The organism is Variovorax sp. PCZ-1, from assembly GCF_018413605.1.
Taxonomy (GTDB): domain Bacteria; phylum Pseudomonadota; class Gammaproteobacteria; order Burkholderiales; family Burkholderiaceae_C; genus JANMDU01.
The window spans coordinates 342,214-568,941 of the sequence record NZ_JAHCDN010000002.1; the positions used below are offsets into that span (position 1 = coordinate 342,214).

Below are 226,728 nucleotides of genomic sequence, written 5' to 3' on the forward strand. Positions count from 1 at the left end.
ACTTATAGGGTTACCCCGCGTTTTGAATGCTTTGTGTGTGAAATATCACGACCTTGTAAGAAATGGGTCAGCGAGTCTGCGAACACTCCTTACACGTAAGTTTTTGCATTGAGGTGACACTTTGCTCCTGTTAGTTAGCATCATTAAATTGGTGTGCGAAATTGCCCTGCTGGGCTTAGCGGGGCGCTGGCTGCTCGGGCTTTTGGCTGGGCAGAAAAAAGAAAGCAATTTTTTTTATAAAGCGCTTGAGGCGATGACCAAGCCTTTTGTAAGCGCAGCCCGCTTTATCACCCCCAAAGCTGTGATCGACCGCCATGTGCCTTTCGTGGCCTTTTTGCTGCTGGGCTTCATCTGGCTGGTGAGCGTGCTTGAGAAAGTGCGTATCTGTACTCAAATCGGCGTGGAGCTGTGCAAATGATGCAAACCCTTCAATACAAAGCTTTGCGCTGGTGGGCACGCTTGTTGCTGCGCCTGGAGCAGTGGGACAGCGCCCAAGCCGTGTTTGAGCGAATGGGGCAAATGCGCCCAGAAGACGATTACCCGTTGGCCAGTATCGCTTACTTGCACACCATCACTGGTCGCAAGAATGAGGCCTTCACCATGCTGCTGCGCTTGACGCAAACACACAGCCAAGTGGGCATGCATTGGTTCAACCTCGGTTTCTTGCAAGAAGAAAAAAGCCAGTTTGAAGAGGCCTGCGCCTCGTTCCAAAAGGCCGTAGAGCTTCGCCCTGATATTGACCGCGCCTGGTATGGCCTCGGTCTGGTTCTCATTCGCCTGCAGCGCTTAGATGAAGCCGTCAAAGCCCTCAAGCAAAACACGAAATTGCAACCCATGAGTCCGTATGGCTGGTATCAACTCGCTCGCGTACACATGGATCGGCAACAGCCCGATGAGGCGCGGAAAATCATCCGCCACCTCAAAGGCTTTGAGCCCAAGGTGGCCGCTCAGTTGGAACGCGAAACGGGCATCTCCGTCTCGCCCGCCAGTTGAGGGGCTTCCCGCGCTGCTCACATCAACGTGTGGGTGGCAAAGCTGCTGGAGCAATCGGTGTGTATGCACCGCAGCAGTTGGATTTTTTGTTTAACTAAAAGGAGACTATGCAATGCAAGTATCAGCAAAGCATCAGGCCTACTGGTCCAAAAACCTGCGATTGACAGCCATCTTGCTGGCGATCTGGTTTGTCGTGACCTATGTGGTCAGCTACTTCGCACGCGATTTGAACTTTAACTTCTTTGGCTGGCCATTCAGCTTTTACATGGGAGCACAAGGTTCACTCGTGGTTTACGTTGTCATCATCTGGTTCTACGCCCGATACATGAACAACCTCGATCAAGAATACGGCGTTGCCGAAGAGGAGTAACACATGGCTGGAATGTCTCCATCATCTGGCGTGAGCGTGAGCTCCGCCGCGAATGCTGCTTTTAAAGCGCAGCTCAACAAAGTTTATGCCTGGTACACCGGTGGCTTTATTGCCTTCGTGATCGTGCTGGCTGTGCTCGAGCAAATGGGTCTGCCCCGTAACTGGATCGGCTTCATTTTCTTGCTCGCCACCATTGGTTTGTATGCCGGTATCGGCGTGATGAGCCGCACGAGTGACGCTGACGAATACTACGTCGCCGGTCGCCGCGTGCCAGCTATCTATAACGGCATGGCCACAGGCGCCGACTGGATGTCTGCCGCCTCCTTCATCGGCATGGCCGGTACGCTTTATCTCACGGGTTATGGCGGTTTGGCCTTCATCATGGGCTGGACGGGCGGCTACTGCTTGGTGGCGCTGTTCCTCGCGCCTTACATGCGCAAGTTCGGCCAATTCACCATCCCAGACTTTCTGGGCGAGCGCTATGGCGGCAATGCTGCGCGTTTGGTCGGTGTGTTCGCTGCGATTCTCTGCTCCTTCGTTTACGTTGTGGCGCAGATTTATGGCGTTGGCTTGATCACCACCCGTTTGACGGGCGTGTCGTTTGAAGTCGGTATCTTCTTGGGCTTGGGCGGCATTTTGGTGTGCTCATTCTTGGGTGGTATGCGCGCTGTGACGTGGACTCAGGTGGCTCAGTACATCATCTTGATCATTGCCTACCTCGTGCCTGTGATCTGGTTGTCTGTGAAGCAAACAGGCGTGCCTGTACCACAGCTCGTCTATGGCTCGCAACTGGCCAAGGTGACTGAGCGTGAGCAGCAGCTCATGAAAGATCCTAAAGAGCTGGAAGTGATTGCCATCTTCAAGAAGAATGCAGATGATTTGGGCGCCAAGCTCAAAGACATCCCTGCTGCCTTGGCTGCTGACAAAGCAGCTGCTGAGAAGAAAGTGGCTGACTTGAAAGCTGCTAACGCACCAGCCACTGAGATCACCGCTGCAGAAAAAGCTTTGGCCGCTGTGCCTAAAGATGCAGAAGCAGCTAAGAAAGCCTGGACGGCCGCACAAGCGTCAAACAACGCTCGCGCTCGCCCCTTGGCTGGTATGCCAGCGCATGGTCAGCAATACGCTGGCAAACCTGATGGCACGCCCGCTGAAGTCAAGACCTTCGAGGAATCTCGCCGTAACTTCTTGGCACTGATCTTCTGCTTGATGGTCGGTACCGCTGCTTTGCCGCACATTCTGATGCGCTACTACACCACGCCAAGCGTGAAAGAAGCTCGTGAGTCCGTTACTTGGTCTCTGTTCTTCATCTTCTTGCTCTACTTCACGGCGCCTGCTCTGGCTGTGCTTGTTAAGTATGAAATCTTCAACGTGCTGGTGGGCACGCCGTTTGACAAGCTACCGGCTTGGATTGCGGCTTGGGGCAAGGTCGATCCGACCCTGCTATCTGTGGCCGACATCAACAAAGACGGCATCTTCCAATTGGGTGAGATGCGTATCGGTGGTGACATCATTGTGTTGGCAACCCCAGAAATTGGTGGCCTGCCTTACGTGATCTCCGGCATGGTGGCTGCTGGCGGCTTGGCTGCTGCTCTGTCAACTGCTGACGGCTTGCTGCTGACGATTGCCAACGCACTGTCTCACGACGTGTACTACAAGGTCATTGACCCCAACGCCTCGACAGCTCGCCGAGTGACGCTTTCCAAGATTCTGCTCTTGGTGGTTGCTCTGGCGGCGGCATACACCGCGTACAACGTGTTCGTGACCAAACAGTCCGACATCTTGTTCTTGGTGTCTGCTGCGTTCTCGTTTGCTGCTGCTTCCTTCTTCCCTGCACTCGTGCTAGGTATCTTCTGGAAGCGTGCATCAAGCATTGGCGCAATCGCCGGCATGATTGCTGGCCTGGGCGTGACGGCTTACTACATGATCCAGAACCATGCTTGGATGCGCGGCATCTTCGGCGTGACCAGCCCAGTTGATCTGTGGTTTGGCATCCTGCCGATCTCTGCTGGCGTGTTCGGCGTGCCTGTGGGCTTTGCCGTGATCATCATCGTCAGCCTCTTTACACCTGCGCCCAACGCGAAGGTGCAAGAGCTGATCGAGCATATCCGCTACCCTAGCATCAAGGCAGCTTGATGATCTGAGAGTTCATCGCCAGCAATGGTGATGAAACACACAACAACCTGGTACAACGAAAGTTGTACCAGGTTTTTTTTATTGCGTGATTGTCCCTAGCAAGAGTGAAATTTGTGGGAGTAAGATAGCAGTCAGCAAGAGTTAGGAGTTGTGCGTGGCAGTTACCAAGACAGAATTAGGTATTCAGGTCATGAAAGACCGCTCAGTGAGTTTGAGTGCTCAGCAACGCTCAGCTTTGATACTGTGTGATGGCAAACGCAGCGCGGACGATGTTGTGCGCATGACGGCAGGCGTTGGCGTGAGCATGGAGGATATTCAAGCCTTGGCGACGATGGGCCTTGTGGAGTTAAGCGATGCTGCTGCGCAAACGGCTCCTCAGGCGGCTACGGCAGCAGCAGATGAGCTCACAGCTCAAACGGCGACGCCTGCCCCTGCTGGAGACTTCAGCATAGCGCTCAATGCAGCCATATCACTGTGTTCTAACCTGGGTTTCAAAGGCTTTGGTTTGAACATGGCGCTCACAGGTGTTGATAGCCTGGAGAAACTGCAAAAACTCGCTCCTGAAATTCGCAGAGCGGCTGGCGATGTCAAATACAAGCCGCTGCATGCACAAATTTTTGGCAAACCGCTTTGAAACCAAGCGGCATGAGGCTTTAGTTCACCTCAATTTGCCATTCATGCGCACACTTCTTGCAGCGCACCTGCGTCTGGCCACTGATCCTGTCTTCGGAGAGTGCGGTAAATAGCCCATAGGCCTTGCACTCAGGGCAATTGGCTTGGTTTGCCACCACTTCTGCATTCATCAGCAAATACAAATAGCGGCGCAGTGCCCAGATGCCGATGCCGCCGCAGGCCACGATGGCCGCAGCGTCGAAGAGCTTGTCGGAGAGCGTGCCGCCGCGAAAGGCCTCAAACGCTGCCATCATGCCAATGATGCACAAAAAAGCCAGCACCATATGCGCATGGCTGGAGAGCAATTCCCGCTCATACCACTTGCGAAAACCTACCTTGCGTATGCCATCGTAGAGGCGGGAATTGAGGTAATTCATTCCAATCATGTTAGCGGGTGTCTTGAAATACGTCAAAGACCCTCCTGGTGGATTCAGGGCGGGAAATCTCTACAATCTTTGGGCTTGGCTCGCGGCATACCCCGCTTGCAACGCATCTCCCCCAGAAAGACAGCTCATGACTCAGGGTAGCATCCGCATCACAGGCGCGCGGCAACACAATCTCAAGAATTTAGATGTAGCATTTAAGACGGGTGAGCTCACCGTCGTCACTGGCCCCAGCGGCTCTGGCAAATCCAGCTTGGTGTTTGACACGCTGTTTGCCGAAGGCCAGCGCCGTTACGTAGAAACCTTCTCCGCCTATGCCCGCCAGTTCATGGATCGCATGGACAAGCCGCAGGTGGACAAAGTAGAAGGCGTACCCGCTGCGATTGCGATTGACCAGACCAATCCCGTGCGCTCATCGCGTTCTACTGTGGGCACGATGACGGAGCTGAATGATCATTTGAAATTGCTCTACGCGCGCTTGGCAAATTTGTATGACCGTGATACCGCGCTGCCTGTGCGGCATGACAGTGGCGAGACGATTTACGCGCAGATTGTGGAGAAGGCGAAGGCGGTGAATCCTCGCCTTGTAGTGACCTTTCCCGTTGAGCTGCCGAGCAATACCACCGCGCAAGAAGTGGAGCAATGGCTCTCTGCCAGCGGCTTCACGCGCGTGCAAGCCGAGCGCGAGATCAGCACGCCTGATGGCAAGCGCAAAGTGCTCGATGTGGTGGCAGATCGTTTCAAAATCGAAAGCGCCGAAAAGGTGCGCGTGATGGAGGCGATTGAGCTCGCACTCAAGCGCGGCAGCGGAAGAATGAGTGTCTATGCAGGCGAGGAGGGCGCACAAGAGATTTGGAAATTCTCCACTGGCCTGCATTGCCCAGAGAGCGATATCCGCTACACCCAGCCTACGCCAAGCCTGTTCTCCTTCAACTCGCCCCACGGCGCATGCCCCACCTGCAAAGGCTTTGGCCGCGTGATCGGCGTGGATTACGGCTTGGTGATGCCTGATGGTCGGCTCACCTTGCGAGCTGGCGCAGTGAAAGTGTTTCAAACGCCTGCATGGAGCGAATGCCAAGATGATCTGATGCGCCATGCGGAAGCAGCCGGCATTCCGCGCGATACCGCTTGGAACAAGCTCACCCAAGAGCAGCAGCATTGGGTGATCCATGGCAACCCGGCTTACAAAGAAGGCCAGTGGGGCAAGGTTTGGTATGGCGTGAAGCGCTTCTTCGCCTACCTCGAGACGAAATCCTACAAGATGCATATTCGCGTCTTGCTCAGTAAATACCGCAGCTACACCACCTGCCATACCTGCAATGGTGCACGTTTGCAAGGCGATGCGTTGCTCTGGCGCGTGGGCACAAAGGCGCAAGCGGATAGCGCGATGCCACCTGCCAAGCGCTTCATGCCGCAAGCTGTGAAATGGAAACGCGATCAGCTTGAAGCCTTGCCCGGCTTGAGCTTGCATGATTTGATGCTCATGCCCTTGGATAAGTTGCGCGCGTTCTTCGATGCCGTACGCGCTGAATCTGGCCTCGATCCGAGCAGCGCCGATGCACGCGCTTTGGAAATGTTGCTCGAAGAAATTTGCACGCGCCTCAAATATCTTTGCGATGTCGGTATCGGCTATCTCACCTTGGATCGCCAAAGCCGCACACTCTCTGGCGGCGAAGTACAGCGCATCAACTTAACCACGGCGCTGGGCACATCGTTGGTCAACACGCTCTTCGTACTGGATGAGCCCAGCATTGGCCTGCATCCGCGCGATATGGATCGCATCACCGAGGCTATGCTGCGTCTGCGCGATGCGGGCAACACACTCGTGGTGGTGGAACACGATCCAGCGGTGATGCTCGCAGCAGATCGCGTGATCGACATGGGGCCTGGCCCCGGCGAGCGTGGTGGCGAGATGGTGTTTGACGGCACGCCTGCTGATCTACGGAATGCAGACACGCTGACAGGTGCATATCTGGGCGCACGCAAGCAAATCGGCATGGGCTTGAAGCGCTTGGTAAGCGACAACACGCCTCGTTTGATCTTGGAAGGCGCAACGCAGCACAACTTGAAGCATGTGAGCATTGAGCTGCCGCTGCAGCGTTTGGTGTGCATCACGGGCGTATCGGGCTCGGGCAAATCCACACTGATTCAAGATGTGCTCGCTCCTGCACTCATGCGCTATTTCGGCAAAGCAACAGAGTCGCCCGGCGCGCATGATCGTTTGCTCGGCGCAGAGCAATTGAGTGATGTCGTATTCGTCGATCAATCCCCAATTGGCAAAACCGCGCGCTCCAACCCCGCCAGCTACGTCGGCGCATGGGATGCCGTGCGCGAAATCTTCGCTACGCTGCCCATCTCCAAGCAACGCAACTACACCGCCAGCAAATTCAGCTTCAACAGCGGTGATGGCCGTTGCCCCACCTGCGGCGGCTCAGGTTTTGAGCATGTGGAGATGCAGTTTTTATCCGACGTGTATCTGCGCTGTCCGGATTGCGATGGCAAGCGGTATCGGCCTGAAATCTTAGAGGTGAAGATTGAGCGCGGTGGGCGAAGCTTGAATCCCTTTGATGTTCTGGAGCTCACCGTGAGCGAAGCTTCTAAGCTGTTTGCAAATGACCGCGATGTGATCCGCGCTTTGCAGCCCATCATGGATGTAGGATTGGAATACGTGAAGCTCGGCCAGCCTGTCCCCACGCTCTCGGGCGGTGAATCGCAGCGCCTGAAGCTTGCTGGCTTCTTGGCCGAAGCGGCGAGAGATGCTGCGAAATCTAAGCAGCGATTGGCCACTAAAGGCACGCTGTTTTTATTCGACGAGCCTACGACGGGTTTGCATTTTGAAGACATCAGCAAACTCATGCGCGCACTGCGCAAGCTACTCGAAGTGGGGCATTCACTCGTAGTCATTGAACACAACTTAGATGTGATCCGCGCCAGCGATTGGCTGATTGATCTCGGCCCCGAGGGCGGCGATGCGGGCGGCTTGGTGGTAGCAGTCGGCATGCCAGAAGATGTGAAGCATCACGCCACATCGTTCACTGCGCAAGCCCTGCGTGAATACGACGCAGCGCTTGGCTTGAATGGCATCGCTGTGCATGAGAAGTCAGTCTTACTATCAAATTATGAGCACTCCGCGCAGTATTTACGCCGGCAAGATGCCAAAAAGGCTATTAAAAATGGCCAAGAAGCGATAGAGATTGTTAACGCACGAGAGCACAACCTTAAAGGCCTGTCCGTCAACATCCCACGTGGCAAATTCAACGTGATCACCGGCGTGAGCGGCTCAGGCAAATCCACGCTCGCTTTCGATATCTTGTTCAACGAAGGCCAGCGCCGCTATCTCGAAAGCTTGAATGCCTATGCACGCAGCATCGTGCAGCCCGCAGGCCGCCCGGAAGTGGATGCGGTGTTTGGCATTCCCCCCACGGTGGCGATTGAGCAGCGCCTCTCGCGCGGCGGGCGTAAATCTACAGTAGGCACGACGACCGAGGTTTGGCATTTCCTGCGTCTCTTGTATGTGAAGCTGGGCATTCAGCATTGCGTGCATGACGATGCCGCTGTGCAGCCGCAGACGGCAGAGCGCATCGCCGCGCAGCTCATGACGGTTTATAAAGGCCGCCATATCGGCATCCTCGCGCCCCTAGTGGTGAGCCGTAAGGGCGTGTACACCGAGCTGGCCGATTGGGCGCGCCCGCGTGGCTACACGCATCTGCGTGTGGATGGCGAATTTTTGCCAACGACGGGCTTCCCGCGCATTGATCGCTTCAAAGAACACACGGTGGAGCTGCCCGTAGCCGATATCGTGATGAAGCCTGAAAACGAAGCTGCGCTACGAGCAGCATTGACTACAGCTCTTGAGCACGGTAAAGGCGTGGTGCATGTGATGACCTCGCTCGATGGCTTAAAAACGGCCATGGAATTGAAAGCATCCACAGCCAAGATTGGTCAAGTCGAAGTGTTCTCCACCAAGCGCGCCTGCCCCGTCTGTGCCACGAGCTACCCTGAGCTCGATCCGCGCCTTTTCTCTTACAACAGCAAACACGGCTGGTGCCCCGATTGCGTGGGCACAGGCAAGCAGCTCACGCGCGAGCAGCGTAAGGCCTTGGACGACAGCGTGCGCGATGACGACAACCGAGGCCGCGAGCAGAGCTTTGCGGAGGTGGAGGTCGAAGATGTGAGTGATCAAGATTGCGCGAGTTGTAACGGCACGCGATTAAACAAACAAGCGCGCTTCGTGAAGTTCAGTAAAACAGGCATCACTGATGTGGCGCAACTCTCGGTGCGCGATGTGAGGCTGTGGGTAGAAAGCCTGAAGCTCACAGGTCGCGAAGCCGATATCGCCAGAGATTTGATTCCCGAAATCAAAGGCCGCTTAGAGTTTTTAGAAGAAGTGGGCTTAGGCTATCTCACGCTGGATCGCGGTGCGCCCACGCTCTCTGGCGGCGAAGCGCAGCGCATTCGCTTGGCTGCGCAGCTGGGCAGCAATTTACAAGGCGTGTGCTATGTGCTCGATGAGCCCACGATTGGCTTGCATGCGCGAGACAATCAAATCCTGCTCAATGCTTTGAACAAGCTGAGCGACAAAGGCAACACCCTCGTCGTTGTGGAGCACGATGTGGACACGATTCGCCGCGCTGAGCACATCATTGATATTGGGCCTTCTGCCGGTAAGCGCGGTGGCCGCGTGGTGGCGCAAGGCTCACTCAAGGATGTGATGGCGGTGGATGAGTCAGCCACTGGCCGTTATTTGCGCGATGCAATCAAGCATCCGCTCTATCCGCGCCGTGCAGTTGATTCCGAATTGCAGCTCACAGTGAAGAACGCATCGCTGCATAACTTGGAGAAAGTCACAACCAACGTTCCACTCAAGCGCTTGGTGGCGATCACAGGCGTTTCCGGTTCTGGCAAATCCACCTTCGCACGAGATGTGTTGCTCGCCAACGCCTACGCAGCAGTGAGCGCACGCGGCATGAAGCGCGAGGCGCCAGATTTCAAAGCTTGGAAGGGCTGCGAAGGCATCACAGGCTGGCAACAGCTTGATCGCGTGCTAGAAGTCGATCAAACCCCCATCGGCAAAACCCCACGCTCCTGCCCCGCCACCTACATCGGCTTCTGGGATGCGATCCGCAAGCTCTTCGCCGAAACCTTGGAAGCTAAAGCACGCGGCTACGCCCCAGGGCGCTTCAGTTTCAACACAGGCGAGGGCAGATGCCCCGGCTGCGAAGGCCAAGGCATGCGCACGATTGAGATGAGCTTCCTGCCCGATGTGAAAGTGCCCTGTGAGGTCTGCCACGGCGCACGCTTCAACCCTGAGACTTTGGCGGTGAGCTGGCGCGGCAAGAGCATTGGCGATGTGCTGACGATGGAGGTGGACGAGGCAGTAGATTTCTTCGCCACGATGCCTTCGATTGCACATCCGCTTCAATTGCTCAAAGACGTGGGCTTAGGCTATCTCACGCTTGGTCAACCTTCACCTACCTTGAGTGGCGGCGAAGCCCAGCGCATCAAGCTCGTCACTGAGCTTTCCAAAGTGCGAGATGAAGTCGGCAAGCGTGGCAACAAAGCCCCGCATACGCTCTACGTGCTCGATGAGCCCACCGTTGGCCTGCACATGCAAGACGTTGAAAAACTCATCCACGTCTTGCATCGCTTGGTCAGCGGCGGCCACAGCGTTGTCGTGATCGAACACGATCTCGATGTGATCGCCGAAGCCGATTGGATCATTGACCTCGGGCCGGAGGGCGGCAAAGAAGGCGGCAAGATCGTGGCGGCTTGTACGCCAGAGGAGTTGGTACGACGCAACACTCATACCGGGGTGGCATTGTCTTCTGTACTGTCGCGTGCATAGGTAGACGGCGGGGAGTATTCGGTAGGGGATCGTGCTGCCTGCGCATTTTGCTGCGTGTCATCCGGCGGCGTTGAGGTTTGGTTTCCTTTAGCAACCAGGTTTCGCCGCCTCCTCCTTTACCTCCGCAAAACACACAGACAGCGCGATCCTGCGATGGTTCTTGCGCGCAAAGTTCCAGTCTCAACGCAAAGAATATTGAGGTAGCTACTGTGTGCGAACTTCGATCTTCAGCTAGCTAACAGGCCTCGGCTGTGATTGGGTTGCCCCGCGTAGCGACATAAAGGGGGAGACGGGCAAAGCCCGGCGGAGGACAGTCGCGAAGTGGGACAGTTCAAGTGCAGTCGCGACCGTCACTGCCAAAGCAAAAGATGCATCGGATAAGATTCATCGCATGGCTCATATTTACATTTATTCTCCTAGCGGCGCAGTGCGCGATAAAGCGGGCTTCAAGCGCGGCGTGATGCGCCTGAAGGAGCTTGGGCATGAGGTGGAGATTGATCCTGCTGCGCTCAAATCTGCGCAGCGTTTTGCGGGCGATGATGCCGAGAGATTGAGAGCGATTGAACGCACTGCTGCCAGCGGCGCAGACGTGGCGCTGATGACGCGCGGTGGCTATGGTCTCTCGCGCAGCTTGCCGCAGATCAATTACAAGGCGATCAGCAAATCGATTGATAAAGGCATGCTGTGGCTTGGCTACAGTGATTTCACGGCCTTGCAAGCGGCTTTGTATGTGAAGACAGGCGCAGTGACTTGGGCAGGCCCCGCACTGTGCGAAGACTTTGGTCGCGGCCTCGATGCTGATGAGCATAGTTTTACACCGCAAGCTGCTACCGATGACATCATGGAAGCCTGCTTTGACGATCTCGTGCAAGGCGTGTGCGAAGGCTCAGGCTGGATGCGGCCGGCTGCTGATTTCAAGCTTGCTCCTAAATCAATAGCTGCTCGCGCAGATTCTATGCCGGCAAAACGCCATTTTTCCTCTAAAAATAGCAAAGAAACTGGGATTCTATGGGGCGGTAATCTTGCTATGCTGTCCAGCCTCATCGGCACACCGTATCTGCCGCCCATCAAAAAAGGCATCCTCTGGTTTGAAGATGTGGCTGAGCATCCCTACAAAGTGGAGCGCATGCTCTTGCAATGGCAGCAGGCAGGTATCTTGGTGCAGCAAAAGGCCATCATCTTCGGCCAATTCTCCAACTACAAACTCACGCCACATGACAAAGGTTTCAAGCTGCAAACTGTGATTGAGCGCCTAAGAACCCAGCTCAAAATCCCCGTGCTCACCGGGTTGCCTTTCGGCCATGTGCCTACCAAGGTGTGTTTGCCATTCGGGCAAAGGGTCAGTTTGATGACCGAAGGTCGCGATGCTTTGTTGTACTGGGGATAATGAGCCATGCCAATCATCACCAGCCTGCTCGACACCGATCTTTATAAATTCACCATGATGCAGGTGGTGCTGCATCAGTTTCCTGGCGCGCAGGTGGAATACAAGTTCAAATGCCGCAATGTGGGCGTGAATTTGGCGCAGTATGCCGATGAGATTCGCGCGGAGATCAAATCGCTATGCAGCTTGTCATTCACTGAAGATGAACTGAATTACCTGCGCAGCATGCGCTTCATCAAGAGCGATTTTGTAGATTTTCTTGGGCTTTTCAAGCTGAATGAAAAGTGCATCAGTGTCACGCCGCAGCCCAATGGCGAGCTAGAGATTTCAGTCAAAGGCCCATGGCTACACACGATTCTTTTTGAGATTCCGGTGCTGGCTATTGTGAATGAGGTTTACTTTAAAAATCGTAGCACTCCGCGCAGTATCCTTGCCGGCGAACAGAGACTTTCGTATAAAATTTCTTTGCTCAAGACAGCTGAGTTGCAAGAGCTGAAGATCGCAGATTACGGCACGCGCAGGCGCTTTTCAAAAGTCTGGCAAGAACAGGTGTTGCGCCGTTTGGCAGAAGGCTTGGGCACAAACGCTACAGGCCAATTCGCAGGCACGAGCAACGTGTACTTTGCGCGCACACTGGGCCTCACGCCCTTGGGAACGATGGCGCATGAATACCTGCAGGCCGCGCAAGCACTGGGGCCGCGCCTGCGCGATAGCCAAACCTATGCATTTGAGAGCTGGGCGAAGGAGTATCGCGGGGACTTGGGTATTGCCTTGTCAGACGTGTATGGCATGAGCGCCTTCCTGCGCGATTTCGATATGTATTTCTGTAAGCTGTTTGACGGTGCGCGGCATGACAGCGGTGATCCTTTCAATTGGGGCGAGCGCATGATTGATCACTACAAGCTCAATCGTGTTGACCCTCGTACCAAGACCTTGATCTTCTCCGATGGGCTCACTGTTCCGCGCACGATTGAGCTGTATCAGCGTTTCAAAGGCCGCTGCCTGCTTGCATTTGGTATCGGTACGAACCTCACCAACGATCTTGGCGATCCACCTGATCATGTGCCGCTGCAAATCGTGATGAAAATGATTCGCTGCAATGGCCAGCCTGTCGCCAAACTCTCCGATTCACCAGGCAAGGGTATGTGTGATGACGAGAAATATCTTGCCTACTTGCGGCAAGTGTTCGACATCGTTTCACCCTGATTGAGCCTTGCAGTTTCCTGAAGAAAAATCCTAGGGAAAACCAGATCAATTCACAGGACGATATGTTGGTTTTCATTGGTAATTCCCTGGCGGAATGCCTCGAATGACAATTCACCATTGGCTCTAAGAAACGCCCGCGTCTACAGTCCCCATCGCGTACCAAGTCGGTACGGATTTTTTGGAGACTGTGATGCAAAAACGTGCAACTCTGCGTAATTTGGCTGCTGCTGCGGTGCTGGCCGCTTTGGGGATGGCTGCACATGCCCAAACCGTGATGAAGATCAGCATTTCGGTGGCGCAAAACTCGCACCAAGGCGTGGCGATTGATACCTTCGCCCGCGAAGTGGAGCGCCGCACCAACGGCCGCTACAAGATTCAAACTTTCTATGCGGGCGCACTCGGCGGCGAGCGCGAGAGCATTGAATCTGTGCAGCTCGGCACGCAAGAGCTGGCCTTCAGCTCCACCGGCCCTGTGCCTAATTTCGTGCCCGAGGCGCGTATGTTTGATATCCCTTTCCTGTTTCGCGATAAAGCGCATGCTCGTGCTGTGCTCGATGGCCAGATTGGCCAAGACATGCTCGCGCAATTCGATAGCAAAGGTTTCAAAGCATTGGCATGGGCGGAGAACGGCTTTCGCCACATGACCAATAGCAAGCGCGCTGTGAATACACCAGATGATCTGAAAGGCTTGAAGCTGCGCACGATGGAAAACCCCGTGCACGTGGCGGCCTACAAAGGCTTCGGCATCATCACCACGCCCATGGCCTTCCCTGAAGTGTTCACAGCTTTGCAGCAAGGCACGGTGGATGGTCAAGAGAATCCGCTGCCGGTGATCATGTCCGCCAAGTTTGATCAAGTGCAAAAGCATTTGTCGCTCACTGGCCATGTGTATTCACCTTGTATTTTCTTGATGAACAAGGCAACGTTCGACAAGCTATCGGCTGCAGACAAGCAGCACTTCCTAGACGCTGCCAAAGAAGGCGCTCGCGCCAACCGCGCTCGTGTAGATGAAGACGATGCCAAAGGCGTGACCGAGTTGCGCGCCAAAGGCATGCAAGTCGTGGAGAACGTTGACAAAGCCAAGTTCGTGAACCAGCTCGCGCCTGTGTACGCAGAGTTTGACAAGCAGTTTGGCAAATCCAATCTTGACCGCATCCGCGCGGTACGTTGAAGAGCAGTCAGCTGAGAACGACAACATGAAAGATCAATTTCTTAAGCTGGAGCAGGTCAGCACGGGCATTGCCACCGTGCTGGCCTGTGCCATGCTGGCCATTGCAGCTTCGCTGGGCTTGTTTCAGATTCTGACGCGCTTCGTGCTGGAGCGCCCAGCTGAGTGGACGGAAGTGTTGATTCGCTTCAGCCTCATTTGGATGGTATTTTTAGGAATTCCCATGGCGTTTCGCCAAGGTGCGATGGTGAGTGTGGATGTGGTGTATCGCTGGAGCGGCCCAGCCATGCGGCGTGTGCTCGATGCAGCTGTAGCGCTCGCTGCACTCGCATTGATCTTCATCATCATCGTATGGGGTTTTGATTATGCGAAGCGCGGTACGGTGCAATCCGTGATCGGCTTAGAAGGTATTTCCATGCTCTGGGCTTATTTGGCCATGCCGATTGGCGGCTTGTTTTGCGTGATTTCCATCATCGGCAATTACCTTGATCCTAAGCGTGAAGAACTGGAGAATGCGCAATGAGACACGTAGAACCGCTTCAAGTGGCTCAAGCCCCCTCGGGGGGAAGCGACGACGCGCTAGCGCAGAGCGTGGGGGCAATATGACGACGGCAATGCTCATTACCATGATGCTGGGCTTTGCGCTCACCATCTCTGTGGCCGTGTCGATTGGCCTCTCGGCCATCGTCGGTATTCAAATCAGCAATGTGAACATGCTCGTTTCTGTGAAAGAGATGTTCTCATCGATCAATAAATTTCCATTGGCTGCTATTCCGTTTTTTATCTTGGCCGGCAACATCATGGAAACTGGCGGTATCTCGCGCCGCTTGGTAGAGTTTGCTAAATCCATCGTTGGTGGCATTCAAGGCGGCTTGCCGATCACTTGTGTGCTCACCTGCATGATCTTTGCAGCGGTGAGTGGCTCATCAGTAGCTACCACTTTTGCGATTGGTGCGATTTTGATTCCTGCATTGATCAAGCACGGCTATCCCACGCAATATGCGGCTGCATTGCAAGCCACGAGTGCTGAGCTGGGCGTGATCATTCCGCCGAGTATTCCGATGATTTTGTATGGCGTGAGTGCGGAAGTCTCGATTGGTGAGCTTTTCATCGCCGGCTTTGGCCCTGGCATTTTGATTGGCGTTGCCTTGATGATCTTCGTATGGCTCTGGTGCAAATACAAAGGCTGGGGAAAGAACGATGGTGATGGGCGCCTGTCCTTTGGTAAAGCGACTTGGCAAGCTGGCTGGGCGCTGATGATGCCGGTGATTATTCTGGGCGGCATCTATGGTGGCGTGTTCACACCCACGGAGGCTTCTGCGGTAGCCGTGTTCTATGCGCTGATCGTTGGCATGACGATTTACCGCGAGATCAAATTCAGTGATCTGTTCAAGATTCTGAAAAAATCTGTGATCAGTAGCGCGGTGATCATGTTCATCATTGCCAATGCGGGCTTGTTTGCTTTCCTCATCACACGCGCTGGCATTCCTGATGCGATTGGGCACTGGTTACAAGAGGTGCTTAAATCACCTGCGATGTTTTTGCTGGGTGTGAATGCAGCGCTTTTCATCATTGGCATGTTCATTGAAACGAGTGCAGCTATCATTGTGCTTGCGCCCATCCTCGTGCCGGTGGCGATCTTCTTTGGCATCGATCCAGTGCACTTTGGCATGGTGATGGTAGTGAACCTGGCTTTAGGCATGATCACACCGCCTTTTGGAGTGAATCTGTTTGCAGCTTGTACGGTAGCGAAAATTTCGCTGGATCGTATCATCACCTCGCTGATTCCATTCGTCTTGGTGATTTTGGGATGCTTGATGCTGATCACCTACATCCCAGAAATTTCACTCTTCCTTCGCGACATGGTGTATGGAGCGCCGAAATGATGGCTCGACATCGCGCTACCAAGATACTTGCCACACTCGGGCCTGCGAGTTCACAGCGTGAGCAGATCTTGGTGCTCGCGCAGGCGGGTGTGAATGTCTTTCGCCTGAATTTCAGCCACGGCTCGCATGCGGATCATCAGCAGCGCTATGCACATATCCGCAGCGTAGAAAAAGAGCTGGGCAAGCCGCTGGGCATCTTGCAGGATTTGCAAGGCCCCAAGATTCGCATTGGCGTAATGCCGCAAGGTGCGCGCGAGATCAAAGCAGGCGAGCTGCTGCGCTTCAATGCTGACGAGCCGGATCAGCTCAAGGCTGACGATATTCCTTTTCCGCATGCAGATATCGCTTTAGAGCTGGCGGTGGGGCATGTGCTCCTGATTGACGATGGCAAACTGAAGTTACGAGTCACTGCTAAGCAGGACGTGGCTTTTGAAGCAGAAGTGTTGGTGGGTGGCATGCTGTCAGACCGAAAAGGTGTGAACTTGCCAGACACGCCGCTGTCTCTGTCTTCGCTCACACGTAAAGACCGCGAGGACTTGGCTTTCGGCTTGGCGCTCGGTGTGGATTGGATTGCGCTGTCCTTCGTACAACGCGCTGCTGATGTGCAAGAGCTTCGAGGCTTGGTGGGCCATCGCGCTGGCATCATGGCGAAGATTGAGAAACCACAGGCTCTGCGTGAATTGAATGAGATTGCGCTGGCTGCTGATGCTTTGATGGTGGCTCGAGGAGACTTAGGTGTGGAGCTGCCCGCAGAGGATGTGCCCACCTGGCAGCGCAAAATCATTGAGGTCAGTCGCCGCCACGGCAAGCCGGTGGTGGTGGCGACACAGATGCTGGAATCCATGATCAGCACGCCCACGCCGACTCGGGCTGAAGCCTCGGATGTAGCCAATGCCGTGTATGCAGGCGCTGATGCCGTGATGTTGTCTGCGGAAAGCGCATCAGGTGCGTATCCGCTAGAAGCTGTGCAGACCATGGCACGAATTGTTGCGCGAGCAGAGCAGGAAGAGATACCCGCAATCTTGAAGACCAGAGCGGGTCAAGAGCCTGATCGTGCCGCATTGATTGCAGCGGCATTGCATGCGTCAAGCGCCTTGATGCCCATGGCCTGCGCGGTGACTTACACCACATCCGGCACATCCGCATTACGCGTGGCACAAGAGCGTGCACGCTTGCCGCACATTGGGCTCACACCTCATGTGCAAACCGCACGCCGCCTGTGCTTAGCTTGGGGTGTGCAGCCTTGTTTGTCGCAGGATGCCGCGAGTGTTGAGGGCATGATTGACAGCGCGATTGCAGCGGCCAAAAGCATGGGCTACTACCATTCGCGCAAGCCGATGGCCGTGGTCGCTGGTTTACCTTTCGCCACGGCAGGCAGCACCAATCTGCTGCGCTTTGTGTGGCCAGAAGCATTGGCAGGTAGCCGTGAGACGCCCGCATCGCCCTCAGCCATGATGCAAACGCGTATGAAAACTCCGTACTTTGCAAGCGCCAACGTCGAGTAATCTACTGGCATGGAAATCTACCAACTTAAAACTTTCCTGGCTGTGGCGCGGGTAGGGCATCTCACCCGCGCCGCAGAGCAGCTGCACATCACGCAACCCGCCGTTTCCAAGCAGCTCAAGGCCCTGGAAGAAGAGTTGGGTGTGCTGCTCTTTGATCGTTTACCCACGGGCATGGCGCTCACCAGTGCAGGTACGACCCTGTTACCCCATGCCGAGCGTGCTTTGTTTGATGCGATGGAACTGCTCAATACCGCCAAGCGCTTGCAGGGCGAGGTGGCTGGCGTCATTCGCCTGGGTACGATCATTGATCCTGAATCGATCCGGCTCGGTTCGTTTCTTGGCGCGGTGCTGCAGTTTTATCCATTGCTACAAATGAAATTGCAGCACGGCGTGTCAGGCAGCGTGATGGCGCAGCTCGAGGCGGGTGAGCTTGATGCAGGTTTTTACTTGGGCGAGGTGGCTACACCTGGCATCGCGTATGTGCTGCTGCGCCATGTGACGTATCGCGTGGTCGCACCCCCTGATTGGCTTGCGCGCATGCAGCAGGCCAGTTGGCAGGATATCGGTGCCCTGCCTTGGGTGGGTACACCTGCGCAAAGTTCGCAGCATCGCTTGGTGCGCGAGATGCTGCGCAAACATGGCTTTGAGCCGCGCTTTGTGGTGGAGGCTGATCAAGAGGCCTCGATGATCAGCTTGGTCAAGAGCGGTGTGGGCTTATGTTTGATGCGAGATGAGCTGGCACAAGCAGCCGCGCAGCGTGGCGAGGTGGTGGTGTGGGATGGTGCGAGCCAGCCATGCCCATTGACATTCATCTACAACAAAGCCCGTGAGCACGATCCTGCCATCACGGCGCTGCGGCAGGTCTTGCAGGATATTTGGGGGCAATGAGTTTGAGCGAAGGGTTCAGGTACTGAGGCACGAATCAGGGGGGCTATACAAATTTGGAGACAAACATGAAGCGAATTTTTCCCACCCTGATGGCGGTAGGTTTGGTATTGGGGATGGCCAGCCAGCAAGCCATATCTGCCCAAGATTTGGTGATTGGCCAAGTGGCATCGCTGAGCGGCACGAATGGCGCAGACTTAGGGCAAGGCCTGCAATTAGGCTTGCAACTGGCGGTAGAAAAAACCAATGCTGCAGGCGGCATCAATGGCCGCAAACTCAAGCTCATCACCAAAGATGATAAATACATCCCCGACGAGACTGTGAAGCTGACGAAAGAGTTGATCAGTGAGGCGAACCCCATTGCACTGGCAGGCTATCGTGGCACGGCGAATACCTTGGCAGTCATCAAATCAAACGCTTTGACCGACGCCGGTATCGCGATGGTGGGTACGCTCACGGGTGCGAAAGAAGTGCAGGGCGCAGCAAATATTTATCATGTGCGTACTAGCTACCAGCATGAGATTGGCCAAATCGTAGAACAGCTAGGCCGCATGGGCGTGACAAAGATTGGCTTGTTCTACGTGGATGATGCTTTTGGCCAATCTGGTAAAGAAGCGGTGGAGCAAGTATTGGTCAAACAAAGTCGCCAGCCTGCTGCAATGGCCGCCTATGACAAAGCGGCTGATAAGGTGATTCCCAGCATTGAACAAGCGGTCAAAACGCTGGTGGCAGCGCAGCCTCAGGCTGTGGTGATCGTAGCGGTGGGCGATCCCGTGTATGAATTCATCAAACGCTTTCGTGCGCTAGCGCCTTCTCCTCGCCTGGTGTCGATCTCGGTAGTCAACCCCGATGCTGTGACGCAAAAGGTTGGCCTCAAGATGGCGCACGGTATTGGTTTTTCCCAAGTATTTCCCTATCCCTACACAGACAGCGTAAAACTGGTGCGTGAATATCGGGTGCTGTTGAAAAAGCATGCACCGAACGCGCAGCCGAGCTATTTCAGCTTAGAAGGCTACATCAGTGGCTTGGTGTTGGCGCAGGCAATTCGGAACGCCGGCTCACAGCCGACGCGAGCCAAAGTGCTGGAGGCCATGCAAAAAATGGATGCCATGGATTTAGGCGGCTTCGCATTGAAATTCGATCCTGTCAGCAAAAACGGCTCGAAATTCACAGAGCTCACCGTGATAAGTCAAGAGGGAATATTGCGTCGCTGACGCTTGACTGACTTGAAATTGCAAGCCCAAAGCCTTTTGGCTGGGCATAATGAGATGTATCTCTGGAGACATATTTTTATGGCATCTATTGCTGGCCGCCTCAATCGCTTAGGCCATTTCAGTCGTGTGATGATTTTGCCTTTGCTGCTGATGAGTACAAGTGCTTTTGCCGCAGAAGTTGATGGTAAGCAACTCACGGCCATCTGGGGCATTCCGTTTGCTGGCATCTTGCTGTCTATTGCACTGTGTCCCTTACTCACACCGCAGTTTTGGCATCATCATTTTGGAAAGGTGGCTGCCTTTTGGGCGCTTTTGTTTCTGGTGCCGTTTGCGATCAAGTTTGGCGCGAGTGCAGCGGGTGCAGCGTTTGTGCATGCGCTGTTGGCGGAGTACATTCCTTTTGTGATTTTGCTCACGGCCTTGTTTGCTGTGTCTGGTGGAATTTATATCAAAGGCAACTTGCATGGCAGCCCTTTGCTCAACACATCGATTCTTGCCATTGGTGCAGTGGCGGCCAGCTTCATGGGCACAACCGGAGCTTCAATGCTTTTCATTCGACCGTTGATTCGCGCGAACGATAACCGGCAGCACAAGATGCATGTGTTTGTGTTTTTTATCTTCATCGTGAGCAATGCCGGCGGCTCGCTCACGCCGCTTGGCGATCCTCCCTTGTTTCTCGGCTTCTTGAAGGGTGTGGATTTTTTCTGGACGGTACGCTATATCTTCCCGGAGACGCTCTTCATGGTGGGCTCGCTACTCGCGATTTTCTATGTGATGGATTCTTACTATTATCACAAGCGTGAGGAAGTAAAGAGCTTTGATCCCACGCCGGATTCCAAAGGCATCGGCTTTGATGGCAGCGCTAACTTCATTTTGCTGGGCTGCATCATGGGCTTGGTGTTGATGAGTGGCATTTGGAAGCCGGGCGTAGATTTCAATGTGTTTGGCACCGATGTGGGCTTGCAAGGCATGGTGCGCGATATGGGCCTGATCGCTGTGACGATCATCTCGATCAAGATCACGGCCGACTCGGTGTATGAAGCTAATCAGTTTTCTTGGGCGCCAATGCAGGAAGTGGCCAAATTATTCGCTGGTATTTTTCTCACCATCATCCCGGTGATTGCGATGCTCAGAGCGGGCATCGACGGGCCTTTTGGCGCGATTGTGGCCAGTGTCACGCGAGCGGATGGCTCACCCAGCCCGTTGGCATATTTCTGGGCCACGGGCGCTCTTAGCTCCTTCCTCGATAACGCGCCCACTTATCTTGTGTTCTTCAACCTCGCCGGTGGTGACGCTCAAACACTCATGACCACGCATGCCACTACGTTGGCGGCGATTTCTGCAGGCGCAGTGTTCATGGGGGCTAACTCGTACATCGGCAACGCGCCGAATCTGATGGTTAAAGCCGTGGTGGAAGACCGTGGTGTCAAGATGCCCAGCTTCTTTGGCTACATAGCCTGGGCGGTGTGTATTTTGATTCCGCTTTTCATCGTGATGGGTTGGGTTTGGTTTCGTTGATCATCTTCATAACTCATAATTTAATAGCACTCTGCGCAGATTCTGTGCCGGCAAACCACATAAAAGGCTTTAAAAATGACTAAAAAATCAATTCTCGTGGCACGTGCCGTTTTCCCAGAAGTGCTGGAGCGTTTGACGCAACACTTTGAGGTGGAATCCAATCAAGCCGATACGATTTGGCCGCGGGAAGAGTTCATTCGAAGATTGCAAGGAAAATCAGGCGTGTTTACCACGGGCGGTGAGCGCATTGATGCTGATTTACTCAAGGCCTGCCCCGATTTGAAAATCTGCGCCAACATGGCTGTGGGCTACAACAATTTTGATGTGCCAGCAATGACAGCCGCTGGCGTGCTCGCCACCAATGCACCTGATGTGCTGACCGAGACGACGGCTGATATGGGCTTTGCCCTGCTGATGGCCACAGCGCGCCGCGTGAGCGAGAGCGAGGCCTACCTGCGTGCAGGCCAGTGGACGAAGTGGAGCTACGACATGTTCACTGGCACTGACATTCACGGCAGCACTTTAGGTATTCTCGGCATGGGCCGCATTGGTCGCGCTATTGCCAAGCGCGGCGGGCATGGCTTTGGTATGAACGTGATTTATCACAATCGCTCGCGCCTCGCGCCTGAGCTGGAAGCGCAGGTGAATGCGAAATACGTGAGCAAAACAGACTTATTCAAGCAAGCGGATCACATCGTCTTGGTTCTGCCCTACTCCGCAGAAAATCACCACACTGTAGCCGCTGCCGAGATCGCACTCATGAAGCCCACCTCCACGCTCATCAACATCGGGCGCGGCGGTTTGATTGATGAAAACGCTTTGGCCGTCGCTTTGCAAGCCAACAAAATTCTCGGTGCTGGCCTTGATGTGTTTGAAGGCGAGCCTAAAGTTAATCCTGCATTGACCGCTTTAAAAAATGTTGTGCTCACGCCGCATATCGGCAGCGCTACAGTGCCTACGCGCCAAGCGATGGCGAATTTGGCGGCGGATAATTTGATTGCTTATTTAACGCAAGGCCAAGCGAAGACGCCGCTCAACACACTTTAGCTGGGTGACAATAGTGGCATGAGCACCACCACCCAACTTCAAGCCTTCTTCACTATTTTCATCAGCGTCTTCCTCGCTGAGCTGGGTGATAAAACTCAGCTGGCCACGATGCTTTTTGCTTCGCAAGATCAAGGGCTCAGTAAATGGACCGTGTTTTTTGCTGCGAGTGCAGCCTTGGTCGTGTCTGCTGGCATTGGCGTGATGGCTGGTAGCGCTGTAGGCAAGTTTGTCTCGCCGCGCACACTTCAACTTGTGGCAGGCGTGGGCTTCATATTGATTGGCGCTTGGACGCTGTGGCAGGCATTCAAAAACTGATCGTTGTGCTTAATCGTCATGCTTGTGACGACCCTTGCCATGCCCTTTGCCTTTGCGCTCGTATTCAGGGCCTTTGACGAAATACACAGGCTGTGCGCAGGCGTTGTACTTGTGGCAATGCTTGCCCCACTTCTTGGCATGGCCCGGTGGTACATGCATGTACACAGGTTGCGGGGCGACCACCACGGGCGCAGGAGCAATGATCACGGGGCGTGGATAGACCACAACAGGAGGAGGTTGGGTGCCAATCTCGACACGGCCATACACACCAGGCTTGATTTCGCCGCCCACAATCACGCTCACATCGGCGGCCATGCTTGCTGCGCTTGCGAAGATCGCCAAAAGAGCAGCGTTTATTTTTTGAGTTAGGGTCATAAGTCGATTTCATCAAAGAGATGGATACTGATACAACGAGCGTGCAACACGTGGCGCTGACCTATGATGAACTGTGCAGCTGAGTTGTTTCCAATTATTTGGTAGCCAAATGCAAGAAAAGTGTGTGGATTCCTCCAGCTCCAGGGTTAGACTTGAGCCATGAACTTTGATGTCGCGCTGATTTTGGGTTTGCTCAACCTGCTGCTTTTGATCGGTCTTTTTATATGGCTTTTGATGGGTTCGCCGGCAAGGATACTGCGCGGAATGCTATCAAAAGAAGAGCAAATGCTCCAGCAAGCGGCTTTGCTCAACCAGCTGTCGCAAGGCAACGAGCGGCTGGAGCGGGAGCTGCGCCAAGAGCTGGCCAGCAATGCGCAGTCTTCACGGCTCGAAATGGGGCAAACGCTGGCCGGGATGCAGGGCAATGTTCAGCAGTCGCTCGCGGGCTTTCAAGGCAATTTAACGACGCAGCTCACAAATATTTCTGAGGGCAATGCGCGGCGGCTCACTGAGGTGCGCGAGACACTGGATGCGCAGCTCACGCGAGTGCGCGAAGCACTCAATCAGCAGTTGGAGCAGCTTGGTGCAAAGAACGAAGCCAAACTCGACGAGATGCGGCGCACGGTGGATGAGAAGCTGCAAACCACGCTGGAGACGCGCTTGGGTGAGAGCTTCAAACAGGTGGCTGATCGCTTGGAGCAAGTGCACAAAGGCTTGGGCGAAATGCAGACACTCGCGGCAGGTGTGGGCGATTTAAAGCACTTGCTCACCAATGTGAAAACGCGGGGCACATTCGGCGAAGCGCAGCTCGGTGCGCTCTTGGAACAGGTGTTTGTGGCCGAGCAGTTTGCAGCGCAAATCGCCACTGTGCCGGGTAGCCGCAATGTAGTGGATTACGCGATTCGATTGCCCGGCAGAAGCGACGATGGCTCACCCACCTGGCTGCCGATTGACTCCAAATTCCCCACCGAAGATTACGAGCGCTTGCTGGACGCGCAGGAGCGAGCTGATCCTGTGGCTGCTGAAGTGGCTGCCAAGGCACTGGAGGCGCGTATTCGCTTGGAAGCGAAATCGATGGCAGAAAAATACGTCGCGCCACCCCACACCACGGATTTTGCGATTCTGTTTTTACCTTCCGAGGGTTTGTATGCCGAAGTGCTGCGCCGCCCCGGTTTGATGGATGCATTGCAGCGTGATCACCGCGTGACGCTCGCAGGGCCCACCACTTTGCTGGCCATGCTGAATTCTCTGCAAATGGGCTTTCGCACATTGGCTCTTGAGCAACGCAGCTCCGAAGTCTGGCAAGTGCTTGGCGCGGTGAAGACGGAGTTTGGCAAGTTTGGTGAGTTTGTGAGCAAGGTGAGGGCACAGGCCGATAGCGTGGTCAAAACGCTGGATCAAGCGCAGACGCGCACCAATATGATGAACCGCGCTTTGAAGAAAGTAGAAGCACTTCCTGAGGCGCAGGCGCAGAATTTGCTGCCGCTGGACAAAGCAGATGATGAAGGCTAGAGCTTGATAACACATGGCGCTTTTTGATTCGCTTTCACCTTCATTGGCTCGCCTGATCATCGGGCACATCAGTCTGCATTCAGCGATGGCGGGTATGCGCATGGCTGCTCCGCTTTGGTCACTCGATCAAAAGCTGGGGGCTTTTACGGCAGGTCTGCTGGTGGCCTTGTTTGCCCTGACGCAGGTGTTCATCGCATTACCCGCTGGCCGTTATGCGGATCGGCATGGATTGAAGAGGCCTGTGTATGCTGCGGTGGCGGCTTCCTGCGCGGGCGCGCTGCTGGCCTGCGCCTTCCCGCATGTGATCACGCTCGCTATCTCTGCACTGCTGGTGGGCGGCTCTACCGGGGTGACCATCATCGCTTTGCAGCGGCATGTGGGGCGCGCGGCGCACAGCACGGTGGAATTGAAGCAAGCCTTCAGCTGGCTCTCGATTGGCCCGGCGGGAGCTAACTTTTTTGGCCCCTTGCTTGCCGGTGTGCTGATTGACTTGGCAGGGTATCGAGCGGCCTTTGGCGCGATGGCGCTGCTGCCTTTGATTTGCTTTGCCATGACGCGCCAAGTCAGTGAGCCGCCCAGCCAAGCGCAGCGCGAAGCCGAGGGCGAGCAAGCTACCGCCAAGAAGCCACGCGCCGCTTGGGATTTGCTGCGCGAGCCGATGTTTGCGCGCTTGCTCTTGGTAAATTGGCTGCTCTCGGCCAGCTGGGATGTGCACGGCTTCGTTGTACCGTTGATCGGTTTCGAGCGCAGCTACAGCGCCAGTGTGATCGGCATGATCTTGGGCGCGTTTGCCATTGCGGCTGCCGTGGTGCGCATCCTGCTGCCGCTGTTGGCACACAGTTTGCGCGAGTGGGCAGTCATCACCTTTGCGATGGTGATGACTTGTCTCCTACTCGCTGTTTATCCGCTGATGCCCACGGCGCTGTCGATGGGCGTGGTCTCCGTCTTCCTAGGCTTCGTGCTTGGCACAGTGCAGCCGATGATCATGAGCACCTTGCATCAGATCACGCCAGAGGAGCGCCACGGCGAGGCGATTGCACTGCGACTCATGGCGATCAATGCATCGAGCGTGGCGATGCCTTTGCTGTTTGGTTTGGTAGGCACAGCGATTGGCAGCGCTGCCTTGTTTTGGATCGCAGCTTTGATGGTGGGCTCAGGCGCGAGGCTGGCATTCAAGCTTCGCACCTGACGACTCGTTTTTTGATCGATATCGGCCGATTGCCGGTATAAAATCTGCGCAAACAGCTATCAAATCGATAGTAAAGAAGAATCACAAAGGCAGCCAATCAAAGGCTACGGTACGTTTTGGTAAGCCCCACTCGGGCGAGTAAGTGGGGCCGAGGAAGTACAAGCCATCGGGTGAAAAAGTGGGCGCTGAGAATTCACGTTTCTTTGCTGCCAATACTTCGCTCGCCCAAGAAACCGGCTGATCACCTCGGCCAATCGTGAGTAAGCAGCCCATGAGATTGCGGATCATGTGGTGCAGAAAAGCATTGGCCTCAAAATCAAAGCGGTAATACGCGCCACGCTGGCTAATGTCGATACGCAATAATTTTTTGATAGGTGAGAGTGCTTGGCATTGCGCGGCGCGAAACGAAGAGAAATCATGCTCGCCGATCAGCAGCTTCGCAGCTTCTTGCATGGCTTCTAAATTCAAGGGCATGTGTGACCAGCCTGCGCGGCCTTGCTCAATGCTGGGGCGCATGCTTGATTGCAGCGCGATATAGGCATAGCGGCGCGTGAGTGCTTGCGCACGGCAGTGAAACGCTTGCGGAACCTCTTGCGCCCATTGCACGGCAATATCGTCTGGCAGGAAGCGATTGACACCGCGCATCCAAGAAAAAGGCTCGCGATCAAGGGGCGTATCAAAGTGCACCACCTGCATCAGCGCATGCACACCTGAATCGGTGCGGCCTGTGCAATTGGTGATGACTCTTTTATCGGCCGGAAAACCGCTGAAGAGGCGCAAGGCCTCTTCAAGTTGATCTTGCACTGCGCCCCCGCCGAGTTGGCTTTGCCAACCGAGATAGGGCGTGCCGTTGTAGCTTAAACCTAAGGCGATACGAGGCATCTGGGCTGCATTAGCCCAGATCGGCCAGCATCTTCAATGCGCGAGCTTTGAGCGCGCCGGAGGCTTCGTCAGCCACCTCTTGCACCAAGGAGCGTGCGCCATCAGCATCGCCGATGTCTTTGAATTCCATGGCCAGAGCCAGTTTGGTTTCGAGCGGGTCGCCACTGACGCCAGCATCCACTGCGTTGGAAGCTGCAGTAGCGCCTGGCAGATCCAGCGTGAGGTCACCCAGATCAAACTCAAGTGCGCCTGCGCCGCTGGGCTCTGTCTTCAATGACATGGGAGCTGTAGGCAAGCTAGGCACTGTGGGCGTTGATGAGAAATTCAAACCGTTGGAGAGCGAAGCCATATCAGGCGCAGAGAGCTTGATGCCATCGAGTGCGCCAGGCTCGCTCATGTCAAAGTCCACCATAGGCTCAGGCACGGGTTGGGCGCGCATTCCTGCGGTGGTTTCTTCGTTCACTGGTGTGTTGATCATGCCGGCGCTGGGCGCAGACACCAAATCATCACCTCCTGCGCTGAAATCCAAATCGAGATCGATATCGAAATCTGCATCGGCTTGTGGCTGCGCTTGCTGCGGCACTGTTTGTGTGGCGCTGTAAGCGGCAGTTGCGGCAGCTGCTGCGCCACCGAGCATCACGCTGCCTGCAAGACCTGCGCCGGCAGGAGCATTGCCCTGCTGGTAAAGCGGATTCGAAGGATCGATCTCGCGACCGAGTGCGCTACCTGCGTCCCATTCTGGGCCAGCGCCTTGTGTCAAGTTAAATGCTTCCTTGGCGATGGATTCAAAAGCCTTGGTGTCGCGGCGCTTGGCATAGATTTCCATCAACTTGGCATGAATCGCCACACGCGAGGAATTGCTGCGCAAGGCTTCTTTGAGAATTTCCTCGGCCTGCAAATCGCGGCCATAAGCCAAGTAGACATCGGCTTCTGCCACAGGATCCACATCACCTGCGGCATCGAGCTGGCTGGGTGAATACACCATAGAAGAGCCTGCACCTGCGGCGCTACCGGAATCAGCAGTATCTACACGCTGACCGCCAGATGCACCAAAGAAGGAGTCAGGCTGCAAACGGCTTTCGAGGAAGGAACTGTCAACCTGCGCGCCCTTTTTCTTCTGACGAATCCGCCAGAAAGCCAGGCCACCCAATCCAGCCAAGAGTGCGCCGCCTGCGCCATACAGCGTGGTGGGATCAGCCATCAAGCTTTCAATGAATGTGGGCTCAGGTGGCGGTGGGGGTGGAGGTGTTTGGGGCTTTGGCGCTGCCACAGCAGGTGCTGGCGCGGATGCGGCTGGTGCGGCTGCAGTGACTGTCGATGTTGGGGTGCTTGCGGCAACTGTGGGGGTGCTGGTTGCAGGCGCTGAAGCCACAGTGCTGGTCGCGGTAGTTGGTGTGCTCACCACTGCGGTCGTGGTGGTTTTGGGAGCGGAGGCTGCAGCAGCTGGCGCTGCCGCTACTGGCGTGGCAGGCGCTGCGCTAGGTGTAGGCAGGGCAGGCACGCTTGGGGCACCGCCCGCGACTTTGACGCCAGGGGCGCTGGCTGCTGCTGCAGGCGCACCAGCAGGCGCTGCTGCACTTGGCTTGGCTGCCGTGGTGGTGCCAAGTTTGTTGAGGTCTTGAATATTCTTGGAGAGCTCAGCCACGCGAGCGGCGTTATCTTTGGCTTGTTTTTCTTTGGCAATCGCCTCTTCTTTGGCTTTGGCTGCCACAGAGCCTTTGCTCAGGGTGAGTTTGTCTGGCGCGGCGGCTGCGGCCTTGGGCTCGGTCACGTTGGCTTGCACTTTGCCGCCAGCAGCGCGGCTAGGTGCAGCTGCTGCTGCCGTGGGTGCGCCAGAGGCTAAGCGGCGGCGGAATTCATTGAAATCTTTGGATTGCGCAACGATGGTTTCTCTGGCCTGGCCTTCGCCCGTGCCAGGAGCTGCGGCGCTGGCGGCTTGCATGTCGATCACAGCGCCGGATTTGAGGCGGTTGACGTTGCCGCCGATGAAGGCATCAGGGCTGTTGTTGAGCATCGCCACGAGCATCTGATCTAGCGATACGCCAGCGGGTTTATAGCGCGCAGCCAAAGCCGCAGCGGTATCGCCTGGCTTGACGGTGATGCCGTCTTTGGGCGCTGCTTGGACCGGCTTACTGGCGGGCTTGGGCATACTCTCGCTGCGTGCAGGGCGCGGGGCAGCGGCCACAGCTGCAGGCGCACTGGGGCGCGTAGCTACAGCCGGTGCAGAAGGTGCTGCGGCCGGGGCGGCAGCGGCAGGCGCTGTGACGCTAGGCGCAGCCGCCTGGCGCATATTGGATGGATCAAACAGCATCGTGTAATCGCGCACGATGCGCCCGGATGCCCAGCTGGCCTCCAAGATCATGTCAACAAAGGGTTCGTTGATGGTGCGGTCACTGGTGACGCGCAGAAAGGCTGTGCCATTGGCGCGGCGCTGCAGACTGATTTGCGCATTGCCCAAGGCGGGGTTGTATTCCAAGCCAGCAGCGCGGAAGGCATCTGGATTGGCGATGGCGGCGCGCAGGCTGGCCGCTTCTTCTGCGGTGATCTCTGGCACATCAATTTCTGCTCGCAGGGGCTCGCCCAGCGCAGACAAGACGTTGACACGACCTAAGGCCAGTGCTGCGGCGTCTTGCGAAGCAAAACCTAAGACAAGTGCAAGCGCTGCAGCTGCAATTGGGTTGCGCCAAGAGCTTTGTGGTGGTGTGACGCAAGCCAGCACCTGACCAGCATCAGGCCGCCCCGATTTGGACTGCAATGGTGTAACTGGGTTTATGGTCATTTTTCGCACGCTTAGCCTCTACTCTTTTTACGAAAAAGAACCTTAACATCAAGTAGTTAGCTTGACAAGCTGAGAATTGGTCTAAGGTTTTAAACCCCTTGATTTTCCTACCCTTTAGAGGCAATTTTTGTTGTCTAGTGACAACGCAAACCGACGGTAACGCATTTTCCAGTTTTTGTAATCCAGTTGTTTGGATGAAGAAGAAGGGCTTGGGTTTGTTACAAATTTGAGCTGTTTTGACGGGGTGAGCCTATTGAATAGGTTTCAAAGAAGAAACGCGGAGTGCTACAGTTTCAGTAGCACTCCGCGCAATCCGTATGCCGGGAAAAGCCCAAAAACGCTTAAAAATCAGGCATCCAGCAAGATACGTAGCATCCGGCGCAGTGGTTCAGCAGCGCCCCAGAGCAGTTGGTCACCAATCGTGAATGCGCCCAGATACTCCGGCCCCATGGCCAGTTTGCGGATACGGCCGACGGGGATGCTCATCGTGCCAGTGACGGCCACTGGTGTGAGGCCAGCCAAAGTGGCTTCGCGTGTGTTAGGGATCACTTTCACCCAGGCGTTATCCGCTGCGATCATGTCTTCGATGTCGGCCACAGGCACGTCTTTCTTGAGCTTGAAGGTCAGCGCCTGGCTGTGGCAACGCATCGCGCCCACGCGGATGCAGAAGCCATCGACGGGCACGGCGGGTGAGCCGAAGCCTTCGCCGATTCCCATGATCTTGTTGGTCTCGGCCATGCCTTTCCACTCTTCTTTGCTCATGCCATTGCCCAAATCCTTGTCGATCCAGGGGATCAGCGAGCCACCCAGCGGCACACCGAAATTGGCCACTTCGTCGCCGGCAAGCGCGCGCTGGCGGGCCGCCACTTTACGGTCGATCTCCAAAATCGCGCTTTTCGGGTCGTCCAGCAGGCTTTTGACTTCGGCGTTCAGCGTGCCATATTGCGTGAGCAGCTCGCGCATGTGTTGCGCGCCGCCGCCGGAAGCGGCTTGGTAAGTCTGCGTGCTCATCCATTCCACGAGGCCGGCTTTGTACAAAGCGCCCACGCCCATCAGCATGCAGGAAACGGTGCAGTTGCCGCCGATCCAGTCTTTGCCGCCATGGGCGAGGCTGTTTTTGATCACGGGCATGTTGACCGGATCGAGAATGATCACGGATTCGCTGGCCATGCGCAGGGTGGAGGCGGCATCAATCCAGTGGCCCCTCCAGCCGGCAGCGCGCAGCTTGGGATAGACCTCGCTGGTGTAGTCGCCGCCTTGGGCTGTGATGATGATGTCGCACTTGGAGAGGGTGGCGATATCGAAAGCGTCTTTGAGCGTTTTTTCGTTTTTCGCTTGGGCGGGGGCAGCGCCGCCAGAGTTGGACGTAGAGAAGAAAATCGGCTCGATGTGATCGAAATCTTTCTCAGCGATCATGCGGTCAATCAAAACCGAGCCGACCATGCCGCGCCAGCCTACTAATCCGACGGTATTTCCTACTTTCATTTGCGTTGCCCTTTCAAAGTTTAAATCGCTATGAAGCTACTTTGGCCCGGATCGTCTGTGTCCGGGGAGGGCGCAAGACGAAACGGGCTTGGTTAGCCTTTAATGGTCTTGGTGGTGATCGCGCAGGCCAACACGCCAGCGGTGCTGGATGTTTTGATGAGGGCTTGCTGCGTGAACATGGAAAAGATTATAACTTGTGAAAAATGGGCTCTGGAATCAGCCCCAAGCCTTGAGATATTCATCCCAATGCGACTCATGCGGCGCGAGCTCGTTCAAAGTGTTTTTCACGAAGGCGATTTCTTCTTCGTATTCTTTGTCGGAGAGTCCGCCGCACATTTTTTGGAAGCGGCAATAGACGAGGTAGGTGTTCATCACATCGGTTTCGCAGTAGCGGCGGATATCGTCTTGGCCGCCGGCTAAATACGCTTCATAGACTTTGCTGCCATCCATGCCGAGCTTGCCGGGGAAGCCGCAGAGCTTGGCCATCGCGTCGAGTGGCGCATTGGCCTTGGGCTGATACATGGCTAGCAAGTCCATGAGATCGAGGTGGCGCAGGTGGTAGCGGGAGATGTAGTTGTTCCACTTGAACTCGCGCGAATCGTGATCGCCGCCATCGCCCATGTCCCAGTATTTGCTGGCGTTTGCGCCGTGGATCATGCCTCGGTAATGCAGCACGGGCAGATCAAAGCCACCGCCGTTCCAGCTCACGAGTTGGGGGACGTGTTTCTCCAAGCTGCCGAAAAATTGCTGGATGATTTTTCCCTCAGAGGCATCGTCTTTATCGACAAAGCTATGAACACGCAGGCCTTCGGCATTGCGGAAGACGACGCTGATGCAGAGCACGCGCTGCAGGTGAAGCGGCATGAAGTCTGATTTGTTGTCTGCTTTACGAGCGGCTGCCCATTGCGCGTGAACTTCTTGATCGGAGAGTACTGCGTCGTACTCGCCCAGAGCACGCAAGCCCTTCACATCAGGGATGCTTTCGATGTCAAACACCATTACCGGCCAAGCCATGAGTGCATCCTTAATGCTATTTATTTAATAGCACTTCGCGCAGATTCTATGCCGGCGAAGTGCCTAAAACGCTTTGAAATAGGCTTAAAAATCAACGCGCAGGCAAGAAGCGCAGTGGATCAACGGGCTTGCCTTGACGGCGAATTTCAAAATGCAATTTTGTGCGGTCTGCATCCGAGTTGCCCATCTCGGCGATCTTTTGGCCTTTGCGCACGGTTTGGTCTTCTTTCACCAAGAGCGTTTGGTTGTGGGCGTAAGCCGTGAGGTAGGTGTTGTTGTGCTTCAAGATGATCAAGTTGCCATAGCCGCGCAAGCCAGCGCCGGCATACACCACACGGCCATCGCCAGCCGCCAAGATGGAATCGCCGAGTTTGCCGCCGATGCCTACGCCTTTGTTTTTCACTTCATCAAAAGTGGCAATCACGTTGCCTGCACCACCTGTGACGGGCCAGATCCAGCCGATGTCTTCATCGCTGGGGGAAGATGCTGGCGGCAGCGGGGCGCTGGCAGCAGGCGCAGGCAGAGGGGTGACGGATGGCGTGGCTGCAGTGCGCGTGCCGGGAGCGGGAAGGCTGGTGGCTGTGACGCTTGAAGGCGAAGTGACGGGGCGAGTGACCACACCATCGCTAGCCGGCGCAGGGGCGGGGGATGGCAAAGGCGCAGCGGCCACAGCAGCTGTGCCGGGTGGAATGATGCGCACGACTTGACCCACTTCGATGACGTTGGGGTTGTCAATACCGTTCCAGCGGGCGATATCACGCCAGCTCTGGCCGGATTCGAGACCAATGCGGATCAAAGTGTCGCCGGGGCGGATGGTGTAGTAACCGGGTTTGCCTGCATTCTCCGCACCGGGCAAGGGCTTCACTGCCGTTGTGCTGCCTGCCGCGGGTGAGCCAATGGGCGTGGCGGTGGGCGCTGTGGCCACTGGCGAAGAAGCGGGGGCGCGTTGCATCGTGCCGCGGTCTTCCACGGGGGCACTGCCGCCGGGCGCGCGCGTCGCGCAGCCGGTGATCAGCGCGAGGCTGGCCAATGCAGTGATCGAGCAGGCGCGTAAGAAAATGCGTAAGGAGGCTGTGTTTGAAAGTGTCATGTGCGTATTCCCTTGTGCATTTAAGCAACTCCCGATTTTAGAGGCACAAACAGCACACTTTCTAATACAGTTTGTTTCAGGCCGCGCTCGGTTTTATCGATCACCAGCAAGGATTGTGTGGAGCCCTGGCCAGTTGGCGCCACAATCCGCCCGCCCACAGCCAGTTGATCCACCCAAGCCTGCGGGATCGCCTCGCCGCCAGCTGCGGCAATGATGCCTGCAAACGGTGCGCCGCCAGGAGCGCCCAGCATGCCATCGCCCAGGAGTAAATGCAGATTGGCGGCGGAAAGATGGCGCACATTCACCAAAGCTTTGTCATACAGGCCGCGCAGCCGCTCGATGCTGTAAACCTCTTTGCACAGCAATGAAAGAATCGCCGCTTGGTAGCCGCAGCCAGAGCCAATCTCCAGCACGCGCCCCATTTTTCCCTGTGCATCTAGCACCGCGCCCTCACGCAGCAGCGCAATCATGCGAGCGACCACATTGGGCTTGGAAATCGTCTGCGACAGGCCGATCGGCAAACTCGTGTCTTCATAAGCTTGCGGTGCGAGAGCGGTATCCACAAAGCGATGCCGCTCAATCGTGTTCATGGCTTTGAGCACCGCTTGGTCTGCAATGCCACCTTCAGCAAGCAGCCTCACCATGCGTGCGCGCACGGCGGCACTGTCCATACCAATACCCATGCCCATGCCTTGCGGAGCAGCAGACACCTGATTTTTTGGTGTGTTTTTAATGCTTTTTAGGCCAATGGACGGCGTAGAATCTGCGCGGAGTGCTATCTTTTTAGGAATTGCAGCTGCGGGTGTTTTTGTAGTCACGCTAGGCTTGGCACCTGTTTGCGGCATGCCGCTGGGCAGTTTGGCAGGAAAACTTGGCCTGCTCATGCTGCTCGCTTGCTCCACGCATCCAGCCCTGCATGATCCGTGAGATCGACTTGCAGCGGCGTGATCGTCACATGGCCTTTGGCAGCGGCTTCAAAGTCCGTGCCTGGCCCGGTATCGGCCACAGCACCTGCAGCGCCAATCCAATACATCGTGTCGCCGCGCGGATTCACCTGTGTCTCCACCGGCTCTGCAGCATGGCGACGGCCCAGGCGACAGATCTGTGGCACTTTGATTTGCTCGCGCGGCAAATTCGGGATGTTGATGTTCAAAAGCCATGCTTTGTCTCGAGGCTGAGAGCCAAACTTCAACACCAAATCCTTGGCCACCTGCGCCGCATCCTGCAAATGCGCCCAGCCCTTCTCCGTTTGAGAAAAAGCCAGCGCCGGAATGCCAAACAAGTAGCCTTCCATCGCCGCGCCCACCGTACCGCTGTAGATGGTGTCGTCACCCATATTGGCGCCGTTGTTGATGCCAGAGACGACGAGATCGGGTTTGTAGCCAAGCAAACCCGTGAGCGCGATATGCACGCAGTCCGCAGGCGTGCCGTTTACATAGCGAAAGCCATTGGCCGCGCGATGCACATACAGCGGGCTATGCAGCGTGAGCGCGTTGGATTTCGCCGAATTGTTGTGCTCCGGCGCAATCACCTCCACCTCAGCGACCGTTTTCAGGGCTTCATACAAAGCCACAATACCCGCAGCTTGGTAGCCATCGTCGTTGGAGATCAAAATTTTCATGCTTTGATTCTAAGGTGACAAGTCTGCCGCGAACGGAACATTTCTGCGCCTAAGATGCTGCTTTGGAAATTAAAGGAGACACATCATGCAAGCTTGGTTATGCGAAACCCCCACCGGCGTTGATGCCCTCACTTGGAAAGAGCTGCCTACGCCAGCGCCGAAAGCGGGCGAAGTGCTCGTGGCCATCAAAGCCGCCAGCCTGAATTTCCCCGACACGCTGATCGTGCAAAACAAATACCAATTCAAGCCGCCGCTGCCTTTCGTGCCCGGTTCGGAGTTTGCCGGCGTGGTGGAAGCGGTGGGCGAGGGTGTAGCACACCTCAAAGTCGGCCAATCAGTGATTTGCCTGCATGGCACGGGCGGTTTCGCCACGCATGCTGTGCTGCCCGCGATGCTGGCGCTGCCGATGCCGCAGGGCTTTAGCTACGAAGATGGCGCATCGCTTTTGATGACTTACGCAACGACGATCCACGCCTTGCTCGACCGCGGCCAGCTAAAAGCAGGCGAGACGGTGCTCGTGCTCGGTGCAGCAGGCGGTGTAGGCACGGCAGCGATTCAGATTGCCAAAGCCGCAGGCGCGAAAGTGATTGCGGCAGCTTCCAGCGACGATAAATGCGCAGCATGCAAAGGCTTTGGTGCAGATGCGGTCATCAACTACGGCGCATTTACCGATCCTGAGCAGTTTTCCGCTCAACTGCGCGAAGCGATCAAAGCCGCCTGTGAAAGCGTAGGAAGCAAAGCCCCCGATGTGGTGTACGACCCCATCGGCGGCCAATTCGCCGAGCCCGTCTTCCGCTCTATCGCATGGCGTGGCCGCTACCTCGTGATCGGCTTCGCCAGCGGCCCGATTCCCGCATTGCCTTTCAATCTCGCCCTGCTCAAAGGCGCAAGCATCGTCGGCGTGTTCTGGGGCGATTTCACCAAACGCGAGCCCAAAGCCTTCATGAAAGATTACAGCCAACTCGCCACGTGGTACGCCAGCGGTCAGATCAAACCGATCATCGACCGCACCATGCCCATGGCTGAACTAAAAGCTGCGTATGCGCATATGGCCACGCGCGGGGTCAAAGGCAAAGTGGTGATGGTGAATTGATTTGCTACTGATTTGGTAGCTGCTCGCGCAGTATCTATGTTGGCGATGTGCTGGTTTTCATGTGAATTCCAGCTTCGCAGAGCGGCCACGTCTGCGCTTGGGCTGTCTGAACGAAGCGAATGTCCTCCGGCTGGCGCTGCGCGCGTGCCTCCCCCTTTATTTCGCTCCGCGAGACATCCCAACCACAGCCGAGGCCTGTCGGCGTAGTTGAGAATCTTCGTCCGCCCACGGTCGAGTTATTCAGCAAAGCATGCACGCTGAGATTGGAGCTGCGCACGCTAACCACCTGCCTTGATGAGCGGCTGTGATTGGGGTATCTCCCGCAGAAAAATAAAGGGGGAGACGGGCAAAGCCCGGCGAAGGACATTTTCGGAGGGGGATGCCCCAAGCGCAGTCGCTCATCGAAGGTCTAAGCGTGCCAAGACGATCAAGAAGCCCGAGCAAATACGATGGCGTGAACCTGATGCGCACCAGCTTGCCGCAAAGCCTGAGCTGCGGCGCTCAAAGTGGCTGTGGTCGTCGTCACATCGTCCACCAAAGTCACTCTGATACCTTTGAGCAAATGAGCCGTTAAGGGCGCGGCGATGAAAGCACCGCGCAGATTGTGGATACGCGTGTCTCGTGGCAACGTAGCTTGCACAGCGGTGTTTTTGATGCGTAGGAGCAGATCGTTGCGGATGTGTGGATGATTTGGAAACAAGGCCTGAGCGAAGGCGTTGGCTTGGTTGAAGCCACGCTCTAGTTGGCGCTCCGGGTGAAGTGCCACGGGGATGATCCAGTCTGAGCGTTGGGCATCACGCAGGGCTTGGGCTAGGTTTTGATTTTGACCAGCGGTGTGGTGCATCACTAAAGCCAAGCGCTTGGCCAAAGCTGGCTGCGCGCTTAAATCGCCGCTGTCTGAATACTTGAAGCGCTGAAGCAGCGCATCCCACGGGTAGGCGTAATCCACGGCTGCATGGCAACTGTCGAGTTCGCTGCCGAGGGTAAGACACGCGCCGCAGCGTTTTTGTGCGGTATCAATCAAAGGCAGGGCGCAGGTGCTGCAGCGGTGGCGGGGTTTGGCAAATTGTTCTAAACAGTCTTCACACACAGCTGAGCGCCCAAACGCCGCGCACACGCCGCATGAGCTGGGCAGGCTGGCAGATTTGAGCGAGGAGAGCAGGGTGGTGAGCATCGTGCAAGGATACGCTGAGTGAGGCCAGATTTGCGCTTGGCCTTGCTCAGTGTGTCCTTTATATACTCGTGGCCTCTTCATATGACTGACGCTGATCCATCTCCACCGCCACTCGATGCCCATGCAGCCCAGCGTTGGCAATCGCTACTCGCCCGCCGCGCTTTGAAAGAAGGCGCGCCTTGGCTGCACGAAGAGGTGGGCTCGCGCATGGCGCAGCGTTTGGCTTGGATCAAGAAGCAGCCTATGAATTGGGTGAATTGGCGAGCTGCTTCCTCGGGGGCGGCAGTGCATAGCGCGGTGGGCAAGCAGTATCCAAATTCTGATGCTTTTCTTGCTCCCGCCGGCGTAGAATCTGCGCGAGCAGCTCCTTTATTGATAGCAAATCAAGGCATGGTGCAGAGCTTGATCAGCAAGCTGCAAGGTCAATCTAAGCGCATGCTGCGCCCTGTAGAAGACAGTACGGCGCAGATGGTCTGGGCGAATATGGCCTTGCATACCGAGCCTGATCCTGCGGCCACGGTGAAAGAATGGCATCGCATGCTGGCGGTTGATGGGTTCTTGATGTTTTCCTGCCTCGGGCCCGATACCGCGCTCGAATTGCGGCAAGTGTTTGACAAAGAAGGCTGGAGTCCCGCTGCGCATCCGCTCACGGATATGCATGATTGGGGCGATTTGCTGGTGGGCACGGGTTTTGCCGAGCCAGTGATGGATATGGAGCGCATCGTGCTGGGCTTTTCAAGCGCAGAGCGCGCTTTGCAGGAGCTGCGCGGTGTAGGCCGCAATTTACACCCGGCGCGTTTTTCGGGTTTGCGTGGGCGGATTTGGAAAAATCAACTTTTGAAAGCATTGAATGGCCTGAAAAATTCTCAAGGCCAAATTGAATTAACTTTCGAAGTGATCTACGGCCATGCCTTCAAGCCTGCGCCGCGCTTAAAAGTCAGCGCGGAATCGGCCATTTCTATGCGCGATATGCGTGCCATGCTGGCTAGCCATAAACCACGCACTTAATTTCTGTGGTTTTACCCAGCCTGGGTGGCGGGCAGCGGGGAAACCCGCGCTACAATTCAGAGTTGTCGGGAAAAGCAGTCTCTTCTTGGCAATTGGGTATGTTCCCACGCTTGGAAAACACCAGCGCCAGTCGTGTCAAACGCAACATTTCAAGATCAGCGGTTTCGCTTCGCAACCGCCAACGCAACAGCTAATGGCAGCCAAGTCATCTGGCGGCTGCTGAAGAATTGTTCTGTCACCCCGGCTCAACTGGGTTTGCTGTATGCCTCGCTTTGTGTCGTCTCGCTTGGGATCGCCACGATGTTTTGGCTGCAAGGTGCCAAGATGATCATGCCTTTTGCGTGGATAGAGTTAATCGCAGTGGGCGCAGCCTTTTTGGTTTATGCCCGCCACGCCACGGATGGCGAGCGATTGGTGCTTCAAGATGGCCAGTTGCTGGTGGAGTTGAGTCATGCGGGCAAAATTTCGCGTGAACATTTCAACCGTGAGATGGTGCGTGTGGAGCCGCATATTGATGATCGCTCGCTCATTGAGTTGAGCGGTCAGGGCAGACGAGTTCAGGTGGGGCGGCATGTACGCCCTGAGCTGAGGTCACATCTGGCCAGAGAATTGCGCATGGCCTTGCGCGCTGCTTGAAGAAGTTCAAGCGGGTTCGGGGTCCTGCGAAGTTTGGTTTGACGATTGAGTTATTGAATTGAAGAGTGGCAATGATGATCAAAAAAATCTCTGATAAGTTGCAAGCATTGATGCTGAGTGCCGGTGTATTCGCCGCATCCACAGCATGGGCCGTGAACGATTTGCCTGGCGGCCCAGCGGTGCGCCAGCTCAATTTGCATCCCCCGGTCACGAAGATCGCTGAAGAGCAGCATTGGCTGCACTGGTACATCATGATCATCTGTATCGTGATCTTCTTGCTGGTGTTTGGCATCATGTTTTATTCGGTGTGGAAGCATCGCAAAAGCGTTGGCCACAAATCGCAAGAGCTGGCTGAGCCGCTGTGGGTTGAGATTGGCTGGACCATCGTTCCCTTCATCATCGTGATCTTCATGGCCTTGCCTGCCACCAAAGTGCTGGTTGCGCAAAAAGATACCACCAATGCTGATTTGACGATCAAAGCCACGGGTTACCAGTGGAAATGGGGCTATGACTACATCAAAGGCGAAGGCGAAGGCTTGGGCTTTGTGTCAACGCTTGATGTCACGCACCGTAATCTCTCTGATTCTGGCTTGCCCAAAGGCACGGCGGTGCCAGACAACTATTTGCTCAAGGTCGACAACCCGCTGGTTGTGCCCGTCGGTAAAAAAGTCCGCATCATCACCACGGCTAACGACGTGATCCATGCTTGGATGGTGCCCGCTTTCGGCGTGAAGCAAGATGCGATTCCTGGCTTCGTGCGCGATACGTGGTTCCGCGCGGAGAAAACCGGCGATTTCTACGGCCAGTGCGCTGAGCTTTGCGGCAAAGAGCATGCTTATATGCCGATTCACGTGAAGGTTGTCACGCCTGCTGAATACACCGCTTGGGTCGATGGTGAGAAGAAGAAGGCAGCAGCCAAGGCCGATGATCCAAGCAAAGTCTGGACGCTGACCGATATGGTCGCTCGTGGCGAGAAGGTTTACAACGCCAACTGTATTGCTTGCCATACTGCCACTGGTAAAGGCGCTGGCCCGATCAAGGCACTGGATGGCGCTGCTGTCGTCTTGGATGCCGATAAAGCCAAACAAATTGCCATTTTGCTCAATGGTGCCGGCAACGGCGCGATGCCAGCTTGGAAACAATTGAGCGATACAGAAATTGCCGCGGTGATTACGTTCACCAAGAACAACTGGTCAAACAAGACTGGTCAAATTGTGCAGCCCGCGGACATTACCGCTGCACGCAAGTAATCATCACATCAGACAAAACAGAGGTTTAAAACATGAGCGCAGTCATTGATAACCACGCCAACGGTCACGCAGGTGATCACCACGACGATCACCATCACGCTCCCACAGGTTGGAAGCGTTGGGTCTATGCCACCAACCACAAAGACATCGGCACACTGTATTTGCTGTTTGCCTTTGCTATGCTGATGGTAGGCGGTGTGCTGGCACTTGGCATCCGTGCTGAGCTATTCCAGCCTGGTTTGCAATTGGTCAATCCCGAGCTGTTCAACCAATTTACCACCATGCACGGCATCATCATGGTGTTCGGCGCGATCATGCCCGCTTTCGTGGGCTTTGCAAACTGGATGATTCCTTTGCAAATCGGTGCGAGCGATATGGCCTTCGCGCGTATGAACAACTTCTCCTTCTGGCTCATGATCCCCGCAGCGCTGATGTTGGTGGGCAGCTTCTTCATGCCTGGTGGCGCACCCGCAGCCGGTTGGACGCTCTACGCACCGCTCACCCTGCAAATGGGCCCCAGCATGGACGCTGGTATTTTTGCCATGCACATCTTGGGTGCAAGCTCCATCATGGGCTCGATCAACATCATCGTGACGATTCTCAACATGCGCGCTCCTGGCATGACCTTGATGAAGATGCCCATGTTTGTCTGGACATGGCTGATCACTGCGTACCTCTTGATCGCCGTGATGCCCGTGCTCGCAGGCGCGATCACCATGACGCTCACCGATCGTCACTTCGGCACCAGCTTCTTCAACCCCGCTGGCGGTGGTGATCCAGTTCTCTATCAGCATATCTTCTGGTTCTTCGGTCACCCCGAGGTGTACATCATGATCTTGCCGGCTTTCGGCATCGTCAGCCAGATCATTCCTGCATTCGCACGCAAGAAACTCTTTGGCTATGCCTCTATGGTGTACGCGACTTCTTCGATTGCGATTTTGTCCTTCATCGTGTGGGCACACCACATGTTCACCACTGGCATGCCCGTGACTGGCCAGCTCTTCTTCATGTACGCCACGATGCTGATCGCTGTGCCTACTGGTGTGAAGATCTTCAACTGGGTCGCGACCATGTGGAAAGGTGAGATGACCTTTGAGACACCCATGCTCTTTGCTGTCGGCTTCATCTTCGTGTTCACCTTCGGCGGCTTCACCGGCTTGATCTTGTCGATGGCGCCTGTAGATATTCAGATGCAAGACACCTATTACGTCGTGGCGCACTTCCACTACGTGCTGGTCGCTGGTTCACTCTACGCTTTGTTTGCTGGCTTCTACTACTGGGCGCCGAAGTGGACGGGCGTGATGTACAACGAAACACGCGGCAAGATTCACTTCTGGTGGAGCCTGATCTCCTTCAACATCACCTTCTTCCCGATGCACTTCTTGGGCTTGGCAGGTATGCCACGTCGCTATGCAGACTACCCAATGCAATTCGCGGATTTCAATGCCATTGCTTCTGTAGGCGCGTTTGCTTTCGGTTTTGCTCAGGTCTATTTCTTCTTGTTCGTCGTCATTCCTGTGATGCGTGGCAAAGGTGAGCCAGCCAAACAAAACCCATGGCAAGACCCAGATGGCAAAGGCGCTGAAGGCCTGGAGTGGGAAGTGCCGTCTCCAGCACCTTTCCACACCTATGAGACACCACCCAAGCTCAATGCTGCGGCGACCAAAGTGATCTCGATGTAAAGCTTCTGAGTACAAGCATGAGCATGTCTGAAGACCAAAAAAAGAAAAATCTGCGCACAGGGCTGATTTTGGCCTCCATCGTGGCGATGTTTCTGGTGGGCTTCATGGTGCGCATGATTTTCTTTGGTAAGTAAACAAGCGGCGCAAATCACCATGGCACTGAAAATGGAAAATCTGAAGATGACTGGCAAGCTTGCTGTGGTCGTCTTAGGTATGTTCGCTTTTGGTTATGCGCTCGTGCCGATTTACCGCGCCATCTGCGAAGCGACCGGCATCAATATCTTGGCACTTGGAGAGAAGGAAATCCCAGGTGCGAAGAAGAGCATGCCTGCCAATACGCAAGTGGATCGCAGCCGTACGATCACCGTGGAGTTCGATGCCAATGTGCGCGGCCCTTGGGATTTCAAGCCAGAGAAACGCAGCTTGCAAGTGCATCCCGGCGAGTTGATGACGGTGATGTATGAATTCCAAAACATCCAAGGCCGCAAAATGGCAGCGCAAGCGATCCCCAGCTACGCGCCCAAGCAAGCCTCACCGCATTTCAACAAGCTCGAATGCTTTTGCTTCCAGCAATACACATTAGAGCCTGGCGAGAAGAAAAATTGGCCAGTTGCTTTCGTGATTGATCCGAAGCTGCCCAAAGACGTGACCACGATCACGCTGAGCTACACCTTTTTTGAAGTGGGCGGCAAAACGCCTCCTGCACCAAAGACGAACACGGCACTCGTTGCCCCTGTGAAGGAGGGTGCATGAGCATCTTGCGCATAGCCAAAGCTGTGGCTTGGAGCTTTGTGGGCTTGCGTTCGAGCAAAGAATTTGAGCGCGACACCCAGCAACTCAACCCGATTCACATTGTGATCGCGGGTTTTGTAGGGGTGGCAGTTTTTATTGGTATTTTGTTATTGATCGTCAATTGGGCTGTCAAAGCAGCTTGATGGATCAGAAGATTTTTTGAGATTTTGGGTTTAGGAGAAAGACTATCATGAGCGCATCCTCGCACGGCGGCACACCTTACTATTTTGTGCCAGGGCCTTCGCGTCATCCTGTGATGGCCGCGATTGGCTTGTTCTTTGTGATTCTTGGTGCTGGCCAGTGGATCAATGGTGTCAACTGGGGCATGTACTCTCTGATTTTTGGCTTGGCTTGGTGGGGTATCGTGCTCTTCCAATGGTTCAGTGATGCGATTTCTGAGAGCCAATCTGGCCAATATGGTCGCAAGATTGATTTGTCTTACCGCTGGAGCATGAGCTGGTTTATCTTCTCGGAAGTGATGTTCTTTGGCGCCTTCTTCTCTGCGCTGTGGTGGGCACGTGCGCACTCCATACCTGCCTTGGGCAGTCTGGACAATCAATTGATTTGGCCTGGCTTCACCGCAGCTTGGCCCAGCCAAGTGCCTGGTGCAACCACTTCGCCCGCTGGCATCGTTGAGCCTTTCCAAACCATGGGGCCCTTCTGGTTGCCCACGATCAACACCGCTTTGTTGCTCACCTCTGGCATCACCATGACGATTGCTCACCACGCTCTGATTGCTGGCAATCGCGGCAAGACCATCCTGTACATGTGGGCAACCGTGCTGCTCGGCGCGATCTTCCTGTGCGTGCAAGGCTATGAGTATTACCATGCCTACACCGATCTGAACCTCAAGCTCAGCTCCGGCATCTTCGGCTCGACCTTCTTCATGCTCACCGGCTTCCACGGCTTCCACGTGTTTGTCGGCATGTTGATGCTGCTCTTCATCACCCTGCGTTTGCAGAAAGGCCACTTCACCGCGAAGAATCATTTCGGCTTTGAAGGTGCGGCTTGGTATTGGCACTTCGTGGACGTGGTGTGGCTAGGTCTGTACATCCTTGTTTACTGGATGTGATGTGGTCTCCACCAATAAAAAAGCCGCATCAGCGGCTTTTTTATTTTGCTTAGTGCGTGATCAAAGGACTAGTTTTAACCGGCACGGGAATTCCAGCAGGCTTGATGTATCCGAACTTCCAAGCCAGCAACACACAAATGAAAAGCACCACTGACACACCGATACGCACGGCCAAGGCTTTGGCCATGCGGCTGTTGCGCGAGGCTGCCTCTTGTTCCGTGCCTTCTTGCGATCCCGATGAGCGCAGCATAAAAAAGCCTGCGGCGGCCAGCGCTGCAAGGATGATGAGGAAGGCAAGTGCAACAAAAATACTCATGGGAGAGATTATCTCGTGAATACCTTGTCCACGTCATCTTCCAGGTTTGGCGCTCAGCAATGGCTGATCTTGGTTGCAGCCGTGGTAAGTGTGGCAATCACGGCATCTCTGGGTGCTTGGCAGTTGCGCAGAGCCGCATTCAAAGAGCAATTGGCTGAGCAGATTTCACAAAGGAATCAACTCCCAGCGCTTAAAAATACTGCGCTGAATGCTTCTAATTTTGTAGCAACGCCTCAAGATGAAGGCGCCTGGCTACAGCGCCGTGCGAGCGTGCAAGGCCGCTGGTTGCATGAGCACACCGTGTTTCTCGACAATCGCCCCATGCAAGTAGCAGGAAGTCAGCGTGTTGGTTTTCATGTGGCTACGCCGCTGGCGATCGAAGGTGGCCAACGCGTGATTTGGGTGCAGCGTGGTTGGGTACAGCGTGATTTTCAGGATCGCAGCAAAGTGCCTGAGCTTACGAAGTCTGATGCAGTCGTGACCGTTCAAGGGCGCTTGACGCAGCGGATTTCGCGCGCTTACGAGATGCAGGGCGTGGCTTCAGCCCCAGCCTCAACGAGCGCAGGGCCTTCGCGTATTTGGCAAAATCTACCCAGTGTTTCTTTTGGCAGCAAAGAGTTGTTGCCGATGGCCTTGTTGCAAACTTCGCCTGATACCGAGAAAGATGGTTTACTGCGAGATTGGCCTGCACCCGATACCGGCGTGGCCAAGCATCATGGTTATGCGTTTCAATGGTTTGCGCTGTCTGCGCTATTAGTGATTCTTTATGTCTGGTTCCAAATCATCTCCCCCCGCCGCAAGCGCTGACGAGCCGCTCACGCTCACCGTGCATTCCTTGCCCACCGCCGGTGAGCCAGCGGTGCGCCGCCAGCTCTCAGGTCGCTGGAAAATGCTCGCCCTCATGCTGGTGTGTGCTGCGCCCGTCATTGTTTCGTATTTCATGTATTACGTGGTGCGCCCTGAGGGTCGTAAAAACTATGGTGAGCTCATCCAGCCTGCTCGCGCCTTGCCTGCAGTGCAAGCGCGTTTGCTCGATGGCAAGGCATATGCACTGCAAGCCCTGCAAGGCCAGTGGTTGCTTGTGAGCGTGGCAGGCGGCGCTTGCGATGAAGCTTGCCAAAAGCGTATTTATTGGACGCGCCAGCTTCGTGAAGTGATGGGGCGCGATAAAGATCGGATTGAACGCATCTGGCTCGTGATGGATGATGCGGCTGTGGATGCGAAGCTGGTGCCGCAAGTGCATGCGCCACTCAATGATGCGCAGGCGCTTCGTGTTGATGCGGCCACGCTTTCTGCTTGGCTGCCAAGCCCAGCAGCTGGTCAGAAGATAGAAGAGCATATTTACGTGGTCGATCCCTATGGCAATTTGATGCTGCGTTGGCCAGTGGATATTGATGCAGCCAAAGCCAAGCGTGATGTGCATAACTTGCTGCGCGCCTCGGGCAGCTGGGATCAAGCCGGGCGCGTGGGTGGATCGCAAGGTGGTTTGTTGCCTAAATCTGCACAGCAAGGCAATCCTGTAGAGGCGAAGTGATGAGCACTGAAGTCGATCTTTATAACTATGCGCCAGTGGTTAAGCTCTTATTGCTTGGCATCTTGATCGCTTTGCCAGTGTTGCTCTGGGTCTGGATGCGTCATAAACATGCCAGCATCGCACAGCGCCTTCGGGTGCTCACCATCCTCACGGTTTTTCTCACCTTTGATCTCACACTCTTTGGTGCATTCACGCGGCTCACCGATTCAGGCCTGGGCTGCCCCGATTGGCCGGGCTGCTACGGCATGGCTTCCCCCGTGGGCGCCAAGGCGCAGATCAGCGCTGAGCAGGCGGCGATGCCCACCGGGCCAGTGACGCACAAGAAAGCCTGGATCGAGATGATCCATCGCTATTTCGCCAGTGGTGTGGGCGCTTTGATTTTGGTTTTGGCTGCGGCTTCTTGGATGCAGCGTGCAAAGATCGCTGTGAATCCGCTTTGGCCGATAGCGACTCTTGTGTGGGTCTGCATTCAAGGTGCCTTCGGCGCGCTCACTGTCACGATGAAGCTCTTTCCCGCGATAGTGACGATGCATTTGATGGGCGCGATGATTTTGCTGGCGCTGTTGCAATTGCAGGCTGTGAAATACGAGCAAGGTGCACGAGACTTTGCGGCAACTCAAAGAATGCGAATTGCTTTGATCGCTGGCTTTGCTCTGCTGATTTTGCAAATCGCTCTTGGCGGCTGGGTGAGCACCAATTACGCTGTGCTTGCCTGCACAGAATTCCCCATGTGCCAAGGCGCATGGGTTCCGCCGATGGATATGAAACAAGGCTTTGAAATCTGGCGCGAGCTAGGGCAAACGGGGCAGGGCACAACGATTGCTTTGCCTGCACTCACCGCAATTCATGTGGTGCATCGCATGTTTGCTTTCCTCGTGTTTGGCGTGTTGGGCTATGCGGCTTGGCTACTCTACAAACAAGGCCAGAAGAATAGTGCAGCTTGGATCGCTGGCTTGCTGCTTTGGCAGCTTATCACTGGCTTGAGCAATGTCGTGCTCGGCTGGCCTCTGGTTGCCGCTGTCTCACACACAGGCGGCGCAGCGGGTTTGGTGCTGGTGTGCATGGCCGCGCTCATGCGCATGCGCGTGAGCGAAGCGGTGGTAAAAAAAACCTCTCACTTAAAGCTGGTTAAATTTGGGCGTGCTAACACTATTTCTGGAGGCGCGAATGAGTGACAAAAGTCGCCAATCTAGGCGCACAGCGACGGCAAGGCTGGAGCCTTGCCTAGATGAGCAACGACGAGTGGCGGCTTTTGTCACTCATTCCCTTCGGGTTGCGGCCAAAAAAGCCTCAGGCGGCGTTGCGAAGCCTTGCCGGGGGGCGACCCCGGCCGCGTTTCGCGCCTTGCCTGAGACTTTTTTGACTCGCAACGCGCTCTCCATAAATAGTGCTAGCACGCCCTGGGCTACGCCATGAGCACAATTGCTACCCCTCAAACCAACAAAGCCAAGCAGTTTTACGCGCTGATGAAGCCGCGCGTGATTCAGCTGATTGTGTTTTGCGCCTTGATCGGCATGGTGCTCGCTGTTCCCGGCTTGCCCAACATGATCGAGCTGAAAATCATGGCCATCGCCTGTTTCGGCATCTGGCTCGTCTCAGGCGCAGCAGCGGCGATGAACATGCTGGTAGAAAAAGGCATCGATGCCAAAATGCGCCGCACCTCATGGCGGCCTACCGCTCAGGGTGAGTTAAGCGATGTACAAACCGGCATCTTCTCCGCGCTGCTCTGCCTCATCGGCTGCGTGATTCTCTACATCTGGATCAACCCGCTCACGATGTGGCTCACGCTCGCCACCTTTGTGGGCTATGCCGTGATCTACACCGTGATCTTGAAGCCGCTCACGCCGCAAAATATCGTGATCGGTGGTGCATCAGGCGCGATGCCGCCCGTGCTCGGCTGGGCCGCCATGACGGGTGATGTGGGTGCTGAAGCACTCATCCTCTTCCTCATCATCTTCTTATGGACACCGCCACACTTTTGGGCGCTCGCGCTCTACCGCGTGGAAGATTATCGCAAGAGTGGCTTGCCGATGCTGCCCGTCACCCATGGCAATGAATACACGCGCCTGCAAATCTTGCTCTACACCTTCGTACTGTTTGCCGCTTGCTTGATGCCCTTTGCTTACGGCATGAGCAGTTGGATTTATTTGGCGGCTGCAGTGATTTTGAGCATCGGCTTTTGCTGGTATGGCTGGAGGCTCTTTCAAAACTACAGCGATGAGCTGGCGCGCAAGACTTTTCGTTTCTCCTTGATTCATCTGAGCGCGCTGTTTGCTGCGCTTCTGGTGGATCACTACGTATTGTGAATACTATGAAATCAATAGCACTCCGCGCAGGTTACATGCCGGCGATATGCCTCTTTTGCTTGATATTTGTGCTTCTGGCAGGCTGCGCAGAGAAAAAGCAAGAGTTCAGAAGTATTGATATCACAGGCGCGGAATACGCTAAAGATTTCGCCTTGCCCGACGTCAATGGACAAACCAAAACCATCGCCGATTTCAAAGGCAAAGCCGTCGTGCTCTTCTTCGGCTTCGCGCAATGCCCCGATGTCTGCCCCACCACCATGGCTGAGATTGCAGAAGTGAAAAAATCCCTCGGTAAAGATGGTGAGCGAGTCACCGCAGTCTTCATCACAGTTGACCCAGAGCGCGATAGTCCGCAAGTGCTCAAAGCCTACATGGAGAGCTTTGACCCAAGCTTCACCGCGCTGCGCGGCACTGTGGCGCAAACTGAAAGCCTAGCCAAGTACTACAAGATTTACTACAAAAAAGTCGAAGGCAAAACGCCCACCAGTTACACCATCGACCACACCGCCGCTAGCTTCATCTACGACCCGCAAGGCAAGCTGCGCCTCTACACCCGCTACGGCATGGGCGCGCAGGCACTCACAGATGATTTGAAACTTCTCTTGAAGTAAGCGCTTCTCTCAAAGCCAAAACGCAGGCACGCTGAGCAATTGAGAGGCTAACGCGGGATCATCCGCATCCGTCAGCATCAACACTTCACCGGATTGCGCCAGCAAGGCCATGCCTTCCACTTTAGGCGCAGCTTGTAAGAGGCGCAAATCCAAAACGTGTCCACTTGAATTGAGCACAACCAAGGCGCTGCCCGCGCAAGGCCCATCGGTAAAACTGTCGTGTGTGTTCTCAGCTGTAGCGCTCACCAGCCAGTGGCCATTAGGCAGGGCAATGCCGTCAGTAGGCGTGAGTGGTATGCCATTCACATCGCCTAAGTCGAGTTTGAAAATCTGCTCAGGCGCGGGCGCAGTTGTGCGCTCACCCAGCAGCCAAGCTTGGAACTGCGCCGCATCAAAGCAAATGCAGGCACTGCCGCTATCGCCCTTATTGCCGCGCTGCAAGAGATGCAGATGCTCGCCATGCACAAAGCAGCCTTCGATGTTCAGATCATCAAACTCGCCGTGCAATGGCTGATAAAGCGCGGTCAGATCGAAGCGTTTGGCTGTGCTTGCCATATTCTCAGAAAGTAAGCCTTGCGCGTTGAGCGGCATCAGCAGGCCAGTATGCCGCTGGTTTTTGGAGCCTGAGCCCAAAGTGAGCAGCGCGCCTTGCGGGTAACCCGGCATCGCGGGCAGGGCGCACAAGCATTCCAAATCTGGCTTGGCCTTTTTGCGTTGTTTCGCATCGTCAGGCAAATCGCCGGGAAAGATGCGTAGCAGCTCTACGGCCTCGCCATCGTCCAATACAAAATGCCCCAAGTGATGCTCATCATCAGCCACGGCATAGCAATGATTGCGCCCTTGCGAATGCAGCAGCACCAAGCCGCTGGCTGAGCTCACATGCGGCTGGCTGCGTGGGTGCTGCGCGGGCTCCACATGCAGCATGCGCAGGAGCTTTGGGTAGAGTGTTTGGCTCATGGGCATACCTTAAAATATGTGTTTATTCTGAATCCTATCGCTCCCTAGTGCGAGCGCCCCGCAAAATGACCACAACCTCCTTCCCCAACGTCACCTTAAGCACCACCGCCAACGTCTATTTCGATGGCAAATGCGTGAGCCACGGCTTCACTTTGCCCGATGGCACGAAAAAATCCGCTGGCGTGATTTTGCCCAGCAGCTTGGTGTTTAACACTGGTGCGGCTGAGATCATGGAATGCGTGGCCGGCTCTTGCGAATACAAGCTCGCTGGCTCAGAGGCATGGGTGAAATCCTCCGCAGGTGAGCAATTCAGTGTCCCCGCCAACAGCAAATTCGATATCCGCTGCAGCGAGCCGTATCACTACATTTGCCACTTTGCTTGACTTTCCAATTACTATTAATTTAATAGCACTCTGCGCAGATCCTATGCCGGCGAAGTGCCTAAAACGTGCTTAAAACATGTCTAATACCATCCTCCAATCCCTCCCTATCGGTGACAAAGTCGGCATCGCCTTCTCAGGCGGCCTAGACACTTCCGCCGCTCTGCGCTGGATGAAAAACAAAGGCGCCAAGCCCTACGCCTACACCGCCAATCTTGGCCAGCCCGATGAGCCCGATTACGACGAGATTCCGCGCAAAGCCATGGAATACGGCGCAGAAAAAGCCCGCCTGATCGATTGCCGCTTGCAGCTCGCGCAAGAAGGCATCGCCGCTCTGCAAGCCGGCGCATTCCACATCTCCACCGCCGGCATCACCTACTTCAACACCACGCCGCTCGGCCGCGCCGTCACAGGCACGATGCTCGTCTCGGCCATGAAGGAAGACGATGTCAACATCTGGGGCGATGGCAGCACGTTTAAGGGCAACGACATCGAGCGCTTTTACCGCTACGGCCTGCTCACCAACCCCGCCCTGAAAATCTACAAGCCTTGGCTCGATCAGCTCTTCATCGACGAGCTCGGTGGCCGCGCCGAGATGAGCGCCTTCATGACGAAAGAAGGCTTCGGCTACAAGATGAGCGCCGAGAAAGCGTACAGCACCGACAGCAACATGCTCGGCGCAACGCACGAAGCGAAAGATCTCGAGAATCTCAACAGCGGCGCAAAAATAGTCAACCCCATCATGGGCGTGCCCTTCTGGCGCGAGGATTGCGTGGTGAAAGCCGAGCAGGTGAGTGTGCGCTTTGAAGAAGGCATGCCCGCCGCCCTCAACGGCAAACGCTTTGACAACTTGGTAGAACTTTTCCTAGAAGCCAACAAAATCGGCGGCCGCCACGGCCTCGGCATGAGCGATCAGATTGAGAACCGCATCATCGAAGCCAAGAGCCGAGGCATCTACGAAGCCCCCGGCCTCGCGCTCCTCTTCATCGCCTACGAGCGCCTCGTCACCGGCATCCACAACGAAGACACCATCGAGCAATACCGAGACAACGGCCGCAAACTTGGAAGGCTCCTCTACCAAGGCCGCTGGTTCGACCCCCAAGCCATCATGCTCCGCGAAACCGCCCAGCGCTGGGTCGCCCGCGCCATCACAGGCGAAGTCACCCTAGAGCTGCGCCGTGGCAACGACTATTCGCTGCTTAACACCGAATCCCCCAACCTCACGTACAAGCCTGAGCGCCTGAGCATGGAAAAGGTCGAAGACGCACCGTTTTCCCCAGCAGATCGCATTGGTCAGCTCACGATGCGTAATCTGGATATTGTGGATACGCGCGATAAGTTGGCGATTTATACGCAGACGGGGTTGCTGTCTGCTGGTGCGGATGAGGCGATTCCAAAGCTTAAAGGCGACTGAAGGCTCAAATAATGCCTTCGACCAAGTGGCTACGTCAACACTATCGGTACTTGCACCCTGAAGTGCGTCAAGTACTGATGGTGGGAGAGTCTGCATCGCGGAAACCGCATCGTAGCTATGAATCGCGACTCAGGAAAACTATAAAAAGGCATCCTGACTCACATCCATTGTTATCGACTTTGATCAATTTGCTGCGAAGTCAAAAACGATATGTTGAGGCCATTCAGCTTTGGCATCGTAAAAAGAATAAATTCCGCAATAGACCGAATCCGTATTTCCAGCGGGCAACTTGGGCCATGACTGCGGCAAAGTATTCAGAAGCTGCACATTACCTAGCTTTGTGCATCAGACGGGATACGGGCTACTTTGGTGAAACTGCACACTTTTGGAGAGCATTTGCGCTCTTTCGTTTGGGTAAAAGTCCTGAGGCTTTAAAGCATCTTGAATCCGTCGCTGAAGACTATACGGAGCCCTATTTTTTTGGTTCAGAAAGCTGGTCAAAAACACGGCTATTGTCAGAGCTTCATAAATAGCCTTGAAATCTCAAAACGGTATACAATCTATCACCGGGCCCAAGCAATTGAGCTCGGTTTTTTTTGGCCTTCGATTTCCTCGCACGGCACACAAAAACCGGGCCACTTCCAAGCGCTCAAATCAATCTGAGATGGTTTTTTTGAAAGACTTGTGAACATGGAAATTTTTGATTACGACAATATTCTTTTGCTGCCTCGCAAATGCCGCGTAGAGAGCCGCAGCGAGTGTGATTCCAGCGTGGAGCTGGGCGGGCGCAGTTTCAAGATTCCGGTGGTTCCTGCCAATATGAAGACGGTGGTGAACGAGGAGATTTGCGTGACTTTGGCCAAGGGCGGCTATTTTTACGTGATGCATCGCTTTGACATCGACAACGTGGCTTTCGTGAAAGCGATGGCCGCGCAGGGCGTGTATTCCTCGATTTCGCTCGGCGTGAAGAAGCCGGATTACGACACGGTGGATGCGTTTGTGGCCCAAGGCCTGTGCCCTGACTACATCACGATTGACATCGCGCACGGCCATGCCGATAGCGTGAAAAACATGATTAGCTATTTGAAAGAGAAGCTGCCCAAAGCCTTCGTGATCGCGGGCAATGTGGGTACGCCCGAGGCCATCATTGATTTGGAAAACTGGGGCGCGGACGCGACCAAGGTGGGCATCGGCCCCGGCAAGGTCTGCATCACGAAGATGAAAACCGGCTTTGGCACGGGCGGCTGGCAGCTCTCCGCGCTCAAGTGGTGCGCACGCGTGGCGACCAAGCCGATCATTGCGGATGGCGGCATCCGCGAGCATGGCGATATCGCAAAATCCATCCGCTTCGGCGCCACGATGGTGATGATCGGATCGATGCTGGCTGGCCACGAAGAATCGCCGGGCAAAACTGTTGAGGTGGACGGCAAGCTCTTCAAGGAATACTACGGCTCAGCCTCTGATTTCAACAAAGGCGAATACAAGCACGTGGAAGGCAAGCGCATTTTGGAGCCAATCAAAGGCAAGCTATCCGACACGCTGCGCGAGATGCAGGAAGACGTGCAAAGCTCAATCAGCTATGCCGGCGGCAAGAAGCTCATGGACATCCGCAAGGTCAATTACGTGATCTTGGGTGGCGACAATGCGGGCGAGCATTTGCTGATGTGAGTTTGATGGGGTGCTATTCAATATATAGCAACTTGCGCAGATTCCATGCCGGAAAAGTGCTTATTTGGCCAATAAATCTAAGGCTAAATCATGCGTACGCTGGCCAGGTGTGCACAGTGCTTCGAGCACGCTGAAATGATTTTTTCCGGGCACGGTTTCGCAAACAGGGACACAGCTTTTGTCCCAAGCTTGTTGGATCAAACGGTTTTGCCGTTTGAATTCATCGCTTTCATCGTCGCCACATAGCGCGGTGAGTTGGCCTTGTGGGGCAGGGAAGTAAGCGGGGCTGCAGCGCTGCACTTGCTGTTCAGTAAGTCGCAAATCGCCTTGCAGATATGGGCTGTGCATGATGGGGGCGAGATCGTGCAGGCCGGAGAGGCTGAGTGCGTTGCGCACGAGTTGCTTGGGCAAATCAGCGCTGAACTTTTTCCATACGCAGGCAAGCAGCATTGCGGCGAGATGCCCGCCCGCAGAATGGCCAATCACGCTGATGCGCTGCGGATCGCCGCCGTATTGCGCGATATTTCGATACACCCACGCGAGCGCTTGTACTTGCGTGAGCACGAGTTGCTCCATCGTCACAGCCGGGCAGAGTGGGTAATTCGGAATCACGACGCATGCACCCTCCTGCGTGAACGCGGGTGCGACGAAGCTGTGATCCGCTTTGTCCAAGCTGCGCCAATAGCCACCGTGGATGAAGACCAAAACAGGCGCTTTCTTCGCTTTGTCTTCTGCTGGAAACACGTCAAGCGTTTCTGCAGCACCGCCATGGCTATAAGGCAAACTCAAGTGACAAGCTTGCGAATTGCGCGCTACAGCTGAGTCTGCCTGCCAGCGCTGAAAGTGCGTAGCGAATTCAGGCACACGCAGGCGGTTGTTGAATTGGCTATCCAGATAAGCGGGGTCGTTTTGAAAAGAAAAATGGGATTCCATGAGTTGCCTTAATTAGCGGAATAATTTTGCACATGCTCCCACACCTGTGAGATCACCACCGAGCCCTCGCCCACCGATGAGGCAACACGCTTGACCGAACCCGCACGCACATCGCCGACTGCGAAGATGCCGGGCACAGAGGTGGCATAAGGCGAGCTCGCGCCTGCTAATGCACCAGTTTTCACAAAGCCTTTTTCATCCAAATCCACCACGCCTTCTAGCCAGGCAGTATTGGGGCGTGCGCCCACCATGAGGAACAGGCCACAGGCTCCGATGTGCCGGCTTTGGCCGCTGGCGCTGTTTGCAATCGTCACTGCCTGAAGCTGGCTCTGCCCATGCAGCTCAGTCGCGCCCGTGTTCAGATGAATCGTGATTTTGGGATCGGCTTCCAAGCGGGAGAGCAAATAGTCTGACATAGAAGCTGCCAGCGAAGAGCCGCGAACGAGCACATGCACATGCTGCGCAAAACGGCTTAAAAACATCGCAGCCTGCCCCGCAGAATTGCCGCCGCCCACCACGATGGCGTTCGAGCTTCGGCAAAAGCGCGCTTCCATATCGGTGGCTGCGTAATAGACACCAGCGCCTTCAAATTCCTCCAAACGAGGCAAGGCCAAGCGTTGATATTGCACACCTGTCGCCACCACCACAGCTTTGGCGCAAATCTCGCGCGCATCAGAGAGCGTGGCGCAAAACAAGCCGTCTTCTCGTTTCTCTAGCCGCATCACGCGATGCGGCATGGCAAAGCGTGTGCCGAATTTCATCGCTTGAATTTCACCGCGCCAAACGAGATCCGCGCCCGAGATGCCAGTGGGAAAGCCCATGTAATTTTCGATGCGGCTGGATGTACCCGCTTGCCCGCCAATGGCTGCATCTTCGATCACCAATGCATTCAGGCCTTCCGCGCCCGCATACACGCCAGCCGCCACGCCCGCAGGCCCAGCGCCCACGATGAGCACATCCAGCACTTCTTGAAAATCAACCTCTAAATTGAGGCCGAGAAGTGCGGCAATTTTTTCTGGTGTGGGGTCTTGGATCACTTGATTGCGGCCAAAGACCACAGCTGACTCGCCCGGCGTAAGCCCACAAACGCTGCTGATCTCCAGGGCCTCCGCTGTGTCCAGCTCAATCGCTTTGAATGCAATGCGATTGCGGCTGGCAAACTCTGCTACTCGCCGAATCTCTTTGCTTTGCTCCAAGCCGATGATCTGCAAGCTGCTGTCGCTCGATTCCAATTGCCGCCTGCGCCGCGCTGCAAACACACCGATAATGATGTCAGACATTTCAGGCACGCTGGACATCAATGAAAGCATCGCCTTGCGTGGCACTTCAATCACTCGCGTAGGCTGCGCAGCGCGCAGCGAAAGTGAAAAGCTGCCGCCGTTCAAAAACGCAATCTCTCCCACATACTGTCCAGGCCCCAGCGAATGCGCCAGATGGCGCTCACCTGTACGCGGGCTGATCACCTCGACTTCTCCCTCTTCAATCAAGATAAAGCGATCAATCGCCAGCCCGGCCTGCGCAACGATCTCGCCCTTGGCATAGCTCTTGGCTGCGCCGATATCGCGCATTGCAGCGATATGGTCTTCAGCCAAAGGCGTGCGTTTGGATTGGAGAAGGTCGAATGCAATGGTTTCCATGATGAATGAAAGTTTAACGAGATACCTCCCGATCGGTGTTTTGGAATGAAATGCCCTCTGAAAGAGGGTCAATGGACTCAATCCGTGTTCTGTATACAGAGTACAATGAATTAATGACTGCAACTCTGCTCAAAATTGAAGCGACACCAGACTTAGCGGATCAGGTTTATCGCGCCTTGCTCGATGCCATCAGCGAAGGTTCGCTCGCGCCTGGTGCGCGCATCACGCAGGAGGAGTTGGCGGAGCAATTGGCGGTGAGTCGCCAGCCAGTGCTGCAAGCGCTGCGGCTGCTGAAGAAAGATGGTTTTATTTTGGATGCGCCGGGGCGCGGGATCTTGGTCGCGCCACTGGATGCAGCCTGGCTAGCGAATGTGTATCAGGTGCGCAGTGCTTTGGATGGTTTGGCGGCGCGCTTGGCGAGTGAGTACGGTATGCAGTTGGATAGCGGCTTGATCGCGCAAGGGCGCAAAGCCGCGCGCGGCAAAAACATCAAGGCCATGATGGATGCGGATATGGACTTTCATATGGCAATTTATGAGGCGGCGCGCAATCCATTGATTGAAGAAAGTGCCAAGCTGCATTGGCGGCATATTCGCCGCGCGATGGGCGCTGTGCTGCAAAGCGCGCCGCTGCGAGAGGCAGTGTGGGATGAGCATGAGGCGATTGCGAAAGCGATTACTTCTCGTAAGGCCGATACGGCCGAGAAGCTCATGCGCGGTCATGGTGTGAACGCGGGCAACAACTTGCAGCGCCTCATGAGCGAAGCAGTGGCTTGAAGCTAAGAAAAAAGGAGACAGACGATGAGACTCACCCCCGAACAACTCGCGCAATTTGATCGCGATGGGTATTTGTTTTTTCCCGGCCATTTCAGCGAGGAAGAGACGAAAACCATGACAGATGCCGTGCCCGAGCTCTACGCGAGGCGCGAGGCTTACAACGTGCGTGAAAAAGGCTCAGACGCTGTGCGTACAAATTTCGCGGCGCATATGTACAGCGAGCCCTTTGCAAAATTAGCCCGCCATCCGCGCATGATTGAACCTGTGGAGGATTTGTTTGGCGAGAAGCTTTACATGCATCAGTTCAAAATCAACGGCAAGATGGCGTTTGAAGGCGATGTGTGGCAATGGCATCAGGATTACGGCACATGGCTCAACGATGACATGATGCCCACCGAGCGTGCGATGAACATTGCGATTTTTCTGGATGAGGTCAATGAGTTCAACGGCCCGCTGATGTTCATTCCCGGCTCGCATAAAAAAGGCGTGGTGAATGCCAAACATGATTTGACGACGACCAGCTATCCGCTGTGGACGGTAGATAACGGCTTGATCACCCAGCTCGTAGATCGCGCAGGTGGAAAGCAAGGCGGTATCGTGTCACCCAAAGGGCCAGCGGGCTCGATGATTTTGTTTCACTCATGCTTGGTGCATGCATCAAGCAGCAACCTCTCGCCTTTCAATCGCGTGAGCGTCTATCTCTCGCTCTGTGCGGTCAGCAACCATATCCGCCGCCATAAACGCCCAGAGTACATCGCGCACCGAGATTTCACGCCGATTGAATGTTTGCCTGACGATTGCTTGTTGAAAGACTATCCCGTTGATCTGCCTTGGAAAGATGGGCTGCCTGCGAGTGCTCTTCAGACTTCTCTTGACGAGTTGAAATTAGCAGCTTGATCACTGGGAAAGAATAGAACGCAAAAGACGCAGAAATGAAAATACAGAAGTGAAATCCAAAAAACGTAAAGCAGTTGATTATTTTTTCTGGTCTAGTTTTTGTATTTTCTTTTCTGCGTCTTCTGTGCCACTTTTGCGCATTTTGCGTTCTATTGTTGGAACACCAAAAACTTTGAACTATGAGCCTTTATACCCAACTGCAATCTAGAGCCGCTGCTAATCATCCAATCCGCATTGGCCTCATCGGCGCTGGCAAATTCGGCAGCATGTATCTCAGCCAAATACCGCGCACTCCCGGTGTGCATTTGGTGGCGATTGCTGATCTCAATCCTGCGCAAGCTCGTAAGAATCTAGAAAATGTAGGCTGGAATCTTGAGCTCGCACGCGCAGAATCTGCGCAGGAAGCTATCAAAACAGGAGCAACTTGGGTCACCGATAACTGGGAAGCTGTGGCTACTCTGCCGCAGATTGACATCCTCGTTGAATGCACTGGCTCGCCCGTGCATGCTGTTGATCACATCTTAAAAGCGATTGAGCATGGCAAGCATGTGGTGAACGTGACGGTAGAAGCCGATGCGTTTTGTGGGCCACTGCTGGCGCGCAAGGCGCAGGAGAAAGGCGTGATCTACACGCTGGCCTACGGCGATCAACCCGCGATGATTTGTGATTTGGTGGATTGGGCGCGCACTTGCGGCTTCCCCGTTGTGGCTGCTGGCCGTGGCCACAAATGGCTGCCGCATTTCGCGCAGAGCACGCCTGAGACGGTGTGGGGCTACTATGGCCTCTCGCCTGAGCAGGCTACGCGCGGCGGGCTCAATCCAAAGATGTTCAACAGTTTCTTAGATGGCTCCAAGCCTTCGATTGAAAGTACCGCAGTGAGCAATGCCACGGGTCTCTCAGTGCCAAGCAATGGCTTGCTTTATCCGCCGGCGAGTGTGGAAGATATCCCGTATGTCACGCGCCCGATTTCCGAAGGCGGCGTACTGGAGAAAAAAGGCATGGTGGAGGTGATCTCGTCTCTTGAGAAAGATGGCCGCAAGATCCCGTACGACATTCGCATGGGCGTGTGGGTCACCGTCGAGGCCGAGACGGACTACATCAAGAATTGTTTTGAGGAATACAACGCACACACCGATCCCACGGGGCGCTATTTCACTTTGTACAAGCGCTGGCATTTGATTGGCCTAGAAGTCGGCATGAGTGTGGCGAGCATCGCGCTGCGCGGTGAGCCCACGGGTGTGGCGCAGGGCTGGAATGCCGATGTGGTGGCGACAGCCAAGCGTGATTTAAAAGCAGGTGAGATGCTCGATGGCGAGGGCGGCTACACGGTGTGGGGCAAGCTCCTGCCGGCTGCGATTTCGCGCAAACTGGGAGGTTTGCCGCTGGGTCTTGCACATGACGTGAAGCTCATTCGCGATGTCAGTAAAGGGCAAGCCTTGACGTGGGAAGATGTTTCTATGCCCGAATCGCACGCGTATCGTGTGCGGCGCGAAATGGAACAACTGTTCAATTGATTTTTTAAGCGTTTTAGGCATTTTGCCGGCGTATTCACTGCGCAGAGTGCTATTGAATTAGGAGTAATGATGAGAATAGCTTTTCTCGGCATTGGCCTCATGGGCTTACCCATGGCGCGCCGTTTATGTGAAGCAGGTTTTGAAGTGCATGTGTGGAACCGCACGATGGCGAAAGCGCAGCCACTTGCTGCGCATGGTGCGAAGGTGTATGCTGATGCGGTGCAAGCCGTGGCGGGTGCTGAGGTGGTGGTGAGCATTCTGGAGCACGGTCAAGTCACGGAAAGCGTGCTGTTTGAGCAGGGCGTCGCCAAAGCGATGAAGAAGGGCGCTTTGCTCATTGACATGAGCTCATCCAAACCGCGTGAAGCGCGCGATCATGCTGCTCGGCTCACGGCGCTAGGCTTGCATCACATGGATTGCCCTGTCTCGGGCGGCACGGTGGGCGCTGAAAACGGCACGCTCGTCATGATGGCTGGTGGCCTGCCTGCAGATTACGAGCGCGCGCAGCCTGTGCTCAAAGTGTTTGGTCGCTCCACGCATGTGGGCCCGCATGGGGCTGGGCAGCTCACAAAGCTCGCCAATCAAATGATCGTGGGCGGCACGATAGGCGTGGTGGCCGAGGCATTGCTTCTGGCATCACGCGGCGGCGCAGATATGGCCAAAGTACGCGAAGCCATGCTGGGCGGCTTTGCTGATAGCCGCATCTTGCAGCTTCACGGCGATCGTATGGCAAACCGAGATTTCGCCCCGCGCGGCCGCTTGGCGGTGCAGCTCAAAGATATGCGCAATGCAGTGGATTGCGCGCAAGAGACGGGTATGGACGCGCCGATTGTGAGTTTCTTTGAGCAGCTGTATTCGCAGGCTGAAGCACATGGCTTGGGAGAGCTTGATCACAGTGGTTTGTTTGTGGAGCTGGCTTCGCGCAATGGCATGAGTTAACTGGAGTTGACCCGGCCACAAAAAAGCCCGCATCTTTCGATGCGGGCTTTTTGTTTTGAGTGAACGAGAAAGCTTAAGCCGTTTCGCCGTAAACGGTCACGCCAACTTCCACCACCACATCGGTGTGCAGAGCCAGGGAAACTTTGCTGTCGCCCACAATCTTGATCGGGCCGAGCGGCATACGCACTTGGCTCTTGTGAACTGCGAAGCCCATTTTGGCCAGCTCTTCGGCGATGTCGAAGTTGGTCACGGAGCCAAACAAACGGCCATCCACACCCGCTTTTTGCGTGATCTTGACGTTTGCGCCTTCGAGCTTCGTGGCTTGGGCTTGCGCTTCGGCCAACTTAGCTGCAGCAGCTTTTTCCAGATCAGCGCGCTTGGCTTCGAATTCAGCTTTAGCGGCTTCGGTGGCGCGGCGAGCGCGGCCTTCTGGGATCAGGAAGTTACGGGCATAGCCGTCTTTCACCTTGACGATATCGCCGAGGTTGCCGAGGTTAACGACTTTGTCGAGAAGAATGATTTGCATGTTGTTTCTCCGAGCGATTAAACGCGGTGTTGATCGCTGTAAGGCACCATGGCCAAGAAGCGAGCGCGCTTGATGGCGGTGGTGAGCTGGCGCTGGAAAATCGCGCGCGTGCCGGTGAGGCGAGCGGGTGTGATTTTGCCGTTTTCAGCGATGAAATCGCGCAGCACGTCGATGTCTTTGTAGTCGATCTCGACAACGCCGGTCACGGTGAAGCGGCAGAAGCGCTTGCGTTTGAAGAGTTGGTTTTGTGCGGGACGCTTCTTGTTTTTATCGAAGGCCGGTTTTTTACCAAATGCGGGCATGATGGTCTACCTTGAAAATTAAATGAATTCGATGTCAGTGATGTGGAGGACGGAGCCTTTGCCATTTTTTGTAGAGGCCAAGAAACCTTTGAACTTCACTTGCTTGCCGACTTCGGTTTTGGCCAGCGTTTCTGCTGTGGTACCAAGCGCGAGGGCTTTTAAGCTGAGTGTCACTTTTCTGCTTTGCCCGGCTTCGATTTGCTGCGACTCATGAGAGAGCAATAAATCTAGCGCTGGGATCCCTGCCGGTGTGTAACGCTGCTGAGAAATCTCGGCAACGCTGGCAGTAAGCGCAAAAGTGTTCAAGGTTTGTGAGGCCGCTGCAAATTAGGCAGCTGCTGCGTATTGCTCCTGCTGGGCTTTGCGAGCTTCTTCGCGCTCGACTTGCTTCATCATGGAAGATGGAGCGGTTTCGGCCTGCTTCTTGAGCACGGTGAGGTGGCGCAGCACCGCATCGTTGAACTTGAAGGCATGCTCGAGCTCAGCCATCACAGCCTGATCGGCTTCGATGTTCACGCACAGGTAGTGTGCTTTGGAGAGCTTGTTGATTTGGTAAGCCAGCTGACGACGGCCCCAGTCTTCCACGCGGTGGATTTTGCCGCCGCCGGTGGTGACCATGCCTTTGTAGCGCTCCAGCATGGCTGGCACTTGCTCGCTTTGATCCGGATGGATCAGCAAGACGATTTCATAATGACGCATAACAACTCCTTGAGGATGTTTGATCTACGAAGAGACCGAAAAAGCCGCCCAGCGCGTCAAGAGCTGGTGCAGCAAGGGAAAGCCTTAGATTATAACCCGAGCTCGGCTTGGGCAGGAATGCTCAAAAACCGATGCTTCTGACGAGTTTGCGCTGCTCTTTGGGCATCGCTTCGGCAGCGGCGATCAGCCAACCGAGCTGGGCATGCGCATCATCGCCAGCTTCCAGCGAGGCTTCGGTGGGCATCAGGGCGCAGCAGATCGACAGGCGCAGGCTTGCGCCCACTGGCAAAACCTCTGTAGGCGCATGCGCGCTGGCAGACACACGAGCGGCCAGTTTGGTCAGTTGGCCCGGATTGCAAGCGCCTTCCACCAAGATCACGAACTGAGTTTCGTCCATGCGGCAAATCGTATCGACATCACGCACCAGCTGCTGCAATCGCGTACTGGTCAGGATCAAGGCGCGATCGGCCATTTCTCTGCCGTGCTCTTTCACAAACCAAGCATGGTTGGTCAGATCGACATGCAGCAGGCCGTAGTGATGCCGGAATCGGTGCGAGCGGGTGATGCTGCCATGAAGATGCTGCAAAAAGTTGCGCATGTTGGGCAGGCCAGTCAGCGCGTCTTGCGTTGGCAGACCTGCGGCTCGCGCAACGCCTTCACGTCGCATATTGCTACGCGAGAGCAGGGCATAAAAGAGCAAGGGCAGCTCTATCATCGTGGCGATCGGCACGCTGTATTGCGTGAGCCAACTGTTGGGAATCGCGCCGAAATTTCGCAGGATCAATGGCAAGGCAGACAGTGCGACAGGTGCAAAGCACAGTGCTACCCAGCGCGAAATGGGTTCTTGTCTTTGCCATGTGATGATGACCAAGGCATAGACCAGTACGACTGACAAGAGAACTCCGATATTGAGCAGGCGATACGAACCTATGCTTGGCAGCAGCAGCTCTAGCGAAGCGCACACAATCATCGCCATGGCGTGAACAGCGATCACGATATTGATAGCGCGAATCCGCACCACCGGTTGAACGATCAGACGAACCAGCAGAGGGCCGAGGGCAGCAGTGATAGCCGCTAGCACGTAATTCATGCGATCAGCCAGCAGAGGGGATTCATTCCAGAGATACAGAGGCGTTAGGCCTGTGTTGGTGAGATTGAAAACGCCTAATGCCAGCAAGTAGACGCTGTACGCTGCAAACGCTTGCTCGCGCCGCACATAGGCAATGCTGATACTGCCTATCAGCATCAGCACAATCAAACCAGTTAGCGCGCCTAGCAGCATCTGCTCGCTTTGGTGTGTTTGTAGATAGGTGATGTCCTGAAACACGTGGATGGGCAGCGAGGCAGGAAAGCGTGCGTTTTCGATGCGCAGGTAGTACTGTACAAAATCGGTCGTGCCCCCTTGGAGCACAAAACTTGGCAAGCGCGTTGGTACGGGCCACTGCACGCGCGGTACGGCATCTCCCGCTGACAAGCTGACCCACCGGCCATTTGTGTCGCGCCAATACAGACGCGCATCATCGATCAAGGGGGAGCCTAGCTCCAGTAGCCAGCGAGAGCTTGTGTCGCTGGCTTTGGTTTCGAAGCGAATCCAAAGCACCTTGCCGTCGATTTTGTGAGCATCATCGGCCTTGCTTGGCTTGAACATATCCACACCCGCCGTGGCACGTGCCTGTAAGGCCGTCAGCGTGGTGTCTTTGCTATCGTCGATCCAGTATTCCGCGTAAGGGGTGATATCAATATGTGGCTTCTCGGGGTTGAGAGGCACGGGTTGAAGTTGCCTGAGGCTCAATGCACTGGATACCAGTGGCGTGACAGGTTGAGGTTTTTGCGGCTTAGGATGATCAGCCAGCGCAGTGAGGCTAACAGCCATCATCAAAAGCAATGGCCACATCCAACTCGCACAGCAATGCCTGTGCAAGCGGAGTGTTGCGTTGAAAAAATGGATGTAGCGCAGCATGAATATGCTACTAACTGTAACAAAATTCGTTACAAAAAGTTCATACTCTGTGCAATCAGTGGTTTTTAAACAAGTTTTCTGCCAACTTCGTCACAAAAGCGTTGGTAACAAGCGTGTTCAGGCAGTTTCCAGCGCCTTCTTCATCTTTTTCATCGCAGCCACTTCAATCTGACGGATGCGCTCGGCGCTCACGCCGTATTCAGCGGCCAGATCATGCAGAGTGAGGCCGCCCGAGCCGTTGTCATTCACCTTGAGCCAGCGTTCTTCAATGATGCGGCGGCTGCGCGGATCGAGCTGCTCCATGGCAGCCATCACGCCGTCGCCAGCCAAATGATCGCGCTCGCGGGCTTCTAGCTGGGCAGTGGGCTCCATCGAGCTGTCGGAGAGGTAAGCAATCGGGCCGAAGGCTTCTTCACCGTCATCTGAAGGCGTTGGGTCGAGCAGCACATCGCCGCCAGCGAAGCGCGCTTCCATCTCGATCACTTCTTCGCGCTTCACATTGAGCGTGCGCGCCACGGTATCGATTTCTTTGGCATTCAGGCTGTCGCGGTGCGTCAAGCCATCGGCCTCTTCAGCCGCATCGTGCTTGAAGCCCTGCTTCATCGAGCGCAGATTGAAGAAGAGCTTGCGCTGCGCCTTGGTGGTGGCCACCTTGATCATGCGGAAATTTTTGAGGATGTACTCATGAATCTCAGCCTTGATCCAGTGTAGAGCGTAGCTCACCAGGCGCACGCCTTGATCAGGGTCAAAGCGCTTGACGGCTTTCATGAGGCCCACATTGCCTTCTTGAATCAAGTCAGCATGAGGCAGGCCATAGCCCAAATATTGGCGTGCGGTGGAGATCACGAGGCGCAGATGAGAGAGCACCAGGCGACCTGCGGCCTCCATGTTTTGCTCTTCTTTCCACTGGCGCGCAAAGCGCTGCTCTTCTTCTAGCGTGAGCAGGGGCATGCGGTTGGCCGCACTGATATAAGCATCGATATTGCCCAATGAGGGCACCATGCTCATGCTGCTCCAGTTAGAGACAGCAGTGTTATTCGATAAAGTCAAAGCTCCAGACATTTCAGAACTCCTTCGGTCTTTCTTCACCAGTGACTGCGCTAAAAATGCGGGTTTTCACGGGTATAGATGCAATATTAGCACTCTTCTTAGGAGAGTGCTAAATGAAAAAGTTCAATCCCCTTGATGGTTAATGACTATTGGGTCATTTTATTTGTAGCCCACACGATCCAGCATCTGCTGTACCTTCACTTGATTCATACCGATCACGCTGGAGGGTATCGTCTCGGCTTTGAAAGCATCTCCGCCATTGCCTACGAGCATGGCTTTCAGTGCGGGGTTATCAATCTTCATGCCTTTGGCTGTTGGCCATTCGTTGTTGCCATCAGCAAAATACTTTTGCGCAGATGGGCTGGCCAAGTATTCAAGGAATTTCACCGCGGCTTCGCGGTTTTTGGCGTTCTTGGCCATTGCCCCGCCAGCAATGTTCAAGTGTGTACCCCAGGAGTTTTGGTTCGGGAAAACGATGCCGATTTTGTCCATCGCGGCTTTGTCTTCCGCTTTGTCCGAGCGCATCAGGCGTGCAAGGTAATAGGTGTTGGTTAAGCCAATGGCGCATTCACCAGCGGCAACAGCGCGGATTTGATCCGTATCGCCGCCTTTGGGTGCGCGAGCCATGTTGTCAGCGATGCCTTTGAGCCAGGTCTCGGTGGCCGCTGCACCAATGTGCTCAGACACTGCGCCAAACAAGCTGAGGTTGTAGGGGTGGGAGCCGCTGCGTGTGCACACCTTGCCTTTGTTTTTCGCATCGCCCAGCTCTTCGTAGGTATCCACATCTTCGCGCTTAACGCTGGCTTTGCTGTAAACAACGACACGGGCGCGAGTGGAGAACCCAAACCACGGCGTGCCTTCGGGAGTGGCCTTGGCTCGGTATTGGGCAGGAATAGCATCGTCCAATACCTTGGATTTCACGGGCGCAAACAGACCATCAATTTCACCCTTCCACAAACGCGCCGCATCCACCAACAAAATGACATCCGCTGGCGATGATGTGCCTTCAGCGCGCAGACGATTCAAGATGCCAGCGTCATCAGCATCCACGCGGTTGATCTTGATGCCGGTGGCCTTGGTGAAATCGGCATAGAGAGCTTCGTCTGTGCTGTAGTGGCGTGCGGAGTAGAGATTCAGCGTCTTGTTGTCTTGCGCCTGCGCGGGCAGGGTGGCGAGAATGGAGATTGCAGATAAAGCAAAAAGGGTAGGTTTGAGCATGGCAAATGGGAGGAGAGATTGACAATACTCACATCATAACATAAATGAGAACGATTCGCATTTAATAAATCAAAGCAATGTAGGCTTTTGTTTTTCGCCCTTGTCATCTCTGTGCCCAACCTCACGTTATGAGCTCTGCCCGCACATGCCGGGCTTAAGGAGAAGCAGATGGCGATTTTGAAATGGGGTTTGCTCTGGACGAAGTTTCGCAAAGAGCTTATGCTCGCCTGGGCTATCTTGCGCGATGCCCGCACGCCAGCTTCCGCAAAGCTGGCCACGATTGCGGCGGTTCTGTATGTGATCAGCCCCATTGATCTGGTGCCAGATCTGATTCCACTACTAGGCTGGCTAGACGATGGCCTGGTGGCGATGCTATTGCTCAAATGGGCGCAGCGTATGCTACCTACTGAGCTACTTGCGACTTTGAAGGCCACGCTGGATAAGCGCAGCACGAATGCATCTGCCAAATAGTTTGGTACCACCAACAGGAATCGAACCTGTATCTAGTGCTTAGGAGGCACTCGTTCTATCCATTGAACTATGGCGGCATGCCGTTATTGTAAGTTGACGCTTATTTCGTCAACAGCCGCATCGCGCCTTCCAGCCCTTGCAGCGTGAGCGGAAACATGCGGTCATTCATCATCTGGCGGATGATGCCGATGCTCTGCCGATATTCCCACACGCCTTGCGGCTCGGGGTTGATCCAAGCGAATTTGGGAAAAGCTTCCGTTAAGCGTTGCAGCCACAAGCTGCCGGCTTCTTCGTTGTTGTATTCCACGCTGCCGCCGGGTTGCAAGATTTCATAGGGGCTCATCGTGGCATCGCCGACGAAGATGAGCTTGTAATCCTTGTTGTATTTGCGCAGGATATCCATGGTGGGGAATTTCTCGGCAAAGCGGCGGCGGTTGTTTTTCCACATGAAGTCATAGACGCAGTTGTGGAAATAGTAAAACTCAAGGTGCTTGAATTCTTGCTTGGTGGCGCTGAAGAGTTCCTCCACGCGCTTGATGTGATCATCCATCGTGCCACCCACATCCATGAGCAGGAGCACCTTCACATTGTTGTGCCGCTCGGGGCGCATTTTGATGTCCAAGTAGCCGGCGTTCGCTGCGGTTTTGCGGATCGTGTCGTCAAGATCCAGCTCGTCTTCAGCGCCTAGGCGGGCGAATTTTCTTAGGCGGCGCAGGGCGATTTTGATATTGCGCGTGCCCAGCTCTTGCGAATCATCATAGTCTTTATAAGCGCGCTGATCCCACACTTTCACAGCGGATTTATTGCGCCCGCCCGCTTGCCCAATGCGAATGCCTTGCGGGTTGTAGCCATACGCGCCAAACGGTGAGCGGCCACCCGTGCCAATCATCTTGTTGCCGCCTTCATGGCGTTCTTTCTGCTCTTCAAAGCGCTTTTTAAGCGTCTCCATCAGCTCATCCCAGCCCATGGCCTCAATCTTGGCCTTCTCTTCAGCGCTGAGTTCGAGCTCGAGATTCTTGCGCAACCATTCCAGCGGAATATCCTGCGTGAAATCAGCCACCATCTCCACGCCCTTGAAATAAGCCGCAAACGCGCGATCAAACTTGTCAAAGTGCTTTTCGTCTTTCACCAAGGCGATGCGGCTCAAGTAGTAGAAGTCATCAATCTTGTAGCCATCTTCACTCGCCGGCCCCACCACGCCTTCTTTCACAGCTTCAAGCAAGGTGAGATATTCCTTGACGGAGACAGGCAGCTTGGCGCTGCGGAGGGTGTAGAAGAAGTCGATCAGCATAATGGGCTTTTGTTGGAAACATTCTAAGGTTTTCAAAAGAGGGATGTAAGTTGCAGAATCCTCAATGCGACAATGGCTTATGAACGCTACTACCTCATCTTCTCCCCAAACCATCACCCTCGGTGGAGGTTGCTTTTGGTGCACTGAATCTGTTTACAAAGAAGTCAAAGGCGTGCTCGATGTGGAATCGGGGTATTGCAACGGGCATGTGAAGAATCCGAGCTACGAAGATGTGTGCACGGGGCAGACGGGGCATAACGAGGTGGTCAAACTTGTTTATGACCCTTCTGTGATCTCCACGCGGGAGATTTTGGAGATCTTTTTTGTGGTTCACGATTGCACGCAGCTCAACCGGCAGGGCAATGATGTGGGCACGCAGTATCGCAGCGGAATATATTTCTCGACTGCCGAGCAACAAGACACGGCGAATGACTTGATTCGCGAGATGAGCCAAGACAAGATCTTTGATGGCTCGATCGTGACTGAAGTGTTGCCACTGCAAAACTATCACGCTGCGGAAGACTATCACCAAGACTTTTTTGAGCGCAATCCGTATCAGGGCTATTGCATGGCGATGGCTGCGCCGAAAGTGGCGAAGTTTCGCAAGACCTTTACTCGACTGGCGAAGTAGTTCTTCCTAGGCTGCGTATCATTGCGGCATGTTGGTCTCTGAATCTTTGAGTTTTTCCTATCCGGGCGGTGGCTCTGGTGCTGTGATGCGCTTTCCGGATATCAACTTGCCGCAGGGTGAGGTGTTGCTGCTGCAAGGCGCCTCTGGATCGGGGAAATCGACGCTATTGGCACTGTGCTGCGCATTGCTGAGCGGGGCGACCGGGCGGTTGCTGGTGGCGAATCAGGATGTGCTGGCTTTGAAAGGAAGTGAGCGTGATGTTTGGCGAGGACGCTCTGTAGGCTTTTTGCCGCAGCGTTTGCATTTGAGTGAATCGCTGTCAGTGCGTGCAAATTTGCAGCTGGTTTTTTTTGCTATCGGCTTGCCTGAAGATGGTGCAAAAATCAATGCGGTGTTGCAATCGCTGGGCGTGGGTGATTTGTCAGAACGTCGCCCGAGTGAACTATCAGGCGGTCAAGCGCAGCGAGTGGCGCTCGCTCGAGCCGTGTTGCTCTCGCCCAAAATTATTTTGGCCGATGAACCGACGGCGAGTTTGGATGATGAGGCGGCAAGTCAAGCAATCACGCTATTGTTGCAAGCTGCGAAAGGCTGCGGTGCGAGTTTGGTGGTGGCTACGCATGATGCGCGGGTCAAAGATGCCTTGCATGCAGCAGGGCAGGCCACGCAGCATATTTCACTCAAAAATTTAAGCCAAATCGGCCTCTCGCCGGCGAATCATCTGCGCAGAGTGCTATGAAAAACATAGTATCTACGTTCTCCTACGCATGGCGCATGCTGCTCGCGCGCCCAGGCGCAGCGCTTCTCAATGCTCTCTTGATCGCGCTGGGTGTGGCCACGATGACGGTGCTGCTGCTCGTCTCCACGCAAATGGAGCGCAGCTTTGAGCGCGATCTGGCGGGTGTGGATGTGGTGGTGGGCGCAAAAGGCTCGCCGCTGCAAATGATTTTGGCGGGCGTTTTGCATGTGGATGTGCCTGCGGGGAATATTCCGCTGGAGGCAGCACTTGAGCTGGCGAAAGATCCGCGCGTGAAGCGGCTGATTCCTTTGAGCTTGGGGGACAGTTATGCAGGCGCTCGCATTGTGGGCACGACGGCGGATTACCTCTCGCTCTATCAAGCCAAGCTGGAAGCAGGACAAATTTGGGCGCAGCCGATGCAAGCCGTGGTGGGCGCGGATATGGCGGCTAAGCTGCCGATCAATGCGGTGTTTTCTGGCTCACATGGCCTAGGTGGTGGTGGCGAACTTCACGACAAAGCCAAATACACCGTGGTGGGCCAGTTGATGCGCTGCGGCTGTGTTCTGGATCGTTTGATCCTTACCAGCACCGAGAGCGTGTGGCAAGTGCATGAAAAAGAAATTGCGTTGGATGAGGAGGACAAAAAAGCCCTGCAAGAAGAACGCGAAATCACTTTCGGCTTGGTTCAATACGCCTCACCTCTGGCTGCAGTGAGCTTCCCACGCTTTGTGAACAGCAGCACCGAGCTGCAGGCCGCTGCGCCTGCGCTAGAGATCACGCGGCTTTTCCGTATGGTCGGCGTGGGCACGCAGGTGCTGCAAGCCTTTGCCGCCGTGCTGCTGGCTGTGGCGGCTACAGGTTTGTGGATGTCGCTCACACAGGCGCTTGCGCAGCGGCGCGGCGACTTGGCCATGTTGCGCATGCTGGGTGCATCTCAGGCCAAAGTGGCTCTTCTGTTGCTCTTTGAAACGCTTTTGTTGGCTCTGGTGGGATGTTTGATCGGTTTGGCGCTGGGCCACCTCTTGACAAGTCTGATAGGCTATTTGTTAAGCCAAGAAAGATCGCTGGTGATCAGTGGTGCGCTATGGCTGCCGCAGGAACTGCTGCTGCTGGCGGGAGTCTTGTGTTTATCGGTGCTGGCCGTGGCTTGGCCATTGCGGCAGGTCTATCGGTTGGATGTGTTGAAACAATTGAATGTAAGGTGAATAAATCATGATTTTTAAGCAAAAACGGCTTATCGCCGGCGTATTATCTGCGCTAGCAGCTACTCTTTTTGTAGCGTCTTCGGCGGTGGCGCAAGCGCATTCTGAGGGTGACACGAAGAAAGATATTCAGCGCCACAAAGCCATGGCTGCTGCACATGAAGGTGCGGCCAAGTGCTTGGAATCTGGCAAAAAATACGATGCCTGCATGAAGGATTTGCAAACCGCTTGCAAAGGCCTGGGCATTGGCAAACACTGCGGCATGCGTCATGAGCACTAAGCAACTTGTCATCGCCGGCTTGGCGGCCACCGCTGTGTTGGCGTGGGCTCAGCAGAGTGCGCCCCAGCTCTCCTCGCCCATCGCTTCTGGCGCTAAGCCTGCGGCAAGCAGCCCTTTGGGCGTGCCGCAAGGCCAGGGTGCGGGTGTACACAGCCCCAACTCTCCTTTTGCGCCGCTGCCTAAGCGTGAGGATGTGGTGGCTTGGAGTGTGCTGACTGCAATCACCACCAAGAACGAGAAGAACAAAATCCTGCCCGTATTTGGCGCGCAGCAGATGGCCCTGCATCAGAAAACGCAAAAGGTGCAGGGCTTCATGATGCCGCTGGAGCCCGGTGAGCGTCAGCGCCACTTTCTGCTCACTTCCGTGCCCTTGTCGTGCAGCTTTTGCCTACCCGGTGGGCCCGAGAGCATGATCGAAGTGCGTACCAAAACGCCTGTGAAGTATTCGATGATGGAGCCTGTAGTGGTGGAAGGTAAATTCCAAGTGCTCAACGATGATCCTTATGGTCTGTATTACCGCATCACAGAAGCGGTGGCAGTGAAGTGAACCGATGAAATTAGCCAAGCATTCACAGTTGAATCTTGCTCAGCGTATCGTGCTGAGCGGGCTACTGCTGTGCATGGTCTTGGCACAAAGCCTCTCGTTTGCGCACCGCACGCTGCATCACGATGTGCGCATGCTCGCGCATGCCTACGAGGAGCAGCATGCTGATCATCATGGGCATGGCGCAGACTGTGATCACGGTATCTTCAGCCGTTTGTTTTCCGGCCATGAAGAAGGAGATGAAACCTGCCGCGTGATCGATGGCAGTCATGGGTCTTCAGATGTCTTTAGCCCAGTAGCCGATATGCTACCTGCGCTGCATGCTCATATTTTAGTAGCATCAGTTGCTTATTCACTGGCGGCATGGCAAGCCCCACTGTTCGAAGCGCGCGGCCCGCCTGCGCATTCTCTGTAAACCTTCCTTGATTGTTTTGGCTACGCAGCGCATGTCGCGCAGCGTAGCTTTGTTTGCTTTTTTTCAGAGAATGTCATGTCTAAATTTTTTCCTCGCAGCGCCCTAGCTGCGGCCTGCACTGCGCTGTGCGCAGCCGTCAGTGCCCAAACTGCGACACCTCCTACCGAGTCTGTTTTGCAGCCTGTCACCGTGACGGCCAATCCTCTGGGCGGCAGCGACGTGATCGCCCCTGCGCAAGCTCTCACAGGCACAGGTTTGCTGCTGCGCCAACAATCTACGATTGGCGAAGCTTTGAACGGCTTGCCCGGCGTCAGCAGCAGCTACTTCGGACCCAACGCCAGCCGCCCCATCATTCGCGGCTTGGATGGGGATCGCATTCGCATTTTGAGCAACTCAGGCGCAACGATTGATGCCTCAGGTTTGAGTTATGACCATGCCGTGGCGCTTGACCCGATTGCTGTGGAGCGCATCGAAGTGTTGCGTGGCCCTGGCGCCTTGCTCTATGGTGGCTCGGCGGTGGGTGGAGTAGTCAACGTGATTGATAACCGTATTCCCAAAGAGCGCTTGGCTGGTATGACGGGTAAGGTGGATTTCGGCCTGTCGAGCGGCAACAGCGGCAAGAATGGCGCTTTCATGATTGAGACGGGCAATGATAAGTTTGCCTTGCATGCCGATGTGTCTGCTCGCAGCAGTGGTGATGTGAGCGTGCCAGTGAATTTGGCCTGCACTAAGCCCGGATCGCCTCCAACGCAGAAGAAAATTTGCAACTCAGCAGCCGATGCCAAGAGCGGTGCGATAGGCGGCAGCTTGTTCTTTGGACAAAGCCGCATTGGCCTGTCAGTGAGCAGCTTCACCACGAACTATGGAACAGTGGCAGAAGACGAGGTGACGATTGATATGAATTCGCGACGCACCGCAATGGATGCTGATTTCAAGATTGGCAGCTTCATTGACAGCGTGCAAGTGCAGGCCAGCAACACGAGCTACAAACACACGGAGTTTGAAGGGGCAACAGCAGGTACAGAATTCAAAAACAATGGCAACGATCTGCGCTTGCAAGCGAGACATGCCAAGATTGCGAATCTTCAAGGTGTGATCGGTTTGCAGCTGGATAACAACCGCTTCTCTGCCGATGGCGCAGAAGCTTTCGCTCCGTATAGCAAGACGAGCCAGCAAGCGCTTTTCCTCTACGAAGAAGCTGCTTTCAACTGGGGCAAACTCAGCTTTGGCGGGCGCATAGAAAATGTGAAAGTGCAATCTTTCGGTAACCCCATCATCGCCCGCTTCACGCCCGCACAGCGCGATTTCAAGCCCAGTAGCTACTCTGCAGGCGCTTTACTCAATCTCAATCCAGCTTGGCAGTTCACCGGCAATTTTGCGGCCACCCAGCGTGCGCCGAAAGACTATGAGCTCTTTGCCGATGGCCCACACATCGCCACAGCTGCCTACGAAGTGGGCGATACGAATCTGCGCAAAGAAAAATCCACCAGCTTCGATGTGGGCGCGCGTTGGAAAAGCGGCGCGCATTTTGCGCAAATCAACGTGTTCAACAGCCGCTTCAAGAATTACATCTTGCTTGATGCCACAGGCAATACGCGTGGCGCAGATGCTGAGCTCAATCCGGTGGATGCAGACGGCGATGGCGTGGCCGATGGCAGCGGAGAAGACATCTTTCCCGAATACGCCTATGCCCAAGTTCCCGCTCGCTTTACTGGCTTTGAACTCTCTGGCAACTGGCGCTTGATGGACGCTGCCAACAAGCTCGATCTGCAATGGCGAGTAGACAGCACCCGCGCCACGAATACTGCCAATGGCCAAACGCTGCCGCGTATCAGCCCGCTGCGCATGGGCGCGACGCTCGTGTGGGCGCAAGGCGCATGGGGAGCACGCATCGGCTTTGACCACAATGCCAAAGCCAGAGATGCAAGCACAGAAAGCTACGTCTTGTGGAATCTGGCCGCGACCTACAAAATGAAAGCCAAAGATGCTGATTTGCTCTGGTTTGCACGCTTGGATAACGCAGGCGACAAACTGGCTTACAGCGCCACGTCCATCTTGAGCACCAGCGCGCCAGGCAAATCGCCACTGCCGGGTCGCAGCTTCAAGGTGGGTTTGCAAGCGCAGTTTTGATCAAGGCGAGCTGCAATACCGTTCGCCCTGAGCATGGTCGTTGGGCTTGCCAAGGCTTCGTCCGTTCGACATGCTCAGGACAGGCCAGCTGAGCCCGAACGGGTAGGGGCTGTGAGAAAAATGACGAATCTGGTCATCGCCAGCGGTGATGGCTGGACTCGCCTGGGCGCACTACACTCGCTGTATGTCGCATCCCGTTATCGTTGGTCTCGTCCCTGTCGTCATTCTCATTGCTATTGGATTCATAGCAGGCCGCGCAGGTTTTATGCCGGCTAGCTCCACAAAAGACCTTTCAAAGCTGGTTTTCACCATCTTTTTACCACCGCTTTTGTTTCGCACGATGGTGAATATGCAGCCGGAGAATTTACAGGGTAAACCGCTGTTGGCTTATCTGCTCGCCATGGCGCTGATGTATGCGGTGATGTTTTTTGCTGCGGGGCGCAATCGGCGCGCTGCGGTGCTGGGCCTGGCGGCAAGCTACAGCAACACCGTGATGATTGGTATCGCCTTGATCCAATTCGCTTATGGCGATCAAGGTGTGGCGGTCTTGCTTGCTTTGGTGGCCGTGCATTCATTGATCATGCTGTCGCTAGCCACCGTGGTGTTAGAGCTGGTCACCTTGAAAGAAAAAAGCGGCAAGCAAGGGCATCCGATTCAAATCATGGCTGCTTCCATCTGGAATACGATCAAACAGCCGATGATATTCCCCATCATTTTTGGGTTGCTGTATGCGCAAACCGATTGGGGTATTCCCACGGTGATTGATAAGCCATTGCAACTGCTCGCCAATGCCTTCAGCCCGCTGGCGGTGATTTTGGTGGGCATCACCCTGGCCGCCACACGCGTGGGCGAGCATCTGCGCACGGCGCTAGCTTTATCGTTCTTGAAAAACTTGGCGCATCCTGTGGCTGTGGCAGCCATCGGCTTGACCTTGGGTTTGCAAGGCCTGCCCTTGGCCGTGATGATCGTGACCGCATCTTTGCCGATTGGTGCCAATGTGTTCCTTTTTGCGCAGCGCTATGAGACTGCTCTACCGGAAGTCACCGCAGCTGTCGCAGTGTCCAGCGTTGTGGCGCTGATTTCTGTGGCCATGGCGCTCAGCTTGGCTCGCTTTGTTTAAGTGGGATACGCTGAATAAGCTGCTGCGCTGCTAGGCTTTGCAAAAACATAAACCACCCAAAGGCGGCTTGATTCGCGCAGAGGGCTTGTTCAGCGTATCCCTGATATAACCAATCAGTCATAAACCGTACTGCGGTGTCGGATTAAGAGCCTTCGTTCAGCGCGTTGAGCGCTTTTGCTGCACGATGCAAGTTGAATAGGCTTGTTTTTGCGCAAGTCTAATTTTCCCCCCGATCACACTTGGAGCACAAACATGATCAAACGCAGAGATATTTTCGTAGGCAGCGGCGCAGCTGCTGTAGCTTACATGGCAGGCTCTTTCATGCCACTCATTGCACAAAACGCCCCTAGCTTTGGCGCACCCTCTGTCGTGCAAGTGGGTTTCAGAAAGCAAAAGCTCGGCGATATGGAAATCATCGCTTTGAATGACGGTGTGGCTCGTCGCCCTCTGGCTGCCGAATTCGTGCGCAATGCGCCTATGACCGAAGTGCAAGCTCTGCTGCAATCTCAAGGCCTACCCACCGAATACATCGATATTCCTTTCACCGCCTTCATGATCGTGGCTGGCAATCGCCGCATTCTGTTGGATACTGGTTTCGCAGACAACGGCGGCCCTACCACAGGCCGTTTGCTCGCTAACTTGAATGCTGCTGGCTTCAAAGCGGAAGATATCGATACCGTGGTTCTCACGCATTACCATGGCGATCACATCAATGGCGTGCGCAACAAAGCTGGTCAGCTGGTTTTCCCCAAAGCGAAGATCATGGTGCCTACCGTTGAGCATGCTTTCTGGATGGATGATGCCCGCATGGCTGCTGCGCCAGAGGCTATGAAGGGCGCATTCCAAGCCGTACGCCGCGTGCTCGGTGGCCTCACAGCGGATCAATTGATTCAGTTTGAGCCTGGTAAAGAAATTCTCCCCGGTATCAACAGCGTTGCTGCGTTCGGCCACACACCAGGCCACAGCCTGATCACCGCGCAAAGCAAAGGCGAAAAATTCGCTTACCTCGCTGACCTCACCAACATTCCCCAGTTGTTCGCCCGTAATCCAGACTGGGCCGTGCAGTTCGATATGAACGCCGATGCTGCTCGCGACACACGCCGCAAAATGTTTGAAATGGTCATCAACGAGAAAATGCTCGCTGGCGGCTTCCATTTCCCCTTCCCAGCCTTTGGCCGCGTGGAGAAGCTGGGCAATGGCTATGACTTCAAGCCAGTGGCTTGATCAGCTGTACGACCCAACTCAAAGGCTCCCTCGGGAGCCTTTTTTATTCTTCGCTTTCGATGCTGTCTTCGCCGGGCTCAGTCTTTTGTGAGCGGGCCTTGAGTGTGGCCTCCATATTGCTCGCTTGTTTGAAGAAATCTTGTGCGCTGATAGCGCCAGAGAATTGAAGTGCAGGGCGATACAGATGCGGTGAGTGCAAGCTGTCCAGCACCGTGCCTTGGCGGCGATGGTTGCTCCACATCAGCAGCGAAACAGCGGTCAGAGTGAACACGATCATGCCCAGACGCAGATTGAAGTGCCGTGCCTTCGGCACGATCAAGCGCAGATGCGCCCACGCAAGCAAACACATGCCTGCAAGGATGCTGATGATGTCGATCTTACCGAGCATGCGCCATGAGAAGCTGAAAGAGACAAAGTGCATGGCATCCATGATCACAGTCAACAGAATCATGGCACCGAGCACCAAGCAAACATGCTTGCCGAAATCAGCGTGCTTCACAAAAATCTTGCCCAGCAACGCCCAAAACGCCGCCCACAGCGCAAGACCACCGACGAGCCCCAAGATCACTGAGACGAAATTTGCCAAACCATCGCCCGGCGTGTATTCGATCCACAGATGTACCGCCATGATGGCGGCGAAGATGCCAAATAAGATCAATGCCAAAGGCCAGGGTTTCAGGCCTTGCCCAGCCTTGAGTCGCGGGATAGATTGATTGGCAAGAGCATCGGCAGGGTGAGCAGAGGCTTGCACATCAAGAGCTTCGCTTTGCACACGCAATGTGAAATGCTCACCACTCAATTGCTCCGTGCGCTGCACTTGGCCTTGGGCATCGATGTATTCGATGGTGAGGGTATGAGAGCTTGTGTTGTTGGAGGTGCTCATTTTTTCACCCCTGCTGCGCTATCAGCAAAGCTAAAGCCATCCACAAAATGCTGCGCGAGTTTGAGTGCGTTATCGAAGCTCACGCCTGTGGCATTGAGTCGCCCAAGCGTGCCCGTGGTTTGCCCTTCCTGAGTAGCCACGAGGATAGAGACGCTGTACAGGCCTTTGAAGCGTTTGTAGGCGCTGATGCAGAGCACGGCTTCCATGCGCGGGCTTTTGGGGTTTTGAATGCTTTGCTGGCTACACAGTGGCTTGGTCGAGGGACGAATACTGCTGAAGAAATGTTCGTTTTCAAAGCTCTGGCTGTAGCGATCCATGAAGCGTGTGGTGCCGAGTTTGCTGCCGTCGTAGGCTTCATGAATGGTGGAGATCTCGCCCAGGCTGGCTTCGCCAGTGAACACACTCGAATCCATGCGGCAATCGGTGCGGGCAAATTGAAAGGCCTTGCTTTCCATCTGTTCGCGCCGGCCCCAGCAGCGCAGAAAATCGTCCGACGGAATCGGGATGCTCACGCCGGCATTGATCTGCGGCTTCCAAGGCGTGCTCATGAAGCGATCGGTGAGCTGCTGTTGGTATTGCGTGAGCTGCTGCGTGATGGTGGCGTAGAGCGGCGTGGTGATGGGGGCAGATTTTTGGTGGGAGGTGAGTAGCTTTTGTGCATGCTCGAAAGGCACGAGGAAACTCACCTGCTCGCCATCCAGCCGCTTGGCCACATTGATGCCGACCACCTTGCCTTGCGCATCCAGTGCAGGCCCGCCGCTCATGCCGCCATTGATCGCGCCACTGAAGAAGAGGCGCGGCGTGAAGCTGCGCTCCACGAGGCCGTTGTATGTGCCTTCCACCACGGCAAAGCCGACATCGAGCGGATTGCCCAGCGAGAAGATGCGCTCGCCGCGCTGCAAGGCGCTGCTCGTTGCTCTGAAATTGAGTTGATCTGTTGGCTTGGCGGCAAGCGATCCGTTTTTGATACGAAGCAAGGCCACATCGTTGACGACATCCACGCCCAACAAACTCAGCTCGCCTTTTTCGCCTGATGGCGTTTCATACAAGGCTTGGTAGCGATCTGGCTTGAGCGCGACGAGACTGATGACGTGGAAATTAGAAATCAGCAAGCCGTCGCTAGAGACGAAGAAGCCGGAGCCCACGCTGGCTTGGCTGGTTTGCCCAATCGGTACGATGCGGATACGCAGCAAGCGCGTGCGAGCGTTCGTCCACATGCTTTGTGCTGCAGACGTAACGGCGGGGGCTTGTGGCGCTGCTGGGACTTGCGCAAAAGCATGGGGCATGAGCGCCGCGAGCAGCATGAAAAAACCCAAGCTTGCAGAGGCCAAGCTTGGGTTTTTGGAGAAACAGCGAATGAAAAACATTCGCTGAGATTAACAGGAATTGCGCGTGCTTTAGCTCAGAGCTGCTTGCGCACGCGCCGTGATGTCGGCCACCTCGCCTAGGCCGTCAATCTTGCGATATTTTGGTGCATTGGCTGCATCTTTCGCAGCCCAAGCGGAGTAGTAATCCACCAAGGGGCGGGTTTGTGCGCTGTACACATCCAGACGCTTTTGCACGGTTTCGGCTTTGTCGTCTTCGCGTTGCACCAGCGGCTCGCCGGTCACGTCGTCAATGCCTTCCACCTTCGGAGGATTGAATTTCACGTGATAGGTGCGGCCAGAAGCGGGGTGGCTGCGGCGGCCGCTCATGCGCTCGATGATGGCTTCAAAAGGCACATCAATCTCCAGCACATAGTCCAGCTTCACGCCAGCATCTTTCATGGCTTCTGCCTGCGCAATCGTGCGCGGGAAGCCATCAAACAAAAATCCTTTGGCGCAATCAGCTTGCGTGATGCGCTCTTTCACGAGGCCGATGATGATCTCGTCGCTCACCAACTGGCCAGCATCCATCACTTTTTTGGCAGCCAAGCCCATGTCTGTGCCAGCTTTCACAGCTGCGCGCAACATATCGCCCGTGGAGATTTGTGGAATGCCATATTGCTTACAAATAAAGGCCGCTTGAGTGCCTTTGCCCGCGCCTGGCGCGCCCAACAGAATGAGTCTCATACCTATCCTCGGATTTTTATCAACTTCCTAGAGGATAGCATGCGCGGCTTCAGAGAGACTGACGGGCTTTTAGGGGAAGCCCTCAGCACTGAATCTCAGCCAATCGTGCTAGCCCAGAGCTTGCGCACGCGTTCTAAATCTTCCGGCGTGTCCACACCCGGCCCCGGTGCTGCCTCGCTCACATGCACAGCGATTTTGTGGCCATGCCAGAGGGCGCGAAGCTGCTCCAAAGATTCGCTCACTTCAATCGGCGCTTGCGGCAGCTTGGGGAATTGGCGAAGGAAGCCAGCGCGATAGCTATAAATGCCTACATGACGCAAGGGCTTGGGCGCTCCTGCGTGGCCATCACGGTTGAAGGGGATCAAGCTTCGGCTGAAATACAGGGCGTGATTTTGCGCATCGAGCACGACTTTCACGATATTGGGATTGCTCTGATCTGCTACTGATTCAATAGCATGCGCCGCAGTTCCCATGCCGGCAAGAGGCCTATTTTTCAATAAATTCGCGACCTCATCAATCAGTCTCGGATCAATCAAAGGCTCATCGCCTTGCACATTCGCGACGATGGCATCATCTGCCAAACTGAGTTTGTCGCAAGCCTCGGCCAAACGGTCTGAGCCGCTGGGGTGATCGACTTTCGTGAGTACAGCTTTGATGCCATGCTTCTCGCAAGCGGTTTGAATCGACGCATCATCGCAGGCCACCACCACTTGGTTCGCGCCTGAACGCAGTGCCGCTTGTGCCACGCGCACAATCATGGGCGCGCCGCCAATATCTGCCAAAGGCTTATTAGGCAGGCGGGTGGAGGCAAGGCGAGCGGGGATGAGGACAGTGAAGCTCATGGCGTGGATTGCGAGGAATTACAAAGGGCTGGGGCGAGAAGCCGCTTTGCCATGAAGTACTTCGATTTCTTCATCGCTGAGCGTACGTGCTTCGTTTTCTAGCAAGATGGGGATGCCATCGCGAATGGGGTAGGCCAGACGGGCGCTGCGGCTTTGCAATTCGTTTTTCTCGCGGTCCAGCGTGAGGCTGCCTTTGGTGACGGGGCAGACGAGCAGTTCGAGGAGTTTGGTGTCCATAATGGTTTCAATTCATTGGTGGCTTGAGAGATGATAACTTTTCAAGCAGCGCTGTTGTGAAGGTGTCTGGGAGATGCACTTGCAGCGGCACAGCCAGGATAGTGCATTGTTGTGCGAGTGGTGTTTTCCAGAGTTTGACCGCATCTTTTTCGGTGCAAATCAGCTGTTCACCTTGATGGAATGTGCGCGAAGTGCTACTAAAATCATAGTGATCTGGGAGCGGCAGAGTTTCCTTGAGATTCAAACCGCGCTCGCGCAACATGCTGAAAAAGCTTTCTGGGTTGGCGATGCCAGCGAGGGCTGTGAGATCGTGTTGTGCCAAATCGGTGAGTGGAATTCTCGTTCCGTCTGGGTGCACGGCATGGTCAGCCAAGCGGCGTTCGATATGAAAGCCTGCTTCAAATCCACCGCGATGCAAGATGAAATCCACCTCGCGTGGCCAAGGCTCGCGCAGTGGGCCTGCAGGCAGCAAGCGGCCATTGCCAATGCCGCGCTCCTCAAATACGCAAATCTCAATATCGCGCTGCAAGGCAAGGTGTTGCAGGCCGTCATCGCAGAGGATGACATCGGTTTGCGGATGGGCGGCGAGTAAAGCTGATGCCGCATCTGTACGATCTTTGCCAACGAAGATGGGAGCAGTCAGTACCGATCTCATCAATGCTGGTTCATCACCAGACTCCGTAACAGGCGTATCGGCCAGCACTTCGATCACGCTTCCGCTTTTGCGTCCATAACCGCGTGAGACGATGCCTGGCTGCCAGCCTTGATCTTGCAGTAATTTTGCAAGTGCCATCACGATGGGTGTTTTTCCCGCGCCGCCAGCAATCACATTACCGATCACGATGACAGGAGCGGGGATGCGCGTGCTGTGCATCACGCCGCTGGCATAGAGCTTGCGCCGCAATTTGATCAAGCCGCCATACACCCAACTCACGTCGAGAAAGAGCAGCGAGAGCCAATCCTTCTTAGATGAATACCAAGATTTTTGCAAGCGTTGGCTCAGATTCATAGGTGCTGGCTGAATGAGAATTTAATTCCCGTTCGGGCTGAGCTTGTCGAAGCCAGCGCTGCCCTTCGACAAGCTCAGGGTGAACGGTTTAAACATCGTTCAGCTACTTGCTGCCCGAAGGCTGCGTGGCAAACGTCACTTGCTGCAAACCCGCTCGCCGCGCTGCTTCCATCACACTGATTACAGCCTGATGGGTGGACAATGCATCGGCGCTGATGATCACCACCGTGTCTTTGCCAGCTTTGGCCGCGCCTGCAAGCGCGGAAGAAATCGCGTCCACGCTTTTGCCCTCGACTGCAGTTTTGTTCACCGCATAGCGCCCATCACTGCTCACGCTCACGATCAGCTCTTTGGGATAGTCGCGCTGCGCATCGGTGTCTGCCGTGGGCAATTTCAACTGCATCTCGGTGAACTTGCTGTAGGTGGTGGAGAGCATCAAGAAGATGAGCACGACCAAGAGCACATCGATGAAGGGGATCAGATTGATCTCCGGCTCTTCACGGTTGTTGCGGCGAAAGTTCATGGTGCTTTGCTCCTGATGAGGCCTCAATAACCGCCGTTACGCATGGCCAGCAGATGGCGCGCCATTTTGTCTGCCGCTAGCTCGAGGCTGAGCAAATAGTCATCGACTCTTGCGCGGAAATAGCGCCAGAAGATCAGCGCGGGGATGGCGATGATCAGGCCGAAGGCGGTGTTGTACAAAGCAATCGAGATGCCGTGGGCAAGCTGCTGTGGGTTGCCCACACCACCGCCTGCACCTGAGCCACCGCCTTGTGAGCCGAAAATTTCAATCATGCCGATCACGGTGCCGAGCAAGCCCAGCAGTGGGGCAGCTGAGGCAATCGTTGCAATGGCGGGCAAGTAGCGCTCCAGCTTGGCCGTGACGCGGCGGCCTGCGCCTTCCATGCTGTTGCGCAGCTCTTCCTCGGAGCAGCGCGGATTGCTGCTCAAGGCACGCATGCCACTGGCGAGCACTTCGCCGAGCGCTGAGTTAGCTTCAAGTTGGTTGATCACGTCAGCCGTGGGCAAGCCTTGGCGAGAGACGGCAATCGCTTCATCGAGCAGTTTCGCAGGTGCGATTTTGGCCGTTTTGAGGGCAACGAAACGCTCGATCACGAGCGCCAATCCGAGGATGGAGCATGCGATGAGAGGCCAAATGGGCCAGCCTGCGGCTTGTATGATAGCGAGCACAAAGTTCTCCTAGATTTGCCCACATTATGCGCGATGATGCTATGGTTTTTGAAGCTCCCGGTGGCTCAAGGGTTTGGGCGGTGGGCGCGCTCGTGCGAGCGGTGGCGGATGCGCTGGAGGCTCGCTTCAATCCCGTGAGCGTGAAAGGCGAGATCACTGGCTTTTCTCGCGCTGCTAGCGGGCATTGCTACTTCTCGCTCAAAGACGATGCAGGGCAAATCCGCTGTGCCATGTTTCGCCGCGCGGCCAGCCTCATGGATTTCCAGCCGAAAGAGGGCGATTTGGTCGAACTACGCGGACGCATCAGCATTTACGAGCCGCGCGGAGATTTGCAGCTCATCGTGGAGAGTTTGCAAAAGGCGGGGCAGGGCGCTTGGTTTGAACAGTTTTTGAAATTGAAAGCGCAGTTGGAGGCGGAAGGCCTGTTTGACACTGCGCGCAAGCGTGAGATACCGCGCGCGCCACGCGGCATTGGCTTGGTCACATCCAGCGGCGCAGCAGCCTTGCAAGATGTGGTTACAGCGCTGTCAAGGCGCGTGCCGCATATTCCCGTGTGGTTCGCACCCGCGTCTGTGCAAGGCAATGGCGCACCAGCAGAGCTGATCGAAGCGCTACAAAAACTGTATCACTCTGCGCAGAATCCACGCCGGCTAGAGCCCGATTTGGCTTATAAAACACCTCAAATTGATGTGATCCTGCTCGTGCGCGGTGGTGGCTCCATCGAAGACCTCTGGGCCTTCAACAACGAAGCGCTAGCGCGCACCATCGCGCAAAGCCCCGTGCCCATCATTAGTGGCGTGGGGCATGAAACCGATTTCACCATCGCCGATTTCGTCGCTGATCTGCGCGCACCCACGCCCACCGCCGCCGCTGAGCTCTGCGCCACTGAGCGCGCCGCTTGGCTAGGCGCGGCTGATCTCATGCAAGAGCGCTTGGAAGATGCTGTGCAAGACGCGCTCGATACGCAAGCTCAGCGCGTCGATACTGCAGCACGCCGCCTCTCCCGCCCCAGTGATGTGCTCGCTAAGCAACGCCTGGGTTTGCAGCATCTGGCCTTTTCCTTGAAGCAGAAGATACTCTCATTTCAGGAGCACTCCGCGCAGGAACTACGCCGTCGAGAAGCCGATTTCTCTTTAAAAACGGCTCGCTTTCTGCAGCTGGCAGGCGAACGCCAGCAACGCGCAGCCCAAGCGCTGGAGCATCTCAATCCGCAGCGCGTTTTGGAGCGCGGCTATGCGCTTGTGACCAATGAGCAAGGCCAGCAGATTTCTCGCATGGATCAATTGAGCTTGGAGCAAAGCATCGGTCTGCGTTTGAAAGATGGCCATGCGAATGCACGCATCGAAGGACTGAACGCATTGAGTCAGTGATTTGTCAGTCGACGCGATCTCTGACAGCGCATGATGCAAGAACTCATCCCGAGGATCAGGCATTGAGGAGACATTCATGGCGAGCTTCCGATACTTTTTCAGCAAATGGATCTTATGTGGTGGCTGGATATGGTTTGCTGTGGCGATGGCTGCGCATGCACAAACCGTCGAAGTTCAAGCGGTAAATTTTCGTACAGCCAGTCAGCTGCCCAATACAGCTGAGCAAGCGGAAGCAAAATCCAAAGGGCAGACTGCACAACCCGTTCTAGGCGATGAATTGAAGGCTTACCTCGCCAAGCCAGCAGGGCCAGGGCCCTTTGGCGCAGTGGTTGCGCTGCATGGCTGCGGAGGCATGTCTGAGCGCTTCAAGCAAGAAATGACAGATCGTTACAACGCTTGGGGCTATGTGGTGCTGGTCGTGGACAGCTTCGCCAATCATCCCGTGAAATTCGCTTGCGGCGCGGATCGCGCCAGAAGCCGCGCGGATATGCGTCCGTTTGATGCGATGGGGGCGATGCAATATCTGGCTGGCTTGCCCTACGTCGATCCCCAGCGCATCGCTTTGCTTGGCTCGTCGCAAGGGTCGTGGGTGGCATTGGAAGTGGCCTCAACGCGGAAAGAGCCGATCTTTGACAATCCGAAAAACATCAAAGCCCAAGCCGTCGTCGCTTACTACCCCGATTGCCGCTCAACTTTTGACACATTCGATGTGCCCGTTTTGATCATGGTCGGTGACTTAGATGATTGGACACCCGCCAGCCGCTGCCAAGACATGCTGCAACGCCGTGCAGGTAAGGGCGCGCCTGTCGAGCTTGTGGTCTATCCCGGCGCTCGACATGCCTTTGATTGGATCGATCTTCAACCCGCGCGGCGTGTGGCCGGCTATTTGATGGAATACAACGCAGAAGCGGCTAAGCTGTCCATGGATAAGCACCGAGAGTTTTTGAAGCAAACCATCGGCTCAAAGTGATCCGTAGCCGAGTTGCCGCAAGCTGGCTCAGGGTATTTCTATGTCAGGGTCTGCTTGATGGATAAATGTTTCTACAATGGCTGTTTTACCGATCAACAAGCCCAGAGGAAACCACCATGGAACATACCCTACCCGCACTCCCCTACGCCATTGACGCGCTCGCCCCGCACTACAGCAAAGAAACCCTCGAATTCCACCACGGCAAGCACCACAACGCTTACGTCGTTAACCTCAACAACCTGCAAAAAGGCACTGAGTTTGAGAGCAAAAGCCTGGAAGACATCATCAAGAGCAGCTCCGGCGGCATCTACAACAACAGCGCCCAAATCTGGAACCACACCTTCTTCTGGAGCTGCATGAAGCCAGCCGGCGGCGGCGAGCCATCCGGCGCATTGGCAGCAGCCATCAACGCCAAATTTGGCAGCTACGCAGCCTTCAAAGAAGCCTTCACCAAAAGCGCAGTGGGCAACTTTGGCTCTGGCTGGACATGGCTGGTGAAGAAGCCTGATGGCTCAGTAGATATCGTTAACACTGGCGCTGCTGGCACGCCGCTCACTACCGCTGACAAAGCCCTGTTGACAGTTGACGTGTGGGAACACGCCTACTACATCGACTACCGCAACGCCCGTCCTAAGTTCGTTGAGACCTTCCTCAACAATTTGGTGAACTGGGAGTTCGCCGAGAAGAACTTTGCTTGAAGTGAAGTTTGAAAGATGAAAACCAGCCGAGAGGCTGGTTTTTTTCTGGATGTGCAAAAGATGACGCGTCCCTTGCTCTACACCTATCGCCGTTGCCCCTATGCCATGAGAGCGCGTATGGCTTTGATCGTCTCGGGTGTGGCATTTGATGCCTACGAAATCAGCTTGCGCGATAAGCCGCAAGCGATGCTGAGTGCATCGCCGAAAGGCACTGTGCCAGTTCTCGTCTTGCATGGCGGCAAAGTCATCGAAGAAAGCCTTCTTATCATGCGCTGGGCGTTTGAGCAGCAAGCTCCGAATGCTGTGCGGTTTAGTGCACTGACACCCGATGATCAAGCCTTGATCACACTGAACGATGGTGAGTTCAAGCACCAGCTGGATCGCTACAAATATCCTGAAAGATATATCGCCAGCGAACGCGAAATGCATCGCGATCAAGCTGCGAGTGGGTTACTGCTAAGGATTGAGCAGCGGCTTTTGTCGCAAACCTATCTGGGCGGCGCACACGCTGGTGCCGTCGATCTCGCTATCTTCCCCTTTGTGCGCCAGTTTCGCGCAGTCGATGAGGCTTGGTTTGATGCACAAACTTTTCCAGCAACGCAAAAGTGGCTTCAAGGATGGTTGCAATCAGAGTTGTTTGATCAGTGCATGAAGAAAATTCCGACAAACCAATGCGCCGTATTTTTATATTAGATTTTATGTAAAAAGGGTGGATAGGCGGCGTATATATTGCGCAAGCAGCTATTGTTTTAATAGCAACTAAAGCATACGCTCAGCTTAAATGAAAGCTTCAGAAAACGTATTGCAACTGAATTTCAGCGGATTGATTTAACGAAGGCGCATTTCTGCAGCGCGAGCATGCGCCTGCAAGCCTTCGCCGTGCGCGAGTACGCTGGCGATTTTGCCTAGAGTTTGTGCACCTGATTCGCTGACTTCGATGATGCTGCTGCGCTTTTGGAAATCGTACACGCCCAGTGGTGAGGAAAAGCGAGCTGTGCCGCTGGTGGGCAGAACGTGATTGGGGCCTGCACAGTAGTCGCCCAGGCTCTCGCTCGTGTACGCGCCTAGGAAGATCGCGCCAGCATGCTTGAGCAGGGGCTCCCACTTGTGCGGCTCGTTGCTGGAGATCTCTAGGTGCTCGGGGGCTATTGCGTTGGAAATGTCGCAAGCCTCTTGCATGCTGCGCGTGAGGATGAACATACCGCGATCTGTGAGGCTTTTTTCGATGATGGCGCGGCGGGGCATCTCGGGCAGTAGCTTGGCGATGCTTGCCAACACTTGATCGATATACGGCTGATCAGGGCATAGCAAAATGCTTTGTGCGAGCTCATCATGCTCGGCTTGGCTGAACAAATCCATCGCCACCCAATCGGGCGGCGTGCTGCCATCGGCAATCACGAGGATTTCGCTGGGGCCAGCGATCATGTCGATGCCCACTTGGCCGAAGACGCTGCGCTTGGCTGCGGCCACATAGGCATTGCCGGGGCCAGTGATTTTGTCAACTTTGGGAATCGTAGCTGTTCCGTAGGCCAGTGCGGCCACGGCTTGTGCACCGCCAATGGTGAAGGCGCGGGATACGCCTGCGACATACGCTGCGGCGAGCACCAGATTGTTTTTCGTACCATCAGGTGTAGGCACGACCATGATGATCTCGCACACGCCCGCCACATGCGCAGGAATCGCGTTCATCAACACGCTGGAGGGGTAAGCGGCTTTGCCGCCAGGTACGTAGATACCGGCACGATCAATCGGCGTGACTTTTTGGCCGAGCAAGGAGCCATCCGCATCACGATAACTCCAGCTTTCGCCGCATGCTTTCTTCTGCGCTTCGTGATAGCTGCGCACACGGGCGGCGGCTTGTGTGAGGGCGCTGCGTTGCTCTTCGGGCAAGCCGTCATACGCTTTTTTGAGTTCAGCTTGGGTGAGCTCAAGCTCGGCAAGATTCTTGGCTTGGAGGCGATCAAAGCGATTCGTGTACTCGACAATAGCCGTATCACCGCGCTTTTGCACATCCGCAAGAATTTCAGCCACGCGAGATTCAATGGCTGCATCTTGGCTTGAAGACCAATGCTGACGCGCTTTGAATTTTTGCTCAAAGTCGCTGTCAACTGTCTTCAATACTGCGCCAGATGCTATTAAATCCATAGTAATCTTCAATTCAAGAAACTGCTTTTTCAAATGCGGCAAGGATAGGCTTCAGATCAGCCTGCTTGGTTTTGAGCGAAGTTTGGTTCACCACCAAGCGCGAGCTGATCTCCATGATGCGTTCGACTTCGATGAGCTTATTGGCTTTCAACGTGCTACCGGTGGACACGAGATCTACGATGGCATCGGCCATGCCGGTGAGCGGCGCGAGCTCCATCGAACCGTAGAGCTTGATCAAATCCACGTGCACGCCCTTGCTCGCAAAAAACTCGCGTGCAATGTTCACATACTTGGTGGCCACTTTGAGGCGCGAGCCTTGCTTCACAGCAGCCTCGTAATCAAAACCTTCGCGCACAGCCACACTTACGCGGCATTTGGCGATTTTCAAATCAAGCGGCACATACAGGCCTTGCACGCCAGTCTCAAGCAAAGTGTCTTTGCCTACCACGCCGAGATCAGCGCCACCGTATTGCACGTAAGTCGGCACATCGCTGGCGCGTACCATGATGATTTGCATATCAGGGCGCGAGGTAGGCAAGATCAGCTTGCGGGACTTTTCAGGGTCTTCCAAGACCTCGATACCTGCGGCGCGCAAGAGCGGCAGCGTATCGTCGAAGATTCTTCCTTTGGAGAGAGCTAAGGTAATCATCACTTCACCCGCTCGATATCCGCGCCAATGCCGCGCAGTTTTTCTTCCATTTGGTCGTAGCCACGATCCAAGTGATAGATGCGATCGACCAGCGTTTCACCATCGGCCACCAAGCCAGCAATCACCAGTGAGGCAGAGGCGCGCAGGTCAGTAGCCATGACGGTCGCACCAGAGAGCTTTTCAATGCCTTCAATCACGGCGATCTTGCCGTCGATTTGAATCTTCGCGCCCATACGCTGGAGTTCGGGCACATGCATGAAGCGGTTTTCAAAAATCGTCTCGGTGGCTTTTGAATTGCCTTCGGCGACGCAGTTCAATGCCATGAACTGAGCCTGCATGTCAGTGGGGAAGCCAGGATATTCTGTGGTGCGGAAGGTTTGCGCTTTCATGCGGCCACTCGCGCTCACTTTGATGCCATCTTGCAATGCTTCAATCACAGCGCCAGCATCACGCAGCTTGTCAATGACGGCATCGAGATGATCTGCACGCCCATGCTTGAGCACCACATCGCCGCCAGCAGCCGCTACTGCGCAAAGGAAAGTGCCGCATTCAATACGATCAGCCACTACAGCATGCTCGCAGCCATGGAGTTTTTCTACGCCTTGGATACGAATCTTGCTTGTGCCGTGGCCTTCGATCTTGGCGCCCATCTTGATCAGCATTTCGGCCAAGTCTGGGATCTCAGGCTCCTGTGCAGCGTTTTCTAAGATGGTTTCGCCATCAGCAAGACAAGCGGCCATCATGAAATTTTCTGTGCCTGTCACGGTCACCATATCGGTGGTGATGCTCGTGCCTTTCAAGCGCTTCCAGCCTGCAGGCAGCTTGGCAATCATGTAGCCGTGCTCGACCACAATCTCTGCGCCCATGGCAGTGAGACCTTTGATGTGTTGATCGACCGGGCGTGCACCAATCGCACAGCCACCGGGCAGAGACACTTTGGCTTGACCGAAACGAGCGAGCAGGGGGCCAAGCGTCATCACAGAAGCGCGCATCGTTTTCACGAGGTCGTAGGGAGCAAAAGGCTCAATCGAATCAGGCGCGGTGAAGCTCATACCGCCCCGCTCGCCATGAGTCTCTGTTTGCACACCCATGCTCTCCAAAATGCGGCGAATCGTGGCCACATCTTGCAGGCGGGGCACATTTTTCAGATGCACGGGCTCGTTGGTGAGAAGAGTCGCACAGATCTCAGGCAGGGCAGCATTTTTTGCACCCGAGATATTCACTGTGCCTTGCAGACGTTTGCCGCCGCGAATTTTGAGTTTGTCCATAGCGCTTATTTCGGTTGAGCTGCCCATTCGGCGGGCGTGTAAGTTTTCATCGAAAGGGCATGCACTTCATCGGTGTGCATGCGTGAGCCTAGCGTGGCATAAACGCGCTGGTGGCGTTGGATCAAGCGCTTGCCTTCAAACTCGGGCGAGACGATCACGGCGCTCCAGTGGCGGCCATCGCCGTCGACTTCGATGTGATCGCAGGCCATATTACTTGCGATGATATTTTGTAACTCTTGCGCTTGCATACTGTTTATCCAGACTCATCCGCGAATTTTGTAGCCAATTTTGAGCAAGTGCAGTGCGATCAAGCTCACGATGCCTGCTGCAGCGCCTACTACGGCCAAGCTGATCCATGGCGAGACATCGCTCACACCAAAGAAGCCGTAGCGGAAACCATCGATCATGTAGAAAAACGGATTCAAGTGGCTCACGCTTTGCCAGAAAGCAGGCAGGGAATGGATGGAATAAAACACGCCTGATAAAAACGTCATGGGCATGATGATGAAGTTTTGAAAGGCCGCCATTTGGTCAAATTTCTCAGCCCACAGGCCTGCGATGAGACCGAGCGCGCCCAGCATTGCCGCGCCGAGAATCGCAAAGACGAGAGCCCAAAGCGGCGCGACCATACCAGGTTTGCCAAACCACCACGTCACAGCGAGCACACCGAGGCCAACAGCCAAGCCGCGAGCTACCGATGAGCCCACATAAGCCACAAACCATGCGCGATGCGAAAGCGGCGTGAGCAACAAAAACACGAGGTTGCCCATGATCTTGCTTTGAATCAGGCTCGAAGAGCTGTTGGCAAACGCGTTTTGCAGCACGCTCATCATCACGAGGCCGGGCACGAGGAAGGCGGTGTAGTTGATCTTGTCATACACCTTCACATGGTCTTCGAGCACATGGCCGAAGATCAACATGTAGAGCACAGCGGTGAGGATGGGCGCGGCGACAGTTTGGAAAGCGACTTTCCAAAAACGCAGCACTTCTTTGTAGAACAGGGTTTGCCAGCCTGTTAAGCGGGTACTTAAGGATTTCATGCCGATGCTCCCATTACATCGAGGAACACATCTTCCAGATCAGCCTTACGAATTTCCACGTCTTGCGCCTCAATGCCTGCGCTGCGTACAGCGGCGAGGTATTGCTCGATTTCTAAGGCATTGTGTGCGGGGAACTGAACAATGCGGCCTGTAATCCTTGCCTTGGCGGCAAGATCATTGGGTAGTTCGCTATCAATTTTGAATCGAAGTACGTTAGACGAAGCAGCTTTGAGTAAGGTGGAGGTTTTCTCCAGCGCCACGACTTTGCCTGATTTCAACATCGCCAAGCGTCCGCAAAGCGCTTCGGCTTCTTCCAAGTAATGAGTCGTCAGCAAGACGGTGTGTCCTTGCTTGTTGAGCTTGGCGATGAATTGCCAGAGCGTTTGCCGCAGCTCCACATCCACACCCGCTGTGGGTTCGTCAAGCACGATCACCGGCGGCTTATGCACCAAAGCCTGCGCAACCAACACACGACGCTTCATGCCGCCGGAGAGCTGGCGCATATTGGCATCTTGCTTGTCGGTGAGGCCTAGACTGTGCAGCAGCTCATCAATCCAAGCCTCGTTGTTTTTCACACCGAAGTAACCCGATTGAATGCGCAACGATTCGCGTACGCTGAAAAACGGATCAAACACTAACTCTTGTGGTACGACGCCCAGCTGTTTTCGCGCAGCGGCATAGTCTTTTTGCACATCATGGCCGTGAACGGTGATCGAGCCTTCGGTGGCGCGGGTGAGCCCCGCAAGAATACTGATCAGCGTGGTCTTACCCGCGCCATTAGGCCCGAGCAGACCAAAAAATTCGCCTTGCCTTATTTGGAGGCTGACGTTGTCTAAGGCGGTGAGCTTGCCACGTGCACCTTCGTAGCGCTTGGTGACGGAATTTACAGAGATAGCTGTTGTCATGAACCCTCTATTGTAGGGTTCTGTCAGTAACTCCGCGGGAAAACGCTAGTTTTTCGTGCGCGAAGGCTGGCTTAGGGCGCGGCTGGCAAGAGCTCCGCCACACCATAAAGCGCAGCCAGGGAGCGCAGGCGATCAGGTAGACCGCGCACAGAGAAGCTCTTGCCTTGAATTTGCGCCTCGCGCCTACAGTCCAGAAGAACGGCGAGTGCAGAAGAGTCAAATTTTTGCAGGCTCGATGCATCAGCCACCACCGCTTCGCTTTGGCTGCGCAACGCCTGCCCCAGCATATGGGCGCAGGTGCGGGCGTTCGCGTGAGTGATGTCTGAAGGCAAGACGAGCATGATGGCAGCCTCTTAGCCCTTGCGAGCTTTGTTGCGCTCAGCCAGCTTGGCGATCAAGCCGTCGATACCGTTGGCGTTGATTTCCTGAGAAAACTGTGTGCGATAGGTCTCTACCAACCAAACGCTGGCTACATTCAAGTCGTAAATCTTCCAAGCTGTGCCAGCTTTCTCAACGCGGTAGTCCAAAGCAATCGGGTCGCCTCGGCCTTTGATTTCGGTGCGCACGGTTACTTCCGTGTCATCCGCCGCCATGCGAAGTGGTTTCATCACAATCGTTTGGTCTTTCACTTCAGCGAGTGCACCAGAGTAAGTGCGCATCAGCAGAGCTTTGAATTCGGCTTCCAGACGCTTTTGCTGCTCTGGTGTGGCTGTGCGCCAAGCGCGACCCACGGCGGAAGCTGTCATGCGCTGGAAATTCACATTAGGCATGATCTTGGTATCGACCAAGGTCGTGATCTTGCTTACATCACCAGCTTGGATGGCTTTGTCATTTTTGATGGTGTCAAGCACGTCAACAGACAAGCGCTTGATGAAGGCATCGGGTGCTTCTGCACTTTGAGCGAAAGCAAAAGGGGAGGCTAGCAAGCTGAGACTGGTAGCGAGGGCAAAAAACCAACGGCGATTCATGGAGATCCTTTCAGTGCCTAGGTGCAAAGCGCCTGGCATATGTCAATAACGCTTGGAGGCATCAACTGGGGGACAAAGTTGCGCCTCGGTAGCTCAATATGTGAATTTTTACACGTCTGAACCCAGCGTAACTACAAAATCAATTTACTTTTTATCTTCAGCGGGTTGTTTGTAATCATCGTCACCATTGCTTGCACCCGGCCGGTAAATTTCGGCACGGCGCTTTTGCAGGAAAGCATCGCGAGTGAAGCTGTATTTGTCGAGTGCTGCCTCATCGAGCAGATTGCCAATGCGCAGGAGATTGGTGCGCGTGTCTACGATGCGCAAGGCGGTGAGGCCGTTACGCGCCTTGGTATCTTGAATCGCAGAGATGGCGTCGTATTTATTTTCCAGAACGATGGTCGTGGAATCACGCAATGTGCTGGGGCCAAACAAGGGCAATACGAGATAAGGGCCTGAGGGGACGCCCCAGCGCCCCAGTGTTTTGCCAAAGTCTTCCGGATGGCGCTCAATACCCATTTCGCCAGCAACATCCAACACACCGCCCAGTCCGAAAACGGTGTTTACGCCAAAGCGCAAGAAGTTGTCTGTGGCTACGACGGGACGCAGCTGAAACACACCATTGATGCCAGACCATAGATCCTGCAAGTTATTGAAAAAATTACTCACACCAGCGCGTACCGGCTGAGGCGTCACAGCTCGGTAGCCCTGCGCTACAGGTTTGAGCACAGCTTTATCAATACCTTCGTTGAAGGAATACATGCTGCGATTCAAAGGCTCGAGTGGGTCAGTCGGATTGGCCTGCGGGCCACTGGCACATCCAGAAATCAGGCAAAAAACAAGTATAGCCGGCAACAATACTGCGCGACGTGCTATTAATTTAATAGTATCTGAAAACATAATGCGCACTTACTTTTTCGCCCCATTGGTATTTGATGAACCGCCCTCTGAGGCTTTGCTGAATAAAAACTGTGAAATCAAATTTTCTAAGATCACCGCGGATTGAGTGGCTTTGATCGTGTCACCAGCAGCTAGATTTTTTTCTTCCGCACCAGCTTCCATTCCCACATACTGTTCTCCAAGCAAACCACTCGTGAGAATTTTTAGTGAACTGTCTTTAGGAAAAGCATACTTGCTTTGCATAGCCAATGTAGCTTGCGCCTGGAAAGTTTTGTCATCAAACGTGATGGATTCCACGCGTCCGACCACGACACCGGCGCTTTTGACGGCCGATCCTGCTTTCAGACCACCGATATTGTCAAATTTAGCAATCACGCGGTAGGTCGAATCAAAGTTGAATGACAGCAAATTTGCTGACTTCAAAGCCAAAAACAAGACTGCTGCCGCGCCAATCAGCACGAAGAGACCAACCCACACATCATTTTTAGAGCGTTGCATCGCGTTTCTCCAAACTTTCAAATCGAAAACATCATCGCTGTGAGCATGAAATCCAGCCCCAGCACGGCCAAGCTACCCATCACCACCGTGCGCGTGGTCGCGCGCGACACGCCCTCAGGCGTAGGCTGCGCTTCATAGCCTTGCAGCAGGGCGATGAACGTCACGGCGATACCAAACACAATGCTTTTGATGATGCCATTGCCTACGTCGCGCCATACATCTACGCCGCCTTGCATCTGGCTCCAAAACGCACCGCCATCAATACCAATCATGAGCACACCAACGACGTAGCCGCCTAAGATGCCCACCGCGCTGAAAACTGCTGCTAACACTGGCATCGCAATCACACCACCCCAAAAGCGTGGCGCAAGGATACGGCGAATCGGATCGATTGCACTCATCTCCATATAGGCCAGCACTTCATCGCGTTTCATGATGCCCACCTCAGCTGTGAGCGCTGTGCCCGCGCGGCCTGCAAAGAGCAGAGCTGTCACCACAGGTCCGAGTTCCCGCACCAAGCTCAGAGTCACCAGCAATCCTAGTGATTCCGCTGCGCCATAGCGTTGCAAGGTGTAGTAGCCCTGCAAGCCGAGCACGAAGCCCACAAACAAGCCGCTCACCGTGATGATGAGGAGCGAATAATTGCCCAAGAAATGAATCTGATCGCGCACCAAGCCGAAACGCTTGAAGCTTGCACCTGCAAGCGAGAGCAAGCGCACAAACAATCGCGCAGCGTGCCCCATGTTGGCCAGTGTATTGCGCACACCATAGCCGATATCCGAAGGGTTCAGCCAACTCATTTGCGGCCCCCGTTCTTGATACCAGAGCCGAAGTCTTCTTCGATACTCACTCCAGGGTAATGAAACTTCACCGGCCCATCAGCTTTGGCATTCACGAACTGATGCACCAAGGGATCTGTGCTGTTCTTTACCTCATCTGGCGTGCCTTGTGCAGCAATTTTCCCATTCGCCAAAATGATCACGCGATCTGCAATCAAGAATGTTTCTTCCAAATCATGTGAGACGATGATGCTCGTGATGCCTAAAGCATCATTGAGCTGGCGAATCAGCTGGCCAGACGTACCCAGCGAAATCGGATCCAGTCCTGCAAACGGTTCGTCATACATCACCAGCTCAGGATCGAGCGCCATCGCCCGCGCGAGCGCCACGCGCCGCGCCATGCCGCCCGAGAGCTCGCTAGGCATCAAATCTCGCGCACCTCGTAGGCCAACGGCATGCAGCTTCATCAGCACAATATCGCGGATCATCGGTTCGCTCAAATCGGTCAGCTCACGCAGCGGGAAGGCGACATTCTCAAACGCGCTCAAATCCGAAAAAATCGCGCCAAACTGGAACAACATACCCATACGCCGACGCACGGCATACAGGCCGCTTTGATCGAGGGTAGCGATATTGCTGTCGTCAAACAGCACCTCACCCGCTTGCGCTTTGACTTGCCCACCAATGAGCCGCAGCACCGTCGTCTTACCGCCGCCAGAAGCGCCCATCAGCGCCGTGACTTTGCCGCGCTCAATCGATAGGCTCACGCCATCTAAGATTTTGCGTCCTGTGCCATAACCAAAATGCACATCCTTGAGTTCGATCAAAGATGCGCTGGCTGGGGCCGGAGAAGAAGCAGGTGTATTTGTAGTCATTAGAAAAAATGCCTCGCTGATTTCTCGGCAAGGCATCTAATGATACGGGAAACTACCTAAAGTTCGCTCCCTACTGTTGGGGATGTGTTGTAAGGAGTCAACGCGCTTTACGCATGTTTACTTGGTGACTAAGAATGAACTTGCGATGCCTTGAACATCGTTGATGAGTACAAAACAGGAATTTAGAAAACTCGGCGAACGATATAGCCTTTTTGCTCCATCAACTTGGGCAGAGCCAAAGCGCCTGTCATGTGTAAAGCGCCGATCACAGCGAATACTTTCTTGCCAGAACTGTGTAAGCGATCCAACTCGGAGGCCATGCCGGGATTACGGCCATCGTTCATTTCAGTGAGCAGTCGTCGTTGAAATGCATCGTCTTTGCATTCACACCATTGATCGATATCAGCAAACTTCTCGAGTTGATTGGTCGACCAAAAATTGAGCATTTTGGACATCACGCGATCAGTCGCTCCATTTTCGATATCTGCAAGGTACTTATCAACCATGATTGAAGGAACATCCCAGCCCAAGGTCAGTGCTTGAGCTTGCACTTTAGCAGTCTCGAGAGAAAATACGGTTTTTTGCAAGTTGCTTGCGAGAATCGCCAGAAAAACTTCGCGAGATAAAGCTGGCTCGAGTCCAAGAGTACGAACCTTACCCATCGTTATTTGGATGTATTTGAAAGACCAAGGCTGATCATCCTTCAGATCTTTTTCGATACAAAATTTCTTGGCTAACCGCATCGCCTCTTTTTGTTGTGCCGCATTCAAGCGCATCAAATCTGGAGCTTTCTTGATTTCAGCCATCAGCTCTTCTACGAGCTGCGCATCAAGCACATTCACTTCTACAGCAACAGCATCGCTGCTCTGAAAAGCTTGCATCGTCTTACGACCAGGCATCACAAACTTTTCGGGCAGCACATGCATCGTGCCGTAGAGATGCGAAACGCGTCCATTTTTTTCAATTTGCCAGAGAAAGCCTGTATCTTGGGCTTGCTCTGGCTTGACCCTAGCAAATACCTTTTCCAGATCTGGCTGAGGGATACATTGCGCGATCGTGTGAGAGGAGAAAAAGGCTGAGATGAACAAAAGGGCGAATAACAAGCGCCTCGTTAGCTTCATATCCAATCCCTTAATCGCTTTTTTGGTTGAGCTGTACGATGAAAAGTATCAGCGTGGCAAATCGCTAAAACCCATCAGAAACTCATCCACAGCGCGAGCGGCTTGGCGGCCTTCTCTGATGGCCCAAACAACTAAGCTTTGGCCACGGCGCATGTCGCCTGCGGCAAACACCTTGGGCACATTGGTGGCATAGCCGCCTGTGAACTCGGTGTGGGCTTTGGCGTTGCCACGGTTGTCTTTCTCGATGCCGAAAGCGTCGATCACGCTGGCGACGGGGGAGACGAAGCCCATGGCTAGGAAGACCATGTCGGCTTTGTAGGTCTTTTCGGTGCCTGGCACTTCAGTGAGCTTGCCGTCTTTCATTTCGACGTGGACAGTTTTCAGACCGGTAAGCTTGCCTTTTTCGCCGATGAATTCTTTGGTGGAGATGGCGAATTCGCGGTTGCAGCCTTCTTCGTGGCTGGAGCTGGTGCGTAATTTCAGCGGCCAGTAAGGCCACACGAGGGGCTTGTTTTCTTCTTCGGGGGGCTGGGGCATCACTTCGAATTGCGTGACGCTCACGGCTCCGTGGCGGTTGCTGGTGCCGACGCAATCTGAGCCCGTGTCGCCGCCGCCGATCACGATGACATGTTTGCCGTCTGCGCGCAATTGGCCTTTGAGTTTGTCGCCGGCGTTGACCTTGTTTTGCTGTGGCAGGAATTCCATGGCGAAATGCACGCCATCGAGATCACGGCCGGGCACGGGCAGATCGCGCGACTGCTCTGCGCCGCCGGTGAGCAGCACGGCATCGAAGTCTTTCTGCAATTGCTCGGGAGAAATGGTCTCTTTCGCCCAGTTCGTCACCTTGCTGTCTTTAGGCAAGCTGGCCACCATCACGCCAGTTTTAAACGTCACACCCTCGGCTTGCATTTGCTCCACACGGCGATCAATATGGCTTTTCTCCATTTTGAAGTCAGGAATGCCATAGCGCAGCAAGCCGCCGACGCGATCGTTCTTTTCAAACAAAGTCACATCATGGCCTGCGCGAGCGAGCTGCTGAGCAGCGGCCATGCCTGCGGGGCCGGAGCCGACGATGGCGATTTTCTTACCGGTTTTGTGTTTGGCGACGACGGGCTTGACCCAGCCTTCTGCCCAGGCTTTGTCAATGATGGCGTGCTCGATGGATTTGATGCCGATCGGGTCGTCGTTGATGTTCAGCGTGCAAGCGGCTTCGCAAGGCGCGGGGCAGATGCGGCCTGTGAACTCGGGGAAGTTGTTGGTGGAATGCAATACGGTGATCGCGTTCTTCCAATCGCCCTGGTACACCAGATCGTTGAAATCGGGAATGATGTTGTTGACCGGGCAGCCGTTGTTGCAAAACGGTGTGCCGCAATCCATGCAGCGCGCACCTTGCTTTTTGGCATCGTCTTCGCTGAGGCCAATCACAAACTCTTTGTAATGCTTGACGCGCTCGGGCACAGGCTTGTAGCCCTCTTCGATGCGCTCAAACTCTAAGAAACCAGTTGCTTTTCCCATGATACTCTGTCTTTCGGGTTGGCTAAATTACTATTGATTTAATAGCACTCCGCGCAGGTTTTATGCCGGCGAAGTGCTTAAATTGCTTTAAAAATACGAATAAAACGAGATTAAGCAGTTGCCTTGGCTTTTTTCGCCGCCAGCTCAGTCATCGCACGCTTGTATTCCGTTGGCATGACTTTGACGAACTTGCCGCGCTGCTCTGTCCAGTTGTCCAGAATCTCGCGCGCTCGCAGGCTGCCTGTCCACTTGTGGTGATCTTCCACGAGTTTTTTCAGCAGTGCGTCATCGGTCTGGCCGAAGTGCAGAGGATCGGTTTGCTCTGAAGCCGCTGTGACCTTGGCCAAGCCCACCATCGAAGTGTTGCAGCGCTTGGCAAACTGGCCATCCACGTCATACACATAGGCCACGCCGCCACTCATGCCAGCGGCGAAGTTGCGGCCGGTTTTGCCGAGTACGACGACGGTGCCGCCTGTCATGTATTCGCAGCCATGATCGCCTGTGCCTTCAACGACTGCAGTGGCTCCTGAGAGGCGCACGGCGAAGCGCTCGCCGCCCACGCCGCGCAGGAAGGCTTCGCCCTCCGTAGCGCCGTAGAGCACGGCGTTGCCCACGATGATGTTCTCCGCTGCGTTGCCACGGAAATCAATGCTCGGGCGCACGACGATGCGGCCGCCGCTCATGCCTTTGCCGGTGTAGTCATTCGCTTCGCCAATAAGATACAACGTGATGCCGCGAGCTAGGAATGCGCCGAAGCTTTGGCCGCCTGTGCCTTCGAGCTGAATGCGGATGGAATCATCTGGCAAGCCCTTAGAGCCATAGCGCTTGACGACTTCGCCGGAGAGCATCGCGCCCAAAGAGCGGTTCACATTGCGCGCCGCTTCGATGAAATGCACTTTCTCGCCTTTTTCCAAAGCGGCTTTGGATTTTTCGATCAGCTTCAAGTCCAGCGCTTTATCCAGCGCGTGATCTTGTGTGCTCTCATGCTTGCGCGGCACATCAGCCGGCACTTCTGGCTGATAGAAAACGCGAGAGAAATCAAGACCCTGCGCCTTCCAATGCGCGATGCCTTTGCGGGTATCGAGCAACTCAGCGCGGCCAATCAGATCGTCAAACTTTTTGATGCCCAGCTGCGCCATGATGCCGCGCACTTCTTCTGCCACGAAGAAGAAATAGTTCACCACATGCTCAGGCTTGCCTTGGAATTTGGCGCGCAACACGGGATCTTGCGTGGCCACGCCCACAGGGCAGGTGTTCAGGTGGCATTTGCGCATCATGATGCAGCCTTCCACAACCAGCGGTGCAGTGGCAAAGCCCATTTCATCAGCGCCGAGCAGAGCTGCAATCACCACATCGCGGCCTGTTTTCATCTGCCCATCGGCCTGCACGCGAATGCGGCCGCGCAGGCGGTTGAGCACGAGGGTTTGCTGCGTCTCTGCCAAGCCCAGCTCCCAAGGTGTGCCAGCATGCTTGACAGAAGACAGAGGCGAAGCGCCCGTGCCGCCATCGTGCCCAGCGATCACCACATGATCGGCCTTGCACTTGGCCACACCTGCGGCAATCGTGCCCACGCCGACTTCTGAGACTAGCTTCACAGAAATATCCGCAGCGCTGTTGGCATTCTTCAGATCGTGAATGAGCTGAGCCAAATCTTCAATCGAATAGATGTCGTGATGCGGAGGAGGGCTGATGAGGCCAACGCCTGGCACGCTGTAACGCAGCGCGCCGATATAGTCGCTCACCTTGCCGCCGGGCAACTGGCCGCCTTCGCCGGGCTTCGCGCCTTGCGCCATCTTGATCTGGATTTGATCGGCAGAGACGAGGTATTCAGCCGTCACGCCGAAGCGGCCAGAGGCCACTTGCTTGATCTTGCTGCGCAATGAGTCACCGGCTTGCAAAGGAATATCCGCCACGATGCGATCACCGCCAAGCTGCGTGCCCACGCTCTCGCCCGCTTTGATCACGGGGATGAAACGTTTTCCCTTGCCCTCGGCCTTGCCTGCATCCATCTCACCGCGATAACGCAGCGGATCTTCGCCACCTTCGCCCGTGTTGCTCTTGCCGCCGATGCGGTTCATCGCAATCGCGAGTGTTGTGTGGGCTTCTGTCGAGATTGAGCCGAGAGACATCGCTCCCGTCGCAAAGCGCTTGACGATTTCTTTCGCGGGCTCGACATCATCAATCGAGATGGCTTTGCTCGCATCAATCTTGAATTCAAACAAGCCGCGCAGCGTGAGGTGGCGCTTGGTTTGATCGTTGATGATCTGGGCGTATTCTTTGTAGGTGGCGGCGTTGTTGGCGCGGGTGGCGTGTTGCAGTTTGGCAATCGCGTCGGGCGTCCACATATGGTCTTCACCGCGCACGCGCCAGGCGTATTCGCCGCCCACTTCGAGCATGCCTTCCAAAATAGGATCGCTGCCGAAAGCGGCTGCATGCACGCGGATGGATTCTTCGGCGATTTCAAACACGCCGATGCCGCCGACTTGGCTTGCCGTGCCGTAGAAATATTTGTCCACGAAAGCGCGATCCAAGCCCACCGCTTCAAAAATCTGCGAGCCGCAATAGCTCATGTAGGTGGAGATGCCCATTTTGGACATCACTTTGTTCAAGCCCTTGCCCACAGCTTTCACGAAGTTGTACACCGCTTTGTCTGCGTCCACATCCTTGGTGTGCTTGGTGAGCTCGATCACCGTTTCCATCGCGAGATACGGATGGATGGCTTCTGCGCCATAACCTGCGAGCAGGGCGAAATGGTGCGTCTCGCGGGCGCTGCCGGTCTCTACCACCAAGCCTGCGTTGCAGCGCTGGCCTGCGCGCACGAGGTGTTGGTGAATGGACGATGTAGCGAGCAGCGCGGGCACAGGCACGCGCGTGCTGTCCATCGCGCGATCAGACACGATGAGGATGTTGTGGCCGCTCTTGATCGCGTCCACTGCTTCGGCATTGAGCGAAGCAAGCTTCGCCTCCACGCCTTCGCGCCCCCAAGCGGCGGGGTAAGTGATATCCAGCGTGTAGCTCTTGAACTTGCCGCGCGAATGCGTGGCAATGTCGCGGATCTTGGCCATGTCGGCAAAGTCGAGCACGGGTTGATCCACCTCCAAGCGCAGCGGTGGGTTCACCGCATTGATGTCCAGCAAATTCGGCTTGGGGCCGATGAAGCTGTTCAAGCTCATCACGATTTGCTCGCGGATCGAGTCAATCGGCGGGTTCGTCACCTGAGCGAAGAGCTGCTTGAAGTAGTTAAACAGTGGCTTGTTTTTGTCAGACAACACAGCCAAAGGCGAATCATTGCCCATGGAGCCCACGGCTTCTTCGGCATTGGCGGCCATGGGCGCCATGAGGAATTTCAGGTCTTCCTGCGTGTAGCCGAAAGCTTGCTGGCGGTCGAGCAAGTTTTCTTTGATGGGGGCTATGGAGTCCGCTGCGGCTTGCGGCACGTCATCCAATTTGATACGCACTTCGTCAATCCACTGGCGATAAGGCTTGCTGTTGGCCAGTTGGCTTTTCAGTTCTTCGTCGTCAATCAGGCGGCCTTGCTCTAGGTCAATCAAAAACATCTTGCCGGGCTGCAAGCGCCATTTTTTGACGATTTTGTTTTCTGTGATGTGTGGGAGCACGCCAGCTTCAGACGCCATGATCACCATGTCGTCGTCCGTCAAGCAATAGCGCGATGGGCGCAGGCCGTTGCGATCAAGAGTCGCGCCGATTTGGCGGCCGTCGGTGAACACAATACTTGCTGGGCCGTCCCACGGCTCCATCATGCTCGCGTGGTATTCGTAAAACGCTTTGCGGCGCTCGTCCATCATCGTGTGTTGTTCCCATGGCTCGGGCATCATCATCATCACGGCGTGGCTGATGGGGTAGCCGGCGGCAGTGAGCAGCTCTAGCGTGTTGTCGAAAGTCGCGGTGTCAGACTGGCCTTCAAAGCTGATCGGATAGAGCTTCTTCAAATCATCGCCCAGCACGGGCGATTTCATCACGCCTTCGCGAGCGCGCATCCAGTTGAAATTGCCGCGAACGGTGTTGATCTCACCGTTGTGCGCCACATAGCGATAAGGGTGAGCCAGCGGCCACTCGGGGAAGGTGTTGGTGGAGAAACGCTGATGCACCAAGGCCAAGGCCGAGACGCATTTTGGGTTTTGCAAATCAAGGAAATACTCGCCCACTTGTGTAGCGAGCAGCAGGCCTTTGTAAACCATGGTGCGGCAGCTCATGCTGGGCACGTAATATTCTTTGCTGTGCTTCAGACCCAGATTCTGAATCGCGGCACTCGCCGTTTTGCGAATGACATACAGCTTGCGCTCCAGCGCATCAGGCACGGTGATGTCTGCACCCCTGCCAATGAAAATCTGGCGAATGATCGGCTCTTTTTCGCGCACGAAGGGGCTCATCGGCATCGTCTTGTTCACAGGCACATCGCGCCAGCCCAGCACCACTTGGCCTTCCGCCTTCACAGCGCGCTCAAGCTCTTGTTCGCAAGCCAAGCGAGATGCATGCTCTTTGGGCAAGAAAATCATGCCCACGCCATATTCACCCTGCGCTGGAAGCTCTAAACCTTGCTTGGCCATCTCTTCCCGGTAAAAATCATCCGGTAACTGAATCAAAATGCCTGCGCCATCGCCGCAAAGCTCATCTGCGCCCACAGCGCCCCGGTGATCCAGATTCTCAAGAATCTTCAAGCCGTTTTGCACAATCGCATGCGACTTCGCGCCCTTGATATGCGCCACAAAACCCACACCGCAAGCGTCTTTTTCTTGCGAAGGCATATACAAACCGTTAGAAGCAGCGGCCGCGATTTCTTTGTCCAGAGCACCCATGTGCTTCTCCTAGTATTCAAAAGGGAAGCGTATTTTATTGCGTTGCAGCATCTTCTGTGTGACACTTGAGTCCAAATTAATTGGGGTCAGAACCCAATTAATTTTTCTTGAATTGTCTTAGTTTATTAATTGGGGACATATTTAAGATGCTTGATTTTATTGGTTTCTATTCAAAGACTTGGCTCCAAACGGTCGTCCCGCTTTGCTAGCATGCAGCCGTTTTTCGGTCTTCTTCTCTAAACTCAGCACAAATTCATCATCGCCCAAAGCATGGTTTTTCAGCAGGGTTTGGGTGATCTGGGTTTGCTGATGCGCCGTCAATCCGGCATGCACCAGCTCTTGGTAAGCCTTCTCGCGCGAAAACGGCGTGTTGCCCAGATTGAAAAAATGCGGATGAGGCGTGATCAAGCGATCAGACAGCCCGCCCGAGTAATGCGCATAGCTGCTCCAAGCAAAATCCTGCGGCTGCGCCACCATTTGCGCACGCACAGGATTCAAATCGATATACGCCATACACGCCAAAAGATAGCGCTCACTCTGCACCAAAGCACTGCGAAACCGGCCTTCAAACAACGTGCCCGAGCGCCCCTGCCGCTTGTTAAACCGCAGCACATAGCTGCGCCCGATTTGCTGCATCATCTTTGACAAGCCCTCTTGCGTGCTCGGCGTGAGCAGCAGATGCAGGTGGTTGTCCATCAACACATAGCTGTGAATCGCCACCGCATGCTCGCGCGAAGCTTCAAACAACAGCGCCAGCATCTCGCGCCGATCCGCATCTGAGACAAAAATCAGCTGATGATTGTTGCCCCGCTGGATCACATGATAGGTGTAGCCCGGAAGAGCCGTGCGCGCTTGTCTTGCCATGCGGGCAGTTTAGCGAAATTAATTGGGTTCTGACCCCAATTAATTTTCTTCAAACAAAGCGGCTTTGCTGACCGACGATGCGCTTGGCCAATTCATCGAGCAGGCCAGAAGTGACCTGCTGAGCTGGATAGGTCATGTTGTCAACAGCGAATTCCTGGATATTGGACAGGCGAAACGCGATTTGCCCAGTGTCCTGATCAGGCGAGAGTGTCACCGAGCCGCGCGATTGCGTTTGGTATTCGAAGATATAGGCTTGTAGCTTGTTCGTTTCAGGGTGGCGCTGCTCTTTGCGTTCATGATTGATGTGGCCGAAAGACAGGCGCTTCGTCACGCGCTCCAAATCTGGCGGAAAATTCACTGCGATGCTGTGCGTGGCAACTTTCCCGGTGCTGGGCAGCAAATCCCAGCCGATGCCTATGTAGTCAAACATCTCTTTGCCACGATGCATTTTCTTGCGCGAATCGCAGCGGAAATTGAGCATTTGCATCTGTGGGAAGGGCGCTTTGCCATCGAGAGAAAACCGTCCAGCAGCCGGCGGTTTGATGACATTGAGCTGCGCGCACAAATCGCGTAAATAGTTCAACGCCGTGATGCAAGCATTCTCCGTGGCTTGCGTCACGGCTGTTAAATCTTGTTGGAATCCCGATTCCTGTTCGCGCAGCGTTTGCGCTTGGTTTTTAAGCTGATTCAGAAAACTCATGGGTGTACTCTGCGATGCGATTCCTCTGACCGGATTTTATAGGCAGGAATGGACTTCAAGCTACGCACATTTCACGCCTTCAGCTTGCGGCAGCTTAATTCTGCGAATCGATCCGTCATGCCGGCGATGTAGTCTGAAATTGCTCTAGGGAGATCATCTTGCTGCGCGTAGGCTTTTGGCATAAAGGTCGGATTTTGCAGGTAGGCCGAGAAGAGTTCACGCACCATGCCTTGCGCTTCGTCCATCTTGGCGATGACTTGAGCGTGGCGATAGAGGTGTTTGAAGAGCCAGCTTTTGACTTGCTGCACTTCTTTGGCGAGATTGGGGGAGAAGCTCACAAGAGGCGGGGCTTGGCGGACGTCTGTTTCTGATGCAATGCCGTGCTCTGAAATTCGTTTTCTCGTTTGGTCGATCACATCGAAGATTTGCGAAGACAGCAAGCGACGGATGATCTCAGACAGTAGGCGGCGGCCTTGGAGCTGGGGATACTCGGCGCAAACTTGGGCGTGAAAGCGCTCGAATAACGCGAGTTCGCGCAAAGCCTCCATGTCAATCAAGCCAGAGCGAATACCGTCATCAATATCATGCGCGTTGTAGGCCATCTCGTCGGCGAGATTGACGAGCTGCGCCTCCAGAGAAGGCTGTTGCTTAGCAATAAAGCGATGCGCCACGCCGCCAGGCTCAAGCGCCTCCAATCGCGCAGCGTCTTTCGCCGAGCAGTGCTTCAAAATGCCTTCGCGTGTGGCGAGCGTGAGGTTGAGGCCATCGAAATCGGGGTAGCGCTCTTCCAAGCTATCGACCACGCGCAGGCTTTGCAAGTTGTGCTCAAAGCCGCCGTGGCCGGGGGCGAGCTCGCGCAAGGCGGCATTCAAAGCGTCTTGCCCAGCATGGCCAAAAGGCGTGTGGCCAAGATCATGCGCCAAGGCCATGGCTTCCACCAAATCTTCATCCAGCCCGAGTGCCCGCGCCATCGAGCGCGAGAGCTGCGCCACTTCGAGCGAATGCGTCATCCGCGTGCGAAACAAATCGCCTTCATGATTCAAAAACACCTGCGTTTTATAGACGAGGCGGCGAAAGGCGGTGGAGTGAACGATGCGATCTCGGTCGCGCTGAAAGTCTGAGCGATGCTCGTTAGAAGCGCCTGATGGCTTCTCAGCATAACGACGGCTGCGCATCTGCTGAGACTGGGTGGCGTAGGGCTGCAATATCCGCATTTATTATGAGAAATTTAAGGCCAAATCAGCATATCGCCGGCATAGAATATGCGCAGAGTGCTATTGAATTAATAGTAATCGTTGTGTGCTTCATGGCGACTGATTCAAACTACCCTCATCATCTTGCAGCCACGCAGGAATATCGCGCTTGCCATGCAGCACTCGCCACACATCAATGCTGTCTGCTTGCTCAAAATAAAATACCAAATACGGGAATCGCGTACAGCTCCAAAACCGCAAGCCGGGCAGATTCAAGGTGTGCGCATATCTCGGAGAGCCAGTTCCTGGGTGGCGTTGAATATGGCCGAGCGCCGCTTCGAGTTCGTCAACTAAATCAAAGGCAGCCTGCGGTGCATCTTGCTCAAGGTAATACCGCGCGGCTTCGAGCACATCCTGCTCAGCCAATGCGCGCCGGATGATCGGCTTGAGTTTCACTTCGTTGCGGTTTTGTTGGCCATCTTGGAAATCGTTTGGCGCAAGCTATCAAAGTAAGCTGCGTCAAACTCACCGACGGCTGGCGAACGAGCGCCAGCCAGCAGCAAGCCACGCAACTGTTTACGCTCCTGATCTTCGCGTATGAGCGCGCGCACGTATTCGCTAGCAGTGCCAAAGCTTCCTTCTGAAACTTGGTCGTCCACATAAGTCTTCAAGCCATCAGGCAGGGAAATGTTCATCGTGCTCATGGGGAAATGATAGCGAATTTGGCAAAATTTGGCAAGAATGACTGCGGCGCAAGCCTCGCGGTCAACCTCTACAGCTTCAAGCCTGGTGCCCTTTTGACAAAAATCTAAGGCCAAATCAGCACATCGCCGGCATAGAATCTGCGCAGAGTGCTACTAAATTGATAGTATTCACTATGCCATACAAGTAGCAATCACCTCGCGCACCATACCTTCCGGAGCAGTGCGCAGCGTAGCCCGCCCAGGCGGATCAATCGTGATAAAGCGAATCTCGCCCGCCTCAGCTTTCTTATCCACCTGCATCAACTGCAAATAGCGCGAAGCAACATCGGAGCAGCCTTCCAAAGGCAACGCAGGCGCTCGCGTAGGCAAGCCCGCCCGCTCAATCAAGCGCGTGAGCCGCTGCACAAAAGCCGTATCCACCGTCCCCAGCTTTTCCGAGAGCACAGCTGCCATCACCATCCCGCAGCCCACGCCCTCGCCATGCAGCCACGCGCCGTAGCCCAAGCCTGCTTCAATCGCGTGGCCGAAGGTGTGGCCGAAATTCAAAATCGCGCGAATGCCGCCTTCCTTCTCATCCTCGCCCACCACAGCCGCCTTGATCTCGCAACTGCGCTTCACCGCATGCGCGAGCAGCACCTCGTCGCCCGCGCGCAACCCATCGATATTCGCCTCAATCCAATCAAAGAAAGCCATGTCGTAAATCGGCCCGTATTTAATGACCTCGGCCAAACCCGCAGACATCTCACGCGGCGGCAGCGTCTTGAGCACCGCCAAATCACACACCACCAGCTCCGGCTGATAAAACGCGCCAACCATGTTCTTGCCCAGCGGATGGTTGATCGCCGTCTTCCCGCCCACACTCGAATCCACCTGCGCCAGCAGCGTGGTCGGCACCTGCACAAACGGCACCCCGCGCATATAGCAAGCCGCCGCAAACCCCGTCATATCGCCCACCACCCCGCCGCCCAAGGCAAACAGCGTCGTCTTGCGATCCGCCCCGCTGCCCAGCAGCTGATCAAAAATCTTATTTAAAGTCTCCCAGCTTTTGAACTCCTCCCCATCAGGCAGGATAAGCGTCTGCACATTCGGATAGCGCGTTTGCAAAGCCTCGAATAGCTGCGCCGCATAGAGTGGCGCCACCGTGCTGTTCGTCACAATCAAAGCGCTACTCGCCTTAGGAAGCTTGGCATAAGTGGCCGCGTCTTGCAGCAGCCCCGAGCCAATCTGAATGGAATAAGAGCGACCTTCAAGGCTGACGGGGACGGTGTGGAGAAGCTTTGAAACTGTAGGCATGCCGTGATTGTCTGCGATCAACATGCAGGCATTGCCTTAAAGAAAGCGCAGAAATGAAAATCTGAGCACAAAAGGCAGCCAAAGGCTACAATATGGCATGCAAACGGACAAACCCATCACTTGGAGCGCGGAAAAGAATCTGCAACTGATGGCGCAGCGCGGCGTGTGTTTTGAGGACGTTTTGGTGGCCGTGGCTGGAGAAGGTTTGCTGGCCAATGTGTCGCATCCGCAGCCTGAGCGCTATGGGCATCAAAGGATATGGGTCGTCAAAATGAAAGCCTATGTTTATCTTGTGCCGTATGTAGAAAACGATCAGCATATTTTCCTGAAAACCATAATTCCCAGCCGCAAAGCCACGCGCCAATACCTCGGAGAAACCCATGAAAGCTAACGCCCCCCGCACAGCAAAAATCACCACCACGCAAGACGATGCCAACGAGCAAGCCCTGCTCGATTCCTTCGAGGCCGGTGAGTGGATTTCCAATTCCGATGAAGCCACAGACATCGCCCGCTACCGCACAGCCGCCTCCAAAGCCCTGCTCAAAAACAAACGTGTGAACATCCGCTTATCCAGCATGGATTTAGAAGGCCTGCAAGCCAAAGCCGCGCAGGAAGGTTTGCCTTATCAAACTTTGATTGCTAGCGTGTTGCACAAGTATGTCTCGGGGCGGTTGGTGAATTCGCAGATGTGAATTTGCTTTTTCTTCGCTCTACCCGCAAGCTTGCTTCGCCTTCACGCAACCCGCTCGCCTGCCACGTGACGTGCCCGAAAAAGCCGAGGACTGTCTTTTTCAGCGCGTTGTGCATGGTTTCACAAGCTGCTGATCTTTTGTAGCGATGATTACATGGCTGGCCGCGCCCGACCGAGACAGTCTTCGTTTTTTCAGACCCATCACGCGGCGGCTATACGTGTCGGCGCGTTGTTCCTTCGTTTTACAGGGAATTTGAAGCAAAAGAGGCATATCGCCGGCGTATTTATTGCGCGGCGTGCTATCGAAATATGAGTTCATGCACAGGAAGATGGTTACGCAAAAGCAGTCGCGAGACCAGTGATGCTAAGGCGCGATGACTTGACCAATCCGTACCAAATTACCATCAACGTCAATCAAAGCAAACTCGCGCAGCCCCCAAGGCTTGTTTTCTAGCTCGGTCAAGCGAGGTATGCCTGAGCTTGGCAATTGAGCTGCCCGGCAAGCGCGATAGAAAGATTCGACATCGGTGACGCGGATGTAGCAGCCCACTGAAGACTCCGCAGGCACGAGCTCTTGATGAGTGAAAAAATGAAGCTCAACGCTGCCTCTGTGGAGGATGGCATAGCCTTTGTCACACGCGTGGACTCCGCCCTCAAAACCAAGACGCTTGTAGAACGCAACCGTGTCGCTGACCGAGCGGCTCGGCAGTATGGGGATAGCGATATCGAGCAGTTCCATAGCTCTTTCGATTCTACGCCGCTTGAGATCTTGCAGAGGATTTAAAGCAAAAAACAGCATATCGCCGGCATTTTTATTGCGAAGTATGCTATCAAAATAATAACATTGCACCACCCGCTCGCCTGCCACGTGACGTGCCCGAAAAAGCCAAGTACTGTCTTTTCGGCGCACTGTGCACGGTTTCACGAGCTGTCGATCTTTTGTAGCGATGATTACATGACTGGCTGCGCCCGATCGAGACAGTCTTCGTTTTTTCAGACCCATCACGCGGCGGATGCGAAGTCTTTACTGTATTGCACTCGTCTAATCTACGAACAATAATGTTCATTGGTATGTCGTTAGTTTTGAGCGAGCACCTCTGCGTATACTACGTCAACTGTTACAAATAACGCTGACAAACAAGGTCAAAAAGAAAGCAAAAGTCATGGAACAACGATCGGATGTGGAGTTCAGAGCTGAGAAGTTGTACAAAAACTCTAGAGAGAAGTTTGGCTACCTGTTTCGAGAGGTCGTCTCAAACTCAATCCATGCCGCACTGATCAAAACTTCCTTACAAACATCAAAAGATTTTAAGCCGCTTGTCAGATTCACTGTTAAAAGACAACACGGAGCCTTAGAAATTTGCATTGAGGACAACGGTGAGGGTTTTCATGATCGCAACAGAGCGTATTTCACAAGCCTAGATTCCAAAAATACTGAAAAGGAGAAGCTAAATTTTCACCCAAAGGGACAAGGTCGCCTCGCAATCGTTTACTTTTCCGATATGGCAAAGTATTCGTCTGTTTACGCTAATTCGTCAGGGGAGTTAAATCGCATTGAATTTGATTACCCTGAACGCAGCCCATCGTTGTTTGATCTGAGTGACGTAGGTTCATCAATTGTGAATGAGGGAATTACTGGTACAACGATCCAACTCACACTTGCAAAGCAACAGTCGCTTGGTCGAGCCAATACATTCTTCAATAAATACTCTGATGTCAATAAGCTGGCTGGATGGTTCATAGAGACGTTTTTTCCTTTTTTCATGGAAAATGAAGCCCTAGAACTCCAAATCAATATTCAAGGAGACGCGGAGCCAATAACTATTAATAAAGCATTCATCGAAAAGAATGTAAAGCGTGTTCCATTCAGCGTGAAATTTGATGGGTCTTCCGCCAACACTACACATTTTCAAATGTGGTTGGTGTCAGTGGCAACGGCACCAAAGAGCAAGAATCAAGTAACTTGCTTCGCAAGGCATCTCCAAGCTGAAATCGAGGGCGGAAAACTTGAGTATGAAATTGATCTTCCTGTTGCCTATGACTGGAGATTAACGTCGGAGTTTTTCGACGATAACGTTGATCAAAAGGGTGACAAAATTGAGATAAGTGACGCCGACTTAGAGCAAATTCAAGTCGCTTTAAATCAAGCACTAGATACTGAGTTCTCATTGCAGATCACTGCTAATCGCGCAGAGTCTCAAAAAAATGTCGAGAATGCGAAGGCTAAGTTCCAATCGCTTTCGGTCTTTATTGATGCTCGGAAAAATTCAGAAACGAGACGGATTCTGAAAGACGCAGATATAGTGAGCGGTGCCTTGGAGGATAAGGGTAAGGTCGAGAGGACATATTGGATTAGCGAAGAAGCGGATCCAGAAGAAGTAGGAAAGCTATTGAACTCTTCACTTCACATATACATCCACCATAGAGGCAGAGTTTTAAAGCGTCTCAAAGAACTGGTTCTTCTATATAACGAAGAAGGCGAAGAAAAGAAAGAGCGGGAAAATGATGTTCATGATCTGTTCCTGCGTAGAGGTAATTCTCTTAAGGAATCGAATGGAAAAAGCCATCTTCACAATCTTTGGATTCTGGACGATAAGTACACGATCTTTTCAGAGACTCTTCAAGCCTCAAGTACAAAAAGCGGTTCGTCAGTATCTGACATTTACATCTGGGCAGATGATTTGGAAAAGACGAAAGAGCTTTTGATACTTGAGCTTAAGTCAACAACCTCATCTCACAATGCAGGAGATAAATATGAGAGTATGGTCGCGCAGGTGAAGCGGTATGCAAAGCAGTTTTATCAAAATCCTACAAAAGTTCTCAACTGGCATGTGAATCCGGAAAACGTTTTGTATTCTGGCGTTGTGCTAGCTAGAAAAAGTGACATCTATAGGGAACTGAATTCAAACAATGGCGGGTCGTCGCCGAACAAGATTCCGTTTCTGGAGTCTTCTTATTACTTCTACGAGAATTTCTCTGTAGAGCAGAACGCTACGGCAGAACCTAAATTCATGAAGATTCGCATAGAAATGTATTCCTATGAGGACATCCATAGACTCGCAGAATCTAGAAATGCGGTGTTCCTAAAGCTCCTCAAAAATGAGTTTAGCGTCGGCAAATCGCAACTCTAACAACTGCTTTGACCCGTTTACCAAGCTGGAACTTTGTGAGCTAAGCGAATTGTTTTGCAAACGCGGATGATCGTGGCAGATGTTTGTTGCTGAAAGAACTGCCGTAAGATTTTTCCGTAGTTCACTTGGCAGGCGAGCGGGTGGTGCGAAACTTATTCCAAACTCGCCAGCCTAGCAACACGGCAAGAATAGCGGCGTACACATACACCTCGTTGTAATCATTCTTCCCAGATCGCATCCAGAAAAAATGCAAGATGCCCAGACCTGCGATCACGTAGACCAGCTTATGCAGCATTTGCCAACGCTTTGCACCTAGCGCTTTGATGGCTCGGTTGAAAGAGGTGAGCGCAAGTGGTGTGAGCAGCAGAATTGCCGCTGAGCCGACGAGGATGAAGGGGCGTTTGATGATGTCGTTGATGATGTCGCCGATGTCGAAGCCCATGTCGAACCAGCTGTAGGAGATGAGGTGGAGCAGGGCGTAGAAATAGACGAAGAGGCCGAACATGCGGCGGAAGCGGGCGAGCTGGGGGGTTTTGCTCATGACGCGCAGGGGCGTGACGGCGAGGACGATGCAGAGGAAGCGTAGCGTCCAGTCGCCAGTGGAGCGGATCAGGTATTCAGCGGGGTTGGCGCCGAGTTGGTTGGTGATGATGCCGTAGATCAGCCAAGCGAAGGGGAGGAGGCATGCTATGAAAAGAATAGCTTTTGCCGCAGGTTTTAAAAGGGCTTGGCGCGGATTTATCATAGATTTTTGCGAATAAAAAAAACTAGGTAACGCGAAAAACGCGAAATAAATTCAAGAAAAACGCAAAAATTTTTTAGTTTTTTTGCGTTTTTCGCATACTTTTAGCGCTTTTCGCGTTACCTAGTTCTAAGCACGTAGCTCAATAAAACTTCTTCAAATCCATACCCGCATACAACTGCCCCACCTGCGCCTCGTAGCCGTTGAACATCAGCGTTTTGCGCTTCTTGGCAAACAAGCCGCCTTCATCGCCGATGCGGCGCTCGGTGGCTTGGCTCCAGCGGGGGTGATCAACCGTTGGGTTCACGTTGCTGAAGAAACCGTATTCCTGTGGCGCGGCTTTGTTCCAAGAGGTACGCGGTTCTTTTTCTGTGAAGCGGATTTGCACGATGCTTTTGCCGCCTTTGAAGCCGTATTTCCAAGGCGACATGAGTCGCAGCGGCGCGCCGTTTTGATTGGGGAGCACTTCGCCATACATGCCGAATGCGAGCATCGTGAGCGGGTGCATGGCTTCGTCCATGCGCAGGCCTTCGACGTAGGGGAAATCTAGCGAGCCGTTGCGCAGGCCGGGCATTTGCTTCGCGTCGGCCATCGTGATGAACTCGACGTATTTCGCGTTGCCTAGGGGCTCCACTTTTTTGATGAGCTCGGCTAGCGAATAGCCCACCCACGGGATCACCATGCTCCAGCCTTCGACGCAGCGGAAGCGATAAATGCGCTCTTCCATGCCGGAGACTTTGAGCAACTCTTCGATGCCCATCTTGCCGGGCTTTTTCACCGCGCCAGTGATCTCGACCGTCCAGGGCTTGGTGATGAGCGTGTGCGCGTTCTTCGCTGGGTCAGCTTTGTCTGTGCCGAATTCGTAGAAGTTGTTGTAGGTGGAGGCGTCTTTGTAATCGGTGAGCTTTTCCATGACGTTTGCGCCACTCACTGCGCTTTTGCCGCCGGGGAGCTTTGCTAAGCCGCCCATCGCGCGTGCATCGCGCGCTGCGTAGCTGGCCAATGCCGCGCCCGCTGCGCCGCTTGCCCAGAGTTTGAGCAGATCGCGGCGGCCTTCAAATGCTGCGCGCGATGTGATCTCACTGGGGATACCGTGATCAAAGCCATTGGAATTTGTGCGAATCAACATGAAAACACTCCTTGTGATGACTTTGAGTCGGGCGGCGGTGGCAAGTTCTTACAGCGACCCGTAACTGTGCAAACCGCTTAAGAACATGTTCACGCCAATGAAGGCAAAAGTCGTCACGCCCAAGCCCGCGAGTGCCCACCAAGAAGCGACTTCGCCGCGAAGGCCCTTCATGAGGCGCATGTGCAGCCAAGCGGCGTAATTCAGCCAAACAATCAGAGCCCAGGTTTCTTTTGGATCCCAGCTCCAGTAGCCGCCCCAAGCTTCTGCCGCCCAGAGTGCGCCGAGCACGGTGGCGATGGTGAAGAAGGCGAAGCCCACAGCGATGGATTTGTACATCACATCATCGAGCACTTCAAACTCGGGCAAACGATCGCTGATGCGATCGCGCAGCCCAACGAGCGCGAATGAGATAAGCGCTGCTGCAATGGGATAGAACACGTAATCGGTGGTGATCGTTTTGCCGCGCAGCGCTACGGGGCCGAGGAAGATCATGAAGAGCACGAAGCCGCCGAACCATAAGGCCCCGAGGCGCAGCTTGCTTTGCGCGCCGACGTTGGACTTGAGCAAATACGCATAGGCCACCATCGCGGCCAAGGAGAAAGTGCCATAGCCCACAAAATTAGCGGGCACATGCAGCTTCATCCACCAGCTTTTGAGCGCGGGCACGAGCGGCTGAATTTCATGCGCACCGCGATCCAAGCTGTACCAAACGATGAAGCCCACCGCCGCGCTGATCACGAGCATAACGAATGCGCCGAGCGAGCGAATGTGCTGCTGATCTTTGTAATGCGTTTCGTAATACAAATAAAACAGCGTCGTCATCCACACGAAGAGTACGAAGACTTCATACAAATTGCTCACGGGGATGTGGCCAATATCGGGGCCAAGCAAATGGCTCTCATGCCAGCGCACCATCGTGCCGATGAGTGCCATCGTCACCGCGCTCCAAGCGAGCTTGGAGCCCAGGCTAGACCATGTGGCTGAGTCAGACTTTTTGAGCACGCCAACCCAGTAAAACAAGGTGCTGAGCAGAGTCAACAAGCACATCCACAAAATCGCCGATTGGCTGGAGAGCAGGTATTTCAGCCAAAACACGTTTTCAGCGCGGCCTAGATCTCGCTGATACGAGCTAATGGCGAGCAACGAGAAGAACGCGACGGTGATCATCAGCGGGCGCAAAGGCCGCCAAAACCAACCGATCCAAATTGCGCTCGGCACTGCGCCCGCGAGAATCCATTTCTCGTAAATGTCCATCGAGGGCGAATAGCGCATGAAGGCATAGGCCGCACCGAGCACCACGAGCAGGGCGAAGACCCAATCGCTCGCGTTGCGTTTGCTTAAGTAGCTTTCGTTGTAATTGATGGTTGCGGTATTCATAAGGGCGTGCCAGTGCTGTGAATGGAGAGCGCGTTGCGAGTCAAAAAAGTCTCAGGCAAGGCGCGAAATGCAGCCGGGGTCGCCCCCCGGCAAGGCTTCGCAACGCGGCCTGAGGCTTTTTTGGCCGCAACCCGTAGGGAATGAGTGGCAAAAGCCGCCACTCGTCGTTGCTCGTCTAGGCAAGGCTCCAGCCTTGCCGTCGCCGTGCGCCTAGATTGGCGGCTTTTGTCACTCATTCGCGCCTCCATTCACAGCACTGGCACGCCCTGTACCTAACAACTTGGTTTTTAACATTTCAAACTCCTTATCACCATCCATCGTCTTGCGGTTGGTGGAGAGCGCCATTTGCGCTTTGGATGCGTCGCCTTCCGGCGTGATCCACACCCAGACGCGGCGCTCGCGCACGTAGAGCATGGCAAACACGCCGAGGATGAGGAATAAGCAACCTGTGTACACCACCCATTTGCCCGGCGCACGAGCGAGCTGGAAGATGCTGGCTTGCACTTGGTTGAATTCTTTTAGAGTGAAGGAGAAAGGCGCGGGATAGAAGAAAGAATCGGAGAGGGCTACCACGGCCTGCGTCATAAAGGCTTGTGTTTTTTCATCAGGCTCGAGTGGCTTGAGATTGGCCTTCTCGCGCGTAAGCTGCGCGAGCTCAAAGAGCACGCCATTCAAAATACGCACCAGCACTTCGCCCGCTTTTTCGCGCTCTGCGGCGGGTACAGCGGTTTCCATGAAATCGGCGATGGCTTGCAGGCCGGCCACTTCTTTATCGCCAATTTTCTCAGCGCCAGCAAACAAATTCAAAGCACGGCCAGCGGAGATGCTGAGCTGCTGCGCCATCTCGGGCTTGGCGGGGTCAACCGCCTTGGCCACATAGCGCTTCACAGCCGCTTCGCGCATCGCAGGCTCGGCCAGAGCCATCTTTAAGCGCGAGAAACCATCGGGGCTGCCTTGGTCATCGGCAGGCACGCGCAGGTAAGAGAAGCTGTCGTTCGGATTGGTGCGCATGCCCCAGAGATATACAGCAAGCCCTTCGCCTTTTTCATTCGGCTCCATGATCACGGGCAGCATGTAGTTGTTGAATTCCGTCGCTTGGCCAGCGCCATCGCGCAGCTTGTAGGAAATGCTGGGGCCGACATTGCGCAGGCCTTTGTCTTGGCCGAGTTTGTTGGCCGAGCCTAGGCGCGAGTCGATAGATTCGCGCAGATCCACTTTGCGCACATCGACTTCTGATCCGCCACCTGCATTCTTAGAAAAATTCTCAACGTTGATCACGCGCAGGCCGGTGTATTCCAAAACCATCTTGTCTGCACCAGCGTCTTGACCTTTTGTGAGTTGTGATTGCCCACCAATCGCGCCCTGCACATCAAAGGCCTTGCCGCCTGCAGACAAAGGTACGGCTTGCAGCTTCACGCTGGAGCCGCCGTCGTCAAAGCTGGATTGATAAATCTCAATGCCGCGATGCCGCGCCGGATGATTCACCTCCACGCGCGCTTCTTTTTTCTCGCCGGTTTCTTTGTCGTGAATGATGATCTCGCTGGCGAAGAGCTTGGGCATGCCAGTGGAATAGTGCTCCACGATGAATTTTTTCAGCTCGATGGAGAAGGGCAAATCTTGTAATAGTACGCCGCCGTTTTGATTCAAGATGGCAGTCGATGCGCTCGTGCCTTCGCTCACAAACATATTGCCGCGAAAGGCGGGGTTGGTGGGCGGCAGGCGATGCTCTGCGGGCACTTCAGCAATCATGCCACCGCCAGTGAAGATCGTTTTCCCGCCAAACCATTGCTGCATGCGGATGAACAAATCGCCATCGAGCAAGCCGCCGATGCAGACCAAGACGATGGCGCTGTGGGCGGCGATGTAGCCGAGCTTATTCGCGCTGCCGGCTTTGGCGGCGATCATCGTGCCGTTGTCGCGAGTTTGCACCTTCACTTTCCAACCACTGCCTGCGAGCTGGCGAGCAATGCGGTCTGTGGCCGTGGCGGTGTCTTGCGTGAGAGTAGCTTCGTGTTTGTGGCCAAAGGCTTTGAGGCTTTGCTCACGCATGCCTTCTTTGAAGACTTTCAAATCAGCCAAAATTTTTGGTGTGTTGCGCGCGATGCACAGCGAGGTGGAGATCACCAAAAATGCCAAGATCAGCATGAACCACCAAGCGCTGTAAACGGTGTTGAGATTCAGCGCACGAAACACATCCGACCAAAAAGGACCGAATTGATTCACGTAATTGTTGAGCGGCTCGCCTTGCTTGAGCACGGTGCCGATCACGGAGGCAATGCAAATCACCGTGAGCAGCGAAATCGAAAAACGCATGCTCGATAGCAACTCGACTGCTGCGCGCAAGGCAGCAGAGGGTGTTTTGAGGCGCAGGCCTTGGGTGGAAACTGACATCGGGGATTTGTCTTTACTGCGAAGGGTCAACCCTGTATTGTCTCAAACGGGCATGAAAAAAGCGGGTCTCCTGTTGGAAAACCCGCTTTTAATGAGCCTTTTGAGCTCAAAAGGTTCAGATCAAGTGTATCAACGCAGGCCGGCGAGGTAATCCGCCACCGCCTTGATTTCACGATCATTCATTTTTGCTGCTACGCCTGTCATCACAGCATTGTTCGTACGGCCACCGTCGCGGTAAGCCTTGAGCGAGGAAACGATGTAATCCGCATGTTGGCCAGCCAAGCGTGGGTATTGTGAGGGCATGCCAGCGCCTGAGGGGCTGTGGCAGCCTGCGCAAGCGGCGATGTTGCGGTCTGCAATGCCGCCTTTGTAAATGCGCTCGCCAGCGGCGACCAAAGCCTTGTCTTTCGCGAAGCCTGGCTTGGCTTTTTGGCTGGCAGCCCAATGAGCGATGTTGCGCATGTCCTCATCAGAGAGCGTGGCTGCGAAGCCTTGCATGATGGCGTTTTTACGCTTGCCGTTTTTGAATTCGGTGAGTTGCTTCACCAAAAACTCGGGATGCTGGCCAGCGAGCTTGGGATTCTCTGGCGAGCCAGAATTACCATCAGCACCGTGGCAAGAAGCGCACACGGCTTCGTATTTATTAGCGCCAGCGGCGATGTCAATTTTTGGGCCCGCAGGCTTGGTGTCTGCAGCGAGGGCAGAAGCGGAAACAATGGCTGTCAGCAGCAGGCTGGCGATGAATTTCATAATGAACTCAGAATTGTGATCGGGTAAACCCAAAGATTTTACAATGGCGGATGACCGAAACTCCAAAAAAGCCATCAAATACGAAATTAGCTGGCCCCCGCTTGACACCGAAGTACAAGCTTGTTCCTCCAAGTTACCGCAGAAGTCAGCCGCGCTCACGCGCTGCTTCCGAGGCTGGGCAAGCAGTGGCAGGCAGCAGCTCAGAAGGTAAAACCGCGCTGGCTTGGCTGCATACCGCGCGTTTTCTCACCACTTCGGCGCAACTGCACCAACTCCCCGACCATGACTACCCCGAAGTGGCCTTCGTCGGCCGCTCTAACGCGGGCAAATCCACCTGCATCAACACGCTTTGCCAACAGCGCCAGCTCGCCTACGCCTCAAAAACGCCGGGGCGCACGCAGCACATCAATATGTTTTCCCTAGGCAAGCAGGGCACAACCGACCTGATCTTGTGCGATTTGCCCGGCTATGGCTATGCGGCGGTGGACAAGCTCTCCAAAGCGCGTTGGCAGCAAGTGATGGCCAATTACCTGGTTTCGAGACCACAACTCAAAGCCGTAGTGATGCTGGCCGATTCGCGCCATGGGCTCACCGAGCTGGATGAGAGCTTGCTGGATGTGATTCGCTCGCGCGTGGAAGCTGGGCTTGAGTTTGTGGTGTTGCTCACCAAAGCGGATAAGTTGAACAAAACAGAGGCCTCCAAAGCTTTGTCTATTGCAAAACTGCAAACCGCAGGCGGCGATGTGCAGCTTTTTTCTGCTTTGAAGCGGATCGGGATTGAAGAAGCGGCGCTGCGCCTGTATGGATGGCGAATGCCTGCTTTGGGCGATCAGAGCCTGCCTGCCGAGCCTGAAAACGGTTAAAATACGGGGTTGTTCCGAATAACAGACTGGCGCTGACAAGCCCAGCCTAGATGCGAGTAATCCCATGGCCGTTGTTGTAAATAAACCCCTCCCAGAATTCGAAGCTAACGCCACAGGAGGCCTCAAAGTTACCAACCAGAGCCACAACGGCCAAGTCATGGTGCTGTATTTCTACCCGAAAGACAACACCCCCGGCTGCACCACCGAAGCGATGCAGTTTCGTGACAAATACAAAGATTTCGTGAAAGCTGGCGCAGTGGTTTTCGGCGTGAGCCGCGACAACATGAAATCGCATGACGAATTCAAAGCCAAGCTGGAATTGCCTTTTGAGCTGATCGCCGATACGGAAGAAAAGCTCTGCCACGGCTTCGGTGTGGTGAAAAATAAAATCATGTACGGCAAAAAAGTCAAAGGCATCGAGCGCAGTACCTTTTTGGTGGGTGCAGATGGCGTTTTGAAGCAAGAATGGCGCGGCCTGAAAGTGCCTGGCCATGTGGAAGAAGTGCTCAAAGCGGTCAAGGCGCTGAAAAAAGCGGCTTGATTTTTAGGCGGGTTTTGGGCGAGTAATTTCCCCGCAAATCTCTTAAGTCCTTGTCACTGCTCATTTTTTGCTAGCAAGCTAGCATTTCAAGAGCGGATACAAAAAATATTCAAAAATATTTTTCTTGCACTGACACACAGCTTGTGTATAGTGGCTGCTATGAATTTGATACTGACGCGGGTTCACAGCCCTGTCACTGCTGAAGACACCAATGAAGCCACACGGGTTGCCGGGTGGCTTTTTTGTTTTTTGCGCCGGGTTGTGCGTGATTCAGCAAGTTCATTTCATACCACCTTCCTATCAACCCCACCCAAGAGCTGTAAACACTATGCCTCTGCCTCCCGCCCCCAACCAACGCGCTGCTTTGCTCTCTCCCGAGGCTTACGACGCGCCGGCACGCTCACCCAGAGCAGGCCGCAAGAGCGCTTCATCGGTAGATTTTGAAGACAGCAGCGCTCACACCCAAGACATAGAGCTCTTTGATGAGCGCGCTGGCGGCGACGCACCCGAGGCGTTTGAAGAAACGCAAGCCCTACTGGAAGCTGTTTCAGGCAAATCCAAAGCGGGTTTAGAAGCAAAAACGCCAGTTAACCGCCATAAAACAAGCGCAAGCAGCTATGAAAAGAATAGCATGCCCGCGCCTGCCAAATCCATCCGCAAGAAGAGCACAGGCCCCGCCAAGCTCTTTGTGCTCGACACCAATGTGCTACTGCACGATCCGATGAGCCTCTTCCGCTTTGAAGAGCACGATATTTTCTTGCCGATGATCGTGTTGGAAGAGTTGGATGGCCACAAGAAGGGCATGACCGAAGTGGCGCGCAATGCGCGCCAAATCTCACGTGCGCTGGATGCGCTGGCGGCTGTGCAGGGCGCAGACATGAAAGATGGTTTGAAGCTGGATGTCACGGGGCATCGCGAAGCCGTTGGCCGCCTGTTTTTCCAAACGCAGGTGATCAATTCCAACTTGCCTGCCGCACTGCCACAAGGCAAGGCAGACAATCAAATCCTCGGCGTGGTCGCTGGCTTGGGAGAGCTGCACAAAGGCCGCGAAGTCGTCTTGGTTTCCAAAGACATCAACATGCGCGTCAAAGCCCGTGCGCTCGGCCTGCCCACCGATGATTACCAAAACGACAAAACGCTGGACGACGGCGATTTGCTCTACACCGGCAGCCTCGCCTTGCCCGCAGATTTTTGGGACAAGCATGGCAAAACGGCGGAGAGCTGGCAGAGCGGCGGCCATTCGTTCTACCGCATCAGCGGCCCCATCGTGCCGCAATTGCTCATCAATCAATTCGTCTATTTCGAAACGCCCGGCGAGCCATCGCTGTATGCGCGCGTCACTGAGATTCGCGGCAAAACCGCTGTGCTCAAAACCCTCAAAGATTATGGCCACGCGAAAAACGCCATCTGGGGCGTGACCACGCGCAATCGTGAGCAAAGCTATGCGATGAATCTGCTGATGGACCCTGATGTGGATTTGGTGACGCTCGCAGGCACAGCAGGCACAGGCAAAACTCTGATGGCTCTCGCTGCAGGCCTCACGCAAGTCTTGGACGAGCGCCGTTACACAGAAATCATCATGACCCGCGCCACCGTGAGCGTCGGCGAGGACATCGGTTTCCTTCCCGGCACCGAAGAAGAAAAAATGGGCCCATGGATGGGTGCGCTCGACGATAACTTGGAATTCCTCACCAAGAACGATGGCGGCAACGCTGGCGAATGGGGCCGCGCTGCCACCAACGAGCTCATCCGCTCCAAAATCAAAATCAAGAGCATGAATTTCATGCGAGGCCGCACCTTCTTGAACAAATACGTGATCATTGACGAAGCGCAAAACTTAACGCCCAAGCAAATGAAAACGCTCATCACCCGCGCCGGCCCCGGCACGAAGATCGTTTGCATGGGCAACCTCGCGCAGATCGACACGCCTTACCTTACCGAAGGGTCGAGTGGCATGACGTTTGCCGTGGACAAGTTCAAAGGCTGGCCCCACAGCGGCCACATCACCCTCGCACGCGGCGAGCGCTCGCGCTTGGCGGATTTTGCGAGCGAAGTGCTGTGAGGCATGCACATTCAGCCGATCTTCGCGGTAGCCGATAAAGACGAACTCCATCAACTCATGCGGGCGTATCCGCTCGCTACGGTGATCATCACCGTAGCGGGGCGGACGGAAGTGAATCTCCTGCCTGTAGAAATTTCCTCAGATGGAGAGCTTGGCAAACTCTCTGGCCACGCATCGCGTAATCACGCGCTGTTTCAACTGATGAGTGATGGCAGTGAAGCGACGGTGCTTTTTCAAAGCCCCAATGCCTATATTTCTCCTCGCTGGTATGTCAGTGGTCAGCAAAGTGGCCGCAATGCTCCCAGTTGGAATTACATCGCCGTGCAAGCGCGAGGGCAGATAAGATGGGTGGATGATCGAGAGTGGTTGATGGCGCATTTGGCGGCGCTGACCGCAGGCCAAGAAGCAGGTCGCGTCAACGAGTGGCGCATGCAAGATGCTGCCCCCGATCACATTGAAAATGCTGCGAACCATCTGTTGGGTTTTGAAATTCACATCACTGAGCTGCTAGGCAAAAAATTTCTTTCGCAGCAGCGAACGCCTATTGATCGGGAGAGCCTGGTGATGCATCTGAAAACCGAATTCAGGGGTGCGGCGAATGATGTGGCTGATTTGATCGATTCCATGCGCGGTTAGGGCATGAGTATCATTTTTTGATACTCAGCCAGCCACCCGCTGCCACTTTCTAGCCATTTCTTGGCAGGTGATAAAGTTACGTGATACTTCAAAACATGTTCAACAAAGAAAGGTATTTATGAGTAACCCACTGATTCAACGCGACACTGCTGCATGGCAATTGCAAGTGTGGATTTCCTTTGGCTTAGCCGTTTTTCTCTGCGGCACGGGTCTGGCTTGGCTGCCTGGGCAGGATTTGGATCGCGCGTTCATGGTGATGGGTTATATCTTCTGTTTGTCTACAGCTTTCTTCTTGGCGAAGTTTGTGCGCGATAACCAGTACAAGAAGGTGGATACGCCGATGTGGCGTATGGTGGTGTACACCGCTTTCTTCGTGGCCATGACGCTCACCGGCTGGGGCTTGTGGCGCATGAATGTGAATGACACTTACAAGGCCTTCCTCTTGGTGAGCTGGTTGTACCTGATCACCACCACGTTCACGCTGGCCAAGACGCTGCGTGATAAGCATGAGGCTGATTTGGCTGAAGCCCGTCTGCAAGCTCGCGCTGAAGCACGTCGCGAGATGGAAACTCAGTAAGAGTTTTGCCATACCCTGCAAGCTCAGTGATTGTGCTGATCTAGCCCCCCCAAAATTGATAAATTCTTCTCGATCAGAAATGGAGCGAGTGATGAAAGCTTTTTCTTTGAAATCTAGCGTAGTGTCTGTAGCTACTACGTTTTCTATAGCACTTAGCGCAGTATTTATAACGGCGAGTATCGGTTTTTCGTCTCAATCTTATGCTCAGAGTGAGGCATCCATCGTGCTCAGTGCGCTACCCGTGGCTTCTGTGGTCGTCACAGGTGTGGGCGCGAGCACGGCGGCCGGTGCGTCAGTCGCTGCACCTGTGATCCTCTCTGCGGCAGGTGCGGTCTTCGTCGTGAAGGTGGTGGAAGTGACCGCGCGTGGCACGGTGTATGTGCTGGAGCGTGCATCCGATGGCGCGCGTGTGAGTGTGGAGATTTTGGGCAAAGGTGTGAAGGCTAGTGCGGTCGGCGTGGGCGCAACTGTCGCCGTGAGCGTGATCGGCACAGGCATGGTGCTCTCGGCTTTGGGCGAGGCGATTGCCTTCATTCCCAACGAGCTTGGCAAAGCGCTGCTGCACAACGAGCGCATCACAAACTAAACGAGGCTGATCATGAAGATCATTCGTTCTGCTTTTGTCGCCTTGCTAGCAGCAGCTGCCATGCATGCCCATGCTGGCCGCTCCTGCGATGCGCCTAAACCATCTGCGCCACAAATGATCATGCAAGGCATGAATCTCGCGGAGAAGACTTGGCGTGCGCTTGAGGCCGAACACACCAAGAGTGGGGCAAAGGTCGTCGTGCTCGCGCGCGCAGGGCAGGATTTGAGCAAGTATGGCCTGCGCTATTCGCATCTTGGTTTTGCCTACAAAGCTCAAGATGGTCGCTGGCTGGTGGCGCATAAGCTCAACACTTGTGGTACGGCGGAAGCTTCGCTCTATCGCCAAGGCTTGGGCGAATTCTTCCTCGACGATCTTTTTCGCTTTGAAGCGACATGGGTTGTGCCTACCAAAGAAGTGCAAGACAAATTACATGCGGCATTGCTCAATGAAGCCCGCACCAAAGCCATGCACATCAAGCCCTACAGCATGGTGAGCTATGTGTGGGGCACGAAGTATCAGCAGAGCAACCAATGGGCGATTGAGACGCTCGCCGCTGCGATGGAGCCCAGCATTCGCACGCGTGATCAAGCGCAGGCGTGGCTGCAGTTCAAAAACTATCAGCCCACCGTGCTCAACATCAAACCGCTCACACGCTTGGGTGGCCGTATCACGCAAGCCAATGTGGAGTTTGACGATCATCCGGCGAAAAAACGCTTCTCAGATCGAATCGAGTCTGTCACAGTGGACAGCGTGTTTGAGTGGATGCCACGTGCAGGCTTAGGAGCTGCTCCGGTAGCTTTGAAACTGTGATTTTTAAGCTTTTTAAGCATATTGCCGGCGTAGATACTGCGCGAAATGCTATGAAATTGATAGTAAAGGTGCATCATGAGTAAGTCGCTCCGTCTTTCTGAAAAATGGTTTCGCCGTGGCCTTTGGCTGGTGGCGTTTGTGTTTGCTGGCTTCTTGATCGGGCTGGGCGGCACGGTGGTGGGTGATTTGCCCAAGGTGGAGAAGCAACTGGAGCTGGATGATTTTCTGGATAAGCCACAGGCTGAGCGACTTAGGAACAACATTGCAGCTGCAGGGCGCACCGAACGTACGAGCAACGAAGCCTTAGAACAAGCGCGGCTCAAACTCAACTCGGCGCGCGCAGATTCCGAAACGGCACGCGAAAGCTTTGATGCTTGGATTGCTACACGTAGCGCCACCCAGCGCGGCGAACAAGATCCCCAAGTGATTGCACGCACTCGCGAGTTGGATAGGCTCAAAGCGGCTGAGCGCCAAGCACAGGCTGCTTTGGAGGCGCAAGACAAGATCGCTCTCGATGCTCGGCAACTCGCCTCACGCGAGCGCGAGCAGTTGCAAAGTCTGGAGACTGATGGCTACAAAAAGCTCAATGCCGAGCAACGCCGCGTTGAGCTGCGCGTCTTTCTCTATCGTTTGGCGCTTACCTTACCGTTGCTAGCCATTGCCGCTTGGCTCTTCGTGAAAAAGCGCAAAGGCACGTATTGGCCTTTCGTTTGGGGCTTCATCATCTTCGCAGGCTTCGCCTTCTTCGTGGAGCTTGTGCCCTATTTGCCAAGCTACGGTGGCTATGTACGCTACATCGTGGGCATCGCGCTCACAGCGGTGATAGGCCGCTACGCCATCCTCGCGCTCAATCGATACCTAGAAAAACAAAAAGCCGCCGAGCTTTTGCCTGATGCCCAGAGACGCGAAGAGCTGAGCTATGACACCGCATTGGCACGCTTAGCCAAAGGTGTATGCCCCGGCTGCGAGCGCCCAGTTGATCTGAAAAACGACAAGATCGACTTTTGCCCGCACTGCGGCATCGGCCTACACGATCATTGCGGTGCTTGCAATACGCGAAAGAGCGCGTTTGCGAAGTTTTGTCATGCATGTGGGGCTACTGCCAGCGAGGTTGTCACCGCTACAGCTAAGGCTTGATTTCAGCGGCGCTAGCTAGTGCGGGTGGTGCCTTCAAATGGCCAATGTACAGCAAGGCCTGATGAATTTTGATCGAGGGCACATCGCCTTGGCGCATGTGGAGCAAGTCGCCGGGAGTCACTAAGCGTGGGTCAGAGTCGGTGAGGGGAATGCCGGCAGCTTTGTAGGCTTCTAGGACGAATTGGCTGCAGAAAAATTGATCGTTGGGCACGGGGCCGAGGGTGATGGCGGCTGAGCCGCGGATGCAGGCATCACGCACGAGGGCGGGCATGATGGGTAGCTCGCAGAATTTGCGTTGCAAAGTGAAGGGTGTTTGCAGCACGATGCCAGCGGTGTTGTATTTCGTGCCGATGTGTTTTTCTGCAAACTTTTGAATCAGTGCGGCTTCGATGCCGTCGATCTTGGGGTGGCGGAAGGCGACGATGGTCGCCTCTTCCGCGATGAACTCTTCGATGCTTCTTTGCCGCACACCAGAGCCCACGGCTTCAATGATTTGACCGTTGCCCACATAGAGCGCTGCATGGCTCACGGGGGATAGCGTGATGGCGCGAATACCTGCAGAGTTGATGCCATTCGCGGCAGACAGGATGATGTCGCCTGTACGCAAGGCTTGTGGCTTGACCAATTCGCCGCCGTTGCTGGGATCGAGTGATTTGTTTTGTACGGCGATGCTGCCTTTGCCGCTCTGTGGATCGAGCCTCACATCGGTGGCGCAGGCACTCAAAGTGAGTGCTGTAGCGATGCACATGAAACGAGCAGTGATAGACTTGGTTGAAGGCATAAATATATAGAGAATCGGCCTCTAGACGGCGTAGAATATTCGCGAAATGCTATCAAATACGTAGTAATAAGCTTGGCGCAAGCTAGACACCACGCGCACGATCTTCTCTGAATTTCTTTCTGAAATCGCTGAACGTACCAGCTTCTAGCGACTCGCGCACCTCGCGCATGAGATTCAAGTAGTAATGTAGGTTGTGGATCGTGGCGAGCATAGGGCCGAGCATTTCGCCGCAGCGATCGAGGTGATGCAGATAGGCGCGGGAGAAGCCACCGCTGACTGAGCCGTCTTCTTGCGTGATGCCTTTGCAGGCGTAGCAAGTGCAGGTCGGGTCAATCGGTTCGTGGCTGGTTTTGTGCTTCGCGTTGCGGATTTTCACATCGCCATAGCGGGTGAAGAGATGGCCGTTGCGCGCATTGCGCGTGGGCATCACGCAGTCAAACATATCCACACCTGCGGCCACGCCATCGACCAAATCTTCCGGCGTGCCCACGCCCATCAAGTAGCGCGGCTTATTGGCGGGCAGGCGATGCGGCGTGTGCGCCATGATGCGCAGCATCTCCGCCTTGGGTTCGCCCACGCTCACGCCGCCAATCGCATAGCCAGGGAAATTCATCTCGACGAGTTTGTCGAGCGACTCTTGCCGGAGGTTTTCAAACATGCCGCCTTGAACGATGCCGAAAAGTGCATTCGGGTTCTCAAGTTTTGCAAATTCGGTCTGGCAACGCGCCGCCCAGCGCAGCGAAAGCTCCATGGAGATGCGTGCCTCAGCCTCGGTCGTGATGTGGCCTTTCACGTCATAGGGCGTGCATTCATCAAACTGCATCACGATGTCGGAATTGAGCACGGTCTGAATCTGCATGCTCACCTCAGGCGTGAGAAACAGCTTATCGCCATTCACCGGCGAGGCAAAGCGCACACCTTCTTCGCTGATCTTGCGCATCTCGCCGAGGCTCCACACCTGAAAGCCACCACTGTCTGTCAAGATCGGTTTGTTCCAACCTTCAAAGCCATGCAACCCGCCAAACTGCTTCATGATGTCTTGCCCAGGGCGCATCCAGAGGTGAAAAGTGTTGCCCAAAATAATCTGCGCGCCCATCTCATGCAAGCTGCGTGGCATCACGCCCTTCACCGTGCCATAGGTGCCCACAGGCATGAAGATTGGCGTTTGCACGACGCCATGGTTGAGCGTGAGCGTGCCTCGGCGGGCGTGGGAGCCTTCGTAACCGCGCTCAGGCGCGGGTGGATCGGTTTTCAGTAGTTCAAATTGCAGCATAGGTGGATTTTCCCACGTTGATGAAAGATAAACTCTCCAACATGACAATAGAACGCAGAGAAATCACCGATTGGTCGCTCACTTTTGTGATGCTTTTGGCTTTGATGGAGGCCATGGTCGTGCCGCCCCTGGGCGAAATGGGCTTGCTTAACCGCACTTTGGCTGATGCGATTTTCATTAGCGTGCTCGCTTTGGGCGCTTGGCTGCTGTTTGACCGCACCTCGATTGGCAAAGTGTTTGTGGCGATTGCCACGGTGTCTGTGGTGCTGCGCATCGCATCGCTGATTTGGCCAGAGTATCACTATCCGTATGCGGATGCGTGGGTGTCTGGCTTGGCATTGCTGGCCATGTCTTGGCTCATGATCACCTACACGCTTGCACCGGGTTCGATCAATGCGCACCGTATTGCGGGCGGTGTGGGAGCGTACTTGTTACTCGGCATCGCATTTGCGCAATTGCATCGCCTCATTGCGATGAAGTTTGAAGGCGCGTATTTGCTCTTGGGCAACCCAGCCACTTTCGAGCAAATGGATTGGCGCTTGAATTATTTTTCCTTCGTAGTGCTGACCACGCTGGGCTTTGGCGACATCACACCCGCGCATGCCTTGGCCAAATCCCTGTCCACACTGCAAGCCTTGATCGGCGTGCTGTATCCCGTGGTGTTCCTAGGCTGGGTCGTGTCGAACACGCGGCCAGACATGGATCACCGGGATTGAGCGTGTTTATTTACGCCGCTCTAACAGCATCGAATCACCATAGCTGAAGAAGCGGTATTTTTCCTGTACGGCGGTTTTATACAGAGCCATGATGTGCTCGTAGCCTGCAAACGCGCTGACAAGCATCATCAGCGTGCTTTTGGGTAGGTGGAAATTGGTGATGAGCAGGTCAACAATTTCGAATGCAAAGCCAGGCGTGATGAAGATATTGGTATCGCCGCTGGTTTGTTGGTTCTTTGCGTAGCTTTCTAGCGTGCGCACGGTCGTTGTGCCCACCGCAATCACGCGACCGCCCCTTGCCTTGCAGTGTTGAATGGCCTCCAGCGTTTCTGGTGGAATGCTATAACGCTCAAAGTGCATGGTGTGATCAGCGATCTGCGCGGCCTTCACAGGCTGGAAAGTGCCTGCGCCGACATGCAGCGTGACGAAGGCGCGTTCGATGCCTTTGGCTTTCAGTTGTTCAAATAAAGCATCGTCAAAGTGCAAGGCAGCAGTCGGTGCAGCCACTGCACCAGGATGCTTGGCAAACACAGTTTGATAGCGCTGCTCGTCTTCTTGTTCGTCTTCATGCGTGATGTAGGGCGGCAGCGGTACATGGCCAAATTGCTCCATCACCCAATACGGATCATGCGATAGCTCAAAGCGAAACAGCGCACCATCTTCCTCCGGCCATCGGCCAATGAGCTGGGCTTTGATGATGTCTTGGCCATTGCCATAAAGATGCACCCAATCGCCCAGGCGTGGTTTCTTGCTCACCTTCATGTGCGCGACCACTTCTTTGCCAGAGACGACACGCTCAATCAGCAGCTCCAATTTGCCGCCCGTGGCCTTCTCGCCAAAGAGCCGCGCTTTCACCACTTTGGTGTCGTTGAAGACCAAGAGATCGCCCGCCCGGAGTAAATCAGGCAGCTCGCGAAAGACGCGATGCACGGGCTGAAGGCTACTGCCATCAAGCAATCGTGAAGCCGTGCGCTCTGCTGCGGGGTGTTGTGCGATCAGCTCGGGAGGTAACTCAAAATCGAAATCTTGAGTGCTAAATTGCCGTTTGGCCGGCATAGAATCTGCGCGAGGTGCTATTAACGTCATAGTATCTTGAGGATTGGACGAATCCGTGCCAAGTGAACAAGGCACAATTATCCTATGCCTCGCAAAAAACCCACACCTGAAGCGGCTGCTGCACTCAAGCCGCAGCCCAAATCTGCCGTGGAAAAAGCGCTCGATAAGCTGGGCTTGCATCGCCCGATCGATTTTGCGCTGCACCTTCCGATTCGCTACGAAGACGAAACGAAGATCAAAAAACTGGAGGATGCGCTGGATGGCGACAACGCCCAGATTGAAGGTGAGATCACAAGTTGTGAGATTGCTTATCGCCCGCGCCGCCAGCTCGTGGCGGTTTTGAACGATGGCACAGATTCTTGCCAACTGCGTTTCTTCAATTTCTATCCCTCACAGCAAAAGCAGCTCGCCGTGGGTGCGCGCATTCGCGCACGCGGGGAGTTGCGTGGCGGCATGTTTGGTTGGCAAATAGTGCATCCTGTGTGCAAGGCTGCGGGTAGCGCCTTGCCTACTTCGCTCACGCCGGTGTATTCCACGGTGGCGGGGCTGCCGCAGGCTTACTTGAGAAAAGCTGTGGTTAATGGCTTGGCGCGCGCTGAGAGCAGTGGTGCTCTGCGAGAGACGATTTGCTCAGAAATTTTAAGCAAAATAGGCCAATCGGCGGCATGGAATCTGCGCGAGGCGCTATCATTTTTGCACTACCCGTCACCCGATGTGACGCTGGCTCAGTTTGAAGATCACACGCATCCTGCTTGGCAACGCTTGAAAATTGAGGAGCTGCTGGCGCAGCAGCTCTCTCAACTCACCTCCAAGATGGAGCGTGATGCCTTGCTTGCGCCGTCACTGAAAGCGCAAAAGGGCGGCCTGCATGAAAAACTGCTGGCTACGCTTCCTTTCGCGCTTACGAAAGCGCAACAGCGCGTGAGCGAGGAGATCGCGCAAGACCTATCTCAAACCCGCCCGATGCACCGTCTGCTGCAAGGCGATGTGGGTTCTGGCAAAACCATTGTGGCCGCGCTCGCAGCTGCAATCTGCGTGGATGCAGGTCAACAATGCGCGCTGATGGTGCCCACGGAGATTCTGGCTGAGCAGCATTTCCGTAAACTCGTGGTGCTGCTGGAGCCATTGTTTGAGCCTTTGAATTTGAAAGTGGCATGGCTCACAGGCAGTCAAACCGCGAAGCAGCGGCGCGAAGCATTGGCACTCATTGAAAGCGGACAAGCGGCTCTGGTGGTGGGCACGCACGCCATCATTCAAGACAAAGTGATCTTCAAAAACTTCGCACTCGCCATCGTCGATGAACAGCATCGCTTCGGCGTAGCACAGCGCTTGGCACTGCGCGCGAAGATGAATGCACCGGGGCATGAACCGCATCTGCTCATGATGACCGCCACGCCGATCCCGCGCACGCTGGCCATGAGCTATTACGCGGATTTGAATGTCTCCACCATTGATGAGCTACCGCCAGGGCGCACACCGATTCTCACCAAGGTGCTTTCCGATTCGCGCAAAGATCAGGTGATCGAGCGTATCGCTGATCAGATCAAGCGAGGCAGGCAAGTGTATTGGGTTTGCCCACTGATTGAAGAATCCGAAATGCTCGATCTGAGCAATGCCACACAAACACATCAAGAACTCACCGAAGCTTTCCCCGGCATGTTGATTGGCCTGCTGCATTCACGCATGCCGCCTGCAGAGAAAAAGGCAGTGATGCAACTCTTCACCAGTGGCGAAATGAAGCTCTTGGTGAGCACCACGGTGATTGAAGTGGGCGTGGATGTGCCCAATGCCTCGCTCATGGTGATCGAACACGCCGAGCGCTTTGGCCTCTCTCAGCTTCATCAATTGCGCGGCAGGGTAGGGCGCGGTGCGGCAGCTTCAGCTTGCGTGTTGCTGTATTCCACCGGCGAGAGCGGGCGCTTAGGTGATACGGCTAAAGCGCGATTGAAGGCGATGGCCGAGACGAATGACGGCTTTGAAATTGCGCGGCTCGATTTAGAGATACGTGGGCCAGGAGAGTTTTTGGGCGCTCGGCAAAGCGGTGCGGCTTTGTTGCGCTTTGCGGATTTGCTGGAGGATGCGGCCTTGCTGGAGCGCATTCGCAGTGTGGCTCCTTTGATCTTGCGAGATCATGCTGAATTGGCTGCGCAACATATTGAGCGGTGGATGGGTGGGAAGGTGGATTTTCTGAAGGCTTAAGGTTTTGGGTGCTCTTGAGAATAGAACGCAAAAGACGCAGAAATGCGCAAAAAACGCAGAAGAATCAAAAATGAGATGTCTTGGAAGGGGTCAATTTGCTTTTTGTTTTTCTTTTGCGTCTTTTGCGCATTTCTGCGTCTTTTGCGTTCTATTCTTAAGCTTGCAAACCAACTAAATCAAAGCCCGAGCCTGCTTCACTGCCTCGACCAAACTCGAAGCATCCGCCACACCTTGCCCCGCAATATCAAAAGCCGTCCCGTGATCCGGGCTCGTTCTCACCAGCGCTTGGCCTTTGCCGTTGTGTAGCCCCAGCGTCACGTTCACGCCTTTTTCTACGCCGAGGTATTTCACGGGAATCAAACCTTGGTCGTGATACATCGCAATCACTGCGTCAAATTTTCGGAAGCCGCGCGCTTGCATGAAGATCGTGTCAGGCGGGAAGCTGCCTTGGGCGTTGATACCCTCCAGCTTGGCAGCAGCAATCGCGGGATGAATCACTTCGATTTCTTCTCTTCCAAACAAACCGCCTTCACCTGCATGTGGGTTCAAGCCTGCCACAGCGATACGCGGCGCGGATCTCAAGCTTTGCGATAAAGCGGCGTGTGTGATGCGTAGAGTTTGCAAGACGTTCTCATGTGTCACGCGATCCAGCGCCTCGCGCAGGCTCACATGGATGCTCACGAGCACGGTGCGCAGCTCGTCGCTGGCGAGCATCATGCGCACGGGCATTTCATCCACAGCCATTCCAGCGAACGCTGCGGCCTCATGTTGCAGCAGCTCTGTATGCCCCGGAACTTTCACGCCAGCCGCGCCCCAAGCTTCTTTATGTATCGGCGCAGTGACCACAGCCGCCGCCTCGCCGCGCAAGGCCATACGCGCAGCTTCACGCACGCAGGCATATGAGAATATTCCAGCCAAATCGCTGACTGCACGATATGGGATCTGCGCGAGATGCTCACTTTTTAGGAGCGGATCGGCATCATTCAAGGCCAGAACAGGAATACCTTGAGAGGGTTGTGAACCTGCTTGCGAGATGGGGTGAGCGGAAATTCCTCCGATCAAATCGGCTGCCCGCTGCATCATCGGCAGATCCCCGAGCACAAAGCAATGGGCCATCACATCAGGCGCATCACGGAAGGCTTTGGCCACAATCTCAGGGCCGATGCCAGCGGGATCGCCCGGTGTGATGACGATGGGCTTGATGCTTTCAGTATTCTTCATAAACGTGATTTCATCACATCTGCGCATGGCGCTGCGCGTCAAGCGTCTTGGCAAAGCAAGGCGCAGCCTGCACAATGTGCAAAATTTTTACCAACAGGAGTGTCTTCATGCGCATCGCCTTCATTATCAGCAGCGTCTTTATCGCTAGCCTTGCCTTCGCACAAAGCAGCAACAAACCGGGCTTGTGGGAAGTCACGAGCAAGATGACTGCCCCTGCGAATCCGCAGCTGGCCAAGCAGATGGAAGAAGCGCAAAAAGCCATGGCCTCCATGCCAGCTGCGCAGCGCAAGCAGATGGAAGAGATGATGGCCAAGCAAGGCGTCAGCATGAGTTTTGGCGCAGGCGGCACCACCGCGGTCAAGGTCTGTATCACACCGGATATGGCTAACCGCTTGCCAATTGAACAGCGCCAAGGCTGCACCTACAAATTTTCACAAAGCGGCGCAACGCACAATTTCAGCTTTCAGTGCACGAACCCGCCGGGCGATGGCGAAGGCCAATTTACCTTCAGCGATGCTGATAACTACAGTGGCAAGATGCGTGTGACCAGCACGCAAGGCGGCAAAAAAGACACCATGGACATACAAACCACGGGCAAGTTTTTAGGTACAAACTGTGGCAACGTCAAGCCGATGCCTATGGCAACGAAATAGACACACGGCCCCAATGGTGACTCTTGAAGAGCCGAGTTTGGAACTTATCTGAGTGGCTGGCATCAGCCATTGCAAACTCATCTTCCTCCTCATCGCTATGCCTACCCCTTTTCAAAAGCGCCTTGCAGTAGCCGCCCTCCTTGCCGCTGCCACGCTGCCCCTGATCGGCTGCGCCAGCAATAGCAACACCCAGCAACAATCTTGGGACAGCCGCTCTGCCAATCGCAGTTTGGCCTTGGCTGCGGCTGTAGGCATGCCCGAAGCTGATACCCATGAAGTGCGCGATCTGCAGTGGACGGACGCTTCTCGCCAGCGTGTTGTCCCAGCCAAGCTGTATCTGCCCAAAGACGCGGCCAGCAAAGCGCCCTTGGTGATCTTCTCTCACGGCATTGGCGGCTCGCGCGAGGGCTACACCTACATTGGTAAATACCTGGCTGCCAACGGCATCGCTGCGCTGCATGTGCAGCATGTGGGCAGTGATCGCAGCTTGTGGTTTGGCAATCCGATTCAGATGGTGGGGCGCTTGCAAGATGCCGCCAAAGAATCCGAGGCTGTGGATCGCACGAAAGACATGCGCTTTGCACTGGATCAGCTGCTCTCGGATGCGCAATTGAGCACCCGTTTGGATGCGCAGCGTATTGCAGCGGCGGGCCATTCTTATGGCGCGAACACCACGATGCTCTTGGCCGGCGCACGCGTGCAGCGCGCAGGCTCGGAGATGGATTTGGCTGATCCGCGCATCAAGGCCGCTGTGATCATCAGCGCTCCGCCTTTTTATGGCGAAGGTGAGCCCTCCGCCATCGTCGGCAAGATTCGCGTGCCCAGCTTGCACATCACCGCCACGGGCGATGAGATCAAGATCCCTGGCTATTACTCTTCTGCCAAAGATCGCGTCGCCGTTTATGAGGCCACCAGCAGCCAGCCGGGCAAGATGCTGGCCGTGTTCAAAGAAGGCAGCCACAGCATGTTCACAGATCGCTTAGGCACGGGCGGTGAGGCGCTCAACCCGCAAGTGAAAAAAGCCACGCGTGAGTTGATGCTGGCTTTCTTGCAAAAACAGTGGTCAGGTGACTCCCAAGCGCTGAAGCGCTGGCCTGCGCAGCATGCGCCATTGGTGGCGCGTTTTGAGCAGAAATTTTAAGCAAAATAGGCCATTCGCCGGCATGGAATCTGCGCGACATGCTATTAAAATCATAGTTATTGCTGTTTGTTATCACAGCACATCACTGATCAATTGTTCAGTGTGCAAGCGGTTTTGCTGGCGTGAGCAGGGTAAAATCATTGACATCTTTTGACAAATCGAGACAGAGGCTCTATGCAGTTTTTAGACAACACCTTGGCGCAAGCCTTGATCCAGTGGCTCGCTCATGGTTTGAGCGAAGCGTCTTGGTGGCAGATCGTGCTCTACACGTTGTTCACCACGCACATCACGATTGCCGCCGTGACGATTTATTTGCACCGCACCATGTCGCACCGCGCGCTGGATCTGCATCCCATCGTGTCGCATTTCTTCCGCGGCTGGCTGTGGATCGGCACCGGAATGAAGACCGCCGATTTCGTGGGTGTGCACCGCAAGCACCATGCCAAATGCGAAACCGAAGAAGACCCACACAGCCCGCAAACGCGTGGCCTCAAGGCTTTGCTGTTGACCGGCACCGAGCTGTATCAAGCCGAAGCTGCTAACCCTGAAACACATGCAAAATACACCCATGGCTGCCCGACAGATTGGGTCGAGCGCAATGTGTACTCTCGCTACACTTGGCAAGGCGTGGGCTTGATGCTCGTGCTCAACTTGGCTTTGTTTGGCATGCTCGGCCTGACCGTCTGGGCGATTCAGATGCTCTGGATTCCCGTGCTCGCCACCGGCGTGATCAATGGCATTGGCCACTACTGGGGCTACCGCAATTTTGAATCGCAAGATGCCGCTACAAACGTGAGCCCATGGGGCATTTTGATTGGTGGCGAAGAGCTGCACAACAATCATCACACTTATGCCACGAGCGCCAAATTTTCTGTGAAGCCATACGAGTTTGATATTGGTTGGCAATACATTCGCGCCTTGAGCGCACTGGGCTTGGCCACCGTGAAAAAAGTGCCACCCAAATTGGCTTTGGGTGATGTGCGCCCTGTGGCAGATGCCCAGACGCTTGAAGCTCTGATTGCGCATCGCTACGAACTCATGGCTGCTTACGCACGCGATATGCGCGCCGCCTGCAAAGCTGAAATCGAAGCGCTCAAAGCCAAGCAAGGCGATGTATCGCTCTTGAAAACGGCTAAGCGCTGGTTGCACCGCGATGATGAAAAAGTACCTGCCACGGCAGTGGCTGATTTGAAGGCCGCTCGCGCTCAGTATCCCGTGCTCGGAAAAATGGCTGAGATGCGCGATGAGCTGCGCCAGCTGTGGAGCAACACACATCTCTCGCGCGAACAGCTCGCGGCCAATCTGGCGGCTTGGTGCAAGCGCGCAGAAGAAAGCGGCATTGCGGCTTTGCAAGAAATGTCGATGCGCTTGCGTGCAGCGCGCGCTTAACGTTGGCTATGAATGTAAAAAGAGGCTCTGCGAGCCTCTTTTTTTTTTGGTCAAAATATGATCAAAATCAGCATATGGCCGGCATAGAATCTGCGCGGAATGCTATCAAATAAATAGCTAAACCAGCTTCTCACGCAGCATCTGATCCTGCGTTGTCTCGCGCTCGCGCATGAGTAAAGCCTTTGCGCCATCCACCAAGACTTCAGCAGCACGGCCACGCGTGTTGTAGTTGCTCGCCATGCTCATGCAATAAGCACCAGCAGAAAGCACAGCCAGCAAATCGCCGCTGTTGATATTCAAATCGCGGTCATGCCCGATCCAATCACCGCTTTCGCACACAGGGCCAACAACCTCGTATGTCGTCTGTGCACCTTCACGCGGCTGCACTGGCACGATGCTATGAAAGGCCTGATACATCGCAGGGCGTGGCAGATCATTCATCGCCGCATCCACGATACAGAAATTCTTCTGCTCGCCGGGTTTGAGGTAGAGCACTTCCGTTACACACACGCCCGCATTACCCACAAGAGAGCGGCCAGGCTCAATCATCAAATGCCGTTGGCCAAAGCCACGTGCATCAAGCTTTGCAAGCAGCTGCTGCCACAGATCATCTGCCGCAGGCGGTTGCGTGCCTTCGTAATTGATGCCCAGGCCGCCGCCAAAATCAATGTGCTCAATTGGGATGCCCGCCGCTTCAATCGCCTTGACCAAATCCAAAATACGGTCCATCGCATCGAGATAAGGCGCAACGGTGGTGATTTGAGAGCCGATGTGGCAATCAATACCCACGACTTTCAGACCTTTGAGCGAGGCTGCATGCTTGTAAACCGGCACAGTGCGCTCATGTGAAATGCCAAACTTGTTGCCCTTGAGGCCGGTGGAAATATAAGGATGCGTTTTTGGATCAACGTTTGGATTCACGCGGATGCTCACGGGTGCAACCTTGCCCATGCTTGATGCCACTTCGGAGAGCACATCCAGCTCTTCCTCGCTCTCCACGTTAAAGCACTGAATGCCCACTTCAAGCGCACGGCGCATCTCAGCGCGCGTTTTTCCCACGCCAGAGAAAATAATCTTCGCAGGAGAGCCGCCAGCGGCCAACACGCGCTCCAATTCACCGCCTGAAACGATATCAAACCCGCATCCCGCTTGCGCGAACAGCTTCAAAATCGATAGCGATGAGTTCGCCTTCATGGCATAACAAATCTGCGCCTTGCGGCCTGCAAAGCCTTTTTGGTAAGCAGCCAGTGCGGCCAGCATCGAAGCTTTGGAATACACAAACAAAGGCGTGCTGTGCTCGCGTGCGAGATCAGCCACGCGAGCGCCTTCGACGCAGAGCTGGCCGTCTTGGTAGGCAATGAAGGGTTGGCCGGGCAGGGCAGAGTGAGTCATAAATCTGAGGGGCTGGCTTCAGCGCTTAGGCGCAGAGGCGGGCGAAAGGGGGGAAGATGCGGGCGAGACGGGGTTGAGCACTTGAGGCAAGGTGGCGCGGTTTTGCGCTGCAGGCTCTTGAGGCAGCGTCAATGGGCCTTTCTGTCCACAAGCTGCACTTGCAAGTACGAAGCCTATACAACACAGGCCTACAATCGGTTTGAAATTCAACATCTTTTCATTTTACTAGTCATGACCGACACAGAATACCTTCAACACGCGGAAAGCTTGCTCAGGAGCGTGGAGGCCAGTTGCGATCGCATCAATGACACGAGTGATGCCGATATCGACAACCAGCGCGTGGGTGGCATGATCACCATCAGTTTTTCTAATCGCAGCCAAATCATCATCAATCTGCAAAAGCCATTGCATGAGGTGTGGCTGGCCACCAAGGCGGGTGGCTTTCACTACAAATTTGAAAGCGATTGGCGTTGTACCCGTGCTGGCACGGAGTTTTTTGCGGATCTGAGCCAGCATGCCAGTGCGCAATCTGGCATGGCCTTGGTTTTCAGTTCCTGAACAAATCCAAAATTGTTTTCTTCTCTTCTGCCGGCGCTTGCGATGGAGCCTGCTGAGGGAGCGGCACATTCGGATCTAGAAGCGGATCAGACAAGCCCAGGCTGTTGACGCCCGCGCCTCTTGCAAATTCATCATAGAACCATTCGCCACCGATATTGAGCACGCCCTCAGGCGCAGTGGGCTCTACCACGGGGACGCCTTTCAGAGCAGTTTCCATATAGCTGATCCATACCGGCAACGACAGCCCTCCCCCGGTTTCTCTGTCGCCTAGCTTGCGTGGTGTGTCATAACCAATCCAGCTCACGGCCACTGTCGTTGGGTGATAGCCGGCAAACCAAGCGTCGATCGAGTCGTTGGTCGTGCCTGTTTTGCCATAGATATCGGGGCGCTTGAGGGTGGCCTGAGCCCTTGCTGCTGTGCCAGATCGCGTGATCTCTTGCATCAAATTTGTCATGATGAAGGCATTGCGCGCATCGATACCGCGCATCGATTCATCCAACGCGGGCGGCTTGTGGTCAAGCAGCACGCGGCCTTTTTGATCGGTGATGCGGCTGATCACAAACGGGTTCACGCGATAGCCGCCATTGGCAAACACCGCATAGCCCGTAGCCATCTGCATCGGTGTCACCGAGCCTGCACCTAGTGCCATGGTCAGATAAGCGGGATGCTTCTCCGCTTCAAAGCCAAAGCGTGTGACCCAATCTTGAGCGTTCTGCGCACCGACGGATTGCAAGATGCGAATCGAGACCATGTTCTTTGACTTGGCCAAGCCGCGCCGCATCGACATCGGCCCATCAAATGTACCGTCGTAATTCTTCGGCTCCCAAGCTTGGCTGCCCGTCACGCCAGCGTCAAAAAACAAGGGCGCATCATTGATCACGGTTGCGCCGCTGAATCCCTTTTCGAGTGCAGCAGAATAAACAAAGGGCTTGAAGCTCGAGCCCGGCTGGCGCCAAGCTTGCGTCACATGGTTGAATTTGTTTTTGTCGTAATCAAACCCTCCCACGAGTGCGCGCAAAGCACCATTGCGCGGGTCGAGTGCCACGAAAGCGCCTTCAACTTCGGGCAATTGTGTGATCTCCCATGTGCCTTTGGGTGTTTTCACCACTCGGATGATGGCGCCTCGGCGAATTTTGATGTTGGCCGCTGCATTGGCAGACAAGCCAGACTGCGCCGGACGAAGCCCGTCCCCTGTGATTTCCAGTTGCTCGGCATTGCGGCGCATCGCCACGATCTTCTTGGCATTGGCCTCAAGCACAACAGCAGCGAGCACTTCATCGTTATCAGGCTGCTCTGCCAGCGCATCATCAATGGCTTCCTCCATCTCATCTTTGGCTTGTGGCAGCTCAATAAATTTTTCAGGGCCACGATAGGGCTGGCGGCGCTCAAAATCCATGATGCCTTTGCGCAAGGCTCGATAAGCGGCTTGCTGCTCGGCAGATTTGATCGTGGTGTACACATCCAAGCCACGCGTGTAGGTCTCTTCACCGTACTGCGCAAAAATCAGCTGACGCACCGTCTCAGCCACATACTCCGCATGTACGCGGGATGTATCTGGGCCAGTGCGCACTTTCACATCCTCAGCACGTGCGGCCACGGCTTGTGCTTCAGTGATGAAGCCGTTTTCTAGCATGCGATCAATGATGTAGAGTTGACGGCGTTTGGCACGGGTGTAATTTGCAACCGGATTGGCGCTGGAAGGGAATTTGGGCACGCCGGCTAGCATGGCGGCTTCAGCGATGCTGATACTTTTGAGCGGTTTACCAAAATACGTGTCTGCGGCAGCCGAGAAACCATAGGCTCGGTTGCCCAGGTAAATCTGGTTCATATAGACCTCAAGAATCTGCTCCTTGGTCAGGGCATGCTCTAGCTTGAAGGTCAGCAGGATTTCGTAAATCTTCCGTGTGTAGGTTTTTTCGTTCGACAGATAGACGTTTTTCGCCACCTGCATGGTGATCGTGGAAGCGCCTTGACTTTTGAGTTTGCCCAAGTTGGCTAAGGCTGCGCGCATCACGCCGATGTAATCCACGCCGCCGTGGGAGAAAAAGCGGGCATCCTCAATCGCCAGAACGGCATCTTGCATGTGCTTGGGGATGTCTTTGAGAGGGGTGAGCGTACGATGCTCCTCACCGAATTCCCCGAGCAGCGCACCTTCAGAGGAAAACACGCGAAGCGGTAGCTTGGGACGGTAATCTGTCAGATCACTCACATCAGGGAGATTGGGGTAAGCCGTCGCCAAAGCCAAGCCCAGCATGAAGGCCACGCACAAAACGCCCGCCAAGATCAAACCTCCCGTCCATGCGATGAGGCGGAAAACGGTTTTCTGCCAAGACGATCGGCCGGGGGTAGACGGGCTAGGAGTTGAGGTGTCTTGCATGGATTTGCTTTATTAATGCTTGGATTATAGGAAGGGGGGTGAAGCCAGGGTGAAGTCAATCTAAGCCATCAAAACTAAGCGTACTGTAATTTTAACGAGTTGTTACGATTCCAAAAACGTGGGATTTTGACAACGCTTAGAAACGCTTGAAAAAGAAAAAATCCTTGTTTAACAAGGAACTTACTGCTAGTATTGAAATACTTTCTTAAGTTTTTATTCCTTTTTTGCGCCAAATATTGGATCATTGGGGAACTGAGACAAGAACATTTTTAAATTGGAGTTTCGCTTGGTTTCGCTAGCCAACCTTTTCAGCCGCCAGCCAGCGCCCCTCGTCGGCCTGGATATCAGCTCATCCAGCGTCAAGCTGGTCGAGCTTGGGCGCAATAAAGCCGGTGAGTGGGTGCTTGAGCGCTGCGCCACCGAACAGCTCGAACGCGGCTGGATCACAGATGGCAACGTTGAAAAGTTCGACGAAGTGGCCGAAGCGATCCGCAAAGTCGTGAAAAAAAGCGGTACTCGCACCAAAAACGTGGCGATGGCGCTACCAGCTTCTGCTGTGATCACCAAGAAAATCGTTCTGCAAGGCGGTTTATCGGATGCTGAGCTGGAAATTCAAGTCGAAGGTGAAGCTAATCAATACATTCCCTTCTCGCTTGACGAGGTGAGCTTGGATTTCTGTGTGGTTGGCCCCAGCGCGAATTCTGCCGGTGATGTGGACGTTCTGATTGCCGCCTCCCGCAAAGAAAAAGTGCAAGATCGCCAAGGTTTAGCCGAGGCCGCAGGCCTCAAACCCATCGTCTTAGATGTGGAATCCTATGCCTCCCGCTTGGCCACTCGCCGATTAGTAGAGCAGCTCCCAGAAGAGGGGAAAGATGCCCTGGTCGCTCTGTTCGAAGTGGGTGCGATGACCACCAGCATGCAGGTCATGAAAAACGAAGAAGTTGTGTATGACCGCGACCAGGCTTTTGGTGGTGCGCAGCTCACCCAACTGATTGTGCGCCAGTATGGCTTCTCGCCTGAAGAGGCCGAAAGCAAAAAACGCAGTGGCGAGCTGCCTGAAGATTACGAATCTTCTGTGCTCAAGCCTTTCGTCGAAAACATGGCGCAAGAAATTGCCCGTGCTTTGCAATTTTTCTTCACCAGCACACCGCACAACCGTGTGGACCATGTGATGCTTGCGGGCGGGTCTTCCTCATTGCCAGGTTTGACTGAAGCAGTGACAGCGCAAACGTCATTCGATTGCCAAGTTCTCAACCCATTTGACGGTATGCAACTGTCATCGAACATCAAAGAAAATAAAATGCGCCGAGAAGCGCCTTCGTATTTGAGCGCCTGTGGTTTGGCGATGCGGAGGTTCTTACAGTGATTTTGATCAACCTACTCCCCCATCGCGAAGAGGCTCGCAAGCGCCGCAAAGAGGCATTTTTTGTATCGTTAGGAATAGCTGCTTTGATTGGCGGCGTGATTTGCGGATTTATTTATGCTGCTTATCAAGCTCAGATTTCGTCGCAGAACGAGAAAAATGCGTTTCTCCAAAAGGAAATCACGAAGCTAGAAAACGAAATCAAGGAGGTTTCAACTTTGCAGGCGGAAATTGCATCATTGCGCGCACGTCAGCAAGCGGTTGAATCCCTGCAGGCTGACCGTAATATGCCCGTATATCTGCTAACAGAGCTTGTAAAGCAGCTTCCAGATGGTGTTTACGTATCTTCCATGAAGCAAGATAATGTCACTTTAAGTTTGCTTGGTACGGCTCAGTCTCAGGAGAGAGTATCTGAATTACTGCGTAATCTTGCAAATAACAGCCAATGGTTCAACAAGCCTGAGCTCATCGAAATTGTGGCTGGATCTGTAGCGCTAACGCCTCGTGATCAACGTCGTGTTTCGAACTTCTCCATAAAAGTCCAAGTACGTAAACCTACAGATGTACAGAAGCCAGCGGCTGGTGCGTCAGGTGCGGCTGGCTTACCAGTGGCTCAAGAACAAAAGAAAGCTTGAGTTAGTCATGGCAAAAACATCCAAAAACAATATCGATTTTGCTGCATTGCAAGAGAAGCTTGCGTCCCAGTTTCGAGGCCTGAATCCGAATGATCCCTCGACTTGGCCAGCTATTCCCCGCTATGGCCTCTGCTTGCTTCTGGCTATCGCTGTGGTGACTGCATTATGGTTCTTGTGGTTACAGGGTTCGGCCGACGAACTCAAAGTAGCGCAGGACAAAGAAATTACACTTAGAGAAGACTATAAGAAAAAGCTAGTTCAAGCAGTAAATTTAGAGACGCTAAAAAAGCAGCGTGAGCAGGTTCAGCAGTATGTGACGCAGCTTGAAAAGCAATTACCTAGCAAGGCTGAGATTGATGCTTTATTGTCTGATATCAATCAAGCTGGCTTAGGCCGTAGTTTGCAATTCGAATCCTTTAAACCAGGAGCAGTTGCAGTCAAAGAGTACTATGCTGAATTACCCATAGCACTGAAAATCACTGGTAAGTATCACGATATTGGTGCGTTTGCTGCTGATGTGGCTAATCTATCTCGAATCGTTACCTTGAATAACTTGTCGGTCACACCAGGTGCTGCCAAGGATGGCACATTGGTTCTCGATTCAACTGCTCGCACGTATCGATATTTGGATCCGGAAGAAATCAAGGCACAACGAGCAGCCGCTGCACCCGCAGGAGCGCCCAAGAAATGAATACCATAACGCCTATATTTTTCCGCGCACTACTGTGTTTTTCATTTCTGCCGTTTCTCACTGCCTGTTTTGGTGACGACCAGCAAGATATCAAACAGTGGATGCAAGAGCAGCGTAACGCAACCAAGCCTAACGTTCCACCTATTCCAGAACCTAAGAAATTCACGCCAGAGTCGTATAAGAATGATTTATCCATAGAGCCATTTAGCAACCAAAAATTGACACAAGCTCTCAAGCGAGAATCTAGTCAAGCGACAGCGAATGCTGCTCTAGTCGCGCCAGAATTGAATCGCCGCAAAGAGGTTTTGGAAGGATTTCCACTTGACGCTATCAGTATGGTGGGCACGATGCTTCCCAAAGGCGTACCTGTCGCTTTGGTAAAGGTCGATAAATTACTCTATCAAGTGCGCTTAGGTAGCTACCTTGGGCAAAATTACGGCAAAGTCGTTAAATTGTCTGAAACAGAGTTGGTATTGCGTGAAATCGTGCAGGATGCAGCTGGTGAATGGATCGAACGTCAAGCTAGTTTGCAGCTTCAAGAGGGTTCTAAATGAAAACATCTATGAAAACAATGTGGCAATTGCCTAGCCAGTGGCTTATTGGAATCTGTTTGTTAGCTATTAGCGGTTGGACGTTCGCACAGAATGCCATTGAAAATCTAGCCGCAAGCGTACGTGGCGGTGTCGAAGTCGTCAGGATCGATTTCGCACAGCCAATCACCGTTGCACCAACGGGTTTTGCAATTCAAACACCAGCTCGTATTGCCTTAGATTTTCCTGGGTTCAACAACGCCTCAGGTAAAAATATCGTCGATATCAATCAAGGTAATTTACGCTCTGCCAACATAGTGCAAGCTGGAGAGCGCACACGCGTGGTACTTAACCTCAAGCAAGCAGCTAACTACAAAACTGAAATACAGGGAAAAAGCCTGCTTATTTCGTTAGACAATGTGGCTGGCAATAGTGTTGCGCCAGCTTCCAATGCGGCAACTGCTCCACCTGCATCGAGTTTTGCTGAATCGCGTGCGCGAGAAGTGCAATCACTCAAAGATATTGATTTTCGTCGCAGCCAAGATGGTGTAGGTCGTGTTGTGGTCGATTTGCCCAGCAGTCAAGTTGGAGTAGACATCAAACAGCAAGGGCAAACCCTTGTAGTTGAATTTCTCAAAACAAATTTGCCAGAGGGCCTACGTCGGCGCTTAGACGTTGCTGACTTTGGCACACCAGTACAACTGGTCAGCACCACACAGATTGGTGATCGCGTACGCATGGTTGTTGAACCAAAAGGTCAGTGGGAGCACAGTGCTTATCAAAGCGACAATCAATTCGTTCTTGAGGTTCGTCAGCTGAAGATCGATCCTACGAAACTAACGCAAGGGCCTGGCTACAGTGGCGAGAAACTTTCTTTGAATTTCCAAAATATTGAAGTACGCTCTTTGCTGCAAGTCATCGCTGACTTCACAAATTTCAACGTCGTCACCTCAGATACTGTCAGTGGAGCAGTGACATTGCGCCTAAAAGATGTGCCGTGGGATCAGGCTTTGGACATCATTCTTCAGGCCAAAGGCTTGGGAATGCGTAAGAACGGGAATGTGCTTTGGATCGCACCGAAAGACGAACTGGCAGCTAAAGAAAAACAAGATCTCGAAGCAAAAGCCGCTTTACAAACTTTGGAGCCTGTACGCTCGCAAGCAATTCAGCTCAACTACACAAGGGCAGCTGATATTGCGACGCAGCTTGGCAGCACTACAGGCTCTGGAACAAACGCAACACGGTTGCTTTCTAGTCGCGGCAGTGTAATTGCAGAGCCACGCACCAACCAAATCTTTGTCACTGATGTTCCGAGCAAGCTTGAAGAGGTTCAAGCCTTGGTCTCAAAGCTTGATGTGCCCGTACGCCAAGTGATGATCGAAGCTCGCATCGTGGAGGCATCAGATCAATTTGGCAAATCTTTAGGTGTCAAACTGGGCGCGAACGATCTGCGTGGTATTCGTGGCGGAGATGCGGGTTATGGCGTACTGGGTAGTAACAACCGAGTTGCTTGGGGGACGAATTATGGGAATGTAGTAGGAACTACTGGAGCTCAGAATGGTGCTGTTGACACTAGCGGTACATTCTTCAATATGCCAGCAGTCGGACAAAACGGCTTCAATGCTGCGGCTATTGCGTTGTCTATTTTTAATGCATCCGCAAATCGATTCTTGAACCTAGAGCTGTCGGCTTTAGAGGGCGATGGTAAAGGGCGTATTGTTTCTAGCCCTCGAGTCATAACAGCCGACCAAACACGAGCCTTAATTGAGCAGGGTACAGAATTGCCGTATCAAGTTGCCACAGCTAGCGGCGCGACTTCAATTGCATTCCGCAAAGCCAACCTCAAGCTAGAGGTCACGCCACAGATCACGCCAGAAGGCAATATTATTCTCGATGTTGATGTGAACAAGGACAGCGTAGGCCAAGCGACAGCGGCAGGATTTGCAATCAATACCAAACATGTCAAAACGCAGGTGTTAATTGAAAATGGCGGCACAGTGGTGATTGGTGGTATTTTCGAGCTGACTGAAACTGAGAGTGAGACGCGTATCCCCTTCCTATCTGATATCCCATATGCTGGTAATTTATTCAAGCAGCGTCAAAAAAGCGCAAATAAGCAGGAATTGTTAATATTTCTAACACCTCGCATGATTTCAGATCGTGCAGCGGCTAGATAATAGCTATACTTCTTATAGCATGAACGTATTGTTTGGAGGGAATCGTATGAAATTTCTGAAATGGATTGCAGCTGGCATTTTGGCCGCTTCTTTGATTGCTTGTGGTGGCGGTGGTGGGAGTGCAGGAACTAACAGTATCAATCCGACCCCGACCCCTAACCCTAATACCGATACAACTACCAACACTGCAACTGCTTCAGTAACAGCATTGGCGATTTCATCTAGTGTTAATCAAATCAATGCGGATAACTCTGATAATGCAACTATTGTAGTGACGGCGATCAATGCTAGTAATGCATCTGTATCAGGTGCGGAAATCCGCTTAAGTACAGATACGGGCCTCTTGGATGCATCGGCAAAGCTAACAGATGCTACTGGGAGGGCAAGCTTTGTGTTGAGTTCTGGTACTCTAAATCAAACCAATCGCATTGCATCGCTAACTGCGATTTCTGGAACGCGATCTGCACAAACTTCAATCAGAATTGCTGGAGGTTCATTAACGATAGATACCTCGGGGGTTAATGTTATTGTATCGGGTTCAACACCTCTAACATTTAATGTTTCCTTGCGAAATGCTACTGGAGCTGTTGTACCAAATTCAACGTTGACCTTGTCGAGTAGTAATCCTAATGCGGTATCGACCACAGCAGTCACTGCAGTAACTAACGCAGTAGGCATAGCTACATTTTCACTCACAGGCCTATCAGTTGGATCGTCTAATGTCTCTGTTAGTGGGGGTGGCTTGGTGGCTGCTAAAGAGATTTCAGTAACTGCGCCAGGCACGGGTTTCTTTTTCCTAAGTCCAAGCAATAATAGTGTGATTTCTACAGGTTCAGCCAATGCTATTTCTGTACAGGCTGGTACAGCTACACAAGTCCAATTCGTAACTACATTAGGAACTTTCGTAGGAGGATCAAATGTTTTGACGGCACCAGTTAATAGCGGTGTAGCGAGTGCAGTGTTAACTGTTCCTGCTGCAGGCGTCGCAACCATAAATGCGATCCATGCAAGCGTCTCAAGCATCAGTGCAACCCTTGCTCTAAATGCTTCTCCACCCGTTTCAAGTGCCAATAAGTTACTTTTGACAGCATCTCGCAATAGCGTTTCCGTCTCTTCGGGGACTAGTTTGAATACCGTTCAAATCAAAGCAAGAGCTTTGTTTAACTCTGCAGGAATAGATGCTGCAGTATTTGGTGTGCCTGTGCTGTTTAGCATCAGTGGTGGACCGGGCGCAGGAGAACGTTTGAGCCAAGCAATTGTCTATACCAATGCTGCTGGTGAAGCCATCACTGATTTTGTTGCTGGTACTCAAGCTAGCACTCAGAATGGTATTTCTGTAACGGCGCAAATTTTGGGCACTGCTGTACGCACAGGTACATCACCCTCGGGGAATGATGTCGTATTGACTGTTGGTGGGCAAGCGCTATCGGTAGCATTTAGTCCATCAACTGTCATTAGAAGCTCTGCAGATAATACTTTCTATGAACTAGACTTCAGCGCGCAAGTCACTGATGCCGGTGGTGGATCTGTCGTTGGCGTACCAGTTAGCTTGAATGTGAAACCCTACGCATTCACTGTGGGATCCGTTAATGCGTGCTCTGCTAACCAGACCACGACTTTTACATATTGTTCGGAGGATAGAAACGGTAATGGTTCCTTAGATAATGGAGAGGATGGGCAACGCATTCAACTGCCTTTTGGTTTGAATCCTGTTGCTTGTACTAATCCAGTGGTATTCGGTACATCTAACTCGCAACTGACCCCCCCTAATTCAGCTGCTGGATCGGTTCCTCCTATAGTTACTACTGGATCTAACGGTATTGCTCCATTCACATTAACGTATTTGAAAGGCAGTGCGGTTTGGATAGTGGTTGAGTTGTCTGCGACGGTTAGCTCAAGCGGTACGGAGGCGAAGTCATCATCAATATTTCGTTTGTCACCTTCTGCCACAGATGCCGCTTCGAATCCTTGTGCATTGCCAGCATCGCCTTATGCGAATTAAGCGGTGATCATCCTCATCGGCCTTCCCGGTTCCGGTAAGTCCACAGTAGGCCGGCAGCTTGCACGCAAGTTGTCGGCTTCTTTCTTGGACTCGGATCATTTGATTGAGCAGCGCTTGGGTTGCTCGATCAGGGAGTATTTCGAGCGTGAGGGGGAGGGGGCGTTTCGGGATGTGGAGGAGGCGGTGTTGGCGGATGCGGTGGATGCACACGCGCAATCGACGAACGCTCAGATCGTTTTAGCTACTGGTGGTGGCGCGGTGATTCGTGAAAACAATCGTCGCTTGCTGCATTCTGCAGGTCGTGTGGTGTATTTGCGCTCAAGCCCAGAGGATTTGTACAAGCGGCTACGCCATGACCGCAATCGACCCTTGCTGCAAGGTGTTGATCCGATGCTGCGGCTCAGGGATTTGTATGCGCAGCGTGACCCGCTGTATCGCGAAACGGCGCATTTCCAAGTGGAGACAGGCAGGCCGAGTGTGGCGACTCTGGTGAATATGATTGCGATGCAACTTGACCTCGCTGGTGTTCAGCCTGTAAGCGCAGCGCAGACCATTTATACATCTGCTTGATCAGGGAATATCTCGATTCGGCTCGGGAGAGCCGCCTTCGCGAGGCCCTATCGTTCCCATGCGCGCTTTCAGACTGGGCTGGCCGCCTAGGATGAGGCCATACACGGTCGCGTTTGCCGCAACTTTCTTGACGTAATCGCGGGTCTCGGCAAAAGGCACATTCTCTGCCCAAGCCGCGCCTTCCATAACGGGACCATTGCGCCATACACGTGGACGACTGGGGCCTGCGTTATAGGCGGCGGCAGCCAATGGGCTGGAACCCTGGAAATCATCCAGCACGAGCTTGAGGTAGGCGGTGCCGATGGCGATGTTGGTGTCGCGGTTGTTGAGTTGATCGATACTGAAGCCATCGAGCCCGATGCGCTTGGCTGTCCATCTGGCAGTGGCGGGCATGACTTGCATTAAACCCGAAGCCCCGACGACAGAGCGCGCATCCATGATGAAGCGCGATTCTTGCCGGATAAGACCATACACATAAGCGGGATCAAGGTTGATCTCCCGGCTGCGCTTGACGACGGCATCACGGAAAGGCATGGGAAAGCGCTGGTCTGCATTGAAGGCTTCCTTGGTGCGCTCGCTGGTGTTGATGCAGCGATCCCAGACTTCGCGTTGACAAGCGAAATCAGCTGCGGCGAGCAACTCACGCTCGCTCATACCGCCGCGTGTGTGAAGATTGGTGGTGTAGTTCCACTCACGCACACCATCTGAGCGCAGGCCTAACGCAATCGCATACAGCGCGCGATTGAGGCCGGGGTTCAATCTAGCTGCTTCTTTTTCTGTAGCACTCAGCGCAGAAGGTGTGGGGGGAAGCGCGGCTTTTCGGCCTAATTCCTCAGTCGCTAAGATTTCGTAGAAGCCGCGCACAGAGGCGATGCTCTCTAAAAGATTCTGAGCTTCTTGCAGCTCGGGGCGAAGCACCAGGGTTGGTGTGGGGCTTTGTGGGGTGGAGTTCACCATCTCTGGTTTGCCTTTGGCTGTCTCGCGCAAGGCGCGGGCTTTCCAATAGACCCAGGTGTTGTCTTTCTTGCCTTCTTCACTCATCGCGTTGATCGAGGCCAACACCACTGGCCAGCCCTGTGCGGCTGAAGTCGCACGCAATGCGGTGCGGGCTTTCCATCCGAGCAGATCATCGTTCAAATGCTCGTTACGGGATTTGGCGTAATACTCGCCCGCATCTGATGAGAGCTTGAGATTGGCCTGCTTGCCGATCACCGCCCAGACCCAGCTGCGCTCCTCAGGTGTGAGTTGTACAGACCATTTGCTTTCTAGCGCGCCAGCTGCCGCTTCGGCATCGTTGCTAGCCATTTTGATGAGAGCTAGTGTGACAAGCTCTTTGCGGGTGTTGCCAGCGGCCGTGGCGCGGGCGCTCAGGTAGCGTGCAGGGTTGGCGTTGATCTCGCCGATAGCACCAGCTGATTCTGGCGAGACGAGTGTGACGGCGTTGGTTGCTGCACGCGCTCTGTTGCCCTCTATCGACAAGCGTGCTTCTTTCCACACATCTAGCGCTGTGATCAATTTGGCTTCTAGCAGACCGCCGGCAGCTAGGGTGCAGCCGTCATCGGCATCACGCATGCCATACCAGTTACGCAACACTTCTTGCGCAGCCGCTTCACCACTGATCGCACCACGTAAGCGATCAATATGAAGTGCATAGCAGCGCACTTCACGGTCATCTTGCATGCGGTATTTGGCGTATTCGCTGGAGAAGGATTGCCAGTCGCGTCGCTGCCCCAGCAGCTGAAGCCAATCGTTGCGCAAACGATCTTCTTGATAGCTGCCAGCGATGCTTTGCAATGCGGCTTGAATCTCTGCATTGCTCGCTTCTTGTAGGCGTGCTTTCATCTCCCAATACACGCCCCAAGGCTCCAAGACATGGCCTCGCACTTGCGGTAAAAGAGAGGAGAGTCGAGCCTTGTCGCCGCGCTTGGAGGCTTCGCTCATTTGCACAATCAGATCATCACCTCGCTGGCTTTGAGAGAAAGCGGCACCAGCCAGAAAAACACTGCACAAACCTGCCAGAATGAACGTCTTAAATACTTGCATGCCCACATTATGAATGCTGAGAAAAAAATCCAGCGGCAAAGGCTCATTGAAGAGCGCTTGAATTTGCCTGATCGCATGGAGCGGGCTGCGGATTTGCAGCGCGTGCTCAGAGCGTTTCTGGTGAGTCGGCCGGATGAAATCATTGGCGCGTATTGGCCGATCAAGGGCGAGTTTGATGCCCTGCCAGCGCTGTATCGTTGGCAAGAAGATGCATTGCTCGGCTCAGGTCTGGAGGAAACGGCTCAAAGCTTGGGGAACCCTTTGGAACCGCAGATTTTGAAGGAAAATCAGCCGATCGCCGGCATAAAATCTGCGCGAAGTGCTACTGAATTTATAGCAAATTTGATGGATTCTACGCAAGGCTCAGCCATGCATGCGGCCTTGCCCGCAGGCCCGCTGGCCTCGCGCCGCAAGATCGGCCTGCCCGTGGTGGATCGTCTTCACAAAACCTTGCAATTCCATGCTTGGTGGCCAGGCTGCCCGATGGAAAACGACGCTTACGATATTCCTAAGCCCAAAGACACGGATGTGATCATGCCGACTTTGCTGCTCGTGCCTTGTTTGGGTTTTGGGCCTGGAGGGTTTCGCTTGGGCTATGGCGGTGGTTTTTATGACCGCACCTTGGCTTCGATTTCGCCCAAGCCATTCACGGTCGGTCTAGGGTTTGCCAATGGTTATGTGAGCAGCTTTGCACCTGAGGCACATGATGTGCCACTCGATGCCATCCTCACGGATCATGGGCAGATGTGGCCTCTTGGCTGAGTGGTTTCACTGCGAGGCAGGGAAGATCCAAAGCAGCGCAGTCGTCATCACCAAATAACGTAAAAATTTACCGATCAGCATGTAGCCCACGCAGGGCCAAAACGGGAAGCGCAGCCAACCTGCGACAGCACACAGCGGATCTCCTACACCTGGCAGCCAAGATAGCAAACAAGCCTTGGGCCCTAGCTTTTCAAGCCATTGCAGAGCTTTGAGATGGATGGAGCGCCCTTTGTATTTATCGATTGCACTGTGCGCGCCATAGCCGACCCACCAATCAATCGCACCACCAATCGTGTTGCCGGCCGTTGCCACAAGTATTGCGGGCCAAAATAAATCCGGATTGAGCTTGATCAGACCAAACACCGCAGGCTCGGAGCCCAAAGGCAGCAGGGTGGCGGAGATGATGGAGATAACGAATACCGTGGAGAGGCCAAACTGGGGTAAAGCCAGCCATGCCATCAGCGCGATCAGCCAAGAAGGTAAATTTTCCATATGGTGAGAGTCGAGACGAGTATACTCGTGCCTCTTTTTTCAGCAATTGAACCCGCATCTTTCCCTCATGAACACCGAGCTTTCAGGCCCAAAGTTGGGCCCTTACCAGCTCCCCAGCCCGGTGTTTGTTGCGCCGATGGCGGGTGTGACGGATCTGCCGTTTCGCAAGCTCTGTAAATCCTTTGGTGCAGGCTATGCAGTGAGCGAGATGGTGACCTCGCGCAAAGACCTGTGGGCGAGCCTGAAAACTTCTCGCCGAGCTAATCACGAAGGTGAGTCGGCACCGATTGCTGTGCAGATCGCAGGTACTGATGCGCAGATGATGGCTGAGGCTGCGGCTTACAACATCGATCGCGGCGCACAGATCATCGATATCAATATGGGTTGCCCCGCCAAGAAGGTGTGCAACAAATGGGCGGGCTCGGCGCTCATGCAAGATGAAAAGCTTGCTTTAGAGATCATTGAAGCGGTGGTGCAAGCAGCATTGCCGCATGGCGTGCCTGTGACGCTCAAGATGCGCACGGGTTGGTGCGCCACGCATAAAAACGCGCTCAGCATCGCCTTGGCTGCCCAGGATGCAGGTATTCAGATGCTCACAGTTCATGGCCGTACGCGCGAGCAGGGCTACAAGGGTGTAGCCGAATACGAGACCATGGCAGAGATCAAGAGCCGCTTGAGCATTCCGATGGTGGCTAACGGTGATGTGGATTCACCCGAGAAAGCCAAGGCCGTGCTTGAATTCACAAAAGCCGATGCCGTGATGATTGGCCGCGCCGCGCAAGGCCGGCCTTGGATTTTTCGTGAGATCACGCACTATTTGAAAACAGGTGAGCATCTCGCGCCGCCCTTGGTGGCTGAAGTACGCCGCGCGATGCTCGCGCATTTGCTGGAGCATTACGCACTCTATGGCGAGTTCACCGGCGTGCGCAGTGCACGCAAGCACATTGGCTGGTATGTGCGCGAATTACCTGGCGGTGAGGTGTTTCGTCAGCAGATGAACGCAGTCGAGGATGCGAGGCAGCAGCATGAAGCTGTCGCAAATTATTTTGAGGGTTTGGCGCAGCAGATGGATCGCTTACCGATGCATCGCGCCAATGGAGTGTCGGAAGAATCGGAAGTTGTGAGTGAAGAATATGAGCAAGAAAAACATTGAAGATAGCGTGCGCCACGGTTTGGATGCGTATTTCAAAGATTTAGGCAGCGAAACGCCTCATGAGCTCTACGCCATGATGCTCGGCATTGTGGAAAAGCCGATGCTGGAAGTGGTGATGCGGCAAGCAGGCAACAACCAATCCAAAGCCGCCGAATGGCTGGGCTTGAACCGCAACACGCTTCGCAAGAAGCTCAGCGAACATCAGATGCTCTGATGAGTCGCTGCTTGCAACAATTTTTATTACTTTGAGGGAGCGCACATGCGTGCATTGATTTCTGTGTCTGACAAAACTGGCGTGCTGGAGCTCGCCCGTGAACTGCATGCTTTGAAAGTGGATCTCATTTCCACAGGTGGCACGGCTAAATTGCTGGCCGACAACGGCCTGCCCGTGACAGAGATTGCACAAGTCACCGGATTCCCCGAAATGCTCGATGGCCGCGTGAAAACGCTTCATCCTAAAGTGCATGGCGGCTTACTCGCGCGGCGCGATCTGCCTGCACACATGGCGGCTTTGAAAGAGCATTCAATTGAGCAAATTGATATCCTCATCGTGAATCTCTACCCGTTTGAAGCCACCGTAGCCAAGCCCGGCTGCACGCTGGAAGATGCGATTGAGAACATCGATATCGGTGGCCCCGCCATGGTGCGCAGCGCGGCGAAGAATTGGAAGGATGTGGCTGTGCTCACCGATGCTTCGCAATACGCGGGCGTGATCGCAGAGCTCAAAGCGGGCGGCATCTCGCAAAAGACCAAATTTGCGCTCAGCGTGGCAGCATTCAACCGCATCAGCAATTACGACGGCGCGATCAGCGATTACCTTTCTGCTATTGATTTCGAAGCATCTAGCGCAAGTCCTACGACGGTGAGAGGCCAATTTGCTTCACAAACGAACGGCCGCTTCGTGAAGCTGCAAGACCTGCGATATGGCGAAAATCCACACCAAGCCGCAGCGTTTTACCGTGATCTGTATCCCGCACCCGGCTCGCTGGTGACGGCCAAGCAACTGCAAGGCAAGGAACTCTCCTACAACAACATCGCTGACGCCGATGCCGCTTGGGAATGCGTGAAGAGCTTTTCTGAGCCCGCCTGTGTGATCGTCAAACATGCCAATCCTTGCGGCGTGGCCGTTGGCGTCGATGGTTTGGCGGCTTACAGCAAAGCTTTCCAAACCGATCCTACTTCCGCTTTCGGCGGCATCATCGCCCTGAACTGCCCACTGGATGAGCGTGCAGCGCTACAAATTTCGAAGCAGTTTGTGGAAGTGTTGATTGCGCCGAGCTATTCTCCAGAAGCTTTGGCGGTATTCAAAGCGAAGGCGAATGTGCGAGTGTTGGAGATTGCCTTGCCGCCCGGTGGTGATAACGCTTGGAGCAAAGGCCAAAACGCCATGGACATCAAGCGCATTGGCTCCGGCCTCTTGATGCAAACCGCAGACAACCATGAGCTGCAACTGGCTGATCTCAAAGTCGTCACCAAGATGCAGCCCAGCCCGCAGCAATTGCAAGACCTGCTCTTTGCATGGAAAGTCGCCAAGTTCGTCAAATCCAACGCCATCGTCTTCTGCAAAGACGGCATGACCATGGGCGTAGGCGCAGGCCAAATGAGCCGCTTGGATTCAGCGCGTATCGCCAGCATCAAGGCTGGGCATGCGAACCTCAGCTTGCAAGGCACTGCGGTGGCCTCGGATGCATTCTTCCCCTTCCGCGATGGCTTGGATGTGGTGGTCGATGCTGGCGCCAGCTGTGTGATCCAGCCCGGCGGCAGCATGCGTGATCAAGAGGTGATTGATGCGGCCAACGAGCGCGGCGTGGCCATGGTGTTTTCTGGCGTGAGGCATTTCAGGCATTGAGCTACGCGCCTCAAGAAAAACAAAAGGCTCCCGCGGGAGCCTTTGTTGTTTGCAGCTTGAAAACTTAAGCAGCGATGGTTTGATCCACAAACGCTTGCAACTGGGCTTTGCTCAATGCACCCACCTTGGTGGCAGCGAGTTGGCCTTTGTTGAAGATCATGAGGGTGGGGATACCGCGGATGCCGAATTTGCCGGGGATGTCGCGGTTGTCGTCCACATTGAGCTTGGCGATTTGTAGCTTACCGTTGTAGGCGGTGGCCATTTCGTCCAGAGCTGGGGCGATCATTTTGCAGGGGCCGCACCACTCGGCCCAGAAATCGACCAGCACGGGCTTGTCGGCTTGCAAGACGTCAGCCTCGAAGCTGGCATCGGTGATGTGTTTAATGAGGTCGCTGGCCATGATGTTTTCTCGCTGGGTTTGTGAAGATGAGATATCGTCGAACTGAGCCGACTGCTATTACAGTGTGGGCATTGTGACAGAAACCAAGTTTTTTCTTGCGGCCATGCCGCCCAAGCATAGGCTATGACGTTCATAGCCAAAACGAATAGCTGGGCTGAGCTGTGGGCGAATGTTTGCCAGGCTGTGGCTCAAACCAAAGCCCATCCGGCGCGTTGCGTGGTGCTGCTGCCGTATTTCCAGTTGCAAGCGCTGCTGCGGCAGGCTGCGCAGGCCTCCAGCACGGGATTTTTGCCCAGGATTGAGACCACCAAGAGCTGGCAGCAGCGCATCGCGCCTTTTGAGCCTGATGTGTGGGATGTGAGTCTGGATGCAGGGCTGGATAGTTTGCGCTCGCGCAATTGGCTCGCACGCTCGGGCCTGGCCGAGCATCAGGCCGTGCTCACGCCTTTGCTGGTGGAGACGGCGCAGCAGCTGGCAGCTCTTGCTGCTGCCGTGTTGCCAGAGCAGCGCGCAGCTTGGGCTCAGGGATTACGGGGTGCGATAGCGCAAGGTAACGAGGCGGGGTTTGCGGTGTACGAGGCTGCGGTGGCAAGGATTGCGCTGGAATGGGCTGCGGCGTCGAGTTATGCAAGCGATGCTTTGCTCACAAAGCAAGCCTTGGCTGAGGTGGAGCAGCTCATCATTGTGCGTGGCGTGCAAGAAAATGCACTCACCCAAACCCTGGCTGCACGGTGGACTGAACTCAGCGGTCAAGAAGCCGTTTGGCTGGACTTGCCGCAGGCGCCAGTGGGCGCATTCAGCGTGCATACAGCGCAAGATGCCGAGGATGTGGCGCAGCGTGCGGCAGCTTGTGTGCTCGCGCATATCAAAGCAGGGCGTATACCTGTGGCGCTGCCAGCGATTGACCGGCTGGCCACGCGGCGCATCAGCGCGATGCTGCATGTGCGCGGTGTGAGCTTGTCTGATGAGACGGGCTGGCGCTTATCGACGACGCGATCAGCGGCGAGCCTGATGAGTTTGCTGCGTGCTGCGATGCCCTTAAGTGGAGACGATGCCCTGCTGGATTGGCTCAAACACACGCGTGTGAGCGAGCAGGCTGTGCAGCATCTAGAGGGCTTGCTTCGAGGGCAAAATCACGATATCGCCGGCATAAATGAAGCGCGAGCAGCTATCAAATTCATAGTGGATGAAGTGACTTATGAGCCTGCTGCTGTGTTGCAAACTCTGCGCAGCACTCGCCCGATTGCTGCATGGCTCTGGGCGCTTCAGCAGGCTTTGCGCATCAGCGGGCAATGGCAAACATTGACAGACGATGCCGCTGGTGCGCAGATGCTGCAAGCCTTGCATTTGAATGATGAATCGAGCGCGATTGTGCAAAGTGATGCTTCGCGTATGAGCCTCTCAGAATTCAGCACCTGGGTGCAAACGGCGCTCGAAGGCGCGAGCTTCAAGCCGCCTTCTCCGTTGCAAGAGGCTCAAGTCGTGATCCTGCCTCTGGCACAAATGGCGGCGCGGCCTTTTGGAGCGGCTGTGCTCGCTGGCTGTGATGCGCAGCGCTTGCCTCTTGCGCCTGAGCCTGCGGGCATGTGGACGCGCGGTCAGCGCGAGGCGCTGGGCTTGCCAGCGCGCGAGGCTCTAGCGAATGAGCAGACAGATGTGTGGGCTTGGGCGATGCAAGCGCCTCATGTTGATGTACTTTTCATGCAAGCACAGGGCGATGAAGTGTTGCAGCCCAGCCCCTTGCTGCAAGCTTGGCAAGCAAAGCATCCGTGGCACGAAAGTGATGATCCACGCGAAGAAAAAAGCATAGATGCACAGCCTGTGCACATGCCTGCACCGAGCATAGGCGAGGCCAGCCGTCTCATGCCACGCAGCTTCTCGGCCAGCAGCTATGCCGATGCACGCGCCTGTCCTTATCGTTTCTTCGCGCTGCGATTGCTCAAACTCAGCGAAGCCAAAGAGCTGGACGAAGAAATCTCCAAACGCGATTTCGGTGCTTGGTTGCATGCGGTGCTGGGTGCGTTTCATGAGAGAAGGCCGCGCGAGACGGATGCTCAGAAAGATGCTGAATTGCTCGATGCTTGCGCTTCGGAGGAATCAAAGTCTCTTGCACAAGACCCAGGCTTCGTGCCTTTTGCTGCCTCATGGCCGCGCTTGAGAGACAGTTATTTGCTATGGTTATCAGAGCATGAGGCGCAGGGCTGGCGTTTTGAAAGCAGTGAAACGTCTCTTGAGCTAGAAACTGAAGATGGCTTGAAACTGCAAGGCCGTTTGGATCGGGTTGATTTACTCGCAGGCTCTGGTGCCAGTGAGCATTTCGTGATGGATTACAAAACCGAGAGCAGCCAATCACTCAAAAAGCGCGTGGCCGATCCGCTGGAAGATACGCAACTCACTTTCTATGCTGCTTTGCTTGGCAAAGAAGAGGTGAATGCAGCCTATCTGGCCGTGGGCGAGAAGGCGACAGATTTGATCCCTCAACCACAAGTGAAGGAAGCTGTGCCGATGTTGCTCGCTGGCTTGGCTGATGATGCGCAAAGAATGCGCAATGGCCATGCGCTGCCGGCAATGGGCGAAGGTATGGCTTGCGAGTATTGCGCAGCGCGTGGGCTCTGCAGAAAAGATTTTTGGGCAAGCTCATGAGTGAAATTGCAGCTTACGCCATGAACGGCCAGCCTTGCTCGCGCGAGGCCTTCTATGCCGCCGCTTGCGATCCACAGCGCCCCATCGTTGTGCAAGCGTGCGCAGGCGCGGGCAAGACGTGGATGCTTGTTTCACGTATCGTGCGCGCTTTGCTCGCAGGCAGCGAGCCGCAAGAAATTTTGGCTATCACGTTCACGAAGAAAGCTGCTGGTGAGATGCGTGAGCGGCTGCAAGAGTGGCTGTTTGAGTTTTCCAGCGCAGATGATGCCAAGCTGGTGAATGAGTTGGTGATTCGAGGAATTTCAAGCGAAATCGCTCGTTCGCCGGCGAAGAATCTGCGCGAGCTGCTATCAAATTTATATCAAAAGACGCTGCATAACCCGCGCAGTGTACAAATCCGCACCTTTCACAGTTGGTTTGCGCAGCTCCTGCGCAGTGCGCCATTGGCTGTGCTTCAAAGTCTTGGTCTGCCTTCGCCCTATGAATTGCTTGAGGATGATGAACAAGCGGTTGATGAACTTTGGCCGCGATTTCATGCGCTACTGCTGAAAGATGTAGCTTTGCACCAGGTGTATCGAGAAGCTGTACAAGAAGTCGGGCGCTGGGGTGTACAAACAGCGCTGGAGAATGCGCTAGCCAAGCGTGTGGAATTTGAGTTGGCAGACAAGGCGGGCGTTGTCTCGCGCAGCATCAGACCCATGGCGGAGGTGTTTCCTGCGTTTGCGGGCTTTGATGATCCGCTGCAAAAATTTGCACAAGAAAAGCTGCAGTTGCTAAGCGCCGCAAAACTCCTCGCTGCCGCGACGCAAAAAACCTATGCCGCTAAAGGTGTGGAGCTACTGGAAGCTTTGGGCAATGATGCATGGGCCAGCGTGCCCATTTGCTTGCTCACGCAAAAAGATGAGCCGCGTAAATTTTCCGACAAGATGGCAGGCATCGATGAGATCCGCGCTGCGCAAGAGCTGTGCGTGAGTGTGAGCCAAGCGCAGCAGCAGCATGCTGCCTGGCAGCATCAGCAGCGCATGGCCACGCTCTGCCGCGCCATGAATGCCTGCTTCGCCGAGGTGAAGCGCGAGCGCGGTTGGGTGGATATGGGTGATCTGGAGCGCGCAGCGCTGCATTTGCTGAGTGACGATGCGCTGTCTGGCTGGGTGCAGCAGCGCCTGGATGCGCAGATCAAGCATTTGCTGATCGATGAGTTTCAAGATACGAATCCGCTGCAATGGCAGGCGCTGCAAACTTGGCTTTCGGGTTACGCGGGTGCAGGCAGTGCTGCGCCAAGCGTCTTCATCGTCGGTGATGCCAAGCAAAGCATCTACCGCTTTCGTCGCGCTGAGCCGCAGGTGTTTGAAGCGGCCACTCGCTTTGTTTGCGAAGGCCTCGGCGGCACGCTGCTCGCTTGCGATCACACAAGGCGCAATGCGCAGGGCGTGATGAACGCGGTGAACGCGCTGATGACGCAAGCTAGCACGGAATTGCCCTATGACTTCCGCATCCACACCACAGAAAGCAGCGAAGCAGGCCGCGTGTTGCGTCTGCCGCTGGTACCGCGTGTTGAAAAGCTTGAAGCCAGCACCGAGCTGATCTGGCGAGATACGCTCACCGAGCCGCGCGATGATCCCGAAGAGCACGCAGTAGATACTGAATGCGAACTCGCCGCTCGCTGGCTCGCTGCGCAAATCGCGGGCGGCGTAGCAAGCCAAGACATCATGGTGCTTGCCCGCCAACGCGATCGCCTCTCGCGCATGCGCGATGCCCTGCGTGCTTTGGGTATCGCCAGCCAAATCGCCGAAAAAACGCCACTGATTGATCAGCCCGAAGTGCAAGATGTGGTGGCGCTGCTCGATGCCCTCGTTACGCCATCCAACAATCTGGCGCTGGCTCGCGCTCTCAAATCACCGCTCTTTGCATGGAGCGATGATGATTTGATAGACCTTGCGCAAGCTGCCAGAAGCGAAGAAGGAATAGGGCGGAGTTGGCTCAATTTGCTATTAAATCAAGAGCACTTCGCGCAGTATCTGTGCCGCCGAAATGCCCATTTCGCTTCAAAAACAGCTCAAAAAATCAGCCAAATGCAGCACTGGCTGCAAACCCTTCCGCCCCATGATGCGCTGAGCAATATTTACGACACTTATGCACTCGTCGAGTGCTTCATGGCCGCAACTCCCGCGCCGCTCAGAGGCCGCGTGCAGCTGAGCCTGCAAGCCCTGCTGCATGCCGCATTGGAGACGAAAAGCGGCCGTTTCCTCACACCGCATGACTGGGTGCGCCATCTGAAAAAAGCGCATCTCAAAACCCCTCAAGCCGCTAACCCCAGCGCCGTGCGCCTCATGACGATCCATGGCGCGAAAGGCTTGGAAGCGCATACCGTGCTTCTGCTCGATACCTGCACTGTGGCGAAGAATCCTAAGCCGCTGGAAGTGCTCGTGGATTGGCCAGGCCGCGCAAAAGCGCCGCAAATATTTGCCTTCCTGCGCAGCGAGAGCAGCGCGCCAGCGTGCGTGCGTGAGGCGCTTATCCAAGAGCGCGAGCAACGCGCCCGCGAGGAGATCAATGCGCTCTACGTCGCCATGACGCGCGCCAAACAGCAACTCGTCTTCTGCGGCCATGAGATGAATAAAGCAGCTGATCCGCTTTGCCCATGGATGCGCTTGGATGCGCTCGCGCAAGCGGATGAGCAAGCTGTAGAAGAGGTGTGGCATGGCGATTTTGCAGCACCTGCTTCTCAGAGTGATCTCACATCCGCTACAGCTTCTTTTTTGACGAAGAAAATGGCTTTCGCCGGCGTAGAATCTGCGCAGGCAGCTATGAATTCAGGAGTAAATGAAGAGCTGTCAACGGCTGAGCTGAGCGCATCAGCCCGTATCGGTATCGCCATGCACCGCTTGTTGGAGCTGTACCGCGGCGATGTAAATTTGACAATATTGCTCCCCGCCCTCACTCGCAGCCTGAACCTGGATCAAGAGCAATCAGCGCAAGCCCTCAAGGCAGCGCAAACGATCATTCAAGGCGAGGCTGCTTGGGTTTGGGACGAGAATCAAATCGATTGGCAAGCCAATGAAGCCGAAATTTTGTATGAAGGCCAACTCCTGCGCTTGGATCGACTCGTCAAACACACCGCGACGCAAACCTGGTGGGTGATTGACTACAAATCTGCCCTTCAGCCACAGCTGCAGCCAGCTTTGCGCGAGCAGTTACAGCGCTACAGACGCGCCGTTGCAGCGCAATTTCAGCAAGACGTGAAAGCTGCCTTTATCACGGCGCAGGGGCAGTTGATCGATGATTCGCCCATGCTGCGTGGCTAAGCTTACTGCACCATGATCAGGCCTTGCGAGATGCCTGTGTGGATGGCCTGCGCACGGGTGCGCACATTGAGCTTGGTGAAAATATTACGGATGTGCGTGTTGACTGTTGGTACAGAAATCGCCAGCTCTTGGCCAATATCCGCGCTGCTCAAACCACCCGCGATCAGTTGCAAAATTTCTCCCTCGCGCTCCGAAAGCGATTGAAGCGCGGGGCGCGGCTGACTCGCCGAGACGCCAAAGCCCGAGAAACTGCTGAAATTCGAAGGCACAAAACTGGATGAACCAAACACCGAAGTACCATATCCCGAAGCAGGTGAGGGTATTGAAGCCGAGCCAAAGTTAGAGTCCATCGGGCTGTGGCCTGAATCATTCGCTTCATGCGCACCTGCCGCAGTCAATTGCGCAGGCTTGCTGATGGGGGAGGGGCGCGAAGCTAAGTATTGGGACGTCAGTTGCATCACCACATCTGAAATGGCGGGTGATGCGGTAAATTTGCCTTGAGCAACCTCTAGCACTGCATCGGCTAAATGCGCTGCTGCATCTTCTGCTGCCACGTAACCCATGACTTTGGGGTGAAGCATTTGCTGCAATTGCTTGCTGACATCTCGATTGAGTACTGCAACGGCTTTGGCACGCGGATTGAAGTTGTGCATCAAATCCAGCAAGGGAATCATGTCGTGTAGATGCTCTTCCATGGCAAGCACGATCACTTGATAGCTTTCTTGGCGAATTTTGCGGCAAGCATCGCCTAAGCGATCAGCCACGGCGCAGAGAAACAAGCGCTTATCACTGAGCAGATGCTCGCGCAGCAATGCAGTGGCATGCTGATCGCGCACGAGAAGCGTGCGTACGGAAGCTGCGCCAACTTCGCGCTCAGGATCGCTCCAGACGGTCGGCATTTGAGAGGCATCGCGAAAGAGATCAGGGTGTTGACGAAACAGCGATTCAATCTCTGAGCCCATCTCATTCGATGTTGAATGAGCGGAATCCATCTGTGTTGAGTCAGGCGCAGACGAAGACGAGCCGCGCAGATTTGCGACTGCTTTTGAGCCCAAGCGCAATGCAAGGTGAAGTGCATTGCTGGCTGAGCGTTTTCCTTTGACTTCCCTCTGATCACCCATGGTTTCTCGTGCTGCGAATTGTTTTATTTGAGGCAATTTGCTTACTACTTGACGCTGTTGTGATTTGCAACTGTTTACGAACCGTCGATCGGATGTAGCAATTGTGCTTAATCGTGTCCGAGTTGTCATCCACTGGTTTCGACGTGCAAAGAAGCTATAAAAATAATAATTTAGTGCTAAAAATCGATTGGAAATGTGAAAAATGACCACTTTAGATATAAAAAAGCATCAGCTTTGCGAAAATAAGAGGAGTTTTCGTAAATTAAATTATTTCATTTAATACATTTAGATACATTCATGAATGAATAATTAACTAGTTTTTTTTGTTTTGGAATCAATAAGTTAATTGTGATTGCATGCGCTTGTAACAAAAACTGGCAAAAATGATTAGTGCGCTTGAACGATTGTGAGAGTTGTGTCGGCGATAGACACTTCATCCATGGTCAGCGCAAACGCGGTCAAGAATAAAAACTGTGAATGTGCGGATCATGCCGGCTTGAGGGTTTCAAGACGGATCTTCAACAACCTTACTTAGATTGGAATCATCATGAAAAAACTCGCACTCATCGCACTCTTGGCAACTTCTGGCATGGCGTTCGCTCATAGCGGCCCTAGCAGCTCTTCTTCATCTGGCCCAATGATCAACGACGATTCGCTGCAAGTCTTCGCTGTGAAGAACTCTTCGGTCACCAACAGTGCCACCGGCAACAAAACCGACGCTAAGCAAAACATTTCTTCTAACTCGGGCAAGGTTCAGGTCAATGATGACCAGATCCAAGTGACCTTGGTGAAGAACTCTTCCGTGTCCAACAAGGCCACTGGAAGCGACACCTCTGCCTCCCAGAACATCTCCAGCAATGTGGGCAACGTCAAAATCAATGACACTTCCACACAAGTCAGCATGATCAAGAACAGCTATGTGGGCAACTTGGCATCTGGCCACAAAACCAAAGCAGTTCAGAACATCGCTTCTAACAACGGCTGCGACACCTGCCAGTAATTCATAGGCAACCCTAGCATGCGCTACTTATCTGTTGTCATTGCCAAGGCAATGGCAACACGATAAGACGCATGCCAGGTTTTGCAAAGTCGAATCTTTGTACTTTGCAGCGTCAGGTTTCAAATATTCATCGTCTAGTTAGGAGTCGTCATCATGAGAACACAAACTGCCATGAAGGTCTTGCCGCTGAGGCTTTGCGCGGTCATGATGGCTTGGATGATGGCGCTATGCACGTCAGCATTTGCGCAAGCACCGGGGCAGGATACGATCACCATCACCAAAGTGCCTGCAAATCAAGGCGGTGGCGGCGCGGCTGAGCGTGCGGGCAAAGGATTGAGTGAGCGCCAAGACATACCTATCGGATTGAAGGCGAAAATTGCACGCTACACCGCTGTAGCCAGCAACAAAGCTGAATCCCTGATTGATCCACTTAATATCGAACAACAAATCGAATCAGCAGGCTTTAACAAAACTTGCATTCAAGATGTAGCAAGCAACACCAACAGCAGTGGCTCAGGCGCGGGAAGGTTGGGGTCGCGTGTGCAAGACCAAATCGTTGTGCTGCGCGGCGACATGGTCAATATCTGTCGCTGAACGATCTGCCGGATCGCTCCACGCTGGTTCTCTAGGCCGCATCTGAACCACAGCTCATCGGCTGTACTTTGTATTCACCCTGTATTCGGGGCTCATCATGAAAAATAAACGTTTTTTTGCGGTAGCTTGCGCTGTTGCAGCTGTAGCTCTGGCCGGATGCGCCGTACCGTATCGCCCAGACGCGGCGGATGCGCAATTCGCTTCACAGCTCGCTCCTCTTAACCGCCCGCTGTCCCAACCCTCACGCTCCTTTTCCAGCTACTCGGTTGCATTGGGATGCATGGATCGTTTGCTGCGCGATATGCGCATGCCCACCACGTTAATAACGAGTAAAAACATCCCCGATCCTTCGGGCAAGGTGACGGTAGCGACCAAAGAAATGATCATCACAGCGCTATCGCAAATGTCGCGCACCAGCAGCGCTTTCCGCTATGTGGACTATGAAGTGGATTTGGTTCGCCAAGACACAGTACAAAACCTCACCACTTTGCTCTTGGGCGCCAATCAATTGCAATTGCAAAGACCCGCGCTCTATGTGTCTGGCGCGATTTCATTTGCTGATGTGAATGTGGCCAGCAATGATGCGGATGTCGGCACATCCGCAAGCCGATTGGAAACAGGGTACAGCCGCAATCGCAATGGCACGCTGATTGGATTGGAATTGCATCTGGGTGAATTTCGCACACGTACGCTCATTCCGGGAGTGGATTCTGCCAATGAAGTTGCCATCACCAACGCCGGCTGGGGGCTGGATGTGGCAGGGCGTATTGGCAAATACGGTGTGCAATTCAATGTGGGCAAAGAATTCAGCCAAGGCACCTCGGGCGCTGCGCGCACGCTGGTGGAGCTTGGTGTGATTGAACTGGTGGGCAAATGGTCGCGCGTACCTTATTGGCAATGCCTTTCGCTGGATCAAACGCATCCTGATTTTCAGCGTACGCTGATGGATTGGTATCGCGGCGAATCGCCTGAGCAAATGCAAAAGAGTGTGCAAGCCATGCTTCATTCGCGCGGCTATTTGGCCAGCCCTGATGTGGAAGGGCCGCAGCTCAAACAAGCGATCGTTCGCTTCCAAGCCGATCAAGATATCGTAGCGCATGGCCAAATCAGCTTCGAAATGTATGAGCGCTTGATGCGCGATTACGTCAACATCGATACAAAGGGTCAATTCGTTCGCATTGGCTGGGAGCAGCGCCAGACCCCAGCTCTGGCCAAGATCCGTGATGCGCTGACTTCGATTGAAATCCCGAAAGCGGTCACTGATGTTGTCGCCAGCTTGCTGCCTGACACTGTGAGCAATAAACCTATCGATGCTGCAGCACAGGCCAATCGTATCGAGATGAAGATTGAAAACCTGCCCACGCCTAACAACCGCATGGCCACCTCGTTTGAAATCGGTGAGCAATTGTTCATGTCGGCCGTACTCGCGCAAACGGCGCACATGTGGTGCTACTACGAAGATGCGCTCGGTGCCACGATGCGTATCTATCCCAATATCACCCATCGCCACAGCCTGACGCAGGCCAACCGCGCCATCCGCTTGCCTGATTGGATGAACCCCAATCCTGGTTTTTATATCGAAGCGACTGATCCTGGTAATGAGCGCGTCATGTGTATTGCGCATCCGCGAGATCTGCTCTTGGACAATAAGAATCCTTTGATGACCAGCAGCGCTTTCCAATTGCTCAAAGGTGTGAGCCTGGAGCAGATCAAGAAAGCTTATTTGGAGACGGCTGCCGATGTGACCTTGGTGGACGCTGGCGTGCAGTGGAATGTGCGCCGCAAGGGAGCACCAGTCGCTACAAACAGCGCACCAACTCCTGGCAGACCCGTGCCCAGTACACCAGCTGCAACACCCACGGCTTCACCTGCAACGCCAACATCCTCTGTGCTAACGCCCATGCCTTTAGCCGTGCACACTCCGATTCGAGCAGACAACACAGCACAGTTCGTTACTGATCAAAGCACAGCAAGCGCTCAGGCTGTTAAAAAGCCAGCCCTGCCAAGCGCCGATCTTGCAGAGCGTAAAGCGCCGTTAGCTGCAGTACAGCCTAGCTCTGTCACACCGCAAGCTTTGGAAAAATCTGCTGCAAATGATGCGAGGCAGACTGTTGTTGCATCGCGCCGAGACGAATAAACTGCTGTGCAGCAAGGGAGAACTTATGCCAAGTCTGAAGCTGCTATTCCAAATTTCAGCCATCAAGAATGGGCAAGGCTTGGTGGCACCCTTGCTCAGCTGCTTGTTGATCGGCTTTGTAGGCAGCCTACAAGCGGGCTTGGTGCTCACACAACCCGCACCTGTAGAAATCACGCAAGGCAATTTGCGCTATGCGCCTGATTCGATCAACCTCATCGAAGGCAACAAAGCACAATTAACAACGACGCAGTCTTCTGCAGATGCCGTCAAGTCTGGCAAAGTTGTCGCTGCATCGAGTAAGCGCGTATCAGCGCAGATCCAACTCGGATTACAACGCCTGCATGGTTTGCAAGGCCCGCAGGATCTCAAGCAAGCTGGCCAAGCTTTCATGCTCGCCTTCGCACGCAGCGATCCACAAGCGCCTGCGGCTGTGGCGCTATGCCATTTGTTGGGTTGCTACGGAACACCCGATCGCCGAGCCGTGGAGTTGTGGATTGAACGCACACGCGCTCGCGAGCCAGCAAAAGCCAAGCTGCTCGAATGGGCAAGCTTAGAACAATTCGCAGTAGCTCAAAACGCAAATGCCAATACAAATGCTTCGCGCGCGCGTCTGCAAGCCCTGTTGCAAGAGGCGGTTCGTTTGCTAGATCCTGTTGCCCTCAACGAACAAGGTTTGCAGCAAGTTGCAGTCGGTCAACATCGCGCCGCGCTTCGCAGCTTCGAGCAGGCCGCTCAGCGCGGTAGCCAAGCTGCGGCACGAAATTACAACTTGCTATCGCAAATGCCGCAGCAGCAAGCCGCTGTCGTGTTCCCAGCGCTTGCTCCCATCAGCCCAGTTGCTGCGCCTGGGCAAGCCATCTACGATACGGCCGTGCGCCATCATGTGGGCACAGGCATGCCTGCTAATTACTCGCAAGCTGTTTTGTATTACCGTCAAGCTGCGGATCTCGGCCATCTTCAAGCCAAGCGCATGCTCGAACTCATTTTCTCGCGCAGAACTGCCGATGGCTCTTTGGATCAAATCTGGATGCGACAACTGGCAGCCCAAGCTGCGAGCAGCTCCTCATCAGCCAATGCCACCTCTGCCATGTGGCTGCAAAAAGATATTTCTTTGCTGGCCGATTGGTTGCCGCAGGATTGAAACCAGAAAAAAGCGTCTGCACGACAAGTACAGACGCTTCTCAAAAAAGGTGACGAGCCTTGACCCCGGCACTGACTCTACAGTTAGGGCTGCTTGGTTCCCCACCTGACCCGGTTGGCCGCTTCACCATGCGGGAAGGCCCGTCTCCTCCATTGTAAGGCTTCGCACGCTGCGCTGATAATGATTGCATGCTCAACATCCCCAGCTTTGAATCCAATCGCTTACTGCTCAGGCCATTTAAGCCGGCAGATTTCGAGCCCATGGCGCAATTCTTTGCATCAGAGGTCTCGCGCCCTTATGGGGGGCCGTGCTCGCGTGAGGAGGCTTGGCGGAAGTTTGCGGTGTATTCGGGGCATTGGGTATTGCGCGGGTATGGGCCCTGGGCGCTGGAGGCGAAGGACTCTGGCGCGTTTGTGGGGCTGTGCGGTATGTGGTTTCCTGAAGGCTTTCCTGAGCCGGAGATTTCTTGGGCTTTGATTCCGGGGCAGCACGGCAAAGGCTATGCGACTGAGGCGGCGCGACGTGCATTGCAGGCTGCGTATGTAGACTTTGGGTGGAAGACAGCGGTAAGCGTGATTGCTACAGACAATGCAGCTTCGCATGCGGTGGCGCAGCGTTTGGGTGCAAATGTGGAGACCCGAATTGCGTTTCGCGGTGGGCAAGCGGATGTGTATCGGCATGTCCCGCTAGATGAGCTTTTGCAGCAAAAATAAAGCGTTTGAGGCAGTTCGCCGGCGTATTTATTGCGCGAGCAGCTATAGAAATAATAGTAAGCAACGATGCGCTAAGCATCCACACCCGCTGTGTGATGGGTCTGAAAAAACGAAGACTGTCTCGGTCGGGCGCGGCCAATCACGCAATCATCGCCACAAATGATCAGCAGCTTGGGAAACTATGCACAGCGCTCTGAAAAAGACAGTCCTCGGCTTTTTCGGGCACGTCACGCAGTAGGCGAGCGGCTCGCGTCAAACAGTCGAGCGCCAATGAACTCAGCCGAAATGCAACCCACAAAACAAAAGCCGCCAAGTCGTGCAACAGGGCGGCTTCTTGAGGAAGAAAGAAGAGCTTACTTCAGCTTAACTTCTTTGTATTCCACATGCTTGCGAGCTTTTGGATCAAATTTCATGATCAGCATTTTCTCGGGCATGGTTTTCTTGTTTTTCGTGGTCGTGTAGAAGTGACCGGTGTTTGCTGTGGACTCCAGCTTGATTTTTTCGCGTCCGCCTTTGCTTGCCATGTTCCGCTACTCCTTAAGCTTGGCCACGTGCGCGCAGGTCTGCGAGCACAGCATCAATGCCGTTTTTGTCGATCAGGCGCAGCGCAGCGTTGGTCACGCGCAGACGCACCCACTTGTTTTCGCTCTCGACGAAGAAACGACGGTATTGCAGGTTCGGCATGAACCGGCGCTTGGTTTTATTGTTGGCGTGGGAAACATTGTTTCCGACCATGGGCTTCTTGCCCGTTACATCACATACGCGTGCCATAGAGCACTCCTAAGCTTCAAAATTAACGGCTCCCGCCGCACCTCGCTGCCAATTCCATCTTTTCGGACGTCATTTCAGCGGTCTAGTTACCTGCTCGAAAGCAGCTAAGCCCATGATTATAGCCGGAAAATCACTCTTTAGGCTAGCAGGCGGGACTGGGTCGATCCTCCGGCAAGGGTCCGCAGCAGCTTGACATAGGCCGTCCAGCGGCTGCGCTTGGGTAGCGGCTCGATGTGGGCTTGTAGCTTATCAAACAGGTCTTCAATCACAGCGTCATGCATGAATCGGATGATGAAATGCCACTTGAAGAAAAAGCCGAGCTCCGGGCGGGTATCAATGGTGTGAGTCAACAGGCAGCCGTTTGCGGTGTCTCTCAAGATGACTTCATGAAAACCTACACTGCCCTGAATGAATTCAAAGCGAATTTGCTGGCTTGGCTCGCAGATGCTCACGCGGTAATGAATCGGGCCATGGCCACCCACTGCGCCAGCCTGCATAGGGCGATCGAGCTTCATACGCGGCCAGTCCTCATGCGGCCAAACGAGATCGTTGGTGCTCCCTAAAGTGAGCAGAAGCGGCCAGATTTGCGTGGCCGGTGCGTTGATATGGCGGCTGTGAATATTGATGATTCTCATGATGGCTCATTTGCTATTAAATCAATAGCTGCTTACGCAGGTGCTATGCCGGCTATCACTGGTTTTGGCATGCAGCGTAACCAATACAGTGCTTCGTTGCGCTCAGCGGTGAGGCCCGCTTTCAGCAGGCGCATCCCATCGCTGCTGATGACTTTCTGTGGGAAGAATTCAGCGAGTTTTGCCATCCAGCGCAACAATGCCCAGGGCAGGGGCAGCCAGAGCGCTGAGTCCAGGCCTTGCGAGCTGCGCAGTTGCGCGAGGAATTCTCGGTAGCTCAACTCCTGCGGACCAGCGAGCTCGATGGCGCGATGCAGGGCTTTAGGATGCTCGCAAATGCGGCAGATAGCAGCGGCTGCGTCAGCGCAGAGCATGGGCGCGAGTCTTGCATGACCGGGGCTCAGCAAGCCGGGCAGGGTGATGATGGGCAGGCGTGCGAGCCATTGAAACAATTGGGTCGAAGGGCTGCTTGCGCTCATCAACAACGAAGGCCGAACGATCACAGCGTCCCCACGGCTGTTCGCCATAGTCTCAATCAAAGCAGCTTCTGCCGCACGTTTGCTCGCCATATAGCGGCCTACAACAGGCTCTGCTGTGCGAGTGCCCAGCGCGGAAATGTGCACCACGCGCGCTACATGCGCCTGCGCGCAAGCTTCAAACAATGCGCGCGGCGCGGCTACGTGAACGGTATCAAATCGCTCATCGCCGCGTTCGATCAAGATGCCCACAGCATTGATGACCACATCCGCGTCTTCCACCAGAGGTGCGAAATCTTCAGCGCTGTGCGCAGAGCGAAAATCAACTTGTTTGTCACAGCCGCTACGCCCCGCAGTGATCACGCTATGCCCATGGCTGCGCAGCTCGCCTACGATGGCGCTGCCAAGCAAGCCTGCGCCGCCAAATACAACAATTTTCATGATGATCTCCTTTCGTGAGACAAAGCAGATAATTTGCCAGCGCACTCGTGCCGCAGAGCGAGGGGATAAGTTCGTGCATTCATAGCCAAAGCCCTTTAACAAGATTCACGAAGCTCAGCACCACAAACACCCACATGGTTGCCCAGCCGAGCCATCGTGCTTCGGTGGGAGAGAGGCGCCAGCGCCTGTAGGCGTAGCTGCTGGCATCGCGCACATGACGCAAGATGCTGGCGGGCAGCAGGAGGTTGAAATAGAGCAGGGCAGAGATCAAAGGCAGAAACAGAAGGCCAATGATGTTGACAAACGCGGCTGCAAACGTCACCGCATAAGCAAGCATCCCCATGACCCAAGGATTGAGCAAGCTGATCAGGATGCGCCATGCATCAAGTAAAAATCGATCACGCCCAAGCACCAAAGCGCGATCGCCGCCAAAGAAGCGCCTCAGCGTGTGCTGATTGCGAAAACTGGCGGCACGTGGAGTGCCAAACACAATGAGAGACAACAGGGCATGAATAAGAAGCAGCACGAGATCAAAAACCAAGCCTCGCAAAAACCCAGTGCCCACCATGATTTGCACTGCGGGCGAAATCAGCAGCGCCCAAGCCAGCATGCGATTGAAGCGGATTAACAGCAGTTTCGTGTTGAAGCTTGGAAGGCTGAGTGTAGTGAGAGATTTCATTTTTATTCCAGTAATTTCTGTCTAAACAGAAATAAAAGATCAAAAAAAGGGAGGTGAATGAGGTGTGTGGTTTCAGGGGCCAATCATGCTCGCCGCGGTGGAATGCTGCGCTGCAGCGTCTTGTGGAGGTGCATCAGCATCACCGCGAATCAGCTTTTGAATCTTTGCGCCTAACTTGAGCACTTTGGTCAGCGTTTCGGTATCCAACCGCAGCATCTCATCGCTCCAGCCACTCATCGTCTCTAAAAACACCAGCATTTCGCGGATGCGGTTGGCTCGTTCCACGCCATCAATCATGATCTCAGGTTGCGCCAGTAAATTGCGCAACATATGAATCGTGGGCATGATTTCGCGCTCTTTACGCTCGCGCACCACCGTACGCGAAAGCTCCCAGATATCGGTGCTGGCTTCAAAATGATCACGCCTGTCGCCCATCACATGCACCATCTTGATCAGATTCCAGGATTGCAGCTCACGTAAGCTATTACTCACATTGCTGCGCGCTACATTCAGCGTCTCGGCGATCTCATCGGCGGGAAGAGGTTTGCCATGCAGGTAGAGCAGAGCATGGATCTGAGCTACTGTGCGGTTCACGCCCCAGCGCGTTCCCATTTCACCCCAATGGAGGATGAATTGCTCGGAAGTTTGGCTCAGGGTCATGGTTTGCAGCTTTCTTGAATGAATTGTGATCTTGTCTTTTATTTCTGTCAAGAAAGAAATAAAAGAGGGCAATGATCAAGCAACAGCTCATGCAAGCAAGGCATAGCGGTTTTAGAGTGTTGTATCCAATACCTGTCAAACCTGTCACAATACTGTTTGTATTCACGGCCCTTCCACGCCAAATGCATCCGCTAATCGGTTCAGCCGTGTCGCGGAAGGTTTACTAACCAACTAATGCTCTCCCAAGGAGAGCGGAGGCAGCAACACAATGTCAGCATCGGTCTACCAAGCCTACGGTAGCAACAGCTATCTCTTCGGCGGCAATGCGCCCTATGTCGAAGAACTCTACGAAAACTATCTCGCCAACCCCGGCTCCGTGCCCGACAACTGGCGCAGCTATTTCGACGCGCTCCAGCACGTGCCCGCATCCGACGGCACAGCCGCCAAAGACGTGGCTCACCTGCCCGTTATCAACGCTTTCACCGAATTGGCAAAGCAGGGCGCAACGCGCACCGTACAAGCCAATGCAGACAATGAAATGGGCAAAAAGCGCACCGCCGCACAGCAGCTCATCGCAGCCTACCGCAACGTCGGCGCGCGCTGGGCAAATTTAGACCCGTTGCAGCGCACCGAGCGCGACAATATTCCCGATCTTGACCCCGCTTTCTACGGCTTCACCGATGCCGACATGGAAACCGTGTTCAACACCTCCAACACTTATTTCGGCAAAGAGCAAATGAGCCTGCGCGAGCTGCTCAATGCGCTGCGCGAAACCTATTGCGGCACGATTGGCGCGGAATATATGTACGCCACGAGCCAAGATGAGAAGCGCTGGTGGCAGCAGAAGATGGAAAGCGTGCGCGCCAAGCCCGCATTCAATGCAGAAGAGAAGAAGAACATTCTGCAAAACCTCACCGCTGCTGAAGGCCTAGAGCGTTATCTGCACACCAAATACGTCGGCCAAAAACGCTTCTCGCTCGAAGGCGGCGAAAGCTTCATTGCGTCGATGGATGAGCTGGTGCAAAAAGCCGGCGCAGCAGGCGTGCAAGAAATGGTGATCGGCATGGCTCACCGTGGCCGCTTGAATGTGCTGGTCAACACCCTGGGCAAGATGCCCAAAGATTTGTTCGCTGAGTTTGATCACACCGCCCCTGAAGATTTGCCATCGGGCGATGTGAAGTATCACCAAGGTTTCTCATCTGACGTGACGACCCCCGGCGGCCCCTTGCATCTGACGCTCGCGTTCAACCCATCTCACCTCGAAATCGTCAACCCCGTGGTCGAAGGCAGCGTGCGCGCTCGCATGGATCGCCGTGGTGATAAAGAGGGCGACCAAGTGTTGCCCGTGCTCGTGCATGGCGATGCCGCATTTGCCGGTCAAGGCGTGGTGATGGAAACCCTTGCGCTCGCGCAAACCCGTGGTTACTACACGGGCGGCACAGTGCATATCGTTATCAACAATCAGATCGGTTTTACTACTTCTGACCCGCGCGATACCCGCTCCACGCTGTATTGCTCCGATGTGGTGAAGATGATCGAAGCGCCGGTGTTGCATGTGAACGGCGACGATCCAGAAGCTGTGGTGCTTTGCACGCAATGGGCGCTGGAATACCGCCAGCATTTCAACAAAGATGTGGTGATCGACATCATCTGCTTCCGTAAACTCGGCCACAACGAGCAAGACACCCCAGCGCTCACGCAGCCGCTGATGTACAAGAAGATTGCGCAGCACCCCGGTACGCGCAAGCTCTACGCCGACAAGCTCGCTACCCAAGGTATGGGCGCAACGCTGGGCGACGATATGGCCAAAGCCTATCGCGCCGCAATGGACGCTGGCCAACACACCGAAAACATCACCATCTCTAATTTCAAGAGCAAGTATGCGGTGGACTGGAGCCCCTTCCTCGGCAAGAAATGGACGGACGCTGGCGACACAGCCATCCCGATGGCTGAGTGGAAGCGCTTGGGCGAAAAGCTCACCACGATTCCTGCAACGATCACGCCACACATGCTTGTGAAAAAAGTCTATGACGATCGCGCAGCCATGGCACGCGGCGAAGTCAATGTGGATTGGGGCATGGGCGAGCACATGGCTTTTGCATCACTCGTGGCCAGCGGCTATGCCGTGCGCCTCTCGGGTGAAGATTGCGGCCGCGGCACCTTCACGCACCGCCATGCCGTGATTCACGATCAGAACCGTGAAAAGTTTGACGAAGGCACCTACATCCCACTGCAAAACGTGGCCGATGGTCAAGCCCCTTTCGTGGTGATTGATTCGCTGCTGTCTGAAGAGGCCGTGCTCGCTTTTGAATACGGCTATGCATCCAATGAGCCCAACACGCTCGTGATCTGGGAAGCGCAGTTCGGCGATTTCGCCAACGGCGCGCAAGTGGTGATTGACCAGTTCATCGCCTCGGGTGAAGTCAAGTGGGGCCGTGTGAACGGCATCACGCTCATGCTGCCTCACGGCTACGAAGGCCAAGGCCCTGAGCACAGCTCGGCGCGCCTGGAGCGCTTCATGCAATTGGCGGCAGACACGAACATGCAAATCGTGCAGCCCACTACAGCCAGCCAGATCTTCCACGTGCTGCGTCGCCAGATGGTGCGCGATCTGCGCAAGCCACTGGTGATCATGACGCCGAAATCTTTGCTGCGTAACAAGGATGCCACTTCGCCACTATCTGAGTTCACCAAAGGCGGTTTCCAAACCGTGATTCCCGAGCAGAAAGCCATTGACGCGAAGAAGGTCAAGCGCATCATCGCCTGCTCTGGCAAGGTGTATTACGACTTGGTGAAGAAGCGCGAGGAAAAAGGCCATGACGACACGGCCATCATCCGCGTTGAGCAGCTCTATCCCTTCCCCCACAAAGCCTTTGCAGCCGAGATCAAAAAGTATCCCGGTGCGACGGATATCGTGTGGTGCCAAGACGAGCCACAAAACCAAGGCGCATGGTTCTTCGTGCAGCATTACATCCACGAGAACATGCTTGAGGGTCAAAAGCTCGGCTACGCAGGGCGTGCAGCTTCTGCTTCACCGGCGGCTGGTTATGCGCATCTGCACCAAGAGCAACAAAAGGCGCTGACTGATGCAGCGTTTGCGAAGCTCAAGGGCTTTGTGTTAACCAAGTAAACAATTCAAGACAGGAGCGCAGAGGACGCGAAGATTTCGCAGAAGACGCAAAAGAAAACAGAAAAGTGTATGTACCCAAAACAGGCATTCCTTTTGTTTTATTTTGAATTCTCTTTTGCGACCTCTGCGTAACCTTCGCGTCCTCTGCGTTCAAAAAATCTCTTCCTCAAAATTTAGGAAATAAAAATGGCAATCGTAGAAATCAAAGTCCCGCAACTCTCCGAATCCGTGGCCGAGGCCACCTTGTTGCAATGGAAAAAGAAGCCCGGCGAAGCTGTGGCGCAAGATGAAATTTTGATCGAGATCGAGACCGATAAAGTCGTGCTCGAAGTGCCTGCGCCTCAGGCGGGCGTGATGGGTGCTTATGTGGTCGATAGCGGTGGCACTGTGGTGTCTGATCAAGTGATCGGCAAGATTGATACCGATGGCAAAGCTTCCGCCGCAGCTCCTGCTGCTGCACCAGCCTCTGCGCCTGCAGCCGCTCCAATTGCAGCTGCTGCCGCAACAGGTGGTTCGATGGCTGGTGTGGCCATGCCCGCTGCTGCCAAGATCATGGCCGATAACAGCTTGGCTGCTGGCTCAGTCGCAGGCTCAGGCAAAGATGGCCGCGTCACTAAAGGCGACGTGCTCGCCGCAGTTGCAGGCGGCGCTAAGCCAGTAGCCGCCGCGCCAGTGGCTGTGCCCACAGGCGTGCCTACCGCCGCGCTCGCGCAAGTCGCCGCTCCCGCAGGCAGCCTCGCCGCCCAGCTCGCAGGCCGCCCAGAGCAGCGCGTGCCCATGAGCCGCTTGCGTGCTCGCGTGGCTGAGCGTTTGCTGCAATCGCAATCGAGCAACGCTATCTTGACAACCTTCAACGAAGTCAACATGGCGCCCGTGATGGAAATGCGCAAGCGCTTCCAAGAGAAATTCGAGAAAGAGCATGGCACCAAGATCGGTTTCATGAGCTTCTTCGTTAAAGCCGCTGTGCATGCGCTGAAAAAATATCCTGTGCTCAATGCATCGGTCGATGGCAACGATATCGTCTATCACGGCTACTTTGACATCGGCATCGCCGTCGGCAGCCCGCGTGGCCTCGTTGTGCCTATCTTGCGCAACGCCGATCAAATGAGCTTTGCCGATATCGAAAAGAAAATCGCTGAATACGGCCAAAAAGCCAAAGACGGCAAACTCGGCATCGAAGAGATGACGGGCGGCACGTTCTCGATTTCCAATGGCGGCGTGTTCGGCTCCATGCTGTCCACCCCGATCATCAACCCACCGCAATCCGCCATCCTCGGCGTGCACGCCACCAAAGACCGCGCCGTGGTCGAAAACGGTGTCGTCGTCGTGCGCCCCATCAACTACCTCGCCATGAGCTACGACCACCGAATCATTGACGGCCGCGAAGCCGTGCTGGGCTTGGTGGCGATGAAAGAGGCGCTAGAAGATCCTGCTCGTTTGTTGTTTGATATTTAAGGGATAAATTGATGTTGTTACGATTTTCTAAAGTCCTATTCGCCATGAGTGCGGTAGTACTAGCGTCTTGTGTAAGTAACCCGCCTTCACCTAGCTCTGAAGTTAAAGGCGTAAAGTATTTCCGCGAAGCAGCTGAACTTGTGCCTAAATTCGTGGGTCGTTATGTTGTGGGAGAGGTTCGTGGTGTCTCAGCGAACTTTGATGAAGTTACTCTTGATTTGCAGGATGGTGTGCCAAGAATTCGATTGACCTCTAAGGGGGGGACACTCGTTGTAGAGCAATTTTTGCTAGATTCTTGTCACGGAGACCTCAAGAGTGGCTCCTCAGGCACCCCCTACTTGTATTGCTTCTCCGGACAGCCGACTGAAAGATCCGTCTCATTTTCCGCGCGCGCACCGGGATCATCTTTTTCCGCTTCTAACATTAACTATATTTCGCCTTTGAAGCTACCCGATGGATATATGTTGAGCGTCGAGAGATATTTCGGAACTGCTGCAAGAGGCCCTACTTTTGCAGCAAAAAAAATCCAATAATGGAAGATATTGAAAATGAGTAAGCAATTCGACGTCATCGTCATCGGTGGTGGCCCTGGTGGCTACATTGCGGCTATTCGTGCTGCGCAGTTGGGGTTCAATACGGCTTGTATTGATGAGTGGAAAAATTCCAAAGGTGGGCCAGCGCCGGGCGGTACGTGTACCAATGTGGGCTGTATTCCATCCAAGGCTTTGCTGCAAAGCTCGGAGCACTTTGATCATGCGGGGCATCATTTTGCGGATCATGGGATTGGGTTGAAAGACCTGTCCATTGACATCGCCAAGATGCTTGGCCGTAAAGATACCGTGATCAAGCAAAACAACGATGGCATTTTGTATTTGTTGAAGAAAAACAAAGTGACGTTTTTCCACGGACGTGGGTCGTTTGTGGCGGCCGCCGCGCCCGGTGCGGCTGGTCAGGCCAATGGCGTGTATGAGATCAATGTGGCTGGTGTGGCCAGTGAAGTGATTTCTGGTAAGCACATCATCGTGGCCACGGGTTCGAATGCTCGCGCGCTGCCGGGTGTGCCGTTTGATGAAGAGAATATCCTCTCCAACGATGGCGCGCTGCGTATTCCTGCTGTGCCGAAGAAGCTGGGCGTGATTGGCTCGGGTGTGATTGGTTTGGAGATGGGTTCGGTGTGGCGTCGTTTGGGCTCTGACGTGACTGTGCTTGAAGGCTTGCCGACTTTCCTCGGCGCTGTGGATGAGCAGATTGCCAAAGAAGCGAAGAAGGCTTTTGACAAGCAAGGCTTGAAGATTGAGCTTGGCGTGAAAGTGGGCGAGATCAAGAACACCAAGAAAGGTGTGTCAATTGCCTACACCAATGCCAAAGGCGAAGCGCAAACGCTGGATGTGGACAAGCTGATCATCTCGATTGGCCGCACGGCGAACACGATTGGTTTGAACCCAGAAGCTGTGGGTCTCAAACTCGATGAGCGCGGCATGGTCGTGGTGGACGACGATTGCAAAACCAACTTGCCCAATGTGTGGGCGGTGGGCGATGTGGTGCGCGGGCCAATGCTGGCGCACAAGGCTGAGGAAGAGGGCGTGGCAGTGGCGGAGCGCATTGCAGGCCAGCATGGCCATGTGAACTTCAACACCGTGCCTTGGGTGATTTACACCTCTCCAGAGATTGCATGGGTCGGCCAAACTGAGCAACAGCTCAAAGCCGCTGGCCGCGCGTATCGCTCCGGCAGTTTCCCCTTCTTGGCCAATGGCCGTGCGCGGGCTTTGGGTGACACGACGGGTATGGTGAAGATGCTGGCCGATGCCGCGACCGATGAAATTCTGGGCGTGCATATCGTTGGGCCATTCGCTTCTGAGCTGATCGCTGAATGCGTCGTGGCGATGGAATTCCGCGCTTCGAGCGAAGACATTGCGCGTATCTGCCATGCACATCCTTCGCTATCTGAGGCGACTAAGGAAGCGGCTTTGGCTGTTGATAAGCGTACTTTGAACTTCTAAGAAGAGAACGCAAAAGTCGCAAAACTACGCAAAAGACGCAAAGAGATCAACTTACTTTTTGCGTCTTTTGCGTTTCTTCTGCGCATTTTGCGTTCTATTGCCAATATCGCCATGTCAGTTATTCAAGCCTACGAAGAAGAACTCAAAAAGCGCGGTTACACCAGTGACCCTGCTCAGCTCAGAGCTGTACAGGCTTTGCAGCGCTGCGCTGACGAATGGGCGGCTTATAAAGAAAAGCGCTCGAATGCTTTTAAGAAGCTGATCAATCGCCCTGATATTCCTAAGGGCGTCTACATGTTTGGCGGTGTGGGGCGCGGGAAGAGCTTCCTGATGGATTGCTTTTACAACGCTGTGCCACTAAAGCGAAAAACGCGTCTGCATTTTCATGAATTCATGCGCGAAGTACATCGGGAGCTGGCTAATTTGCAGGGCACGCAAAATCCGCTGGATGCTCTGGGCAAGCAAATGGCCAAGCGCTACAAGCTGATTTGCTTTGATGAATTTCATGTGGCCGATATCACCGATGCGATGATCCTGCATCGCTTGCTGGATGCACTGTTTGAAAACGGCGTGGGCATGGTGACGACGAGCAACTTCACGCCCGATGGCCTCTATCCGAATGGCTTGCACCGTGATCGCATCTTGCCGGCGATTGAGTTGCTGAAATCTGAGATGGAAGTGATCAATGTGGATAACGGCACGGACTATCGCCGCCGCACGCTGGAGAAAGTGAAGATGTATCACACGCCACTGGGCGCAGAAGCTGATGCGGCGATGGATCAGGCTTTTACCGAGCTGGCAGAAGCCAAAGACGAAAGCCCGGTGCTGCACATCGAAGCGCGTGAGATCAAGGCGCGGCGCAAAGCGGGCGGCGTGGTGTGGTTTGATTTCAAAACGCTCTGCGGCGGCCCGCGCAGCCAGAATGATTATCTGGAGCTGGCCACGCAGTTTCATACCGTCATGCTCTCGGATATGCCACAGATGTTTGTGAAGAATGCTTCTGAGGCAAGGCGCTTCACATGGTTGGTGGATGTGCTCTATGACAGACGCTGCAAACTCATCATGAGCGCAGCGGTTGCGCCCGAGTTGCTTTACACCGAAGGCCCGCTCTCGCATGAGTTTCCGCGCACAGCCTCGCGGCTGAATGAAATGCAATCTGCAGAATTTTTGGCTCTGGAGCGGCGCACCGTGGACACGCGCCTGACCTGAGCTGTCTGGCGTGATACATTGAAGCCATGTCAGTGCAGTACTTCTCTATATCAGCATTGCAGAAATTTGCTATATTAGTAATAGCACTCTGCGCAGTATCTATGCCGGCAATTGGCCAAAATGATACTCAAAACAATACTCTCAAGCCAGCCGAGGATACAAACGAGAACCTAGAGCGCGCGCGTATCAAGCGTGAGCGCGACCAGCTTAATCTCAACCTCGCTGAGCAGCGCCGGGCTTGCTATCAGAAGCTGGCCGTCACGCCATGCTTGAACGACGCAAGGGATGTGCATAACGAAAAAATGCGTGATCTCAAGCGCCAAGAGGTGGCGCTCAACAATGCTCAGCGAAAGCGGGCTGCTGCTGATCGCGTAGAGGCTTTGGATCAGCGCAACTCTCCCGAGGCGCAACTCAGGCGCGCACAGGAGCGCGGCAAAGCCATGGAAGCAGCCGCACGGCGCGAAGAAAGCCAAGCCCAGCGTCAAAAAAGCCGTGAGGCTAAATTAGCCGAAGCAGCTGCGAATGCTCAGGCTAAATCTAATGCGCCTGCTAAAGAGCGCGAAGCAGAATTACCGCAGCCACAGGGCAAGCCGAGCGGGCAAGCAGCTAAAAAAGTAGCGCCTGATCAAGGCCTCGGTCAAGCTGAGCGTGCGGCAAAAAGCTCACAGCAAGCTGCGCAGCGTGAGAAAGAAGCCGCAGAACGCCGAGCAAAAGCTGCTGAGCGCGAAGCCAAGCGCAAGAAGCCCGCTGCAGCTGGCCTACCCGTGCCGCCATAAGCTCAAGCGCCCATCAAATCTTGACGACGAGACGATGGCGAGCGCAAATACACCAAACTACCTTGCTCACTGCATACCTCGTGGTGCACGGAGCCAGGCAGCGCGATTTGATAATCACCCGCAAAAAAATCTTCACCGTTGATACGCAATTGCCCTTCGAGGATCATGCATTCTTCTGCGCCATCGGCATGATCGTGCACCGGCAAGCTGCCTCCTGGCAAAAGCTTAAGCAGCCACGACAGACTGATCCCATCATCATGCAGCACTTTGACTTGTATACGCTTGCCAAGTTGTACCCAGGCTTCATCTCGGCGCACATTCACGACAGGTAAGCGCTCTGCTATCTTCTGCATCAGCGATTGTTTGATGCGCGCGCTGGCTTCTGCACTCAGGGTGTGCTCTGTGCTCAGGCTTTGTGCAAGATGGCCAGCCCAGGCGGGATTCAATGATGGATCGGTTTTCATGGTGTGTCTTCTATCGCTAAAGCGGCCAGCTGCGTGCTGGCGAGGCCGCTGGCCTGCAGGCTTTCGCGCAGGCTGATGAGGGCGCGGCGCAGGGTGCTTTTCACCGTGCCAAGAGGTATCTTCAAATGCGCACTGATATCGCCGTGGCTCATATCGTAGAAAAAAGCCAGGCTCAGTATTTGGCGTGTGGCCGCGGGGAGAGCTTGCATGGCGGAGTGCAGCACAGCTTGATTTTCTGTTGCTTGTAGAAAGTCGATTGGTTGCTTCGCATCGGCCAGATGATCTGCGGCCATATCAGCTGCTTCATTGTTGATCAGTACAGGGTTGCTGGAGATTTTCCGCCAAGCATCCAGGGCGCGGCTGCGCGCTAAATTGAGCAGCCAAGCCATGACCACGCCGCGCTCGCTGTCGAAGCGCTTGGCTTGCTGCCAAGCTTGCAGATAGACCTCTTGTGTCACGTCTTGCGCGTTCGCATCGTCAGGCGCGAAGCGGCGCACGAGACTGTAAACGCGGGCAATTGTTGTGTCATACAACTCAGCCATGGCCGCAGGCTCGCCAGCAGCTATGCGCTGGATCAGGCCCTGCAGCGCCGCATCTTCGCTATGGGCTAGCCCCACAAAAGAATGCGTTTGATTTTCTGGGGTGGAAAAACGGTTCACCCTTGGATTGTGCCTTGAACGCGCAAGCCTAGTCCGAGCAAATGCTCTACCTGACCACACCGGCGGCAAAATCGCAAAAGAAGCTGACATACAAGCTGCTACGGATGCACCGAGCTATTGGATGCAGCTGCAGCAGACTTACAGAACAGTTTGCAGCAAAGCGCCTTTGAATAGCACGGGGCCGGTGGGGCCTGTGCTGCTGGGCACACCGCCTTTGGGTTCTAAGCTGATCGCCAGGGTGGGCACATTTTGAATCTGCTCGGGCGCAGCTGTGAGCCTGAGCACTTTATCGCCACCCATGACGCCCAGCGATTGCGGGGCTTGGCCGGGGGGCAGCGCCCAAAGCTGCAGGGATTTATCGGCTGCTTCTTGATAGCCGCCCACGCGCTGCAAAACCAGGCGTTTCTTATCAGGATCAAAAGTGACGAGTACCGAAGCATCAGATTTTTCATCCGCCAGCACCGCTACATACTGCACTTGCTGCTGCGCGGCCTGCTGCTGAAGCTGCTTCTCCAATTGCGCAATTTGCTGGCCACGGCCTTCGAGGCTCTGCGAGGCTTGCAAAGAAAACAACGTGCCCACCACAGCGGCAATGCCTGCAAAGGCCGCACCAGCGCGCCACCACACGAGCTGCTTGCGCAAGCGTTTGAGCGAGTTTTGCAGCTGCTGTAACTTAGGCGAAGATTGCAGCACACGCTTTGGCAAACTTCCCAAGCTGTTTTCAATGCGTTTCCACACATTGGGGCTGGGGTGGATGGGTGAAGGCAATTCCATGATGGCGTGCAACCTTTCTTGCCAGAGCAAAATGCGCGCTCGCACGGTAGCGCTTTGGCGTGAGTGAAATTCAAATCGGCGGCGTGCACCGCCGCGCATGATGCCCACGGCGTAGCGCGCGGCGAGCATGTCAAGTAATTCGGAGTGTTGAGAAATATTCATAGCGAGCTCACGCGAAGCGATTCATACAAGTGCGCAATTGATCCAGCCCTCGGCGCATCCAGGTTTTCACCGTTCCGAGCGGGAGCTTCAGTTGTGTGGCCAGCTCGCTTTGGCTTAAATCGCGAAAGTACGCGAGAGTGACGACCTGGCGCTGCTTGGCCTCGATCTTGCGCAGGCACTCATGCAGTGCCCAAGCTTGCTCGCTGGCTTCTTGTGTGTCCATCGGCGTGTCAATATCTGCGGCCAAAGTATCCGCCATGTCTTCCACGGGCTGGCCAGCCAGCGAGCGCTCCGCCGTGCGGCGGCGCAGAAAATCCAAGCCTCGGCTGCGCACGATCACGCCCAGCCACACCATGGGCGGGCTTAAGGGGGCTTTGTAGTCCCCCGCGACGCGCCAGATCGTGAGATAGGCTTCTTGCAGCACATCTTCCGCATGCTCCACATTGCCCACCACGCGCATGGCAATCGCGTAGAGTTTGCTGCTGGTCGCGTCGTAGAGCTGGCGCAGGGCGGCACTGTCTTGGGCTGCAATGCGCTCCAGCCAATGGATGAGTTGGTCGTCTGTGGTCGCGGTTTTCATGATGCACTTCTCTTGATTTATTTTGGCGCAGACAGCGTGGCCAGATAAGCCACCACATCAGCGCGCTCTTGCGGCAGCGAGAGGCGATAGCCCATGCGCTGCCCTGGAATCACTTTTTCTGGATCGGTGAGCCAGCGCTCTAAATTGGCGCGGTTCCACACCACTTTGCTTTTGGCAAGGGCCTCAGAATACTCGTAATTCTTGACGGCTCCCGCACGCCGACCCAGCACGCCAGCATGTGAAGGGCCTACCCGATTGTCTTCTACGCTGTGGCAGGCGCTGCATTTGGCGGTGTAAATCGCCATCCCACGTTGTACAGCCTCTTGGCTTTGCGCATATGCTGAGCCAAAAAAGGCGCTCAGCCCCAATGCCGTGAGCACGGAGCCAAGCGCTAAGCCTGCTTTTGAGGGCAGGCAGTGCATCAAATGGGTGATGCCAGAGCGCACATCAAGCTCCGAAGCTCAAAGCGCCTGCTGGCAGCGGACGGCCGAGAGCATTGGTGAGAATCGTGTAGTGCATCGTCTCGTCTGCAGCCAAGCGCGCAGCTACTTTGGCCAAATCTTTGCTCAGGAACGCCGGGATCACGCCCAGATAGGCATTGGTTGCGCCCAGCTCCAAGCGAGCCGCCAGATCCAGCACATCGGCTTGGTTTTTCAGCGTATCGGCCTTCAAAGCCTTGGCGTAATCGTCCAGCTTTTTCTCAGCAACAGCTTTGCCGCCGAGCTTTTCAATCGTGGCGATCAAAGCATCGCGATGTGCTTTGTGATGCGACTGAAAGCTCACCGCGATATCCAGCACCGGCTTTTGCAGCAAGCCACTCATCGCGCCGAGCTGATAAGCGCCAATGGCCTCATGCTCCAAGCCGAGCGCCACATTGAGAATGCCTGCGTCTTTGGCAGCATCGCCCGCCATGCCTTGCGCCATAGCGATATTGCCGCCAAGAAGCGCGAGACCGACTGCAGAGAGTTTGCCGGTATTGCCCATGAAGCCACGGCGAGAAGAGATGAGATTCATAAAAACTCCTGAAACTAAAAAATAAGTGAATGTTTTGTCCAGACATCAGCAATACGGGCTGAGTTGGCGCTTGGATTCAAAAAGCGCACAATGGCGCGAGTGCATCCAAAACGGCGCTGAGTGCGTACAACAGATATGTGCAATCAAAAGGAAGACCCATGCATCCCCATCTATCCGCTAGACCATCTGCGTTTACTATGATTTCAATAGCATTTCGCGCAGTATGGATGCCGGCAAAGTGCCTATTTGGCACTATTTTTAGTGTATTTTTTGTGATCTCAGCTCACGCGGGCACTGTGCAGGTGAGCGTGATTGATCGCGATGGCAAGCCCGCGCAAGATGCCGTGGTCGTGCTCGTGCACGCCACAGCGCGCAATGCGTCCACCAATCTACCGATGCAAGCCACGGTAGCCAACGAGAAAATGCAATTCATGCCTGCAGTCACCGTTGTGGCCAAAGGCGCAAAAGTGCGCTTTGTGAACAACGATCCATGGGATCACCATGTGCGCGGCGCGCCCACCAATTCCGTGTTTGCGAACACACCTGAGGCTTACGCCGCTGGCCGCAATGCAGGCGGCTTTGAGCTGCGCCTGCAAGGCAAGGACGAAGGCAAGCCCGCTAAATTCCAAGATGTGACGATGTCACAAACCGGCCCGCAAACCGCCGTCGCCCTCGGCTGCTTCCTGCATGGCTCCATGCGCGGCAGCGTGTATGTGAGCGATTCGCCTTGGGCCGCGAAGACGAATGCAGAAGGCATCGCCACGTTTGACAGCGTTCCCGATGGCGCAGTGCAAGTGCGCGTTTGGCATGCTGACCAGTTGGTGGATTTGCCTTTGCAGGCTGTTACTGTGACCTCAGCGCCCTTGCAGGTGAAATCACAATTGCAAGTTGTTCCGCGTCGCCGTCGGATTTGATTTTTTTCTTAACGTGATTGGCGAACCACTGCTTCGCCTTCACGCCATCCGCTCACCTGCCACGTGACGTGCCCGAAAAAGCCGAGGACTGTCTTATTCGGCAAACCGTGCATGGTTTCCCGAGCTGCTGATCTTTTGTAGCGATGATTGCATGGCTGGCCGCGCTCGACCGAGACAGTCCTCGTTTTTTCAGACCCATCATGCAGCGGGTATGGGCGGTTAACGCGCAAGAAATGTAGTGGGCGCGTCGCCGCGCACCCCAAAAGAACCCCAGCCATTTTCTGCAGATCCGCTTACGAGCACGTAGTCTTCAGCTTCAGGATCAAACATCAATCGGTAGTTACCGTCTTCAGCAACTACCCAGGCAGGGCTTGCTGCCGGCAGCGAGTGTTCAGCATCAAACATTGTTTTATCTTCGCAGAAATATGTGGATAGATAGGGTTCCACCAACAAGGCACGCATTCTTTCCAAACCCGACGCGATCCGCTCTTTCGGCCAAGGTGTACCAAAGGTTGTGCCCACAGGCGGTATCGTGTATTCGCTCAAGTAACGCTCCATATCTTCCAATACCGCATGTTTTAGAGCAGTTGGATCAACTTCGGAGCATTTCATAGTTTTTGAGTGAACAGAAAGTTAAATTTTAGTGCGAGATTGGCGGAACAGTTTCTCTGAGTATGCAGATGTGCTGAGCGCTGCGAAACTTAAAATATGAAACGATGCACCAACCACCTCAATCCGCTGCGTGATGGGTCTGAAAAAACGAAGCCTTTCGCTGGTCGGGCGCGGCCAACCATATCATCATCGCTACAAAAGATTGCAGCTCGCAGCTTGCGGGTAAGAGCGCGTCACGAAGAAAGGCCTCGGCTTTTTCGGGCACGTCACGTGGCAGGTGAGCGGGTTGTGTCAAACAGTCAGACAACCAACCTTACTGACGAGCAGAACGAATATTCAAAGGCATGGCCTGCGGATGACTCGTGCGGAACGGATTGATATCCACACCACCGCGCCTTGTGTAACGCGCATACACGGCGAGCTTGGCGGGTTTGCAGCGTGCCCAGATGTCGGTGTAGATGCGCTCGACGCATTGCTCGTGGAATTCGTTGTGATTGCGGAAGCTGACGATGTATTGCAGCAGGGCGGCTTGATCGATTTGCGGGCCGCTGTATTCGATTTGCACGCTGCCCCAATCGGGCTGGCCGGTGACGAGGCAATTGCTTTTGAGGAGATGGCTCACAAGGGTTTCGCTCACGGGTTGCTCATCAAAAGCGGCGGTGAGTAATTGCGGGGCGGGCTGGTAATGCGTGCATTCCACATCGAGGCGATCTAGGAGCACGCCATCGAGCTCTTGCACTTTTTCATCGTGGAAGGCTTCCTGGCTGATCACGCGTACACCTACTCTTCGCTCGCCGCGTGGCGTTCCGAAGACTGCTGTGCCGATGTCGAGTGCAATGGCTTCGCGTACTTCGTCTGCACCATGGTTGCTGCCCGCGAAGCGTGTGTTGTTGAAGCTGTTGAAATAGAGTTTGACGCTTTTGCTCTCTGCGATGCAAGGGGATTCGCAGGGGATGGTGATTTGTGCGATGGCCACCTGTGGCCTGCCGCGTGCGTTGAGCCAAGAGAGTTCAAACGCTGTCCACATGTCTGCGCCCATGAAGGGGAGCGTGCCTGTGATGCCGATCTCAACGCGCTTCTCACTGCGGGGGATGGGGAAGAGCAGGCTAGCGTCGTATTGATCAATGTACGCGCTGGTTTTGCCGAGCTGGGATTGTTCAGGCGTGTTCATGTTGGATGTGCTTCAAAAATTCAGGCAGCCATTCTGCAACTGCGCCGGGCGCGAGATCATGCCCCATGCCAGGGATGCCAACGAAGCGTGAGCCTTTGATGCGCTGCGCGATATCACGGCCATTTTCTTGCGGTACGAGCACATCTTCAAGCCCATGCACCACCAGCGTGGGCGCTGTTATGCGAGCAATATCGAGATGGCGAGTGCGATCAGCGCCGATGGCCAACATTTGGCGCAGCGTGCCATCGGGATGATGATTGCGCTCCAGCCCCAAGCGGATGCGATCTTTGAGCAATTGCGGTTCAACTGGAAATGCTGGGCTACCGATCACATTAAAGAGCTTCACATAATGCGCGGTGATGTCCTCAATGCTGTTGCTCGCAGGGCGATTGAACAAGACGCGCATGACAGCGGCTTTGGCTTCAGGCAGGCCGGGCGCGCCTGAGCTGCTCATGATGCATGTGAGCGAGCGGATGCGCTCGGGCGCTGCGCAGGCCAGGCGCTGCGCGATCATGCCGCCCATGCTCACACCGACGATATGCGCCTGACTAATATTCAAGGCATCCATCACGCCAAGAGTGTCAGCCGCCATGTCTTGCAGGCTGTAGGGTGGCTTGATTTGCATGCCCAGCTTGCGCTTGATGCTCGCCCAAACGATGTTGGGTTTGCCCATGTGATCGAAGTGTTGCGATAGGCCGATATCGCGGTTGTCAAAGGTGATCACGCGGAAGCCACTCTGCACCAAGGGTTCGATCACCGTGGGTGGCCAGGCGATGAGCTGCATGCCCAAGCCCATGATGAGTAGCACGGCAGGATGCTCTTTCGCGCCATATTCTTGCACCTCGATAGAGATACCGTTTGCTTTAATTTTCATAGCACTCCGCGCAGGTTGTATACCGGCAAAATGCCGTTTTCGCTATCAATTTCAAGTGAATTTTCCTTCACGCAGCCATTTGGTAGCCACCCATTTCTGGCCGCGCACCACAGGCTCGCCGCCATGCAGGCTCTTGGTGATGGGGTGGGCGCGGTTGTAGCTAAAGAAGACGGCGTGCCCTTTTTTCGGGGCGACGGTGAGGCGCACATCGGGGAAGACCGTGCCGCCGCCAGCCTCTGGCTCATGCAGATACATGATGATGGTGGCAACACGCTGGCCACCGCGCTTGAGAATGGTGGGCGTGCCTGGCTCATGTGGATCGAAGTAATCGTAATGCGGCTTGTATTCTGCGCCGGGATGGTAGTGCAGGATTTGCAGGCCTTCGCCGTTTTCTACGGGCCAGCGCGTGAGCTGAGCCAAGCGGCGCTCAATTCGCGCGATGAGTTCGTTCTCAGCGCGCGCGTAAAACATGCCATTGCTGGTGCGATCGGCATTCAGCTCTTCGCCGCCTGATTTGGTTTCTACCGTGAGCGAACGCGCCATGCGCGGCTTGGCACCTTCGATCAGGCCATCGCATTCTTCATCCGACAAGAAATTACCGATCACCACGATATTCGGATCACTCATGGCCGTGAGCACACTCACTTTGCGATCTTCGAGTTGTAGATAAAGCGGGGAATCCTCCACGGCCAGCTCGGGCACGGTCATCGGGGTGGGCAAGGCAGCGGCTTGCTGCGTGGCTTTCAAATGCTCTTGCAGTGTGCTCTCCATTGCTTGAATGGCGACATCTTCCTGCCAGCCCGAAGCGAGCATGGATTTGAGCACCGTATCTGCAGGAAAACCGGCCTGTGCTTGCGAGATGATCCATTCGCGCAATTGAGGGGTGATGACTTGGCTCATACTTTCCTCCTGAACACCAGCCGATCTGCGGTGCTGGCACTTGGGTTGAACATATAGCCTTCGCTGTTGAAGGTTTCGAGTTTCTTCACATCTTTGATGCGCTTTTGAATCGCGTAACGCGCCATCAGGCCACGAGCACGCTTGGCGAAAAAGCTGATGACTTTGTAGCCGCCGCCTTTGTATTCTTCAAACACGCATTCCACCACGCGCGCTTTCAGGGCTTTGCGATTGACAGCTTTGAAATACTCATTGCTGGCGAGATTGACGATGATGGGTGATTTTTCATCGGCCAGTTGTGCGTTCAAATGCTCTGAGATCGAAGCGCCCCAGAATTTGTAGAGATTGTTGCCCGCGGGGTTGGCCAAAGCCGTGCCCATTTCAAGGCGATAAGGCTGCATCCAATCGAGCGGGCGTAGCAGGCCATACAAGCCGCTGAGCGAGGCCACATGCTCTTGCGCCCATTCCAGATCAGCGGGCTTCAAAGTCTTGGCATCGAGGCCTTCATACACATCGCCATTGAAAGCGAGGATGGCTTGTTTGGAATTCTTCGCGGTGAATTTTGGTTTCCATGCTTGATAGCGCGCCACGTTCAGGGCTGAGAGCTGATCGCTCAAATCCATCAGCTCCGCAATTTGTTGCGGGCTGTATTGGCGCAGTATTTCAATCAACTGAGCAGATTGCTTGGGGAACTGGGGCAGGGTGTGCGCAAGCTCAGAAGGAGCGGGCGTGTCATAGTCGAGCGATTTGGCGGGAGAGAGCAGGAAAAGCATCCTTAAATTATGCTGGAATTGGCGGGCGGCTCTAGGGCTTTTGAGCGGCTTATAAAAAGTGCTATAGTTTCGGTATCGCGGAATAACGTCTTACGGACACCGCCCTTAAATTGTTAGTCTTTTCCCGGCCTCGGCATCTGCTGTTTTCCGGTTTACCTCCCCCCTTTTGTATCTTTCGCTCCCTTTGGAGTACACATGCACTTAAACGAACTCAAAGTCCAACACGTTTCAGCTCTCGTGAACGAGGCCGAAGGCCTTGGCATCGAAAACCCTGGCCGCCTGCGCAAGCAAGAGCTGATGTTTGCCATCATCAAAGCCCGCGCGAAAAATGGCGAAACGGTGTATGCCGATGGCGTGCTCGAAGTCTTGCCTGATGGCTTTGGCTTCCTGCGCAACCCCGAGGCTGACTACACCGCCAGCACTGACGACATCTACATTTCCCCCAGCCAAGTGCGCCGTTTCAATCTACACACGGGCGACATGATCGAAGGCGAAGTGCGCATCCCTAAAGAGGGCGAGCGCTACTTTGCACTCAACAAGCTTGATAAGGTCAACGGCGATTTGCCTGAGCGCAACAAGCAAAAAGTGATGTTTGAAAACCTCACGCCTTTGTTCCCTAAAGAGCAAATGAAGCTTGAGCGAGATATCAAAGGAGAAGAAAACATCACGGGCCGCGTGATTGATCTGATCTCCCCCTTCGGCAAAGGCCAACGCGCCTTGCTCGTTGCGCCACCTAAGAGCGGTAAGACGGTGATGATGCAGCACATCGCGCATGCGATCACGGCCAATTACCCAGACGTTCACCTTATGGTCTTGCTAGTGGACGAGCGCCCAGAAGAGGTGACCGAGATGCAGCGCAGCGTGCGCGGCGAAGTGATTGCCTCGACCTTTGATGAGCCAGCAGCGCGGCACGTACACGTCGCGGAAATGGTGATTGAGCGCGCGAAGCGTTTGGTCGAGCTGAAAAAAGACGTGGTGATCTTGCTCGATTCGATCACGCGCCTAGCTCGCGCCTACAACAACGTCGTGCAAAGCTCCGGCAAGGTGCTCTCCGGCGGTGTGGATGCGAACGCTTTGCAGCGCCCCAAGCGCTTCTTCGGCGCGGCGCGCAATATCGAAGAAGGCGGCTCGCTCACGATCATCGCTACCGCGCTGGTGGATACCGGCTCGAAGATGGATGAAGTGATTTTTGAAGAATTCAAGGGCACGGGTAACTCAGAGGTTCACCTCTCTCGCCGCTTGTACGAGAAGCGTGTGTTCCCTGCAATTGAGCTCTCATCTTCCGGCACGCGCCGCGAAGAGTTGCTGCTCACGCCAGAAATCCTGCAGAAGACGCGTATCTTGCGTTCCTTCTTGTTCAACATGGACGAGATCGAGAGCATGGAGCTGATGCTCAAGAACATGAAGCAGACGAAGAACAATTCGGAGTTCTTCGATCAAATGCGTAAGGGTGGGTAGGTAAATCTTCGCTTTCGTTGGATGGTTGGCGAGCCAAAGCGCTTGGGCTACCCACCTCCGCGAATGTCCTCCGCCGGCTTCGCCGTCTCCCCCTTTATTTCGCTGCGGTGGATAGCCCAACCACTTTGGCTAACCACCACGATCTACGTGCGAAGATTTTAGGAGTGTGAGTAGGCAGTGAGTTTGAGGGATTTGCCCGACTGATTTGTGGTACTCCACCATGAAGGCGGGCAAATCCCTCAAACTCGCAGCCGCGCTATCCATAAAGAAATCTTCCGATTACTATTATTTCAATAGCACCTTGCGCAGTAAATACGCCGGCGAAATGCTCAAAAGTCCTATAATTTAGAGCATGGATGCACTCATCAACAGCCTCACCGATGCCTTCGCGCATGCGCAGCAATGGCTGTTTGAAACTGTAGTACAGCCCATCATTTTTGGCCTCGGTGTCGGTGGTTTGGTGGAAGATGGTTTCACGGCGACAGGGTGGTTTCTTGTCGGCCTTCTGCAGCTCATCATCTTGATCGCCATCATTGCCCCGCTGCAAAGATGGAAGCCGGTGGAGCCTGTCATAGATCGTGCCACGATTCGCACAGATATTCTCTACACCTTGATTCATCGTCTCGGCTTCTTCCGTCTAGCGCTCTTCTTCACGCTTGACCCGCTGATTGAATCTGGCTTCGGTGCGCTACGCGTGGCTGGCATGGAGACTTTTCATCTGGACCAATGGCTCTTCTCGTTCATCGGATTTGAAAGCGCCTTGCTGGGCTTCTTCATCTACCTCGTGGTGTTTGATTTCGTCGATTACTGGATTCACCGTGGTCAGCATCAACTCAACTGGTGGTGGCAACTGCACAGCCTGCATCATGCTCAGCGGCAAATGACGATGTGGAGTGATAACCGCAATCACTTGTTGGATGACGTGATCCGCGACAGCATTTTGGTGTGCGTGGGATTGCTCGTTGGGATTGCGCCTGGGCAGTTTGTGGCATTGGTGGCCGTGACGCAGCTCTCGGAGAGCTTCCAGCATGCGAACCTGAAAATCTGGTTTGGCGCAGTGGGCGAGCGCCTCTGGGTCAGTCCGCGGTTTCATCGTTTGCATCACGCAGTAGGTATCGGCCACGAGTTTCCGGGGCGTACGCTCGGTGGCGCGAATTTCGGCGTACTTCTGCCTTGGTGGGACATGATTTTCCGCACTGGCAACTTTGAAAAGCGTTTCGATCCCACGGGTGTGCGCGATCAGATCGAGCAAGGGCGCAATTATGGCCAAGGCTTTTTGCAGCAGCAGTGGCTAGGTCTGAAAAGGCTGGTTGGGCGCGCTTGAGCCGCTAAAGCCCGGTGGCTGTGACGTTGCAGGTGAGAGAAAAAGTCACGCTGCTGCCAGCTGGAAAAATTGGAATCGCCAAACCGCTAGACGTCAATGTACTGACTGACAAGCTTGCGGGGCAGCTCGCCCCGCCGCTGCTCGCACAGGTCAAATTGGTGCAAATCAATCCCGTACTCGGCGTGTCTTGCAGCAGCGCATTGTTAGCCCAAGCGGGGCCGGCATTGCTCGCGGTGATGGTGTAGAGCGTTGTGCTGCCAGCAGCCAAGGTGGTGGTTGCATTGCTTTTGGTCACACTCAATGCGGCGGGTGCAATGATGGCTGCCGTGTGTGTCGCGTTCAGCACAGAAGTCAATGTGCTGCGCTGGGTGGATGTGAGCGCCGCGGTATTCGTCACTGTGCCTGTGGTGCTTGCTGAAACTGTGGCGCTCACGGTGAGTGTGAGTGTTGAGGCAGGTGAGAGATTGAATGCCGCTATGGGAAACGTGAGCGGAGCAGGGCAAGTGGCGATGATGGAGCCACTGCTGGTGGCGCTGCAACTGACACTGCCCAACGCTGCACCTGCTGAGATGATATCGTCGATGGTGACATTCGTGGCTGTAATGGCCGGGCTGCTATTGCTAACGACCAAGGTGTAGGTGTAGGGCTGAGTCACCGTGACAGCGCTGACAGCAGTTTTGCTCACTTTAAGCGACGGATAGGGATACACCTGCGCGAAACTCACCTGGCTGAATGCCGGGTCATCGCGCATGAGAAAAGTGAGTGTGTTACTCGTGGTGGTGGCCACACCGAGATTGATGATTTGCTGAGACCAGCCGCCAGCAGTTGGGTTGGCGCTGTAGACGCGGGTGTTGCCCCAATAAGCATCTGTTTGAATATTTGCACCAGTGGCCGCTGCGCTGTAGAAAGTCCAGAACACGAGGTAATGGCCTTCGCCTACAGTGGTGGTGATTCTTTGTTGGGCGGCTGAAGATGTGGCGTTGACTACCGGAAACGTCAGGCATCCTGCACCGATGCAACCTGAATCATAGGCAGTGGTGCCACCAGCGGCTGTGATGGCGGCTGGCACTGTGCCGCGCAATGCACGATTGAAGGTGGTGTATTGCGTGACCGAAACAGTCCATGAGGTGGCCGTGGCAGCAGTGCCTGTGAAAAAAGGATTGGCCACCAGATTGCTTTGCGCTTGAATTGCTGTAGAGCATAAAAGCAGAAGCCACGCTATCGCTGCTTGCAGCTGTCTCAACGCATTCACACGAAGCATGTCAGGCTCCTGCTATGTTATTTTTCTAACAATTTCATTTCCTCTGATGCTAAAAGATAATGTTAGTGAAAATGCTGATATTGAAGTGACATGCAAAATACTTCACGCTTTTCAGCTGCAATAATCCTGCATGGCTCGCTACATATTGATCAATCCGTCGCATAACGGCAACGTTGGTGCTGCTGCGCGCTCACTCAAAACCATGGGCTTTGATGATTTGGTTTTGGTTGCGCCGCGTGATCCGAAGGTACTCAACCGGGAGGAGACGATTCAGCGCGCGAGTGGTGCAACCGATGTGCTGTCGAAAACGCAGATCGTGGCTACGCTGGATGAAGCCTTGCAAGGTGTGAACCATCTTTGCGCCACGGCCATGACCGCACGAGACTTCGGGCCGCCTACGTATGCGCCGCGTGCGTATTTCGATATGCTGTTAAATAAAGAGCATTCTGCGCAGGAATATAGCCGACCAGAGGCCGATTTGACTTTGAAAAAAGATATCAAAATGGCTTTCCTTTTCGGCACCGAGCGCTTTGGCATGAAGAATGAAGATGTGTATCGCTGTCATGCGGCTTTGAGCATTCCTACCAATCCGCAGTATGGCTCGCTCAATCTGGCTTCTGCGGTGCAGCTCGTGGCGTATGACTGGCGGCAGGCCTTGGGTGGCTACGAGATTGCTGCGTCGCAGCCATCAAAATTAGCCGATGCAGCAGCTGTCTCGGGCGCATTGGTACATTGGGAACAGGCTCTGGTGCATCTGCAGTTTCTCGATCCCGATGCGCCCAAGAAACTCATGCCACGCTTGAATGATCTGCTCAACCGAGCCCAGCTGCGTGAGGAAGAAATCCATATCTTGCGCGGTATCGCCAAGGCGGTGCTGGAAGCCAAGCCGGGCAAACCTTTGACTAAATCGGTAAACTAAGCTGATGTTCACGAGAATCAAAGCCGACATTGAATGCATCCTAGAGCGCGATCCTGCTGCTCGCAGCCGCTTTGAGGTGCTCACCTGTTATCCCGGCTTGCATGCTGTGATCTTGCATCGCCCGGCGCATTGGTGCTGGAATGCGGGCTTGAAATGGCTTGGGCGCTTTATCTCGCAGCTTTCGCGCTGGTTCACTGGCATTGAAATTCACCCAGGAGCAAAAATCGGCGATCGCGTTTTCTTCGATCATGCGATGGGCGTGGTGGTGGGTGAGACGGCTGAGATTGGCGATGGTTGCACGATTTACCAAGGTGTCACGCTCGGCGGCACATCGCTCTACAAAGGAGCTAAGCGCCATCCCACGCTGGGCAAGAATGTGGTGGTGAGTGCCGGCGCGAAAGTGCTTGGCGGGTTTGTGGTGGGCGATGGTGCGAAGATCGGCAGCAATGCCGTGGTGATCAAGCCTGTGCCTGCGGGCGCAACAGCCGTGGGCATTCCGGCTCGGATCATTCCATCCAAAGAGGGCGTGAGTGCAGATGTGACGACTGGCTCCGCCCAAGATCCCAAATTTTCAGCTTATGGCATCACGCAAGACGACGATCCACTCAGCTTGGCCATGCGCGGCTTGATCGACAATGCCGCCTCTCAAGAGGATCAAATCGCGTTGCTCTGGCAAGCGATTGAAAAGCTCTCCAGCGCCCAGCATGTGCCTGATTGCCTGCCTACAGGTGAACCCGCCGATAAGCTTGATGCCAAGAAGCTCAACGAGCTGGTGGGCAAATAATTCCGCTTCTCAAGCATTCCTCACGTCGTTTCCGCTCCTAGCCGTGCTGGAGCACTGTCGTCGTCGCTGCGGCTAGCTTAGAAATGATTGAGAAGCGGAATAAGAGCGCAGTCAAAAGTTTCAGCGAATCTGCTGTAAAGCGCTCGTCACACTGAAGACGGTTTGTCCCCAGTTGGGTGGCAGCTCTAGCAGGAGCACAGGGCTGTTGCCAACTGCGCCCTGGGGCGATGTGCCGGTAAAGCGCACATAGCGGCGCTCGCTAGCCTTGAGGTCTTTCAAAATCACATTGCCGGTGGCATCAAGTGGCAAGGTTTGCAAACCTTGTGTCATCGCAGCATCTTGCGCGATTTGGATTTGCAGATTGCGAGGTGTGTCTACAGCAGAAATGTTGGCGCGCAGCAGCACGCCTTCGGGAACGAGATCTGCTGTGGCTGCTACATTGACCTCGCGAATCCAGATGAGAGCAACAGCCGCATTGGCGATATCAATACGACGCACGGCGTTGTAGCCTTCAATGCCCGATGCATCCACACCGCGCACGCGGGCGAAGTAATTGCCATTGGGCGCAGCAGCGAGATTGATGACAGGGCTGACAGATTTGGTGTCAAACACGATTTGTGTGAAGGCTGGATCTTGTGCGAGCTCGGCTCGGTAGCCTGCTGCGCCGCTGAGCGTGCCTACAGTCCATGAAGCTTGTTGACCCTCACGGGCGCGCTCCACGCGTGCAGGCAAAGCACTCTCTGGTAATGCGGGAAGCAATGCGACGACTTTGATCTCGCGCTCGGTTGGCTTCACCGCCACGCCAAAACCGCCGCCCACATCAGCGCCTGCGCCTTGTGTAGGGTTGTCTGCGCGGACTTTGCCTTCGAGCACTTCGGTGCGGGCACTGCGGGAGGCTGGGTCTTCGTAGGCCACGCGAAACTGCGTGCCGCGCACGCCCACCACAGAAGTAGGCGTGACGACATTGAGCGGCTCTTTGCGCTGGGCTAGTTTGTTGGCGGCAATATCGAGAACACCTTCAACCAAACGGATCGCGCCTGAAAACCAAGTGGTGGAGATGCTGCTGGCGGGATCTTTCATCGCATAGCCATGCTGCGTGGTGACTTCGGCCAGGCTGCGCGGCATGAGCTGCACGCTCGTGCCGTCTGACATCTTGACAACGGCTGAGCTGCCGCTGGCCGTTTGCACGCGCGCACCTTCGGGCACGGCCGCGCCTGTTTGGGCGGGAGCACCATTGATCGTCACACTGCCATTGGCACTTTGCAGCACACCACTGGTGGCGAGCTTGGGTTGATTGGCAAAATTGATGAAACTGCGAGGCACATCAATCACAAAATCTGGCTGAATCAAATTGGGATTTTTCAGGCCATTCAAGCGAGCTAGCTCATTCCATCTTTGCGGATTGGCCAGTAAATTGCGTGAGAGACCTTGCAGCGTATCGCCCTTTTTTACGGTGTAGCTGATGAAAGGTTCGGTGTGCTTGTCGATTGCAGCCCAGACGTGTGTGTGGAGGCTGCTTGCGATAACAGTTGCTACAAAAAGAGTAGCTTTTCGCGCAGGCAGGATGCGGGGGGAAAGTAGTTTAGACATAGTAATACGAAAGACTTCCAAACATATTCCCTGAGGTGAGAAAAGCATGCACACCTATGTTGGTGTTGATGCCCGAATCGCTGATTTTGGCCGAAAGGCCTTGCAGATCGCATCATGGGTTTCCAGATACGGCCCGCCGATCAGATCAACGCAATAGGGCACAGCAGCAAAAATACCGGAAACAGAATTGTCTCCTGTCGTGATACCTTGTAACGTTTCGGCTATCGCTTTTGGTTGACCGGGCAAATTCAGAATGAGACTTCTGTCACGAATCACGGCGCATTGGCGCGACAGAATCGCAGTAGGTACGAACTTTAGACTGATTTGGCGCATTTGTTCGCCAAAGCCCGGCATCTCTTTGTGCGCGACGGCCATCGTAGCTTCAGGTGTCACATCACGCAACGCAGGCCCTGTACCGCCGGTGGTGAGCACCAAAGAGCAGCCCGCATCGACCAGTTCAATCAAGGTTGCACTGATCAACTCTTTCTCATCAGGAATCAATCGCGCTTCAAACGTGATGGGATTTTTCAAGGCTTGTGTGAGCCACTCTTTCAAAGCAGGCAAACCTTTGTCTTCGTACACGCCTGTGCTCGCGCGATCGCTGACTGAAACGATACCTATTTTTACGGGGTCAAAGCTGAATGAGGACATGGCTTAAAAATTAGAGATTGGCGATGGCGCGAACTGCGCCGCTGGCGGTGGGCAAGCTCGCGGCTTTCCAAGCCTCCATGCCACCTCGATACCAGTAAATCTGTGTGTATCCGATCTTGCGTGCACGCATGGCCGCGTTCGCAGAAGTCCAGCAGTTACGACTGGCGCAGAAGAAGACGATGGCTCGACCCAAATCAGGCGCAACGGTTTTAAGCATGGCTTCTGTACGTTTTTCTACCGCTGCGTCTTTGGATGCATCTGCTAGTGCCGCACCAGCGCCGAGAACGGCTACTGCGCCAGGGATCGTGTCAAAGAAACCGGCGACATCGACGATCACAGGGCGCTGTGGACTTGTGATCATACGAGCCAATTCTTGCGTTCCTATGGTTTTTACACCATCCAAAGCGCTGGGTGTAATGTCAACAAATTTTTCAGTGCGCAAACCATCTGCTTTGGTGAAATTGCCACCGTACTCTTCGTTGGCATAAAACTTATCGCTCGGTGGTTTGATCTCAGCCAAGGCTTTGACATGGCTAGCGTCGGCATCACGATAGATTCCGGTTGCATCAAAACCGTTAACGATCTTGACCTCGCAAGTGCGTGGTAGCTGATTCGAAGGATGATTGCAGTTGTATATTGCACGCACAGCTGCAGCCAAGGGCGTATCACTGTTGTTGGCTAGCCCAAGGCCTGTCGTCGAAGCTGCTACTGCAATGGCTCTGTGCTCACTGCGCTCTGTGATTTTCTTGACATTCTCTTTGCAAGCAGGAAGTACGCATTTGGTGTCTGCGATTTCTTCAAGCAGTGCTGCTAGGTCAGGTATCTCACTCAAAAGTTCACGGCCAAAAATGGTGTTGCTTGGCTTAAATGCTGCGGGTAGATTGAGCTTGAGTAAGTCGGGCAATGTGATGATGCCTAAATTCAGAGCGTCTGCGCCTTCGAATTTACTGCACTTGTCTCTGGGTGTTTGAGAAGAAACGCAGTGGAATGGCGCGACTTTGGCGCTTCGTACAGGATCAAATACACGCAGTAATGAACCAGAGTCTTCCATCTCGTACAAGGCTTGGTTCATCACCTGCGCATTGAACTTTTCGTTCATATGCTGCTTGTAGAAAGCAAAGATTTGCGGCTGCATGGCTGGATTGATACTTTTGGTATCTTTATCGTGCGCGCCATGAATGCCGATAAAGGTTTGATTTGGACGAAAAGCATCGGAAAATTGACGCTGCTTTCCGCCCATGAACATGATGGAGCAGGCCGAGACACAGCTTCCTGCGGCGACAGTTTTGTAGCCTTTCTCTGCAATCAAACGTCCAACGCGAAGCCCGGTCCACAAATCCCCGCCTGGCGAATTCACGAACACTACAGTGTCTATCCCCGGTTTGGCGAAAGCCTCTTCAAACTTTCGCAGATCGTCTTCGACAGGCCCAGTGGCGAAAACCTGATTGCCTTGTACCTCCACCGTCATGGCGTGCGTGTACGAGGGCGTATACATCGCATAAGCTGCAAATGCAACGACAGTTGCTGTGATCATTTTTTTCATCTTGTCTCCCCCATGCTTAAGCTTTAGTTGTCCTCAGCAGACTCTTGCTCATTCTCTCCATCATCTTCACCGGCCTGCGTTTGCAAGGCCGACTTCACTATCTGGAAGATTTCGCGGTAGACCTTGGCTTGGCGCTGCGCTTCGCCAGCTGCAGCATCGGGCACGATGGCTTTTTTGGCTTGGCGGATGAGGGAGCGCAGGTGCTGTGTGTCTGTCTCGGGAAATTCGTTCATCCATTGCTGGAACGCGCCATCGACCGCGATCAGATCATCACGCCATTTCTCGGCGCGGTGCAGCATCAGCGTCTCTGTGGCACTGCCTTTTTTGGCGGCGGTCACTGCAGCTTCAATCGGCGCGGGATCGACCTTGCGCATGAGCTTGCCGATGTATTGCATCTGGCGGCGCTTACCTTCAAAGTTGCTGATGCGTTTGGCTTCTTGCACGGCGTCCATTAGCTTCTCGGGCAGATCAAGCTTCTTCAAGCGTGATTCAGGCAAGTCAATCAACTGCACACCGAGCTTTTGCAGAGCATCGCTCTCGGCTTTTTGTTTGGCGCGGCTGCCGTCGAATTCAGCTTTGAGCTCCATATCGAGCTCGCTACCATCGGCGACGAATTCGCCTTTGACGTAATAGCCATTCGGGCCGCGCCCGGTTTTTTGTCCGCGTGTCATTGAGTCGTTTCTTTACTGTCGTTCAGACCATTGGATGCCACCCGTGGCCCAATTTTGGCGGGGGATGTCGTAAATCAAAATATCGACGCTCTCGGGCTTGGAGCCGAGGCTATCGACCACGGCTTGGGTGAGCGCTTTGACCAGCGCGGTTTTCTGCTCAGGCGTGCGGCCTTCCATCATTTCTACTTTGAGTGTGGGCATGGGGTTTGTCCTCTTGGGATGGGGTGAATGGATGGGAATATGATGGATTATTTCACGGAGATAGCTCATGCTCACAAATAACGACCAAATGCTAGATGCTTCCAGCCTCTTGGACAGTGTCCATGGCCAATCCCCAAGCCGTCGCACGCTGCTCAAAACCACGGCGCTGGGCGTGGGTTATGCGGCTTCGGCAGGCACAGCTGTGGCGCAAACGGCCATCAAAACCTCTTCTGAAGGCCTGACCGTGGGCGAAGTGATGGTCGATGTGACGGGCTTTAAAGTGCCGGCTTATGTGGCGCGACCTGCGGGCAAGACGAATTTGCCGGTGGTGTTGGTGATTCAAGAAGTTTTCGGTGTGCACGAATACATCGCTGACACCGCGCGCCGCTTCGCCAAAGCGGGCTACATGGCGATTGCCCCCGAATTGTTTGCCCGCCAGGGTGACCCCACCAAATACAACGTGATTGCGGATTTGGTGCGCGAGGTGGTGAGCAAAGTACCCGATGGTCAAGTGATGACGGATCTGGATGCTATGGTGGCTTGGGCGCGCGCCAATGGTGGCGATACGAATAAAGTGGCCGTTACTGGCTTTTGCTGGGGCGGGCGTATCACTTGGCTCTATGCCGCGCACAGCCGTAACGTCAAGGCAGGCGTGGCTTGGTATGGTCGCTTGGTTGGCCAAGCTTCGGAGCTGACTCCTAAGCATCCGGTGGATGTGGTGAGCGCTATCCATGGCCCAGTGCTTGGGCTCTATGGCAGCGCAGACACGGGCATACCGATGGACACCGTGGAGCGCATGAAAGTGGCCTTGAAGACCGGGAGCGCTGCTGCGCAAAAGAGTGAATTTGTGGTCTACGACGGCGCACCACATGCTTTCCATGCCGATTACCGCCCCAGTTACCGCGCCGAGCCAGCGGCGGATGGCTTCAAGCGCTGCGTGGAGTGGTTCAAGACCCATGGTGTGGCTTGATCACGCTACCTACCAAGTTGCGTTGTTGGAAATCTTCGACGCAGGGGGCTTGACAGCTCGTGTAAGCTAAAAATTGTGAGGTTTCAAAGAAGCCGCCAAAACTGAGTGTTTGGCGGTTTTTTTGATGCTTTTTAAGGGCAAAATAGGCCATTCGCCGGCATAGATACTGCGCGAAGTGCTATTATTTTTATAGTATTTAGATGTCATGACTTTACTTTCCATCTTACTGGGTACCTTGGCTGCAGGTGTGGGCAGTGTGCTGGTGGCAGCGCTGCTGACTTATGGCGTGTTGGCGCGCTTCACGCAGCATTTGCTCAGCCTCGCGGCGGGGGCCTTGTTGGCCACTGCTTTCATGCATTTGCTGCCTGAGGCAATCAACAGCTCGGCGGATGCGAAAGATTTGTTTGCGGTCTTGCTGGGCTGCTTGATTTTCTTTTTCTTGCTGGATAAAGCGGAGCTGTATCACCATGGGCATGAGCACCACCATGGCCACTCGCACGATCATGCGCATCACGATCACAGCCACACTCACCACGAAGAAAGCAAGCCTTCAGGCGGCTGGGCGGTGTTGGTCGGCGATAGCGTGCATTGCTTTGGCGATGGCATTCTGATTGCCTCAGCCTTCATTGCTGATTTCAGGCTTGGTTTGGTGGCCAGCTTGGCCGTGCTGGCGCACGAGGTGCCGCATCACATGGGCGATCTGGTGGTGCTGCGCCAGACGGAGACGAGTGCCAATCCTGCGCTGCTCAAGCTCTGCATGGCCGGAGGCGTGACGGTGCTGGGTGGCTTGGTGGGCTATTTTTTAGTGGCGCAATTGCAAGATTTGCTGCCCTTCATGCTGGTGGTCGCATCGGGTAGCTTTATCTATGTGGCGCTGGCAGATTTGATCCCGCAACTGCAAACGCGCCTATCGCTCAAAGCGACTGCTGCGCAAGTAGCTTGGCTGGCTGTGGGCATTGTGCTGGTGACCGTGGTGAGCGGCTTGGCTCACTAGCCCGCATATCCTTTATCGCACTTGGTTTGCTAAATTCTTTCCAGTCGCAGGCAGGGGAATCAATCCTGCCTGCATCACCTGTGCATCGCCGCTTGACACAGCAGTTTTGAGAAAAGGCACGGGATTGATACCTCCCTTGCGGTTGCCAGAGATCACAGCATAAGTCACGGCGCTCATCGGATAGCTACCTGCGCCGGCGCTGCCATCAAGATCAGCCGACAAGCTATCGCTGGCCCATTTTGCTTGCGAAAGTGCTTCACTGATGGTGGCTGCGCTGGGGGCAACGAAACGGTCTGCTGAATTGCGCAGTTCGGCAATGCCCAAGCCAGCGCGTTGCGCAGCGCCCAGGCTGTCATAGCCAATCGCGCCAGGTGTTGTCTTCACGGCATCGAGCAAAGCCGCTCCGCCGCGCACGCTGCGGCCAGCGAGCTGCGATAGATTATTCGTGCTGCCAACAGTACGTCGCCATTTGGAATTGCCACGTGCGATGTAGGTCGAAAACACATAGGACTGCCCTGAACCATCCGCACGCCAAACAGGTACGATCGCGCGGTTCGGCAAAGGCAGGCCGGGATTGACGGAGGCGATCAGGGAGTGATTCCATTGTGTGATCGTGCCCGTAAAAATATCGCCCAAGATATCGCCAGTGAGCTTGATGGGCTTACCGCCTAGTTCAGGCAAATTCACGATCACAGCCACCGCAGCTGCCGCCAAGGGCATTTGCCGCAAATTAGCTTGTTGCAAAGCGGCAGCAGTCAGTGGCACATCAGTTACGCCGAAATCCACTGATCCATCACGCGCTTGCGAAATACCTGCCGATGAGCCGCTAGGCTCATAGCGCGCCCCGCCGCTGGCCGAGCCGTATTGCGCAGTCCAGCTGGTCATGAGATCACGCATCAGGGTGGAGCCTGTGCCTAAAGTTTGCGCATTGGCGCTGAGGCATAGGAAAGCTGTACTGAAAACGATGAATCGTGCTGCGATGCGTGTTTTGACTGCAATTGGCACCATGTTGTTATTCCAAATTTTTTAACGACGTGACAAGCGTATGGCAAAAATGGCGCGTCGAAGACGAAAATATCTAGGATTTTCCCTAAAGTGGTGCATCAATAGTTGTACAGGCTGCTTGATTCAGCTGAAAAAACACGTTTGAAAAACGTCAATATGTCAAGCCAGTTGGCTGGGGCTGAGCTTGATACAGCTGGCCAAATTGCATGTGGCGTACTTGCAGTGAACTGTGTCGCTTCGCATCGGGTATGAATGTTTTTGATACAGCGGGCGTGGTGCAGACGTCGTTTAACGTTCCGCCAGTTGCCAGCCAAGCCAAACGCGCTGCACCCAGCGCACCTGCATTGTTTGAATCCTGATGCACCCGTAGTTTGATTCCCAAAATATCCGCCAACAATTGAGCCCAGCCTTCGCTGCGTGAGCCACCGCCGACCAGTGAGAGTGACTGCAATGGCGGATTCATCGTTGGAATACTACGCAAGCCATCGAGCAGACCGAAGCCTACGCCTTCGGCAACGGCATAAGCCAGATGCTCACGGCTGTGCGAGGAGCGCAGATTCATCCAAGCGCCTGTAGCGTGTGGATTGTTATGCGGTGATCGCTCACCATTGAGATACGGAAGAAACAGCGGTGAGCGATCTTGATCTTGTGCGCTAAGTGAAGTGGCTTCTTGCAGCAAAGCGGCTTCACTCGCGTAGCCGAGTAGGCGTGTGGCCCACGTCACTGCGCTGGCGGCGCTAAGCATCACACTCATCACATGCCATCGCGCAGGCAAAGCATGGCAGAAAGCGTGCAGGGCTTGCCTGGGATTGGGCTCAAAGGCCGAGGTGCTCACGAAGATCACGCCCGATGTTCCGAGCGAGACAAAGCCATCACCAGGCCGCACCAGCCCCATGCCCACGGCGCTGGCTGCATTGTCACCCGCGCCACCTGCCACAAGCACGCTCTCTGGCAGACCCCAGCGCTGGCACAGCGCGGGCTTGAGGGAAGCAGACACTTCGCTGCCTTCGATCAAGCGTGGCATATGACCTCGGGTTAGACCAGTCGCAGCCAGCATATGGTCAGACCAGTCGCGCCTTCCCACGTCGAGCCAGAGCGTACCAGCAGCATCCGACATCTCACTCACAGCCTCGCCAGTCAGCTGCAGGCGCAGCCAATCTTTGGGAAGCAAGACACGCTTGATTCTGGCAAACAACTCTGGCTCATTCTCACGCACCCACTGCAGCTTGGGTGCAGTAAAACCGGGCATGGCGAGGTTGCCCGTGATCTGGCTAAGTTCAGGGATATCTTGGCTCAACTGCTTGCATTGCGCGCCGCTTCTACCATCGTTCCACAAAATGCAAGGGTGCAGCACCTGATCGTTGCCATCCAGCAGTGTTGCGCCATGCATTTGACCGGAGAGACCGATGCCGCGCAGTTGTGCAAGCGCCTGCGGATACTCGCGATGAAGCTGATCCATCACAGCTTCCAAAGCATGCCACCAATCCGATGGATTTTGTTCAGACCAGAGCGCTTGTGGGCGCTGTACGCTCAAAGGGGATCCTGTGGGGGCTATGACTTTATGCTGATCGCTCAGCAGCAGGGCTTTGAGTTCAGATGTGCCGAGATCGAGGCCGAGATACATGCTGGCCTATGCCGATTTATGCAGCGCCCCGAAAACGGGTGAGGCTTTGCTTGCGGAATTCGCTGGGCTTCATGCCTTTGATTTCCAGAAAACGGCGATTGAAATTGGCAACATTGTTGAAACCGATTTCGTAGCAGATGTAGGTGATCTGTTGATCTGTGTCCATCAGCAACTGGCAAGCGCGGCTGATACGTACGCGATTGACGAAATCCGTGAAGGTGTTACCAGTGGCTTTGCGGAAGAAGCGACTGAATTTGCTCTCACTCATACCTAGCTCAGCAGCATGCTTTGCAGCTGAATGCTCATCTGCCAAGTGATCTGTGATACGGCTGACCACGGCGTGAATCTGATCAAGCGAAGCATCGTCATCTGTGCTTTGTAATTGTGCTGCAGACAGGAGTCGATAGTCGGTGCACGCGGCCAGATCACTCAAGAAGTCGCAAAAAGCAGTGAAACGCTTGAGGCCGCGCAGATTCTTCACTTTATGCCAATGAAGCTCGGCGGATTCGGAGAGACCAAAAAATTCAATGCCGTGTTTGGCGCGCTCGAGGAGGGGCAGCACTTCGGTCAATTCCGGAATGGTGTCACTGGCGCGCACCAGGGGCTCATGAGAAAACTGAATCACCAAATCGCGCTCAGCCACACCGCCTTCGGGCATGTCCATCGTGACCCAGTTGTGCGGCAACCGTGGGCCGGTCAATACCAGTTGCCCAGGTTGGAAAGGACCAATCCAATCACCGACAAAGACTTTGCCGCTGGTTGCAGTAATCAGATGCAACTCGTATTCATCATGGTAGTGCCAACGCGCCAAGGGCGTCGGAAAGCCATGCGCTAAGCAGCGCACAAAGCCAACATCGGTAGACGACTCATACCCCAGATTCCGCGAGCGAACCAGCTCATTTTCAAGCTCTGGCTTGAGCAATCGGGGGGCAGAGTGGCGAACGGCGGGCATCGTAGATGGGCATTCAGTGGATTCGCGTAAGTGTATTCCTCAAATACCAACTTATGCGCCGTACGCCTGGATGAAGGCTTGCACACGCGCATACGCATCGCGCAGTGCTTGTATCAATCGTGGGTCGCTGGCAAGCTCACCCCACAGCGTGGGATCTGCAGCGTAGGCCGCGATCGGGTCAGAGGCCGAACAGATCGCATGTGCTGCGGCAGTATCCATGGCCTGATCTTGGTAGGTGTAGGGAATCGATCCCTGATGCCAGCGCTGCAAATAAGCCAGAAACAATGCTGGCAGCATGGCCACGCTTCGGATCGAGGCGCTGCTGCTACCCGACTGAGCCAGCTTATCGCGGATGGTGGGCGCTATCATGCCGGGAATCTTGGAAAACGCATCCATGGCCACACGCTGGTTGGTGTCGGCAATTGCAGGATTGCCAAAGCGATCGAGTACCACATCACGATACTTTTCAAGATTAATCGGACAAGGCATTAGCACGGGAATGGCATCGTCTGTGACGTAGTCATAAGCCATCTTGCGGATGGCGGGGTGATGCGTACCTTCATGGATATATTGCAAACCTGCTAGTGTGCCTGCCCATGCGATGCAACTGTGGGTTGCGTTCAGTAAGCGAATTTTTGCTTCCTCATGGGCCTGCACTGATTGCACCATCTCCACGCCGACTTTTTCCCAATCTGGACGTCCTGCGATGAAGTTATCTTCGATCACCCACTGAATGAAGCTCTCGCCCATGAGTGCGGCCGGATCAGATTGCCCTGTAGCGGCTTTCACACGTGCAGCCACCTCAGGTGTAGGGCGAGGTGTGATGCGATCCACCATGGCATTGGGGCTGGTGGTATTTGTTGTCACCCAAGTGAGCAATGCACTGTCACCCAGCGCTTCAATGAATTGCAGCAAACCACCACGCGAGCGATCACCGTTGTGGCGCAAGTTGTCGCAGTTCATTAGCGTGATTGCGCCTGCTTTGGCGTGCATACGTGCGCGTAGCAAGGTGACTAGGCCGCCATAGATGCTGTGCCCAGCACGGCCAGCTTTCACGGCATCTAGATCCGCACGCAGGTCTGGGAATGTGACCCAGTCAAGGCGGTTTTGATCGTCGAGATAGTAGCCAGCTTCAGTGACGGTGAACGAGATAATGCGCGTGGCAGGATCAGCACCGACTGCCACCAGCGGAGCCAGATCATCTTGATAAGAGATCACGCGCTCGATGGATGTAATGCGCGTGTAGCTGCGTTCGCCTTGCGGGGTGATCGTTTCTAGGGTGTAAGCGCCGCTCTGAGCTTGCAAAGCGGCAATGGTATCGAGCATGTCTGGGCGCAGATTTCCCGCAGCAATCGACCAGTGCTTGCCAGTCAACTCACGCAGCTGATGGACATAAACCGCCTGATGAGCCCGATGAAAAGAGCCTAAACCTAAATGCAGAATGGTATTCATATCACAGATCAAAATGGGTAGGCATCATGACCACATCGCGGATCGTCATGCCGCGCGGGCGGGTGAGCATGAACAAGATAACTTGAGCTACCTCAGATGCATCCAGCAAGCTGCCACTGGCCTTGGCCTCCTGCAATTTTTCAGCGGGCCAGTCGGCCAACAATGCAGTAATCACAGGGCCTGGTGAAACTGAGCCCACGCGGATACCATGCTTGAACACTTGCCTACGCACAGTTTGCACAAAACAATCGATCGCCCATTTGGAGGAGGCATACACGGGCTCCCAAGGCGTGGGGAAATGAGCCGCGAGCGAGCTGGTCACGATGATGTCGCCGCGACCGCGCTCAATCATGTGGGGCAGTATGCCACGCACATTTTTCATCACGACATTGATGTTGAGGTTGAGCATGCGATCAATCGCTGCATCTTTGGCATCCACCAGATCGCCGCCCACATACAGACCAGCATTGGCGTGAAAGATGTCAAGCTGGCCTGTCAAATCGAGAATTTGATCTGGCATCGATGCACATTGCTCAGCGTCTAGTAAATCTAGCTTCAGTGGCAGGGCGTTTGTCCCCAGTTTGCTGCATGCTTTCGTAAGGGCGAGCTCATCATTGTCGATCAACACGACTTTCGCTCCAGCTTTGATCAAGGCGTGAGCGCTTGCATAGCCAATGCCCGAAGCAGCCCCGGTAATGGCTGCGACTTGGCCAACGAGCACAAGCTCTGAGTTTGATGAGTTCATGGCAGGATCAAATGGATCTGGGTTTAAGCGGCTGCGCGACTCACCACATGTCCAGAAGTATCAAACCAATGCGCTTGTGACGCATCGATCTCTAAGCTCACAGCTTCGCCAGTACGCAGACTGGTGCGGTCGTTCTGGCGCGATATGAATTGCGCTCCGGTGGATGTGCTGACGTAGATGAGCGTCTCAGCGCCAAGCGCTTCAATCAGATCAACTGTGCCATTGACAGGCGTGGCGTCTTTGCTGCGAACGGCAATGCTTTCAGGCCTCAGGCCTATAAAGCCACCCGTTGCGCCACGGGGCGCTTGCTCAGCCACTGGTGCAGGCACTTTTTGCAAGGGCATGACATTCATCTGGGGGGTGCCAATGAATTGCGCCACGAATTGATTGGCCGGCTTATCGTAGAGTTCCAGCGGCGTGCCTACTTGCTCGATGATGCCATCGCGCAGCACCACCACGCGATCAGCCAAAGTCATGGCTTCGACCTGATCATGCGTGACATAAATCGTGGTTGCACCGAGGTCGCGATGAAGCTTGGCGATTTCTACGCGAGTCTGACCGCGCAGAGCCGCATCGAGATTGGAGAGTGGTTCATCAAATAAAAATACTTTGGGCGAACGCACGATGGCGCGGCCAATCGCTACCCGCTGGCGCTGACCACCTGAGAGCTCCTTGGGGGTGCGTTGCAAATACTGCGTGAGATTGAGAATACGCGCGGCGTTTTGCACCTTCTCATCCACAATCTTGGGGTCGACTTTGGCCAACTTGAGCGCGAAGCTCATGTTTTCATACACGCTCATGTGGGGATAGAGCGCATAGCTTTGAAACACCATGGCCAGATCACGCTTGCTTGAGGGAAGGTGTGTGATTTCTTTGTTGTCCAAAGTGAGTTGACCACCATCAATATTCTCCAAGCCGGCAATCAGGCGCAACAAGGTGGATTTGCCGCAGCCCGAAGGGCCAACGAAAACGATGAATTCACCTTGGTTGATGGTCAGATCAATGCCTTTGATGGCGCGATGGCTACCGAAGAATTTTTCGATACCTTTGAGTTGTAAGTAGGCCATGGTGATGATCTCCAGAAAATGAGTATTACTTGACGGCGCCGAAGGTCAGGCCTTGCACCAGTTGCTTTTGACTGAACCAACCAAACACGACGATAGGCGCGATAGCCATGAGGGATGCAGCTGACAGCTTGGCCCAAAAGAGACCTTCTGGGCTGGAGTAGCTGGCGATCAATGTGGCCAGCGTGCCCGCCTTGGCTGAGCTGAGGTTAAGTGCCCAGAAGGCTTCATTCCAACTGAGAACAAGACACAGTAAGCCAGTAGAGGCCAAGCCGCCCATACCCAGCGGCAGCAGCACTTTCACGGCTTCTTGCCAAAGCGTTGCACCGTCCATGCGTGCGGCTTCCAGAATTTCGTTGGGGATTTCCTTGAACGATGAATACAGCATCCACACCATGATGGGCAAGTTCGACAGTGTGAAAACGATGATCAAGCCCAGCCGTGTGTCCAACAGCGCGCTTTTTTGAGCCAACACATAAATGGGAACGAGTGCACCCACAGCTGGCATCATCTTGGTGGAGAGCATCCACATCAGGATATCTTTATCGCGCTTACCTTTGTGAAACGCCATGGCGTAGGCAGCAGGTGCGGCAATCGCTAGGCCGAGCAGAGTAGATACGACGCTGGTGATCACGGAATTCCATGCGTAGTGCACATAGTCGCTGCGCTCTTGAACTTCATGAAAATTTTCCAGCGTCGGTGTGAAAAACAATTGCGGCGGAATCGCAATAGCTTGCAGCTCAGTCTTGAACGCTGTAAGAAGCAACCAGCCTAGCGGAAAGAACAGCAAGAGAGCGACCAGCCATGCTGCGACAGTGCGCACGATGTAGGCGGGGGTGAATGTCGTTTGGCGTGCCATGGTAAATCTCACTTATCTAGGTTTTTACCTACCATGCGGATCAAGAAAATAGCTGCGATATTGGCTAGCACCACGGCCAGCAGCGCACCTGCTGAAGCCACGCCCGCATCAAAATTGAGCAGCGCTTGCTTGAAGATCAAGAAGGCAAGATTGGTACTCGCATCACCTGGGCCGCCGCCTGTGGTGGTGTAGATTTCCGCAAAGATGCTGAGCAAGAAAATCAACTCGATCATCACCACCACGGCGACTGAGCGACCCAGGTGTGGAATGTAGAGATAGAGCAGCTGCTGAAAATAAGTGGCACCATCCATGCGCGCGGCTTCGAGTTGCTCACGATCCATGCTTTGTAGTGAGGTCATGAAAATCAGCGTGGCAAAAGGCAGCCATTGCCAAGATACCATCACGATCACGGAGAACAGCGGTAAATCGGTCAGCCAGTCAATCGGCGCAGCGCCAAAGAAAGCCCAGACTTGCGCGAGCACGCCGTAGATGGGGTTCATCATCATGTTCTTCCACATCAGTGCATTGACTGTGGGCATGACGAAGAAAGGAGAAATCAGGAGCACGCGAACGATGCCGCGACCTGCAAAAGGCTCATTGATCAGCAGACCGATCAGCACACCCAAGACGACAGTGATCAAGATCACACTGCCTAAGAGCGTGAGGGTGTTCATGATGGATCTCCAAAAAGAGGCATCGGTCACGAAATACCTAAAATTTTCCAAACCTACAAAACCCGTCTGATCGGGCTGCATCAGGTTGTAGCGGATGACAGAAAAATAAAGCGTCATCACCAGTGGAACGATCATCCACAAAAATAGCGTAGCAATAGCTGGCGTGAGCAATAGGCGTGGCAGGAGGCGTTTCATGGTGTTGTACCTTTTGGGCTGGCGCTTAGCAGCCTCGAGTTGGGCTTACAAAGCAACACTCGAAAACCCGAGAAAAATCCAGTGAATCTGGGTGCTAGGGCAATGGATGCACATGAAAGATCTCTGCGTGATGATGCAGAGATGGTGAATCTGCCGCCCGGTATCGGCCTGTTTTACAAACTAATACCGGGCGATCAGCGAGGCTTACTTGTAGTAGCCGCCTTTTTTCATTTCACGGTCTGCTGCCACTTGAGAAGCCTTGAGTGCGGCATCCACAGTGATCTTTCCAGCCAAAGCAGAGCTCATCTGCTGGCCGACTGCGATACCAATGGCCTGGAACTCAGGAATGGCAGCGAATTGCACGCCAACATACGGGCTCTTTGGCAGAGTGGAGTCGGTTGGGTTGGCTGACTCGATGGCTTTCAACTCTGCAGCAGCAAAGCGAGCGGCCTTCTGGAAGTCGGCAGAAGCATAAGTCGATTTGCGCGTGCCTGTTGGTACGTTAGCCCAGCCATTGGTCTTGGCCACGAGTTGGATGTAGTCCTTGCTGGTTGCCCAGGTGATGAACTTCTGCGCGGCATCGACTTTCTTGGAGCCTGCAGGAATCGCCAGATTCCAAGACCAGAGCCAGTTGGCGCCTTTTGGTGTCGCAGCAGTTGGTGCTTGTGCGAAGGCCATCTGATCAGCCACTTTGGATTGCTTAGGATCGCTCACGAAAGAAGCAGCAATCGTTGCGTCAATCCACATGCCGCATTTGCCAGAGTTAGTGAGTGCCAAGATTTCGTTGAAGCTGTTGGCCGATGAGCCGGGTGGGCCATAGTTTTTCAGCAGGTCAACATATTTGGTGATTGCTTCTTTCCAAGGCTTGCTCTCCAGCTGTGGCTTCCAGCTCATATCAAACCACTGGCCGCCATGGGTGTTGACCATGGTGGTGAGGAAGGCCATGTTGTCACCCCAGCCTGGCTTGCCGCGCAGGCAAATGCCATACACATTAGGTGGGTTGTGAATCTTCTTGGCCAAATCCGCGACTTGATCCCAAGTTGGGTTATCTGCCACCTTGATGCCAGCTTTGTCAGCCAGATCTTTGCGGTACATCAGCATGGAGGATTCGCCGTAGAAGGGCGCAGCAAAGAGTTTGTTGTCGATCGTCAAGGCGCTGCGCACGGCGGGCAGCAAGTCGTTCACGTCGTAAGCGGCATCGGTCTTGAGCTCTTGGAGCCAGCCTTTTTTGCCCCAGATCGGCGCTTCATACATACCGATGGTCATGATGTCGAACTGGCCGCCTTTGGTGGCGATGTCAGTTGTCACGCGCTGGCGCAGCACGCCTTCTTCCAGTGTGACCCATTTCAGTTTGATCGTTGGATTAGCGGCTTCGAAGTTTTTGCCGAGTTTTTGCATCTCGATCATGTGACCGTTGTTCACGGTGGCGATCACAAGCTCAGTAGGGGCTTGAGCTTGAGCGAAGCCTACGCTCATGAGCGCGGCGGTCAGGACGGAAGCGAAGCGAAATTTCACGGTTGTCTCCTAGGGGTATGGTTGAAGTTCATGGTCAACTCTGATCGGTAAACCATGGAAGGATTCTCGACTCGATAGCTCACACGGTTTGTACGTAAACTGATCTTATTGATACTTTATTGCATTGATGATTTGGGTTTAACCCTAGTTTTCGGCACAGAGTTTGTAAATGCCCGTTACAAGCTCCCCCGGTTCTATCTGGCGAGATGATGCTTTTGGTTGGTACGAATAAGTTTGCATGCACAACATTCGCTACTCAATCTATAGCGCAACGCGTCACCATGAGGATGGCTGCTGCATGCTTTTGAAGAGATCAGTCAGCTTTGTCAGTTCAGTATTTTTGGGTATGCAACTCTTACCAATTGATTAATTTTTGGGGAGCGCTGGTAAGTCTTTTGCAAAACATGGTCTTGATAATGTTCAGAAATAAATCAAGCGAAAAATATGAACACAACACTATTGCTTATCAGGCGCAAGCTTGTAAAAAGTACACTTTGGCTGCTTTCTAGCGCCGTGGTAGTAGCCTGTGGCGGTGGTGGGCAAACGACGCCGGCTACGCTGAATACGGAAACAGCTGAGCCTAAGCCAGTACCAGCGCCTACCCCCGCACAGTTGAGCAGCGTCAGTTTTCAAGCGACACAGGCTTTGTTGGATAACCCGGAACGCGGTTTTTACAGCTACGCCTCGGATCTTTCCGTCATCAGCGATAGCTTCTTAATGCAGACTGCATCCAAGGGGCATCGTTTGATTTACACCCCAAATGATTTGAGTGCATGGCGTGATACAGCTTTACCGCAAAGCTACTTGGATGGTTTGAATGCGGGTTTTGCCAAAGTGCGCAAAGCGGGATTGAAAATTGTGCTGCGTTTCGCCTACAACTATCCGAGCAACGAAACCGACTATCTCAATGCGAAAGATGCCTCGCTCAGTCAAATTCAATCACATCTCGCGCAACTCGCACCCGTCATCTCAAGCAACCAAGATGTGATTGCGATTTGGCAAGCGGGCTTCATCGGCGCTTGGGGTGAGTGGCATACCTCTTCCAATGGGTTGACCAGCGCTGCCAATAAATTGCAAGTGCGAGATGCTTTGCTGGCTGTGCTTCCAAATGATCGCACACTACAGGTGCGCTATCCCGGCGATTTACTGGCCTGGTTTCCTACCCCACCAAGCCCAGCAGAATTGCAGCAAAGCATCTTGCCTGTTCGCGCGCGGATCGGTATGCACAACGATTGTTTTTTGGCAAGTCATGATGATGTAGGTACATATTTTCCGTCAGCACAAAGCAGTCAACTGCGCGCGCATGTGCAAAGCACCAGCAACGTGGCGGCTTTTGGCGGCGAGACCTGTCTGCCACCTGTGCTAAACCAAGCGCGCATGAGCTGCAGTGATATCTTGGCAGAAGGCACTTCATATGGCTTGAGTTACCTGAACCGCGACTACCATCTGCCTTTTTTTAACAAGTGGGCCGCAGAAGGCTGTATGGACGAGGTCACGCGAAAAATAGGTTACCGCATCGAATTGCAAAATTTAGAGCACAGCACCAGCGTGGCGCGCGGCAGTGCTATCAGCTTTGCGCTGACGCTGCGAAACACCGGCTGGGCACGCCTGATGAATGATCGTCCACTTGTGATCCGCATAGAGACGGCGCAAGGCCAAGTCGTGCATACTGAAACTGTATCTGCCAGAACCCTACGCATGCTCGGCGCTGGACAAAGCCAGCGCGTGCAAATGAATGGTGTCGTGCCCTCCAGCGTCGCTGCGGGGCGCTATCGCCTGACCGTGGCCGCGCCCGATGCCGCGACAACACTTGCAGCAAACCCGATCTACGCAATACGTTTTGCTAACGCGGATCAGGGCACTGAGCAATATTGGGATGTCGCTCGCGCAGTGATGGTGACGGGCGCTTGGGTAGACGTGCGTTGAGCCTTGAACCTATTGTTTTAGCCGATTGCAACAGGTAGTTCGGAGTGCATGCTCCATTCACTCCAGCTGCCTGCAAAGAGCAGATTGGGCGGATAGCCTGCTATTGCCATGGCTAACACATTGGGCACGGCGCTTACGCCACTTCCGCAGTGGTGGATAACTTTGCTGGGATCTCGGTTGCCTAGCAACGCATCGAATTCTGATTTGAGCTCAGCAGGGCTTTTGAAGAAACCCTGAGCGTCGAGGTTCATCGTGAACGGGCGATTGAGCGCACCAGGGATGTGGCCAGCAATCGGGTCAAGCGGTTCCATCTCGCCTCGAAAGCGGGCGGGGGCGCGTGCATCGATGATCGCGTGTGAGCTTGTACGCGATGCATTTGCTACTAAATCGATAGCTGCTAGCGCAGTATTTACGCCGGCTAAAGGGTACTTTTGCTTTAAAAAATCAGGTGTCAACGTGGTTGCACCGGCTTCTACCTTCCCGCCAGCAGCCACCCAAGCTTGCAGCCCACCATCGAGCACAGCCACGCGCTTGTGGCCAATCCATTGCAGCATCCACCAAGCGCGACCACAATAGTTGCAGCCATTGCGGTCGTACACGATGACTTGCGTTTCAGGCGTCACACCCATGGCTCCCACCCAAGCGGCAAATTTCTCGCGCGAGGGAAGAGGGTGACGGCCACCGCTCATCTTGTCTCTGGCATCCGTTTTATCACTCAAATCAACATCGAGATCAATGAAAGCCGCGCCAGCAATGTGCTGCGCTTCGAACGCTGCTCGTGCGGCAGGTGGGTTCATCAAATCGCCACTGCAATCCCAAATCTGAAGATTTTTCGATTCAGATAAGCCGTTCGCCTTTATTGAATCTGCGAGAGCTGCTACAGAAATGAGAGTGGCGTAATTCATCAGAAATGCTCTTTCAATGTTCTTCAGGAGGTGTATTCGGAATCGTGCGGTTACGCAAAATCGTGGCTGCAATGCCGCTGGCAATGATCACGGCCATGCCTAACCATGCTGTCAAAGGCAGCTGATCACCAAACACAATCATGCCCAGTGTCGCAGCAAACACGATGCCGCTGTATTGCAAATTTGCCACCAGCATCGTCGCACCGCTGGCATACGCACGCGTCATACACAGTTGTCCGATAGAAGCCAGCAGGCCAATCGGCACAATCCAAATCGCATGCCGCGTGCTCCAAGCAGAATAGCCAGTGAACGCCATGCCGGCTGCACCAAGAATCAGCGAAGCCACCGCGAAATAAAAAACCACGCGCGCCTCTGGCTCGCCCGCCCGTGATAGCGCTGTTACTTGCAAATACGCCAGCGCAGCAGTCACACCGCTCATCATCCCGATCAAGCCCGCCCAGAGCTGATTCGCCTCAAACGCGGGGCGCAGCACGAGCACCACACCGCCAAAGCCCGCGAGCACCGTGGCGAAAAGCAAGGAATTTTGTGCACCTTGTTGATCCGCCCTACCAAACATCAGCGCCCCGCCCACGAGGAAAGCCGCAATCCAAACGCTGCTCATGTAATTCAAGGTCATCGCCGTGGCCAACGGCAAATGTTGCAGCGCATAAAACCAAGCCAACAGCGAGATTGCCCCAATGATGCCGCGCCAGGCATGCATGCCCACGCGCTGCGTCTTCAGGCTCACACCTAGCGAGCGCGCCCAGAAGAACATGATGACAATACTCACCAAGCCGCGATACGCCACCAGCTCCATCGCGTTGTAATGCTCTGAGGCGAATTTCACACACACACCCATGAGCGCGAAGGCAAATGCGGCGACCAGCATCCACAGTGGTTGGTGAACTGATTTTTTCATGAATTTTTAAGGCAAAAAGGCTCAATCACCGGCATAGAATCTGCGCGAATTGCTATTATATTTGTAGTGTCAATAGCTCAAGCGCTCCGGGCTGATCTCTTGCAAGATCGTCGTCGCAATCTCTTCAATCGATTTCGTCGTCGTTGAAAGCCAGCGAATCCCTTCGCGGCGCATCATGCTCTCCGCCTCAGCCACTTCCATACGGCAGTTCTCAAGGCTCGCATACTTTGAATTGGGGCGTCGCTCATTGCGCACCTCATGCAAGCGCAGCGGATCAATCGTCAGGCCAAAGATTTTTTTCTTGTGCGCTTTGAGCGCAGGGGGCAGCATGCCGCGATCAAAATCTTCGGGGATGAGTGGATAGTTCGCTGCCTTGAGGCCATGCTGAAGCGCGAGATAAAGCGAAGTTGGCGTCTTCCCGCTGCGCGATACGCCCACGAGGATCACATCCGCAATCTCCAGCTCCTTGTTGCTTTGCCCATCGTCATGCGCCAGCGAATAGTTGATCGCCTCAATCCGGTCGTTGTAAACCTTGCTCTTGGAAATATCCGAGAAGCGCCCCACACGATGGTTCGATTTGATCCCCAGCTCTTCTTCCAGCGGATGCACAAAGGTGCCAAACATATCCAACACCTGCGCCTTGCATTCCGTCTTGATCAGCCACAGCACCTCATCATTGACCAACGTGGTAAACACAATCGGCCGCTTGCCTTCAAGCTCCGCAGTATGGTTAATTTGCCGAACTACCTGATACGCCTTATCCAGTGAATCAATAAACGGCAACCGCACATGGCGCGGCTCCATTTCAAATTGAGCGAGGATGGCATTGCCAAAAGTCTCAGCCGTGATGCCTGTGCCATCGGAGACGAAGAAAACGGTGCGGTTAGTCATGGGGGGATTTAACTTTACGTGAGTTTATGATCGAGATTACTAATGATCATATTGCTGGTTTGCTTTTCTTTGACAACTTTCTAGTCTATTGCCTGAACCATGTCAGTTTCCTACATTCGAGAGCAGTTCAAATTCATTGAAGATGCTGAAGGTTTTGTGTCAGTCAATGAAAGAACGTATTCCTCAGCGCAAGTCACCGTGGAATATCGATTTTCAAATGCGTCTCAAATCGCTGTTTGGACTGATCGAGCAGATGACTATGTCACGATTTCTGGCCCTGATGGAACCAGTGCAGACGCAAATGAGTTGTGCCAGTCTTCGGCTTTAAAGCTGGATCAATACCGCGATATTGTGAGTAAAAATTGGAAGGCGACCATTGAACCTAAACTTGGATTCGGCAAAAACCCAGATCCCTTAAAGCACATTCCGCCAACACCGGAAGAAATTGCCGCATCTAAGAACGCTCGAAGTGAGATGGAGAATGCGTTGCAATCCCTAGAAAATCAACGCAAAAACACAAAAAAACTTGAACGGACATTGTTGTTGATCTCCGTAATTGGTTTTCTGGTCTCGGTATTTATGGCAGTTTTGTGATCTTTCGCCTAGATTTCAACCCATGGATTAACTGCCTGCAATCCTATGATGCCTTCAAAGTCTTTGATATTGCGAGTGACTAAAGTGCATTTGTGAGCTAGGGCAATCGCTGCGATCATCGCGTCTTCAGTGCTGCAAGTGCGTCCGTTTTGTTGCTGCGTTGCTGACAGTTCGCCATAAGCGGCTGCGCAACTGGCATCCAAATTCAAACAGCGCCCTTCAAAATCAACGCGTACCAACTCCCGCGTGGAAGAGAGCAATGCATCGCGGCGTTTACCCGCTGGCATCAGCGCTAAGCCGAATTCGATTTCGCACAAAGTGACGCTACTGATGTAAATCTGCTGGGCAGGCGTGGTGGCAAACCAATGCAAGACGGCAGGGCTGGGCAGAGGCTTGGTGAGTTCAGAGATGACATTGGTGTCTAGCAAAAACATTCACTGCCTCATGTGTTGGAAGCATCGTTTGCAAACGGCGAGGCTCGCATGGCGCGGCGTGGCGGGATGGTGATTTCACCAAGAGCAGCAAAACGCGCTTGAATGCGTTTGCCCAAATCATGGCTGACGGCGGGCGCTGTTTGTGGCTCATTAGCAGCGCGCGTCAAGATACGGCGCACAGCTTCTTCCATGGCGATGCCTTGCTGGGCGGCTTGCACGCGCAGGCGGGTTTTGACATCGGGATCAAGATTACGAACGGTGAGGACGGTCATGATTGGCTCCTGCAAATAATTGCTGTCATTGTAGTCAATGACAGCAATGAAGTCAAATTGAATTCTTTATGTCACTTCTTGCGAGCAAAACCAGGGTTCAGCTTTTTGAAGGGAAATTGAATACAGAAGAGATGTTTAGCCACCTAGAATGCAGCTATGCACCCCATTTCCAGCCGCGCCGCACCCAAGCAAGAAAAAGACTCTGCGCCGCCGCATGCCCCGGTTTTTAACTTAGGAGCTTCCCCATGTCCCAACTCTTTGCTGCGACCGCACTGGTCGTACCGTTTGAGAACCTGAGAAACAGCGATGTCGAGTCAGTAGGCGGTAAAAACGCTTCTCTTGGCGAGATGATTTCGCAATTGCCCACGGGTGTGAAAGTGCCCACGGGTTTTGCCACCACGGCGCATGCCTTCCGCGAGTTTTTAAAGCACGGCGGGCTGGACAAGAAGATTAATGACAAGCTGGCCGCGCTGGACACTGAAGACGTGAGGGCGTTGGCGCAGGTTGGTGCGGAGATTCGCGCTTTGGTCGAGGCGCAGCCTTTCCCGGCGGATTTGGAAAAAGCGATTCGTGAGGCTTATGCGACGCTTTCTGGCGGTTCCACCACAGCGAGCTTTGCAGTGCGCTCATCAGCCACAGCAGAAGATTTGCCGGATGCTTCGTTTGCTGGCCAGCAAGAATCCTTCCTCAATGTGATGGGCATTGAAGAAGTGCTGCACAAGATGAAAGAGGTGTTTGCCAGCCTCTACAACGACCGTGCGATTTCTTATCGCGTGCACAAGGGCTTTGCGCATGCGGATGTGGCTTTAAGTGCAGGCGTGCAGCGTATGGTGCGCTCGGATCTGGGCGCAGCGGGTGTGATGTTCACGATTGATACCGAGAGCGGCTTTGATCAGGTGGTGTTCATTACCGCCAGCTATGGTTTGGGTGAGACGGTGGTGCAGGGCGCGGTGAATCCCGATGAGTTTTATGTGCACAAGCCGATGCTGGCTGCCGGCAAGCGCGCGGTGATTCGCCGTAACTTGGGCTCGAAGCTTTCGCAGATGGTGTTTGCATCAAGCGAAGAGAAGAAGGCGAGCGGCAAACTGGTGAAAACGATTGATGTGCCCACCGAGCAGCGCAACCGCTATTGCTTGAGCGACGCTGATGTGGAGCAGCTCGCCAAATACGCCGTGATCATCGAGCAGCACTATGGCCGCCCGATGGATATTGAATGGGGCAAAGACGGCAACGATGGTCAGCTTTATATTTTGCAAGCGCGGCCTGAGACGGTCAAAAGCCAGCAGCAGGGCAAAGTCGAGCAGCGCTACAAGCTGAAATCTCGCGGCGCAGTGCTCTCTGAAGGCCGCGCGATTGGCCAGAAGATTGGTACAGGCCCTGTGCGCCTCGTGCATTCAATTGCCGAGATGGACAAAGTGCAGCCCGGCGATGTGCTAGTGACTGACATGACCGATCCGAACTGGGAGCCGGTGATGAAGCGCGCTTCCGCGATCGTGACGAACCGTGGCGGGCGCACTTGCCACGCCGCCATCATCGCCCGCGAGCTGGGCATCCCAGCGGTGGTGGGTTGCGGTGATGCCACCGAGCATTTGAAAGAAGGCACGCTCGTGACCGTGAGCTGCGCAGAGGGCGACACAGGCTTTATTTACGACGGCTTGCTCGACACCGAAATCACCGAAGTGCAGCGCGGCACCATGCCCGAAATCAAGACGAAGATCATGATGAACGTGGGCAATCCGCAACTCGCTTTTGATTTCGCGCAAATGCCCAACCAAGGCGTGGGCTTGGCGCGCTTGGAATTCATCATCAATAACAACATCGGCGTCCACCCCAAAGCCATCTTGGATTACCCCGCTGTGGATGCTGATTTGAAGAAAGCCGTAGAGAGCGTGGCGCGCGGCCATGCTTCGCCGCGAGCTTTTTACGTGGACAAAGTTGCTGAAGGCATCGCCACGATTGCAGCGGCCTTCTGGCCCAAGCCCGTGATCGTGCGCCTCTCGGATTTCAAGAGCAATGAATACCGCAAGCTGATTGGCGGCTCGCGCTACGAGCCCGAAGAAGAAAACCCGATGCTCGGCTTCCGTGGCGCAGCGCGTTATATCAGCGCAGAGTTTGGCGAAGCCTTTGCGATGGAATGCGAAGCCTTGCGCCGCGTGCGCAATGACATGGGCTTGACCAACGTAGAAATCATGGTGCCCTTCGTGCGGACTTTAGGCCAAGCGAAGGCGGTGAATGAGTTGCTGGCTAAGCAGGGTTTGGCAAAAGGCAAAGACGGCTTGCGACACATCATGATGTGCGAAGTGCCAAGCAATGCCATCCTCGCCACGCAATTCTTAGAGTATTTCGACGGCTTCTCCATCGGCTCCAACGATCTCACGCAGCTCACCCTCGGCCTAGACCGAGACAGCGGCTTGGAACTCCTCGCCAAAGACTTCGACGAACGCGACCCCGCCGTCAAAGCCATGCTCTCCATGGCAATCAACGCCTGCAAAGCACAAGGCAAATACGTCGGCATCTGCGGCCAAGGCCCCAGCGATCATCCTGATTTCGCGCAATGGCTCGCCGATGAAGGCATCAGCTCCATTTCGCTTAACCCAGATACGGTGGTAGCGACTTGGAAGCAGTTGGCGGCGTGAGTAGCCATATAAACCGAACTCTGATCTTGGTGGTTCATATGTGAGTCTGCTCTTGACGACTTTTGCAGATTGGCCGTATCCATGCTCTGCAAAGTCTGCAGAGGGTTTGATGCTGGGTCAGTGCTGTGATTCACTGGCGGTCTTGCAGATAGCGCTTTCCCTGTTCAGAGATCAGAGATTCTCAACTTTCTAGGCTGAGTAAGTTTCGCCCCGGCGACTGCTGACCTCTAACTGCAGGTATTATCTGAGGAGATCAATGATTCAAGGGACACTATGAACCAAGCTTCGCCGATGATGTCTCAATCGCAGAGTAACGCATCCACGATCAAGACCAGTCATTTTCCGTCTTCGATGGTGGAGCCTGCTTTGGGTGGGCCCATCGCGATGTTGCGTCAAGCGATTGGCAAAGCTTTTCCTGATCGAGCTGAAATCGTCAATGTGCCGTTTGAAGGCAATCTAGCGCAAGCATGGCAAGCTTTTTCTAGCTTGCTCGCCACCACGCCCCTTCAACTCACGCGGGCTGTGGCGCCTTTTTACGGCGTGGAACCTGCGGGTTCTCTGGAGAAGTTCTCGCCTGAGGCTCTAGCGCTCGTTCCAGCGAATTTTTGCCAACAGAATTGCATCTTGCCTTTACGATTGGAGGAGCGAACACTGGTCATCGCCACGGCGAATCCACTTGACGACAATGTGAATGAGCGCGCACGCTTTGTTGTCGGACGCCCGATTCGTTGGGTGCTGGGGCCTCCCGGCGATATTGAAGATGCGATTGTTTTTGCTTATTCTAAAGAAGCCTCCCGGCTCACACAGGAAGGCGATTCCATCAACCGGCAGACGATGGCCAGCATTGATGACAATGCAGTTGTCAAGCTCAGCCGTGCTTTGATGGTGAACGCCATTGAGCAACGAGCCTCGGATTTACACATCCAGCCTTACATGGGCGCATGCGTGGTGCGCATTCGTGTCGATGGCGTATTGCGGCGATTGACTATGCTTCCCGATGCAGTAGCGACAAGTCTGCTGCGGCATATCAAAATCCGCAGTGGCATGGAGGCCACAAATACATTGGTCCCACAAGACGGCCGTATGTCTATGGTGATCAATGATCGCGAGTTTGATATGCGCGTATCGTGTTTGCCAGCCAGTCGTGGAGAGCGGTTGGTTATTCGGTTTTTGGATCAAAGCCGTGTGCACAATCTTTCGCGAGCGGGTTTTTCTCATGCTGCGATTCAGACGATGCGCCGCGGCATTGTGCGCCCAGCGGGCATGATCATCATGACAGGCCCCACAGGCTGTGGCAAAACCTCCACGCTTTACGGCATGTTGGCTGAGCTCAATAAAAGCACTGTCAACATCATCACGGTTGAAAACCCCGTCGAGTATCGAATTCCTGGTATTTCGCAAGTGGAAGTGAATGACAAAGCCGGGCGTACTTTCATGGCTGCGCTTCGTTCAATCCTTCGTCAAGACCCAGATATCGTGTTGATTGGAGAAATCCGTGACGAAGAGACAGCAGAAATCGCCTGCCAAGCCGCATTGACCGGACACTTGGTCTTATCTACGCTTCATACCAATGACGCGCTCACAGCTATACCGCGTTTGCTCAATCTGGGTGTACAGCCCACCATTCTTGCTGATTCTCTAGCGCTGATCATTGCACAGCGCCTGTGCCGCACGCTGTGCTCACATTGCAAAGTACCCGTGACCGATCCCTTGTCGCCTATGGAGCGTACGTTTTTAGAGGTGACGCACAATCGCCCTGGGCATCGCGCGGTCGGCTGTAAAGTTTGCAACTACTCCGGCTATTTAGGACGTTTGCCGATCGTTGATATTGCAGAGATGAACTCTGGTTTGCGTAACGCTGTCGCCACAGGCGAGAGTCGCCTCACCGAGTTGGCCAAGCTCCGTGATGGAGGCTTGAAATCTCTGGCCGCTTCTGGCAGTTTGCGTGTGATTTCTGGGGATACCACAGTGGCCGAGGTGGTCGAAGCTGTTGGCCCCAGCTTTTGGCCAGAGCTTGCGGAGCACTTTGGCACGATCTGCCACACTGATCCCATCGAAATCAGCACACAGCAGATCATCTCTGGTCAAGGTGTCTTGCTGATGGCGGCGCAAAACGGAATGCTTGAAAGCATGCGTGCTGAATTGCAGAATGAAGGCTTGGTGTTGAGCGTGGCGCCGGATGCAGAAACAGCGCATACCATGCTACAAAAAGACGAAAATATTGCAATCATCATTGCTGATATTCCAGAAGAGGCGACCTTGGAGCAAGCCATACAGACACTGCAGCACAACCGGCTTCACATTTCCTGGGCGCGTCTTCCCTCGGCTGTTTTATTGCCACCTGCTCTTATGCCCTATGAAGATCAGCTTCGCGATAGTGGTGTCATGGCAGAGATGCTCTACAAGCCCTTGGCGCCCAACGCTCTCATTAATTTCATTCATCAAGCGCGAGCCAGATAAATCATGAGTGAGCATAAAGATCTATCAGAACTCATTAACCAAGCTCAGACAGAAGCGGTGGCTAAAGCACAAGCAGCGTCAACCGTTGCATCCAAGCGAATTGTGATTCCCTATGCATTGATTTTCTATGGGCTGTTAGCAGCGGTGACTGCCTATTCAATATTCCGACTAGCCTCGGCTTTGCTGCCACCAAGCCAGCAAGACATTGACGCTGATTTGAAGGCACTAGTGAAAGAGTCTCAGCAATTCGTTGAGCAAAGTAAGAAAGATACCGGTGAGCTGCCAAAGAGTTTGCCACATGCCGCATTGGCATCCGTGATCGATTATGAAGTGCGTGATAAGGAATATAAGCTTTCAGGATTTGTATCGGGCGTAAGGGTTACGCTAGACTGGGATAAGACCATCAAGACGGAGATCGAGAAATGAGCTATCGCGCCAAGGGCTTCACCCTATTTGAAATACTGATTTCAATTGCTATTGTTGGTATTCTGGCAACAGTTGCTGTAGTGGGCTACCAAGAGTACACCTACCGTGCAAGAGCAGCAGATATTTTGCTCAGGTATGACGCGATCAAGACAGGAGCGCAATCACGTGCTGCGCAGCAGAAATTCGACAACTGCTCAGATTTACTCAAGACTTTCGAGACGAACAATCTCGCCGATCAATATGCCACCCTCAACTATGGGTTTGAAGCCGTCAACGGTGGGGGATACCGTCCTGTCCTAACCGTCTGCGGCAAAGCCGAGCCCGGTAATCCATGGGGTTCAAGAGTTGCCAAAGGTGCGCATGACACCATGCTCAAAACGGGAGCTGTTGAGCAAGGCGCAGTGGTCACAGATGCTGTGGTGAGCTTCGCCTTGCCGTTGAGTCAAAGTGGCCAAGCCTTGTGCAAGATTTGGACAGCGCCAGTTGCCAATTCCTCATGCGCTGCGAGCCCTGTTGTCACAGCATCTGCTCAAACGGCAGTGCCTCAGGCTGCAACTTCAGCTAGCTCAACGCCGCAAGCAACGACGCCAACTGCAGCAGCTACGAGTGTCGCGGCAGCAACCCAAACAGTTGCTGCTGTTGCACAGGTAACTCCCCTTGCGCCTGCACCCATGGCCGAGTCAGTCAAAACAGATTTCTCGCAGCCACCCATCCAAGGCTCGTGGATGATGCAAGATCCACGTGTTTGGGGCTGGTCCACTGACAACCCCGATGGCAAGGTTGAATATGGAAAAGGCGTAGCTTACGGCGATACTTCTGGGGGCAACATTGGAGTCATTGAGCTAGAAGGGTATGCCAATACCCCCTCCAACCTTTTTCGTACCATCAGTGCGCAACCTGGCGCAAAGTATTTGTTTACCTTCGACCTGAGCGGGCGTGTAGGCACGAGTTCCGATTCTGCGGCGGTGCAGGTGATCTGGGAAGGGAAAGTGGTAGATACCTTGCGTCCGCCGGGTAACGTATTTGGATTTGTGCGGCACTCCTACAATTTAGTCGCCACTGGAACTGGTTCTCGCATTGAATTGCGAGCCGTCACGCAAGATGGCACTGGCCCTGTGGTAGACAATTTGGCGATGGAATTTAAAGGATTGAACTCCGGCACTAGTCGTTAGATTGATTATGAAGTTCGTGTGAAAGAATTCAAGCTATCTGGAGTAAGAGTTACTCGCGATTGGGATAAAACCATGAAGACGGAGATCGAGAAATGAAAAAATTTGCCAAAGGCTTCACGCTGATTGAAATACTGATTTCGGTGGCTATTATTGGTATTCTGGCCACAGTTGCCGTAGTCGGCTACCAAGAGTACACAGCGAGAGCCCGAGCCTCAGATATTTTGCTGAAATATGACGCCATCAGAACCGGCGCACTCACGCGAACTGCGCAACAAAAGTTTGACAACTGCGCCGATTTACTCAAGAGTTTGGACACCAGTAATCTGATTGATCGTTATGCAACGCTCAATTATGGTTTTGAGGCTGCCAATGGAGGTGGGTATCGGCCTATATTGACGGTCTGCGGCAAAGCGGATGCGGGCAGTCTTGGTGGCACCAAAGTCGCCAAAGGTGCGCACGACACCATGCTCAAAACCGGAACCGTTGAAAAAGGTGCAGTGATCACGGATGCTGTCGTCAGTTTTGCGCTGCCTTTGACGCAAGGCAATCAGGCGATCTGCAAGACTTGGACGGCACCCGCCGCAGCGACTTCTTGCGCAGCGAATCCTTCTGCCAATTCAGCATCTGCTCCAGCTCAGGCAGCTAGGCCAGCTGCATCGGCCAGTGCAAATCCGCAAACCACGACACCCACAGCGGTAGCGCCCATGCCATTATTGCCGCCACCGGCGATTACCAAGGTCACGCCCACTCCTAAAATTACTGGCGCGACAGCGCTGTCTGCATTTTCTGGCGCACAGCGGGGTGTTCCCATTGGCACAAAGATTGTTGGCCTGTATCTGGCGGGCAGCAGTGTGAACCAGCTTGGATCAGCGACACTAGCGCAATTGCCCAGCGTCTCTACCGAATACAAAACCGTGGCTGATGCTGGCTACCACTACCTTGATTCGTCTGGCGCATTAGGCCGACTCATGCCCACAATGGCGGCAAATCTGGTGCCTCTCGGCGTGACTGAGCGCAATTCATGGGATGGCGGTATCGTTGTTTTCTCGGACGGCACCGTCGGTCGAATGCAGAAAGCGGCGAATGGCAATGGCAACGAAAAAGACTACGTCTATTTTTCAGTGCTTGATGGTGTCAATGCCAATCAAGGCATGGCGATTGTGTCTGGCACGGCGGCACCCGGGCAGTCTGTTCAAGTTAAAAACGGTGCTGCGTTGCTGGCGACAGTACGAGCTGATGCGCAAGGGAACTGGAACTTCGCTGGGGCGTCGAGCCTTGCGGGCAGTGGCCAAAGTCTCACTGCAACCGTAGCTCCTTAAGTGTTTAATTTAAGTGACTCTCTATTTCTTTGTACGCTACATATGCTGAAAAGTTCTGCTCTCATCGCTTTTCTATGCTGTACAACCACCATTCATGCGGCGCAGCCTGTGTTCGTTGCCAATTGTCCCGGTGACATCAACATTGATGCTGGGCGCACTGGGGTTGTGTATATCAATGGAATCAAAGCCAAAGTCCAAAAAATCAACGACAAGGCCTACGATTTCATGGCAAGTGGGATCACGATCTCTGTCTCGAGCAATCCCGGCCAAGCCCCTGATGTGACATACACCGGAAAAGCAAAAGCGCATGGTATTTGCAATGTCTCGGGGTTTGAAGATTCCAAGGCCACGCCGCCTGCCGTAGTAGGCTCAAGCAGAGCAAATGCAAGCGGCAATATTGCCTGCGGCTCTGCGCAAGCCAAGGTTCTGGGTCAATGCCCATTCACGGTGGCACGCCAAGGCCACGGAACAGCCACGATCACGATCACCCTGGCTGATGGACGCAAGCGAGCTATCTTCTTTGAGAAAGGTAAGCCTACCGGCGCTGATCTCAGCCAGGCTGACGGTGATATGAGCTTCAAAGCGACAAAGCGATCAGATACCTACAAGATTCAGGCCGGTCGCGAGCGCTTTGAAATTCCAGAAGCCGCCGTGTATGGAGGCTAAGAATGGCTACTCAAGATAAACAGTCCTCCATGCTGCTGAACTTGACTTTGCCTGTCTTGATCATTACAGCCACTGTCACCGTCTTTTTTATATGGAAGCTCCAGCCAAGCAGTGCTGGGGCATTTGCTTTTGCTGCGCTGTGGTTGAATACGCCGCAAATCGGTCTGGCTGTATTGCTATCCGTGCTCAAGCGTGGAGGCAAACCTTTGCTGCCTTGGTGTACGGTCTCCATTGCCTTGGTTTGCGCCGGCTTATTCTTCATTTCCGATGCGATTTTCTGGCATCCCGATGCGCAAAGTGCGATTGGTGTCATGTTCACACCCGTTTTGCAATTACTAGCCTTTGTGGTTTTGGCTCCGCTGGCATGGTGGATCGCGTCGCGGCTATCTGCTAACAAAGACTAGGCGAAGTTGGTGTTGCGCGCCAGCGCAGATGAAGTTTTTTAAAGAGATGCAAGATGGCAGTCATTATTCTGACAATTGGCGCGGTGATTTTTTTATCGCATTTTCTGTCTTTGTTATTTAAGAAAACAAATATTCCCGATGTCTTGTTGTTGATGGGGCTGGGTCTCTTGCTTGGTCCAGTGTTGGGTTGGGTCGATGGTTCGGATTTTGGAAAGATTGGCCCCATCATCGCTACCATTGCCTTGGTGGTGATTTTGTTTGAGGGCGGTACGTCTTTGCAGCTGAGCACCATGCGCAGCGCGATAGCTACCACAGGGGCATTTGCATTGGCTTGTTTCTTGGTCACTGCGCTGATCGTGATTGCTTGCGGTATGTACTTTTTGCAGCTTGCGCTTTTGCCTGCGGCGATGCTCGGCATCATTCTCGCCGGCACATCCTCTGCCGTGGTGATTCCGATGGTGAGCTCTTTGCGTATGGGGGAAAAGGCGGGCACCGTGATGGTGTTGGAATCCGCGCTCACCGATGTTTTGTGCATCGTCGGCGTTGTAGCGCTCCTGCATATTCATGCCGAGGGCAATGTCGAAGCGGGCAAACTCATGGGCAATGTGCTCTCGTCCTTGATCTTTGCTGCGGTGATAGGTATTTTGGGTGGTTTAGGTTGGCTCTTGATTTTGGGGAAAGTGCGTGATTTTCCGAACACGCTGTCTTCAACGATTGCCTACGCCTTCATTGTGTATGGGCTCACGGAGTTCTTAGGATTTTCTGGCGCCATCGCTGCTATGACTTTGGGTATCACCCTGACCAATTTCGGCGAAATGGGGCTCAAGCGCTTTAAGCCTTTCAGCCAAAACGTGGAAGCACTGACAGAATTTGACCGTGCGTTTTATCGCGAGGCTGTGTTCCTCCTCAAAACCTACTTCTTTGTTTACCTCGGTGTCTCCATGCAGTTCCATGGGTGGACTCCTGTATATGTTGCTTTGGGCATGATGGGCTTGACATTTGCCTCGCGCATCTTCCTCACGCGCACCATGCTCAGCGGCGATGATTTCTCTGGGCGCGATAAGGCTCTGGCCTCCATGTTGGCACCTAAAGGGCTGGCCGCTGCTGTGTTGGCCGCTGTGCCATTGCAATATGGCGTGCCTGGAGCGGCAGTGATTCGCGATACCACGTATATGGTGGTGTTGGTGAGCATCTGCATCTGCGCCGCTTTGGTCATGGCCTACAGCCTCAAGCCCGTTCGCGCGATGTATTCTGCAATGCTTGGAAAATAAAAACAGCTATGACGCTTACTCGTACTTTTACGGCTTTCTTTGAATCAGAAAAAGTAGCGGCTGCGCTGCTGGTGCTGTGCACTTTGGTTTCTTTGTCGATTGCCAATTCAGCGTTTGGCCCCGCTTATTTGTCTTTTTGGCAAATTTCACTCCTGGGGCTGAGTTTGGAGCATTGGGTCAATGATGCGCTGATGGCGATCTTTTTCCTGCTGATTGGTTTGGAGCTCGAGCGCGAACTGTATGTTGGCGAGTTGTCGGATCTTCGCAATGCTTTGCTGCCCATCGTTGCTGCGATGGGCGGCATCATGGTCCCAGCAGGCATTCACTTCGCGCTCAATTCGGGCACACCCACTCAAGCGGGCATGGGAATTCCGATGGCAACGGATATCGCTTTTGCTTTGGGTGCCTTGTCACTTCTTGGTAAACGTGTACCGGCCTCGCTCAAAATTTTCCTCGCGGCGCTGGCTGTGATGGATGATTTGGGCGCGATCATCGTGATTGCCGTTTTTTACTCTACCCAGTTTTCCTTGGTTTATTTGCTGGCTGCATTAGGTGTGTTTGCAGCCTTGATCGTGGCTAACAGAATGCGCGTGTTGAGCTTGATTCCCTATTTGGTGGGCGGCCTCCTGATGTGGTTCTTCATGGTCAAATCCGGCGTGCACGCCACGATAGCCGGCGTGTTGCTCGCATTTGCCATTCCCTTCACAGGGCGCGCAGACAAAGAGGATTCACCCTCTCATCGCCTAGAGCATGCGCTGCACAAACCCGTTGCCTTCATCATCTTGCCGATATTTGCCTTGGCCAATACAGGCGTGGTCTTTGATCCGCAGTGGCGTGAAGGGCTGCTATCGGCGAATAGCTTGGGCGTGATGGGCGGGCTCCTTGTAGGCAAGCCTTTAGGCATCGTGGTTTTCTGCGCTCTGGCAGTCGCCTTAGGAATTTGCAGATTGCCTTCACAGCTTCGGTGGCCGCATATTGTGGGAGCGGGGCTGCTCAGTGGCATCGGTTTCACGAT

218 protein-coding genes, 1 tRNA gene and 1 other RNA gene (1 of these 220 only partly in view) are annotated in these 226,728 nt (G+C 54.4%); 113 read left to right on the top strand and 107 right to left on the bottom strand.

Annotated elements, in window-relative coordinates:
• Positions 1-121 precede the first annotated feature (121 nt).
• The 5 genes from KIH26_RS11750 (at position 122) to KIH26_RS11770 (ending at position 4,130) form a co-directional block, all read left to right on the top strand.
• Complete coding sequence (locus tag KIH26_RS11750) at positions 122-418, top strand: hypothetical protein (protein WP_213445427.1); 297 nt, start codon at positions 122-124, stop codon at positions 416-418.
• The gene (locus KIH26_RS11755) at positions 415-993 is read left to right on the top strand and encodes a tetratricopeptide repeat protein (RefSeq protein ID WP_249661179.1); all 579 of its coding nucleotides are present in this window, start codon (positions 415-417) and stop codon (positions 991-993) included. Before KIH26_RS11750 ends, KIH26_RS11755 begins: the two co-directional genes overlap by 4 nt.
• 112 nt (positions 994-1,105) lie before the next feature.
• Entirely contained in the window at positions 1,106-1,363 is a 258-nt protein-coding gene (locus KIH26_RS11760) for a DUF4212 domain-containing protein (RefSeq protein ID WP_213445428.1), read from the top strand.
• Between the two features lie 3 nt (positions 1,364-1,366).
• A complete protein-coding gene (locus KIH26_RS11765; protein ID WP_213445431.1) occupies positions 1,367-3,496 on the top strand; it encodes a sodium:solute symporter family protein in 2,130 nt (709 codons plus the stop codon).
• 154 nt (positions 3,497-3,650) lie between these two features.
• Positions 3,651-4,130 carry a hypothetical protein gene (locus KIH26_RS11770; protein ID WP_213445433.1) on the top strand — a complete coding sequence of 160 codons (480 nt, stop codon included), beginning with the start codon at positions 3,651-3,653 and terminating at the stop codon, positions 4,128-4,130.
• A gap of 19 nt (positions 4,131-4,149) precedes the next feature.
• On the opposite strand, the gene KIH26_RS11775 is transcribed toward KIH26_RS11770, so the two are convergent.
• Positions 4,150-4,545, bottom strand: a complete 396-nt coding sequence (locus KIH26_RS11775; protein WP_213445435.1) for a hypothetical protein — start codon at positions 4,543-4,545, stop codon at positions 4,150-4,152.
• A 136-nt stretch (positions 4,546-4,681) separates the two neighbouring features.
• Here KIH26_RS11775 and uvrA point away from each other — a divergent pair, with 136 nt between their 5' ends.
• The 12 genes from uvrA to KIH26_RS11835 all read left to right on the top strand — a co-directional run bounded on the left by uvrA (position 4,682) and on the right by KIH26_RS11835 (position 22,524).
• Positions 4,682-10,396 carry an excinuclease ABC subunit UvrA gene (gene uvrA / locus KIH26_RS11780; protein WP_213445437.1) on the top strand — a complete coding sequence of 1,905 codons (5,715 nt, stop codon included), beginning with the start codon at positions 4,682-4,684 and terminating at the stop codon, positions 10,394-10,396.
• Between the two features lie 391 nt (positions 10,397-10,787).
• Positions 10,788-11,783, top strand: coding sequence for an LD-carboxypeptidase (locus KIH26_RS11785; RefSeq protein WP_213445438.1), 996 nt, complete (start codon positions 10,788-10,790; stop codon positions 11,781-11,783).
• Positions 11,784-11,789: 6 nt separating this feature from the next.
• A complete protein-coding gene (gene pncB, locus KIH26_RS11790) occupies positions 11,790-12,986 on the top strand; it encodes a nicotinate phosphoribosyltransferase (RefSeq protein WP_213445440.1) in 1,197 nt (398 codons plus the stop codon).
• A gap of 250 nt (positions 12,987-13,236) precedes the next feature.
• Positions 13,237-14,157 carry a TRAP transporter substrate-binding protein gene (locus tag KIH26_RS11795; RefSeq protein WP_249661239.1) on the top strand — a complete coding sequence of 307 codons (921 nt, stop codon included), beginning with the start codon at positions 13,237-13,239 and terminating at the stop codon, positions 14,155-14,157.
• A 25-nt stretch (positions 14,158-14,182) separates the two neighbouring features.
• Positions 14,183-14,677, top strand: a complete 495-nt coding sequence (locus tag KIH26_RS11800; RefSeq protein WP_213445444.1) for a TRAP transporter small permease — start codon at positions 14,183-14,185, stop codon at positions 14,675-14,677.
• Positions 14,678-14,756: 79 nt separating this feature from the next.
• The gene (locus KIH26_RS11805; protein ID WP_213445445.1) at positions 14,757-16,040 is read left to right on the top strand and encodes a TRAP transporter large permease; all 1,284 of its coding nucleotides are present in this window, start codon (positions 14,757-14,759) and stop codon (positions 16,038-16,040) included.
• Complete coding sequence (gene pyk, locus KIH26_RS11810) at positions 16,040-17,545, top strand: pyruvate kinase (protein WP_213446037.1); 1,506 nt, start codon at positions 16,040-16,042, stop codon at positions 17,543-17,545. The genes KIH26_RS11805 and pyk overlap by 1 nt, the downstream gene beginning before the upstream one ends.
• A 9-nt stretch (positions 17,546-17,554) precedes the next feature.
• Positions 17,555-18,433, top strand: a complete 879-nt coding sequence (locus tag KIH26_RS11815) for a LysR family transcriptional regulator (protein WP_213445447.1) — start codon at positions 17,555-17,557, stop codon at positions 18,431-18,433.
• A gap of 65 nt (positions 18,434-18,498) precedes the next feature.
• Entirely contained in the window at positions 18,499-19,644 is a 1,146-nt protein-coding gene (locus KIH26_RS11820; protein WP_213445449.1) for an ABC transporter substrate-binding protein, read from the top strand.
• A gap of 129 nt (positions 19,645-19,773) precedes the next feature.
• Positions 19,774-21,162: a sodium:proton antiporter gene (locus KIH26_RS11825; protein WP_213446039.1), complete on the top strand. Its 1,389-nt coding sequence runs from the start codon at positions 19,774-19,776 to the stop codon at positions 21,160-21,162.
• Positions 21,163-21,237: 75 nt separating this feature from the next.
• Entirely contained in the window at positions 21,238-22,209 is a 972-nt protein-coding gene (locus KIH26_RS11830) for a 2-hydroxyacid dehydrogenase (protein ID WP_213445450.1), read from the top strand.
• Between the two features lie 18 nt (positions 22,210-22,227).
• Entirely contained in the window at positions 22,228-22,524 is a 297-nt protein-coding gene (locus KIH26_RS11835; protein WP_213445452.1) for a TMEM165/GDT1 family protein, read from the top strand.
• 9 nt (positions 22,525-22,533) lie between these two features.
• Here KIH26_RS11835 and KIH26_RS11840 read toward each other — a convergent pair whose 3' ends face one another.
• Complete coding sequence (locus KIH26_RS11840; RefSeq protein ID WP_213445454.1) at positions 22,534-22,899, bottom strand: hypothetical protein; 366 nt, start codon at positions 22,897-22,899, stop codon at positions 22,534-22,536.
• Between the two features lie 159 nt (positions 22,900-23,058).
• Between KIH26_RS11840 and KIH26_RS11845 the strand changes: the two genes are divergently transcribed.
• Both KIH26_RS11845 and KIH26_RS11850 read left to right on the top strand, forming a co-directional pair.
• Positions 23,059-24,411 carry a DNA recombination protein RmuC gene (locus KIH26_RS11845; protein WP_213445456.1) on the top strand — a complete coding sequence of 451 codons (1,353 nt, stop codon included), beginning with the start codon at positions 23,059-23,061 and terminating at the stop codon, positions 24,409-24,411.
• A 13-nt stretch (positions 24,412-24,424) separates the two neighbouring features.
• Complete coding sequence (locus tag KIH26_RS11850; protein WP_213445458.1) at positions 24,425-25,600, top strand: MFS transporter; 1,176 nt, start codon at positions 24,425-24,427, stop codon at positions 25,598-25,600.
• Between the two features lie 81 nt (positions 25,601-25,681).
• Here the strand turns inward: KIH26_RS11850 and truA are convergent, their stop codons facing one another.
• The 7 genes from truA to surE all read right to left on the bottom strand — a co-directional run bounded on the left by truA (position 25,682) and on the right by surE (position 34,471).
• Positions 25,682-26,482, bottom strand: a complete 801-nt coding sequence (truA, locus tag KIH26_RS11855; protein ID WP_213445460.1) for a tRNA pseudouridine(38-40) synthase TruA — start codon at positions 26,480-26,482, stop codon at positions 25,682-25,684.
• Between the two features lie 10 nt (positions 26,483-26,492).
• A complete protein-coding gene (locus KIH26_RS11860; protein WP_213445462.1) occupies positions 26,493-29,261 on the bottom strand; it encodes a motility hub landmark protein FimV in 2,769 nt (922 codons plus the stop codon).
• Positions 29,262-29,609: 348 nt separating this feature from the next.
• Positions 29,610-30,746 (bottom strand): aspartate-semialdehyde dehydrogenase, encoded by a 1,137-nt coding sequence (gene asd / locus KIH26_RS11865; protein WP_213445464.1) that lies wholly within the window; start codon positions 30,744-30,746, stop codon positions 29,610-29,612.
• Positions 30,747-30,962: 216 nt separating this feature from the next.
• Positions 30,963-31,760: a 3'-5' exonuclease gene (locus KIH26_RS11870; protein ID WP_213445466.1), complete on the bottom strand. Its 798-nt coding sequence runs from the start codon at positions 31,758-31,760 to the stop codon at positions 30,963-30,965.
• A 91-nt stretch (positions 31,761-31,851) separates the two neighbouring features.
• Positions 31,852-32,850, bottom strand: coding sequence for a peptidoglycan DD-metalloendopeptidase family protein (locus tag KIH26_RS11875; protein ID WP_213445468.1), 999 nt, complete (start codon positions 32,848-32,850; stop codon positions 31,852-31,854).
• A gap of 20 nt (positions 32,851-32,870) precedes the next feature.
• The gene (locus tag KIH26_RS11880; protein WP_503005178.1) at positions 32,871-33,734 is read right to left on the bottom strand and encodes a protein-L-isoaspartate(D-aspartate) O-methyltransferase; all 864 of its coding nucleotides are present in this window, start codon (positions 33,732-33,734) and stop codon (positions 32,871-32,873) included.
• A complete protein-coding gene (gene surE, locus KIH26_RS11885) occupies positions 33,731-34,471 on the bottom strand; it encodes a 5'/3'-nucleotidase SurE (protein ID WP_213445469.1) in 741 nt (246 codons plus the stop codon). Before surE ends, KIH26_RS11880 begins: the two co-directional genes overlap by 4 nt.
• A gap of 85 nt (positions 34,472-34,556) precedes the next feature.
• Between surE and KIH26_RS11890 the strand changes: the two genes are divergently transcribed.
• Positions 34,557-35,564 carry an NADPH:quinone oxidoreductase family protein gene (locus KIH26_RS11890; RefSeq protein WP_213445472.1) on the top strand — a complete coding sequence of 336 codons (1,008 nt, stop codon included), beginning with the start codon at positions 34,557-34,559 and terminating at the stop codon, positions 35,562-35,564.
• Positions 35,565-35,991: 427 nt separating this feature from the next.
• Here the strand turns inward: KIH26_RS11890 and KIH26_RS11895 are convergent, their stop codons facing one another.
• Positions 35,992-36,738, bottom strand: coding sequence for a ComF family protein (locus tag KIH26_RS11895; RefSeq protein WP_213445474.1), 747 nt, complete (start codon positions 36,736-36,738; stop codon positions 35,992-35,994).
• 81 nt (positions 36,739-36,819) lie between these two features.
• On the opposite strand from KIH26_RS11895, the gene KIH26_RS11900 reads away from it, so the two are divergent.
• From KIH26_RS11900 to KIH26_RS11935, 8 genes are all read left to right on the top strand, one after another.
• Positions 36,820-37,746 (top strand): methyltransferase domain-containing protein, encoded by a 927-nt coding sequence (locus KIH26_RS11900; protein ID WP_213445476.1) that lies wholly within the window; start codon positions 36,820-36,822, stop codon positions 37,744-37,746.
• Between the two features lie 132 nt (positions 37,747-37,878).
• The gene (locus tag KIH26_RS11905; RefSeq protein WP_213445478.1) at positions 37,879-38,382 is read left to right on the top strand and encodes a DUF2244 domain-containing protein; all 504 of its coding nucleotides are present in this window, start codon (positions 37,879-37,881) and stop codon (positions 38,380-38,382) included.
• A gap of 77 nt (positions 38,383-38,459) precedes the next feature.
• Positions 38,460-39,632, top strand: coding sequence for a cytochrome c oxidase subunit II (gene coxB / locus KIH26_RS11910; protein WP_213446043.1), 1,173 nt, complete (start codon positions 38,460-38,462; stop codon positions 39,630-39,632).
• 32 nt (positions 39,633-39,664) lie between these two features.
• Complete coding sequence (gene ctaD, locus KIH26_RS11915) at positions 39,665-41,314, top strand: cytochrome c oxidase subunit I (protein ID WP_213445480.1); 1,650 nt, start codon at positions 39,665-39,667, stop codon at positions 41,312-41,314.
• Positions 41,315-41,337: 23 nt separating this feature from the next.
• Positions 41,338-41,448, top strand: a complete 111-nt coding sequence (locus KIH26_RS11920) for a cytochrome oxidase small assembly protein (protein ID WP_213445482.1) — start codon at positions 41,338-41,340, stop codon at positions 41,446-41,448.
• 19 nt (positions 41,449-41,467) lie between these two features.
• On the top strand, positions 41,468-42,067 hold the full coding sequence (locus tag KIH26_RS11925; RefSeq protein ID WP_213445484.1) for a cytochrome c oxidase assembly protein: 600 nt from the start codon (positions 41,468-41,470) through the stop codon (positions 42,065-42,067).
• Positions 42,064-42,249, top strand: a complete 186-nt coding sequence (locus KIH26_RS11930; RefSeq protein ID WP_213445486.1) for a DUF2970 domain-containing protein — start codon at positions 42,064-42,066, stop codon at positions 42,247-42,249. Before KIH26_RS11925 ends, KIH26_RS11930 begins: the two co-directional genes overlap by 4 nt.
• A 47-nt stretch (positions 42,250-42,296) precedes the next feature.
• Positions 42,297-43,178 (top strand): cytochrome c oxidase subunit 3, encoded by an 882-nt coding sequence (locus tag KIH26_RS11935; protein ID WP_213445488.1) that lies wholly within the window; start codon positions 42,297-42,299, stop codon positions 43,176-43,178.
• 49 nt (positions 43,179-43,227) lie between these two features.
• On the opposite strand, the gene KIH26_RS11940 is transcribed toward KIH26_RS11935, so the two are convergent.
• Positions 43,228-43,494, bottom strand: coding sequence for a DUF2909 domain-containing protein (locus tag KIH26_RS11940; RefSeq protein WP_213445490.1), 267 nt, complete (start codon positions 43,492-43,494; stop codon positions 43,228-43,230).
• Between the two features lie 15 nt (positions 43,495-43,509).
• Between KIH26_RS11940 and KIH26_RS11945 the strand changes: the two genes are divergently transcribed.
• The 5 genes from KIH26_RS11945 (at position 43,510) to KIH26_RS11965 (ending at position 47,945) form a co-directional block, all read left to right on the top strand.
• Complete coding sequence (locus KIH26_RS11945; RefSeq protein WP_349627873.1) at positions 43,510-44,301, top strand: SURF1 family protein; 792 nt, start codon at positions 43,510-43,512, stop codon at positions 44,299-44,301.
• Entirely contained in the window at positions 44,261-45,028 is a 768-nt protein-coding gene (locus KIH26_RS11950; RefSeq protein ID WP_213445492.1) for a redox-active disulfide-containing membrane protein, read from the top strand. Before KIH26_RS11945 ends, KIH26_RS11950 begins: the two co-directional genes overlap by 41 nt.
• Positions 45,028-46,203, top strand: coding sequence for a COX15/CtaA family protein (locus KIH26_RS11955; RefSeq protein ID WP_213445494.1), 1,176 nt, complete (start codon positions 45,028-45,030; stop codon positions 46,201-46,203). The genes KIH26_RS11950 and KIH26_RS11955 overlap by 1 nt, the downstream gene beginning before the upstream one ends.
• Before the next feature lie 237 nt (positions 46,204-46,440).
• Positions 46,441-47,334, top strand: a complete 894-nt coding sequence (cyoE, locus tag KIH26_RS11960) for a heme o synthase (RefSeq protein ID WP_213445495.1) — start codon at positions 46,441-46,443, stop codon at positions 47,332-47,334.
• Between the two features lie 5 nt (positions 47,335-47,339).
• A complete protein-coding gene (locus KIH26_RS11965; RefSeq protein ID WP_213445497.1) occupies positions 47,340-47,945 on the top strand; it encodes an SCO family protein in 606 nt (201 codons plus the stop codon).
• Between the two features lie 9 nt (positions 47,946-47,954).
• On the opposite strand, the gene KIH26_RS11970 is transcribed toward KIH26_RS11965, so the two are convergent.
• Complete coding sequence (locus KIH26_RS11970) at positions 47,955-48,902, bottom strand: DUF6910 family protein (RefSeq protein WP_213445499.1); 948 nt, start codon at positions 48,900-48,902, stop codon at positions 47,955-47,957.
• 65 nt (positions 48,903-48,967) lie between these two features.
• On the opposite strand from KIH26_RS11970, the gene ppnP reads away from it, so the two are divergent.
• The 3 genes from ppnP to KIH26_RS11985 all read left to right on the top strand — a co-directional run bounded on the left by ppnP (position 48,968) and on the right by KIH26_RS11985 (position 52,364).
• Complete coding sequence (gene ppnP / locus KIH26_RS11975; protein ID WP_213445501.1) at positions 48,968-49,285, top strand: pyrimidine/purine nucleoside phosphorylase; 318 nt, start codon at positions 48,968-48,970, stop codon at positions 49,283-49,285.
• 76 nt (positions 49,286-49,361) lie between these two features.
• Positions 49,362-50,696: an argininosuccinate synthase gene (argG, locus tag KIH26_RS11980; RefSeq protein ID WP_213445503.1), complete on the top strand. Its 1,335-nt coding sequence runs from the start codon at positions 49,362-49,364 to the stop codon at positions 50,694-50,696.
• Positions 50,697-51,386: 690 nt separating this feature from the next.
• Positions 51,387-52,364: a GMP reductase gene (locus KIH26_RS11985; protein WP_213445505.1), complete on the top strand. Its 978-nt coding sequence runs from the start codon at positions 51,387-51,389 to the stop codon at positions 52,362-52,364.
• A gap of 60 nt (positions 52,365-52,424) precedes the next feature.
• Here KIH26_RS11985 and KIH26_RS11990 read toward each other — a convergent pair whose 3' ends face one another.
• Together KIH26_RS11990 and KIH26_RS11995 are read right to left on the bottom strand one after the other, a co-directional pair.
• Positions 52,425-53,297, bottom strand: a complete 873-nt coding sequence (locus KIH26_RS11990) for an alpha/beta hydrolase (RefSeq protein ID WP_213445506.1) — start codon at positions 53,295-53,297, stop codon at positions 52,425-52,427.
• Positions 53,298-53,305: 8 nt separating this feature from the next.
• Positions 53,306-54,934, bottom strand: coding sequence for an FAD-dependent oxidoreductase (locus KIH26_RS11995; RefSeq protein ID WP_213445508.1), 1,629 nt, complete (start codon positions 54,932-54,934; stop codon positions 53,306-53,308).
• Positions 54,935-55,047: 113 nt separating this feature from the next.
• Here KIH26_RS11995 and KIH26_RS12000 point away from each other — a divergent pair, with 113 nt between their 5' ends.
• The 4 genes from KIH26_RS12000 to KIH26_RS12015 all read left to right on the top strand — a co-directional run bounded on the left by KIH26_RS12000 (position 55,048) and on the right by KIH26_RS12015 (position 59,060).
• Positions 55,048-55,710: a GntR family transcriptional regulator gene (locus KIH26_RS12000; protein WP_213445510.1), complete on the top strand. Its 663-nt coding sequence runs from the start codon at positions 55,048-55,050 to the stop codon at positions 55,708-55,710.
• A gap of 24 nt (positions 55,711-55,734) precedes the next feature.
• The gene (locus KIH26_RS12005; protein WP_213445512.1) at positions 55,735-56,607 is read left to right on the top strand and encodes a phytanoyl-CoA dioxygenase family protein; all 873 of its coding nucleotides are present in this window, start codon (positions 55,735-55,737) and stop codon (positions 56,605-56,607) included.
• Between the two features lie 179 nt (positions 56,608-56,786).
• Positions 56,787-58,121 carry an NAD(P)H-dependent oxidoreductase gene (locus KIH26_RS12010; RefSeq protein WP_213445514.1) on the top strand — a complete coding sequence of 445 codons (1,335 nt, stop codon included), beginning with the start codon at positions 56,787-56,789 and terminating at the stop codon, positions 58,119-58,121.
• A 69-nt stretch (positions 58,122-58,190) separates the two neighbouring features.
• A complete protein-coding gene (locus KIH26_RS12015) occupies positions 58,191-59,060 on the top strand; it encodes an NAD(P)-dependent oxidoreductase (protein ID WP_213445516.1) in 870 nt (289 codons plus the stop codon).
• A gap of 73 nt (positions 59,061-59,133) precedes the next feature.
• On the opposite strand, the gene rplI is transcribed toward KIH26_RS12015, so the two are convergent.
• The 7 genes from rplI to KIH26_RS12050 form a co-directional block, all read right to left on the bottom strand.
• The gene (gene rplI / locus KIH26_RS12020) at positions 59,134-59,586 is read right to left on the bottom strand and encodes a 50S ribosomal protein L9 (protein WP_213445518.1); all 453 of its coding nucleotides are present in this window, start codon (positions 59,584-59,586) and stop codon (positions 59,134-59,136) included.
• A gap of 17 nt (positions 59,587-59,603) precedes the next feature.
• Positions 59,604-59,888: a 30S ribosomal protein S18 gene (gene rpsR, locus KIH26_RS12025; protein WP_213445520.1), complete on the bottom strand. Its 285-nt coding sequence runs from the start codon at positions 59,886-59,888 to the stop codon at positions 59,604-59,606.
• A gap of 18 nt (positions 59,889-59,906) precedes the next feature.
• Positions 59,907-60,194 carry a primosomal replication protein N gene (gene priB, locus KIH26_RS12030; RefSeq protein WP_213445522.1) on the bottom strand — a complete coding sequence of 96 codons (288 nt, stop codon included), beginning with the start codon at positions 60,192-60,194 and terminating at the stop codon, positions 59,907-59,909.
• A 21-nt stretch (positions 60,195-60,215) separates the two neighbouring features.
• A complete protein-coding gene (rpsF, locus tag KIH26_RS12035; RefSeq protein WP_213445524.1) occupies positions 60,216-60,587 on the bottom strand; it encodes a 30S ribosomal protein S6 in 372 nt (123 codons plus the stop codon).
• Positions 60,588-60,708: 121 nt separating this feature from the next.
• Positions 60,709-62,547, bottom strand: coding sequence for a diguanylate cyclase (locus tag KIH26_RS12040; protein ID WP_213445526.1), 1,839 nt, complete (start codon positions 62,545-62,547; stop codon positions 60,709-60,711).
• A gap of 117 nt (positions 62,548-62,664) precedes the next feature.
• Positions 62,665-63,555 (bottom strand): RNA polymerase sigma factor RpoH, encoded by an 891-nt coding sequence (gene rpoH / locus KIH26_RS12045; protein WP_503005203.1) that lies wholly within the window; start codon positions 63,553-63,555, stop codon positions 62,665-62,667.
• Between the two features lie 201 nt (positions 63,556-63,756).
• Positions 63,757-64,815 carry an extracellular solute-binding protein gene (locus KIH26_RS12050; RefSeq protein ID WP_213445530.1) on the bottom strand — a complete coding sequence of 353 codons (1,059 nt, stop codon included), beginning with the start codon at positions 64,813-64,815 and terminating at the stop codon, positions 63,757-63,759.
• 168 nt (positions 64,816-64,983) lie between these two features.
• On the opposite strand from KIH26_RS12050, the gene KIH26_RS12055 reads away from it, so the two are divergent.
• Positions 64,984-65,286 carry a YkvA family protein gene (locus tag KIH26_RS12055; RefSeq protein WP_249661180.1) on the top strand — a complete coding sequence of 101 codons (303 nt, stop codon included), beginning with the start codon at positions 64,984-64,986 and terminating at the stop codon, positions 65,284-65,286.
• Positions 65,287-65,288: 2 nt separating this feature from the next.
• On the opposite strand, the gene KIH26_RS12060 is transcribed toward KIH26_RS12055, so the two are convergent.
• Positions 65,289-65,363, bottom strand: a tRNA-Arg gene (locus tag KIH26_RS12060).
• Positions 65,364-65,386: 23 nt separating this feature from the next.
• The gene (locus KIH26_RS12065) at positions 65,387-66,577 is read right to left on the bottom strand and encodes a vWA domain-containing protein (RefSeq protein ID WP_213445531.1); all 1,191 of its coding nucleotides are present in this window, start codon (positions 66,575-66,577) and stop codon (positions 65,387-65,389) included.
• 79 nt (positions 66,578-66,656) lie between these two features.
• On the opposite strand from KIH26_RS12065, the gene msrA reads away from it, so the two are divergent.
• From msrA to KIH26_RS12110, 9 genes are all read left to right on the top strand, one after another.
• A complete protein-coding gene (msrA, locus tag KIH26_RS12070; protein WP_213445533.1) occupies positions 66,657-67,208 on the top strand; it encodes a peptide-methionine (S)-S-oxide reductase MsrA in 552 nt (183 codons plus the stop codon).
• 28 nt (positions 67,209-67,236) lie between these two features.
• Positions 67,237-67,944, top strand: a complete 708-nt coding sequence (locus KIH26_RS12075) for an ABC transporter ATP-binding protein (protein ID WP_213445534.1) — start codon at positions 67,237-67,239, stop codon at positions 67,942-67,944.
• On the top strand, positions 67,941-69,149 hold the full coding sequence (locus KIH26_RS12080) for an ABC transporter permease (protein WP_213445536.1): 1,209 nt from the start codon (positions 67,941-67,943) through the stop codon (positions 69,147-69,149). Before KIH26_RS12075 ends, KIH26_RS12080 begins: the two co-directional genes overlap by 4 nt.
• A 7-nt stretch (positions 69,150-69,156) precedes the next feature.
• A complete protein-coding gene (locus KIH26_RS12085; RefSeq protein ID WP_213445538.1) occupies positions 69,157-69,426 on the top strand; it encodes a hypothetical protein in 270 nt (89 codons plus the stop codon).
• The gene (locus KIH26_RS12090) at positions 69,416-69,973 is read left to right on the top strand and encodes a DUF3299 domain-containing protein (RefSeq protein ID WP_213445539.1); all 558 of its coding nucleotides are present in this window, start codon (positions 69,416-69,418) and stop codon (positions 69,971-69,973) included. The genes KIH26_RS12085 and KIH26_RS12090 overlap by 11 nt, the downstream gene beginning before the upstream one ends.
• A 4-nt stretch (positions 69,974-69,977) precedes the next feature.
• Positions 69,978-70,385 carry a hypothetical protein gene (locus tag KIH26_RS12095; protein ID WP_213445541.1) on the top strand — a complete coding sequence of 136 codons (408 nt, stop codon included), beginning with the start codon at positions 69,978-69,980 and terminating at the stop codon, positions 70,383-70,385.
• A 75-nt stretch (positions 70,386-70,460) separates the two neighbouring features.
• Positions 70,461-72,515 carry a TonB-dependent receptor gene (locus tag KIH26_RS12100; protein WP_213445543.1) on the top strand — a complete coding sequence of 685 codons (2,055 nt, stop codon included), beginning with the start codon at positions 70,461-70,463 and terminating at the stop codon, positions 72,513-72,515.
• A 184-nt stretch (positions 72,516-72,699) separates the two neighbouring features.
• A complete protein-coding gene (locus KIH26_RS12105; protein ID WP_213445544.1) occupies positions 72,700-73,635 on the top strand; it encodes an AEC family transporter in 936 nt (311 codons plus the stop codon).
• 252 nt (positions 73,636-73,887) lie between these two features.
• Positions 73,888-74,859 (top strand): MBL fold metallo-hydrolase, encoded by a 972-nt coding sequence (locus KIH26_RS12110; RefSeq protein ID WP_213445546.1) that lies wholly within the window; start codon positions 73,888-73,890, stop codon positions 74,857-74,859.
• 43 nt (positions 74,860-74,902) lie between these two features.
• Here KIH26_RS12110 and KIH26_RS12115 read toward each other — a convergent pair whose 3' ends face one another.
• From KIH26_RS12115 to KIH26_RS12150, 8 genes are all read right to left on the bottom strand, one after another.
• Complete coding sequence (locus tag KIH26_RS12115) at positions 74,903-75,742, bottom strand: hypothetical protein (protein ID WP_213445548.1); 840 nt, start codon at positions 75,740-75,742, stop codon at positions 74,903-74,905.
• The gene (locus tag KIH26_RS12120; protein WP_213445550.1) at positions 75,739-77,109 is read right to left on the bottom strand and encodes a S1C family serine protease; all 1,371 of its coding nucleotides are present in this window, start codon (positions 77,107-77,109) and stop codon (positions 75,739-75,741) included. The genes KIH26_RS12115 and KIH26_RS12120 overlap by 4 nt, the downstream gene beginning before the upstream one ends.
• Before the next feature lie 30 nt (positions 77,110-77,139).
• On the bottom strand, positions 77,140-77,793 hold the full coding sequence (adk, locus tag KIH26_RS12125) for an adenylate kinase (RefSeq protein WP_213445552.1): 654 nt from the start codon (positions 77,791-77,793) through the stop codon (positions 77,140-77,142).
• 95 nt (positions 77,794-77,888) lie between these two features.
• Positions 77,889-78,635, bottom strand: coding sequence for a 3-deoxy-manno-octulosonate cytidylyltransferase (kdsB, locus tag KIH26_RS12130; protein ID WP_213445554.1), 747 nt, complete (start codon positions 78,633-78,635; stop codon positions 77,889-77,891).
• A gap of 18 nt (positions 78,636-78,653) precedes the next feature.
• A complete protein-coding gene (locus KIH26_RS12135; protein WP_213445556.1) occupies positions 78,654-78,872 on the bottom strand; it encodes a Trm112 family protein in 219 nt (72 codons plus the stop codon).
• A 7-nt stretch (positions 78,873-78,879) separates the two neighbouring features.
• A complete protein-coding gene (gene lpxK / locus KIH26_RS12140; protein WP_213445558.1) occupies positions 78,880-79,881 on the bottom strand; it encodes a tetraacyldisaccharide 4'-kinase in 1,002 nt (333 codons plus the stop codon).
• A gap of 103 nt (positions 79,882-79,984) precedes the next feature.
• The gene (locus KIH26_RS12145; RefSeq protein WP_213445559.1) at positions 79,985-80,404 is read right to left on the bottom strand and encodes an ExbD/TolR family protein; all 420 of its coding nucleotides are present in this window, start codon (positions 80,402-80,404) and stop codon (positions 79,985-79,987) included.
• A 23-nt stretch (positions 80,405-80,427) separates the two neighbouring features.
• Positions 80,428-81,072, bottom strand: a complete 645-nt coding sequence (locus KIH26_RS12150; RefSeq protein WP_213445561.1) for a MotA/TolQ/ExbB proton channel family protein — start codon at positions 81,070-81,072, stop codon at positions 80,428-80,430.
• A gap of 41 nt (positions 81,073-81,113) precedes the next feature.
• Here KIH26_RS12150 and xseA point away from each other — a divergent pair, with 41 nt between their 5' ends.
• The 4 genes from xseA to KIH26_RS12170 all read left to right on the top strand — a co-directional run bounded on the left by xseA (position 81,114) and on the right by KIH26_RS12170 (position 84,803).
• Positions 81,114-82,442 (top strand): exodeoxyribonuclease VII large subunit, encoded by a 1,329-nt coding sequence (gene xseA / locus KIH26_RS12155; RefSeq protein WP_213445563.1) that lies wholly within the window; start codon positions 81,114-81,116, stop codon positions 82,440-82,442.
• Between the two features lie 76 nt (positions 82,443-82,518).
• Positions 82,519-83,412: a dienelactone hydrolase family protein gene (locus KIH26_RS12160; protein WP_213445565.1), complete on the top strand. Its 894-nt coding sequence runs from the start codon at positions 82,519-82,521 to the stop codon at positions 83,410-83,412.
• Between the two features lie 116 nt (positions 83,413-83,528).
• On the top strand, positions 83,529-84,110 hold the full coding sequence (locus tag KIH26_RS12165; RefSeq protein ID WP_213445567.1) for a superoxide dismutase: 582 nt from the start codon (positions 83,529-83,531) through the stop codon (positions 84,108-84,110).
• A gap of 15 nt (positions 84,111-84,125) precedes the next feature.
• Complete coding sequence (locus tag KIH26_RS12170) at positions 84,126-84,803, top strand: glutathione S-transferase (RefSeq protein WP_249661181.1); 678 nt, start codon at positions 84,126-84,128, stop codon at positions 84,801-84,803.
• Positions 84,804-84,938: 135 nt separating this feature from the next.
• Here KIH26_RS12170 and hisD read toward each other — a convergent pair whose 3' ends face one another.
• From hisD to aroB, 21 genes are all read right to left on the bottom strand, one after another.
• Positions 84,939-86,255 carry a histidinol dehydrogenase gene (hisD, locus tag KIH26_RS12175; RefSeq protein ID WP_213445569.1) on the bottom strand — a complete coding sequence of 439 codons (1,317 nt, stop codon included), beginning with the start codon at positions 86,253-86,255 and terminating at the stop codon, positions 84,939-84,941.
• A gap of 13 nt (positions 86,256-86,268) precedes the next feature.
• A complete protein-coding gene (gene hisG, locus KIH26_RS12180; RefSeq protein ID WP_213445570.1) occupies positions 86,269-86,904 on the bottom strand; it encodes an ATP phosphoribosyltransferase in 636 nt (211 codons plus the stop codon).
• A complete protein-coding gene (murA, locus tag KIH26_RS12185) occupies positions 86,904-88,172 on the bottom strand; it encodes a UDP-N-acetylglucosamine 1-carboxyvinyltransferase (protein ID WP_213445572.1) in 1,269 nt (422 codons plus the stop codon). Before murA ends, hisG begins: the two co-directional genes overlap by 1 nt.
• A gap of 5 nt (positions 88,173-88,177) precedes the next feature.
• On the bottom strand, positions 88,178-88,420 hold the full coding sequence (locus KIH26_RS12190) for a BolA family protein (RefSeq protein ID WP_213445574.1): 243 nt from the start codon (positions 88,418-88,420) through the stop codon (positions 88,178-88,180).
• Between the two features lie 15 nt (positions 88,421-88,435).
• Positions 88,436-89,212 (bottom strand): ABC transporter permease, encoded by a 777-nt coding sequence (locus KIH26_RS12195; protein WP_213445576.1) that lies wholly within the window; start codon positions 89,210-89,212, stop codon positions 88,436-88,438.
• Positions 89,209-90,117: an ABC transporter ATP-binding protein gene (locus KIH26_RS12200; RefSeq protein WP_213445578.1), complete on the bottom strand. Its 909-nt coding sequence runs from the start codon at positions 90,115-90,117 to the stop codon at positions 89,209-89,211. The genes KIH26_RS12195 and KIH26_RS12200 overlap by 4 nt, the downstream gene beginning before the upstream one ends.
• A gap of 71 nt (positions 90,118-90,188) precedes the next feature.
• Entirely contained in the window at positions 90,189-90,458 is a 270-nt protein-coding gene (locus tag KIH26_RS12205) for an STAS domain-containing protein (RefSeq protein WP_213445580.1), read from the bottom strand.
• 12 nt (positions 90,459-90,470) lie between these two features.
• The gene (locus tag KIH26_RS12210; protein ID WP_213445582.1) at positions 90,471-91,085 is read right to left on the bottom strand and encodes an MlaC/ttg2D family ABC transporter substrate-binding protein; all 615 of its coding nucleotides are present in this window, start codon (positions 91,083-91,085) and stop codon (positions 90,471-90,473) included.
• 144 nt (positions 91,086-91,229) lie between these two features.
• Positions 91,230-91,985, bottom strand: a complete 756-nt coding sequence (locus KIH26_RS12215; RefSeq protein WP_213445584.1) for an MlaA family lipoprotein — start codon at positions 91,983-91,985, stop codon at positions 91,230-91,232.
• Positions 91,986-91,994: 9 nt separating this feature from the next.
• Complete coding sequence (gene mlaD, locus KIH26_RS12220) at positions 91,995-92,483, bottom strand: outer membrane lipid asymmetry maintenance protein MlaD (RefSeq protein ID WP_213445586.1); 489 nt, start codon at positions 92,481-92,483, stop codon at positions 91,995-91,997.
• A 17-nt stretch (positions 92,484-92,500) separates the two neighbouring features.
• The gene (mlaE, locus tag KIH26_RS12225) at positions 92,501-93,283 is read right to left on the bottom strand and encodes a lipid asymmetry maintenance ABC transporter permease subunit MlaE (protein WP_213445587.1); all 783 of its coding nucleotides are present in this window, start codon (positions 93,281-93,283) and stop codon (positions 92,501-92,503) included.
• The gene (locus tag KIH26_RS12230) at positions 93,280-94,137 is read right to left on the bottom strand and encodes an ABC transporter ATP-binding protein (protein WP_249661184.1); all 858 of its coding nucleotides are present in this window, start codon (positions 94,135-94,137) and stop codon (positions 93,280-93,282) included. Before KIH26_RS12230 ends, mlaE begins: the two co-directional genes overlap by 4 nt.
• A gap of 182 nt (positions 94,138-94,319) precedes the next feature.
• Complete coding sequence (locus KIH26_RS12235) at positions 94,320-95,258, bottom strand: TraB/GumN family protein (RefSeq protein WP_213445591.1); 939 nt, start codon at positions 95,256-95,258, stop codon at positions 94,320-94,322.
• Between the two features lie 48 nt (positions 95,259-95,306).
• A complete protein-coding gene (locus tag KIH26_RS12240; protein WP_213445593.1) occupies positions 95,307-96,773 on the bottom strand; it encodes a glutamate synthase subunit beta in 1,467 nt (488 codons plus the stop codon).
• A 110-nt stretch (positions 96,774-96,883) separates the two neighbouring features.
• Complete coding sequence (locus KIH26_RS12245) at positions 96,884-101,539, bottom strand: glutamate synthase-related protein (protein WP_503005204.1); 4,656 nt, start codon at positions 101,537-101,539, stop codon at positions 96,884-96,886.
• A gap of 207 nt (positions 101,540-101,746) precedes the next feature.
• Positions 101,747-102,454: a transposase gene (locus tag KIH26_RS12250; RefSeq protein ID WP_213445596.1), complete on the bottom strand. Its 708-nt coding sequence runs from the start codon at positions 102,452-102,454 to the stop codon at positions 101,747-101,749.
• A gap of 49 nt (positions 102,455-102,503) precedes the next feature.
• Positions 102,504-103,154 (bottom strand): hypothetical protein, encoded by a 651-nt coding sequence (locus KIH26_RS12255; protein ID WP_213445598.1) that lies wholly within the window; start codon positions 103,152-103,154, stop codon positions 102,504-102,506.
• A 71-nt stretch (positions 103,155-103,225) separates the two neighbouring features.
• On the bottom strand, positions 103,226-104,368 hold the full coding sequence (locus KIH26_RS12260; RefSeq protein ID WP_213445600.1) for a deoxyguanosinetriphosphate triphosphohydrolase: 1,143 nt from the start codon (positions 104,366-104,368) through the stop codon (positions 103,226-103,228).
• A gap of 90 nt (positions 104,369-104,458) precedes the next feature.
• Positions 104,459-104,803: a type II toxin-antitoxin system RelE/ParE family toxin gene (locus KIH26_RS12265; RefSeq protein WP_213445601.1), complete on the bottom strand. Its 345-nt coding sequence runs from the start codon at positions 104,801-104,803 to the stop codon at positions 104,459-104,461.
• Entirely contained in the window at positions 104,800-105,051 is a 252-nt protein-coding gene (locus KIH26_RS12270) for a type II toxin-antitoxin system ParD family antitoxin (protein ID WP_213445603.1), read from the bottom strand. The genes KIH26_RS12265 and KIH26_RS12270 overlap by 4 nt, the downstream gene beginning before the upstream one ends.
• Before the next feature lie 171 nt (positions 105,052-105,222).
• Positions 105,223-106,344 carry a 3-dehydroquinate synthase gene (gene aroB / locus KIH26_RS12275; protein ID WP_249661262.1) on the bottom strand — a complete coding sequence of 374 codons (1,122 nt, stop codon included), beginning with the start codon at positions 106,342-106,344 and terminating at the stop codon, positions 105,223-105,225.
• Between the two features lie 97 nt (positions 106,345-106,441).
• On the opposite strand from aroB, the gene KIH26_RS12280 reads away from it, so the two are divergent.
• Entirely contained in the window at positions 106,442-106,735 is a 294-nt protein-coding gene (locus tag KIH26_RS12280) for a hypothetical protein (protein WP_213445606.1), read from the top strand.
• Positions 106,725-107,036, top strand: a complete 312-nt coding sequence (locus tag KIH26_RS12285; protein ID WP_213445608.1) for a hypothetical protein — start codon at positions 106,725-106,727, stop codon at positions 107,034-107,036. The genes KIH26_RS12280 and KIH26_RS12285 overlap by 11 nt, the downstream gene beginning before the upstream one ends.
• A gap of 363 nt (positions 107,037-107,399) precedes the next feature.
• On the opposite strand, the gene KIH26_RS12290 is transcribed toward KIH26_RS12285, so the two are convergent.
• Entirely contained in the window at positions 107,400-107,774 is a 375-nt protein-coding gene (locus KIH26_RS12290; RefSeq protein WP_213445609.1) for a bleomycin resistance protein, read from the bottom strand.
• Positions 107,775-108,198: 424 nt separating this feature from the next.
• Between KIH26_RS12290 and KIH26_RS12295 the strand changes: the two genes are divergently transcribed.
• Complete coding sequence (locus tag KIH26_RS12295) at positions 108,199-110,166, top strand: ATP-binding protein (protein WP_213445611.1); 1,968 nt, start codon at positions 108,199-108,201, stop codon at positions 110,164-110,166.
• Between the two features lie 121 nt (positions 110,167-110,287).
• Here the strand turns inward: KIH26_RS12295 and msrQ are convergent, their stop codons facing one another.
• The 5 genes from msrQ to KIH26_RS12320 all read right to left on the bottom strand — a co-directional run bounded on the left by msrQ (position 110,288) and on the right by KIH26_RS12320 (position 116,555).
• Positions 110,288-110,911 carry a protein-methionine-sulfoxide reductase heme-binding subunit MsrQ gene (msrQ, locus tag KIH26_RS12300; protein ID WP_213445613.1) on the bottom strand — a complete coding sequence of 208 codons (624 nt, stop codon included), beginning with the start codon at positions 110,909-110,911 and terminating at the stop codon, positions 110,288-110,290.
• A 139-nt stretch (positions 110,912-111,050) separates the two neighbouring features.
• Positions 111,051-112,037, bottom strand: a complete 987-nt coding sequence (msrP, locus tag KIH26_RS12305) for a protein-methionine-sulfoxide reductase catalytic subunit MsrP (protein WP_213445615.1) — start codon at positions 112,035-112,037, stop codon at positions 111,051-111,053.
• A 48-nt stretch (positions 112,038-112,085) separates the two neighbouring features.
• Entirely contained in the window at positions 112,086-113,414 is a 1,329-nt protein-coding gene (gene ccsB, locus KIH26_RS12310) for a c-type cytochrome biogenesis protein CcsB (RefSeq protein ID WP_213445617.1), read from the bottom strand.
• A 228-nt stretch (positions 113,415-113,642) separates the two neighbouring features.
• Positions 113,643-115,805, bottom strand: coding sequence for a cytochrome c biogenesis protein ResB (locus KIH26_RS12315; protein WP_213445619.1), 2,163 nt, complete (start codon positions 115,803-115,805; stop codon positions 113,643-113,645).
• A gap of 129 nt (positions 115,806-115,934) precedes the next feature.
• A complete protein-coding gene (locus tag KIH26_RS12320; RefSeq protein WP_213445622.1) occupies positions 115,935-116,555 on the bottom strand; it encodes a c-type cytochrome in 621 nt (206 codons plus the stop codon).
• A gap of 218 nt (positions 116,556-116,773) precedes the next feature.
• Here KIH26_RS12320 and yihA point away from each other — a divergent pair, with 218 nt between their 5' ends.
• From yihA to KIH26_RS12360, 8 genes are all read left to right on the top strand, one after another.
• On the top strand, positions 116,774-117,418 hold the full coding sequence (yihA, locus tag KIH26_RS12325) for a ribosome biogenesis GTP-binding protein YihA/YsxC (RefSeq protein ID WP_249661264.1): 645 nt from the start codon (positions 116,774-116,776) through the stop codon (positions 117,416-117,418).
• A gap of 64 nt (positions 117,419-117,482) precedes the next feature.
• Complete coding sequence (locus KIH26_RS12330) at positions 117,483-117,959, top strand: peroxiredoxin (protein ID WP_213445626.1); 477 nt, start codon at positions 117,483-117,485, stop codon at positions 117,957-117,959.
• A 328-nt stretch (positions 117,960-118,287) separates the two neighbouring features.
• Positions 118,288-120,021 carry a PhoH family protein gene (locus KIH26_RS12335; RefSeq protein WP_213445628.1) on the top strand — a complete coding sequence of 578 codons (1,734 nt, stop codon included), beginning with the start codon at positions 118,288-118,290 and terminating at the stop codon, positions 120,019-120,021.
• A 3-nt stretch (positions 120,022-120,024) separates the two neighbouring features.
• On the top strand, positions 120,025-120,657 hold the full coding sequence (locus KIH26_RS12340) for an FMN-binding negative transcriptional regulator (protein ID WP_213445629.1): 633 nt from the start codon (positions 120,025-120,027) through the stop codon (positions 120,655-120,657).
• Between the two features lie 118 nt (positions 120,658-120,775).
• Positions 120,776-121,234 (top strand): YiaA/YiaB family inner membrane protein, encoded by a 459-nt coding sequence (locus KIH26_RS12345; RefSeq protein ID WP_213445631.1) that lies wholly within the window; start codon positions 120,776-120,778, stop codon positions 121,232-121,234.
• A 91-nt stretch (positions 121,235-121,325) separates the two neighbouring features.
• Positions 121,326-121,820, top strand: a complete 495-nt coding sequence (locus KIH26_RS12350) for a hypothetical protein (RefSeq protein WP_213445633.1) — start codon at positions 121,326-121,328, stop codon at positions 121,818-121,820.
• A 12-nt stretch (positions 121,821-121,832) separates the two neighbouring features.
• Entirely contained in the window at positions 121,833-122,630 is a 798-nt protein-coding gene (locus KIH26_RS12355) for a DUF2145 domain-containing protein (RefSeq protein WP_213445635.1), read from the top strand.
• A gap of 75 nt (positions 122,631-122,705) precedes the next feature.
• A complete protein-coding gene (locus KIH26_RS12360) occupies positions 122,706-123,767 on the top strand; it encodes a serine endopeptidase (protein ID WP_213445637.1) in 1,062 nt (353 codons plus the stop codon).
• On the opposite strand, the gene KIH26_RS12365 is transcribed toward KIH26_RS12360, so the two are convergent.
• Positions 123,757-124,548: a YiiX/YebB-like N1pC/P60 family cysteine hydrolase gene (locus KIH26_RS12365; protein ID WP_213445639.1), complete on the bottom strand. Its 792-nt coding sequence runs from the start codon at positions 124,546-124,548 to the stop codon at positions 123,757-123,759. The genes KIH26_RS12360 and KIH26_RS12365 overlap by 11 nt on opposite strands.
• Before the next feature lie 82 nt (positions 124,549-124,630).
• Positions 124,631-125,821: a tRNA guanosine(34) transglycosylase Tgt gene (gene tgt / locus KIH26_RS12370; protein WP_213445641.1), complete on the bottom strand. Its 1,191-nt coding sequence runs from the start codon at positions 125,819-125,821 to the stop codon at positions 124,631-124,633.
• Between the two features lie 20 nt (positions 125,822-125,841).
• Here tgt and KIH26_RS12375 point away from each other — a divergent pair, with 20 nt between their 5' ends.
• Entirely contained in the window at positions 125,842-126,537 is a 696-nt protein-coding gene (locus KIH26_RS12375) for a potassium channel family protein (protein WP_213445643.1), read from the top strand.
• Positions 126,538-126,543: 6 nt separating this feature from the next.
• Here KIH26_RS12375 and queA read toward each other — a convergent pair whose 3' ends face one another.
• Positions 126,544-127,623, bottom strand: coding sequence for a tRNA preQ1(34) S-adenosylmethionine ribosyltransferase-isomerase QueA (queA, locus tag KIH26_RS12380; protein WP_213445645.1), 1,080 nt, complete (start codon positions 127,621-127,623; stop codon positions 126,544-126,546).
• Between the two features lie 54 nt (positions 127,624-127,677).
• On the opposite strand from queA, the gene recG reads away from it, so the two are divergent.
• On the top strand, positions 127,678-129,792 hold the full coding sequence (gene recG, locus KIH26_RS12385) for an ATP-dependent DNA helicase RecG (RefSeq protein ID WP_213445647.1): 2,115 nt from the start codon (positions 127,678-127,680) through the stop codon (positions 129,790-129,792).
• A 171-nt stretch (positions 129,793-129,963) separates the two neighbouring features.
• Here recG and pdxA read toward each other — a convergent pair whose 3' ends face one another.
• Complete coding sequence (gene pdxA, locus KIH26_RS12390) at positions 129,964-131,013, bottom strand: 4-hydroxythreonine-4-phosphate dehydrogenase PdxA (protein WP_213445649.1); 1,050 nt, start codon at positions 131,011-131,013, stop codon at positions 129,964-129,966.
• 107 nt (positions 131,014-131,120) lie between these two features.
• Between pdxA and KIH26_RS12395 the strand changes: the two genes are divergently transcribed.
• The 3 genes from KIH26_RS12395 (at position 131,121) to KIH26_RS12405 (ending at position 134,196) form a co-directional block, all read left to right on the top strand.
• Complete coding sequence (locus KIH26_RS12395; RefSeq protein ID WP_213445651.1) at positions 131,121-131,666, top strand: DUF3617 domain-containing protein; 546 nt, start codon at positions 131,121-131,123, stop codon at positions 131,664-131,666.
• Between the two features lie 97 nt (positions 131,667-131,763).
• On the top strand, positions 131,764-132,807 hold the full coding sequence (locus tag KIH26_RS12400; protein ID WP_213445653.1) for an alpha/beta hydrolase family protein: 1,044 nt from the start codon (positions 131,764-131,766) through the stop codon (positions 132,805-132,807).
• A gap of 174 nt (positions 132,808-132,981) precedes the next feature.
• On the top strand, positions 132,982-134,196 hold the full coding sequence (locus KIH26_RS12405) for a DesA family fatty acid desaturase (protein WP_213445654.1): 1,215 nt from the start codon (positions 132,982-132,984) through the stop codon (positions 134,194-134,196).
• Between the two features lie 117 nt (positions 134,197-134,313).
• On the opposite strand, the gene lysA is transcribed toward KIH26_RS12405, so the two are convergent.
• Both lysA and lptM read right to left on the bottom strand, forming a co-directional pair.
• Positions 134,314-135,588, bottom strand: a complete 1,275-nt coding sequence (lysA, locus tag KIH26_RS12410; RefSeq protein WP_213445656.1) for a diaminopimelate decarboxylase — start codon at positions 135,586-135,588, stop codon at positions 134,314-134,316.
• Positions 135,589-135,606: 18 nt separating this feature from the next.
• On the bottom strand, positions 135,607-135,801 hold the full coding sequence (gene lptM, locus KIH26_RS12415; protein ID WP_213445658.1) for an LPS translocon maturation chaperone LptM: 195 nt from the start codon (positions 135,799-135,801) through the stop codon (positions 135,607-135,609).
• A gap of 18 nt (positions 135,802-135,819) precedes the next feature.
• Here lptM and cyaY point away from each other — a divergent pair, with 18 nt between their 5' ends.
• On the top strand, positions 135,820-136,146 hold the full coding sequence (cyaY, locus tag KIH26_RS12420) for an iron donor protein CyaY (RefSeq protein ID WP_213445660.1): 327 nt from the start codon (positions 135,820-135,822) through the stop codon (positions 136,144-136,146).
• Here the strand turns inward: cyaY and KIH26_RS12425 are convergent.
• A complete protein-coding gene (locus tag KIH26_RS12425; protein ID WP_213445662.1) occupies positions 136,136-138,523 on the bottom strand; it encodes a penicillin-binding protein 1A in 2,388 nt (795 codons plus the stop codon). The genes cyaY and KIH26_RS12425 overlap by 11 nt on opposite strands.
• Positions 138,524-138,809: 286 nt before the next feature.
• Here KIH26_RS12425 and KIH26_RS12430 point away from each other — a divergent pair, with 286 nt between their 5' ends.
• Genes KIH26_RS12430 through KIH26_RS12460 form a run of 7 tightly spaced genes read left to right on the top strand, consistent with a single transcriptional unit; the run spans position 138,810 to position 146,491 of the window.
• A complete protein-coding gene (locus KIH26_RS12430) occupies positions 138,810-139,889 on the top strand; it encodes a pilus assembly protein PilM (RefSeq protein ID WP_213445664.1) in 1,080 nt (359 codons plus the stop codon).
• Positions 139,886-140,521: a PilN domain-containing protein gene (locus KIH26_RS12435; protein WP_213445666.1), complete on the top strand. Its 636-nt coding sequence runs from the start codon at positions 139,886-139,888 to the stop codon at positions 140,519-140,521. The genes KIH26_RS12430 and KIH26_RS12435 overlap by 4 nt, the downstream gene beginning before the upstream one ends.
• 7 nt (positions 140,522-140,528) lie before the next feature.
• The gene (locus tag KIH26_RS12440) at positions 140,529-141,212 is read left to right on the top strand and encodes a type IV pilus inner membrane component PilO (protein WP_213445667.1); all 684 of its coding nucleotides are present in this window, start codon (positions 140,529-140,531) and stop codon (positions 141,210-141,212) included.
• Positions 141,209-141,766, top strand: a complete 558-nt coding sequence (locus KIH26_RS12445) for a pilus assembly protein PilP (RefSeq protein WP_213445668.1) — start codon at positions 141,209-141,211, stop codon at positions 141,764-141,766. The genes KIH26_RS12440 and KIH26_RS12445 overlap by 4 nt, the downstream gene beginning before the upstream one ends.
• The gene (locus KIH26_RS12450; RefSeq protein ID WP_213445669.1) at positions 141,763-143,919 is read left to right on the top strand and encodes a type IV pilus secretin PilQ; all 2,157 of its coding nucleotides are present in this window, start codon (positions 141,763-141,765) and stop codon (positions 143,917-143,919) included. Before KIH26_RS12445 ends, KIH26_RS12450 begins: the two co-directional genes overlap by 4 nt.
• A 46-nt stretch (positions 143,920-143,965) precedes the next feature.
• Positions 143,966-145,921, top strand: coding sequence for an Ig-like domain-containing protein (locus KIH26_RS12455; protein WP_213445670.1), 1,956 nt, complete (start codon positions 143,966-143,968; stop codon positions 145,919-145,921).
• 3 nt (positions 145,922-145,924) lie between these two features.
• Positions 145,925-146,491, top strand: a complete 567-nt coding sequence (locus tag KIH26_RS12460) for a shikimate kinase (RefSeq protein ID WP_349627874.1) — start codon at positions 145,925-145,927, stop codon at positions 146,489-146,491.
• On the opposite strand, the gene KIH26_RS12465 is transcribed toward KIH26_RS12460, so the two are convergent.
• Positions 146,492-148,534, bottom strand: coding sequence for a lytic transglycosylase domain-containing protein (locus tag KIH26_RS12465; RefSeq protein ID WP_213445671.1), 2,043 nt, complete (start codon positions 148,532-148,534; stop codon positions 146,492-146,494). It lies immediately after the preceding gene.
• A 9-nt stretch (positions 148,535-148,543) separates the two neighbouring features.
• Here KIH26_RS12465 and KIH26_RS12470 point away from each other — a divergent pair, with 9 nt between their 5' ends.
• Positions 148,544-149,296, top strand: a complete 753-nt coding sequence (locus tag KIH26_RS12470) for a 5-formyltetrahydrofolate cyclo-ligase (RefSeq protein WP_249661185.1) — start codon at positions 148,544-148,546, stop codon at positions 149,294-149,296.
• A 6-nt stretch (positions 149,297-149,302) separates the two neighbouring features.
• On the opposite strand, the gene KIH26_RS12475 is transcribed toward KIH26_RS12470, so the two are convergent.
• Positions 149,303-149,788 (bottom strand): YqaA family protein, encoded by a 486-nt coding sequence (locus KIH26_RS12475; protein ID WP_213445672.1) that lies wholly within the window; start codon positions 149,786-149,788, stop codon positions 149,303-149,305.
• A 67-nt stretch (positions 149,789-149,855) separates the two neighbouring features.
• On the opposite strand from KIH26_RS12475, the gene dusB reads away from it, so the two are divergent.
• From dusB to purH, 3 genes are read left to right on the top strand one after another with little or no spacing between them, the layout of a single operon-like run.
• Entirely contained in the window at positions 149,856-150,941 is a 1,086-nt protein-coding gene (gene dusB, locus KIH26_RS12480) for a tRNA dihydrouridine synthase DusB (RefSeq protein ID WP_213445673.1), read from the top strand.
• Positions 150,922-151,155 carry a helix-turn-helix domain-containing protein gene (locus tag KIH26_RS12485; RefSeq protein ID WP_213445674.1) on the top strand — a complete coding sequence of 78 codons (234 nt, stop codon included), beginning with the start codon at positions 150,922-150,924 and terminating at the stop codon, positions 151,153-151,155. Before dusB ends, KIH26_RS12485 begins: the two co-directional genes overlap by 20 nt.
• Positions 151,156-151,200: 45 nt before the next feature.
• Positions 151,201-152,790: a bifunctional phosphoribosylaminoimidazolecarboxamide formyltransferase/IMP cyclohydrolase gene (gene purH, locus KIH26_RS12490; protein ID WP_213445675.1), complete on the top strand. Its 1,590-nt coding sequence runs from the start codon at positions 151,201-151,203 to the stop codon at positions 152,788-152,790.
• A gap of 64 nt (positions 152,791-152,854) precedes the next feature.
• Here the strand turns inward: purH and trxA are convergent, their stop codons facing one another.
• Positions 152,855-153,190 (bottom strand): thioredoxin TrxA, encoded by a 336-nt coding sequence (gene trxA / locus KIH26_RS12495; RefSeq protein ID WP_213445676.1) that lies wholly within the window; start codon positions 153,188-153,190, stop codon positions 152,855-152,857.
• Positions 153,191-153,313: 123 nt separating this feature from the next.
• On the opposite strand from trxA, the gene KIH26_RS12500 reads away from it, so the two are divergent.
• Both KIH26_RS12500 and KIH26_RS12505 read left to right on the top strand, forming a co-directional pair.
• Positions 153,314-155,833 (top strand): PD-(D/E)XK nuclease family protein, encoded by a 2,520-nt coding sequence (locus tag KIH26_RS12500; RefSeq protein ID WP_213445677.1) that lies wholly within the window; start codon positions 153,314-153,316, stop codon positions 155,831-155,833.
• Positions 155,830-159,138 carry a UvrD-helicase domain-containing protein gene (locus KIH26_RS12505; RefSeq protein ID WP_213445678.1) on the top strand — a complete coding sequence of 1,103 codons (3,309 nt, stop codon included), beginning with the start codon at positions 155,830-155,832 and terminating at the stop codon, positions 159,136-159,138. Before KIH26_RS12500 ends, KIH26_RS12505 begins: the two co-directional genes overlap by 4 nt.
• 2 nt (positions 159,139-159,140) lie before the next feature.
• On the opposite strand, the gene KIH26_RS12510 is transcribed toward KIH26_RS12505, so the two are convergent.
• The gene (locus tag KIH26_RS12510) at positions 159,141-160,130 is read right to left on the bottom strand and encodes a response regulator transcription factor (RefSeq protein ID WP_249661186.1); all 990 of its coding nucleotides are present in this window, start codon (positions 160,128-160,130) and stop codon (positions 159,141-159,143) included.
• A 676-nt stretch (positions 160,131-160,806) separates the two neighbouring features.
• Between KIH26_RS12510 and KIH26_RS12515 the strand changes: the two genes are divergently transcribed.
• From KIH26_RS12515 to KIH26_RS12530, 4 genes are all read left to right on the top strand, one after another.
• On the top strand, positions 160,807-161,259 hold the full coding sequence (locus KIH26_RS12515; RefSeq protein WP_213445679.1) for a hypothetical protein: 453 nt from the start codon (positions 160,807-160,809) through the stop codon (positions 161,257-161,259).
• 153 nt (positions 161,260-161,412) lie between these two features.
• Positions 161,413-161,853 carry a hypothetical protein gene (locus KIH26_RS12520; RefSeq protein ID WP_213445680.1) on the top strand — a complete coding sequence of 147 codons (441 nt, stop codon included), beginning with the start codon at positions 161,413-161,415 and terminating at the stop codon, positions 161,851-161,853.
• 97 nt (positions 161,854-161,950) lie between these two features.
• On the top strand, positions 161,951-163,990 hold the full coding sequence (locus KIH26_RS12525; protein WP_213445681.1) for a DUF4384 domain-containing protein: 2,040 nt from the start codon (positions 161,951-161,953) through the stop codon (positions 163,988-163,990).
• A gap of 25 nt (positions 163,991-164,015) precedes the next feature.
• Positions 164,016-165,131, top strand: coding sequence for an SEL1-like repeat protein (locus tag KIH26_RS12530; RefSeq protein ID WP_213445683.1), 1,116 nt, complete (start codon positions 164,016-164,018; stop codon positions 165,129-165,131).
• 48 nt (positions 165,132-165,179) lie between these two features.
• On the opposite strand, the gene ffs is transcribed toward KIH26_RS12530, so the two are convergent.
• An RNA gene (ffs, locus tag KIH26_RS12535) (signal recognition particle sRNA small type) lies at positions 165,180-165,276 on the bottom strand.
• Positions 165,277-165,319: 43 nt separating this feature from the next.
• Between ffs and KIH26_RS12540 the strand changes: the two genes are divergently transcribed.
• Entirely contained in the window at positions 165,320-165,844 is a 525-nt protein-coding gene (locus tag KIH26_RS12540) for a GNAT family N-acetyltransferase (protein WP_213445684.1), read from the top strand.
• Between the two features lie 353 nt (positions 165,845-166,197).
• Here KIH26_RS12540 and rpmG read toward each other — a convergent pair whose 3' ends face one another.
• From rpmG to KIH26_RS12570, 6 genes are all read right to left on the bottom strand, one after another.
• Entirely contained in the window at positions 166,198-166,368 is a 171-nt protein-coding gene (gene rpmG / locus KIH26_RS12545) for a 50S ribosomal protein L33 (protein WP_213445686.1), read from the bottom strand.
• A 13-nt stretch (positions 166,369-166,381) separates the two neighbouring features.
• Positions 166,382-166,615, bottom strand: coding sequence for a 50S ribosomal protein L28 (gene rpmB, locus KIH26_RS12550; RefSeq protein ID WP_213445689.1), 234 nt, complete (start codon positions 166,613-166,615; stop codon positions 166,382-166,384).
• Between the two features lie 137 nt (positions 166,616-166,752).
• The gene (locus KIH26_RS12555) at positions 166,753-167,250 is read right to left on the bottom strand and encodes an SRPBCC family protein (protein WP_213445691.1); all 498 of its coding nucleotides are present in this window, start codon (positions 167,248-167,250) and stop codon (positions 166,753-166,755) included.
• Positions 167,251-167,282: 32 nt separating this feature from the next.
• Positions 167,283-168,164, bottom strand: a complete 882-nt coding sequence (locus KIH26_RS12560) for an NAD-dependent epimerase/dehydratase family protein (protein WP_213445693.1) — start codon at positions 168,162-168,164, stop codon at positions 167,283-167,285.
• Positions 168,165-168,243: 79 nt separating this feature from the next.
• The gene (locus tag KIH26_RS12565) at positions 168,244-168,843 is read right to left on the bottom strand and encodes a hypothetical protein (protein ID WP_213445695.1); all 600 of its coding nucleotides are present in this window, start codon (positions 168,841-168,843) and stop codon (positions 168,244-168,246) included.
• 72 nt (positions 168,844-168,915) lie between these two features.
• Positions 168,916-169,503: a GbsR/MarR family transcriptional regulator gene (locus KIH26_RS12570; protein WP_213445696.1), complete on the bottom strand. Its 588-nt coding sequence runs from the start codon at positions 169,501-169,503 to the stop codon at positions 168,916-168,918.
• 268 nt (positions 169,504-169,771) lie between these two features.
• Here KIH26_RS12570 and KIH26_RS12575 point away from each other — a divergent pair, with 268 nt between their 5' ends.
• From KIH26_RS12575 to KIH26_RS12600, 6 genes are all read left to right on the top strand, one after another.
• Positions 169,772-172,633: a 2-oxoglutarate dehydrogenase E1 component gene (locus KIH26_RS12575; protein WP_213445698.1), complete on the top strand. Its 2,862-nt coding sequence runs from the start codon at positions 169,772-169,774 to the stop codon at positions 172,631-172,633.
• 186 nt (positions 172,634-172,819) lie between these two features.
• Positions 172,820-174,088: a 2-oxoglutarate dehydrogenase complex dihydrolipoyllysine-residue succinyltransferase gene (gene odhB, locus KIH26_RS12580; protein WP_213445700.1), complete on the top strand. Its 1,269-nt coding sequence runs from the start codon at positions 172,820-172,822 to the stop codon at positions 174,086-174,088.
• A gap of 11 nt (positions 174,089-174,099) precedes the next feature.
• Positions 174,100-174,621, top strand: a complete 522-nt coding sequence (locus tag KIH26_RS12585; protein ID WP_213445702.1) for a hypothetical protein — start codon at positions 174,100-174,102, stop codon at positions 174,619-174,621.
• Between the two features lie 15 nt (positions 174,622-174,636).
• The gene (gene lpdA / locus KIH26_RS12590) at positions 174,637-176,088 is read left to right on the top strand and encodes a dihydrolipoyl dehydrogenase (protein WP_213445704.1); all 1,452 of its coding nucleotides are present in this window, start codon (positions 174,637-174,639) and stop codon (positions 176,086-176,088) included.
• Positions 176,089-176,199: 111 nt separating this feature from the next.
• Positions 176,200-177,297 carry a cell division protein ZapE gene (gene zapE / locus KIH26_RS12595; RefSeq protein WP_213445706.1) on the top strand — a complete coding sequence of 366 codons (1,098 nt, stop codon included), beginning with the start codon at positions 176,200-176,202 and terminating at the stop codon, positions 177,295-177,297.
• A gap of 101 nt (positions 177,298-177,398) precedes the next feature.
• A complete protein-coding gene (locus KIH26_RS12600; RefSeq protein WP_213445708.1) occupies positions 177,399-178,073 on the top strand; it encodes a hypothetical protein in 675 nt (224 codons plus the stop codon).
• A gap of 2 nt (positions 178,074-178,075) precedes the next feature.
• On the opposite strand, the gene KIH26_RS12605 is transcribed toward KIH26_RS12600, so the two are convergent.
• From KIH26_RS12605 to KIH26_RS12630, 6 genes are all read right to left on the bottom strand, one after another.
• Positions 178,076-178,537, bottom strand: coding sequence for a cupin domain-containing protein (locus tag KIH26_RS12605; protein WP_213445710.1), 462 nt, complete (start codon positions 178,535-178,537; stop codon positions 178,076-178,078).
• Positions 178,534-179,196, bottom strand: coding sequence for an RNA polymerase sigma factor (locus tag KIH26_RS12610; protein WP_213445711.1), 663 nt, complete (start codon positions 179,194-179,196; stop codon positions 178,534-178,536). The genes KIH26_RS12605 and KIH26_RS12610 overlap by 4 nt, the downstream gene beginning before the upstream one ends.
• A 138-nt stretch (positions 179,197-179,334) precedes the next feature.
• Positions 179,335-180,132 (bottom strand): anti-sigma factor, encoded by a 798-nt coding sequence (locus KIH26_RS12615; protein WP_213445713.1) that lies wholly within the window; start codon positions 180,130-180,132, stop codon positions 179,335-179,337.
• 7 nt (positions 180,133-180,139) lie between these two features.
• Positions 180,140-180,712 carry an RNA polymerase sigma factor gene (locus KIH26_RS12620; protein ID WP_213445715.1) on the bottom strand — a complete coding sequence of 191 codons (573 nt, stop codon included), beginning with the start codon at positions 180,710-180,712 and terminating at the stop codon, positions 180,140-180,142.
• A 17-nt stretch (positions 180,713-180,729) separates the two neighbouring features.
• Complete coding sequence (locus KIH26_RS12625; RefSeq protein ID WP_349627875.1) at positions 180,730-181,158, bottom strand: c-type cytochrome; 429 nt, start codon at positions 181,156-181,158, stop codon at positions 180,730-180,732.
• A gap of 1 nt (position 181,159) precedes the next feature.
• Positions 181,160-181,726, bottom strand: a complete 567-nt coding sequence (locus KIH26_RS12630) for a ferritin-like domain-containing protein (RefSeq protein ID WP_213445717.1) — start codon at positions 181,724-181,726, stop codon at positions 181,160-181,162.
• A gap of 272 nt (positions 181,727-181,998) precedes the next feature.
• Here KIH26_RS12630 and KIH26_RS12635 point away from each other — a divergent pair, with 272 nt between their 5' ends.
• Positions 181,999-182,640, top strand: a complete 642-nt coding sequence (locus tag KIH26_RS12635) for a cupredoxin domain-containing protein (RefSeq protein ID WP_249661187.1) — start codon at positions 181,999-182,001, stop codon at positions 182,638-182,640.
• A gap of 219 nt (positions 182,641-182,859) precedes the next feature.
• On the opposite strand, the gene KIH26_RS12640 is transcribed toward KIH26_RS12635, so the two are convergent.
• The 5 genes from KIH26_RS12640 to yaaA form a co-directional block, all read right to left on the bottom strand.
• Positions 182,860-183,252 carry a hypothetical protein gene (locus KIH26_RS12640; RefSeq protein WP_213445719.1) on the bottom strand — a complete coding sequence of 131 codons (393 nt, stop codon included), beginning with the start codon at positions 183,250-183,252 and terminating at the stop codon, positions 182,860-182,862.
• Between the two features lie 313 nt (positions 183,253-183,565).
• Positions 183,566-184,423 (bottom strand): NADPH-dependent 7-cyano-7-deazaguanine reductase QueF, encoded by an 858-nt coding sequence (gene queF, locus KIH26_RS12645; RefSeq protein ID WP_213445721.1) that lies wholly within the window; start codon positions 184,421-184,423, stop codon positions 183,566-183,568.
• Positions 184,410-185,297 (bottom strand): alpha/beta fold hydrolase, encoded by an 888-nt coding sequence (locus KIH26_RS12650; RefSeq protein WP_213445723.1) that lies wholly within the window; start codon positions 185,295-185,297, stop codon positions 184,410-184,412. The genes queF and KIH26_RS12650 overlap by 14 nt, the downstream gene beginning before the upstream one ends.
• Before the next feature lie 51 nt (positions 185,298-185,348).
• On the bottom strand, positions 185,349-186,197 hold the full coding sequence (locus KIH26_RS12655) for a 2OG-Fe(II) oxygenase (protein ID WP_213445725.1): 849 nt from the start codon (positions 186,195-186,197) through the stop codon (positions 185,349-185,351).
• On the bottom strand, positions 186,194-186,967 hold the full coding sequence (gene yaaA, locus KIH26_RS12660; RefSeq protein WP_213445727.1) for a peroxide stress protein YaaA: 774 nt from the start codon (positions 186,965-186,967) through the stop codon (positions 186,194-186,196). Before yaaA ends, KIH26_RS12655 begins: the two co-directional genes overlap by 4 nt.
• A 195-nt stretch (positions 186,968-187,162) precedes the next feature.
• Between yaaA and rho the strand changes: the two genes are divergently transcribed.
• A complete protein-coding gene (rho, locus tag KIH26_RS12665) occupies positions 187,163-188,425 on the top strand; it encodes a transcription termination factor Rho (RefSeq protein WP_213445729.1) in 1,263 nt (420 codons plus the stop codon).
• A gap of 352 nt (positions 188,426-188,777) precedes the next feature.
• On the top strand, positions 188,778-189,749 hold the full coding sequence (locus tag KIH26_RS12670) for a sterol desaturase family protein (RefSeq protein ID WP_213445732.1): 972 nt from the start codon (positions 188,778-188,780) through the stop codon (positions 189,747-189,749).
• A 4-nt stretch (positions 189,750-189,753) separates the two neighbouring features.
• On the opposite strand, the gene KIH26_RS12675 is transcribed toward KIH26_RS12670, so the two are convergent.
• Complete coding sequence (locus KIH26_RS12675) at positions 189,754-191,010, bottom strand: DUF11 domain-containing protein (protein ID WP_213445734.1); 1,257 nt, start codon at positions 191,008-191,010, stop codon at positions 189,754-189,756.
• Positions 191,011-191,140: 130 nt separating this feature from the next.
• Here KIH26_RS12675 and KIH26_RS12680 point away from each other — a divergent pair, with 130 nt between their 5' ends.
• A complete protein-coding gene (locus KIH26_RS12680; RefSeq protein WP_213445736.1) occupies positions 191,141-191,929 on the top strand; it encodes an RNA methyltransferase in 789 nt (262 codons plus the stop codon).
• Positions 191,930-191,933: 4 nt separating this feature from the next.
• Positions 191,934-192,713 carry a serine O-acetyltransferase gene (gene cysE / locus KIH26_RS12685; RefSeq protein WP_213445737.1) on the top strand — a complete coding sequence of 260 codons (780 nt, stop codon included), beginning with the start codon at positions 191,934-191,936 and terminating at the stop codon, positions 192,711-192,713.
• A gap of 120 nt (positions 192,714-192,833) precedes the next feature.
• On the opposite strand, the gene KIH26_RS12690 is transcribed toward cysE, so the two are convergent.
• Genes KIH26_RS12690 through KIH26_RS12710 form a run of 5 tightly spaced genes read right to left on the bottom strand, consistent with a single transcriptional unit; the run spans position 192,834 to position 197,438 of the window.
• The gene (locus tag KIH26_RS12690; protein ID WP_213445739.1) at positions 192,834-194,303 is read right to left on the bottom strand and encodes a FecR family protein; all 1,470 of its coding nucleotides are present in this window, start codon (positions 194,301-194,303) and stop codon (positions 192,834-192,836) included.
• A gap of 54 nt (positions 194,304-194,357) precedes the next feature.
• Positions 194,358-194,954, bottom strand: a complete 597-nt coding sequence (gene mog, locus KIH26_RS12695; protein WP_213445741.1) for a molybdopterin adenylyltransferase — start codon at positions 194,952-194,954, stop codon at positions 194,358-194,360.
• Positions 194,955-194,964: 10 nt separating this feature from the next.
• Positions 194,965-196,497 carry a rhodanese-like domain-containing protein gene (locus KIH26_RS12700; protein ID WP_213445743.1) on the bottom strand — a complete coding sequence of 511 codons (1,533 nt, stop codon included), beginning with the start codon at positions 196,495-196,497 and terminating at the stop codon, positions 194,965-194,967.
• Between the two features lie 23 nt (positions 196,498-196,520).
• Positions 196,521-197,168, bottom strand: a complete 648-nt coding sequence (gene yjgA, locus KIH26_RS12705; RefSeq protein ID WP_213445745.1) for a ribosome biogenesis factor YjgA — start codon at positions 197,166-197,168, stop codon at positions 196,521-196,523.
• Between the two features lie 12 nt (positions 197,169-197,180).
• On the bottom strand, positions 197,181-197,438 hold the full coding sequence (locus KIH26_RS12710) for a 4-oxalocrotonate tautomerase (protein WP_283770151.1): 258 nt from the start codon (positions 197,436-197,438) through the stop codon (positions 197,181-197,183).
• Between KIH26_RS12710 and KIH26_RS12715 the strand changes: the two genes are divergently transcribed.
• Both KIH26_RS12715 and KIH26_RS12720 read left to right on the top strand, forming a co-directional pair.
• Positions 197,437-198,339: a dienelactone hydrolase family protein gene (locus KIH26_RS12715; RefSeq protein ID WP_213445748.1), complete on the top strand. Its 903-nt coding sequence runs from the start codon at positions 197,437-197,439 to the stop codon at positions 198,337-198,339. The two genes, KIH26_RS12710 and KIH26_RS12715, sit on opposite strands and share 2 nt — an antisense overlap.
• 205 nt (positions 198,340-198,544) lie before the next feature.
• Positions 198,545-199,333 (top strand): ZIP family metal transporter, encoded by a 789-nt coding sequence (locus tag KIH26_RS12720; RefSeq protein ID WP_213445750.1) that lies wholly within the window; start codon positions 198,545-198,547, stop codon positions 199,331-199,333.
• Positions 199,334-199,345: 12 nt separating this feature from the next.
• On the opposite strand, the gene pstS is transcribed toward KIH26_RS12720, so the two are convergent.
• The 9 genes from pstS to KIH26_RS12765 form a co-directional block, all read right to left on the bottom strand.
• On the bottom strand, positions 199,346-200,341 hold the full coding sequence (gene pstS / locus KIH26_RS12725) for a phosphate ABC transporter substrate-binding protein PstS (RefSeq protein WP_213445752.1): 996 nt from the start codon (positions 200,339-200,341) through the stop codon (positions 199,346-199,348).
• A 148-nt stretch (positions 200,342-200,489) separates the two neighbouring features.
• Positions 200,490-201,962: a xylulokinase gene (xylB, locus tag KIH26_RS12730; RefSeq protein ID WP_213445754.1), complete on the bottom strand. Its 1,473-nt coding sequence runs from the start codon at positions 201,960-201,962 to the stop codon at positions 200,490-200,492.
• A gap of 16 nt (positions 201,963-201,978) precedes the next feature.
• Complete coding sequence (locus KIH26_RS12735) at positions 201,979-202,914, bottom strand: AraC family transcriptional regulator (protein ID WP_213445756.1); 936 nt, start codon at positions 202,912-202,914, stop codon at positions 201,979-201,981.
• A gap of 51 nt (positions 202,915-202,965) precedes the next feature.
• On the bottom strand, positions 202,966-204,366 hold the full coding sequence (gene dalD / locus KIH26_RS12740) for a D-arabinitol 4-dehydrogenase (protein WP_213445758.1): 1,401 nt from the start codon (positions 204,364-204,366) through the stop codon (positions 202,966-202,968).
• 1 nt (position 204,367) lies between these two features.
• Positions 204,368-205,111: an SDR family oxidoreductase gene (locus tag KIH26_RS12745; RefSeq protein WP_213445760.1), complete on the bottom strand. Its 744-nt coding sequence runs from the start codon at positions 205,109-205,111 to the stop codon at positions 204,368-204,370.
• Positions 205,112-205,134: 23 nt separating this feature from the next.
• Positions 205,135-206,178, bottom strand: coding sequence for an ABC transporter ATP-binding protein (locus KIH26_RS12750; RefSeq protein ID WP_213445762.1), 1,044 nt, complete (start codon positions 206,176-206,178; stop codon positions 205,135-205,137).
• 25 nt (positions 206,179-206,203) lie between these two features.
• Positions 206,204-207,034 carry a carbohydrate ABC transporter permease gene (locus KIH26_RS12755; RefSeq protein WP_213445764.1) on the bottom strand — a complete coding sequence of 277 codons (831 nt, stop codon included), beginning with the start codon at positions 207,032-207,034 and terminating at the stop codon, positions 206,204-206,206.
• Between the two features lie 8 nt (positions 207,035-207,042).
• On the bottom strand, positions 207,043-207,903 hold the full coding sequence (locus KIH26_RS12760; RefSeq protein ID WP_213445766.1) for a carbohydrate ABC transporter permease: 861 nt from the start codon (positions 207,901-207,903) through the stop codon (positions 207,043-207,045).
• Between the two features lie 204 nt (positions 207,904-208,107).
• Positions 208,108-209,379 (bottom strand): ABC transporter substrate-binding protein, encoded by a 1,272-nt coding sequence (locus KIH26_RS12765; RefSeq protein ID WP_213446060.1) that lies wholly within the window; start codon positions 209,377-209,379, stop codon positions 208,108-208,110.
• Positions 209,380-209,862: 483 nt separating this feature from the next.
• Here KIH26_RS12765 and KIH26_RS12770 point away from each other — a divergent pair, with 483 nt between their 5' ends.
• A complete protein-coding gene (locus tag KIH26_RS12770; RefSeq protein WP_213445768.1) occupies positions 209,863-211,344 on the top strand; it encodes a DUF4832 domain-containing protein in 1,482 nt (493 codons plus the stop codon).
• A 17-nt stretch (positions 211,345-211,361) separates the two neighbouring features.
• Here the strand turns inward: KIH26_RS12770 and KIH26_RS12775 are convergent, their stop codons facing one another.
• From KIH26_RS12775 to ppsR, 3 genes are all read right to left on the bottom strand, one after another.
• Positions 211,362-212,249 (bottom strand): sulfurtransferase, encoded by an 888-nt coding sequence (locus KIH26_RS12775; protein WP_213445769.1) that lies wholly within the window; start codon positions 212,247-212,249, stop codon positions 211,362-211,364.
• Between the two features lie 13 nt (positions 212,250-212,262).
• Positions 212,263-213,168: a DMT family transporter gene (locus KIH26_RS12780; RefSeq protein ID WP_249661188.1), complete on the bottom strand. Its 906-nt coding sequence runs from the start codon at positions 213,166-213,168 to the stop codon at positions 212,263-212,265.
• A 69-nt stretch (positions 213,169-213,237) separates the two neighbouring features.
• A complete protein-coding gene (gene ppsR, locus KIH26_RS12785) occupies positions 213,238-214,059 on the bottom strand; it encodes a posphoenolpyruvate synthetase regulatory kinase/phosphorylase PpsR (RefSeq protein ID WP_213445771.1) in 822 nt (273 codons plus the stop codon).
• Between the two features lie 99 nt (positions 214,060-214,158).
• On the opposite strand from ppsR, the gene KIH26_RS12790 reads away from it, so the two are divergent.
• Positions 214,159-214,653 (top strand): hypothetical protein, encoded by a 495-nt coding sequence (locus tag KIH26_RS12790; protein ID WP_213445773.1) that lies wholly within the window; start codon positions 214,159-214,161, stop codon positions 214,651-214,653.
• Positions 214,654-214,661: 8 nt separating this feature from the next.
• Here KIH26_RS12790 and KIH26_RS12795 read toward each other — a convergent pair whose 3' ends face one another.
• The gene (locus KIH26_RS12795) at positions 214,662-215,087 is read right to left on the bottom strand and encodes a type II toxin-antitoxin system VapC family toxin (RefSeq protein ID WP_213445775.1); all 426 of its coding nucleotides are present in this window, start codon (positions 215,085-215,087) and stop codon (positions 214,662-214,664) included.
• A gap of 8 nt (positions 215,088-215,095) precedes the next feature.
• Positions 215,096-215,359: a FitA-like ribbon-helix-helix domain-containing protein gene (locus tag KIH26_RS12800; RefSeq protein WP_213445777.1), complete on the bottom strand. Its 264-nt coding sequence runs from the start codon at positions 215,357-215,359 to the stop codon at positions 215,096-215,098.
• 245 nt (positions 215,360-215,604) lie between these two features.
• Between KIH26_RS12800 and ppsA the strand changes: the two genes are divergently transcribed.
• The 9 genes from ppsA to nhaA all read left to right on the top strand — a co-directional run.
• On the top strand, positions 215,605-217,995 hold the full coding sequence (gene ppsA, locus KIH26_RS12805) for a phosphoenolpyruvate synthase (protein ID WP_213445778.1): 2,391 nt from the start codon (positions 215,605-215,607) through the stop codon (positions 217,993-217,995).
• A gap of 273 nt (positions 217,996-218,268) precedes the next feature.
• The gene (locus KIH26_RS12810) at positions 218,269-220,455 is read left to right on the top strand and encodes a GspE/PulE family protein (RefSeq protein WP_213445780.1); all 2,187 of its coding nucleotides are present in this window, start codon (positions 218,269-218,271) and stop codon (positions 220,453-220,455) included.
• A 3-nt stretch (positions 220,456-220,458) separates the two neighbouring features.
• A complete protein-coding gene (locus KIH26_RS12815) occupies positions 220,459-220,881 on the top strand; it encodes a hypothetical protein (RefSeq protein WP_213445782.1) in 423 nt (140 codons plus the stop codon).
• Positions 220,878-222,053: a pilin gene (locus tag KIH26_RS12820; RefSeq protein WP_213445784.1), complete on the top strand. Its 1,176-nt coding sequence runs from the start codon at positions 220,878-220,880 to the stop codon at positions 222,051-222,053. Before KIH26_RS12815 ends, KIH26_RS12820 begins: the two co-directional genes overlap by 4 nt.
• A gap of 92 nt (positions 222,054-222,145) precedes the next feature.
• Entirely contained in the window at positions 222,146-223,372 is a 1,227-nt protein-coding gene (locus KIH26_RS17100) for a pilin (protein WP_213445786.1), read from the top strand.
• 42 nt (positions 223,373-223,414) lie between these two features.
• Positions 223,415-224,038 (top strand): hypothetical protein, encoded by a 624-nt coding sequence (locus tag KIH26_RS12830; protein ID WP_213445788.1) that lies wholly within the window; start codon positions 223,415-223,417, stop codon positions 224,036-224,038.
• A 2-nt stretch (positions 224,039-224,040) separates the two neighbouring features.
• Positions 224,041-224,442, top strand: a complete 402-nt coding sequence (locus KIH26_RS12835) for a hypothetical protein (RefSeq protein ID WP_213445789.1) — start codon at positions 224,041-224,043, stop codon at positions 224,440-224,442.
• A gap of 53 nt (positions 224,443-224,495) precedes the next feature.
• Positions 224,496-225,713: a cation:proton antiporter domain-containing protein gene (locus KIH26_RS12840; RefSeq protein WP_213445791.1), complete on the top strand. Its 1,218-nt coding sequence runs from the start codon at positions 224,496-224,498 to the stop codon at positions 225,711-225,713.
• Between the two features lie 8 nt (positions 225,714-225,721).
• Positions 225,722-226,728, top strand: the 5' portion of a protein-coding gene (gene nhaA, locus KIH26_RS12845; protein ID WP_213445793.1) for a Na+/H+ antiporter NhaA. It continues 145 nt past the right edge of the window; the window shows 1,007 of its 1,152 coding nt (coding positions 1-1,007); the start codon lies at positions 225,722-225,724; the stop codon falls past the right edge of the window.

Coding starts and splice junctions, on each gene's coding strand:
- KIH26_RS11755 (WP_249661179.1), top strand. CDS start 415: ATGATGCAAACCCTTCAATACAAAGCTTTGCGCTGGTGGGCACGCTTG.
- KIH26_RS11760 (WP_213445428.1), top strand. CDS start 1,106: ATGCAAGTATCAGCAAAGCATCAGGCCTACTGGTCCAAAAACCTGCGA.
- KIH26_RS11765 (WP_213445431.1), top strand. CDS start 1,367: ATGGCTGGAATGTCTCCATCATCTGGCGTGAGCGTGAGCTCCGCCGCG.
- KIH26_RS11775 (WP_213445435.1), bottom strand. CDS start 4,545: ATGAATTACCTCAATTCCCGCCTCTACGATGGCATACGCAAGGTAGGT.
- uvrA (WP_213445437.1), top strand. CDS start 4,682: ATGACTCAGGGTAGCATCCGCATCACAGGCGCGCGGCAACACAATCTC.
- KIH26_RS11785 (WP_213445438.1), top strand. CDS start 10,788: ATGGCTCATATTTACATTTATTCTCCTAGCGGCGCAGTGCGCGATAAA.
- pncB (WP_213445440.1), top strand. CDS start 11,790: ATGCCAATCATCACCAGCCTGCTCGACACCGATCTTTATAAATTCACC.
- KIH26_RS11795 (WP_249661239.1), top strand. CDS start 13,237: ATGGCTGCACATGCCCAAACCGTGATGAAGATCAGCATTTCGGTGGCG.
- KIH26_RS11800 (WP_213445444.1), top strand. CDS start 14,183: ATGAAAGATCAATTTCTTAAGCTGGAGCAGGTCAGCACGGGCATTGCC.
- KIH26_RS11805 (WP_213445445.1), top strand. CDS start 14,757: ATGACGACGGCAATGCTCATTACCATGATGCTGGGCTTTGCGCTCACC.
- pyk (WP_213446037.1), top strand. CDS start 16,040: ATGGCTCGACATCGCGCTACCAAGATACTTGCCACACTCGGGCCTGCG.
- KIH26_RS11815 (WP_213445447.1), top strand. CDS start 17,555: ATGGAAATCTACCAACTTAAAACTTTCCTGGCTGTGGCGCGGGTAGGG.
- KIH26_RS11820 (WP_213445449.1), top strand. CDS start 18,499: ATGAAGCGAATTTTTCCCACCCTGATGGCGGTAGGTTTGGTATTGGGG.
- KIH26_RS11825 (WP_213446039.1), top strand. CDS start 19,774: ATGATTTTGCCTTTGCTGCTGATGAGTACAAGTGCTTTTGCCGCAGAA.
- KIH26_RS11830 (WP_213445450.1), top strand. CDS start 21,238: ATGACTAAAAAATCAATTCTCGTGGCACGTGCCGTTTTCCCAGAAGTG.
- KIH26_RS11835 (WP_213445452.1), top strand. CDS start 22,228: ATGAGCACCACCACCCAACTTCAAGCCTTCTTCACTATTTTCATCAGC.
- KIH26_RS11840 (WP_213445454.1), bottom strand. CDS start 22,899: ATGACCCTAACTCAAAAAATAAACGCTGCTCTTTTGGCGATCTTCGCA.
- KIH26_RS11845 (WP_213445456.1), top strand. CDS start 23,059: ATGAACTTTGATGTCGCGCTGATTTTGGGTTTGCTCAACCTGCTGCTT.
- KIH26_RS11850 (WP_213445458.1), top strand. CDS start 24,425: ATGGCGCTTTTTGATTCGCTTTCACCTTCATTGGCTCGCCTGATCATC.
- truA (WP_213445460.1), bottom strand. CDS start 26,482: ATGCCTCGTATCGCCTTAGGTTTAAGCTACAACGGCACGCCCTATCTC.
- KIH26_RS11860 (WP_213445462.1), bottom strand. CDS start 29,261: ATGACCATAAACCCAGTTACACCATTGCAGTCCAAATCGGGGCGGCCT.
- asd (WP_213445464.1), bottom strand. CDS start 30,746: ATGAAAGTAGGAAATACCGTCGGATTAGTAGGCTGGCGCGGCATGGTC.
- KIH26_RS11870 (WP_213445466.1), bottom strand. CDS start 31,760: ATGGCTTGGCCGGTAATGGTGTTTGACATCGAAAGCATCCCTGATGTG.
- KIH26_RS11875 (WP_213445468.1), bottom strand. CDS start 32,850: ATGACACTTTCAAACACAGCCTCCTTACGCATTTTCTTACGCGCCTGC.
- KIH26_RS11880 (WP_503005178.1), bottom strand. CDS start 33,734: ATGAGCAGGCCAAGTTTTCCTGCCAAACTGCCCAGCGGCATGCCGCAA.
- surE (WP_213445469.1), bottom strand. CDS start 34,471: ATGAAAATTTTGATCTCCAACGACGATGGCTACCAAGCTGCGGGTATT.
- KIH26_RS11890 (WP_213445472.1), top strand. CDS start 34,557: ATGCAAGCTTGGTTATGCGAAACCCCCACCGGCGTTGATGCCCTCACT.
- KIH26_RS11895 (WP_213445474.1), bottom strand. CDS start 36,738: ATGCTCACCACCCTGCTCTCCTCGCTCAAATCTGCCAGCCTGCCCAGC.
- KIH26_RS11900 (WP_213445476.1), top strand. CDS start 36,820: ATGACTGACGCTGATCCATCTCCACCGCCACTCGATGCCCATGCAGCC.
- ctaD (WP_213445480.1), top strand. CDS start 39,665: ATGAGCGCAGTCATTGATAACCACGCCAACGGTCACGCAGGTGATCAC.
- KIH26_RS11920 (WP_213445482.1), top strand. CDS start 41,338: ATGTCTGAAGACCAAAAAAAGAAAAATCTGCGCACAGGGCTGATTTTG.
- KIH26_RS11925 (WP_213445484.1), top strand. CDS start 41,468: ATGGCACTGAAAATGGAAAATCTGAAGATGACTGGCAAGCTTGCTGTG.
- KIH26_RS11930 (WP_213445486.1), top strand. CDS start 42,064: ATGAGCATCTTGCGCATAGCCAAAGCTGTGGCTTGGAGCTTTGTGGGC.
- KIH26_RS11935 (WP_213445488.1), top strand. CDS start 42,297: ATGAGCGCATCCTCGCACGGCGGCACACCTTACTATTTTGTGCCAGGG.
- KIH26_RS11940 (WP_213445490.1), bottom strand. CDS start 43,494: ATGAGTATTTTTGTTGCACTTGCCTTCCTCATCATCCTTGCAGCGCTG.
- KIH26_RS11950 (WP_213445492.1), top strand. CDS start 44,261: ATGTCTGGTTCCAAATCATCTCCCCCCGCCGCAAGCGCTGACGAGCCG.
- KIH26_RS11955 (WP_213445494.1), top strand. CDS start 45,028: ATGAGCACTGAAGTCGATCTTTATAACTATGCGCCAGTGGTTAAGCTC.
- cyoE (WP_213445495.1), top strand. CDS start 46,441: ATGAGCACAATTGCTACCCCTCAAACCAACAAAGCCAAGCAGTTTTAC.
- KIH26_RS11965 (WP_213445497.1), top strand. CDS start 47,340: ATGAAATCAATAGCACTCCGCGCAGGTTACATGCCGGCGATATGCCTC.
- KIH26_RS11970 (WP_213445499.1), bottom strand. CDS start 48,902: ATGAGCCAAACACTCTACCCAAAGCTCCTGCGCATGCTGCATGTGGAG.
- ppnP (WP_213445501.1), top strand. CDS start 48,968: ATGACCACAACCTCCTTCCCCAACGTCACCTTAAGCACCACCGCCAAC.
- argG (WP_213445503.1), top strand. CDS start 49,362: ATGTCTAATACCATCCTCCAATCCCTCCCTATCGGTGACAAAGTCGGC.
- KIH26_RS11985 (WP_213445505.1), top strand. CDS start 51,387: ATGGAAATTTTTGATTACGACAATATTCTTTTGCTGCCTCGCAAATGC.
- KIH26_RS11990 (WP_213445506.1), bottom strand. CDS start 53,297: ATGGAATCCCATTTTTCTTTTCAAAACGACCCCGCTTATCTGGATAGC.
- KIH26_RS11995 (WP_213445508.1), bottom strand. CDS start 54,934: ATGGAAACCATTGCATTCGACCTTCTCCAATCCAAACGCACGCCTTTG.
- KIH26_RS12000 (WP_213445510.1), top strand. CDS start 55,048: ATGACTGCAACTCTGCTCAAAATTGAAGCGACACCAGACTTAGCGGAT.
- KIH26_RS12005 (WP_213445512.1), top strand. CDS start 55,735: ATGAGACTCACCCCCGAACAACTCGCGCAATTTGATCGCGATGGGTAT.
- KIH26_RS12010 (WP_213445514.1), top strand. CDS start 56,787: ATGAGCCTTTATACCCAACTGCAATCTAGAGCCGCTGCTAATCATCCA.
- KIH26_RS12015 (WP_213445516.1), top strand. CDS start 58,191: ATGAGAATAGCTTTTCTCGGCATTGGCCTCATGGGCTTACCCATGGCG.
- rplI (WP_213445518.1), bottom strand. CDS start 59,586: ATGCAAATCATTCTTCTCGACAAAGTCGTTAACCTCGGCAACCTCGGC.
- rpsR (WP_213445520.1), bottom strand. CDS start 59,888: ATGCCCGCATTTGGTAAAAAACCGGCCTTCGATAAAAACAAGAAGCGT.
- rpsF (WP_213445524.1), bottom strand. CDS start 60,587: ATGCGTCATTATGAAATCGTCTTGCTGATCCATCCGGATCAAAGCGAG.
- KIH26_RS12040 (WP_213445526.1), bottom strand. CDS start 62,547: ATGCTGCGCTACATCCATTTTTTCAACGCAACACTCCGCTTGCACAGG.
- rpoH (WP_503005203.1), bottom strand. CDS start 63,555: ATGAGCATGGTGCCCTCATTGGGCAATATCGATGCTTATATCAGTGCG.
- KIH26_RS12050 (WP_213445530.1), bottom strand. CDS start 64,815: ATGCTCAAACCTACCCTTTTTGCTTTATCTGCAATCTCCATTCTCGCC.
- KIH26_RS12055 (WP_249661180.1), top strand. CDS start 64,984: ATGGCGATTTTGAAATGGGGTTTGCTCTGGACGAAGTTTCGCAAAGAG.
- KIH26_RS12065 (WP_213445531.1), bottom strand. CDS start 66,577: ATGCTGATCGACTTCTTCTACACCCTCCGCAGCGCCAAGCTGCCTGTC.
- msrA (WP_213445533.1), top strand. CDS start 66,657: ATGAACGCTACTACCTCATCTTCTCCCCAAACCATCACCCTCGGTGGA.
- KIH26_RS12075 (WP_213445534.1), top strand. CDS start 67,237: ATGTTGGTCTCTGAATCTTTGAGTTTTTCCTATCCGGGCGGTGGCTCT.
- KIH26_RS12080 (WP_213445536.1), top strand. CDS start 67,941: ATGAAAAACATAGTATCTACGTTCTCCTACGCATGGCGCATGCTGCTC.
- KIH26_RS12085 (WP_213445538.1), top strand. CDS start 69,157: ATGATTTTTAAGCAAAAACGGCTTATCGCCGGCGTATTATCTGCGCTA.
- KIH26_RS12090 (WP_213445539.1), top strand. CDS start 69,416: ATGAGCACTAAGCAACTTGTCATCGCCGGCTTGGCGGCCACCGCTGTG.
- KIH26_RS12095 (WP_213445541.1), top strand. CDS start 69,978: ATGAAATTAGCCAAGCATTCACAGTTGAATCTTGCTCAGCGTATCGTG.
- KIH26_RS12100 (WP_213445543.1), top strand. CDS start 70,461: ATGTCTAAATTTTTTCCTCGCAGCGCCCTAGCTGCGGCCTGCACTGCG.
- KIH26_RS12105 (WP_213445544.1), top strand. CDS start 72,700: ATGTCGCATCCCGTTATCGTTGGTCTCGTCCCTGTCGTCATTCTCATT.
- KIH26_RS12110 (WP_213445546.1), top strand. CDS start 73,888: ATGATCAAACGCAGAGATATTTTCGTAGGCAGCGGCGCAGCTGCTGTA.
- KIH26_RS12115 (WP_213445548.1), bottom strand. CDS start 75,742: ATGAGCACCTCCAACAACACAAGCTCTCATACCCTCACCATCGAATAC.
- KIH26_RS12120 (WP_213445550.1), bottom strand. CDS start 77,109: ATGTTTTTCATTCGCTGTTTCTCCAAAAACCCAAGCTTGGCCTCTGCA.
- adk (WP_213445552.1), bottom strand. CDS start 77,793: ATGAGACTCATTCTGTTGGGCGCGCCAGGCGCGGGCAAAGGCACTCAA.
- kdsB (WP_213445554.1), bottom strand. CDS start 78,635: ATGAGCTTCACTGTCCTCATCCCCGCTCGCCTTGCCTCCACCCGCCTG.
- KIH26_RS12135 (WP_213445556.1), bottom strand. CDS start 78,872: ATGGACACCAAACTCCTCGAACTGCTCGTCTGCCCCGTCACCAAAGGC.
- lpxK (WP_213445558.1), bottom strand. CDS start 79,881: ATGAATCTGAGCCAACGCTTGCAAAAATCTTGGTATTCATCTAAGAAG.
- KIH26_RS12145 (WP_213445559.1), bottom strand. CDS start 80,404: ATGAACTTTCGCCGCAACAACCGTGAAGAGCCGGAGATCAATCTGATC.
- xseA (WP_213445563.1), top strand. CDS start 81,114: ATGGTTTTTGAAGCTCCCGGTGGCTCAAGGGTTTGGGCGGTGGGCGCG.
- KIH26_RS12160 (WP_213445565.1), top strand. CDS start 82,519: ATGGCGAGCTTCCGATACTTTTTCAGCAAATGGATCTTATGTGGTGGC.
- KIH26_RS12165 (WP_213445567.1), top strand. CDS start 83,529: ATGGAACATACCCTACCCGCACTCCCCTACGCCATTGACGCGCTCGCC.
- KIH26_RS12170 (WP_249661181.1), top strand. CDS start 84,126: ATGAAAACCAGCCGAGAGGCTGGTTTTTTTCTGGATGTGCAAAAGATG.
- hisD (WP_213445569.1), bottom strand. CDS start 86,255: ATGGATTTAATAGCATCTGGCGCAGTATTGAAGACAGTTGACAGCGAC.
- hisG (WP_213445570.1), bottom strand. CDS start 86,904: ATGATTACCTTAGCTCTCTCCAAAGGAAGAATCTTCGACGATACGCTG.
- murA (WP_213445572.1), bottom strand. CDS start 88,172: ATGGACAAACTCAAAATTCGCGGCGGCAAACGTCTGCAAGGCACAGTG.
- KIH26_RS12190 (WP_213445574.1), bottom strand. CDS start 88,420: ATGCAAGCGCAAGAGTTACAAAATATCATCGCAAGTAATATGGCCTGC.
- KIH26_RS12195 (WP_213445576.1), bottom strand. CDS start 89,212: ATGAAATCCTTAAGTACCCGCTTAACAGGCTGGCAAACCCTGTTCTAC.
- KIH26_RS12200 (WP_213445578.1), bottom strand. CDS start 90,117: ATGACAACAGCTATCTCTGTAAATTCCGTCACCAAGCGCTACGAAGGT.
- KIH26_RS12205 (WP_213445580.1), bottom strand. CDS start 90,458: ATGCTCGTCTTGCCTTCAGACATCACTCACGCGAACGCCCGCACCTGC.
- KIH26_RS12210 (WP_213445582.1), bottom strand. CDS start 91,085: ATGAATCGCCGTTGGTTTTTTGCCCTCGCTACCAGTCTCAGCTTGCTA.
- KIH26_RS12215 (WP_213445584.1), bottom strand. CDS start 91,985: ATGTTTTCAGATACTATTAAATTAATAGCACGTCGCGCAGTATTGTTG.
- mlaD (WP_213445586.1), bottom strand. CDS start 92,483: ATGCAACGCTCTAAAAATGATGTGTGGGTTGGTCTCTTCGTGCTGATT.
- mlaE (WP_213445587.1), bottom strand. CDS start 93,283: ATGAGTTGGCTGAACCCTTCGGATATCGGCTATGGTGTGCGCAATACA.
- KIH26_RS12230 (WP_249661184.1), bottom strand. CDS start 94,137: ATGACTACAAATACACCTGCTTCTTCTCCGGCCCCAGCCAGCGCATCT.
- KIH26_RS12235 (WP_213445591.1), bottom strand. CDS start 95,258: ATGAAGCTAACGAGGCGCTTGTTATTCGCCCTTTTGTTCATCTCAGCC.
- KIH26_RS12240 (WP_213445593.1), bottom strand. CDS start 96,773: ATGGGAAAAGCAACTGGTTTCTTAGAGTTTGAGCGCATCGAAGAGGGC.
- KIH26_RS12245 (WP_503005204.1), bottom strand. CDS start 101,539: ATGCCTTCGCAAGAAAAAGACGCTTGCGGTGTGGGTTTTGTGGCGCAT.
- KIH26_RS12250 (WP_213445596.1), bottom strand. CDS start 102,454: ATGGCAAGACAAGCGCGCACGGCTCTTCCGGGCTACACCTATCATGTG.
- KIH26_RS12255 (WP_213445598.1), bottom strand. CDS start 103,154: ATGAGTTTTCTGAATCAGCTTAAAAACCAAGCGCAAACGCTGCGCGAA.
- KIH26_RS12260 (WP_213445600.1), bottom strand. CDS start 104,368: ATGCGGATATTGCAGCCCTACGCCACCCAGTCTCAGCAGATGCGCAGC.
- KIH26_RS12270 (WP_213445603.1), bottom strand. CDS start 105,051: ATGAGCACGATGAACATTTCCCTGCCTGATGGCTTGAAGACTTATGTG.
- aroB (WP_249661262.1), bottom strand. CDS start 106,344: ATGCCTACAGTTTCAAAGCTTCTCCACACCGTCCCCGTCAGCCTTGAA.
- KIH26_RS12280 (WP_213445606.1), top strand. CDS start 106,442: ATGCAAACGGACAAACCCATCACTTGGAGCGCGGAAAAGAATCTGCAA.
- KIH26_RS12285 (WP_213445608.1), top strand. CDS start 106,725: ATGAAAGCTAACGCCCCCCGCACAGCAAAAATCACCACCACGCAAGAC.
- KIH26_RS12290 (WP_213445609.1), bottom strand. CDS start 107,774: ATGGAACTGCTCGATATCGCTATCCCCATACTGCCGAGCCGCTCGGTC.
- KIH26_RS12295 (WP_213445611.1), top strand. CDS start 108,199: ATGGAACAACGATCGGATGTGGAGTTCAGAGCTGAGAAGTTGTACAAA.
- msrQ (WP_213445613.1), bottom strand. CDS start 110,911: ATGATAAATCCGCGCCAAGCCCTTTTAAAACCTGCGGCAAAAGCTATT.
- msrP (WP_213445615.1), bottom strand. CDS start 112,037: ATGTTGATTCGCACAAATTCCAATGGCTTTGATCACGGTATCCCCAGT.
- ccsB (WP_213445617.1), bottom strand. CDS start 113,414: ATGAATACCGCAACCATCAATTACAACGAAAGCTACTTAAGCAAACGC.
- KIH26_RS12315 (WP_213445619.1), bottom strand. CDS start 115,805: ATGTCAGTTTCCACCCAAGGCCTGCGCCTCAAAACACCCTCTGCTGCC.
- KIH26_RS12320 (WP_213445622.1), bottom strand. CDS start 116,555: ATGAAATTCATCGCCAGCCTGCTGCTGACAGCCATTGTTTCCGCTTCT.
- KIH26_RS12330 (WP_213445626.1), top strand. CDS start 117,483: ATGGCCGTTGTTGTAAATAAACCCCTCCCAGAATTCGAAGCTAACGCC.
- KIH26_RS12335 (WP_213445628.1), top strand. CDS start 118,288: ATGCCTCTGCCTCCCGCCCCCAACCAACGCGCTGCTTTGCTCTCTCCC.
- KIH26_RS12340 (WP_213445629.1), top strand. CDS start 120,025: ATGCACATTCAGCCGATCTTCGCGGTAGCCGATAAAGACGAACTCCAT.
- KIH26_RS12345 (WP_213445631.1), top strand. CDS start 120,776: ATGAGTAACCCACTGATTCAACGCGACACTGCTGCATGGCAATTGCAA.
- KIH26_RS12350 (WP_213445633.1), top strand. CDS start 121,326: ATGAAAGCTTTTTCTTTGAAATCTAGCGTAGTGTCTGTAGCTACTACG.
- KIH26_RS12355 (WP_213445635.1), top strand. CDS start 121,833: ATGAAGATCATTCGTTCTGCTTTTGTCGCCTTGCTAGCAGCAGCTGCC.
- KIH26_RS12360 (WP_213445637.1), top strand. CDS start 122,706: ATGAGTAAGTCGCTCCGTCTTTCTGAAAAATGGTTTCGCCGTGGCCTT.
- KIH26_RS12365 (WP_213445639.1), bottom strand. CDS start 124,548: ATGCCTTCAACCAAGTCTATCACTGCTCGTTTCATGTGCATCGCTACA.
- tgt (WP_213445641.1), bottom strand. CDS start 125,821: ATGCTGCAATTTGAACTACTGAAAACCGATCCACCCGCGCCTGAGCGC.
- KIH26_RS12375 (WP_213445643.1), top strand. CDS start 125,842: ATGAAAGATAAACTCTCCAACATGACAATAGAACGCAGAGAAATCACC.
- queA (WP_213445645.1), bottom strand. CDS start 127,623: ATGACGTTAATAGCACCTCGCGCAGATTCTATGCCGGCCAAACGGCAA.
- recG (WP_213445647.1), top strand. CDS start 127,678: ATGCCTCGCAAAAAACCCACACCTGAAGCGGCTGCTGCACTCAAGCCG.
- pdxA (WP_213445649.1), bottom strand. CDS start 131,013: ATGAAGAATACTGAAAGCATCAAGCCCATCGTCATCACACCGGGCGAT.
- KIH26_RS12395 (WP_213445651.1), top strand. CDS start 131,121: ATGCGCATCGCCTTCATTATCAGCAGCGTCTTTATCGCTAGCCTTGCC.
- KIH26_RS12400 (WP_213445653.1), top strand. CDS start 131,764: ATGCCTACCCCTTTTCAAAAGCGCCTTGCAGTAGCCGCCCTCCTTGCC.
- KIH26_RS12405 (WP_213445654.1), top strand. CDS start 132,982: ATGCAGTTTTTAGACAACACCTTGGCGCAAGCCTTGATCCAGTGGCTC.
- lysA (WP_213445656.1), bottom strand. CDS start 135,588: ATGACTCACTCTGCCCTGCCCGGCCAACCCTTCATTGCCTACCAAGAC.
- lptM (WP_213445658.1), bottom strand. CDS start 135,801: ATGTTGAATTTCAAACCGATTGTAGGCCTGTGTTGTATAGGCTTCGTA.
- cyaY (WP_213445660.1), top strand. CDS start 135,820: ATGACCGACACAGAATACCTTCAACACGCGGAAAGCTTGCTCAGGAGC.
- KIH26_RS12425 (WP_213445662.1), bottom strand. CDS start 138,523: ATGCAAGACACCTCAACTCCTAGCCCGTCTACCCCCGGCCGATCGTCT.
- KIH26_RS12440 (WP_213445667.1), top strand. CDS start 140,529: ATGGCAAAAACATCCAAAAACAATATCGATTTTGCTGCATTGCAAGAG.
- KIH26_RS12445 (WP_213445668.1), top strand. CDS start 141,209: ATGAATACCATAACGCCTATATTTTTCCGCGCACTACTGTGTTTTTCA.
- KIH26_RS12450 (WP_213445669.1), top strand. CDS start 141,763: ATGAAAACATCTATGAAAACAATGTGGCAATTGCCTAGCCAGTGGCTT.
- KIH26_RS12455 (WP_213445670.1), top strand. CDS start 143,966: ATGAAATTTCTGAAATGGATTGCAGCTGGCATTTTGGCCGCTTCTTTG.
- KIH26_RS12465 (WP_213445671.1), bottom strand. CDS start 148,534: ATGCAAGTATTTAAGACGTTCATTCTGGCAGGTTTGTGCAGTGTTTTT.
- KIH26_RS12470 (WP_249661185.1), top strand. CDS start 148,544: ATGAATGCTGAGAAAAAAATCCAGCGGCAAAGGCTCATTGAAGAGCGC.
- KIH26_RS12475 (WP_213445672.1), bottom strand. CDS start 149,788: ATGGAAAATTTACCTTCTTGGCTGATCGCGCTGATGGCATGGCTGGCT.
- dusB (WP_213445673.1), top strand. CDS start 149,856: ATGAACACCGAGCTTTCAGGCCCAAAGTTGGGCCCTTACCAGCTCCCC.
- KIH26_RS12485 (WP_213445674.1), top strand. CDS start 150,922: ATGAGCAAGAAAAACATTGAAGATAGCGTGCGCCACGGTTTGGATGCG.
- purH (WP_213445675.1), top strand. CDS start 151,201: ATGCGTGCATTGATTTCTGTGTCTGACAAAACTGGCGTGCTGGAGCTC.
- trxA (WP_213445676.1), bottom strand. CDS start 153,190: ATGGCCAGCGACCTCATTAAACACATCACCGATGCCAGCTTCGAGGCT.
- KIH26_RS12500 (WP_213445677.1), top strand. CDS start 153,314: ATGACGTTCATAGCCAAAACGAATAGCTGGGCTGAGCTGTGGGCGAAT.
- KIH26_RS12505 (WP_213445678.1), top strand. CDS start 155,830: ATGAGTGAAATTGCAGCTTACGCCATGAACGGCCAGCCTTGCTCGCGC.
- KIH26_RS12510 (WP_249661186.1), bottom strand. CDS start 160,130: ATGGATTCCGCTCATTCAACATCGAATGAGATGGGCTCAGAGATTGAA.
- KIH26_RS12515 (WP_213445679.1), top strand. CDS start 160,807: ATGAAAAAACTCGCACTCATCGCACTCTTGGCAACTTCTGGCATGGCG.
- KIH26_RS12520 (WP_213445680.1), top strand. CDS start 161,413: ATGAGAACACAAACTGCCATGAAGGTCTTGCCGCTGAGGCTTTGCGCG.
- KIH26_RS12525 (WP_213445681.1), top strand. CDS start 161,951: ATGAAAAATAAACGTTTTTTTGCGGTAGCTTGCGCTGTTGCAGCTGTA.
- KIH26_RS12530 (WP_213445683.1), top strand. CDS start 164,016: ATGCCAAGTCTGAAGCTGCTATTCCAAATTTCAGCCATCAAGAATGGG.
- KIH26_RS12540 (WP_213445684.1), top strand. CDS start 165,320: ATGCTCAACATCCCCAGCTTTGAATCCAATCGCTTACTGCTCAGGCCA.
- rpmG (WP_213445686.1), bottom strand. CDS start 166,368: ATGGCAAGCAAAGGCGGACGCGAAAAAATCAAGCTGGAGTCCACAGCA.
- rpmB (WP_213445689.1), bottom strand. CDS start 166,615: ATGGCACGCGTATGTGATGTAACGGGCAAGAAGCCCATGGTCGGAAAC.
- KIH26_RS12555 (WP_213445691.1), bottom strand. CDS start 167,250: ATGAGAATCATCAATATTCACAGCCGCCATATCAACGCACCGGCCACG.
- KIH26_RS12560 (WP_213445693.1), bottom strand. CDS start 168,164: ATGAAAATTGTTGTATTTGGCGGCGCAGGCTTGCTTGGCAGCGCCATC.
- KIH26_RS12565 (WP_213445695.1), bottom strand. CDS start 168,843: ATGAAATCTCTCACTACACTCAGCCTTCCAAGCTTCAACACGAAACTG.
- KIH26_RS12570 (WP_213445696.1), bottom strand. CDS start 169,503: ATGACCCTGAGCCAAACTTCCGAGCAATTCATCCTCCATTGGGGTGAA.
- KIH26_RS12575 (WP_213445698.1), top strand. CDS start 169,772: ATGTCAGCATCGGTCTACCAAGCCTACGGTAGCAACAGCTATCTCTTC.
- odhB (WP_213445700.1), top strand. CDS start 172,820: ATGGCAATCGTAGAAATCAAAGTCCCGCAACTCTCCGAATCCGTGGCC.
- KIH26_RS12585 (WP_213445702.1), top strand. CDS start 174,100: ATGTTGTTACGATTTTCTAAAGTCCTATTCGCCATGAGTGCGGTAGTA.
- lpdA (WP_213445704.1), top strand. CDS start 174,637: ATGAGTAAGCAATTCGACGTCATCGTCATCGGTGGTGGCCCTGGTGGC.
- zapE (WP_213445706.1), top strand. CDS start 176,200: ATGTCAGTTATTCAAGCCTACGAAGAAGAACTCAAAAAGCGCGGTTAC.
- KIH26_RS12600 (WP_213445708.1), top strand. CDS start 177,399: ATGCCGGCAATTGGCCAAAATGATACTCAAAACAATACTCTCAAGCCA.
- KIH26_RS12605 (WP_213445710.1), bottom strand. CDS start 178,537: ATGAAAACCGATCCATCATTGAATCCCGCCTGGGCTGGCCATCTTGCA.
- KIH26_RS12615 (WP_213445713.1), bottom strand. CDS start 180,132: ATGAATATTTCTCAACACTCCGAATTACTTGACATGCTCGCCGCGCGC.
- KIH26_RS12620 (WP_213445715.1), bottom strand. CDS start 180,712: ATGAAAACCGCGACCACAGACGACCAACTCATCCATTGGCTGGAGCGC.
- KIH26_RS12630 (WP_213445717.1), bottom strand. CDS start 181,726: ATGAATCTCATCTCTTCTCGCCGTGGCTTCATGGGCAATACCGGCAAA.
- KIH26_RS12640 (WP_213445719.1), bottom strand. CDS start 183,252: ATGAAATGCTCCGAAGTTGATCCAACTGCTCTAAAACATGCGGTATTG.
- queF (WP_213445721.1), bottom strand. CDS start 184,423: ATGAACACGCCTGAACAATCCCAGCTCGGCAAAACCAGCGCGTACATT.
- KIH26_RS12650 (WP_213445723.1), bottom strand. CDS start 185,297: ATGAAAATTAAAGCAAACGGTATCTCTATCGAGGTGCAAGAATATGGC.
- KIH26_RS12655 (WP_213445725.1), bottom strand. CDS start 186,197: ATGAGCCAAGTCATCACCCCTCAATTGCGCGAATGGATCATCTCGCAA.
- yaaA (WP_213445727.1), bottom strand. CDS start 186,967: ATGCTTTTCCTGCTCTCTCCCGCCAAATCGCTCGACTATGACACGCCC.
- rho (WP_213445729.1), top strand. CDS start 187,163: ATGCACTTAAACGAACTCAAAGTCCAACACGTTTCAGCTCTCGTGAAC.
- KIH26_RS12670 (WP_213445732.1), top strand. CDS start 188,778: ATGGATGCACTCATCAACAGCCTCACCGATGCCTTCGCGCATGCGCAG.
- KIH26_RS12675 (WP_213445734.1), bottom strand. CDS start 191,010: ATGCTTCGTGTGAATGCGTTGAGACAGCTGCAAGCAGCGATAGCGTGG.
- KIH26_RS12680 (WP_213445736.1), top strand. CDS start 191,141: ATGGCTCGCTACATATTGATCAATCCGTCGCATAACGGCAACGTTGGT.
- cysE (WP_213445737.1), top strand. CDS start 191,934: ATGTTCACGAGAATCAAAGCCGACATTGAATGCATCCTAGAGCGCGAT.
- KIH26_RS12690 (WP_213445739.1), bottom strand. CDS start 194,303: ATGTCTAAACTACTTTCCCCCCGCATCCTGCCTGCGCGAAAAGCTACT.
- mog (WP_213445741.1), bottom strand. CDS start 194,954: ATGTCCTCATTCAGCTTTGACCCCGTAAAAATAGGTATCGTTTCAGTC.
- KIH26_RS12700 (WP_213445743.1), bottom strand. CDS start 196,497: ATGAAAAAAATGATCACAGCAACTGTCGTTGCATTTGCAGCTTATGCG.
- yjgA (WP_213445745.1), bottom strand. CDS start 197,168: ATGACACGCGGACAAAAAACCGGGCGCGGCCCGAATGGCTATTACGTC.
- KIH26_RS12715 (WP_213445748.1), top strand. CDS start 197,437: ATGCTCACAAATAACGACCAAATGCTAGATGCTTCCAGCCTCTTGGAC.
- KIH26_RS12710 (WP_283770151.1), bottom strand. CDS start 197,438: ATGAGCTATCTCCGTGAAATAATCCATCATATTCCCATCCATTCACCC.
- KIH26_RS12720 (WP_213445750.1), top strand. CDS start 198,545: ATGACTTTACTTTCCATCTTACTGGGTACCTTGGCTGCAGGTGTGGGC.
- pstS (WP_213445752.1), bottom strand. CDS start 200,341: ATGGTGCCAATTGCAGTCAAAACACGCATCGCAGCACGATTCATCGTT.
- xylB (WP_213445754.1), bottom strand. CDS start 201,962: ATGTATCTCGGCCTCGATCTCGGCACATCTGAACTCAAAGCCCTGCTG.
- KIH26_RS12735 (WP_213445756.1), bottom strand. CDS start 202,914: ATGCCCGCCGTTCGCCACTCTGCCCCCCGATTGCTCAAGCCAGAGCTT.
- dalD (WP_213445758.1), bottom strand. CDS start 204,366: ATGAATACCATTCTGCATTTAGGTTTAGGCTCTTTTCATCGGGCTCAT.
- KIH26_RS12745 (WP_213445760.1), bottom strand. CDS start 205,111: ATGAACTCATCAAACTCAGAGCTTGTGCTCGTTGGCCAAGTCGCAGCC.
- KIH26_RS12750 (WP_213445762.1), bottom strand. CDS start 206,178: ATGGCCTACTTACAACTCAAAGGTATCGAAAAATTCTTCGGTAGCCAT.
- KIH26_RS12755 (WP_213445764.1), bottom strand. CDS start 207,034: ATGGCACGCCAAACGACATTCACCCCCGCCTACATCGTGCGCACTGTC.
- KIH26_RS12760 (WP_213445766.1), bottom strand. CDS start 207,903: ATGAAACGCCTCCTGCCACGCCTATTGCTCACGCCAGCTATTGCTACG.
- KIH26_RS12765 (WP_213446060.1), bottom strand. CDS start 209,379: ATGAGCGTAGGCTTCGCTCAAGCTCAAGCCCCTACTGAGCTTGTGATC.
- KIH26_RS12770 (WP_213445768.1), top strand. CDS start 209,863: ATGAACACAACACTATTGCTTATCAGGCGCAAGCTTGTAAAAAGTACA.
- KIH26_RS12775 (WP_213445769.1), bottom strand. CDS start 212,249: ATGAATTACGCCACTCTCATTTCTGTAGCAGCTCTCGCAGATTCAATA.
- KIH26_RS12780 (WP_249661188.1), bottom strand. CDS start 213,168: ATGAAAAAATCAGTTCACCAACCACTGTGGATGCTGGTCGCCGCATTT.
- ppsR (WP_213445771.1), bottom strand. CDS start 214,059: ATGACTAACCGCACCGTTTTCTTCGTCTCCGATGGCACAGGCATCACG.
- KIH26_RS12790 (WP_213445773.1), top strand. CDS start 214,159: ATGTCAGTTTCCTACATTCGAGAGCAGTTCAAATTCATTGAAGATGCT.
- KIH26_RS12795 (WP_213445775.1), bottom strand. CDS start 215,087: ATGTTTTTGCTAGACACCAATGTCATCTCTGAACTCACCAAGCCTCTG.
- KIH26_RS12800 (WP_213445777.1), bottom strand. CDS start 215,359: ATGACCGTCCTCACCGTTCGTAATCTTGATCCCGATGTCAAAACCCGC.
- ppsA (WP_213445778.1), top strand. CDS start 215,605: ATGTCCCAACTCTTTGCTGCGACCGCACTGGTCGTACCGTTTGAGAAC.
- KIH26_RS12810 (WP_213445780.1), top strand. CDS start 218,269: ATGAACCAAGCTTCGCCGATGATGTCTCAATCGCAGAGTAACGCATCC.
- KIH26_RS12815 (WP_213445782.1), top strand. CDS start 220,459: ATGAGTGAGCATAAAGATCTATCAGAACTCATTAACCAAGCTCAGACA.
- KIH26_RS12820 (WP_213445784.1), top strand. CDS start 220,878: ATGAGCTATCGCGCCAAGGGCTTCACCCTATTTGAAATACTGATTTCA.
- KIH26_RS17100 (WP_213445786.1), top strand. CDS start 222,146: ATGAAAAAATTTGCCAAAGGCTTCACGCTGATTGAAATACTGATTTCG.
- KIH26_RS12830 (WP_213445788.1), top strand. CDS start 223,415: ATGCTGAAAAGTTCTGCTCTCATCGCTTTTCTATGCTGTACAACCACC.
- KIH26_RS12835 (WP_213445789.1), top strand. CDS start 224,041: ATGGCTACTCAAGATAAACAGTCCTCCATGCTGCTGAACTTGACTTTG.
- KIH26_RS12840 (WP_213445791.1), top strand. CDS start 224,496: ATGGCAGTCATTATTCTGACAATTGGCGCGGTGATTTTTTTATCGCAT.